General features: G+C 66.7%; 212 protein-coding genes and 2 riboswitches (2 of these 214 running past the window's edge). Of the genes, 90 read left to right on the top strand and 122 right to left on the bottom strand.

From position 1 onward, the window contains the following. Positions 1-551: the 5' portion of a helix-turn-helix transcriptional regulator gene (locus JO391_RS17425; RefSeq protein ID WP_220661704.1), read on the bottom strand. It extends 139 nt beyond the left edge of the window; the window shows 551 of its 690 coding nt (coding positions 1-551); the start codon lies at positions 549-551; its stop codon lies off the left edge, out of view. Positions 552-623: 72 nt separating this feature from the next. On the opposite strand from JO391_RS17425, the gene JO391_RS17420 reads away from it, so the two are divergent. Further along, positions 624-1,244: a glutathione S-transferase family protein gene (locus JO391_RS17420; protein ID WP_220661703.1), complete on the top strand. Its 621-nt coding sequence runs from the start codon at positions 624-626 to the stop codon at positions 1,242-1,244. 6 nt (positions 1,245-1,250) lie between these two features. On the opposite strand, the gene JO391_RS17415 is transcribed toward JO391_RS17420, so the two are convergent. From JO391_RS17415 to JO391_RS17400, 4 genes are all read right to left on the bottom strand, one after another. Next, positions 1,251-2,114, bottom strand: coding sequence for a DMT family transporter (locus tag JO391_RS17415; protein ID WP_220661702.1), 864 nt, complete (start codon positions 2,112-2,114; stop codon positions 1,251-1,253). Positions 2,115-2,177: 63 nt separating this feature from the next. After that, the gene (locus JO391_RS17410; protein ID WP_220661701.1) at positions 2,178-2,465 is read right to left on the bottom strand and encodes an HU family DNA-binding protein; all 288 of its coding nucleotides are present in this window, start codon (positions 2,463-2,465) and stop codon (positions 2,178-2,180) included. Positions 2,466-2,613: 148 nt separating this feature from the next. Next, complete coding sequence (locus JO391_RS17405; protein WP_220661700.1) at positions 2,614-4,095, bottom strand: AMP nucleosidase; 1,482 nt, start codon at positions 4,093-4,095, stop codon at positions 2,614-2,616. A gap of 78 nt (positions 4,096-4,173) precedes the next feature. Further along, positions 4,174-4,794 carry a class I SAM-dependent DNA methyltransferase gene (locus JO391_RS17400; protein WP_220661699.1) on the bottom strand — a complete coding sequence of 207 codons (621 nt, stop codon included), beginning with the start codon at positions 4,792-4,794 and terminating at the stop codon, positions 4,174-4,176. 77 nt (positions 4,795-4,871) lie between these two features. Between JO391_RS17400 and JO391_RS17395 the strand changes: the two genes are divergently transcribed. The 4 genes from JO391_RS17395 to JO391_RS17380 all read left to right on the top strand — a co-directional run bounded on the left by JO391_RS17395 (position 4,872) and on the right by JO391_RS17380 (position 8,223). Next, positions 4,872-5,723 (top strand): SDR family oxidoreductase, encoded by an 852-nt coding sequence (locus JO391_RS17395; RefSeq protein ID WP_220661698.1) that lies wholly within the window; start codon positions 4,872-4,874, stop codon positions 5,721-5,723. Between the two features lie 22 nt (positions 5,724-5,745). Further along, the gene (locus JO391_RS17390) at positions 5,746-6,243 is read left to right on the top strand and encodes a GNAT family N-acetyltransferase (protein ID WP_220661697.1); all 498 of its coding nucleotides are present in this window, start codon (positions 5,746-5,748) and stop codon (positions 6,241-6,243) included. A 172-nt stretch (positions 6,244-6,415) separates the two neighbouring features. Continuing rightward, a complete protein-coding gene (locus JO391_RS17385; protein ID WP_220661696.1) occupies positions 6,416-7,420 on the top strand; it encodes a TerC family protein in 1,005 nt (334 codons plus the stop codon). A gap of 92 nt (positions 7,421-7,512) precedes the next feature. After that, positions 7,513-8,223 carry an exopolysaccharide biosynthesis protein gene (locus JO391_RS17380; RefSeq protein ID WP_220661695.1) on the top strand — a complete coding sequence of 237 codons (711 nt, stop codon included), beginning with the start codon at positions 7,513-7,515 and terminating at the stop codon, positions 8,221-8,223. Between the two features lie 9 nt (positions 8,224-8,232). Here the strand turns inward: JO391_RS17380 and dxs (JO391_RS17375) are convergent, their stop codons facing one another. From dxs (JO391_RS17375) to JO391_RS17345, 7 genes are all read right to left on the bottom strand, one after another. Further along, the gene (gene dxs / locus JO391_RS17375; RefSeq protein ID WP_220661694.1) at positions 8,233-10,146 is read right to left on the bottom strand and encodes a 1-deoxy-D-xylulose-5-phosphate synthase; all 1,914 of its coding nucleotides are present in this window, start codon (positions 10,144-10,146) and stop codon (positions 8,233-8,235) included. Positions 10,147-10,156: 10 nt separating this feature from the next. Beyond that, positions 10,157-11,026: a polyprenyl synthetase family protein gene (locus tag JO391_RS17370; RefSeq protein WP_220661693.1), complete on the bottom strand. Its 870-nt coding sequence runs from the start codon at positions 11,024-11,026 to the stop codon at positions 10,157-10,159. After that, positions 11,023-11,259: an exodeoxyribonuclease VII small subunit gene (locus JO391_RS17365; RefSeq protein WP_220661692.1), complete on the bottom strand. Its 237-nt coding sequence runs from the start codon at positions 11,257-11,259 to the stop codon at positions 11,023-11,025. Before JO391_RS17365 ends, JO391_RS17370 begins: the two co-directional genes overlap by 4 nt. Next, entirely contained in the window at positions 11,256-12,179 is a 924-nt protein-coding gene (locus JO391_RS17360; protein ID WP_220661691.1) for a histone deacetylase family protein, read from the bottom strand. The genes JO391_RS17365 and JO391_RS17360 overlap by 4 nt, the downstream gene beginning before the upstream one ends. A 64-nt stretch (positions 12,180-12,243) precedes the next feature. Continuing rightward, positions 12,244-12,948 (bottom strand): response regulator, encoded by a 705-nt coding sequence (locus JO391_RS17355; protein WP_220661690.1) that lies wholly within the window; start codon positions 12,946-12,948, stop codon positions 12,244-12,246. Between the two features lie 13 nt (positions 12,949-12,961). Beyond that, positions 12,962-13,471 carry a MarR family winged helix-turn-helix transcriptional regulator gene (locus tag JO391_RS17350; protein ID WP_220661689.1) on the bottom strand — a complete coding sequence of 170 codons (510 nt, stop codon included), beginning with the start codon at positions 13,469-13,471 and terminating at the stop codon, positions 12,962-12,964. Between the two features lie 100 nt (positions 13,472-13,571). Beyond that, on the bottom strand, positions 13,572-14,813 hold the full coding sequence (locus JO391_RS17345) for an alpha/beta fold hydrolase (protein ID WP_220661688.1): 1,242 nt from the start codon (positions 14,811-14,813) through the stop codon (positions 13,572-13,574). A gap of 231 nt (positions 14,814-15,044) precedes the next feature. Between JO391_RS17345 and JO391_RS17340 the strand changes: the two genes are divergently transcribed. The 3 genes from JO391_RS17340 (at position 15,045) to JO391_RS17330 (ending at position 18,953) form a co-directional block, all read left to right on the top strand. Next, a complete protein-coding gene (locus JO391_RS17340) occupies positions 15,045-15,911 on the top strand; it encodes a branched-chain amino acid aminotransferase (RefSeq protein ID WP_220661687.1) in 867 nt (288 codons plus the stop codon). Between the two features lie 126 nt (positions 15,912-16,037). Further along, complete coding sequence (locus tag JO391_RS17335) at positions 16,038-18,050, top strand: aldo/keto reductase (protein ID WP_220661686.1); 2,013 nt, start codon at positions 16,038-16,040, stop codon at positions 18,048-18,050. Positions 18,051-18,116: 66 nt separating this feature from the next. Then, entirely contained in the window at positions 18,117-18,953 is an 837-nt protein-coding gene (locus tag JO391_RS17330) for a ParB/RepB/Spo0J family partition protein (protein ID WP_220661685.1), read from the top strand. 173 nt (positions 18,954-19,126) lie between these two features. On the opposite strand, the gene JO391_RS17325 is transcribed toward JO391_RS17330, so the two are convergent. Continuing rightward, a complete protein-coding gene (locus JO391_RS17325) occupies positions 19,127-20,629 on the bottom strand; it encodes a DUF262 domain-containing protein (RefSeq protein WP_375155706.1) in 1,503 nt (500 codons plus the stop codon). A 100-nt stretch (positions 20,630-20,729) separates the two neighbouring features. Here JO391_RS17325 and JO391_RS17320 point away from each other — a divergent pair. Continuing rightward, positions 20,730-21,499 (top strand): IS5 family transposase gene (locus tag JO391_RS17320; protein WP_375155668.1). Its coding sequence is split into 2 segments (ribosomal slippage): positions 20,730-21,048 and positions 21,048-21,499, totalling 771 coding nucleotides; the frame shifts between segments, so codons are not numbered across the junction. Here JO391_RS17320 and JO391_RS21805 read toward each other — a convergent pair. Both JO391_RS21805 and aroC read right to left on the bottom strand, forming a co-directional pair. After that, the gene (locus tag JO391_RS21805) at positions 21,494-21,709 is read right to left on the bottom strand and encodes a DUF262 domain-containing protein (protein ID WP_220661683.1); all 216 of its coding nucleotides are present in this window, start codon (positions 21,707-21,709) and stop codon (positions 21,494-21,496) included. The two genes, JO391_RS17320 and JO391_RS21805, sit on opposite strands and share 6 nt — an antisense overlap. Positions 21,710-21,964: 255 nt before the next feature. Beyond that, positions 21,965-23,065: a chorismate synthase gene (aroC, locus tag JO391_RS17310; protein WP_220661682.1), complete on the bottom strand. Its 1,101-nt coding sequence runs from the start codon at positions 23,063-23,065 to the stop codon at positions 21,965-21,967. A 94-nt stretch (positions 23,066-23,159) separates the two neighbouring features. After that, positions 23,160-23,258, top strand: a riboswitch (TPP riboswitch). Positions 23,259-23,296: 38 nt separating this feature from the next. Between aroC and thiB the strand changes: the two genes are divergently transcribed. Genes thiB through JO391_RS17290 form a run of 4 tightly spaced genes read left to right on the top strand, consistent with a single transcriptional unit; the run spans position 23,297 to position 27,616 of the window. After that, on the top strand, positions 23,297-24,280 hold the full coding sequence (thiB, locus tag JO391_RS17305; RefSeq protein ID WP_220661681.1) for a thiamine ABC transporter substrate binding subunit: 984 nt from the start codon (positions 23,297-23,299) through the stop codon (positions 24,278-24,280). Next, positions 24,277-25,803, top strand: a complete 1,527-nt coding sequence (locus JO391_RS17300) for an ABC transporter permease family protein (RefSeq protein ID WP_220661680.1) — start codon at positions 24,277-24,279, stop codon at positions 25,801-25,803. Before thiB ends, JO391_RS17300 begins: the two co-directional genes overlap by 4 nt. Next, the gene (locus JO391_RS17295; RefSeq protein WP_375155673.1) at positions 25,790-26,491 is read left to right on the top strand and encodes a thiamine ABC transporter ATP-binding protein; all 702 of its coding nucleotides are present in this window, start codon (positions 25,790-25,792) and stop codon (positions 26,489-26,491) included. The genes JO391_RS17300 and JO391_RS17295 overlap by 14 nt, the downstream gene beginning before the upstream one ends. A 57-nt stretch (positions 26,492-26,548) precedes the next feature. Next, positions 26,549-27,616, top strand: a complete 1,068-nt coding sequence (locus tag JO391_RS17290) for a DmpA family aminopeptidase (protein WP_220661679.1) — start codon at positions 26,549-26,551, stop codon at positions 27,614-27,616. A gap of 150 nt (positions 27,617-27,766) precedes the next feature. Here JO391_RS17290 and arfA read toward each other — a convergent pair whose 3' ends face one another. The 3 genes from arfA to JO391_RS17275 all read right to left on the bottom strand — a co-directional run bounded on the left by arfA (position 27,767) and on the right by JO391_RS17275 (position 31,389). After that, entirely contained in the window at positions 27,767-29,284 is a 1,518-nt protein-coding gene (arfA, locus tag JO391_RS17285; protein WP_220661678.1) for an arabinosylfuranosidase ArfA, read from the bottom strand. A gap of 110 nt (positions 29,285-29,394) precedes the next feature. Continuing rightward, positions 29,395-30,324, bottom strand: coding sequence for an ArsR/SmtB family transcription factor (locus JO391_RS17280; RefSeq protein ID WP_220661677.1), 930 nt, complete (start codon positions 30,322-30,324; stop codon positions 29,395-29,397). Between the two features lie 51 nt (positions 30,325-30,375). Further along, positions 30,376-31,389, bottom strand: a complete 1,014-nt coding sequence (locus JO391_RS17275; protein WP_220661676.1) for a LacI family DNA-binding transcriptional regulator — start codon at positions 31,387-31,389, stop codon at positions 30,376-30,378. Positions 31,390-31,483: 94 nt separating this feature from the next. On the opposite strand from JO391_RS17275, the gene JO391_RS17270 reads away from it, so the two are divergent. From JO391_RS17270 to JO391_RS17250, 5 genes are all read left to right on the top strand, one after another. Continuing rightward, a complete protein-coding gene (locus JO391_RS17270; RefSeq protein WP_220661675.1) occupies positions 31,484-34,174 on the top strand; it encodes a glycoside hydrolase family 2 protein in 2,691 nt (896 codons plus the stop codon). A 182-nt stretch (positions 34,175-34,356) separates the two neighbouring features. Beyond that, complete coding sequence (locus tag JO391_RS17265) at positions 34,357-35,625, top strand: extracellular solute-binding protein (protein WP_220661674.1); 1,269 nt, start codon at positions 34,357-34,359, stop codon at positions 35,623-35,625. Positions 35,626-35,685: 60 nt separating this feature from the next. Beyond that, positions 35,686-36,564, top strand: coding sequence for a carbohydrate ABC transporter permease (locus JO391_RS17260; protein ID WP_220661673.1), 879 nt, complete (start codon positions 35,686-35,688; stop codon positions 36,562-36,564). Then, entirely contained in the window at positions 36,561-37,409 is an 849-nt protein-coding gene (locus JO391_RS17255; protein WP_220661672.1) for a carbohydrate ABC transporter permease, read from the top strand. The genes JO391_RS17260 and JO391_RS17255 overlap by 4 nt, the downstream gene beginning before the upstream one ends. A 3-nt stretch (positions 37,410-37,412) precedes the next feature. Next, positions 37,413-38,510: an ABC transporter ATP-binding protein gene (locus JO391_RS17250; protein WP_220661671.1), complete on the top strand. Its 1,098-nt coding sequence runs from the start codon at positions 37,413-37,415 to the stop codon at positions 38,508-38,510. 13 nt (positions 38,511-38,523) lie between these two features. Here the strand turns inward: JO391_RS17250 and JO391_RS17245 are convergent, their stop codons facing one another. The 5 genes from JO391_RS17245 to JO391_RS17225 all read right to left on the bottom strand — a co-directional run bounded on the left by JO391_RS17245 (position 38,524) and on the right by JO391_RS17225 (position 43,755). Further along, on the bottom strand, positions 38,524-40,410 hold the full coding sequence (locus JO391_RS17245; protein WP_220661670.1) for a glycoside hydrolase family 127 protein: 1,887 nt from the start codon (positions 40,408-40,410) through the stop codon (positions 38,524-38,526). Between the two features lie 126 nt (positions 40,411-40,536). Beyond that, positions 40,537-41,583: a FecCD family ABC transporter permease gene (locus JO391_RS17240; protein ID WP_220661669.1), complete on the bottom strand. Its 1,047-nt coding sequence runs from the start codon at positions 41,581-41,583 to the stop codon at positions 40,537-40,539. 3 nt (positions 41,584-41,586) lie between these two features. Next, entirely contained in the window at positions 41,587-42,516 is a 930-nt protein-coding gene (locus JO391_RS17235; RefSeq protein ID WP_220661668.1) for an ABC transporter substrate-binding protein, read from the bottom strand. 25 nt (positions 42,517-42,541) lie between these two features. Then, positions 42,542-43,318, bottom strand: a complete 777-nt coding sequence (locus JO391_RS17230; protein ID WP_220661667.1) for an ABC transporter ATP-binding protein — start codon at positions 43,316-43,318, stop codon at positions 42,542-42,544. Next, positions 43,315-43,755: a DUF1636 family protein gene (locus JO391_RS17225; protein WP_220661666.1), complete on the bottom strand. Its 441-nt coding sequence runs from the start codon at positions 43,753-43,755 to the stop codon at positions 43,315-43,317. Before JO391_RS17225 ends, JO391_RS17230 begins: the two co-directional genes overlap by 4 nt. 30 nt (positions 43,756-43,785) lie before the next feature. Next, a riboswitch (cobalamin riboswitch) is annotated at positions 43,786-43,999 on the bottom strand. A gap of 202 nt (positions 44,000-44,201) precedes the next feature. Here JO391_RS17225 and JO391_RS17220 point away from each other — a divergent pair. Continuing rightward, positions 44,202-44,681 carry an RrF2 family transcriptional regulator gene (locus JO391_RS17220; RefSeq protein WP_220661665.1) on the top strand — a complete coding sequence of 160 codons (480 nt, stop codon included), beginning with the start codon at positions 44,202-44,204 and terminating at the stop codon, positions 44,679-44,681. On the opposite strand, the gene JO391_RS17215 is transcribed toward JO391_RS17220, so the two are convergent. Continuing rightward, positions 44,593-45,825 (bottom strand): sialidase family protein, encoded by a 1,233-nt coding sequence (locus JO391_RS17215; RefSeq protein ID WP_259444741.1) that lies wholly within the window; start codon positions 45,823-45,825, stop codon positions 44,593-44,595. The two genes, JO391_RS17220 and JO391_RS17215, sit on opposite strands and share 89 nt — an antisense overlap. Positions 45,826-46,113: 288 nt before the next feature. Here JO391_RS17215 and JO391_RS17210 point away from each other — a divergent pair, with 288 nt between their 5' ends. From JO391_RS17210 to JO391_RS17175, 8 genes are all read left to right on the top strand, one after another. Continuing rightward, positions 46,114-47,751, top strand: a complete 1,638-nt coding sequence (locus tag JO391_RS17210) for an ABC transporter substrate-binding protein (protein WP_220661664.1) — start codon at positions 46,114-46,116, stop codon at positions 47,749-47,751. Positions 47,752-47,828: 77 nt separating this feature from the next. Then, positions 47,829-48,785 carry an ABC transporter permease gene (locus JO391_RS17205; protein ID WP_220661663.1) on the top strand — a complete coding sequence of 319 codons (957 nt, stop codon included), beginning with the start codon at positions 47,829-47,831 and terminating at the stop codon, positions 48,783-48,785. Next, positions 48,785-49,735, top strand: a complete 951-nt coding sequence (locus JO391_RS17200) for an ABC transporter permease (RefSeq protein WP_220661662.1) — start codon at positions 48,785-48,787, stop codon at positions 49,733-49,735. The genes JO391_RS17205 and JO391_RS17200 overlap by 1 nt, the downstream gene beginning before the upstream one ends. Next, positions 49,732-50,718, top strand: a complete 987-nt coding sequence (locus JO391_RS17195; RefSeq protein ID WP_220661661.1) for an ABC transporter ATP-binding protein — start codon at positions 49,732-49,734, stop codon at positions 50,716-50,718. The genes JO391_RS17200 and JO391_RS17195 overlap by 4 nt, the downstream gene beginning before the upstream one ends. Next, positions 50,715-51,713 (top strand): ABC transporter ATP-binding protein, encoded by a 999-nt coding sequence (locus JO391_RS17190; RefSeq protein WP_220661660.1) that lies wholly within the window; start codon positions 50,715-50,717, stop codon positions 51,711-51,713. Before JO391_RS17195 ends, JO391_RS17190 begins: the two co-directional genes overlap by 4 nt. Next, on the top strand, positions 51,710-52,657 hold the full coding sequence (gene pdxA, locus JO391_RS17185; protein WP_220661659.1) for a 4-hydroxythreonine-4-phosphate dehydrogenase PdxA: 948 nt from the start codon (positions 51,710-51,712) through the stop codon (positions 52,655-52,657). Before JO391_RS17190 ends, pdxA begins: the two co-directional genes overlap by 4 nt. Continuing rightward, the gene (locus tag JO391_RS17180; protein WP_220661658.1) at positions 52,654-53,565 is read left to right on the top strand and encodes a dihydrodipicolinate synthase family protein; all 912 of its coding nucleotides are present in this window, start codon (positions 52,654-52,656) and stop codon (positions 53,563-53,565) included. The genes pdxA and JO391_RS17180 overlap by 4 nt, the downstream gene beginning before the upstream one ends. A gap of 1 nt (position 53,566) precedes the next feature. Continuing rightward, entirely contained in the window at positions 53,567-54,688 is a 1,122-nt protein-coding gene (locus JO391_RS17175) for an iron-containing alcohol dehydrogenase (protein ID WP_220661657.1), read from the top strand. 223 nt (positions 54,689-54,911) lie between these two features. Here JO391_RS17175 and JO391_RS17170 read toward each other — a convergent pair whose 3' ends face one another. The 3 genes from JO391_RS17170 to JO391_RS17160 form a co-directional block, all read right to left on the bottom strand. Next, entirely contained in the window at positions 54,912-55,673 is a 762-nt protein-coding gene (locus JO391_RS17170) for a FadR/GntR family transcriptional regulator (protein ID WP_220661656.1), read from the bottom strand. Next, positions 55,670-56,719, bottom strand: coding sequence for a four-carbon acid sugar kinase family protein (locus tag JO391_RS17165; protein WP_220661655.1), 1,050 nt, complete (start codon positions 56,717-56,719; stop codon positions 55,670-55,672). The genes JO391_RS17170 and JO391_RS17165 overlap by 4 nt, the downstream gene beginning before the upstream one ends. An 85-nt stretch (positions 56,720-56,804) precedes the next feature. Then, a complete protein-coding gene (locus JO391_RS17160; protein WP_220661654.1) occupies positions 56,805-57,380 on the bottom strand; it encodes a GNAT family N-acetyltransferase in 576 nt (191 codons plus the stop codon). 121 nt (positions 57,381-57,501) lie between these two features. Between JO391_RS17160 and JO391_RS17155 the strand changes: the two genes are divergently transcribed. Both JO391_RS17155 and JO391_RS17150 read left to right on the top strand, forming a co-directional pair. After that, the gene (locus tag JO391_RS17155; RefSeq protein ID WP_220661653.1) at positions 57,502-57,855 is read left to right on the top strand and encodes a cupin domain-containing protein; all 354 of its coding nucleotides are present in this window, start codon (positions 57,502-57,504) and stop codon (positions 57,853-57,855) included. A 118-nt stretch (positions 57,856-57,973) separates the two neighbouring features. Beyond that, complete coding sequence (locus JO391_RS17150) at positions 57,974-58,342, top strand: dihydrodipicolinate reductase (protein WP_220661652.1); 369 nt, start codon at positions 57,974-57,976, stop codon at positions 58,340-58,342. A 154-nt stretch (positions 58,343-58,496) separates the two neighbouring features. On the opposite strand, the gene JO391_RS17145 is transcribed toward JO391_RS17150, so the two are convergent. The 9 genes from JO391_RS17145 to JO391_RS17105 all read right to left on the bottom strand — a co-directional run bounded on the left by JO391_RS17145 (position 58,497) and on the right by JO391_RS17105 (position 67,714). After that, complete coding sequence (locus tag JO391_RS17145; protein WP_220661651.1) at positions 58,497-60,122, bottom strand: FGGY-family carbohydrate kinase; 1,626 nt, start codon at positions 60,120-60,122, stop codon at positions 58,497-58,499. Further along, positions 60,122-60,850 (bottom strand): SDR family oxidoreductase, encoded by a 729-nt coding sequence (locus JO391_RS17140; protein ID WP_220661650.1) that lies wholly within the window; start codon positions 60,848-60,850, stop codon positions 60,122-60,124. Before JO391_RS17140 ends, JO391_RS17145 begins: the two co-directional genes overlap by 1 nt. A gap of 15 nt (positions 60,851-60,865) precedes the next feature. After that, positions 60,866-62,101 carry a sugar ABC transporter permease gene (locus JO391_RS17135; RefSeq protein ID WP_220661649.1) on the bottom strand — a complete coding sequence of 412 codons (1,236 nt, stop codon included), beginning with the start codon at positions 62,099-62,101 and terminating at the stop codon, positions 60,866-60,868. After that, a complete protein-coding gene (locus tag JO391_RS17130; protein ID WP_220661648.1) occupies positions 62,098-62,907 on the bottom strand; it encodes an ATP-binding cassette domain-containing protein in 810 nt (269 codons plus the stop codon). Before JO391_RS17130 ends, JO391_RS17135 begins: the two co-directional genes overlap by 4 nt. Positions 62,908-62,961: 54 nt before the next feature. Further along, positions 62,962-64,008 carry an ABC transporter substrate-binding protein gene (locus tag JO391_RS17125; protein WP_220661647.1) on the bottom strand — a complete coding sequence of 349 codons (1,047 nt, stop codon included), beginning with the start codon at positions 64,006-64,008 and terminating at the stop codon, positions 62,962-62,964. Between the two features lie 156 nt (positions 64,009-64,164). Then, positions 64,165-65,043, bottom strand: coding sequence for an AraC family transcriptional regulator (locus tag JO391_RS17120; protein ID WP_220661646.1), 879 nt, complete (start codon positions 65,041-65,043; stop codon positions 64,165-64,167). Between the two features lie 375 nt (positions 65,044-65,418). After that, positions 65,419-66,021, bottom strand: coding sequence for a Smr/MutS family protein (locus JO391_RS17115; RefSeq protein ID WP_220661645.1), 603 nt, complete (start codon positions 66,019-66,021; stop codon positions 65,419-65,421). A 2-nt stretch (positions 66,022-66,023) separates the two neighbouring features. After that, positions 66,024-67,058: a murein transglycosylase A gene (gene mltA, locus JO391_RS17110; RefSeq protein ID WP_220661644.1), complete on the bottom strand. Its 1,035-nt coding sequence runs from the start codon at positions 67,056-67,058 to the stop codon at positions 66,024-66,026. Continuing rightward, positions 67,055-67,714, bottom strand: a complete 660-nt coding sequence (locus JO391_RS17105; RefSeq protein WP_220661643.1) for a Tim44/TimA family putative adaptor protein — start codon at positions 67,712-67,714, stop codon at positions 67,055-67,057. The genes mltA and JO391_RS17105 overlap by 4 nt, the downstream gene beginning before the upstream one ends. A 121-nt stretch (positions 67,715-67,835) precedes the next feature. Here JO391_RS17105 and JO391_RS17100 point away from each other — a divergent pair, with 121 nt between their 5' ends. Both JO391_RS17100 and secB read left to right on the top strand, forming a co-directional pair. Then, on the top strand, positions 67,836-68,300 hold the full coding sequence (locus tag JO391_RS17100) for an FxsA family protein (protein ID WP_220661642.1): 465 nt from the start codon (positions 67,836-67,838) through the stop codon (positions 68,298-68,300). Positions 68,301-68,398: 98 nt separating this feature from the next. Further along, entirely contained in the window at positions 68,399-68,896 is a 498-nt protein-coding gene (gene secB, locus JO391_RS17095; protein ID WP_220661641.1) for a protein-export chaperone SecB, read from the top strand. 10 nt (positions 68,897-68,906) lie between these two features. Here the strand turns inward: secB and dnaQ are convergent, their stop codons facing one another. The 4 genes from dnaQ to JO391_RS17075 are packed head-to-tail and all read right to left on the bottom strand — an operon-like array spanning position 68,907 to position 71,614. Further along, on the bottom strand, positions 68,907-69,605 hold the full coding sequence (gene dnaQ / locus JO391_RS17090; protein ID WP_220661640.1) for a DNA polymerase III subunit epsilon: 699 nt from the start codon (positions 69,603-69,605) through the stop codon (positions 68,907-68,909). Next, the gene (gene coaE, locus JO391_RS17085) at positions 69,598-70,191 is read right to left on the bottom strand and encodes a dephospho-CoA kinase (protein WP_220661639.1); all 594 of its coding nucleotides are present in this window, start codon (positions 70,189-70,191) and stop codon (positions 69,598-69,600) included. The genes dnaQ and coaE overlap by 8 nt, the downstream gene beginning before the upstream one ends. Then, a complete protein-coding gene (locus JO391_RS17080; RefSeq protein WP_220661638.1) occupies positions 70,188-71,027 on the bottom strand; it encodes a shikimate dehydrogenase in 840 nt (279 codons plus the stop codon). The genes coaE and JO391_RS17080 overlap by 4 nt, the downstream gene beginning before the upstream one ends. Next, positions 71,024-71,614 (bottom strand): Maf family protein, encoded by a 591-nt coding sequence (locus tag JO391_RS17075; protein WP_220661637.1) that lies wholly within the window; start codon positions 71,612-71,614, stop codon positions 71,024-71,026. The genes JO391_RS17080 and JO391_RS17075 overlap by 4 nt, the downstream gene beginning before the upstream one ends. Before the next feature lie 422 nt (positions 71,615-72,036). On the opposite strand from JO391_RS17075, the gene JO391_RS17070 reads away from it, so the two are divergent. The 7 genes from JO391_RS17070 to JO391_RS17040 all read left to right on the top strand — a co-directional run bounded on the left by JO391_RS17070 (position 72,037) and on the right by JO391_RS17040 (position 79,429). Further along, entirely contained in the window at positions 72,037-72,486 is a 450-nt protein-coding gene (locus JO391_RS17070) for a CopD family protein (protein ID WP_220661636.1), read from the top strand. Between the two features lie 135 nt (positions 72,487-72,621). Continuing rightward, entirely contained in the window at positions 72,622-73,893 is a 1,272-nt protein-coding gene (gene rho, locus JO391_RS17065) for a transcription termination factor Rho (RefSeq protein WP_220661635.1), read from the top strand. A gap of 21 nt (positions 73,894-73,914) precedes the next feature. Beyond that, positions 73,915-75,201: a tRNA uridine-5-carboxymethylaminomethyl(34) synthesis GTPase MnmE gene (gene mnmE / locus JO391_RS17060; protein WP_220661634.1), complete on the top strand. Its 1,287-nt coding sequence runs from the start codon at positions 73,915-73,917 to the stop codon at positions 75,199-75,201. A gap of 11 nt (positions 75,202-75,212) precedes the next feature. Continuing rightward, positions 75,213-77,078, top strand: coding sequence for a tRNA uridine-5-carboxymethylaminomethyl(34) synthesis enzyme MnmG (gene mnmG, locus JO391_RS17055; protein ID WP_220661633.1), 1,866 nt, complete (start codon positions 75,213-75,215; stop codon positions 77,076-77,078). Further along, positions 77,075-77,713, top strand: coding sequence for a 16S rRNA (guanine(527)-N(7))-methyltransferase RsmG (rsmG, locus tag JO391_RS17050; protein WP_259444740.1), 639 nt, complete (start codon positions 77,075-77,077; stop codon positions 77,711-77,713). Before mnmG ends, rsmG begins: the two co-directional genes overlap by 4 nt. Continuing rightward, the gene (locus JO391_RS17045; RefSeq protein ID WP_220661632.1) at positions 77,706-78,527 is read left to right on the top strand and encodes a ParA family protein; all 822 of its coding nucleotides are present in this window, start codon (positions 77,706-77,708) and stop codon (positions 78,525-78,527) included. Before rsmG ends, JO391_RS17045 begins: the two co-directional genes overlap by 8 nt. Positions 78,528-78,577: 50 nt before the next feature. Beyond that, positions 78,578-79,429, top strand: coding sequence for a ParB/RepB/Spo0J family partition protein (locus JO391_RS17040; RefSeq protein ID WP_220664609.1), 852 nt, complete (start codon positions 78,578-78,580; stop codon positions 79,427-79,429). 3 nt (positions 79,430-79,432) lie between these two features. Here JO391_RS17040 and hemW read toward each other — a convergent pair whose 3' ends face one another. From hemW to rph, 4 genes are read right to left on the bottom strand one after another with little or no spacing between them, the layout of a single operon-like run. Beyond that, complete coding sequence (gene hemW / locus JO391_RS17035; RefSeq protein WP_220661631.1) at positions 79,433-80,584, bottom strand: radical SAM family heme chaperone HemW; 1,152 nt, start codon at positions 80,582-80,584, stop codon at positions 79,433-79,435. A gap of 33 nt (positions 80,585-80,617) precedes the next feature. Continuing rightward, positions 80,618-80,992, bottom strand: a complete 375-nt coding sequence (locus JO391_RS17030; RefSeq protein ID WP_220661630.1) for a RidA family protein — start codon at positions 80,990-80,992, stop codon at positions 80,618-80,620. Next, the gene (gene rdgB / locus JO391_RS17025; RefSeq protein ID WP_220661629.1) at positions 80,989-81,600 is read right to left on the bottom strand and encodes an RdgB/HAM1 family non-canonical purine NTP pyrophosphatase; all 612 of its coding nucleotides are present in this window, start codon (positions 81,598-81,600) and stop codon (positions 80,989-80,991) included. The genes JO391_RS17030 and rdgB overlap by 4 nt, the downstream gene beginning before the upstream one ends. 3 nt (positions 81,601-81,603) lie before the next feature. Beyond that, positions 81,604-82,320, bottom strand: a complete 717-nt coding sequence (gene rph, locus JO391_RS17020) for a ribonuclease PH (RefSeq protein ID WP_220661628.1) — start codon at positions 82,318-82,320, stop codon at positions 81,604-81,606. A gap of 151 nt (positions 82,321-82,471) precedes the next feature. On the opposite strand from rph, the gene hrcA reads away from it, so the two are divergent. From hrcA to JO391_RS16995, 5 genes are all read left to right on the top strand, one after another. Then, positions 82,472-83,542 (top strand): heat-inducible transcriptional repressor HrcA, encoded by a 1,071-nt coding sequence (hrcA, locus tag JO391_RS17015; RefSeq protein ID WP_220661627.1) that lies wholly within the window; start codon positions 82,472-82,474, stop codon positions 83,540-83,542. 3 nt (positions 83,543-83,545) lie between these two features. Then, entirely contained in the window at positions 83,546-84,109 is a 564-nt protein-coding gene (locus tag JO391_RS17010) for a nucleotide exchange factor GrpE (protein ID WP_220661626.1), read from the top strand. An 86-nt stretch (positions 84,110-84,195) separates the two neighbouring features. After that, positions 84,196-85,359: a heme A synthase gene (gene ctaA / locus JO391_RS17005; RefSeq protein ID WP_220661625.1), complete on the top strand. Its 1,164-nt coding sequence runs from the start codon at positions 84,196-84,198 to the stop codon at positions 85,357-85,359. Continuing rightward, complete coding sequence (locus JO391_RS17000; protein WP_375155672.1) at positions 85,356-86,843, top strand: carboxypeptidase M32; 1,488 nt, start codon at positions 85,356-85,358, stop codon at positions 86,841-86,843. The genes ctaA and JO391_RS17000 overlap by 4 nt, the downstream gene beginning before the upstream one ends. Continuing rightward, positions 86,840-88,045 (top strand): MFS transporter, encoded by a 1,206-nt coding sequence (locus JO391_RS16995; RefSeq protein ID WP_220661624.1) that lies wholly within the window; start codon positions 86,840-86,842, stop codon positions 88,043-88,045. The genes JO391_RS17000 and JO391_RS16995 overlap by 4 nt, the downstream gene beginning before the upstream one ends. Before the next feature lie 50 nt (positions 88,046-88,095). On the opposite strand, the gene JO391_RS16990 is transcribed toward JO391_RS16995, so the two are convergent. From JO391_RS16990 to JO391_RS16975, 4 genes are read right to left on the bottom strand one after another with little or no spacing between them, the layout of a single operon-like run. Then, on the bottom strand, positions 88,096-88,875 hold the full coding sequence (locus JO391_RS16990) for an enoyl-CoA hydratase (protein WP_220661623.1): 780 nt from the start codon (positions 88,873-88,875) through the stop codon (positions 88,096-88,098). A gap of 2 nt (positions 88,876-88,877) precedes the next feature. Then, the gene (gene tdh / locus JO391_RS16985; protein ID WP_220664607.1) at positions 88,878-89,903 is read right to left on the bottom strand and encodes an L-threonine 3-dehydrogenase; all 1,026 of its coding nucleotides are present in this window, start codon (positions 89,901-89,903) and stop codon (positions 88,878-88,880) included. 8 nt (positions 89,904-89,911) lie between these two features. After that, on the bottom strand, positions 89,912-91,123 hold the full coding sequence (locus JO391_RS16980; protein ID WP_220661622.1) for a glycine C-acetyltransferase: 1,212 nt from the start codon (positions 91,121-91,123) through the stop codon (positions 89,912-89,914). Further along, positions 91,120-91,788: a hypothetical protein gene (locus tag JO391_RS16975; RefSeq protein WP_220661621.1), complete on the bottom strand. Its 669-nt coding sequence runs from the start codon at positions 91,786-91,788 to the stop codon at positions 91,120-91,122. The genes JO391_RS16980 and JO391_RS16975 overlap by 4 nt, the downstream gene beginning before the upstream one ends. A gap of 201 nt (positions 91,789-91,989) precedes the next feature. Here JO391_RS16975 and JO391_RS16970 point away from each other — a divergent pair, with 201 nt between their 5' ends. Next, positions 91,990-92,760 carry a DUF6478 family protein gene (locus JO391_RS16970; RefSeq protein ID WP_220661620.1) on the top strand — a complete coding sequence of 257 codons (771 nt, stop codon included), beginning with the start codon at positions 91,990-91,992 and terminating at the stop codon, positions 92,758-92,760. Between the two features lie 79 nt (positions 92,761-92,839). Next, the gene (locus JO391_RS16965; RefSeq protein ID WP_310795043.1) at positions 92,840-93,142 is read left to right on the top strand and encodes a hypothetical protein; all 303 of its coding nucleotides are present in this window, start codon (positions 92,840-92,842) and stop codon (positions 93,140-93,142) included. A 38-nt stretch (positions 93,143-93,180) separates the two neighbouring features. Here JO391_RS16965 and JO391_RS16960 read toward each other — a convergent pair whose 3' ends face one another. Both JO391_RS16960 and map read right to left on the bottom strand, forming a co-directional pair. Then, complete coding sequence (locus JO391_RS16960; protein ID WP_220661618.1) at positions 93,181-93,969, bottom strand: exodeoxyribonuclease III; 789 nt, start codon at positions 93,967-93,969, stop codon at positions 93,181-93,183. Between the two features lie 67 nt (positions 93,970-94,036). Further along, complete coding sequence (gene map / locus JO391_RS16955; RefSeq protein WP_220661617.1) at positions 94,037-94,864, bottom strand: type I methionyl aminopeptidase; 828 nt, start codon at positions 94,862-94,864, stop codon at positions 94,037-94,039. Between the two features lie 112 nt (positions 94,865-94,976). On the opposite strand from map, the gene JO391_RS16950 reads away from it, so the two are divergent. From JO391_RS16950 to JO391_RS16940, 3 genes are read left to right on the top strand one after another with little or no spacing between them, the layout of a single operon-like run. Then, on the top strand, positions 94,977-95,696 hold the full coding sequence (locus JO391_RS16950) for a competence/damage-inducible protein A (RefSeq protein WP_220661616.1): 720 nt from the start codon (positions 94,977-94,979) through the stop codon (positions 95,694-95,696). Then, complete coding sequence (locus tag JO391_RS16945) at positions 95,693-96,391, top strand: GNAT family N-acetyltransferase (RefSeq protein WP_220661615.1); 699 nt, start codon at positions 95,693-95,695, stop codon at positions 96,389-96,391. Before JO391_RS16950 ends, JO391_RS16945 begins: the two co-directional genes overlap by 4 nt. Positions 96,392-96,410: 19 nt before the next feature. After that, positions 96,411-97,382 (top strand): OmpA family protein, encoded by a 972-nt coding sequence (locus tag JO391_RS16940; protein WP_259444737.1) that lies wholly within the window; start codon positions 96,411-96,413, stop codon positions 97,380-97,382. A gap of 35 nt (positions 97,383-97,417) precedes the next feature. Here JO391_RS16940 and JO391_RS16935 read toward each other — a convergent pair whose 3' ends face one another. The 3 genes from JO391_RS16935 to JO391_RS16925 form a co-directional block, all read right to left on the bottom strand. Further along, positions 97,418-98,323, bottom strand: a complete 906-nt coding sequence (locus JO391_RS16935) for a LysR family transcriptional regulator (RefSeq protein ID WP_220661614.1) — start codon at positions 98,321-98,323, stop codon at positions 97,418-97,420. Between the two features lie 129 nt (positions 98,324-98,452). Then, positions 98,453-99,292, bottom strand: coding sequence for a DUF6544 family protein (locus tag JO391_RS16930; protein WP_220661613.1), 840 nt, complete (start codon positions 99,290-99,292; stop codon positions 98,453-98,455). A gap of 56 nt (positions 99,293-99,348) precedes the next feature. Next, positions 99,349-101,358 (bottom strand): NADPH-dependent 2,4-dienoyl-CoA reductase, encoded by a 2,010-nt coding sequence (locus tag JO391_RS16925; RefSeq protein WP_220661612.1) that lies wholly within the window; start codon positions 101,356-101,358, stop codon positions 99,349-99,351. Positions 101,359-101,578: 220 nt separating this feature from the next. Here JO391_RS16925 and JO391_RS16920 point away from each other — a divergent pair, with 220 nt between their 5' ends. Further along, complete coding sequence (locus tag JO391_RS16920; RefSeq protein ID WP_220661611.1) at positions 101,579-102,475, top strand: lysophospholipid acyltransferase family protein; 897 nt, start codon at positions 101,579-101,581, stop codon at positions 102,473-102,475. A 133-nt stretch (positions 102,476-102,608) separates the two neighbouring features. Next, positions 102,609-104,696, top strand: coding sequence for an amidohydrolase family protein (locus JO391_RS16910; protein WP_259444736.1), 2,088 nt, complete (start codon positions 102,609-102,611; stop codon positions 104,694-104,696). A gap of 96 nt (positions 104,697-104,792) precedes the next feature. Here JO391_RS16910 and JO391_RS16905 read toward each other — a convergent pair whose 3' ends face one another. The 7 genes from JO391_RS16905 to JO391_RS16875 all read right to left on the bottom strand — a co-directional run bounded on the left by JO391_RS16905 (position 104,793) and on the right by JO391_RS16875 (position 112,820). Beyond that, positions 104,793-106,772 carry an oxidoreductase gene (locus JO391_RS16905; protein WP_220661610.1) on the bottom strand — a complete coding sequence of 660 codons (1,980 nt, stop codon included), beginning with the start codon at positions 106,770-106,772 and terminating at the stop codon, positions 104,793-104,795. Between the two features lie 270 nt (positions 106,773-107,042). After that, positions 107,043-108,182, bottom strand: a complete 1,140-nt coding sequence (locus JO391_RS16900; RefSeq protein WP_220661609.1) for an aminotransferase class V-fold PLP-dependent enzyme — start codon at positions 108,180-108,182, stop codon at positions 107,043-107,045. Positions 108,183-108,189: 7 nt separating this feature from the next. Further along, complete coding sequence (locus JO391_RS16895) at positions 108,190-109,491, bottom strand: NAD(P)/FAD-dependent oxidoreductase (RefSeq protein WP_220661608.1); 1,302 nt, start codon at positions 109,489-109,491, stop codon at positions 108,190-108,192. Next, entirely contained in the window at positions 109,488-110,426 is a 939-nt protein-coding gene (locus JO391_RS16890) for a branched-chain amino acid ABC transporter permease (protein WP_220661607.1), read from the bottom strand. The genes JO391_RS16895 and JO391_RS16890 overlap by 4 nt, the downstream gene beginning before the upstream one ends. Beyond that, on the bottom strand, positions 110,423-111,331 hold the full coding sequence (locus tag JO391_RS16885; protein WP_220661606.1) for a branched-chain amino acid ABC transporter permease: 909 nt from the start codon (positions 111,329-111,331) through the stop codon (positions 110,423-110,425). Before JO391_RS16885 ends, JO391_RS16890 begins: the two co-directional genes overlap by 4 nt. Further along, positions 111,328-112,053 (bottom strand): ABC transporter ATP-binding protein, encoded by a 726-nt coding sequence (locus JO391_RS16880; protein ID WP_220661605.1) that lies wholly within the window; start codon positions 112,051-112,053, stop codon positions 111,328-111,330. The genes JO391_RS16885 and JO391_RS16880 overlap by 4 nt, the downstream gene beginning before the upstream one ends. Then, positions 112,050-112,820: an ABC transporter ATP-binding protein gene (locus tag JO391_RS16875; protein ID WP_259444735.1), complete on the bottom strand. Its 771-nt coding sequence runs from the start codon at positions 112,818-112,820 to the stop codon at positions 112,050-112,052. The genes JO391_RS16880 and JO391_RS16875 overlap by 4 nt, the downstream gene beginning before the upstream one ends. Positions 112,821-112,917: 97 nt before the next feature. Between JO391_RS16875 and JO391_RS16870 the strand changes: the two genes are divergently transcribed. The 5 genes from JO391_RS16870 (at position 112,918) to JO391_RS16850 (ending at position 116,837) form a co-directional block, all read left to right on the top strand. Further along, the gene (locus tag JO391_RS16870) at positions 112,918-113,628 is read left to right on the top strand and encodes a GntR family transcriptional regulator (RefSeq protein WP_220661603.1); all 711 of its coding nucleotides are present in this window, start codon (positions 112,918-112,920) and stop codon (positions 113,626-113,628) included. Continuing rightward, on the top strand, positions 113,625-114,107 hold the full coding sequence (locus tag JO391_RS16865; protein ID WP_220661602.1) for a DUF3830 family protein: 483 nt from the start codon (positions 113,625-113,627) through the stop codon (positions 114,105-114,107). The genes JO391_RS16870 and JO391_RS16865 overlap by 4 nt, the downstream gene beginning before the upstream one ends. Beyond that, positions 114,104-114,448, top strand: a complete 345-nt coding sequence (locus tag JO391_RS16860) for a TIGR04076 family protein (protein ID WP_220661601.1) — start codon at positions 114,104-114,106, stop codon at positions 114,446-114,448. Before JO391_RS16865 ends, JO391_RS16860 begins: the two co-directional genes overlap by 4 nt. Next, entirely contained in the window at positions 114,445-115,500 is a 1,056-nt protein-coding gene (locus JO391_RS16855) for an aldo/keto reductase (RefSeq protein WP_220661600.1), read from the top strand. Before JO391_RS16860 ends, JO391_RS16855 begins: the two co-directional genes overlap by 4 nt. Before the next feature lie 89 nt (positions 115,501-115,589). Then, positions 115,590-116,837, top strand: a complete 1,248-nt coding sequence (locus JO391_RS16850) for an ABC transporter substrate-binding protein (protein WP_220661599.1) — start codon at positions 115,590-115,592, stop codon at positions 116,835-116,837. Positions 116,838-116,875: 38 nt separating this feature from the next. On the opposite strand, the gene JO391_RS16845 is transcribed toward JO391_RS16850, so the two are convergent. The 9 genes from JO391_RS16845 to JO391_RS16805 all read right to left on the bottom strand — a co-directional run bounded on the left by JO391_RS16845 (position 116,876) and on the right by JO391_RS16805 (position 126,703). Continuing rightward, positions 116,876-117,940, bottom strand: coding sequence for an ABC transporter ATP-binding protein (locus JO391_RS16845; RefSeq protein ID WP_220661598.1), 1,065 nt, complete (start codon positions 117,938-117,940; stop codon positions 116,876-116,878). A 4-nt stretch (positions 117,941-117,944) separates the two neighbouring features. Further along, on the bottom strand, positions 117,945-118,934 hold the full coding sequence (locus JO391_RS16840; protein ID WP_220661597.1) for a glycoside hydrolase family protein: 990 nt from the start codon (positions 118,932-118,934) through the stop codon (positions 117,945-117,947). 76 nt (positions 118,935-119,010) lie between these two features. Beyond that, complete coding sequence (locus JO391_RS16835; protein ID WP_220661596.1) at positions 119,011-119,889, bottom strand: carbohydrate ABC transporter permease; 879 nt, start codon at positions 119,887-119,889, stop codon at positions 119,011-119,013. After that, positions 119,889-120,959 (bottom strand): carbohydrate ABC transporter permease, encoded by a 1,071-nt coding sequence (locus tag JO391_RS16830; RefSeq protein ID WP_220661595.1) that lies wholly within the window; start codon positions 120,957-120,959, stop codon positions 119,889-119,891. Before JO391_RS16830 ends, JO391_RS16835 begins: the two co-directional genes overlap by 1 nt. A gap of 94 nt (positions 120,960-121,053) precedes the next feature. Beyond that, complete coding sequence (locus tag JO391_RS16825; protein ID WP_220661594.1) at positions 121,054-122,307, bottom strand: extracellular solute-binding protein; 1,254 nt, start codon at positions 122,305-122,307, stop codon at positions 121,054-121,056. Beyond that, complete coding sequence (locus tag JO391_RS16820; RefSeq protein WP_220661593.1) at positions 122,304-123,395, bottom strand: LacI family DNA-binding transcriptional regulator; 1,092 nt, start codon at positions 123,393-123,395, stop codon at positions 122,304-122,306. Before JO391_RS16820 ends, JO391_RS16825 begins: the two co-directional genes overlap by 4 nt. Before the next feature lie 236 nt (positions 123,396-123,631). Continuing rightward, on the bottom strand, positions 123,632-124,954 hold the full coding sequence (locus JO391_RS16815) for a TRAP transporter large permease (RefSeq protein WP_220661592.1): 1,323 nt from the start codon (positions 124,952-124,954) through the stop codon (positions 123,632-123,634). A gap of 1 nt (position 124,955) precedes the next feature. Next, positions 124,956-125,624, bottom strand: a complete 669-nt coding sequence (locus tag JO391_RS16810) for a TRAP transporter small permease (RefSeq protein ID WP_220661591.1) — start codon at positions 125,622-125,624, stop codon at positions 124,956-124,958. A 74-nt stretch (positions 125,625-125,698) separates the two neighbouring features. Beyond that, a complete protein-coding gene (locus JO391_RS16805; RefSeq protein WP_220661590.1) occupies positions 125,699-126,703 on the bottom strand; it encodes a TRAP transporter substrate-binding protein in 1,005 nt (334 codons plus the stop codon). 236 nt (positions 126,704-126,939) lie between these two features. Between JO391_RS16805 and JO391_RS16800 the strand changes: the two genes are divergently transcribed. Both JO391_RS16800 and JO391_RS16795 read left to right on the top strand, forming a co-directional pair. Continuing rightward, on the top strand, positions 126,940-128,850 hold the full coding sequence (locus JO391_RS16800) for a sensor histidine kinase (protein ID WP_259444734.1): 1,911 nt from the start codon (positions 126,940-126,942) through the stop codon (positions 128,848-128,850). Continuing rightward, positions 128,847-129,470, top strand: coding sequence for a response regulator transcription factor (locus JO391_RS16795; protein ID WP_220661588.1), 624 nt, complete (start codon positions 128,847-128,849; stop codon positions 129,468-129,470). The genes JO391_RS16800 and JO391_RS16795 overlap by 4 nt, the downstream gene beginning before the upstream one ends. A gap of 6 nt (positions 129,471-129,476) precedes the next feature. Here JO391_RS16795 and JO391_RS16790 read toward each other — a convergent pair whose 3' ends face one another. From JO391_RS16790 to JO391_RS16760, 7 genes are read right to left on the bottom strand one after another with little or no spacing between them, the layout of a single operon-like run. After that, on the bottom strand, positions 129,477-130,985 hold the full coding sequence (locus JO391_RS16790) for a M81 family metallopeptidase (protein ID WP_220661587.1): 1,509 nt from the start codon (positions 130,983-130,985) through the stop codon (positions 129,477-129,479). 12 nt (positions 130,986-130,997) lie between these two features. Further along, entirely contained in the window at positions 130,998-131,945 is a 948-nt protein-coding gene (locus JO391_RS16785) for an ABC transporter ATP-binding protein (RefSeq protein WP_220661586.1), read from the bottom strand. Continuing rightward, the gene (locus JO391_RS16780; protein WP_220661585.1) at positions 131,942-132,901 is read right to left on the bottom strand and encodes an ABC transporter ATP-binding protein; all 960 of its coding nucleotides are present in this window, start codon (positions 132,899-132,901) and stop codon (positions 131,942-131,944) included. The genes JO391_RS16785 and JO391_RS16780 overlap by 4 nt, the downstream gene beginning before the upstream one ends. Next, complete coding sequence (locus tag JO391_RS16775) at positions 132,898-133,740, bottom strand: ABC transporter permease (protein WP_220661584.1); 843 nt, start codon at positions 133,738-133,740, stop codon at positions 132,898-132,900. Before JO391_RS16775 ends, JO391_RS16780 begins: the two co-directional genes overlap by 4 nt. Then, positions 133,737-134,663 carry an ABC transporter permease gene (locus JO391_RS16770; RefSeq protein WP_220661583.1) on the bottom strand — a complete coding sequence of 309 codons (927 nt, stop codon included), beginning with the start codon at positions 134,661-134,663 and terminating at the stop codon, positions 133,737-133,739. The genes JO391_RS16775 and JO391_RS16770 overlap by 4 nt, the downstream gene beginning before the upstream one ends. Before the next feature lie 24 nt (positions 134,664-134,687). Further along, a complete protein-coding gene (locus tag JO391_RS16765) occupies positions 134,688-136,271 on the bottom strand; it encodes an ABC transporter substrate-binding protein (protein WP_220661582.1) in 1,584 nt (527 codons plus the stop codon). 27 nt (positions 136,272-136,298) lie between these two features. Then, on the bottom strand, positions 136,299-137,228 hold the full coding sequence (locus JO391_RS16760; protein ID WP_220661581.1) for a MurR/RpiR family transcriptional regulator: 930 nt from the start codon (positions 137,226-137,228) through the stop codon (positions 136,299-136,301). Positions 137,229-137,327: 99 nt separating this feature from the next. Between JO391_RS16760 and menC the strand changes: the two genes are divergently transcribed. The 9 genes from menC (at position 137,328) to JO391_RS16715 (ending at position 146,981) form a co-directional block, all read left to right on the top strand. After that, entirely contained in the window at positions 137,328-138,461 is a 1,134-nt protein-coding gene (menC, locus tag JO391_RS16755; protein WP_220661580.1) for an o-succinylbenzoate synthase, read from the top strand. After that, a complete protein-coding gene (locus JO391_RS16750) occupies positions 138,458-139,168 on the top strand; it encodes a GNAT family N-acetyltransferase (protein ID WP_220661579.1) in 711 nt (236 codons plus the stop codon). Before menC ends, JO391_RS16750 begins: the two co-directional genes overlap by 4 nt. A 234-nt stretch (positions 139,169-139,402) precedes the next feature. Further along, positions 139,403-140,305, top strand: coding sequence for a GntR family transcriptional regulator (locus tag JO391_RS16745; RefSeq protein ID WP_220661578.1), 903 nt, complete (start codon positions 139,403-139,405; stop codon positions 140,303-140,305). 100 nt (positions 140,306-140,405) lie between these two features. Continuing rightward, on the top strand, positions 140,406-141,488 hold the full coding sequence (locus tag JO391_RS16740) for a mannitol dehydrogenase family protein (RefSeq protein ID WP_220661577.1): 1,083 nt from the start codon (positions 140,406-140,408) through the stop codon (positions 141,486-141,488). An 86-nt stretch (positions 141,489-141,574) separates the two neighbouring features. After that, positions 141,575-142,573, top strand: coding sequence for a zinc-binding alcohol dehydrogenase family protein (locus tag JO391_RS16735; RefSeq protein ID WP_259444733.1), 999 nt, complete (start codon positions 141,575-141,577; stop codon positions 142,571-142,573). After that, positions 142,570-144,090, top strand: a complete 1,521-nt coding sequence (locus tag JO391_RS16730) for a sugar ABC transporter ATP-binding protein (protein ID WP_220661576.1) — start codon at positions 142,570-142,572, stop codon at positions 144,088-144,090. The genes JO391_RS16735 and JO391_RS16730 overlap by 4 nt, the downstream gene beginning before the upstream one ends. Continuing rightward, positions 144,087-145,082, top strand: coding sequence for an ABC transporter permease (locus tag JO391_RS16725; protein WP_259444732.1), 996 nt, complete (start codon positions 144,087-144,089; stop codon positions 145,080-145,082). The genes JO391_RS16730 and JO391_RS16725 overlap by 4 nt, the downstream gene beginning before the upstream one ends. 87 nt (positions 145,083-145,169) lie before the next feature. Beyond that, the gene (locus JO391_RS16720) at positions 145,170-146,117 is read left to right on the top strand and encodes an ABC transporter substrate-binding protein (protein ID WP_220661575.1); all 948 of its coding nucleotides are present in this window, start codon (positions 145,170-145,172) and stop codon (positions 146,115-146,117) included. 99 nt (positions 146,118-146,216) lie between these two features. After that, positions 146,217-146,981 carry an L-fucose dehydrogenase gene (locus tag JO391_RS16715; RefSeq protein WP_220661574.1) on the top strand — a complete coding sequence of 255 codons (765 nt, stop codon included), beginning with the start codon at positions 146,217-146,219 and terminating at the stop codon, positions 146,979-146,981. 168 nt (positions 146,982-147,149) lie between these two features. On the opposite strand, the gene JO391_RS16710 is transcribed toward JO391_RS16715, so the two are convergent. After that, complete coding sequence (locus JO391_RS16710) at positions 147,150-147,956, bottom strand: IclR family transcriptional regulator (RefSeq protein WP_220661573.1); 807 nt, start codon at positions 147,954-147,956, stop codon at positions 147,150-147,152. Between the two features lie 243 nt (positions 147,957-148,199). Between JO391_RS16710 and JO391_RS16705 the strand changes: the two genes are divergently transcribed. After that, positions 148,200-149,477 carry an aspartate aminotransferase family protein gene (locus tag JO391_RS16705; RefSeq protein ID WP_220661572.1) on the top strand — a complete coding sequence of 426 codons (1,278 nt, stop codon included), beginning with the start codon at positions 148,200-148,202 and terminating at the stop codon, positions 149,475-149,477. Next, positions 149,474-150,409 (top strand): phosphotransferase enzyme family protein, encoded by a 936-nt coding sequence (locus JO391_RS16700; protein WP_220661571.1) that lies wholly within the window; start codon positions 149,474-149,476, stop codon positions 150,407-150,409. The genes JO391_RS16705 and JO391_RS16700 overlap by 4 nt, the downstream gene beginning before the upstream one ends. 36 nt (positions 150,410-150,445) lie before the next feature. On the opposite strand, the gene JO391_RS16695 is transcribed toward JO391_RS16700, so the two are convergent. Together JO391_RS16695 and JO391_RS16690 are read right to left on the bottom strand one after the other, a co-directional pair. Next, on the bottom strand, positions 150,446-152,086 hold the full coding sequence (locus JO391_RS16695) for an amidohydrolase (RefSeq protein WP_220661570.1): 1,641 nt from the start codon (positions 152,084-152,086) through the stop codon (positions 150,446-150,448). 1 nt (position 152,087) lies between these two features. After that, positions 152,088-152,588, bottom strand: coding sequence for a MarR family transcriptional regulator (locus tag JO391_RS16690; RefSeq protein ID WP_220661569.1), 501 nt, complete (start codon positions 152,586-152,588; stop codon positions 152,088-152,090). A gap of 104 nt (positions 152,589-152,692) precedes the next feature. On the opposite strand from JO391_RS16690, the gene dctP reads away from it, so the two are divergent. From dctP to JO391_RS16670, 4 genes are read left to right on the top strand one after another with little or no spacing between them, the layout of a single operon-like run. Continuing rightward, positions 152,693-153,715, top strand: a complete 1,023-nt coding sequence (gene dctP / locus JO391_RS16685) for a TRAP transporter substrate-binding protein DctP (RefSeq protein ID WP_220661568.1) — start codon at positions 152,693-152,695, stop codon at positions 153,713-153,715. A gap of 3 nt (positions 153,716-153,718) precedes the next feature. Then, positions 153,719-154,225, top strand: a complete 507-nt coding sequence (locus tag JO391_RS16680) for a TRAP transporter small permease (protein WP_220661567.1) — start codon at positions 153,719-153,721, stop codon at positions 154,223-154,225. Continuing rightward, a complete protein-coding gene (locus tag JO391_RS16675) occupies positions 154,222-155,580 on the top strand; it encodes a TRAP transporter large permease (protein WP_220661566.1) in 1,359 nt (452 codons plus the stop codon). Before JO391_RS16680 ends, JO391_RS16675 begins: the two co-directional genes overlap by 4 nt. Positions 155,581-155,597: 17 nt before the next feature. Next, positions 155,598-157,259 carry an alkaline phosphatase family protein gene (locus JO391_RS16670; protein ID WP_220661565.1) on the top strand — a complete coding sequence of 554 codons (1,662 nt, stop codon included), beginning with the start codon at positions 155,598-155,600 and terminating at the stop codon, positions 157,257-157,259. A gap of 15 nt (positions 157,260-157,274) precedes the next feature. On the opposite strand, the gene JO391_RS16665 is transcribed toward JO391_RS16670, so the two are convergent. The 4 genes from JO391_RS16665 to JO391_RS16650 all read right to left on the bottom strand — a co-directional run bounded on the left by JO391_RS16665 (position 157,275) and on the right by JO391_RS16650 (position 160,957). Next, positions 157,275-157,898: a flavin reductase family protein gene (locus JO391_RS16665; protein WP_220661564.1), complete on the bottom strand. Its 624-nt coding sequence runs from the start codon at positions 157,896-157,898 to the stop codon at positions 157,275-157,277. After that, entirely contained in the window at positions 157,898-158,824 is a 927-nt protein-coding gene (locus tag JO391_RS16660; RefSeq protein ID WP_220661563.1) for a carbon-nitrogen hydrolase family protein, read from the bottom strand. The genes JO391_RS16665 and JO391_RS16660 overlap by 1 nt, the downstream gene beginning before the upstream one ends. An 84-nt stretch (positions 158,825-158,908) precedes the next feature. Then, the gene (locus JO391_RS16655; protein ID WP_220661562.1) at positions 158,909-159,826 is read right to left on the bottom strand and encodes a fumarylacetoacetate hydrolase family protein; all 918 of its coding nucleotides are present in this window, start codon (positions 159,824-159,826) and stop codon (positions 158,909-158,911) included. Between the two features lie 9 nt (positions 159,827-159,835). Further along, the gene (locus tag JO391_RS16650) at positions 159,836-160,957 is read right to left on the bottom strand and encodes a cupin domain-containing protein (RefSeq protein ID WP_220661561.1); all 1,122 of its coding nucleotides are present in this window, start codon (positions 160,955-160,957) and stop codon (positions 159,836-159,838) included. 132 nt (positions 160,958-161,089) lie between these two features. Here JO391_RS16650 and JO391_RS16645 point away from each other — a divergent pair, with 132 nt between their 5' ends. From JO391_RS16645 to JO391_RS16635, 3 genes are all read left to right on the top strand, one after another. Beyond that, complete coding sequence (locus tag JO391_RS16645) at positions 161,090-161,752, top strand: FCD domain-containing protein (RefSeq protein WP_220661560.1); 663 nt, start codon at positions 161,090-161,092, stop codon at positions 161,750-161,752. 52 nt (positions 161,753-161,804) lie between these two features. Further along, on the top strand, positions 161,805-162,848 hold the full coding sequence (locus JO391_RS16640) for a tyrosine-type recombinase/integrase (protein ID WP_220661559.1): 1,044 nt from the start codon (positions 161,805-161,807) through the stop codon (positions 162,846-162,848). A 369-nt stretch (positions 162,849-163,217) separates the two neighbouring features. Then, on the top strand, positions 163,218-164,075 hold the full coding sequence (locus tag JO391_RS16635) for a sugar phosphate isomerase/epimerase family protein (RefSeq protein ID WP_220661558.1): 858 nt from the start codon (positions 163,218-163,220) through the stop codon (positions 164,073-164,075). A 124-nt stretch (positions 164,076-164,199) separates the two neighbouring features. Here the strand turns inward: JO391_RS16635 and JO391_RS16630 are convergent, their stop codons facing one another. The 7 genes from JO391_RS16630 to JO391_RS16600 are packed head-to-tail and all read right to left on the bottom strand — an operon-like array spanning position 164,200 to position 171,422. Next, positions 164,200-165,279, bottom strand: a complete 1,080-nt coding sequence (locus tag JO391_RS16630) for an ABC transporter ATP-binding protein (protein ID WP_220661557.1) — start codon at positions 165,277-165,279, stop codon at positions 164,200-164,202. 16 nt (positions 165,280-165,295) lie between these two features. Next, complete coding sequence (locus tag JO391_RS16625) at positions 165,296-166,156, bottom strand: carbohydrate ABC transporter permease (protein ID WP_220661556.1); 861 nt, start codon at positions 166,154-166,156, stop codon at positions 165,296-165,298. Next, entirely contained in the window at positions 166,153-167,094 is a 942-nt protein-coding gene (locus JO391_RS16620) for a carbohydrate ABC transporter permease (protein ID WP_220661555.1), read from the bottom strand. Before JO391_RS16620 ends, JO391_RS16625 begins: the two co-directional genes overlap by 4 nt. Further along, positions 167,094-168,470, bottom strand: coding sequence for a substrate-binding domain-containing protein (locus tag JO391_RS16615; protein WP_220661554.1), 1,377 nt, complete (start codon positions 168,468-168,470; stop codon positions 167,094-167,096). The genes JO391_RS16620 and JO391_RS16615 overlap by 1 nt, the downstream gene beginning before the upstream one ends. Before the next feature lie 19 nt (positions 168,471-168,489). Continuing rightward, a complete protein-coding gene (locus tag JO391_RS16610; RefSeq protein WP_220661553.1) occupies positions 168,490-169,461 on the bottom strand; it encodes an ROK family protein in 972 nt (323 codons plus the stop codon). Further along, complete coding sequence (locus JO391_RS16605; RefSeq protein WP_220661552.1) at positions 169,461-170,321, bottom strand: cupin domain-containing protein; 861 nt, start codon at positions 170,319-170,321, stop codon at positions 169,461-169,463. Before JO391_RS16605 ends, JO391_RS16610 begins: the two co-directional genes overlap by 1 nt. Before the next feature lie 3 nt (positions 170,322-170,324). Continuing rightward, entirely contained in the window at positions 170,325-171,422 is a 1,098-nt protein-coding gene (locus JO391_RS16600; RefSeq protein ID WP_220661551.1) for a Gfo/Idh/MocA family protein, read from the bottom strand. Positions 171,423-171,594: 172 nt separating this feature from the next. Here JO391_RS16600 and JO391_RS16595 point away from each other — a divergent pair, with 172 nt between their 5' ends. The 3 genes from JO391_RS16595 (at position 171,595) to JO391_RS16585 (ending at position 174,864) form a co-directional block, all read left to right on the top strand. After that, a complete protein-coding gene (locus tag JO391_RS16595; RefSeq protein ID WP_220661550.1) occupies positions 171,595-172,620 on the top strand; it encodes a helix-turn-helix transcriptional regulator in 1,026 nt (341 codons plus the stop codon). Positions 172,621-172,727: 107 nt separating this feature from the next. Then, positions 172,728-173,717 (top strand): ParB/RepB/Spo0J family partition protein, encoded by a 990-nt coding sequence (locus tag JO391_RS16590; protein WP_220661549.1) that lies wholly within the window; start codon positions 172,728-172,730, stop codon positions 173,715-173,717. A 124-nt stretch (positions 173,718-173,841) separates the two neighbouring features. Beyond that, positions 173,842-174,864 carry a DUF1403 family protein gene (locus tag JO391_RS16585; protein WP_220661548.1) on the top strand — a complete coding sequence of 341 codons (1,023 nt, stop codon included), beginning with the start codon at positions 173,842-173,844 and terminating at the stop codon, positions 174,862-174,864. Between the two features lie 6 nt (positions 174,865-174,870). Here JO391_RS16585 and JO391_RS16580 read toward each other — a convergent pair whose 3' ends face one another. Continuing rightward, positions 174,871-175,743 carry a LysR family transcriptional regulator gene (locus JO391_RS16580; RefSeq protein ID WP_220661547.1) on the bottom strand — a complete coding sequence of 291 codons (873 nt, stop codon included), beginning with the start codon at positions 175,741-175,743 and terminating at the stop codon, positions 174,871-174,873. A gap of 101 nt (positions 175,744-175,844) precedes the next feature. Here JO391_RS16580 and JO391_RS16575 point away from each other — a divergent pair, with 101 nt between their 5' ends. Together JO391_RS16575 and JO391_RS16570 are read left to right on the top strand one after the other, a co-directional pair. Beyond that, entirely contained in the window at positions 175,845-177,398 is a 1,554-nt protein-coding gene (locus JO391_RS16575) for a proton-conducting transporter transmembrane domain-containing protein (RefSeq protein WP_220661546.1), read from the top strand. Positions 177,399-177,412: 14 nt separating this feature from the next. Then, positions 177,413-179,794 (top strand): YbcC family protein, encoded by a 2,382-nt coding sequence (locus JO391_RS16570; RefSeq protein ID WP_220661545.1) that lies wholly within the window; start codon positions 177,413-177,415, stop codon positions 179,792-179,794. A 53-nt stretch (positions 179,795-179,847) separates the two neighbouring features. Here JO391_RS16570 and JO391_RS16565 read toward each other — a convergent pair whose 3' ends face one another. From JO391_RS16565 to JO391_RS16470, 20 genes are all read right to left on the bottom strand, one after another. After that, the gene (locus JO391_RS16565; RefSeq protein ID WP_220661544.1) at positions 179,848-180,903 is read right to left on the bottom strand and encodes an ABC transporter ATP-binding protein; all 1,056 of its coding nucleotides are present in this window, start codon (positions 180,901-180,903) and stop codon (positions 179,848-179,850) included. Positions 180,904-180,906: 3 nt separating this feature from the next. Then, entirely contained in the window at positions 180,907-181,749 is an 843-nt protein-coding gene (locus tag JO391_RS16560; protein ID WP_220661543.1) for a carbohydrate ABC transporter permease, read from the bottom strand. Beyond that, complete coding sequence (locus tag JO391_RS16555; protein ID WP_259444731.1) at positions 181,749-182,690, bottom strand: carbohydrate ABC transporter permease; 942 nt, start codon at positions 182,688-182,690, stop codon at positions 181,749-181,751. Before JO391_RS16555 ends, JO391_RS16560 begins: the two co-directional genes overlap by 1 nt. Further along, positions 182,672-183,925 carry an ABC transporter substrate-binding protein gene (locus tag JO391_RS16550; protein ID WP_220661541.1) on the bottom strand — a complete coding sequence of 418 codons (1,254 nt, stop codon included), beginning with the start codon at positions 183,923-183,925 and terminating at the stop codon, positions 182,672-182,674. The genes JO391_RS16555 and JO391_RS16550 overlap by 19 nt, the downstream gene beginning before the upstream one ends. 21 nt (positions 183,926-183,946) lie before the next feature. Beyond that, positions 183,947-185,104 carry an aminotransferase class I/II-fold pyridoxal phosphate-dependent enzyme gene (locus JO391_RS16545; protein WP_220661540.1) on the bottom strand — a complete coding sequence of 386 codons (1,158 nt, stop codon included), beginning with the start codon at positions 185,102-185,104 and terminating at the stop codon, positions 183,947-183,949. Continuing rightward, positions 185,094-185,810 (bottom strand): FadR/GntR family transcriptional regulator, encoded by a 717-nt coding sequence (locus tag JO391_RS16540; protein ID WP_259444730.1) that lies wholly within the window; start codon positions 185,808-185,810, stop codon positions 185,094-185,096. Before JO391_RS16540 ends, JO391_RS16545 begins: the two co-directional genes overlap by 11 nt. Before the next feature lie 128 nt (positions 185,811-185,938). Beyond that, positions 185,939-186,514, bottom strand: a complete 576-nt coding sequence (locus JO391_RS16535) for a hypothetical protein (RefSeq protein WP_220661539.1) — start codon at positions 186,512-186,514, stop codon at positions 185,939-185,941. Between the two features lie 110 nt (positions 186,515-186,624). Then, the gene (gene dxs / locus JO391_RS16530) at positions 186,625-188,550 is read right to left on the bottom strand and encodes a 1-deoxy-D-xylulose-5-phosphate synthase (RefSeq protein WP_220661538.1); all 1,926 of its coding nucleotides are present in this window, start codon (positions 188,548-188,550) and stop codon (positions 186,625-186,627) included. A 174-nt stretch (positions 188,551-188,724) separates the two neighbouring features. Further along, the gene (pufX, locus tag JO391_RS16525) at positions 188,725-188,952 is read right to left on the bottom strand and encodes an RC-LH1 core complex protein PufX (protein WP_220661537.1); all 228 of its coding nucleotides are present in this window, start codon (positions 188,950-188,952) and stop codon (positions 188,725-188,727) included. Positions 188,953-188,962: 10 nt separating this feature from the next. Then, entirely contained in the window at positions 188,963-189,886 is a 924-nt protein-coding gene (gene pufM, locus JO391_RS16520) for a photosynthetic reaction center subunit M (RefSeq protein ID WP_220661536.1), read from the bottom strand. After that, positions 189,879-190,727: a photosynthetic reaction center subunit L gene (gene pufL, locus JO391_RS16515; protein WP_220661535.1), complete on the bottom strand. Its 849-nt coding sequence runs from the start codon at positions 190,725-190,727 to the stop codon at positions 189,879-189,881. Before pufL ends, pufM begins: the two co-directional genes overlap by 8 nt. 129 nt (positions 190,728-190,856) lie before the next feature. Further along, the gene (gene pufA / locus JO391_RS16510; RefSeq protein WP_220661534.1) at positions 190,857-191,030 is read right to left on the bottom strand and encodes a light-harvesting antenna LH1, alpha subunit; all 174 of its coding nucleotides are present in this window, start codon (positions 191,028-191,030) and stop codon (positions 190,857-190,859) included. A 13-nt stretch (positions 191,031-191,043) separates the two neighbouring features. Continuing rightward, positions 191,044-191,196 carry a light-harvesting antenna LH1, beta subunit gene (gene pufB, locus JO391_RS16505; RefSeq protein ID WP_220661533.1) on the bottom strand — a complete coding sequence of 51 codons (153 nt, stop codon included), beginning with the start codon at positions 191,194-191,196 and terminating at the stop codon, positions 191,044-191,046. Positions 191,197-191,364: 168 nt separating this feature from the next. Further along, on the bottom strand, positions 191,365-191,598 hold the full coding sequence (gene pufQ, locus JO391_RS16500; protein WP_220661532.1) for a cytochrome PufQ: 234 nt from the start codon (positions 191,596-191,598) through the stop codon (positions 191,365-191,367). Beyond that, positions 191,595-193,073 (bottom strand): chlorophyllide a reductase subunit Z, encoded by a 1,479-nt coding sequence (gene bchZ, locus JO391_RS16495; protein WP_220661531.1) that lies wholly within the window; start codon positions 193,071-193,073, stop codon positions 191,595-191,597. The genes pufQ and bchZ overlap by 4 nt, the downstream gene beginning before the upstream one ends. Then, positions 193,073-194,563 (bottom strand): chlorophyllide a reductase subunit Y, encoded by a 1,491-nt coding sequence (gene bchY / locus JO391_RS16490; RefSeq protein ID WP_220661530.1) that lies wholly within the window; start codon positions 194,561-194,563, stop codon positions 193,073-193,075. Before bchY ends, bchZ begins: the two co-directional genes overlap by 1 nt. Positions 194,564-194,626: 63 nt before the next feature. Continuing rightward, on the bottom strand, positions 194,627-195,631 hold the full coding sequence (locus JO391_RS16485) for a chlorophyllide a reductase iron protein subunit X (RefSeq protein WP_220661529.1): 1,005 nt from the start codon (positions 195,629-195,631) through the stop codon (positions 194,627-194,629). After that, entirely contained in the window at positions 195,628-196,572 is a 945-nt protein-coding gene (gene bchC / locus JO391_RS16480; protein ID WP_220661528.1) for a chlorophyll synthesis pathway protein BchC, read from the bottom strand. Before bchC ends, JO391_RS16485 begins: the two co-directional genes overlap by 4 nt. A 162-nt stretch (positions 196,573-196,734) precedes the next feature. Beyond that, positions 196,735-197,841 (bottom strand): methyltransferase, encoded by a 1,107-nt coding sequence (locus JO391_RS16475; RefSeq protein ID WP_220664601.1) that lies wholly within the window; start codon positions 197,839-197,841, stop codon positions 196,735-196,737. 11 nt (positions 197,842-197,852) lie between these two features. Continuing rightward, positions 197,853-198,719, bottom strand: a complete 867-nt coding sequence (locus tag JO391_RS16470) for a polyprenyl synthetase family protein (RefSeq protein WP_220661527.1) — start codon at positions 198,717-198,719, stop codon at positions 197,853-197,855. 111 nt (positions 198,720-198,830) lie between these two features. Between JO391_RS16470 and crtD the strand changes: the two genes are divergently transcribed. After that, on the top strand, positions 198,831-200,381 hold the full coding sequence (gene crtD / locus JO391_RS16465) for a 1-hydroxycarotenoid 3,4-desaturase CrtD (protein WP_220661526.1): 1,551 nt from the start codon (positions 198,831-198,833) through the stop codon (positions 200,379-200,381). Beyond that, on the top strand, positions 200,378-201,214 hold the full coding sequence (gene crtC / locus JO391_RS16460; protein WP_220661525.1) for a carotenoid 1,2-hydratase: 837 nt from the start codon (positions 200,378-200,380) through the stop codon (positions 201,212-201,214). Before crtD ends, crtC begins: the two co-directional genes overlap by 4 nt. Here crtC and tspO read toward each other — a convergent pair. From tspO to JO391_RS16445, 3 genes are all read right to left on the bottom strand, one after another. Then, positions 201,211-201,675, bottom strand: a complete 465-nt coding sequence (gene tspO / locus JO391_RS16455) for a tryptophan-rich sensory protein TspO (RefSeq protein ID WP_220661524.1) — start codon at positions 201,673-201,675, stop codon at positions 201,211-201,213. The two genes, crtC and tspO, sit on opposite strands and share 4 nt — an antisense overlap. A gap of 71 nt (positions 201,676-201,746) precedes the next feature. Continuing rightward, the gene (gene crtB, locus JO391_RS16450) at positions 201,747-202,751 is read right to left on the bottom strand and encodes a 15-cis-phytoene synthase (RefSeq protein ID WP_220661523.1); all 1,005 of its coding nucleotides are present in this window, start codon (positions 202,749-202,751) and stop codon (positions 201,747-201,749) included. Next, positions 202,748-204,301, bottom strand: coding sequence for a phytoene desaturase (locus JO391_RS16445; protein WP_220661522.1), 1,554 nt, complete (start codon positions 204,299-204,301; stop codon positions 202,748-202,750). Before JO391_RS16445 ends, crtB begins: the two co-directional genes overlap by 4 nt. Positions 204,302-204,472: 171 nt before the next feature. Between JO391_RS16445 and crtA the strand changes: the two genes are divergently transcribed. The 4 genes from crtA to bchO are packed head-to-tail and all read left to right on the top strand — an operon-like array spanning position 204,473 to position 208,749. Further along, positions 204,473-205,156, top strand: a complete 684-nt coding sequence (gene crtA, locus JO391_RS21800) for a spheroidene monooxygenase (RefSeq protein WP_375155671.1) — start codon at positions 204,473-204,475, stop codon at positions 205,154-205,156. Continuing rightward, entirely contained in the window at positions 205,153-206,205 is a 1,053-nt protein-coding gene (gene bchI, locus JO391_RS16435; RefSeq protein ID WP_220661521.1) for a magnesium chelatase ATPase subunit I, read from the top strand. The genes crtA and bchI overlap by 4 nt, the downstream gene beginning before the upstream one ends. 1 nt (position 206,206) lies before the next feature. Next, a complete protein-coding gene (locus tag JO391_RS16430; RefSeq protein ID WP_220661520.1) occupies positions 206,207-207,868 on the top strand; it encodes a magnesium chelatase subunit D in 1,662 nt (553 codons plus the stop codon). Positions 207,869-207,870: 2 nt separating this feature from the next. Continuing rightward, positions 207,871-208,749, top strand: a complete 879-nt coding sequence (gene bchO, locus JO391_RS16425) for an alpha/beta fold hydrolase BchO (RefSeq protein WP_220661519.1) — start codon at positions 207,871-207,873, stop codon at positions 208,747-208,749. Here the strand turns inward: bchO and idi are convergent. The 8 genes from idi to JO391_RS16385 form a co-directional block, all read right to left on the bottom strand. Continuing rightward, complete coding sequence (gene idi, locus JO391_RS16420) at positions 208,716-209,243, bottom strand: isopentenyl-diphosphate delta-isomerase (RefSeq protein ID WP_259444728.1); 528 nt, start codon at positions 209,241-209,243, stop codon at positions 208,716-208,718. The two genes, bchO and idi, sit on opposite strands and share 34 nt — an antisense overlap. A 20-nt stretch (positions 209,244-209,263) precedes the next feature. Next, the gene (locus JO391_RS16415) at positions 209,264-210,445 is read right to left on the bottom strand and encodes a geranylgeranyl diphosphate reductase (RefSeq protein WP_220661518.1); all 1,182 of its coding nucleotides are present in this window, start codon (positions 210,443-210,445) and stop codon (positions 209,264-209,266) included. Between the two features lies 1 nt (position 210,446). Beyond that, positions 210,447-211,730: a BCD family MFS transporter gene (locus tag JO391_RS16410; RefSeq protein ID WP_220661517.1), complete on the bottom strand. Its 1,284-nt coding sequence runs from the start codon at positions 211,728-211,730 to the stop codon at positions 210,447-210,449. Further along, positions 211,727-212,626, bottom strand: a complete 900-nt coding sequence (chlG, locus tag JO391_RS16405) for a chlorophyll synthase ChlG (protein WP_220661516.1) — start codon at positions 212,624-212,626, stop codon at positions 211,727-211,729. The genes JO391_RS16410 and chlG overlap by 4 nt, the downstream gene beginning before the upstream one ends. Positions 212,627-212,664: 38 nt before the next feature. Then, on the bottom strand, positions 212,665-213,291 hold the full coding sequence (gene bchJ, locus JO391_RS16400; protein ID WP_220661515.1) for a bacteriochlorophyll 4-vinyl reductase: 627 nt from the start codon (positions 213,289-213,291) through the stop codon (positions 212,665-212,667). A gap of 4 nt (positions 213,292-213,295) precedes the next feature. Further along, the gene (gene bchE, locus JO391_RS16395; RefSeq protein ID WP_220661514.1) at positions 213,296-214,960 is read right to left on the bottom strand and encodes a magnesium-protoporphyrin IX monomethyl ester anaerobic oxidative cyclase; all 1,665 of its coding nucleotides are present in this window, start codon (positions 214,958-214,960) and stop codon (positions 213,296-213,298) included. 89 nt (positions 214,961-215,049) lie between these two features. Then, entirely contained in the window at positions 215,050-216,465 is a 1,416-nt protein-coding gene (gene ppsR, locus JO391_RS16390; RefSeq protein WP_259444727.1) for a transcriptional regulator PpsR, read from the bottom strand. Between the two features lie 31 nt (positions 216,466-216,496). Then, positions 216,497-217,279, bottom strand: coding sequence for a cobalamin B12-binding domain-containing protein (locus JO391_RS16385; RefSeq protein WP_220661513.1), 783 nt, complete (start codon positions 217,277-217,279; stop codon positions 216,497-216,499). A 322-nt stretch (positions 217,280-217,601) separates the two neighbouring features. Between JO391_RS16385 and bchF the strand changes: the two genes are divergently transcribed. The 4 genes in view from bchF to JO391_RS16365 are tightly spaced (at most 10 nt apart) and all read left to right on the top strand, a layout consistent with a single transcriptional unit that may run on beyond the window. Further along, positions 217,602-218,117: a 2-vinyl bacteriochlorophyllide hydratase gene (bchF, locus tag JO391_RS16380; protein WP_220661512.1), complete on the top strand. Its 516-nt coding sequence runs from the start codon at positions 217,602-217,604 to the stop codon at positions 218,115-218,117. Beyond that, entirely contained in the window at positions 218,114-219,388 is a 1,275-nt protein-coding gene (locus tag JO391_RS16375) for a ferredoxin:protochlorophyllide reductase (ATP-dependent) subunit N (RefSeq protein ID WP_220661511.1), read from the top strand. The genes bchF and JO391_RS16375 overlap by 4 nt, the downstream gene beginning before the upstream one ends. Next, on the top strand, positions 219,385-220,908 hold the full coding sequence (bchB, locus tag JO391_RS16370; RefSeq protein WP_220661510.1) for a ferredoxin:protochlorophyllide reductase (ATP-dependent) subunit B: 1,524 nt from the start codon (positions 219,385-219,387) through the stop codon (positions 220,906-220,908). Before JO391_RS16375 ends, bchB begins: the two co-directional genes overlap by 4 nt. 10 nt (positions 220,909-220,918) lie before the next feature. Next, positions 220,919-223,293, top strand: the 5' portion of a protein-coding gene (locus JO391_RS16365) for a magnesium chelatase subunit H (protein WP_220661509.1). 1,183 nt of this gene lie beyond the right edge of the window; the window shows 2,375 of its 3,558 coding nt (coding positions 1-2,375); it begins with the start codon at positions 220,919-220,921; the stop codon falls past the right edge of the window.

Genomic DNA, 223,293 nt, shown 5'->3' with positions numbered 1-223,293 from the left:
CAGGCCAGCAGCATCAGCGACCGGTCGAGGAACACCACCGACAGGGGCAAGACGCGGCGCCGCGTTTCGGCCCCGTCGCGGTCGCGGTAGGCAAGATCGACGGCGCGCTCCTCCCAGCAGGCTTCGCGCAGGGTGGCGAGCCAGGCGGGGGCCGGGGGCCGGGGTTGGGAGCGGTAGGTGAGCGAGACGGCGTGCATCGCCTGGCGCTGGACCCGTTCGGGCAGGGTGGCCACGATCTTGGCCAGCGCCGCTTCGGCCGCGCTGGCGAGGGCCGGGTCGCCCGCAAAGCGCACCTCGGCCAGGCCCAGCGTCAGCGCCTCGACCTCGAGCCGGGTGAACATCTGCGGGGGCAGGGCCGGGTCTTCGGTGAGCGTGTAGCCAAGCCCGGCCTCGCCGTCGATCAGCGCGCCGCCGGCACGCAGGGCGGCGATGTCGCGGTACAGCGTGCGGGGCGAGACGCCGGTTTCCTCGGCCAGACGGGCGGCCGTCACCGGCTGGGGCAAGCGGCGCAACGCGGTGAGCAGTCGGAACAGGCGGTCGGAGCGGGCCATCTGGATGCTGACGGAATCTGACAGGAGGGGTCGAGCATAGAAGGCTCAGTCGAAACCGGAAAGGACAGACCGATGATCACCTTCTACCATTCGCCCCAATCCCGTTCCTCCCGCATTCTTTCGCTGCTGGAAGAGCTGGGGAACCCGCCCGAGATCGTGCTGGTCGAGGTGGAGATTCCCCGCGTGATGAAAGGCACGGGCAGGCGCGACCCTGGCAACCCGCATCCCGAGGGCAAAGTGCCCTACCTGGAGCATGACGGCGTGGGCATCTGGGAAACCTCGGCCATTGCGCTGTATCTGACCGGGCTTTTCCCGCAATCCGGCCTGGGCGTGGCGCAGGGCGACCCGATGCGCGGGCGGTTCCTGTCGTGGATGTTCTGGTATTCCGGTGTGGTGGAGCCGGTGGTGATCGCCCATCTGTGCGACCTGTCGCATCCGGCGCTTCATGCCAGCCTGCGCGGGATGCCCGAGGTCGAGGCGCGGCTGGAGGCCGCGCTGGCCGAGGGGCCTTGGCTCATGGGCGACCGCTTCACCACCTGCGACCTGATGGTGCATTCTCCTTATGTCTGGGCTCCGCACCTGACGCCGGAAAGCCCGGCGATCCGCGACTGGGTGGAACGCTGCAGGATGCGGCCGGCGGCAGTGCGCGCGCGTGAGCGAGACGCGGCGGCAATGGCGCGGCTGGCGGCCTGAACCCGGTCAGGCAGCGCGGGCGCGCTGGACGGCGACGATGCCAAGCGTCACCACCAGCACGCCCGCAACATCCCAGGGGCCGATGGATTCGCCCAACAGCAGCGCGGCGAACAGCACGCCGAAGGCCGGGTTCAGGAAGTGGAAGCTGGCGGCGCGCACGGTGCCAAGGCGGCGCACCAGCGCGAACCAGATCATCGTGGCCGCCAGTCCGGGCACGAGGATTTGCCAGGCGAAGGCCGCCGCCAACTGCAGCGAGGGCGCAAGGCGCCAGCTTTCAAGTCCAATCGCCACGGGAAGCAGCGCGGCGGCGCCCACCAGCATTTGCAGGCCGACGACCATCAGCAGGTTGCCCGAGGCCGAGGCGCCGCGCAGCGTCAGCGTGGCGACGGCCAAAGCCAGCGCACCGCCGATGCACAGAAGGATGCCCTGGGGATCGGCCCCCGCCGTCAGCCGGGTGCCCATGATGAGCGAAACGCCGCAGAGGCCAAGCGCGAGGCCAAGCACCCCCAGTGGCGGCAGGCGCTGGCCGCCAAAGGCCCAGCCGAGGAAAGCCACCAGAAGCGGCATGGTCGAGGCGATGATGGAGGCCAGCGCGGCGGGCGTTGATTGCAGGGCGATGAAGTTCAGACCCAGGTACAGCGCGTTCTGGCAGAGCCCGAACAGGATCACGGCGCGGGCCTGCGCACGGTCCATCCGCCATGTCTGGCCAAGTGCGCGGGCAACCGCGATGGCCAGAAGGCCCGAGATCAGGAAGCGCAGCGCCAAGGCGTGCAGCGGAGGCGCGCCGGCCACGATGATGCGCGCCGTGGCAAAGGCCGAGGACCACATGGCCGCGAAGGCCACACCCATGAGGATCGCGCGCAGGTCCATCGCGGGCCTTCCCAAGCGAAGGGCCGCCCGAAGGCGGCCCGACAGGGTGGTTCCGGCCTGAGATCAGGCGTTCACGACATCCTTCAGCGCCTTGGCGATGGCAAACTTCACCTGCTTGTCGGCGGGCTTGGTCAGCATCTCGCCAGTGGCGGGGTTGCGGACCTGGCGTTCCGGACGGGCCTTGCAGGCAACCTTGCCGAGGCCCGGCACGGCGACAGAGCCGCCAGCCGCGACTTCGCGGGCCACCACGACAGCCAGGGCGTCCAGAGCGGCGCCGGCGGTCTTCTTGTCGGATCCCATGGCGTCGGCAAGCGCGGCCACCAGCTGGGTCTTGGTCATGGGCTTGTTCATGTTCTTGTCCCCGGTTCGGTTTCTGATGCCCCCTCGGGCGGCTTGTGCCTTGGCTGGGGAGCGATTCCTATGGCTAGACCCGGTTTTCTGCCGGGGATCAAGCCCCGTTATCCCAAATAGCCGGTGCTTTGGGCCAAGTGCCGCCACATCACAGGAAGGCTGTTTCCTCGAAGCTGCGGAGTTTGCGGCTGTGGATGCGTTCCAGCGGCTGCTGGCGCAACAGTTCCATGGCGCGCACGCCGATCTGCAGGTGGCGCGACACCTGGGTGCGGTAGAATTCGGAGGCCATGCCGGGCAGCTTCAGCTCGCCATGCAGGGGCTTGTCGCTGACGCAAAGCAACGTGCCATAGGGCACGCGGAAGCGGAAGCCGTTGGCGGCGATGGTTGCGCTTTCCATGTCCAGCGCGATGGCCCGCGACTGCGACAGGCGGCGGACGGGGCCGGACTGGTCGCGCAGTTCCCAGTTGCGGTTGTCGATGGTGGCCACGGTGCCGGTGCGCATGATGCGCTTGAGCTCATAGCCCTCCAGCTGGGTCACGGCCTCCACCGCGTCTTCCAGCGCGATCTGGATTTCGGCCAGTGCCGGGATCGGCACCCAGATCGGCAGGTCGTCGTCCAGGACGTGATCTTCGCGCAGATAGGCGTGGGCCAGGCAGAAATCGCCCAGGCTTTGCGAATTGCGCAGGCCCGCGCAGTGGCCGACCATCAGCCAGGCATGGGGCCGCAGCACGGCGATGTGGTCGGTGGCCGTCTTGGCGTTGGACGGGCCGACACCGATGTTGACCAGGGTGATGCCGTTCCCGTCCGCCCGTTTCAGGTGGTAGGTGGGCATCTGCGGCGTCTTGGAGCTGGGCGCCAGCACCTGGTCGGCCGCGGTGATGACCGAGTTGCCCGGCGCGACAAAGGCCGTGTAGCCCGAGTCCGGATCGGCCAGCATGGCGCGGGCGATGGTCTCGAACTCCTCGACGTAGAACTGGTAGTTGGTGAACAGGACGTAGTTCTGGAAATGGTCGGGATCGGTTGCCGTATAGTGGCTGAGCCGGGCCAGCGAGTAATCGACCCGCTGCGCGGTAAAGGGGGCCAGCGGGCGCGAGCCGTCGGGGTTGCGGATGCGCGTGCCGTTGACGATGTCGTCGTTGGTGGTGGAGAGGTCGGGCACGTCGAAGATGTCGCGGATCGAGAAGTCCAGCACGCCTTCGTGCGGGATGGTCACGTCGGGGCGCCCGGCCACGGCGAAATGCACCGGGATCGGGGTTTCCGAAGCGCCGATCACCACCGGCTCGCCGTGGTTCTGGATCAGAAGCGACAGCTGCTGGATCAGGTAGTTGCGGAACAGGTCGGGCCGCGTGACCGTGGTGGCATAGGTGCCGGGTGCCGAGACATGGCCGAAGGACAGGCGCGAGTCGGTCTTGTCGAAGGTGCGGACCGTCAGGCGGATTTCCGGGTAGAAGGCGCGGATGCGGGCGCCGGGATGGCCTTTGGTCACGCTTTCGGAAAAGGCGCGGGTCAGGAATTCTGTCGCCTGGGCATAAAGCGCCTCCAGCCGGTCCACGGCACGGGCGGCGTCGGTGAAGGCTTCCGCCGGGGGGGCTTCGGGGGTGAGGAGGGGAAGAGGGGTCGTGTCTTGCATGGTGGCACCGGATAGGGTTGGCCATCTAAAGCGGATGGCTGGGGCCTTATCAAGTGAAGCCTTGGTAACGCGGTCCCGTCAGGGCCGCCGGAACACCGCGATCACTGCGCGGTCGCCGGCATGGGCCGCGCCCTGGCGGGCGGCGGCCTCGCCATAGACCGGCACCTCGGACAGCGTGAGGCCGGGAAGTCCCTTCATCGCCCGGTCGAAGCCCAGGCTGACCCAGACCGCGGCATTGACCGACAGGGCAAAGACCGCCTCTGGCAGGGCGGTGGCGAACAGATGTGGCAGGGCCTCTGGCCCGACGTGGCCATGGGTGAAGGTGCCGGAACTGACCACGCCCTGATAGGCGCCGTTGCGCGGCAGGGGGCGGGTGATGTCGGCCTGCAGCAGGCTGCGGTACAGTCCCTTTTCCCCCGCCCGCGCCAGCATGGCGGGCGACAGGTCCAGCCCGTCGATCTCGTCCCGGAAGCCCATGCTCGTCAGGGCCACCGCCAGAAGTCCGGTTCCGGCGCCTACGTCCAGCACGGGGCCTTCGCCCCCCGCGGCAAGAAAAGCCGCGCCGACAAGGGCGGGAAGCCGGTAATCCATGCCGGCGGCGAAGTCATCATCATAGGTATGGGCCCATTCACCGTAGATACGGAGACAATCTTCAGGGCCGGCGATGGAATAAGCTGAATCAAGGGTTTTGTCCGACATGAGACCACGTGAGCATCTGCCGAGATGAAAATCAACCGGGGTTGAAGCCGCATGTGCCAGACCGATATCAGGAGGACATGAACACGCTGCTTTCCCTTGGCCACGGCTATTCCGCCCAGGCCCTTGCCCGCCGCCTTGTTCCCGAAGGCTGGCGTGTGATCGGCACCACACGCAACGCCGCAAAGGCCGATGCGATGCGGTCCGAAGGGGTGGAGCCCCTGGTGATGCCCGCCGATCTTGATCGCGCACTGGCCGAGGCCAGCCATATCCTTGTATCGGCCGGTCCGGATGCGCAGGGCGATCCCTTCCTGCGTCTTCACGGTGCATCCATCCGGGCGGCGCAGCCCGACTGGGTGGGTTACCTGTCCACCACCGGGGTCTATGGCGACCGGCAGGGCGAATGGGTGGATGAAACCACGCCCCCGGCCCCGACCGGCGAGCGCGGCATCTGGCGCTGGCAGGCAGAGCAGGACTGGCAGGCGACCGGCCTGCCCGTGCATTTCTTCCGGCTGGCGGGCATCTACGGGCCCGGCCGTGGACCGTTCGAGAAGGTGCGCGACGGCACGGCACGGCGGATCATCAAGGCAGGCCAGGTGTTCAGCCGCACCCATGTGGACGACATCGCGCAGGTGTTGCATGCCTCGATCCGGCACCCCAATCCGGGCGCGGCCTATAACGTCTGCGACGACGATCCGGCGCCGCCGCAGGACGTTCTGTCTCATGCCGCCCTGTTGCTGGGCCTGCCGGAACCGCCGGCCATTCCCTTCGAAGAGGCCGACATGTCGCCTCTGGCCCGCAGCTTCTATGGCGATTCAAAGCGGGTGCGGAACGAGCGGATCAAGACCGAGCTTGGCGTCAGGCTCCTTTACCCCGATTATCGTGCCGGGCTGGCCGCGATCCTGGCGGAGGAACGCGCCGGCCAGGCCTAGGGCACAATCAGGGGCGGCGGGCATGATCACGCGGGCGACGACCCCGGAAGAGTTCAAGGCTGTGGAGCGCCTGATGTCCGCGCTACGCGCCCTGGATGAGGCCGAAAGCGCCAAGCTGGGCATCCCGCCCGAGTCGATTGCGTTCTACTATGCCGACCGCACGGCAGAGTCGCTGGAACAGCGGTTTTCCCGGCCCGAAGCGGTGATGTTCGTGCTGCGCGAAGCGGGCACCATCGTGGGTTGCGGCGGCCTTGTCGAGGATGGGGCGGGCCGGGCCGACCTTCACCACGTGTTTCTGGATGCCGGCCAGCGTGGCAAGGGGCTGGGCCGGGCGCTTGTCTCGGGTCTGATCGACGAGGCGCGGTCGCGCGGGGTGCAGGAGTTGCGGCTGGAAACGGCCGGCTTCCTGACCGCAGCAATCGCGCTTTACCGGGGTCTTGGCTTTCGCGACTGCGCGCCCTTTGCCGACACCCCGCCCGAGCTTCAGGCGGCGTCTGTCTTCATGTCGATGAGACCCTGATCACGGGGACTTGATTTCCTGAATCCGGCCCCCATCTTTGCAGCGCGGGCCGGGCCCCTCTGACGCCGTATGGATTTCCATGCGCCGTGATGTCGGACCGCATCGACGCCGTCGATGTCAGCCCGGACCATTCTGGCGGACCAGACGGCACCCTTGTGTGCAGAGGACGCGAATGGAATTCCTGACCCTGATCTTCCTTGGAACACCCGTCTGGATGTGGCTGGTGTTCCTGTCTCTCGTGATCGCCCTTCTTGTGCTGGACCTGGGCGTCCTGCACAAGGGCGGCGACCACGAGATCGGCGTGCGCGAAAGCCTGTGGCTTTCGGCGATGTACATCACGCTCGGCGTGGCATTCTCCGGCTTTGTCTGGTGGCAGATCGAACCCAGCTCGCCCGGCGCGACGGCGAACTATCTGACCGCCTTTGTGGTGGAGAAGACATTGGCGATGGACAACGTGTTTGTCATCGCGTTGATCTTCACCTTCTTTGCGATCCCGCGGAAATACCAGCACCGGGTGCTGTTCTGGGGCATCCTGGGCGTGATCGTCCTGCGCGGCATCATGATCGGCCTGGGCGCCACGCTTGTCTCGCAATACCACTGGATCCTCTACATCTTCGCGGCCTTCCTGATCCTGACCGGCATCAAGATGATGTTCGCGGGCGATGAAGAGCATGACATCGGCGACAACCGCGTGCTGAAGTTCCTGCGCAAGCACATGCGGGTGACCGACGGCCTGCGCGGCAATGCCTTCTTCGTGCATGAACCCGAAAAAAAGACCGGCAGGATCATGCGCCATGCCACGCCGCTGTTCCTGGCGCTGGTGCTGATCGAGATCGCCGACCTGATCTTCGCGGTGGACTCGGTGCCGGCGGTCTTTGCCATCACCACCGACCCCTTCGTCGTCTATACTTCGAACATCTTCGCCATTCTTGGCCTGCGCGCCCTGTACTTTGCGCTGGCGGCGATCCTGCACCGCTTCGCCTACCTGAAATACGCGCTGTCGCTGCTTCTGGTGTTCATCGGTTCCAAGGTCTTCGTCGCCGATCTGTTCGGCTGGGAAAAGTTCCCCGCCAGCTGGTCGCTGGGCATCACCTTGGGCATCCTTGCCGCCGGCGTGATCTTCTCGCTGTGGAAGACGCGCGGCGAGCCGAATGTTCCGGCAACCTCGGAGAAGTGACAGGCGGGTTTTCGCGGCAAATCGGGGGCGGCGTCTTGCACGCCGCCCCTTATGCGTCCACCTAGGGAAGGGGACGGCGGCGGAAGGACTTCATGACTCGCGCGACCGACGAGGACGACACCACCGACGCCGATGATCTGCTGGCCGAGGTCGACGAAAGCGAGACCGAGGAAGCGCCGGGCGGCCGCCGGCGCCGCCGCAAGCCGCGCAAGCGGCTGTCGGACATCCTGACCGAGATCGGCACCGACACCACCCGCACCCGCATTTCCGTGGCCGATATCATGGAGGCGACGGGCGCGCGGGCCATCGGCGCGCTGATCCTGCTGTTCGCCGCGCCCAACGTCCTGCCCACGCCGCCCGGCACCTCGTCGATCCTGGGGATGCCGCTGGTCTACCTGACAGCGCAGCTTATGCTGGGCCGGCTGCCCTGGTTGCCCAAGTTCATCTCGGAACGCTCGATCTACCGCGCCGATTTCATCGGCATGATGGACCGCGCCGCACCCCTGCTGGCCCGCGCCGAGCGACTGTTGAAACCCCGCTTCAGCCTGCTGGTTTCGGCCCCGGCGGAGCGGGTGGTGGGCACGATCTGCTTCATCCTCGCCATGATCCTGCTGCTGCCCATCCCGCTTGGCAACATGCTGCCGGCGCTGGCAATCTGCCTTTTCGCCTTCGGCATCCTGGAAAAGGACGGGCTGTGGATCATCGCCGGTGCCATCGTCGCCGCCCTGTCGCTGATCATCGTCTCGGGCGTGATCTGGGCCGGGGTGAAGATGGCCGTCTTCCTGGTGATGAACGCGTTCTAGCGGGTGGGGTCAGGCCCGCTTGCCCACCACTGCGATTCCCAGTGTGTCCAGCACCTTCGCCTCGATCCGCGCGGCGTCGAGGCCCGCCACGCGATACATCGCTTCGGGCGAGGCCTGGTCGATGAAGATGTCGGGCAGCACCATGCTGCGGTACTTCAGGCCGCTGTCGAAAACACCCTCTTCCGCCAGAAGCTGCGCGACATGGCTGCCGAAGCCGCCCACCGCGCCTTCTTCCAGCGTGATCAGCGCTTCGTGGTTGCGGGCGAGGTTCAGGATCAGGTCGCGGTCGAGAGGCTTGGCAAACCGCGCGTCGGCGACCGTGGCCGTCATCCCCCGCGCCGCCAGCGCCTCGGCCGCCTTCAGCGCCTCGGCCAGCCGCGTGCCAAAGGACAGCAGCGCCACGCGGCTGCCCTCGCGGATCACCCGGCCGCGGCCGATTTCCAGCGGAACGCCCTTCGCCGGCATTTCGCAGCCCACACCCTCGCCCCGCGGATAGCGAAAGGCGATGGGGCCCGCGTCATGCGCGGCGGCGGTGGCGACCATGTGGACCAGTTCCGCCTCGTCGGCGGCGGCCATCACCACGATGCCGGGCAGGTTGGCCAGGAAGGCCACGTCGAAGCTGCCGGCATGGGTGGCGCCATCGGCCCCCACCAGACCGGCGCGGTCGATGGCAAAGCGCACGGGCAGGCGCTGGATCGCCACGTCATGCACCACCTGGTCGTAACCGCGCTGCAGGAAGGTGGAATAGATCGCGCAGAAGGGCTTCATCCCCCCTGCCGCCAGGCCCGCGCTGAAGGTCACCGCGTGCTGTTCGGCGATGCCCACGTCAAAGCAGCGCTTGGGGAAGCGGTCGGCGAAGAGGTTCAGCCCCGTCCCGTCCGGCATGGCGGCGGTCACGGCGACAATCCGGCTGTCGGCCTCGGCCTCGCGGATCAGGCTTTGCGCAAAGACCTTGGTATAGCTGGGCGCGTTGGAAATCGCCTTGGCCTGCTGGCCGGTCAGCACGTCGAACTTGCCCGTGGCATGACCCTTGTCGGCGGCCCGTTCCGCCGGGGCATAGCCCTTGCCCTTCTTCGTCAGCACATGAATCAGCATCGGCCCGGTGGCCCGCGCATGGGCGGTGCGCAGCACGGGCAGCAACTGGTCCAGATCGTGACCGTCGATGGGGCCAAGGTAGCTGAACCCCAGCTCCTCGAACAAGGTGCCGCCCACGGCCATGCCCTTCAGCATCTCCTTCGCCCGGCGCGCGCCTTCCTGGAAGGGTTCGGGCAGCAGGCTCACCATGCCCTTGGCGGCCGACTTGAACTCCTGGAACGGCGCACCGGCGTAAAGCCGCGACAGATAGGCTGACAGCGCCCCGACGGGCGGGGCGATGGACATCTCGTTGTCGTTCAGGATGACGAACAGCCGCTTCTTGAGGTGGCCCGCGTTGTTCATCGCCTCGAAGGCCATGCCGGCCGACATCGAGCCATCGCCGATCACCGCCACCGCGTCGCCGGGATCGCCCCCCAGGTCCGCGGCGCAGACAAAGCCCAAAGCCGCCGAGATCGAGGTCGAGGAATGGGCCGCGCCGAACGGGTCATAAGGGCTTTCCGACCGCTTGGTGAACCCCGACAGCCCGCCCTCGGTCCGCAAGGTGCGGATGCGGTCGCGCCGACCGGTCAGGATCTTGTGCGGATAGCACTGGTGGCCGACGTCCCAGATGATCTTGTCGCGCGGGGTGTCGAACACGGCATGCAGCGCCACCGTCAGTTCCACCACGCCCAGACCGGCGCCCAGATGCCCGCCCGTCACCGACACCGCGCTGATGGTTTCGGCGCGCAGCTCGTCAGCCAGTTGGTGAAGCTCGCGGTCGGTCAGGCGCTTCAGGTCGGCGGGCAGGTGCACGCGGTCCAGAACCGGGGTCTTGGGTCGGTCGGTCATGCCTGCCCTTTCAGCTTTCGCGCGAGATAGTGAAGCGCGCGGCCTCCCGCAAGCTTTCCGCTGCCGCACCATAGGGGGCAAGCGCGGCGCAGGCCTCTTCCACCAGATCGGCGGCCCGGCGCCGGGCGCCCTCCAGCCCCAGAAGCGAGACGAAGGTGGCCTTGCCCGCTTCGGCATCCTTGCGCAGGGCCTTGCCGGCCTTGGCGGCATCCCCCGTCACGTCCAGGATGTCGTCGGCAATCTGGAAGGCCAGCCCCATCGCCCCGGCATAGGCCGACAACGCGGCCGGATCGGCCCCGGCGATCAGCGCCCCGGCCTCGGCCGAATGGCGGATCAGCGCGCCGGTCTTGCCGGCCTGCAGCGCGGTGATCTCGTCCAGCGTCAGCGGCCGGCCGGCGGTTTCCGCCGCGATGTCCAGCGCCTGGCCCAGCACCATGCCTTCCGCGCCGCTGGCGCGGGCAAGGCTCGCCACCAGCGCGATGCGGCGGTCGGCGGGGCCGATCACCGGGTCGGCCAGCAGTTCGAAGGCCAAGGTCTGCAAGGCATCGCCCGCCAGCACCCCCGTCGCCTCGTCCCACTTCACATGCACCGTGGGCTGGCCCCGGCGCAGCGCGTCGTCGTCCATGCACGGCAGGTCGTCATGCACCAGGCTATAAGCGTGCAGCGCCTCGACCGAAGATGCCACCGGCAGCGCGGCCACTGGCGCAATGCCATGCAGCGCGGCGGATTCCAGCACCAGGAACCCGCGCAGGCGCTTGCCGCCGCGCGCGGCATAGGCCATCGCCTCGACCACCGGCACCCGCGGTTTGCCCTCCAGAACCCCGGCCAGATGCGCCTCGATGCGGGCCGCCGCCGTGCCCAGCCTGTCGGTAAAGCTCACAGCCCCTCCGCCGGGGTGGTGCCGATGGCCTTGCCCTCGGCGGCGCGGATCAGTTCCACCTTGGCCTCGGCATCCTTCAGCTTGGCCGCGCAATGCACCTTCAGCGCCGCGCCGCGCTCGTAAAGCTCGATGGATTTCTCCAGCGGCACCTCGCCGCGTTCCAACTGGGCGACCACCTGTTCCAGCGCGGCCATCGCCTCTTCGAAACTCATCTTGGCGATGTCGTCGCTCATGGCGTCCCCCTTGCCAGTTCACCCACATGCGCCGCCACCGAGGCGGCCAGCGCCTCCAGATCATATCCGCCCTCCAGGGCCGATACCACCCGCCCGCCGCAGGTGCTTTCCGCCAGGTCCACGATCGCGGCGGTCAGCCAGGCGAAATCTTCCGCCTCCCATTCCAGGCCAGCCAGCGGGTCTGCCTCATGTGCATCGAACCCTGCGCTGACCAGCACCAGTTCGGGTTGCCAGCGCGCCAGATCGGCCAGAACCGGCCCCCAGGCCGCCCGCATCGCCGCGCGGCCCGATCCCGCCCGCAGTGGCAGGTTGGTGATCTGCCCATGGGCCCCGCGCTCGCCGGGCGCGCCCGTGCCGGGATAAAGCGGCATCTGGTGCGACGAGACAAAACGGATGCGGGGTTCGTCCCACAGCAAATCCTGCGTGCCGTTGCCGTGATGCACGTCGAAATCCAGCACGGCCACCCGCAACAGCCCGTGCAGATCCAGCGCCCGCTTCGCGCCGATGGCGACCGTGCCGAACAGGCAGAAGCCCATCGCCGTCGCAGTTTCCGCATGGTGCCCCGGCGGTCGCGCCGCCAGAAAGGCGCGCTTCGCCCCTCCGCCGACCACCTCATCCACCGCCGCCGCCATGCCGCCCACCGCCCGCAAGGCGGCATCCAGCGACCCTGGCGACAGGAAGGTGTCGCCATCCAGTTGCGCCCAGCCCTCGCGCGGCACCGCCGCCGCCACCCGGTCGGCATAGGCCCGCGGATGACAGCGCGTCACCTCGTCCAGCCCGGCCAGCGGCGCCGCGACGCGCGTCACCGGCAACCCGGCCAACCCCCGCTCCACTGCCGCCAGCCGCTCCACCCGTTCCGGATGGCCTGGCGGCGTGACATGGCGGGCGCAACCGGGATGCGACAGGACAAGAACGCTCACGGGCTTCCTCTTCGGGAAAGAACTCTCGGGGGGGCCAGGGCAGCGCCCCGACTGCCGGCCCCTCTCAATCCGGCTGCAGCATGTAGCCTTCGCCGCGCACCGTCTGCAGGTAGCGCGGCTGTTTGGGGTCCGCCTCGATCTTGCGGCGCAGCCGGGTGATCTGCACGTCCACCGCCCGCGCTTCCGGGTTGGTCTCGTCGGCCCGGCCCAGGTCGCCGGTCAGCCGGTCGCGGCTGATGGGCTGGCCCGGCTCGGCGGCAAAGATCCGCATCAGCGCCGCCTCGGTTGCCGTCAGGCGCACCAGCTCGGGCCCCCGCCACAGCTCGCCCCGCTCCACGTCATAGCGCGCCTCGCCCAGCGTCAGCATCTTGGGCACCGTCTCGGCCGGCCGCGCCGCGGGCACGCGGCGGAGGATGGCGTTGATGCGCAGCAGCAGTTCCTTCGGCTCGAAGGGCTTGGCCAGATAATCGTCCGCCCCGGCCTCCAGCCCCGCGATACGGTTCTCGGTCTCGCCCCGCGCGGTCAGCAGAAGGATCGGAGTGGCCATGCGGCGGCGCAAGTCGCGGGTGAAGCTGATGCCATCCTCGCCCGGCATCATCACGTCCAGCACCATCAGGTCGAATTCCAGCCCGGCAATCAGGCGGCGCGCCTGCGCCGCATCGCGCGCGGTCGTCACGAGGTATCCGCTGCGGACAAGGAACTTCTGCAACAGGCCGCGGATGCGCTCGTCGTCATCGACGATCAGAAGATGCAGCTGCAGTTCGGTCACGCGCCACCCTCTTTCATCCGCCACTCTCTTTCATCCGGTTGTACTGGCGTCGCATCTCCGGGTCCATCATCGCCTCCAGCACCTGTCGGAAGCCCTGCACCGCCTGCGGCCCGGCGGCGCGATAGGCCGCGCGCATCCGCGCCCGCTGTGCATCCGACAACTCGCGCTCCAGCGCGGCGCCCTTTTCCGTCAGGTGCAGATGTCGTTCGCGGCGGTCCTGCCGGCCGACGCGCTGTTCCACCAACCCGTCCTCGACCAGCGTGCGCAGCACCCGGTTCAGGCTCTGCTTCGTCACCCCCAGGATGGCCAGCAGGTTCGAAACGGTGGTGCCGGGGCTGCGATGGATGAAGTGCAGCGCCCGGTGATGGGCGCGGCCATAGTCCATGCCTTCCAGGATGCGGTCCGGGTCGGCGGTGAAGCCGCGATAGGCGAAGAACATCGCCTCGATCCCCTTGCGCAGCTGTTCGTCCGTCAGGAACAGCAGGCTCTCGCCCCCGCCCTGGCTTCCCGAACCTTCCCCCATCCTGCCTGTCCTCCGGCGCCGGTCCGGCGATGTCATCCCGGCGCCAAGTATCCTTCGCCCGTGCGGCAAGGTCCAGCCCGAAGGCTGGACCGCCGGCGTATCACGGGGCAGCCTTCGGCAGGTCGCCGCAGTTCGAGGCCGTGGCCTTGACGGCAAAGCGGTCGGCCATCCAGGCCAGCGCGACGGGCGCACCCTCGCTCATCGCCCCGTCATGGTCGGCGCCGAGCACGACACGGTATTCCAGGTCGTTGCCGCCTGCGCACAGCTGTTCCGCCAGCGTGTCGGTGGCCGAGGGGAAGACGGTCACGTCCTTGTCGCCCTGCAGGATCAGCGTCGGCACCGCGATCTTCAGCGCGCCGGGCTCGTTCTGCGCTGCCACCTCCAGAAAGGCGGTCAGGTCGGGCTCGGGCAGGAACTGATCCTTCGCAATCGCGCTCGCCCAATGCCCTTCGGTCAGCGCGTGGCTCATGCACTGGTCATAAAGCTCGGGCAGCGCCGCGATGGCCTCGGCCGACAGGATCCGGTCCAGCGCAATTTCGGGATAGGTGGTGGAGTAAGAGATCAGCACATAGGCCACATAGGGCACCGACAGCTCGACCTTGTCGGAGTCTCGCACAAGGTCCAGCCGGCTGGCGATCTGCGATCCCGGCGCCATGGCGATGTTGCCCACCAGTTCGAACCCCTCCAGGTCGCCCGGCCCTTCGGCGGCGGTGAACAGGTCGGCATGACCGCCCTGCGAATGGCCCATCACCGCATAGCGCGTGCCGATCTCCGGCTCCAGGCTGCGTGCGGCGCGCAGCATGTCCAGCGCGTTCCAGCCGTTTGGCTTGCCCTGCAGGAAGGGGTGGAAACCGCCCGTGCCCAGCCCCTGGTAATCGGTCGCCACCACGGCGTAGCCCTGTGCGACGAACTGGTCCAGAAGCCCTCGGATCACCTCAATGTATTCGTGTTCCGGCCCGGTGTCCGTATCGCGCGACGGCCCGCAGACGGCGGCCAGCCCCGTTGTGCCATGCGTCCAGATGATCACCGGCCAGCCGGTCGCGGGCGGCACGCCTTTCGGCACCGATATCGTGCCGGTCACCGCCACAGGCGCCCCTGACGGATCGCGAGACTGGTACATGACCAGCGTGTTCCGCGCCGCGCTCGGCAACGCCATCGTGCCCGCCAGCGCCCGTGCGCGCAGCACCGATCCGGCTTCGCCCGCCGGCAAGGGGTCGGGAATGTCATAGAAGGCCAGACCCTCCGGACCGGCGGCGACTTCGGCCATGGCCGGGGCAACAGCACCCATGGAAAGGCAAAGCGTCAGGGCGAGGGGAAGAAACGCACGGCGGGAACGGGTCAAGGCAAGCTCCTTCTGCAATCCTGACGTGCAGATTGAGTCGGATAGCTTGACGATAACAAGACACAAACCCGGCAGGAGCCGCGCCCCAGATGCCACCACGGGGAATTTAAGTCAGCCTTGTTGACATTACTGGAATCACTTGTTAGCTGGGCCGGGCAAAAGATGAAAGATTATGTCCGACACGGACCTATCTGACGCAACATTCGCAAAGGCCTCGCGGAGGAGACCGGTATGGCAAGCTATGACGATCGCGACGGGTTCATCTGGATGGATGGCAAGCTGGTGGAATGGCGCGGCGCGAACGTGCACATCCTGACCCATGCGCTGCACTATGCTTCGGCCGTCTTCGAAGGCGAACGCTGCTACAGCGGCAAGATCTTCAAGGGCACCGAACATTCGGAACGCCTGATCCATTCCGGCAAGCTTCTGGACATGGACATCCCCTTCACGGTCGCCGAAATCGACGCGGCCAAGGCCCAGGTGCTCAAGGCCAATGGCCTGACCGATGCCTATGTCCGCGCCATCGCCTATCGCGGCGCGGGCGAGGAAATGGGGGTCGCCTCGCTGGCCAACCCGGTGCGCCTGGCCATCGCCTGCTGGACCTGGGGCGCCTATTACGGCGATGCCAAGTTCAAGGGCGCCAAGCTGGATATCTCCAAGTGGAAGCGTCCCTCGCCGGAAACCATCCCGTCCGAGGCCAAGGCCGCCGGTCTTTACATGATCTGCACCATGTCCAAGCACGCAGCGATGGCCAAGGGCTGCAGTGACGCGATGATGTTCGACTATCGCGGCTATGTGGCCGAGGCGACGGGCGCCAACATCTTCTTCGTCAAGGACGGTGAGGTGCACACGCCCAAGGCCGACTGCTTCCTGAACGGCATCACCCGCCAGACGGTGATCGGGATGCTCAAGGACATGCAGGTGAAGGTGCACGAACGCCACATCCTGCCGGAAGAGCTGGAAAGCTTCGAACAGTGCTGGCTGACGGGTACCGCCGCCGAAGTCACTCCGGTCGGCGAGATCGGTCCCTACAATTTCGAGGTCGGCGAACTCACCCGCCGCGTGGCGACGGAATACGAAAAGCTGGTCCGTGCCTGATCGTCGGACAATTGCGCAAAGGGGGGCGGGCCTGTCCCGCCCCTTTTCTTACCCCGGTTTAGTAAATTTTTACCTTCCGTAAGGTCACCCCGCCTGCTAGCCTCCCTGCAAGAGGGAGGACTCACCATGACCATTCGCTGGGGCATCATCGGCCCGGGCGCGATCGCCCACAACTATGCAGACGGTCTCGCGCAGTCGACAGCCGGCAAGCTTGTCGCCCTTGCCGGCCGCGACGCGGCGCGCCGCACGGCCTTTGCCGAACGCTATGCCATCGCGGAAGGCAAGCGTTACGCCGATCACAAGGCGCTGCTGGCCGACCCCGATGTGGATGCCGTCTACATCTCCACCCCGCATCCCTGGCACGCCGAACTGTCCATTGCGGCGCTGCGCGCGGGCAAGCATGTGCTGTGCGAAAAGCCCGCGGGCATGAACGCGGCCGAGGTGGTGGCGGTGACGGAAGTGGCGGCGCAAGAGGGCCGCTTCTTCATGGAAGCCTACATGTACCGCTGCCATCCCCAGATCGCCCGCGTGCTGGAGATCATTGCCGCCGGTGAAATCGGAACGCCCGCTCACATTTCCACCAGCTTCGGCTTCAACGCCCCCTACCGCGACGGCTCGCGCCTCTACGACCCCGCGCTCGGCGGCGGCGGCATCCTCGATGTGGGCGGCTATCCGGTCTCGCTCGCCCGCCTCATCGCCGGCGCAGCCGAAGGCAAGCCCTTCGCCGACCCCGTCGCCGTCAAGGGCATCGGCACCCTCGCCCCCACCGGCGTGGATGCCGTGGCCTATGGCCTGATGTCCTTCGCCTCAGGATTCACGGCGGAAATCGCCGTTGCCGTTGCCCGCACCATGGCCAACAACGCCACCATCACCGGCACCGCCGGCCGCATCGTCATCGACGATCCCTGGGTCCCCGGTCGCAACGCCGGCCCCTCCGACGCCACGATCCACATCACCACCGGCGCCGACACCCGCACCGAAACCCTGCGCGATCCCCGGATGCTCTTCGCCTTCGAGGCCGAACTGGTCAGCCGCGCCATCGCCGAGGGCCGCCTCCAGGCCCCCCACCCCGCGCCCTCCCACGCCGACAGCATCGGCAACAACACCGCGCTCGACGCCTGGCGCGCCGAACTCGGCTACCGCACGGTGCAGGAACTCCCCGCCACCAACCGCATCCTCCCCGGCGTCCTGCCCGCCTCCGCTCCCCGCGTCCCCGTCACCCACATCGACGGTGTCGCCAACCCCGTCTCGCGCCTCATCATCGGCTGCGACAACCGCAACACGCTCGCCGAAGGCGCCATTGTCTGGGACGCCTGGTGGGAGGCCGGCGGCACCACCTTCGACACCGGCTTTGTCTATGGCGGCGGCCTGCACGAAAAGGTCCTGGGCGATTGGCTCAAGACCCGCGGCCTGCAAAAGGACGCCGTGGTCATCGCCAAGGGCGCCCACAGCCCCTACTGCCTCCCCGGCGCGATCGAGGCGCAACTGACCATCTCGCTCGACCGGCTCGGCCTCGACCACGCCCCCATCTACATCATGCACCGCGACAACCCCGCCGTCCCGGTGGGCGAGTTCGTCGATGCCCTGAACCGCCTGCGCGCCGCCGGCCGCATCGGCATCTTCGGCGGCTCCAACTGGTCGCCCGCCCGCATCGCCGAGGCCAACGCCTATGCCGCCGCCCAGGGCCTGCAGGGCTTCACCCTCCTCAACAACAACCTCTCGCTCGCGGTGATGGAACGCCCGGTCTGGCCCGGCTGCATCTCGTCCAACGACCCGGCCACCCTTGCCACGCTGCGCCAGGGCGGGCTCGTCCACCTGTCCTGGTCCAGCCAGGCCCGCGGCTACTTCCTGCCCGAGCCGCTGCGCAACCGCCTGCCCGCCGACACCGCGCCCGAAACCTGCTTCGGCAGCCCGGCCAATGCCGAACGCCGCCGCCGCGCCGAACAGCTCGCCGCCGAAAAGGGCGTCAGCGCGCACAACATCGCCACCGCCTGGGTGCTCTCGCAGCCCTTCCCCTCGCTCGCCCTCATCGGCCCGCGCAGCCCGGGCGAGATCCTGTCCACCCTGCCCGGCGCCACGCTTGCCCTGACCGGGGCCGAGGTGCTCTGGCTCAACCTGGAACGCGACACGCCCGCCTGACCCGCGCGCTGCCGCAACCCCGCATCAACCACCCCGCTCCTTTCCTGTCCGGGAAAGGAGCTTCCCATGCTGCACCTCCCCCTCTCCGCCATCGACGCCCAGGCCCTGCCGCGCGACCGCACCACGCTCGACCCGCAGGCGCTCGACGCCCTCGCCGCCTCCATCGCCGCCGAAGGCCTGCGCCAGCCCATCGAGGTCTTCGAACTGGCCACCCCCTCCGGCCCCCTCCGTTACGGCCTCATCTCGGGCCTGCGCCGCCTCACCGCCCACCAGCGCCTCGCCACCTGCAACCCCGCCTTCGCCACCATCCCCGCGATCCTGCGCACCCCCGCCGACCTGCCCGCCGCCATGGCCGCCATGGTGACCGAGAACGAGATCCGCGAACCCGTCTCGCCGTGGGAGAAAGCCTCCCTCCTCCTCACCGCCGTCGAGCAGGGCCTCTTCCCCACGCCCGACGCCGCAATCGCCGGCCTCTTCCCCCATTCCCCCCGCCAGACCCGCGCCCGCCTCCGCGCCGCGGTCGAGGTCCTCTCCGCCCTCGACGGCGCCTTCACCACCCCCGAACGCCTCTCCGCCGCCCGCATCGACGCCCTCGCCCTCGCCCTCCGTCTGGGGTTCGAGGACGCGCTGGCCGAGGCCCTCCACCCCCTCCGCGGCAAGCCGCTCGATGCGCAATGGCAGGCCATCGCCCCCCTCCTCGCCGAATCCCGCTCGCCGAGGGGAGCCCCCGGCCTCACCCCCGGCCGCCCCCGCCGCACCCTCACCCTCCGCCAGGGCCTGACGATCCGCCGCGAGATGACCCGCACCGGCTGGCTCCTCCGCTTCTCCGGCCCCGAAGCGCGCTCCGGCGGCCTCATCGACGACGTGCTGGACGAGGTGGAGCGGCTGTTTCAGGTGAGGTGAGGGACGTCGCAGGGTAGGGTGGGGTTCCACCCCACCATGCGACCATAGCCACCCAGCGGCGACGACTGAGCCGCGAATGCTCTCTGCCGTGCCAGCAATGGTGGGGTAGAACCCCACCCTACGGCTCGCTGTTTCAGGTGAGGTGAGGGGGGGCGGTCGCCCTACGGCCCGTCCTATTCGTGTAGCTGCGATACACGCCAGATCCCGGTTGCATGTCGAGCTTGGATACCCTGCCTGCGCGCAACGGAATCCGGCGTCCAATCACTGTACTCAGATGGAATCGAAGAAGTTGAAGCCAACCCGCTTGATGAAAGCAAACCCTTCTTCACTTCATAGTCGTGGTTTCCGGCCGCCTGATTGCGGCTCGGCTCAATAAGCGCCAAATTGCCAAGCCTATACACGTCGGATTTGGCCTCTGTCTCGCTAAACTGACGCCATCCAGCACCTGGTCTTTCCGGCAGGATATGCTCAATGGTGAGCTCAGCGCTATCGGGCGCTAGACCGCTCTGATGCTGCTCAAGCTTAGATAGAATGTATCGAACGACCTGCTTGTTCCTGCTGCCAGACGTATCAAAGGATTTTGATGCAAAGTTAGCACGAAACAGATCATCGTTGGGATAGATCGAGCGAAGCTCACTTATTATGGACGCAGCTGATGGCAGTCTGCCCTGAGAGATTTCTATAGCAACTCGGGAGTAGACACGTTCCTGCTCTGCGGGTTGAAGGTTAGAAATTACGTTGTATCTGAAACTAAGCCTTACGATCGCGTCCAATACCTGTGAAAAGGCGGAAGGAACCTGTCGTTTTAGAGCCATTAGGAGCGCAAACGGCTGACGGACGCTAAACATCTTAAGGAGTCTGGCGTTCTCGCGGTCATCCGCCGGCCAGCTTGATGTTTCCGGATCGGTGAGTGCAAGAAAGGTTTCCAGTGAGTCCTCAAGCCCAGACAAGAGTGCGTATGCTTCTGCCCTAGTTGTAATGCTACGCTTAATGACCTTGAAGAGGTCCGATTCCCTTACGAAGGAGTGTGTGGCACCCCAGTAGGCCCGCAGGAACGACGTGACATTCTCCGACTGAAGTCTTTCGAGGATGTCCGACCAGCGCACTTCGACTCGGTCCAGTTCCTCATCATGGGCCTCGGCCGTAGCGTCCCTGCTAATAACCGAAAAGAGATAATTCTTGAGCAAATCAGGAGCGGAGAGTTTCACTCCCCGGGCGTTAAGCGTTTCGAATACCTTGTAGGCGTTAAGATCATCATCGACGACAATCTTTGTGAAGAACAGGCCGCGGCTCATTCGATCTATTAGCCCAGCCAGAATGGCGCCATGGTCATCTTCTGGCCGGGAAAGGGACTCGAGATAGCTCCCCGTTTGACGAAGGAACCACTCTGTGGCACGCCGCATTGAATGCTCCGATGCCTTAAAGCCCCTGACGGGCATATCGCGAAGGGTCGCAAGAAAGTTCTGATAGTAGTGATCGTTATTTCTGTTCAGTGTTATCTTTGGTCGTACAACGAGTGATACCGGATCCAACTGTCCAATATATGATCGGCGAATCTCCTGCAGCCTTAGTTGGTTGCGTTCAGCGTCAACGCCAGAGCTAATTAGGCTGTTGATCCTCCTTAGTGCTGCGAGCACGATTATTGACAGAGTTGTTAGCCGCTGCTGACCGTCAATTACATCTACTTCGAGGTTTGATTTCGGCTGGAGGACTAGGCTCAGGACCCATTGATATTGCTGTTTGGGTATGATTCAGGCTCCGTGAGGAGACTGAACTATGAGCAACCTTTTCTGGCTGACGGACGCTCAGATGGCGCGACTTCAGCCCTTCTTTCCGAAGAGCCATGGCAGACCGCGTGTCGATGATCGGCGGGTCCTGAGCGGGATAATCTTCATCAATCGCAATGGCTTGAGGTGGTGCGATGCGCCCAAGGAGTATGGCCCGCCCAAGACACTCTACAACCGCTGGAAGCGGTGGAGTGACAAGGGCGTCTTCGCTCGGATGATGCACGGCCTGGCCTCGGAGGCCGCCACTCCGAAGACGGTGATGATCGACGCGACTTACCTGAAGGCGCACCGCACGGCGAGCAGCCTGCGGTCGAAAAAGGGGGCGACGGAGACCAACGGGGGCGCGCGATCGGCCGAACCAAAGGGGGCATGAACACAAAGTTGCACGCTGTCACCGATGCCGACGGCCGCCCGATCCGCTTCTTCATGACATCGGGCCAGGTCAGCGACTACACGGGTGCGGCGGCCCTGTTGGGCGGCCTGCCGAAGGCGGAATGGTTGCTGGCTGACAGGGGCTATGACGCCGACTGGTTCAGAGATGCGTTGAAGGACAAGGGGATAAGGCCCTGCATCCCAGGCCGCAAGTCGCGCAGCAAGCCCATCAAGCACGACAAGCGCCGCTACAAACGTCGCAACAGGATCGAGATCATGTTCGGCAGGCTCAAGGACTGGCGAAGGGTCGCCACACGCTACGACCGATGCCCGAAGGTGTTCCTATCCGCCATAGCCCTCGCTGCCACCGTCATGTTCTGGCTATGAAACGAGAACGAGTCCTGACCCTAGGTATCCCATGTAGTGAGAAGTCTCTGTGTTATCTCGAATTAGGTCTAGGATGTCCGACCAAAGATCTTCCCAGTGTTCCTCTTTCCAGCTGTAGTCCCTTTGAAATCGCGGGATTCTATAGATGTCTCCCCCAGAAAGAAGCTGCCGATACGACTCGTTGGAAGTATTGAATGCGCTCGCCGGCATGTAAGACGCTCCCGAAGTACCATCGCTTACAGTTCTACTTGGTTTAGGAGCCAAGACAATCCTAAGGCCTCGATTAACCTTCGGCGAGCATGTCCATCGCCCGAACAGTCATCGCACCCACTGGATTGGGTCGCACTATGACGCTTGCGCTAGTCTTGACGTCCCCAATCCTTAAGTCCAAGTTAATCCGCGCCCGTAACCCGTTGAAATCCCTCACTCCGACCAGGCGTCCGAGCTCGGACGCCCTCGGCCGCCTCAGCCGATCACCCCCCGAGCCCCGCCGGTCTGGCCGCGGTCCAGGAGCAGGTGGTCCAGGATCACCAGGGCCATCATCGCCTCCCCCACCGGCACCGCCCGGATGCCCACGCAGGGGTCGTGGCGGCCCTTGGTCACCAGGTCCACCTCCTCCCCGGCCGAGTTCACCGTGGCCCTGGGCGTCAGGATCGAAGAGGTCGGCTTCACCGCGAACCGGCAGACCACCGGCTGCCCCGTGGAAATCCCCCCCAGAATCCCCCCGGCATGGTTGGTCAGGAACAAAGGCCCTTCCGGCCCCATCCGGATCTCATCGGCATTCTCCACCCCGGTCAGCGCGGCCGAAGCCATCCCCTCCCCGATCTCCACCCCCTTCACGGCATTGATGGACATCATGGCCGAGGCCAGGTCGGCATCCAGCTTCCCATAGAGCGGCGCCCCCAGCCCCGGCGGCACGCCCTCCGCCACCACCTCGATCACCGCGCCCACCGAATTGTGGGCCAGCCGCAGCTCATCCAGGTAGCCGGCCCAGTCGGCGGCGGCCACAGGATCGGGGCACCAGAACGGGTTCCTCTCGATCTCGGCCGCATCGAACCGGCCGCGGTCGATGCCCCGGCTCCCCATCTGGACCATGTAGCCCGTGATCTTCAGCCCCGGCACCAGCTTGGCCAGCACCGCCCGAGCGACCCCGCCCGCCGCGACCCGTGACGCCGTCTCCCGCGCCGAGGACCGCCCGCCGCCGCGATAGTCCCTGACCCCGTACTTCAGGTGGTAGGTGATGTCCGCATGCCCCGGCCGGAACGCCCGAGCAATGTCGCCATAGTCCTTGGACCGCTGGTCGGTGTTCTCGATCATCAGCTGGATCGGAGTGCCCGTCGTCACCCCCTCGAACACCCCCGACAGGATGCGCACCTCGTCCGCCTCCCGCCGCTGCGTGGTGAACTTCGAAGTGCCGGGCTTGCGGCGGTCCAGCCAGGGCTGGATGTCGGCCTCGGTCAGAGCCACGCCGGGCGGGCAGCCGTCGACCGTGCAGCCAATGGCCGGCCCGTGGCTTTCGCCCCAGGTGGTGAAGCGGAACAGGTGGCCGAAGGTGTTCAGGCTCATGGTCAGGCTCCTTTGCCCGCCGCAATAGGCCAAACCGGCACAAAACGGAACCGGCTTCCTGCCCCTTGCACCCCACGCCACGCCCCCTATGATCAACGGCACCTCGGGGTGGCCTTGCGGCCTGAGATGCGAAAGCGGACCCGTTGAACCTGAACCGGATCATGCCGGCGGAGGGAAGGTGCATGGGTTTCTCCATCCCGACCTGAACCGTCGCGTCAATGGAGAAACGATATGAGATACCTCCTTGCCGCGGGACTGATGGGCGCTGCCACGATGGCAGCCGCCGAGACGCCCGTTCTGACTGTGCTGACCTATGACAGCTTCACCTCTGAATGGGGTCCCGGCCCCATCATTGAAAAGGCGTTCGAGGCCGAATGTGCCTGCGACCTGCGCTTTGTGACCGGGGGCGACGGCGCGGCGCTTCTGTCGCGGCTGAAGATGGAGGGCGCGGCCTCCGAGGCGGATGTCGTGTTGGGCCTGGACACCAACCTGACCGCCGAGGCCACGGCGACCGGTCTTTTCGCCCCTCATGGGCAAGACTGGGGTGCAAACCTGCCCATCGCCTTCGCCGACCCCAACTTCGTCCCTTATGACTGGGGCTGGTTCGCATTCGTGTATGACAAGACCAAGCTCGCCTCCCCGCCGAAAGGTTTCGAGGACCTGGCGGCTTCGGACGTGAAGATCGTCATCCAGGACCCGCGGTCCTCGACCCCCGGCCTTGGCCTGGTGCTTTGGGTGAAGCAAGCCTATGGCGACCGGGCGGGCGAGATCTGGACGGGCCTGGCCGACAACATCGTGACCGTTACGCCCGGCTGGTCCGAGGCCTATGGCCTGTTCCTGAACGGCGAGGCCGACATGGTGCTGAGCTATACCACCTCGCCCGCCTATCACATCGGCGCCGAGAAGGATGACAGCAAGGCCGCCGCGCCCTTTGTCGAAGGCCAGTACCTGCAGGTCGAAGTGGCGGGCAAGCTGGCCGCCACCGACCAGCCCGAACTGGCCGACAAGTTCCTGGCCTTCATTGGCACGGATGCCTTCCAGACCGCGATCCCCGAGACGAACTGGATGTACCCGGCGGTGACGCCGGCAGCCGGCCTGCCGGCGAGCTTTTCCACCCTGATCCAGCCGGAAAAGACCCTGCTGATCCCCCCGGCCGAGGTGCCAGAGATCGCCAAGGCGGCGGTCGAAGAATGGCGGGCGGCGCTGTCGCAATGACACTGCGGCTGGCCGCCCTTTCGGTGGCGGCCCTCCTCGCGGTGCTGATCCTCGGCACCGCCCTTGCCGTTGCGCTGAATGGTGGGGCCGCCGGGCTGACGGCAGGAGACTGGGCTGCGGTGCGGTTTTCGCTGACCCAGGCGGCGCTGTCGGCGCTGTTCTCGACACTGCTGGCCATACCCGTCGCCCGTACCATCGCGCGGCGGCACTTTCCCGGTCGGGGGTGGCTCATCACCCTGACCGGGGCGCCGTTTCTGCTGCCGGTTATCGTGGCGGTTCTGGGCCTGCTGGCGATCTTTGGCAGGGCCGGTCTGGTGAACCGGCTGCTGGAGGCGGTCGGCCTGCCGGGCATGACGATCTATGGCCTGCATGGCGTGGTGATCGCCCATGTCTTCCTGAACCTGCCGCTGGTGGTGCGGATGCTGCTTTTGGGCTGGACAGCCATTCCGGCAGAACGGTTCCGGCTGGCGCAGTCTTTGGACATGGGAGCGGGTGCCGTGTTCCGGCACCTGGAGATGCCGATGCTGCGCGCCGTGCTGCCGGGGGCGGCGCTGACCGTGTTCGTGATCTGCCTGTCCAGCTTTGCCGTCACACTGATGCTGGGCGGCGGGCCGAGGGCAACGAGCGTCGAGCTTGCCATCTATCAGGCACTGCGCTTCGACTATGACCCGCCCCGAGCGGCGGCCCTGTCCGCCTTGCAGTTCATACTCTGCTCCGGGGCAGTGCTGCTGGCTGGCCTGATCGCCCGGCCCGCGGGTTTTGGCGGCGGGTTGGATCGGGGCGAGGCGATCCCGGCCCCCGGCGGATGGCGGCGGCTTGTGGATGCGGCGGTAATCGCGCTGGCGGCGGTGCTGTTGTCGCTGCCCATTGGGGCCGTGGTGGCCGGGGGACTATCCGGGCTCCACGAACTCCCCGCCTCGCTTGCTCCCGCACTGCTGCGGTCCACTGCCGTCGCGCTGGCGTCGTCGGCGCTGTCCGTGTCGGCGGCGCTTGTGCTGGCCCTTGCCGTGGCGCGGGGGCAACGGGGCATCGAACTGGCGGCGACCCTTCCGCTTGCCGCTTCGGCGCTGGTGATGGGCACGGGGCTGTTCTTGATCCTGCGGCCCTGGGTTTCCCCCGAAGGCTTGGCTCTGCCGGTGACGATGATGGTGAATGCCACTCTGTCCCTTCCCTTCGTGTTCCGCCTGCTGCTGCCCGAAGCAAGGACCCTGCTGGCCGATTGGTCGCGGCTGATGGCCTCGCTGGACATGGAAGGGCGCGCGGCGCTGCGGTGGGTCATCCTGCCTCGGCTGGCGCGTCCCCTAGGTTTTGGCGCGGGGCTGGCTGCGGCCCTGTCCATGGGCGACCTGGGCGTCATCGCGCTTTTCGCCGGCGAACGGCAAGAGACACTGCCGCTCCTAGTGCAGCGCCTGGCCGGGGCCTATCGGATGGAGGCGGCGGCAAGTGCGGCGCTGGTGTTGGTGACGGCCACCTTCACGATCTTCGCTCTGCTGGAGAGGGGGGGACGTCTTGTCAGGGCTTGAGTTGCAGGACGTGGTGCTGGCGCAGGAAGGCTTCCGTCTTACCGCGAGTCTCACCGTGCCGAAGGGCACGACGGCGGCGGTGATCGGGCCGTCCGGTGCGGGCAAGTCCACGCTGGTCTCGGCCATCGCGGGGTTCTTCCCGCCGGTTTCGGGACGGATCCTGTGGGAAGGCATCGACATTGGAGGGCTTCCCCCGGGGAAGCGGCCGCTGACCGTGCTGTTCCAGGACCAGAACCTGTTTCCCCACCTTACAGTGGCTCAGAACCTGGGGCTTGGCCTTTCACCGCGCCTGAAACTGACCGCAACCGACCACGACCGGATCGAGGCCGCCCTGGCTCGCGTGGGTCTCTTGGGTCTTGGCGCGCGGCGGCCGGCTGAGTTGTCGGGCGGTCAGGCCAGCCGCGCCGCCTTGGCGCGTGCGCTCTTGCGGGCGCGGCCGATGCTGCTGCTGGACGAGCCTTTCGCCGCCCTCGGGCCGGGGCTGAAAGCCGAAATGCTGGATCTGGTGGCCGAGGTAGCCGGAGAGACCGGCGCGACGGTGCTGATGGTCACGCATGATCCGTCGGATGCCCGTCGCATCGCGCCCCTGACCTTGCTGGTGGCGGACGGCGTGGCACACCCGCCCGTGCCGACGGGCGCGCTGCTGGATGACCCGCCGCCGGCGCTGGCGGCCTATCTGGGGCACTGATGGGGCTTTCCCTTGGGCTGCCGCAGTGGTTTCGTGGGACGGAAGAAGGAGGATCCCATGCCCATCCGTGCCCGCGACCTTGGCCTGCCGTTTCCCGGCACGCCCGGCCCCCTGAACGCCATCACCGACCTGCCCGGCGTGTCGGTCGGGTTTTGCACGCTGACCGACCCGTCGCGGGACATGCGAACCGGAGTGACGGCCATCCTGCCGCGCGACGACCGGGGGCAGCCGCTGCCGGTCTGGGCGGGTTTCCACGCCCTGAACGGCAACGGCGAGATGACGGGGACGCACTGGATCCATGACGCGGGCTATATCATCGGGCCGGTCTGCATCACCAACACCCACGGGATCGGGGCGGTGCATCATGGGGCGACGCGGTGGATGATGGGGCGGTATGCCGAATTCTTCGAGGGCGAGCATGCCTGGGCGATGCCGGTGGTGGGCGAGACCTATGACGGGATCCTGAACGACATCACCGCGCTGCATGTGAGCCCCGACCATGCCATTGCGGCGCTGGATGCGGCGGTGGGGGGGCCGGTGGCGGAAGGATCGACCGGCGGGGGCAACGGGATGATCTGCTACGGCTTCAAGGGCGGGACGGGGACGGCCTCGCGGCTGGTCACGATCGGGGAGCGGACCTACACGGTGGGGGTGCTGCTTCAGGCCAACTTTGGGCGGCGGCCCTGGCTGAGCATCCTGGGCAAGCCGGTGGGCAAGCTGATCCCGGAGGGGGAGTTCAACCGGAAGGACCTCGGGTCGGTCATCGTGGTGGTGGGGACCGATGCGCCGCTGTCGGCGGTGTCCCTGAGGCATGTGGCGCGGCGGGCGGGGATGGGGATCGCGCGGACGGGGACGCCGGGGGGGAATTCCTCGGGCGACCTGTTCCTGGCCTTCTCGACCGCCAACCCGATCCCGATGCCCGAGGTTTCCGGGCCGCTTCTGGCCAAGGAGGAGCTGAACCCCGAGCATATCGACCCCCTTTACCTTGCCGCGGTGGAGGCGGTGGAGGAGGCGGTGGTCAATGCCATGGTGGCGGGGGAGGACGTGGCCACGGTCAAGCCGCGGGGGCGGGTGATCCCGGCGCTGGACCATGACCGGCTGCGGTCCATCTTTGCCGCCGGCTAGGCGTCCGAGCTCGGACGCTTGGTCCGATCCAATGATTTCAATGGGTTGCGCGCGCGTCTTTACTTGGACTTAAGAATTGTCCGAGGGCCCGGACGCGGGGGGCGAAGGAGAGTCCGGGGGCGCCGTCTGCGACGCGCCCCCGGAGGCCGCTCAGGCCGCGGTCGAAACGCGGATCATCTGCCAGGAATAGGGGGGTAGCCTGGCGGTGAGACGGGCGCCTTCGACGCTGGCCCCGGTTCCCTTGTGCGGCACGACGGCAGTCTGGTTGGCAAGGTTGTTCACCGCGCGCAGATCGGCATGGGTCATCACCTGGTGGTCGATGACCCTGGCCGCGCCGAAGCCCTGAAGCGCGAGGTCAAGCTCGAAGCTTTCGTTCGGGTGGCGGTTCACGGCGAAGAAGGTGAGGTTGCCGGTTTCCTCGTCATGCACGCCGGCGATGTCGATGTAGGGCACGTTGTCGGCGATATCGGCGTCGTAGCCGGGGCTGCGCACCGCAAGGTTCAACGCGGTTCCGCGACCGTAGATCGAGGCGAAGTAGTAGGGATAGTAGATCGTCTGCCGCCAGGCCGCGCCGCCCGGTTCGGTCATGATCGGGGCGATCACGTTCACCAGCTGCGCGATGCAGGCGATCTTCACCACGTTCGACTTGCGGATGAAGGTGTTCAGGATGCAGCCGACCTGAAGCACATCCTCGAAGTTGTAGATGTCTTCCAGAAGCCGCGGCGCGTGGGGCCAGCCTTCGGCGCCGGCGAGGATCGCGCGGTCCTGTTCGTTGGAGTGATACCAGACGTTCCATTCGTCGAAGCTGATGTAGACATCGTGCCTTGACCGCTTGTTCGCCTTCACCAGATTGATGGTCGATTCCACCGTGGTGATGTAGCGGTCGAGTTTTTCGTTCAGCGCCAGATAGTTGGCGGTGTTGCCCGAGCGGTTGCCGAAGTACATGTGCAAGCTGATGTGGTCCACCGACTCGTAGCTGTGTTCCAGCACGATCCGTTCCCATTCGGGATAGGTCTTCATGTCGGAATTGGACGAGCCGCAGACCACCAGTTCCAGAGACTTGTCGAAGGCACGCAGCGTCTTGGCCGTTTCATTGGCGAGGCGGCCATATTCATCGGCCGTCTTGTGTCCGACCTGCCAGGGGCCGTCCATCTCGTTCCCCAGGCACCAGAGCCGGCAATCGAACGGGTCAGCGCGGCCGTTCTTCTTGCGCAGATCGCCCCAATAGCTGCCGGTCGGGCCGTTGACGTATTCGACGAAGTTGCGCGCTTCGTCGAGGCCGCGGGAGCCGAGGTTGATGGCGAGCATCGGCTTGGTGCCGACAAGGTCGCACCAATCGACGAATTCATGGACGCCGACCTGGTTCGAGTCGGAGGTGTGCCAGGCAAGATCGAGCCGCACGGGGCGGTTTTCGCGCGGGCCGACGCCATCTTCCCAGTTGTAGGCCGAAACGAAATTGCCACCCGGATAGCGGACGAAGGGAATGTTCAGGTCGCGCACCAATTGGGCCACATCGCCCCGCATCCCGTTGGCATCGGCGGTGGGGTGGCCGGGTTCGTAGATGCCGCTGTAGATCGCCCGGCCGAGATGTTCGAGAAATGCGGAATAGACGCGGTCGTCGATCCGCGCGATGGTAAAATCCTTGTGGGCTGTAACGCTGGCCTTCATCGCTCCGTCCCTCCCCGACGGGCCGACCGGCGAGCCGGCGGCTTTCATATCGAATGATCCGATATACATCAGGAAATCGGAAGCATCGTCAAGCCCCGAGTTCGGCCCGGTCAGCGGCGCGTCACGACCCGCATGACGATGTCCTGATCGTAGTTGCCGAAGCCGCGGCCAAAGATGTTGAGGCCGCCGGGGTGGCGGGCGGTGTCCTTGACCCCGATTCGGAAGCGGATCGAGCGATGCGCGGCGAGGTCGAGGTCGACCAGCGAGACGGGGGACATCTTCATTCCATCCAGATAGGTGCCGTCATGGGTGACGCGCACCGTCTTGAGCATCCCGTACTGGCTGCCCTTCAGCTTCCACCAATCGGGAGTATAGACACCGCGCTTGTCGCCGTAATCGCCGGGCGAGGTCCAGGTGCCCACGTCGATCTGGTTGACGGAAAAGGTGATGTCCGAGGGCCAGTCGGCCGCGGTGCCGGGCACTTCGGACGACAGTTCCATACTGAATTCGACGGCTTCCAGCTCTCCGCCCATCAGTTTCAGGTTGTTGGGGAACTGGTATTCGACATAGCCGCGGGTGAACCAGATCAGCCCCGCGCTCATCCGGCCGGGGTCAAGGAAGGTGTCGGGCACGTCGAGCAGGCCGACGATGCCTTGGGTCGAACACAGGCCGCAGGGCGCCGTGACCTCGCACGAGGTGTAAAGGCCAAGCGGCATCGCCACTTCGATCCGGTCGGATCCGGCGGTGGCCGGATCCTTCTTGAACATGACGAGAACCTCGTCGAACAGCGTGTGGCAGACCTTCTGGTTGCCCTTTTTCGCCCGTGCAGTCTCGGTGCGGATCAGCCCCGCCTCTTCCAGCATCTGCACGTTGGCCGAGACCGAGGATTGCGGCAGTTCCAGTGCGGCAGATATGGCGTTGACGTTCTGCGGACCCTGATCATGCAGGAGTTTCAGGATGTTGACGCGCACCGGCGAGGACAGCGCCTTCAGGGTTTCGATCCCTTCCAGCGGGTCGACGATCAGGAAATTCCGGCTCATACGGGCTGCTTTCGATAGCTTCCGCCCTGAGTATCAGGATTTCTGTTTCAGTCAATCGCGGCAGGGCGGGGCGACCGAGCCGCGGCGGATGATGTCGCAGTCGATCTTGACCCGGCGGGGTTCTGCGCCCCGGCCTTCGGCGCGCGCGATCAGGTCCTGCACCGCCCAACGGGCCATTTCCTCGTGCGGGAGCACCATGGTGGTCAGCGGCGGTTGCAGCGTGGCGGCGATGTCGTCGTTGTCGAAGCCCACGACCGAGACATCCTGCGGCACGCGCAGGCCGCGGTGCTCCAGCGCCTCGTAACAGCCAAGCGCCACGCGGTCGTTGTAGCAGAAGAAGGCGGTGGGCGGATCGGGCAGGTCGAGAAGTTCGAGCGTGCGCGCCCGGCCGGTGAGCGCCGTCCAGGTGGGGCCGGCGACAAGTGCCGGGTCGAAGGGCAGGTCGGCCGAGGCGAGGGCGCGGCGGTAGCCAAGCGTGCGGTCGCGCGTCGCCTCGGCCCAGGTTTCGCCCTGCAGATGGGCGATGCGGCGGTGGCCGGCCTGGATCAGCTCTGTCGTGGCGGCAAAGGCGCCGGTGACATCGGCGGGAACCACGGAATCCAGCGTCCTGTCGGCGGCGTGACAGTTCAGCAGGACGCAGGGCAGGCCGGCAAGCGAAGGGGGCGGCTGGACGATGCGGGTCATCAGCCGGGCGTAGAGCACGCCGATGCAGCCGATGGCGCGCAGGGTTTCTATGGCGGCGGCCTCGGTCGCCGGATCGGCGCCGGTGCAGATGGTGGAGACCAGCGCGCCGTTTTCGGCGGCCTCCAGCCGGGCGCCTTCCAGGAAGGGGGCGGCGAATGGGGTGGTCATCACTTCGTCGATCAGGAGGCCGATGACCTTGACATCGGTGGTGCGGGCCAGGCCGCCGCGGCGGACATAGCCCATCTCTTGGGCCACGGCCTTGACGCGGGCGCGGGTGTCTTCGGACACGCGGGCCGAGGCGACGCCGCCCAGCACCAGCGAGACCGTGGCCTGCGAGACCCCGGCGCGCTGTGCGATGTCGATCATGGTCGGCCGCTTCACGTCTTCCCCCGGAAATTGTTCTTGCGGTCTAGGCAGGGCGCGGTAAACAGTAAACTGCTAATACTATAACTGATCCATCAGCAGGGAGGAAGCGATGGAGGCGGTTTCACGGATGCGCCAGTCGCTGGACGGGGCCTGGGCGTTTCGTCACGAATCGGGCGAGCTGCGGCAGGCCGTGGTGCCGATGCCCTGGCAGGCACAGTTCGCCGATCTGCGGCAGCGGGGCGGGCGGGCGGTTTACTCCCGCCGGTTCGCGGCGCCGGATCTGGCGGGCGGGCGCGAGGCGGTGCTGATCTTCGGCGCGGTGATGTGGTCGGCCGTGGTGCGCGTGAACGGGCAGGTGGTGGGGCAGAGCGACAACGGCTGGCTGCCGTTCGAATGTCCGCTGCCGGCGGGGCTGTTGCGGTCGGGGAACCTGGTGGAGGTGGAGTGCGCGCTGCCCGAGGGCGAGGCCTTTGCCGAAATTCCGCATGGAAAGCAAAGCTGGTACGGGCCCTTCGCCGGTATCTGGCAGTCGGTCTGGCTGGAGGTTCGCGACCCGGTGCACCTGCGGCACTGCGCGATCCGGGCGGATCTGTCGGGGCGGGTGAGCCTGGACGTGGCGCTGTCGGCGCCGGCCGAGGTGCGGGCCTGTGTGCTGGATGCGGGCGGAGCGGTGGTGGCGGAGGGGGCGGAGCTTGTGGTGCCCGCTCCCCGGCTGTGGTCGCCGGAGGAGCCCAGCCTGTACCGGCTGCGGGTGACGGTGGAGAAGGACGGCGTGCGGGATGTGACCGAGCATGTGTTCGGTTTCCGCAGCTTCGAGACGCGCGGGGGGCGGTTCTATCTGAACGGCAAACCCTTCTACCTGCGTGGGGCGCTGGATCAGGACTACTATCCCGAGGGCATCGCCACGCCGCCCTCGCTGGAGTTCCTGGAGGATCAGGCGCGCAAGGCGAAAGAGCTGGGGCTCAATTGCCTGCGCTGCCACATCAAGGTGCCGGACCCGCGCTATTACGAGGTGGCCGATCGGCTGGGACTGCTGGTCTGGACCGAGATTCCCAATGTCGCGAGCTTCACCGCCGCTTCGGCCCGGCGGATGCGGCAGACGATGGAGGGGATTCTGGTGCGCGACGGCAACCATCCGTCCATCGCCATCTGGACGCTGATCAACGAGGATTGGGGCACGCGACTGGGCGAGGATCCGGCGCACCGGCGCTGGCTGGCCGATACCTACGACTGGCTGAAGCAGCGCGATCCGGGGCGGCTTGTGGTGGACAACTCGCCCTGCCACGGCAATTTCCACGTCAAGACGGACATCAACGACTTTCACTATTACCGGTCCATCCCCGAACGCCGCGCCGAATGGGAGGCGCTGACCGAGGAGTTCGCGGCCGGGGCAGACTGGACCTATTCCCCGCATGGCGATGCGCAGCGGCGGGGCGACGAGCCGCTGGTGGTATCGGAGTTCGGCGTCTGGGGCCTGCCGCAGCCCGATGAGGTGCGCATCGGCGACGCCGAGCCGTGGTGGATGGAAACCGGGGCGACCTGGGGCGAGGGATGCGCCCTGCCCCACGGGTTGGAGGAACGCTTTGCCACGCTGCGACTGGACCGCACCTTCGGCACCGTCGCAGGCTTTGTGACGGCGGTTCAGGGCTATCAGTTCGCCAATCTGAAATACGAAATCGAATCGATGCGCGCCCGCGCGCCCATTCAGGGCTATGTCATCACCGAGCTGACGGATGTGCACTGGGAGTCGAACGGGCTTCTGGACATGAACCGCAACATCCGGTCTTTCCACGCAGATTTCGCCAGAATCAACACCGATGTGGTGATCGTGCCAAGGGCCGAACGCTGGTCGGGCTGGATGGGGCAGGCATTCCCGCTGGCACTTTCGGTGGCGACGGGCGGGCAGGATCTGCCAGCGGCTGAACTGCACTGGGAGATGGAGGGCCAGTCGGGCCGTATCGCGGTGCCGGCAACCCCGGCGTTGTCGGTGACACCCGAAGTGACGCTGACCCTTTCCCTGCCTTTGGGCGGCGCGAACCGGATGCTGCCCGTGACGCTTCGCCTTGTGGCAGGCGGGCGCGAACTGGCCAGGAACCGCGCCGAGATTGCGCTATATGCTTCGCTGACGGCGGGCGGGCTTCCCACTGTCGGCAGTGCCGATGCCAGGCTGACTGCGCGGGCGGCCGACCTGGGCCTGCGGGTGGTGGCCCCGGCCGCGGCAGATGTGGTTCTGGCCCGCATCCTGGGGCCAGAGGACATTGCCCGGTTGCAGGGCGGGGCGCGGTACCTGCTGCTGGCGGACGGCGGGTCGCCGCGCCTGCGGTCGGACATCGCGCCGCGCGAACAGCCCTTCATCCCCATCGTCGATTCGGAGCCGGGCCTTCCCCGCGGACAGGAAGCGCAGCTGCCCAACATGGCGTTGCACGCGCGGCACGGCACGATGTGGCGCGGCGACTGGATCGCCAGCTTCACCTGGCTGCGGCGCGACGGGCCCTTTGCCGCCATTCCTGGCGGACCGCTGGTGGACGCGAGTTTCGACCGGGTGATTCCCACCCATGTGCTGACCGGGTTCCGGGGATGGGAATTTGGTGGTCCGGTAAGTTCGGGGCTTGTGGTAGGCTGGGCGCACAAGCCGGCCGCGCTGATCGCCGCGCGGCGGGTCGGGCGGGGGGCGCTGGTCGCCAGCACCTATCGTGTTCTGGGGTCGGGAGCCGGGGAAGACCCGGTTGCCGATACGCTGTTCACTGCGCTTGTGCAGGCCGCGGCCGGCCTGGCCACGGATTCGTTGCCCCACGAATAAGTATCCTGATACCGGATATGTATCGGTAAATCTGTTGACACGAGGCGAGCAGCTTCCTTAGGCTCGCAATCGGGAGGAGCCGGAGCGATCCGGCCTGGTTCTGGTCCGCCAGCCTTGGCGGGCCGGGCAAACAGGGCGCAAGGGGCCGCGGGAAAACGGCCCCGATCATGGGAGGAAATGCGATGAAACGACTTCTCGGAGCGAGTGCCGTTCTTGCGCTTGCAATCTCGATGGCCGAGGCCAAGGAAACCGTGGTCTGGTGGGATTTCCTGGGCGGCGGCGACGGCGTGCGCATGAAGACGCTGATCGAAGAGTTCAACAAGGAACACGCCGACACGATCGAGATTCAGGCCACCACCCTGGACTGGGGCGTGCCGTTCTATTCCAAGGTGCAGGCCACCGCAGCCGTGGGCGAAGGCCCCGACATGATGACCTATCACGCCAGCCGCATCCCTCTGGCCGTGAGCCAGGGCACGCTGGCCGAGATCACCCCCGAGGACATGGCGGCGATGGGCCTTTCGGCCGCAAACTTCGCGCCGGCGACCTGGGACGCTGTGCAGGTGGACGGCAAGCAATATGCCGTGCCCTTCGATACCCACCCGATCGTGTTGTACTACAACAAGGACCTGCTGGAGAAATCCGGCCTGATCGGCGCCGATGGCCTGCCGGCCGGCTTGGACGGGTTGGACAACTTCAACGCTGCCCTGAAGAAGCTGAAGGACGACGGCAACGAATGGGGCATCGTGCAGGTGACCGCCGACGGCGGCTTTGCCTTCCGCACGATCTATTCGCTTCTGTGCCAGCAGAACGGCGAGATCGGCACCGATGGCAACTGGTTCCCCGGCGACAGCCAGGAAAAGCTGGCCAATGCGGTGGGCGTGATCTCGAACTGGGTGGCCGAGGGTTACAACCCGTCTTACACCGACTATCCCTCGACCGTGGCTCTGTTCACCTCGGGCAAGTCGCCGTTCATGATCAACGGTGTCTGGGAAGTCCCGACGATGGACGACCTGAACAAGCAGGGCAAGCTGTTCAACTGGGGCGCCATCGAATTGCCGGTGCTGTTCGACCGGCCCTGCACCTATGCCGACAGCCACGCCTTCGCGATCCCGGCCAACGCTGGCAAGGAAGTCAGCCCCGAGAAGCACGCTGCGGTGCTTGAGGTCATCAAGTGGATGGAGGCGAACTCGCTGTTCTGGGCGACCGCCGGCCATATCCCGGCCAACGTCGCGGTGACCGAGACGGCGGAATACAAGGCGATGCAGCCCCAGGCGACCTATGCCAAGCTGACCGCCAATTCGGTCTTCGACCCCAAGTCGGTGAATGCGGGCGTGGCCTCGCCGCTGTTTGACGCGGCCGGTAATGCCTTTACCGCCGCCATCAACGGAGAGACCGACCCTGCCACCGCCGTGGCCGAGATGAAGGCCGCGCTGGACGCGCTGCAGCAGTGATCCCCACCCCGGCAGGCTGGTGACGGCCTGCCGGGGTTCCCTTTTCCGGCGCGGGTCCCGATGCTTAGAAACCGAAGGTCAGAACTGCTGGCAGCCTTCGTGCTGATCCTGCCGTTCGTCGTCATCTACGGCTGGATGTTCGTCTATCCGACGATCCAGATGGTGCGGCTCAGCTTCACCGATGCGCCGCTGATCGGCGAAGGCAAGTATGTGGGCTTCAAGAACTATGTCCGCATGTTCAAGGACCCGGTGTTCCGCAAGGCGGTGTGGAACACGGCCTATTTCGTGGCCCTGACGGTGGTGCCGGGCACGGCGGTGGCGCTGCTGATCGCGCTGATGGTGAGCCGGCTGAAAGGCTGGCTGCAAAGCGTGATCCTGGCGGCGTTCTTCCTGCCCTATATCCTGCCGGTCACCGTGGTCTATGTGATCTGGGACTGGATGACCAACGTGCAGTTCGGGATGCTGCAGGGCGCGATCGAATGGGTCGCGGGCCGCCCGGTGAACGTGTGGCGCACGATCCCCTGGTTCATGCCGGGCGTGGCGGTCATCACCATCTGGTGGACCAACGGGTTTTCCATCCTGCTGTTCCTGGCGGGGCTCCGCAACATCCCGGCCGAGTTGTACGAGGCTGCGCAGCTGGACGGGGCGACACGGTGGCAGATGTTCACCCGCGTGACCTGGCCGCTGATCTGGCCGGTGACCGTGCTGTGCCTGACCATCCAGCTGATCCTGCAGCTGAAGATCTTCGACCAGGTCTACCTGTTCGCCGTGGGCGGGCGGACGCAGGCGACGATGGTGCTGGTGCAGTACATTTACGAACAGGCGTTCCAGAAGAACGCGGGCGGCTATTCGGCGACCATTGCGCTGGCGCTGTTCGTCATCGTGGTGACCTTCTCGGTCCTGCAGTTCCAGATCCTGCGCATCCGGGGGCAGAGATGAGCGAGACCCGTTCGACCCAACACCGGCGCCTGGATGCCGGAGGCGTGCTTCTGACGCTGCTGACGCTGATCGCGGCGGCGGTTTGGTTCTTTCCGGTCTACTGGGCGATGGCCACCTCTGTGCGCTATGACGACCAGACGGTGAAGGACTTTGCCCTGCTGCCGCAGGATCCGACCTTCACCAACTTCCTGTTCAACATCCAGACCTCGCGGTTGCCGTACTGGTACCTGAACTCGACCATCGTGGCGGTTTCGGTGACGGTGATCGTGGTCTTCATGTCGGCCTGCACCGGCTATGCCATCTCGCAGCTGCGCTTTCCGGGGCGCAAGGCGCTGTGGTGGATGATCCTGGCCAGCTTCATGGTGCCGATCTCGGCCCTGATCGTGAACCACTTCATCATCATCGCGGGCGTGCAGCTTCTGAACACCCATGCCGGGATCGTGCTGCCCATGCTGATCGCGCCGGTGACGGTGATCGTCTACAAGCAGTTCTTCGACGGCCTGCCCAAGGAGTTCCGCGAGGCGGCGGTGATGGACGGGGCGACCGAGTTCCAGCTTTTGTTCCGGCTGTTCCTGCCGATGAACTGGGGCGTGACTACGGCGCTGGCCATCATCACCTTCATCGGTGCCTGGAACAGCTTCCTGTGGCCGTTCCTGGCCGCGCAGGACGAGAAGATGATGACCGTCACGGTGGGGATCGCCGCCGTGCAGGATGCCTTTGGCGTGTTCTATGGACGGCTTCTGTCAGGCGCGGTTCTGGCCAGCCTGCCGGTGGCGCTGGCCTATCTTCTGTTCCAGCGTCGGGTCACGCAGGCCATCACGCTTTCAGCCGGGATCAAGGGGTAAGACATGGCTTCGGTGGAATTGGCGGGCATCTCCAAGCGCTTTGGCGGGCATGAGGTGATCCGGGGACTGAACCTGTCTGTGCCGGACGGATCCTTCACCGCGCTTCTGGGACCTTCGGGCTGCGGCAAGTCGACGATGCTGCGCATGATTGCCGGGCTGGAGACGGTCAGCGACGGCACCATCCGCATCGGCACGCGTGAGGTGACGCATCTGGAGCCGAAGGCGCGCGGCGTGGCGATGGTGTTCCAGAACTACGCCCTTTATCCGCATCTGACCGTGGCCGAGAACATCTGCTTTTCGATGTCGCTGGCGCGGGAGCCCAAGGCGAAACAGCGGGAAATGGCGGCGCGCATCGCGAAGATGCTGCATCTGGAGGAGCTGCTGGAACGCAAGCCGGCGCAACTGTCCGGCGGCCAGCGCCAGCGGGTTGCCATCGGGCGGGCGCTGGTGCGCGATCCGCAGGTCTTCCTGTTCGACGAGCCGCTGTCGAACCTGGACGCGCTTCTGCGGGTGCAGATGCGGCTGGAACTGGCCAAGCTGCACAACGACCTGAAGACAACGATGATCTATGTGACGCATGATCAGGTGGAGGCGATGACCCTGGCCGACCAGATCGTCGTTCTGGACAAGGGCGTGATCAGCCAGGCCGGCAGCCCGTGGGAACTGTACAACCGCCCGGCCAACCGATTTGTGGCGGGCTTCATCGGCTCGCCGGCGATGAACTTCCTTCCGGCCCGTGCCCGCGCCGGATCGGGCGGCCTGACCCTGACCATGGGCGATGACATCGCGCTGGCGCTGCCCCCGCGCGCCGTGCCGGGCTTTACCGGCGAACGCGCGGTGGAACTGGGCATACGGCCCGAACATGTGAAGCTGACCTCGGAGGGAGGCGGCCAGATTGCGGGCCGGGTCTCGGTCGTCGAGTACCTGGGCAACACCAGCTACACCTATGTGGACACCGCGCTTGGCCCGATGATCGTTGAGTCCGATGGTGGGGTTAAGGTCGAGCCGGGCGAAACCGTGTCCCTGTCGATCGACACGGAAAAGGCCCATGTCTTTGACGACAAGGGCCTTGCCTGGACGCAGACCACGGAGGCGGCCTGAGCCCTTCGCCTGATCATTCCCGCATCCAGACCTGCATCGGGTTCGGGCCGCGATTGCACCAGATGTAGTAGGGCACCGCCAGCAGCGGCGAGTGCGCCTCGGCCGGGGGTGCGGTGCGGTAAAGCGCGGGGCTTGGCTCTGTCACGGCAGAGCCTTCGGCGCGAATGACCGAGATGCCGCCCAGCATGTCGCCACGGAATTCGGCGTGCAGCGCGGCGTCGCGCGGCAGGCGCAGGCGGTGCAGGGGCGCATCCTGATCCTGCCCTTCGAAGCAGAAGACCAGCGGGCCACGGCGCAGTGCCACACGGCCCACATCGGCCTTTACTTCCGGGTGCGCCCAAAGGCGCTGCGGCGGCATGGGCAGGTCAAGCTCGACCACATCGCCCGGCATCCAGTCGCGCGTCAGCCGCAGATAGCCGCGTTCGGGGGTGACGGGCACATCGGCGCCGTTCACCCTTGCCCGCGCCCCGGCGCACCAGGACGGGATGCGCAGCGACAGGGTGAAGCGGCGCGCGGCATCGGGATCGACCGCCACGCGGATCGTGCCTTCCCAAGGGTAGTTCGAGGTTTCCGCGATGCGGACCGTGCCGCCCGCGACGGGCAGGTCGGCCTTCGCCCCGCCGTACAGGTGGATTGCCACCTCGTCCTTGGCCAGACCGAAGACATAGCCGCCGATCGAGGCCACCAGACGGGCCACGTTCATCGTGCAACAGGGGCAGGGGTGCCAATCCCACCGGCGGTGGCTGCCGTCGCTTTCCAGCTTGTTGTCGTAGAAGTAGGTGTCGCCCTCGCGCGACAGGCCGGCCAGCGCGTTGTTGTACAGCGCCAGTTCCAGAAGGTCGGCATACTGGCCGTCCAAGTCCAGGTTCAGCATCCGCGCCGCCCAGAACACCATGGCCACGCTGGCGCAGGTTTCGGCATAGGCGGTGTCGTTGGGCAGGTCGTAGTCTTCGGTGAAGCCCTCGTTGCGCTCCGAGGGGCCGAAGCCGCCGGTCACATACATCCGGGTCGAGGTCACGTCCTGCCACAGGGTTTCGCAGGTGCGGCGCAGCGCGGCATCGTCGTGTTCGGCGGCAAGGTCGGCCATGGCGGTGTACAGGTAGAAGGCCCGCACGGCATGGCCCACCACCTTGGTCTGCTCGCGCACGGGCAGGTGGGACTGGCTGTATTCATAGGTGCCCTGGCCGTACTTGCCGGCCGGTTCGCCCCGCGCATCGCGCTCGATGTCGAAGTAATGTGGCTGGCGGCCGCGCTCGTCCACGAAATAGCTGGCGAGGTCCAGGTACTTGCGCTGGCCCGTGGCGTGCCAGGCCTTGATGAGAGCCAGCTCCACCTCGGGGTGGCCGCAATAGCCGCGCTTCTGGCCCGGCCTGGTGCCGAAGACCGTGGCGACATGGTCGAAGGCGCGTTCCATCACCTTCATCAGCCGGTCGCGGCCGGTGGCGCGCATGTAGGCGACCGCGCCCTCCAGCAGGTGGCCCAGGTTGTAAAGCTCGTGATTGTCGCGCAGGTTCGTCCAGCGGTTCTGCGGCTCGCGTTCCAGATACCAGCAGTTGACGTACCCGTCGGGCTCCTGCGCCTTTTCCAGATCGTCGGTGATCGCCTCGATCTGCGCCTCGATCACCGGGTCGCGGCGATGCGACAGGGCGTAGGAAGCGGCCTCGATCCACTTGCCCACGTCGCTGTCCCAGAAAATCTGGGTCGAGAACCCGTTGGCATGCGGCTTGAAGGTCAAGGGGGGCACGGGCTGGGGCAGCTTCAGGCTTTCCAGGACGTTGTACTTCTCAAGCTGGGCGTGCTGGCTGGGGATCGTCGTGCGCAGCACGGTGTCCAGGCGTTCGGACCAGAAACCGCCGGTGATCGTCACATCGGCGAAGGGGACGGATGAATAGCGGCGCATGGCTCCTCCCCGGTGGCTTGCGTCCCTGCCCGGCCCGGCTCGGCGGACAGCTTGAGACAGGACAGTGACCGTCCCGGCCCCCCTGTCAAGCGCATCCCGTCCAGGGGCGGCGCGATGCACTGCGGGCTAGCGCCGCCGCGACATCAGCCAGATGAAGAAGATGCCGCCGCACAGACCCGTCACCACGCCGATGGGCAGGTCTTCGGGCGCCATCACCACGCGGGCGACAGCATCGGCCCAGATCAGGAACACCGCCCCTGCAAAGGCCGAACCCGGCAGCACCACGGCGTTGTTGCCCCCGGCCACCAGCCGCACCAGATGCGGCATCATCAGCCCGACAAAGCCGATCAGGCCGGAAAACGCCACCATCACCCCGGTGATCAGCGCGGCCACGACAAAGACCGCCAGACGGAACCGCGCCACCGGGATGCCCAGCGTCGCCGCGGTTTCATCGCCAAGCGACATCGCGTTCAGCGCGGTCGATTGAGTCATCAGCCACAGCCCGCCGGGCACCAGCACCGCCAGCGGCCACAGCAGATGCGGCCACTGCGCCAGACCCAGCCCGCCCAGCATCCAGAACACCACGGTATGCGTGGCCTTCGGATCGCCCAGAAAGATCAGGATGTTGGCCGCCGCCATGATGACGAAGCTCACCGCCACCCCCGCCAGCACCAGCCGGTCGGCCGAGGTGGCGCCCGCCACCTGCGCCACGCCCAGCACCAGAAGCGTGGCCAGCAGCGCGCCTCCAAAGGCCATCAGCGGCACGGTCAGAAGGCCCAGGAACAGCCCCGTGTGCATCAGCGCCGCAATCGCACCGAAGGCTCCACCGGACGAGATGCCCAGGAGGTGAGGGTCGGCCAGCGGATTGCGCGTCACGGCTTGCAGGGCCGCGCCGACGATCCCCAGCCCGGCCCCCACCAGTCCGGCCAGGACCACGCGGGGAAAGCGGATTTCCCAGACGATGTTGGCATGGGCGCGGCTCCAGTCCGGGGCCACGAGCCCCGGCACCAGATGGTCCAGCGCGATGCCCCAGACGGTGCCCAGCGGCAGGTCCACCGCCCCCACCGAAACCGCGACGACCACCGACAGGACCAAGATCCCCGCCGCCGCCAGCGCGATGGCTGCGCGCCGGCCCATGCGGGCGATGCTGACAGAGGCGGTCGTCTCGGCCATGGCTCAGTCAGCGAAGCCGGCGACGAGCTTCTTCACCGCCTCGATGTTGCGCGGGCCGGGCGTCGCCTCGACATATTCCAGCACGACGAAGCGGTCGTTCTTCACCGCGTCGATCTCGGCGAAAGCCGGGTTCGATTTCATGAAGGCGATCTTCTGTTCGGCCGTCACGTCGCCGTAGTTCACGATCACCACAACCTCGGGGTTGCGCTCGACCACGGGTTCCCAGCCGATCTCGGCCCAGGACTTGTCCAGATCGTCCATGATGTTCACGCCGCCCGCCGCCTCGATCATCGCGGTCGGCATGGCATAGCGGCCGGCGGTGAAGGGGGCCTTCTCGCCCGAGTCATAGACGAAGACCCGCACCGGATCGGTCCGGTCCACGCCCTTCGTCACCTCGGCCAGTTCGGCCTGCCAGCCGGCCACCAGCGCCTGCGCGCGGTCCTCGACGCCGAAGATCGTGCCCAGGTTCAGGATGTCGGCATACATGTCCTGCATCGAGCTTTTTTCCTTCGGCCCGATGTGGATGCAGCTCTCGGTCAGCTCATAGACCTTGATCCCCAGGGGCTCCAGCGTCTCGGGCGTCACTTCGCCGCCGACCTTCATGCCATAGTTCCAGCCGGCAAAGAAGAAATCCGGCTCGGCTGCCGCCAGCACCTCCTTGGTCGGGTATTTGGCCGACAGTTCCGGCAGTTCGGCCACGCCTTCGCGCATCACCGGGTCCAGCGTCTTCCAGCCCGAAATGCCGGTATAGCCCACCATCTGGTCCCGCAGGCCGAGCACCAGCATCATCTCGGTCAGGTTCACATCGTTGGAAATCGCCCGGCTGGGGGCAGCATCGAAGGTGACGTCGCGGTTGCAGCTTTTCACGGTCACGGGGAAGGCCGCGGCCGCACCGGCAGACAACAGCAGGGCGGCAAGGGAAAGACGAAGCATGGGTCCTCGCTAGGTTATGAGGGGATCAGAGATGAAAGGAAAAGCGCGGCCGGTCGCCCGAACGGTCGATCCGGCTGCGCACCTCGAAGGCCTGGCCAAGGGTGGTCTCGGTCAGCGCCCGTTCGGGTGGACCGTCGGCAAGGATGCGCCCCTGCCGCAGCACGATGATGCGGTCGGCATGTTCGGCGGCCAGCGTCAGGTCGTGCAGCGTGGTGACCACGGTCAACCCGGTGCCGCGCAACAGCGCCAGCAGTTCCAGTTGGTGGCGGATGTCCAGATGGTTCGTCGGCTCGTCCAGCACCAGAACCTGCGGTTCCTGCGCCAGGGCGCGGGCCACCATCACCCGCTGCCGCTCGCCCCCCGACAAGGTTCCGAAGGGCCGGTCGGCCAGCGCCACAAGGTCAAGCCGCACCAGTGCGCCGGTGATCACCGCCTCGTCGTCGGCACCGGGCGAGGACAGGCCGGCGAAAAGCCCACGCCGGTGCGGCAGACGGCCCAGCGCCACGATCTGCCGCGCGGTCAGGGCGAAATCCGTGGGCTGTTCCTGCAGCACGGCGGCGACCACCCGCGCCGCTTCGGGCGCGCTCATCAGCCAGATGTCGCGACCCCGCAGCAGCACCGTCCCGCGCCGCGGCGGCTGGAACCGGTAGATCAGCCGCAGAAGCGAGGACTTGCCCGCCCCGTTGGCGCCGCAGATCGCCAGCAATTCGCCGCGCGGCACCTGGAACGACAGGTCATGAAGGATCTCGGGGCCGCCCGCCGGCCCCCATGTCACGCCGCGCAATTCGATGTCTGGCGTCATTGCACGACCTCTTCGCCAGTCACGATCAGCGCGGCGGGGATGCGGGCCAGCACATGTTCGGCCAGCTTGCCGGGCCGGTCGGCTGCGCGGCACCAGCCGTCGTCAAGGTCGCGGTAGAGCCGGGCAAAGGCCACCAGATCGTCGATGTCCTCATCCGGGCTGATGTCGCCGAACAACCAGGTCGCCTTGGACGTGGCCCGCCAGGCCACGGTGCAGGGCCGGTCGCAGCCCGCCATGCAGGCGGTGCCTGAAACCTCGAAGCCGTCGCCAAGCCCCGCGGCGGCAATGGCCACGCGCAATCGCTCCAGCAACTGCAGACCGGGTCGGCAGGTGTCGCCCTTGTGACGGCAGGTCTGGCATACGAGAATCTGGTGCCGCGCGCGTTGCGTCACGGCATAGGGGGGCGTGGCCACAGGCCGACGCAGAAGATCATCCATCGCAACTCCTTCCGGGGCACCCCGCCCGGCGTGGTCCATGTTTCGATGGCAGGTCTCCTGACTTGCGGGTCCTTGCTCGCCCCACCTTCCCGGCCCGAAAGCCAGTGGTGATCGGGGGTCGCTCGCCGCCTACAGTTGCGGGGGCAGTCGCGGATTTGGCGCCTGATGGCTACACCTCACCGCGTTCCCTTTTCATCCGGCCAACGTCTTTGACAGGCCGGAAACCATCGAGCCCAATTGGCCCGAGCGGACCCGCGAAGTCAAGTCGGACCATGACAGGTCGGCCGCTGGCCCTCCGCGAGGCGACCGCTAGGTCCCCCGTCGGCCCGCTTTCCCCCTACCGACCAGACGAGAGAGGATAGCGACATCGCGACCTGGCGTGGTATGATAAAAACATGCCACAAATATGCGCAATTTGAGCGGAAAGTGGCGCGTGATAGGATGCAATGCGACTGACGAAGTTTTCCGACTACGCCATTCGGGTTCTGCTGTTCGCTGCAAACCGCCGGGGCGAACGGTGCACCATCGAAGAAGCCGCCCGTGCTTACAGCATTTCGGAAGCGCATTTGCGCAAGGTTGTGCGAGAGCTTTCGCATGCCGGCTTTCTGGTCGGAACCAAGGGGCGGACGGGCGGATTCTCTCTTGCCCGCGACCCTGCAGAAATCCGTATCGGCGACATCCTTCGCGTCACCGAATCCGACTTTGCCTTGTTCGAATGCCAATGCACCACCGGCGATCCCTGCCTCCTGCGCGGCCCATGCAGCCTGCCCGCGGCGGCCGCCAAGGCTGTCCGCGCTTTTCTGGCCGTGTTCGACGAGATGACGCTGGTGGACGTGCTCAGGGAACCGAACCCGCTTGGCCCGCCGCACCTGGCCTGGCCGCCTGCACTCCCAGCTGTCGCGCAAGCCAACCCCGGTCCAACCTGACATGCCGGATGGCGCGGCGGTGGTAGGTGTAGGCGATGTGCAGGTTGCCTTCGGGATCCTGCAGGATCGACGGATAGGACAACTCGCGGTTCAGCCCCTCTCGCGAGTTGTTCGACAACGCCGCGCCTGTGCCCCTGTCAAGCTCGACACGCAGCGGGAAGGTCTCGCCATCGTCGGCTGACACCGCCAGCATCATCGGTGCGCGCGGCACGCCCCAGACTGCGGCCGAGGGCGCAGCCTCGCCCGGCGCCTCGCCCTCGATCTCGTCATAAAGCGAGGCGCGGCGGGCCGACGACATCGCGGCATTGACCGGGTTCAGCACCATGGCGATGCGCCCGTCGGCCAGACGCACCGCCTGGATCGAGGAATTGTTGTTCGGCAATTCGGTCAGTTCCGGCGCGGTCCATGTCAGCCCGCCATCCGCCGACCGGCTGCGCAACACCTGCCGCGCAAAGCGGTCGCGGTAGAAGGCGGGCATCGCCCCTGCCCCGCCCGGCACCGGGTTCATGTGCACCGCGCCCAGGCTGCCCGGCACCGCCCGTGCCTCCCAGCTTTCGCCGCCATCGCGCGACACCAGCATCACCGCATCGTCCTCGCTGCCCGTCCAGCGCCCCGCGGCCGGCGTGATGCAGCGGAACCCCGGCATCAGCCATTCGCCGTGCGGCCCGATCCGGAGGGGCTGGCGGATGAACACGCCCCGGAACCTGCCCACCCGGCGCGGCGGGCCGAACCCGTCCAGCCCGCCGTCCGACACCCGGGCGACGATCTCGCATTCGTCCTGCCGCCCGCCCGGCTGGCTGGTGTGGAACAGCCACAGCCGCCCGTCCGGCGCGGTGAACAGCACCGGGTTCTGCTCGGACCGCCCCGGATCGTCCGACAGCTTCCGCGCAGGCGACCACTGCGCCGCCCCCGGCGCCAGCACCGAACACCAGACAGAGATATCCCCCATCCCCTCCATCGTGCCGCCGAACCACACACAGGCCAGGCTGCCATCCGGCAACAGCGCCAGGTTCGCCGCATGGTTCTGCACCACGGGCGAGGGCAGGAAGGCATCCGCCCGCCCGTCCTCCTGCGCGTGCAGCCGGCCATCCATCGCGGCCACGATCTCTTCGGCGGTCAGTTCGCGGTCGGGGAAGGGGGGCATGGCGCGGGCCTTTCGCTGGTGACGCGATGCAGATCGCAACTTGTCAACTTGCTTGTCAAGCGATTCCTGCGGGGGGAGAAGTCGGAAGTAGAACATAAACTGTTTTATTTCAATATTATAAATAGAGTCCACGCCCCAACACGTCCTGACAACCAGCCTGACAGCCCCTCACTGGAAATAACAAGTTGACAAATCAAGCCCCTAGTTGTCTGTTTTCTCCCGATGCGACTCCGGGCCGGAGGGGCGCGATACAGCGCTGGCCAGGTCGCAAGGATCGGGAGGGAACACATGAACCGCACAACCAGGGATACCGCCGGCCTGACCCGGCGCGGCGTCTTGAAATTCGGCCTGGGCTCCGTCGTGGCGGCCACCGCCTTCGGCTCGGGCGCCCGCATCGTGATGGCCCAGGAGGGCCAGGTGCTGAAGGCGATCAATCCCGCCTTCAACCAGGACTGGTCGCCGCTCCGCGGCGGCGGCGTGCCCTATCGCTGGAACTCGGTCTGGAATGCCAGCCCGATGTATTTCAACGACAAGGGCGAGATTCAGCCCTATGTCATCGCCGAATGGGCGCCCAACGCCGATTTCACCGTCTGGACGCTGAAACTGAACCCGGACGCGAAATTCGCCGACGGTTCGGCCATCACCGCCGCCGATGTGAAGGGAAGCTGGGAGCTTTCGGCGATGCCCGCCACCAAGAACCAGCGCATCGACCAGGTGCTTGCCAATGTCGCGGGCTATGCCGCCGTCAAGGACGGCACCGCCACCGACATCTCGGGCGTGGTCGCAAATGACGACGGCTCGCTCACCGTCACGCTCTCCGGGCCGGACCCGATCTTCTTCCAGCGTCTGGGCAACCACATCGCGCCCATCGTCAAGGTCTCGGTCGCCCGTGGCGCCGATGGCAACGAAGTGCCCGACTGGTTCCTTGGCGCCAACGGCGCGACCTCGGGCCCCTTCATGATGGAGGCGCTCGATCTCGACGCCGGCACCGTCGCCTGGGTGCCGAACCCCAACTTCTTCGGCCCGGCGCCGAAGCTCGCGCGCATCGAACTGACCGCGGTGGAAGACAACGTCACCGCGACGCAGATGCTGAAGTCGGGCGAATACCAGGCCCATACCGAACTGGTCACCTCGACCATGGTGCAGGACCTCGGCGCCGATTTCGCCGCCGGCCCCACCATCCCGACCAGCCAGCATTTCTGGTTCAACGCCACCCGCGCGCCGATGGACGACCCCAAGGTGCGCGAGGCGCTGATCCTGGCGGTGGACCGCGACGGCCTGATCAAGGCGTCCTTCCCCGATGGCCCGCACAAGAAGACCGACACGGTGATGAACTCTGTCCCCGGCGCGGAAGACCCGGCCTTCGTGCCCTATCCCTTCGATCCGGAAAAGGCGAAGGCTCTGCTGGCCGAGTCGAGCTATGGCGGCCCGGAAAAGCTGCCGAAGATCATGTTCGTCGGCATCTCCTCGCCCGCGAACGAGGCGGCGGCGCAGTACATCGCCGAACAGTGGCGCCAGAACCTCGGCATCACCGCCGTGGACATGAAGCCCCAGCAAGACCAGTACGCCGGCCCCGACCAGAACGCGGTGCAGATCTTCCGCGATGACGTAGGCACCCGCGTTCCCGATGCGCCGTCCTACCTTGCCGGTTCCATCGCCTCGGGCTCGGGCAATGCGCAAGGCAAGATGGGCGGCTACAAGAACGACACGGTCGATGCCAAGGTGGCCGAGGCGCTGGCCAAGCCGGTCGACGACCCGGCCCGCATCGCGCTCGCGCAAGAGGCGCAGCGCGCCTTCCGCGACGATTTCATGTTCATCCCCTGGTATGCCCAGACCATGAGCCGTTGGGCCAATGCCAATGTCGCAGGCATGGAAAAGAACCTCGACTGGCAGATCGTCGCGCCCTGGAGCATCTCGATCAACTGACCCTCGTTCCATGACATGATGCGGGCGGGGCCCACCGGCCCCGCCCCTCTTTCTCCAACCGCCGGACCTCGACGCCGATGCTGATGCACATCCTCAAGCGACTGGTGCTCTGGGTGCCGTCCGTGCTGATCGTGATGCTCGGCGTCTATGCGCTGGCCTTCTACGGCGCGGGCGACCCGATCAAGCTGATCTTCCTGCGCGCCCCCGGCGACGTGGCCTATGATCCCGCCAAGATCGAGGCGATCCGCGAACAGGCCGGGCTGAACCGCCCGTTCCTCGCGCAGTTCGCCAGCTACATCTGGAACCTGCTGCACGGCAATTTCGGCAATTCGCTCACCTCGGGCCGCTCGGTCTGGGCCATGATCAAGGCCGCCGCCCCCGTCAGCTTCCAGCTTGGTCTCGCCGCCGTGATCGTCACCGCCCTTGTCGCCATCCCGCTTGGAATGATCGCAGGGATGCGCCAGAACTCCCGGCTGGACTTCACCATCCTCGGCACTGCCGTCGCTCTTTGGGCGATCCCGGCCTATGTCGCCGGCCCCCTTCTCATGGTGGCGCTGCTCATGGTGCTGCCCTCGGGCCAGGTGCCCTATGGCTGGGGCGGGCTGTTCAGCGCCAAGATCATCCTTCCGCTCATCGTCCTGTCGTTCCAGCCCATCGCGCTGATCCTGCGCCAGACCCGTGCCGCGGTGATCGAGGTGCTGCACGAGGATTACGTCCGCACCGCCCGCGCCAAGGGCGTGCCCGAATATGTCGTGGCGCTGCGCCACGTCCTGCGCCCGGTGCTGACCCCGGTGGTCACGCAGCTTGGCCTCATCATGATCACCATCGTCAACGGGGCGATCTTCGTGGAACTGGTCTTCGGCCTGCCGGGCCTCGGCCGCCTCACGGTGCAGGCGCTCATCAACTCGGACTATCCCGTGATCCTTGCCGTCACGCTAATCGGCTCCTTCCTTGTCATGGCCTCGAACCTGCTTGTCGACCTGCTTTATCCGCTGCTTGACCCCCGCGCGACCGGCATGAAGGAGGCCCGCTGATGACCGCCGCCCCCTTCGCCGCCGCCGAGGAAAAGCCCACCAACCTCTGGCGCAACGCCTGGAAGCGGCTCCGCCGCAACCGGCTGGCCGTCGCGGGCCTTGTCATCGTTGCCGTGCTGGTGCTGGTGGCGATCTTCGGGCCGTGGATCACGCCCTACGATTTCCTCAGCCAGAACCTCGACGCCCGGAACCTTTCGCCGTCGTGGGCCCACTGGATGGGCACCGATGACCTTGGCCGCGATGTCCTGTCCCGCGTCATCTACGGCGCGCGCACCGCGCTGATCGTCGCCGTTACCGTGACCGCCATCGCCGTGGCGATCGGCGTCATCCTTGGCGCCATCGCGGGCTTCTACGGCGGCGCCTTCGACAGGGGGATGATGTGGGTCACCGACATGACCATGTCCGTGCCGCAGCTTCTGCTGGTCGTCGTCATCAACGCCTCGCTGAAACAGCCGATCAGCCTGTGGATGGAGGCGCGCTACATGGCCACCGAAAATCCGATCTGGCGGAACACCGAGCTGGTCGATTTCCTCCTGGTCTTCGGCTCCATGGCGCTCATCACCTGGCCGCCCTATGCCCGGCTGGTGCGCGCGCAGGTCCTGTCCATCCGCAACCGTCCTTACGTCACTGCCGCCCGCGCGCTTGGCCTGACCAACCGCATCATCCTCATGCGTTATGTCCTGCCCAATGCCATGGGTCCGCTGATCGTGGCGGTCAGCGCCGGTCTCGGCACCGCCATGGTGCTGGAAAGCGCCTTCTCCTTCCTCGGCGTCGGCGTGAACCCCCCGATCCCCTCCTGGGGCAACATGATCTCGGACGGGCTGCGCGTCTGGACGAACTACCCGCACCTCCTGGTCGCACCGGCCGCCGTGCTGGCCGTGGCCACCGTCGCCTTCAACTTCCTTGGTGACGGCCTGAACGACGCGCTGAATCCGAAGGGCCAGAAATGACCGCGCTTCTGGACATCAAGGGCCTGACCATCGACATCGACCGCGAGGACGGCCCCGCCCGCGTGGTGGACGGCATCGACCTGACGCTCGCCCAAGGCGAAAGCCTGGGCATCGTGGGCGAATCCGGCTGCGGCAAATCGCTGACCATGCTGTCGCTCGTGGGCCTCCTGCCCAACCGCATCCGCGCCACCGGCGGTTCGGCCACCTTCGCCGGCCGCGACCTGCTGAAGATGGGCGCCAAGGATTTGCGCAAGGTCCGCGGCAGCCAGATCGGCTTCATCTTCCAGGACCCGATGACCAGCCTGAACCCGGTCATGCGCATCGGCGACCAGATCGTCGAGGCGCTGGTCTGGCAAAAGGGCATGGCCCGTCCCGCCGCGATGGACCGCGCCGCCGAACTCCTGGCGCTCGTCGGCATCCCCTCCCCGCGCGACAGGCTCATGGCCTGGCCGCACGAACTGTCCGGCGGGATGCGCCAGCGCGTGATGATCGCCATGGGCCTTGCCGGCGACCCGAAGCTCCTCATCGCCGACGAACCCACCACCGCGCTCGATGTCACCATCCAGGCCCAGATCGTGGACCTGGTGCGCGACCTGAAATCCCGCTCCGACATGTCGGTGGTCTGGATCACCCACGACCTTGCGCTCATCGCCGGCCTCGCCGACCGCATCGCCGTGCTTTACGCCGGCACCGTGGTCGAGGATGCCCCCGTCGCCGCGCTCTTCGACCGCCCGACGCATCCCTACACCCGGGGCCTCCTCGCCTCGCTGCCCACGCTGGAAGACAAGCCGATGGCCCGCCTCGCCTCGATCGGCGGCACCCCGCCCGAACCCGGCCGCCGCCCGCCCGGCTGCCCCTTTGCCCCCCGCTGCGCCATGGCCGAGCCCGCCTGCTCCGCCGCCGTCCCCCGCCTTGCCCCCGTTCCCGGCAGCGACCCGCGCCACCGCGTCGCCTGCCCGCCCGCACAAAGGGCCGCCGCATGACCGCCCTGCTTGAAGTCCGCAACCTGCAGAAACACTTCGACCTCCGCCTCGGCGCCTTCGGTGAACGCGGCGCCACCGTCCACGCGCTCGACGACTTCACGCTGGATGTCGAGGAAGGCGAAACCCTCAGCCTCGTGGGCGAAAGCGGCTGCGGCAAGTCCACCACCGGCTTCTGCATCCTGAACCTGCACCGCCCCACCGCCGGCACCGTCCGCTACAAGGGCCAGAACATCGCGAGCCTCGGCGAAGACGCCATGCGCCCCTTCCGCCGCGACCTGCAGATCGTCTTTCAGGACCCCTATTCCACCCTCAACCCCCGCATGACCATCGGCGAGGCGCTGGCAGAGCCCATCCTGTTCCACGGCCTCGCCACCCGCGCCGCTCTCCCCGACCGGCTGAACCGCCTGCTGGCCGATGTGGGCCTCACCCCCCGCTTCGCCAGCCGCTACCCGCATGAACTCTCCGGCGGCCAGCGCCAGCGTGTCGCCATCGCCCGCGCGCTCGCCTGCGAGCCGCGCTTCATCGTCTGCGACGAGGCGATCTCGGCCCTCGACGTATCTGTCCAGGCGCAGATCCTGAACCTGCTTCTGGACCTTCAGGAAAAGTACAAGCTCACCTACCTGTTCATCGCCCACGACCTTGCCGTCGTGCGCCACATCTCCGACCGCGTCGGCGTCATGTACCTGGGCCGCCTCGCCGAACTCGCGCCCTCGGCCGATCTCTTCGCCCGGCCGCTCCACCCCTATACCCGCGCGCTGCTTTCCGCCGTGCCGGAACCCAAGCCGCAGTCCACGCGCCAGCGCCAGGTGCTCCAGGGCGAGGTGCCCTCGCCCCTGAACCCGCCGCAGGGCTGCCGCTTCCACACCCGCTGCCCGTTGGCCCGCGACCTCTGCCGCACCAGCGTCCCGCCCTTCCGGCAGGTCGCCCCCGGCCACCACGTCGCCTGCCACGCCGTCACCTCCCCCGAAGCCACCACCTGGGACGCCCGCTCATGATCGGCATCACCATGGGCGACCCTGCCGGGGTCGGACCCGAGATCATCGTCAAGTCGCTCGCCGCCATGCCGGCGGCCGAACGGCAGGGCTTCCGCGTCTATGGCACGCGCGCCAGCCTCGCCGCGGCCGAAGCGATCCTGAACACCGGGCTGGACATCGCTGCGCTGGATGTCCACAACATCGCCATCCCCGGCGAGCCCATGCCCTTCGGCAAGCTCGATCCACGCGGGGGCGAGGCCTGCTTCAGCTATATCGAAGCCGCGGTGAAGGATGCGATGGCGGGCCGCATCAGCGTCATCGCCACCGCCCCCATCAACAAGGCCGCGCTCAATGCCGCCGGCCACCATTACGACGGCCACACCGGAATGCTGGCCAGCCTCACCGGCTCGAAATCCTCGTTCATGCTGCTCACCTCGGAACGGCTGAACGTGATCCACGTCTCCACCCATGTCTCGCTGAAGGACGCCATCGCCCGCGCCACCACCGAACGTGTGCTTGCCACCATCCGCGCGGGCCACGCCCATTTCCGCCGCTTCGGGGAAACGCCCCGCATCGCGGTGGCCGGGCTCAACCCGCATTGCGGCGAAGGCGGGCTCTTCGGCACCGAAGACGATGCCCATATCGCTCCCGCCGTGGCACAGGCCCGGGCCGAAGGCATCAATGCCGTGGGCCCCGTCCCCGCCGACACCGTCTATCACCGCGCCTATGAAGGCGCCTTCGACCTCGTCATCGCGCAGTATCACGACCAGGGCCACATCCCGATCAAGCTCGTCGCCTTCGACACCGCCGTGAACGTCTCGGTCGGCCTGCCCATCGACCGCTGCTCGGTCGATCACGGCACGGCCTTCGACATCGCGGGCAAGGGTATCGCCAAGAACATCAACCTCGACCACGCGCTGGCCTATGCCGCGCGGCTGGCCGCCCACCCGAAAGCGCCCGCATGATTTCCGGAGTCTACTGCGCCGCCGCCACCCCGGTCCGCGCCGACCTGTCGCCCGACCTTCCCGCCTTCACCGCGCATTGCCACTGGCTCTTGGAAGAAGGCTGCACCGGCATCGCGCTTCTGGGCACCACGGGCGAGGCCAATTCCTTCTCTTCCGCCGAACGCAAGACGATCCTCGAAGCCGCGCTGAACTCCGGCATCGCGGGCGAAAGGCTCATGCCCGGCACCGGCGTCGCCAATATCCCCGAAACCGTGGACCTCACCCGCCACGCGCTCGCCAGCGGCGTCAGCCGCGTCGTGATGCTGCCGCCCTTCTATTACAAGGGCGTCAGCGACGAGGGGCTGTTCGCCGCCTATGCCCGCAGCATCGAAGCCATCGGCGACAACCGCCTGCGCGTCGTGCTGTACCATATCCCCCAGGTCTCGGGCATCGCGCTGTCGCATGACCTGATCGAAAGGCTCGTCACCGCCTTCCCCGGCATCGTCGTGGGCATCAAGGACAGCGCGGGGCAGCTCGACAACATGACCGCGATGGTCGCCCGCTTCCCCGGCTTCGCTGTCCTCGCCGGGGCTGACCCGCTGTTGCTGCCGCTGGTGCAGGCGGGCGGCGCGGGGTCCATCACCGCCACCTCGAACCTTGTCGCCCGCGACCTGGCCACCGTGTTCCGCGGCGCGACAGATCCGACGCAGGCCGAGGCGGTGGAACAGGCGCAGGCGCGCATCAACGCTTTCCGCACCCTGTCCAATTCCTACGTCCAGATCCCCACCATCAAGGCCATGGTCGGCTTCCAGCACGGCAACCCCGGCTGGGACCGCACCCGCCCGCCGCTGGTGGCCCTGACCGCCGCCGAACGTGCCGACCTGAAGACACGGCTTGCCGCCATCGGCGGCACCGTGCGTGGAGAGTGACATGCCCAACGACTACGCCCGCCCCCTGCGTCTCTGGCAACCCCGCCGCTTCGAATTCGGCGCCGGCAGCGCGGCAGAAGTCGGCCACTGGGCGCGCGAACAAGGCTTCGCCCGCATCCATGTGCTGACCACCCCGGTCATCGCCGGCCAGATCGACCGCATGGGCCTGCCCGGCAGCGTCACCGTCTTTGCCGATGTGGACCCCGAACCCGACAGCGCCACGCTCGACCGCGCCATCGCGGCGGCGCAGGAAGCCGACCCCGATCTGGTGATCGGCTTCGGCGGCGGCTCGGTAATGGATGTGGCCAAGCTCGTCACCGTGCTGCGCGGCGGCTTCCCGCTGGCCGATGCCATCGGGCCGAACAAGGTCCCCGCCCGCCTCAACGCCCTGGCGCTGGTCCCCACCACCGCCGGCACCGGGTCCGAAGCCGGGATCCGCGCCCTTGTGACGAACCTCGCCACCGGCGCCAAGGCCGCGGTGGAAAGCCCCCACCTCATGCCTGACATGGTGTCGCTCGACCCCGACCTGACCATGTCCGTGCCGCCCGCCGTCACCGCCGCCACCGGCATCGACGCGATGGCGCATTGTGTCGAGGCGTTCACAAACCGCAAATCGCATCCGCTGATCGACAACTACGCCCGTCTCGGCTTCACCCTCGTCGCCCGCTTCCTGCCGCGCGCCGTGGCCGACGGCAGCGATGCCGAGGCGCGCGCCGCCCTGCTGCTGGCCGCCTACTACGGCGGCATCTGCCTTGGCCCGGTGAACACCGCCGCCGGCCATGCGCTTGCCTACCCGCTCGGGACCCGGCTGAAGCTGCCGCACGGCCATGCCAATGCAATCATCTTCCCGCATGTGCTGGCCTTCAACGCCCCCGCCGCACCGGAAAAGACCGCCGAAATCGCCGCAGCCCTCGGCCTCGGCGGCGGCAACCGGCTGGCGCAGGACGCCTGGGACTGGTGCGCCCGCCTCGGCCCGGAAATGCGCCTCTCCGCCCTAGGCGCGACCGAGGCGATGCTGCCCGACTGGGCGGCAGAGGCCCATGCCATTCGCCGCCTGATGGACAACAACCCGCGCGACATGACGGTAGCCGAGGCCGAAACCATCTACCGCTCCGCCTTCTGACCGCCGGCGCGCCACGCCTCCACCTCGCGCCCTTCGCCCTTCTTCTGTTCAAAAATATCCTCGGGGGTGAATTGGCCGGAACGGCCAAGAGGGGGCAGACAGCCCCCTCCTCCCTCCTGTCCGTCCTCGTGCCCCGGACCCTGAAACGTAAAGTCCAAGTTAACGCGAGCCAGCAACCCATTGATTTCAAAGGAAGCGTATAGGCGTCCGAGCTCGGACGCCTTCAGCCCCGGCCCGACAGGTCCAGCAGCCGCCCCTCGAAAAGCCGGTCCCGCGACCCGCCCACATGGGCCAGCATCGCCACCCGCGCCTCCTCTGCCCGCCCGTCCCGGATCGCCTGAAAGATCGCGGTATGCTCCTCCAGCACATGGTCCAGCCCCCCGCGCACCGTCCGAAGGGACAGCCCGTGGAACTTCATCCCCACCGCGATATGGTCCTTCAGGGCCCGCATCGAGGTCTCGAAATACTGGTTGTTCGCCGCCGTCGTGATCGACAGGTGGAAGGCAAAGTCCGCATCCTCCCGATGGCTCCGCCGCTCGGTCGCGTCCCTCAGCATCTGCAGCTGCGTCCCGATCACCGCCAGGTCCTCCTCGCCCCGCCGCCCCGCCGCCAGCGCCGCCGCCGCCGGTTCGATGGTCAGCCGGAACTCATAGCACCGCTGCAGGTCCGCGATGGTCTCCAGCGGCTGGAAGGCCAGCGTCTTGGGTGACACCTGGGTTGAGACAAAGCTCCCCGACCCCTGCCGCGACACGATCAACCCTTCCTCCCGCAGCCGCGCCAGCGCCGCCCGCACCACCGGCCGCGACACCTCGAACCGCGCCGCCAGCGCATTCTCCCCCGGCAGCCGCTCGTTCTCGCCGAACTCACCCTCCACAATGGCCCGCCGGATACGGTCATGCACCACATCCGCCAACAGCGTGGATCGCGGCGAGTCAGTCAGGGTCCCGGCCTTGTCGGCCCGGCGTTCCGGCGTCGCAATCGTCATCCTGTCCGCACCTTCCCCGCATCCTCCGGCACCAGCCGCAACAGAGCATCCGCCGCCCCGAACCCGCCCGATTTCGTCACGATGGCGGGCCCGGCCGGCCGGTCAAGCCCGCGGCACAGGGGCAGGCCCGGCAAGGGCTCGTCCAGCACCTCCAGCACCGTCACCCCCATCCGGTCGAGCACCGCCGCCGCCGTCTCGCCCCCGCTCAGCACCAGCAGCCGCTTGTCGGCCAGATGCCAGCGCACAAAGCCCTCGGCCAGCCGGGACGAGACGACATCGCCTGCCGCGCCTTCACCCGCCACCGCCTGCAGGATCACCGAACCATCGCTGCCGCCTGCGGGCACCCGCCCGTCAGGCGCCGCCACCCAGTCCAGCCCGCTGATCCGCAGCCGTTCAACCTGTGCCAAAGTGATCGGATCGCGCGACCCGATGACAAAGGCCACCGGCCCCCGCATCGCCACCGCGGGCCGCGCGGCACGACCCATCCGCCGCGCCAGCGCCGTCGCCAGCCCGCGCGCGCCCACGAACAGCGTCCCCTCCGCCGCCTCTGCCACCAGCCGGTCCAGATCGTCGCCCGATGCGGCATCGGCAAACCGCGCGCCCAGATCTGGCGCCAATCCGCAGCGCGCGGCAACCGGCAGCGGCTCGGCGACGCCCAAGCCCTCCAGCTGCCCGTCCCGTACCACGCGCCCCAGGTCCGGCACCGCGGGGCAGACCACAACGCCCGCAGGCCGCAGCACCGCCGCCACCGCGCCGATCTCTGCCGCCACATGGCCCTTCAATCGCGAGTCGATCTTCTTCAGCACCACCCGCGCGCCAGCCACCGCCTGCGCCGCCGCCACGGCGCGCACCGACGCCACAGCTTCCGGCCCCTCGCGGCTGGCAAGGTTCACCGCCACCACCCGCGCACCCGAAGCCAGGGCCGCCGGCAAAGCCGCCACCGAGGTCGCGCAGACCGTCCGCAGCCCGGCCAGCGCAAAGGGCACGGCCGAATCCAGCGAGCCGGTCAGGTCGTCGGCAATGATGGCAACATCCGGTCCGGTCATCTTCTGGTCCCCGCTGCCGGACCTTAGCGAGGGAACCTGTAAAGTTGCAATGTATTTGTAATCCCGCCCGCCTTCGGCAGAGGGCTCAACCAACCGGCTTCACGAACAGGATCCACTCCGTCGCATCCACCGCCCAGTCGCCCTTCACCACCGGCCGCCGCGCCACCTCTCGGTAACCCTTCGCCTGGTATAGCCGCAGTGCCTCCACATGCGTGTCCTCGGCGATCAGGCTGATCTCGCGATGCCCGGCCTTCCGCGCCACGTCTTCGGAAAAAGCCAGCAGCGCCGATCCGCAGCCCCGCCCCCGGAACGCGGAATAGGTCGCCAGCACGTTCAGATACCACGACCCCGGCGCCATCGCCTCCAACTCGAGCAGCGGCACGAAGATCGCAGGCGTGTCGGGGTCGATGGGCGCCGGTTCGGGCTCGGCGGCATAGCCCAGAAGACAGGCCGCCACCTCGCCCTCCACCTCGGCCAGCCAGGCGTTGCGGTATGAAAATCCGCCCGTCTCGCGCGCCGCCCGCTCGCGTCCATAGGCCCAGGGGTCCGCCCCTTCGCCCGCCGACTTCTTCCAGAAATGCAGCGGCAGGTCATCCGCCGCCATGTTGATGAAGGCTACCAGATGCCCCGCATCCGCCGCCGTCGCCGCCCGGATCTTCATTTCGCCTCCGCATGTACCTGCCTGCCGCTTCCTTAGCCCAGGCCGCGCCCGCAGGGCACCCCCTTGCCGGCCTTCGCCGGCGGCCCTACCAATCCTGCAACCGACATCAAGGAAGACTGCCATGACCGACACGGTGTACCGCCTGCCTGCCCCCGGCCCCGAACCGATGACCACCGACCTCGACGGCTGGGTCAAGACCGAGGGCACGCCCAGCATGAAGACCTGGGTGCAGCACACCTCGGCTGACGGCAGCGTCATCAGCGGCACCTGGGCCGCCACGCCCGGCTCCTGGCACGCCACTTACAAGTTCTACGAATTCGTCCACCTGATCGAGGGCCGCATCGTGATCACCCCCGATGGTGGCGCCCCCGTGACCCTGGCCCCCGGGGATGCCTTCGTCGTGGAGCCCGGTTTCACCGGCACCTGGAAGATCGAAGAACCGGTGCTGAAGCACTTCTGCATCAAGCTGAAGTAAACGCGGGCGCAGGGCGTCCGGCCGCGCGTGGCGCCGGGATTGCAGATTTCAATGCGACCGGATGATCCAACCGTGCGGGTCTTGCGTATCTCTGTGGTCATCACCCGGAGAAACACGCATGCTCCGCCCGCTGTTGCTTGCCGCTGCGATCGTTCTGCCCGTCCCCGTCCTGGCCGGCGCCGAAGAGTTTCAGGCCGTCCGTGACCGTCAGGCCTTCCTGTCCCTGGTCAACGGCCGGGACCTGTCGCTGCCCCTGTTCCGCATCCGTCTCAGCGTCGAACCCGATGGCCGCATCGAAGGCTCGGCGCTCGGGTGGGAGATCACGGGCACCTGGGCCTGGAAGGACGGCTATTTCTGCCGCGAGATGGACTGGAGCGGAAAGGCCATCCCCTACAATTGCCAGCTGGTCGAGGTGCGCGACGACCGTGAACTGCGCTTCACCGTGGACCGTGGGGAAGGCGAAAGCGCCCGCTTCAAGCTGGACTGACCTCTGCTCCGCCGAGACATGGCGCCACCTGCTGCAACAACCGCAGGCATGGCGCAGACTGTGCGAGACTCGATGCCGCCTGTGACCTGCGGGCTGCGCCATGCCCATAGGGACAGGGCAAGGTAATACGCAACCGTTGCTGCGCCGCGTTTGCCTAGGCTTTGGTCAGCAAGTTGCGCCAGGCGAGGCTTCGTCGTGCGACAGCCTGCAAACCCTCGAAACAGGCGTACCGCTCTGCGTGCAGGGTGGCGAGGTCGCCCTGTGCCGGCGTGAAAAGCCGGGCAGGGCCTGACATGGTGGCCATGGCCTGCACCAGGGTACGCTGGCTTCCGCTGGCAACCGCGGCCAGCATGGCTGCCCCCAGAAGGACCGGCTCTTCGGCCCTGGGCAGCGCCACGGCGCGGCCCGTCGAATCCGCGATCATCTGGCAGACCAGGTCGCTTTGCGCCGCGCCCCCGCTGGCCACGATGGTCTGGATGGTGATCCCTTGCCCCTCCAGCCGATCAAGAAGCTGACGCAGGCCGTAACCGATCCCGCTCAGACCGGCGAGGTAGAGCGCCGCCAGACTGTCGATGCCACGGTCCAGCCCCAGCCCGGACATCACGGCGCGCGCCTCGGGTTCGGCAAAGGGTGACCGGTTTCCCAGGAATTCCGGCACCACCACCATCTGCCCGGCAGCGCGGATCGTGTCGGACAGGTTGGCGCCCAGGGTTTCGGCATGGGCCGCGACATAGGTGATGAGCGAGTGTCCGGCTGCAATGGCTTCGGCCTCGATCTTCGCCGCGTCGCGGTGCAGGTGGACCAAGTGATCCAGTGCCGCACCCGCCGCCGATTGCCCGCCCTCGTTCAACCACAGCCCCGGAAGCATGGCGTCGAAATAGGGCCCCCAGACACCGGAAACCGGCGTCGCCTCGCGGGTCGAGGCCATCGAACAGGCCGAGGTGCCGAAGATGTAGGCCAGCCGTCGCGTCGGATCCGCGTCACCGGGCAACGAAACGCCGAGGGTGCCAACCCCCCCGGCATGGGCATCAATGAGAGACGCGGCGACAGTGACCTTCGCGGTCAGGCCAAGATCGCCGGCAGCCGCCTGCGTCAGGCAGCCAAGCGCGGTGCCGGGGCTGACCACCTCGGTGCCGATGCGGTCAAAGCCCTCGTCGGCCAGCACGCCAAGCCCGATCGAGCGGAAATAGCCGGCATCCCAGCTCTGCTCGTGCGCAAGGTAGGTCCATTTGCACGTCACGGTGCAGGAGGACCGGGCCAGTCGGCCCGTGGCGCGCCAGCTGAGATAGTCCGAAAGGTCGAAGAAATGGGCCGCCCGGTGAAAGCTGTCCGGCATGTGGCGCAACAGCCAAAGGAGCTTTGGCGTCTCCATCTCGGGCGAAATCCGGCCGCCCACATAATCCAGAACCCGGTGCCCGCCTGCGTTGATCTCTTCAGCTTCGGACTGCGCGCGATGATCCATCCAGACGATGACATTGCGCGTCTGGTCGCCGGACGGGCCGACCGGAACGCCCCGCCCCCCGTCGTCCACCAGAACCAGCGAACAGGTCGCATCGAATCCGATGCCAGTGACATCCCCAGGGTCAATGCCAGCGGTCCCGATGGCGTCACGGACCGCCCGGCAAACCGCCTGCCAGATCTGATCGGAGGATTGCTCGACGATGTCTCCGGGTTCCTGCCAGATGGTGACGGGGTGCTTGCCCACGCCCAGCAGCCGCCCCGTGGCATCGAAGACCCCGGCCCGCGCGCTTCCCGTTCCGACATCGACCCCGATCAGCATCACAGATCCACCGAGTTCGGCAGGATCACCAGGTCGCGCACCACGACACCCGGTCGGCGCGTGACCATGAACAACACCGCCTCCGCCACTTCGACCGGCTGCATCAGGCTTCCGTTGGCCAGGGCCTCCTCCATCTTCGCCTTGGGCCAGTCGTCCAGAAGCGCCGTCACCACCGGGCCCGGCAGAACGGCCCCGACGCGAAGCCCGTGGGGCGCAAGCTGCCGGCGGATGGTATGGACAAAGGCCTGCACGGCAAATTTCGAGGCGGTGTAGATGGGTTCCCACACCACGGGCACGACACCGGCAATGGACGAGGTCATCACGATGTCTCCCGTCTTCCGTTCGATCATGTGGGGGAGGACCGCATGGATCGACCGGAAGGCCGCGTTGATGTTCAAGTTCAGCATCCGGTCCCAGGCGTCGGGATTTCCGTCCTGGACGGGGCCGCCGATATAGGCTCCGGCATTGGCATGGAAGATGTCAAGCTGCCCTGCCAAGCCCAGGATGCGGGGCAGCATCCCCGACACCTGCGCCCCGTCCAGCAGGTCCACGACCAGCGGCCGGGCGTTCGGGCCAAGCTCGGCGCAAAGCGCGTTCAACCGCTCCTCTGCCCGGTCGATCAGCACGACCCTGGCCCCCTCTGCCAGCATGGCACGGGCACATTCCAGCCCGATCCCCGAGGCCGCTCCGGTGATTGCGGCCACTTTTCCGTTCAGACGTCCGGTCATTCCTGTCTCCGAAGATCACCCGCGGCCATGGCTGACGCGCGATTGGCGGGCAAGGCTGTCAACGATCACCGCGATGGCAAGCACGCCGCCAGTGATCATGTAGCGAAGGGATGACGACAGGTTCAAAAGCGTCAGCCCGTTGGAAATCGCCTGGATCACGATGATGCCCAGGACGGCGCTCCAGGCCGATCCACGCCCCCCGAACAGGCTGGTCCCGCCGATCACGGCCGCGGCGATGGCGTTCAGGTTCACATCCCCGGTTCCGGCCTGCTGGCTGGCAGAGGCAAGCCGCGAGGCCGAGAGGATGCCCCCCAGGGCCGCAAGCGTGGAACACAGCATGAAGGCCGAAAGATAGATCCTGCGGACATTGATCCCCGACCGGCGTGCGGCTTCACGGTTGCCGCCAACTGCAAACATCGAACGGCCCCACTTGGTGCGGGTCAGCGCATAGTTCAGGATCACGGCCAGAAGGACGAACAGGCCGAACATCACCGGCACGCCGCGCCCCAGATGCAGGAAGTAGACCGCCCCTTCCAGGGCCAAGGTCAGCAAGGCCGCCTTCATCATCAGCCGGGTCAGCGGCTGCGCCGAAAGCCCCGCGGCCAGACGCTGGCGCCGGACCGACAACCCGACCCAGACCATGACGGCACCGGGCAAGAGCCCCAGAAGGTAGGACAGCCAGGCGGGCAGGATCCACAGCTGCCCGAAGCCCACAAGCGGCGAGGCGAAGGGCAAGTTGATCGATCCGGTCGGCCCAAGAATGTAAAGCTGCAGCCCCAGGATCGCGAGAAGACCCGACAGGGTCGACACAAAGCTCGGCATTCCAAGCCGGTTGTACAGCACCGCGTAGATGGCGCCGATCACCGCGCCGGTCGCCAGCGCCGCAAGGATCGCCAGAGGCAGCGACACGCCGGCGTTCACCCAGAGAACCCCGATCATGGCCGAGGCCAGCCCGCTCATCGAGCCGACCGAAAGGTCGATCTCGCCCAGCATCAGCACACAGACGATGCCCAGCGAGATCACGCCGACCGTGGCGCAGTCGAACAGAAGGTTCACCAGGTTGTTCGGCGCAAGGAAGACCGGGTTCAGGGCCGAGAACACGACCGAGATCAGCACAAGGCCGACAATGACCGGCAACATGCCCAGATCCCCCGACCGCAGACGGTCGGCAAACTCTTTCAGGGCGCCCTTCAGGCTGTCGTCATGGCGGACGCGGGCGTCGGCCCGGTCCAGGGTCGGCTTGTCGCTCATGGGTTGGTTCCCCCTGCTCCGGCCTGCAGCCGCTCGTGGCGCCGCGTGACGGAATTCTCGGTTGCGCCGGTGATGGCCGCGACCAGATCCTGGTGCGACGCCTCGGCCGTGAAGACGCCGTTGTTCCGGCCAAGGCGCAGGACCACGATCCTGTCGGCCACGGCGCGCACGTCTTCCATGTTGTGACTGATGATGATGACGCCCAGCCCCCGGTCGCGGACGCGGTCGATCAGGTTCAGGACCTCGGCCGTCTGGGCCACGCCAAGGGCTGCCGTCGGCTCGTCCAGCATGATGATCCTCGGATCAAGCAGCAGCGACCGCGCGATGGCGACGGTTTGGCGCTGCCCCCCAGAAAGCGATGCCACGGGTTCGCGGACCGAAGGGATGCGGGCGGCAAGCTCCTTCAGAAGCGTCCAGGCCCGGACCTCCATCTGAACTTCGTCCAGCCGCCAAGGCGAAAGCTCGTGGCCAAGGAACAGGTTGGCGACCACATCCAGGTTCTCGCACAGCGCAAGGTCCTGGAACACCGTGGCAATACCCATCTCCAGCGCCTTCGCGGGCGTATCCAGGGTCACCGGACGCCCCATGTATTCGATCGCACCTTCGGTCGGCTGGTGGACCCCGGCCAGAACCTTGACCAGCGTGGATTTTCCCGCGCCGTTGTCGCCGACCAGCGCCACGACTTCGCCCGCATGGACATCCAGTTCGATGTCGGTCAGGGCCGACACGGCGCCGAAGCGTTTCGAGACACCCCGCAAGGACAGGATGCGCTCGCCCTTTGCCGGCAGTCTTTCGCGGGCCTGCATGACGTTCTCTCCAAATGGGCCCGGCCCCAGACAGGGACCGGGCTCGGTCATTGATTACTGGATGATGCCCAGTGCCTTGCAGCCCTCGACATATTCACCGGTGCAGACCTGTTCGGGCGTATTGATGCCCTTGTCGAAGATCTCGGCCTTGATGTTTTCCGCGGTGACCACAGCCGGAACGAACAGTTCCGAGGGCGTGTTGTAAAGCGTGGTCTTGGCTTGCGGCGTTTCACCCTTCAGGAACGCCACGGCAACATTCGCCGCGGCGGCCGCCACGATTTCGGACGGCTTCGAGATCGTGTTGTACTGGTCGCCCGAGATGATCAGCTGCAGCGCGGCAATGGTGGCATCGTTGCCGGTGACCGGGGGAACCGGGTCAACCCCGGCCGCCTTGAAGGCCGCGATGGCGCCGCCGCCGGTGCCGTCGTTCGCCGCAACCACGCCGACGATTTCAGAGCCAAAGCGGGTGATCTGGCCAGCGGCCCACTGCTGGGCTTCGGGCGGTGCCCAGTCGGGCGTGTCGAACTCGGCCAGCGTCTTGTAGGGCGATGCGTCCAGGGCAGAATCGATGCCGTCGCGGATCAGGCCGGCTGCCGCATCGGTGGGCGACCCGTTGATCTGCAACACGCCGGCGCCATCCGGCACGCCCTTCGCCTTCAGGTGATCGACCAGCGATTGCGCGATGGCCTGGCCAATGCCCTGATTGTCGAAGGACACATAATAATCTGCCGGGGCATCCGGAATCGGACGGTCATAGGCGATGACCTTGACGCCCTGCGACTGGGCCAGGGTCACGAGCGCGGCTGCGGCTGCGCTGTCCACCGGGTCCAGCACGACGACCTTCGCGCCTTGCGCCAGGACCGAGTTGAACTGCTGCTGCTGCAGCGCCACATCGGCATTGGCGTTCTGGTAGATCACCGTGCAGTCCGGGCAAAGCTTGGCCATTTCTGCCTTGAAGCCGGGATAGTCGTGCTCTTCGTATCGCGTGGACGCCTGGTCGGGCATCAGGAAGGCAACGGTCGCCGCTTCCTGGGCCATGGCCGCGCCGGCAAGGCCGGTCAGCGCCGTTCCGGCCATCAACAACACCTTGGTCAGTTTCATGGTCTCTCTCCCTGAGGTTAAGGCAAATCGTCTCTGTTCGTCCGAAGACGTCATTTCGTGTCCCGGTTGCGCGCTTGCAGGCCCAATGACGGACCATGACCGGCCGAGCTGCGCACCGAGAGTCGGGCGCGGCCAGTAACTCAATTCAGGCTTGGATCAGGCGGCGACGGCGCGGTTGTCCTCCAGCAGCGCGCGGAACCGGCTTGGCGGCATTCCCTTTCGTCGAAGGAACTGACGGTTGAAGTTGGAAAGGTTGTTGAACCCGACCGCAAAGCAGATGTCGGTGATGCTCTTGTCGGCTTCGTTCATCAGCATCTGGCAGGCCAAGTTGATGCGGTGGCGGTTGACGTATTCGACCACCCCCATGCCGGTGTGCTTGCGGAAACTGCGCGAGAAGGCCGAGGTCGTCATCCCGGCCGTCTTGGCCAGATCTTCCTCGCTGAAATCCTCGGTCAGGTTCTCGTTGATGTAGCCAAGAGCCTTGTTGACGCCGGCCGTCATGAACCCCGAGGGATCCGGCAGGTAGGCATCAGAGGCCAGCGTCCGCACTTCTGTATCCGAGGCCAGATTGGCAAGGATCTGCAGAAACAGGCTTGCGCGGTGCGGACCCTTGGCCTGAACCAGCTCGGCAAGCAACGGCGCACAGAGCTGCGAACACCGGTCCGAAAACAGCGCGCCCCGACGGCTGAGCGAAAACACATCCGAAAAACCACGCGTGTCCGGGAAAAGCTCGGCAATCCGCAGCAGAAGGTCTTCAGGGAACTGCACGACCCGGCTGCGCAGCGGAACCGAACCTTCGACACCGTGGGTGCTGATCCAGTTGTGCGGCAGGTTCGGCCCGGTCAGCACAAGATTTCCCGGCGCGAAATCTCCGATGAAGTCGCCGATGTAGTAGTGGCCCGATGTCGCCGCGACATAGTGGATTTCAAGCTCGGGGTGGAAATGCCAGCGCACCGTGTGGAACGGATAGCCGTGCTCCCACGCGGTAAAGGACTGTCCCCGTCCAATCTGGACGACTTCAAGATCCGGCTTCACGGCCACCTCCCCAGGTTCGCCACGGCTCCCATCCGCAGCGGCGGTCCGACCGGTCAGGAAGAACCACATGGGGAAGGATGGACCAAAGAATCAGGGCACGCCACCACAGCAACGAGGTCAGACTGATACTAATTTGACTTTCTGCACTGCAACAAATGGCAAAATAGGCGGAGCGCAGGTCGTCATGCGCTTCTGCCACGGTCAGGTGTCCGTGGGCTGGCAGGATCACGAAGCGCGATTGTTGCCAGGGGAACGGGGGCCGGATCGTCGGTTGTTCTCAGGAAACCTTCCCCGCGGGGAAGGTTTTGTCGCGGGGCTTGCCAAAGAAGGCCGGGTCTTTGCGACGAGCATCCGTTCGGTTCGCGCCCGATCGTCCTACCGGCCGCGGCGCAGGTACACATAATAGGCGCCCGACCCGCCGTGTTTCAGGTGCGCTTCGGTCACCTGAAGAACCGCCGGCCCCAGCGGCGCCTGCCGAAGCCAGACGGGAACCTGGTGGCGCAGAAGCCCGGTCCTCTGCGGGATCGGCCCCTGGTCGTCCCGCACCTTGCCCTTGCCCGTGATCACCAGCACCAGCCGCAATCCACCCGACTGGGCATTGAGAACAAACCTCACCAGTTCCGGCTGCGCCTCGGCCAGCGTCAGCCCGTGCAGGTCCAGCCTTGCCTCGGGCACCAGCCGCCCCCGGGTCATCTTGCCATGCGTCTTCGCATCCATTCGCAACGGCTGGGCTGCCAGCGCCTGTCCCGGCGAGGGCGCCAGGTCGATGGCGGTCGCCGGCCCCGGCTTCGACCCCAGACGGAACGGCGGCAGAACCGGATGGTGCGGCTTGGGCGGCGCATGGTCCGGCACGGGATGGGCGGGCAGTTCCGCCACCCGGTGCAGGGGCTGCGATTTTGGATGCATGGCCCGCGCCGTCCTTGCGACGGCGGACCAAAGCTCTTCCTCCTCGGGGCGCAGGGACCGACGACGCGCCAAGATCAGCCTTCGGGCAACATCGCATAGGCCCGGTCGATGGGCAGCAGCACGACCATGCGCCCGCCGTCCTTTACCGTCCCGGCCGCATCGCCCGCCGCATCGCCCGAGCCATAGAAGATGTCGGCCCGCTGCGGCCCCTTGATCGCCCCCCCGGTGTCCTGCGCCACCATCAGCTTGCGCAGGGGCGCGGCCCCGTCCTTCTCGATCCAGACCGGCGCGCCAAGCGGCGTGAACTTCGGATCCACCGCGACAGACCGAAGCGTGGTGATCGACCGCCCCATCGCCCCGATCGGTCCCTTGTCTGCCGGCAGGTCGGCGATCTTGCGGAAGAAGACATACGATGGGTTCTGGTGAAGCAGCGCGGTGCCCGAGGCCCCATTGCGCTTGACCCAGGCCCGGATCTGCTGGGCCGAAACTTCGTCGATGGTGAAGACCCCCCGGCGCACCAGTTCCTGCCCGACGGACCGATAGGGAAAGCCGTTCTGCCCGGCATAGCCCACCCGCATCACCTTGCCGTCAGGCATCCGGATCCGGCCCGAGCCCTGGATCTGCAGGAAGAACAGATCCACAGGATCCTCGACCCAGGCCAGTTCCAGCCCGCGTCCGGCCAGAAGCCCCCGGCTTTCGATGTCCTGGCGCGAATACCATTGCACCCCATCGCGCAGTTCCGGCGGACGGCGATAGACCGGCCAGGCATAGCGCGGCGTCCGCACGGGAGACCCGCGCAATTCCGGCTCGTAGTAGCCGGTGAACAGCGCAGGTGGCGCACCAATGATGACCGGCCGGAAAAGAAGCTCGAAGAAGCTGCGGGCGGCGAGGTCGTCTTCGGGGTCGATGTCGCGCGCCAGCCGGCAGATCGGTTGCCAGTCGGAATCGTCCAGCTTGTCGCAGGTGACTGTAAAGCTTGTCAGCGCGGCGCGGTGATCGTCGGTGTCCCAGCCGTCCAGATCGGCAAAGCTGAGCATCTGGGCCATGGCGCGTGGTCCGGCGCTCATGGCCGCGAGCAGGACCAGGACCGCCAGAAGAACACGGCTCATTCCCCGGTCGCGGTCAGCTGCCAGTTGGGATCGTCCACGCCCATGCGGCGGCCAAAGGTCCACAGGTCGCGCTGGCGTTTGATGGCGGTCGGGCTGCCTTCGATCACTTCGCCAGCCTTGTTCCGTACCACCGAGGTCAGCTCACCGGTGAAACGGACGGTGATTTCGGCCTGGCGGGTATCGCGGTCGAATGTGGCTTCGGTCAACGCCATTTCGCGCAGGCCGACAAAACTGGATTCGATGGTCAGGCCCTGACGGGCACGCTCTTCGATGGCGGCGTCGAAGCTGTCGGCCACCTCTTTCGACAGGAACGCACGGATGCCTTCGATATCGCCCTTCTCGAAGGCCATGAGGATCATCTCATAGGCGCCGCGGGCACCCTTGAGGAACTCTCCCACAGAAAATCCGGGCTCGGCCAGCTTCATCGCGCCAAGCGCCTTTGCAGCAGGCGATCCATCGGGCACCTGGTCGATGATGTCACGGTCCGGCCCGCCCTCGATGACCTCGAAGTCGCGGCGCGGCCGGGCGCGCGCATCCTCGACCGGAACGGGCGGCTTTTCAAAGCCGTCGCGCGTGCCAAGAACGGACCGCAGCTTCAGGATCAGAAAGACGGCGATGCCGGCAAGGACAAGAAGCTGTATCAGGGACGAACTCATGCAAACCTCGGTCGTGGGGTTCCGCAGGGGTTGGAAAGGCGCGGTGACGCTGACTATGTAGGAGAGGGGGCACATCAAGTCTATGCCCCGGACCCGTTTTCGGACCCAGAGGAGGCCCGACATGCCCGTGATGCTGCTTTTTGTCCTGCTTCCGCTGGTGGAGATTGCCGGATTCGTGATCGTGGGTGGCTGGATCGGGCTTTGGCCAACCCTGGCGCTGGTGGTTCTGGCGGTCGTTCTCGGTGCGGCGGTGATCCGCCGGCAGGGGGCGGGTCTGGCCTATGACCTGCGCGGCGAGATGGGGCAGGTGCGGGACCCGCTTTCGCCCATGGCGCACCGCGCGATGAAGGTGCTTGCGGGCGGCCTCCTGATCATACCGGGCTTTGTGACCGACATCGCCGCGCTTCTCCTGCTGCTGCCGCCCGTGCGGCAGGGCATCATCAACGCGATGGCCGCACGCATGGGCCCCGTCGTCCGCCACGGTGGACCGAGCGACAATGTGACGGTGATCGACGCGGAGTATTACGAGGTGGACCCAGGCTCGGTTCCTCGCCGGCAGGGTCCGTCGGGCTGGACGCAACCCTGAAGCTGATTCATCGACGCGCGGCCATGGGTCGCCATTGAGCGCGGAGAGCCAAGCTGTTAGGAGTGTCGAAGGCGAGTTTATTACGGGGGAGATTTTTCATGGCCGAACAGGAAGGCGTTCCGAACGCAAATCCGCAGATCCGCATGCAGGTGGTAGCCCAGTTCATCCGGGACATGTCTTTCGAGAACATGGTGGCCGTGAAGGGGCTGTCGGCATCCGAAGTGCAGCCGGACATCCAGGTTGCCGTCAGCATGGACGCACGCAAGCGCCCTGTGGATCACCAGTATGACGTGATGACCAAGTACCGGGTCACGTCGAAGAACAAGGTCAATGGCGACGTCCTGTTCCTTCTTGAGGTGGATTATGCCGGCGTGTTCAACATCGAGGGCGTGCCGGACGAACAGCTTCATGCCTTCCTCCTGATCGAATGCCCCCGACTGATGTTCCCCTATGTGCGGCGCATCATCTCGGACGTCACGCGCGACGGCGGCTTCCCGCCGCTGAACATCGACGCGGTGGATTTCGTGGCCCTCTATCGCCAGGAAGTCGCCCGCCGCGCAGAAGCGCAGCGCGCCGCGCAACAGCCGGTGAACTGAGCGGGGCGCGTCAGTCCCGCTTGTGCCAGATCGCGCCTTCGCCCATCTTCGCCACAAAGGCGGCATGGGCCTCGGCCTCGGCCTCTGTCAGGCGCGACGGCAGGGCAACAGAACGCGGACGGGGGCGCCAGGTGGCGCCCTCTGCCTTTCCGGCGACCGGCGTTGACGCCGCGACGGTGGCCAGGCCGAAGTCGGGCTGCCGTCCACCGATCAGCTCCAGATAGACTTCCGCCAGGATTTCGCTGTCCAGCAGCGCGCCGTGCTTTTCACGGGCTGAATTGTCCACACCGAAACGGCGGCACAGCGCATCCAGCGAGGCGGGCGATCCGGGGAACTTCGTGCGTGCGATCATCAGCGTGTCGAGCGCGCGGTCATTCGGCAGACCCGGCAGGCCGGCCCAGCCAAGCTCGGCATTCAGGAAACGCATGTCGAAGGCGGCATTGTGTATGACCAGCCGCGCCTCACCGATGAAAGCCAGGAAATCGCGGGCGATCGATTTGAACACTGGCTTGTCGCGCAGGAAATCGTCACCCAGGCCATGAACCTCGAAGGCCTCTTTCGGCATGGGCCGTTCGGGATTGATGTATTGGTGGTAGGTCCGGCCGGTCGGCAGGTGGTTGAGCAGCTCGACCGCGCCGATTTCCACGATGCGATGGCCTTCCGAGGGCTCGAAGCCCGTGGTTTCCGTATCGAGAACGATCTCACGCATGGGCGGGCCCTGTCAGATAGTCGATCAGCGCCCGCACGCCGGCGCGCGCGGCATCGAGGCTGAGCGTTTCAAGGATATGGGTGGCGCGGCCGCGTTTTTCACGGTCGGGCATCTGGCGCGCCAGAAGGGTGGCAAACTGCGCTTCTGTCATGCCCGGACGGGCCAGAACACGGCCGCGCTGCAACTCGGGTGGAGCGGTCACCAGAAGCGTGGCATCCACCATCGCCTCTGCTCCGGTTTCGAACAGAAGCGGGATGTCCAGAACCACGAGCGGAGCCGCGGCCGCATCAAGAAATGCCTGCCGGTCAGCCGAAACCAGCGGGTGAACGATCGTTTCGATTTGCTTCAGGGCTGTGGGGTCGCGGGCAATCCAGACCTTCAGCGCGCCCCGGTCTAGGCCCTCTGGCGCCGCCGCCGCAGGACACAGCGCCACAAGCGGCGCGACAGCTGCGCCACCGGCTGCATAGAGCCGGTGCACGGCAGCATCGGCATCCCAGACCGGAACCCCCGCCTCGGCGAAGAAACGGGCCGTGGTCGATTTGCCCATGCCAATGGAGCCGGTCAGTCCCAGGCGGAACGGCCTCATGCCGAAAGTGCCGCAGCGCGGGCCGCGTCGTCGACCTCGGGGCGCAGGCCGAACCAGCGTTCAAACCCCGGCGCGGCCTGGTGCAGCAACATCCCCAAGCCATCGACAACGGTGCAGCCCCGGTCTTCGGCCTCGATCAGGAACTGGGTCTTCAAGGGCGTATAGACCAGGTCCGTCACCAGCGCCCAGGGCTCCAGCCCATCAAGCGGAATGGAGAAATCCGCCTTGCCTGTCATGCCGAGCGCGGTGGAATTCACCACCGTTGCCGCGCCATGCAACATGGCTGCCGCCTGCACCCAGTCATAGACAACAACCTTGGCACCGAAGTCCGACCGCAGCGCCTCGGCCCTTGGTCTGGTGCGGTTCGCGATGCGAACCTCGGGCGCCCCAACCTCCAGCAAGGCCGCCACCACGGCCCGCGCTGCACCGCCCGCACCGAACACCGCGGCCGGGCCGGCCGAGGGCAACCAGTGCGGCGTGTGCTGACGCAGGTTGGCAACAAAGCCCGCGCCATCCGTGTTGTCGGCGTGAATACGTCCATCCTTTCGAAAAATCAACGTGTTGGCCGCACCGATCAGGGCCGCGCGGTCGGTCACGATATCGGCGAGATGCAGCACGCTTTCCTTGTGCGGGATGGTAACGTTCAACCCCACGAAGCCAAGCCGGGGCAGCAGCGTCAGCGCCTCGCGCAGGTCGGACTGGGCCACGTCCATGGGGATATAGTGGCCCTTGATGCCATAGCGCTTCAACCAATGCCCATGCAGGGCAGGGGACCGGCTATGGGCAATGGGAGAGCCGATGACGCCGGCCAGCGGGATACGCGGATGATCCGTCATGCCTCAATGCTCCCCCTGTCGGCAAGCCAGCCCAGCAGCGGCAGAAGCGGCAGGCCGAGAACCGTAAAATAGTCGCCGTCAATGCGCGAGAACAGACGTGCGCCCTCCTCCTCCAGCTTGTAGCAGCCGACGGCGTGACGGACCGAGTCCCAGTTGCGGGATAGATAGCTCTCAAGATAGGCGTCCGAAAAGGAACGCATCGTCAGCCGCACCTCTCCCACATGCCGCCAGACCGGTTCGCCGCGGTCATATACCACGGCGGCCGACAACAGGCGGTGCGTCTGGCCCCGAAGCCGCTGCAACTGTGCCCGTGCTGCATCAGCTGTTTCGGCCTTGCCCCAGGCCTGGCCATCGAACTCCAGAACCTGGTCACAGCCCAGGACCAGCGCCTCCGGGTCCTTCTCGGCGCGCTTGCGCGCCTTCATCTCGGCCAGAGTGTCCGCGATGTCACGCGGATGCGCAGCTTCGGCCTCAAGCGACAGCCGGATCGCCTCTTCGTCCAGCCGCACCGGACGCGCTTCCGCCTCGACTCCGGCGGACCGCAAGAGCGAGAGGCGGATGGACGACGCGGAGGCAATGATCAGCATGGGCGGGATGCCTGTGGATAATCCGGTTTTGTTCCTGCGAGGCGGGGCGGGTGTTGGTCGGGGACAAGCGGCCCGGACCAGGAAGGGAAGGGCGGTCGGGGCCGGTTGTCAAGGTCCGCTCCTGACTTTTCCGCCTTGGGACAGCGATTGCGGCAACCTGCGGAAAATCGGGGTGGGGCGGGTTTTGCAGAGTGGGGCGTTGATACATAGCCGACTATTGGGTGCGCATCTAACCATCGGTAAAGCATGTGATTTCTGCGTCTTTTCCACAAGAACTCGTGCTTTTGCACAGGGTTTTCCCGGCCATGGGTGGTTGGGGATCGTTCTGTGCGCCAAACCGGAAATCCAGATATTCCACAGGCCTACAACGACATTCCCTTTCTTTCTCTTCCTGTTAGGAAGGTGGTCAGGAGGTGCCCCGGATGGTCGACTGGCTTTCGGATCTTTATCCATGGACGAAGGTCCTGCATGTGATCTCGGTCATCGCGTGGATGGCGGGGCTGTTCTATCTGCCCAGGCTCTACGTGTATCACACCGAAGTCGTAGCCAAAGGCAGCGAGACAGACACCCTCTTCCAGACCATGGAGCGCCGGCTTCTCAAGGCGATCATGAACCCGGCCAGCGTGGCCACCTGGGTCTTTGGCCTGGCGCTGGTGTTCACGCCGGGCATCGTGGATTGGTCGATGGCCTGGCCATGGATGAAGGCCGCCGCCGTGCTGGGAATGACCTGGTTCCATCACTGGCTGGCGCAGAGGCGCAAGGGTTTCGTGAACGGAACCAACACTGTCACGGGCCGACGCTATCGGATGATGAACGAAGTGCCGACGCTTCTGATGGTCATCATCGTTGCTTCGGTCATCATGAAGTTCTGAACCGACAGGAGCGGGGAGTTGACTTGACGCCCCACCGCGCGTATCTGCGCGGATGCAGGGCCGTCCGGCCCATCGCGCTTCCCCTTGATTGACCGACCTGCCGGCACTGCGACTGGCCCATGCGGAACACGTTCCATGACCATTGAACACCTGAACCTTGCCGATCTGAAGGCGAAGACTCCTGCCGAACTTCTGGCCATGGCCGAAGAATGGGAGATCGAGAACGCGCCTTCGATGCGCAAGGGCGAGATGATGTTCTCGATCTTGAAGGAACATGCCGAAGAAGGCTGGGAAATCGGGGGCGACGGCGTTCTGGAGGTGCTGCAGGACGGCTTCGGCTTCCTGCGCTCACCCTCGGCCAACTACTTGCCCGGCCCTGACGACATCTATGTCTCGCCCGAGATGATCCGTCAGTTCAGCCTGCGCACCGGGGATACGATCGAAGGCCTGATCCAGGCCCCGCGCGAGAACGAGCGGTATTTCTGCCTGACGAAGGCGACGCGCATCAACTTCGACGATCCCGAGAAGGCGCGCCACAAGGTTCACTTCGACAACCTCACCCCGCTCTATCCTGACGAACGGCTGAAGATGGAGATCGAGGATCCGACGATCAAGGATCGTTCGGCCCGCGTGATCGACCTGGTCTGCCCCATCGGCAAGGGCCAGCGCGCCCTGATCGTGGCGCCGCCGCGCACGGGCAAGACGGTTCTCTTGCAGAACATCGCCCATTCCATCGCGACCAACCATCCGGAATGCTACCTGATCGTCCTCTTGATCGACGAGCGGCCCGAGGAAGTGACCGACATGCAGCGTTCGGTGAAGGGCGAGGTCGTGTCCTCGACCTTCGATGAACCGGCAACCCGCCACGTTGCCGTTGCGGAAATGGTGATCGAAAAGGCAAAGCGCCTGGTCGAACACAAGCGCGACGTCGTGATCCTTCTGGACTCGATCACCCGCCTCGGCCGCGCCTTCAACACGGTTGTTCCGTCTTCGGGCAAGGTGCTGACCGGGGGCGTGGATGCCAACGCCCTGCAGCGCCCGAAGCGGTTCTTTGGCGCGGCGCGCAACATCGAGGAAGGCGGCTCGCTGACCATCATCGCCACCGCGCTGATCGACACCGGCAGCCGCATGGACGAAGTGATCTTTGAAGAGTTCAAGGGCACCGGCAACAGCGAAATCGTGCTGGACCGAAAGGTCGCCGACAAGCGCGTCTTCCCGGCTATCGACATCCTGAAGTCGGGCACCCGCAAGGAAGACCTGCTGGTCGACAAGATCGACCTGCAGAAGACCTATGTGCTGCGCCGCATCCTGAACCCGATGGGCACGACGGACGCCATTGAGTTCCTTCTTGGCAAGCTCAAGCAGACCAAGACGAATGGCGAGTTCTTCGACTCGATGAACTCGTAAGGGTTCCGCCAGGAGCGCAAAGTGGACACGATCTACGCCCTGGCCTCTGCCCGCGGCAAGGCCGGCGTGGCGGTGATCCGTTTGTCGGGTCCGGCGGCCCATGCCGCCGTGGCGGCGCTGTGCGCATCGCCACTGCCAGCCCTGCGGCGGGCGGGTTTGCGTCGGCTGAGCTGGCAAGGCGATGTGCTGGACGAGGCGCTTGTGCTCCTGTTTCCGCAGGGCGCCAGCTACACCGGGGAGGAGTCGGCAGAACTGCATCTGCACGGCTCCTCGGCGGTTGTCGCCGCAGTGTTGCGAGCGCTTGCGGCGCAGCCAGGCCTGCGTCTCGCCGAACCGGGCGAGTTCACCCGTCAGGCGTTGGAAAACGGCCGGCTTGACCTGACCCAGGTCGAGGGCCTCGCGGACCTGATCGACGCCGAGACCGAGGCACAACGCCGCCAGGCCCTGCGCGCCCTGGACGGTGTTCTGGGGCGTCAGGCGGCGCAATGGCGCGAGTCCCTCGTGCGCGCCGCGGCCTTGATCGAGGCGACCATCGACTTTGCGGACGAAGATGTTCCGGTCGATGTCATGCCCGAAGTGGGCAGCCTTGTGACCCACGTGCTGGCCGATCTGCGGCGCGAAACCGCGGGCGCCGCCGCGGCCGAACGCATCCGCGAGGGGTTCGAGGTGGCCATCGTCGGCCCGCCAAACGCCGGAAAATCAACGCTTTTCAATGCCTTGGCTGGCCGTGAAGCGGCGATTACCTCCGCGGTCGCCGGGACAACCCGCGATGTGATCGAGGTGCGGATGGAGATCGCGGGTCTTGCTGTGACGCTTCTCGACACCGCCGGGCTGCGCGAAGCCGAAGATGAGGTCGAACGCATCGGCGTCAGCCGTGCACTGGATCGCGCCCGAAAGGCGGATCTGCGCGTTTTTTTGTTGGACGAGGCGGGAGAAACCGAAGGGCTTGAACCGCTGCCAGAAGATATCGTTCTGCGTGGCAAGGCCGACACGCCGTCCGATGGGCCCGGCGTTTCCGGGCGCACGGGCCGGGGCATTCCAGAGCTGCTTGCGGCCATCGGTCAGCGGTTGGAGCAACGTGTTGCCGGTGCCGGGATGGTGATCCGCGAACGTCAGCACCGGGCCATGATCCTTGCAATCAAGGCTATGGAATCGGCGCAGAATGAGATAGGCAGAGCCCCGCGCCGGGACGAACTCGTCGCTGCGCATCTGCGGGACGCGGCGCGAGCCCTGGCCATGTTGGTCGGTCGCATCGACGTCGAGGACCTGCTGGGCGAGATTTTTGCGCGGTTCTGCATCGGGAAGTAGGAGTGTTTCACGTGAAACAGTTCGATGTCATCGTCATCGGCGGCGGTCACGCCGGCAGCGAAGCCGCAGCCGCGGCAGCTCGGGCGGGTGCCCGGACGGCGCTGGTCACCCTGCGCCGCGACGCCATTGGCGTGATGTCCTGCAACCCGGCCATCGGCGGCTTGGGCAAAGGCCACCTGGTGCGCGAGATCGACGCGCTTGATGGCGTCATGGCCCCTGTGGCAGACCGCGCGGGCATCCAGTTCCGCCTTCTGAACCGCCGGAAGGGTCCGGCCGTCCAGGGTCCGCGCGCCCAGGCGGATCGCAAGCTCTACAGGCTCGCCATGCAGGCTGCACTTGCAAGGCAACCTGGGCTCGATGTCATCGAAGGCGAGGTCGCAGACCTGCTTGTCACGGATGGCGCGGTGTCGGGCGTTCTTCTTGCCGACGGAACCGCCCTGACCTCCTCTGCCGTCGTGCTGACCGCGGGCACCTTCCTGAACGGCGTGATCCACGTCGGCGACCAAAGGCGCAGCGGCGGGCGCGTGGGCGATCCGGCCTCGCAGCGCCTTGCGCTGCGCTTGGCCGATCTTGGTCTGGCGCGGGGTCGCCTGAAGACCGGAACCCCGCCGCGACTTGACGGTCGCAGCATCGATTGGGCGCGGCTCGAAAGCCAGCCGGGCGATGAAGATCCGGTCCTGTTCTCCTTCCTCAGCACCGCGCCCTTTGCCCGTCAGATTTCCTGTGGAATCACCCACACCAATGAACGAACGCATGACATCGTGCGAAGCAACTTGTCGCGCTCGGCCATGTACGGCGGGCACATCGAAGGCGTGGGTCCGCGCTACTGCCCCTCGATCGAAGACAAGGTGGTGCGGTTCGCCGACAAGACCGGGCACCAGGTCTTTCTGGAGCCCGAGGGGCTGGACGACGACACCGTCTATCCAAACGGTATTTCCACGTCACTGCCGGCTGAAGTGCAGGAAGCCTATGTCCGCACCATCGCTGGTCTGGAAGCGGTCCGCATCCTGCAGCCAGGCTACGCGATTGAATACGACTACTTCGATCCGCGCGAGTTGCGGCCTTCTCTCGAACTGCGCGCTCTTCCCGGCCTCTTCCTCGCCGGCCAGGTGAACGGCACCACCGGCTATGAGGAAGCGGCGGCGCAGGGCCTCGTTGCCGGCCTCAACGCGGCGCGGCTCGCCGCAGATCAGCCGGCCGAGGTCTTTTCGCGGTCGGAAAGCTATATCGGCGTGATGATCGACGACCTGACCAGCCGCGGCGTGACCGAACCGTATCGCATGTTCACGTCACGCGCCGAATATCGCCTGGCGCTGCGGGCGGATAATGCGGACCAACGGCTCACCGAGCGGGGCCGCGGGCTTGGCCTCGTCGGCGAAGCGCGTTGGGCCGCCTACAGCGAAAAGGCCAACTGCCTTGCCGAAGCCCGCGCGGTCCTGACGGCCAGCACGCGCACCCCGCGCGAGGCGGCAGCCATTGGGCTTTCCGTCAGCCAGGATGGCGTGCGCCGCACCGGCCTGGACCTGCTCGCCTTCCCGGATGTTCGACTGGACCAGATCGACGCCCTCTATCCGGGCTTTGTCGCAGTCCCACCGGCCATTCGCCAGCAGGTCGCGAATGACGCGCTCTACGCTCAGTATCTTGATCGGCAGGCGGAGGATGTGCGCGCCCTGCAAAAGGAAGAGGCGCTGCGGATCCCGGACGGCTTCGATTACCGGGCCATGCCTGGCCTTTCGACGGAACTCGCCACAAAGCTGGCACGCATCAAGCCTGACAGCATTGCACGCGCGGCAGCCATCGAGGGTATGACGCCCGCAGCGCTGCTTCTGCTCATTGCCCAGCTCCGCAAGGACTCGCGGTTCCGGAACGTGGGATGATGGCGAACGAATACGACCTTGCCGGGTGTTTTCCCGGCGCCGAGAGTGTTTCACGTGAAACGATAGAAAAGCTGCGGCGCCATCTGGAACTTGTCGGAAAGTGGAACCCGGCAATCAATCTCGTCGCCCGCAGCACGCTCCCCGAAGGCTGGAGCCGCCACGTCCGCGATTCGGCGCAAATTCTTGCCCTCGCACCGGAATCGCCGCGCCTCTGGCTGGATTTGGGCAGCGGTGGCGGCTTTCCCGGCCTTGTTGTGGCCATCCTGCTCGCCGAGCGCGCACCGGGCTGCCGTCTTCGACTCGTCGAATCCGACCTGCGCAAGGCAACATTCCTGCGTGAGGCGGCGCGCAGCTGCGGAATCGCAGCGGACGTGGTGACGGACCGCGCCGAGTCGCTCGCCCCCGCCAAGGCCGACGTGGTGTCCGCGCGCGCCCTTGCGCCCCTGGCGGATCTCTGCGCCCTTGCACATCGCCATCTGGTGCCAGAGGGGCGCGCGATTTTCCTCAAGGGGCGCGAGCACTTGGCCGAACTGGACCTTGCGTCGCTGCAATGGGCCTTTACCTCCACCCTCCGACCAAGCATTACCGATCCCGCCGCCGCCGTCGTTGCCCTGGAGTCCCTGCGCCATGTCTGACCCAACCCGTCCCGGTCAACCGCATATCGTCGCCATTGCCAACCAGAAGGGTGGCGTGGGCAAGACCACGACGGCGATCAACCTCGCCGCAGCACTGGTGGAATGCGGCGCGCGTGTCCTGGTGGTGGACCTCGATCCGCAGGGAAATGCGTCCACCGGCCTGGGCCTGCCACCGGATGCGCGAAAGAAGACAAGCTACGACCTCCTTCTTGAGGAGACGCCGCTGGAAGACGTGATCCAGCCCACCACCTTTGCTCGCCTATTGCTCTGCCCGGCGAATGCCGACCTGTCTTCGGCGGATATCGAGCTGGTGGCGAACGAAAAGCGCAGCTTCCTTCTGCACGACGCCCTACGCCAGACGGCAATGGATGGCTTCGACCTCGACGTGATCCTGATCGACTGCCCGCCCGCCCTCAGCCTGCTCACCATCAACGCGCTCGTTGCGTCGCAATCCGTCCTGGTGCCGCTGCAAAGCGAGTTCTTTGCGCTCGAAGGCCTGTCGCAACTGATGCTCACCATCCGCGAGGTGCGCCAAAGCGCCAATCCGGCGCTGCGCATCGAAGGCGTGCTGCTAACCATGTACGACGGTAGAAACCGCCTCTCACAACAGGTCGAGGCCGACGCGCGCGCGACGCTTGGCGACGTGGTCTTTCACACGGTGATCCCGCGCAACGTCCGCCTGTCCGAAGCGCCGTCCTTCGCGCTCCCGGTCACCGAATACGACAGCGCGTCGAAGGGCAGCGAAGCCTATCGCGCGCTTGCCAGGGAATTTCTCGCCCGCCACCCGATCCGCGAAAGGATGGTCCAGCCGTGAACGACCGCAAGACCGAACGTCGGGGCCTTGGCCGCGGCCTGTCCGCGCTGATGGCCGATGTCCACCTGGCCCCCTCCGACACCACGGCCCCCCCGCGCCGGCCCGATAGCCTGGTGCCGGTCGAGAACCTGCACCCGAATCCCGACCAGCCTCGCCGCGACTTCGACGAAACGGCGCTGGCGGAACTGGCAGAGTCGCTGCGGCAGAAGGGCGTGATCCAGCCCCTGATCGTGCGCCCCCATGGCGCCACCGGCCAGTACCAGATCGTCGCGGGCGAACGCCGCTGGCGGGCCGCGCAACTGGCGCAGATCCACGAACTCCCCGTCTTGATCCGCGAGCTCGACGACACCGAAGTGCTGGAAGTCGCGATCATCGAGAACATCCAGCGCGCGGACCTGAACGCGCTGGAGGAGGCGCTCGGTTACCGCCAGCTGATGGACCGCTTTGGCCACACCCAAGAGAAACTGGCCGAAGCCCTTTCAAAAAGCCGCAGCCACATCGCCAACCTGCTGCGCCTCCTGCAACTTCCCGACGAAGTGCAGGTCCTTCTGCGCGGCGGCCAACTCACGGCCGGCCACGCCCGCGCCCTTGTCACCTCGCCCAATGCCGCCGAACTCGCCCGCCAGATCGTCACCCGCGGCCTTTCGGTGCGCGAGGCAGAACGGCTCGCGCTCAATGAAGGCGGTGCCAAGCGCAAGTCTGCCGGCCGCAAGCGGGCAGAGAAGGACCCCGACACCCGCGCGCTCGAAGCCGATCTTGCCGCCAACCTGGGCATGTCTGTGCGCATCGACCATGAGGCGGGCGGCGAATCCGGCCTGCTCACCATCCGCTATAACAGTCTGGAAGACCTCGACCGCCTCTGCCGTGTCCTTTCGCAGCTTCCGCCCGACGCGGATTTCTGACGCTCAGGCCATCAGCTCGCGGATCACCGCGTTCAGCACCATCCGGCCGGCCGGCGTCACCGTCAGCCGGTCGGGCTCGGCGGCAACCATCCCCAGGTCCAGCAGACCCGCCAGCCGGCCCGCATCAAGCGATCCCCCAAGCGCGCGAAAGCGGACAAGGTCCACGCCCTCGCTCAACCGCAGCCCCATCACCATGAATTCGCTGGCCCGGTCCTCCAGGCTCAGTGCCTGCCGCGGCAATTCTCCGCCGCGCCCCGCTTCCACTTGCTCCAGCCAGGCGCCGGGTGCCCTCGGCGCCTCGGTGGCCCACCGAATCCCGTCCAGCGTCAGACGCCCATGCGCGCCCGGCCCAATCCCCACCCAATCGCCTGACCGCCAGTAGATCAGGTTGTGGCGAGACTCCGCCCCGGGCCGGGCATGGTTCGAAACCTCATAGGCCGCCATCCCCGCCGCGCCGCAAATCTCTTGCGTGATCTCGTACATGTCCGCTGCGCGATCCTCGTCCGGCAGGCCCTTCAGCCCACCCCGTGCAAAGCGGTCGCCAAAGGCCGTGCCGTCCTCGATGGTCAGCTGGTACAGCGACAGGTGGTCCACGGCCATCGACAGCGCGCGCCGTAGCTCCGCCGCCCAATCCCCCGGCGTCTGGTCTTGCCGCGCATAGATCAGGTCGAAACTCACCCGGTCAAAGCAATCCCGCGCCACGGCAAAGGCCGCTTCCGCCTCGGCCACCGAATGAAGCCGCCCCAACCGCCGCAGATCGGCATCGTTCAGCGCCTGCACCCCCATGGAAACCCGGTTCACCCCGGCCTCGCGATAGGCCCGGAACCGACCCGCCTCGACCGAGCCGGGGTTGGCCTCCAGCGTGATCTCAACATCATTCGCCACCGGCCAGGCCGCGCGCATGGCCTCCAGCACGCCAGCCACCACCTCCGGTTCCATCAGCGAAGGCGTGCCCCCGCCGAAGAACACCGAATTCAACAGCCGCGGCCCTGTCTCTGCCGCCACGCGGGCAATCTCGGACACATAGGCCCGCAGCCAGCGCCGTTGGTCGATCCGGGCCGCGACATGGCTGTTGAAATCGCAGTAGGGGCATTTCGACTGGCAGAAGGGCCAGTGCAGATACAGCCCAAACCCGGCAGCCCGGCCGTCTTCCATCACTTCCCCTTGTATGATCGGCAAAAGGGCACACTACCCCTTGAAGGCCGTCACCTCGATCTCGATCTTCATCTCAGGCCGGATCAGCCCCGCGATCACCATGGTCGCCGCCGGGCGCACCTCGCCCAGATGCGCTCCCAGCACCGGCACGATGGCCTCGACCAGGGCGGCATCGGTCACCGTGTATTGCACGCGCACGATGTCCTCCATCGTAAAGCCCGCCTCGGCCAGCACCCGCCCGATGGTGGCAAAGCAGTTGCGCGCCTGCTCCACCACATCCTCCGGCATGGTCATCGTGGCATAGTCATAGCCCGTCACGCCCGAAACAAAACACCAGCCGCCCTTCACCACGGCCCGGCTGTAGCCCATCACCGCCTCGAAGGGCGAACCCGTCGAAATCCGTCTCATGCAAAGCACCCCGCAACGAACTTGGCAAAGGCATCGGCCCGGTGGCTGATCCGGTTCTTTTCTTCCGCCGGCATCTCGGCAAAGGTCACGTCATGGCCGTCCGGCTGGAACATGGGGTCATAGCCATGCCCCTGCACCCCGCGCATCGGCCAGACCACCTGGCCCCCTACGATGCCCTCGAACACCTCGTCATGCCCATCCGGCCAGGCCAGCACCAGGGTAGACCGGAACTGCGCCCGCCTCGGATAGGGCGCCGCCGCCGCCTCCAGCGCCTCCCAGGTCCGGGTCATGGCGCGAATGAAGTCGCGCCCGCCCGGCCCCTCGGCCCAATCCGCGGTATGCACCCCCGGCGCACCGCCCAACCCGTCCACGCAGATGCCTGAATCATCGGCCAGGGCGGGCAGGCCGGTCGCCTGCGCCGCCGCATGGGCCTTGATCCGGGCATTGCCGACGAAGGTTTCCTCGGTTTCCTCCGGTTCCGGCAGGCCCATCTCGCCCGCCGACACCACGCTCACGCCCCAGGGGGCCAGCAGCGCGGCGATTTCCTCCAGCTTGCCCCGGTTGTGCGTTGCCACCAGAAGCCGGTCGCCGTCAAACCGCCGCGCCATGGCTCAGCGCCCCACCGCAGCCCGCTGCGCTGCCACCAGCGCCGCGCAGCCCGCCTCGGCCAGACCCAGCAGTTCTTCCATCTCGGCGCGCGAAAAGGTCGCGCCCTCGGCCGACATCTGCACTTCGATCAGCCGGTTGCGCCCGGTCATCACGAAGTTGCCATCCGTTCCGGCCTGGCTGTCCTCGACATAGTCCAGGTCCAGCACCGGCTGGCCGGCATAGATGCCGCAGGACACCGCCGCCACATGATCGACAATCGGGTCCGAAACGATGGCCCCGGTCTTCAGAAGCCGGTCCACCGCCAGACGCAGGGCCACCCAGCCCCCGGTGATGCTGGCGCAGCGCGTGCCGCCGTCGGCCTGGATCACGTCGCAGTCCACAACGATCTGCCGCTCGCCCAAGGCGCTCCGGTCCACGCCGGCGCGCAGGGCACGGCCAATAAGCCGTTGAATCTCCTGCGTTCTACCCGACTGCTTGCCCGCAGCCGCCTCGCGCCGGGTGCGGGTATTGGTGGCGCGGGGCAACATGCCGTATTCCGCCGTCACCCAACCCAGCCCCGTGTTCTTCAGAAAGGGCGGCGGCTTGTCCTCGATGGTGGCCGTGCAGATCACATGGGTGTCCCCCACGCGGATCAGGCAGGACCCTTCCGCGTGGCGAGTGACGCCGGTCTCGATTGAAATCGGCCGCGGTTCGCTTAACTTTCTACCAGAGGGTCGCATGAAAGGGTCCTTTCGACGCGGCGGCGCCTGCCGCCCTTGCAGACTTTGAAAACAGATGCGCCAGATATCCGGGCCGCGCCAATCCATGCAACCCTGATTGACGCCGCGCCCTGTGGGTTTCACACTGGACGCCGCCCAAACGCAGTCAGCCATGTCCGAAGGCAAAGGTCTCCTCTCCGAAATGAACGACCGCTCGCGCGAGGTCTTCCGCCGTGTCGTGGAAGGCTACCTCGCGTCCGGCGATCCCGTCGGCAGCCGCACGCTCACCCGCAGCATGAGCGAAAAGCTCTCGGCCGCCACCATCCGCAATGTGATGCAGGACCTCGAGTTTCTCGGCCTGCTCGACAGCCCCCATGTCTCTGCCGGCCGCGTGCCCACGCAGCGCGGCCTGCGCATGTTCGTCGATGGCCTGCTCGAGGTCGGCCAGGTGGCCGTGGAAGACCGCGAACGCATCGACGCCACGCTCGGCTCGAACACGCCCGATGTGGCAACGCTGCTCGATCAGGTCGGCGCGGCCCTTTCCGGCATCACCCGCGGCGCAAGCCTGGTTCTGGCGCCCAAGCAGGAAGCCGCGATCCGCCACATCGAATTCGTCAGCCTCGGTCCCGACCGGGCGCTGGTGGTGCTCGTGTTTTCCAACGGCCATGTCGAGAACCGGCTTTTCACCCCGCCCCCCGGCCAGACGCCCTCCTCCATGCGCGAGGCCGCGAACTTCCTGAACGCGCTCGCCGAAGGCCGCACGCTTTCGGAACTGCGCGGCTCGGTCCAGCGCGACATCGCCGCCCGCCGGCAAGAGCTTGACGTTCTGGCCCGCGACCTCGTCGAAAGCGGCCTGGCCGTATGGGAGAACATGGGCGAACGCTCCGAACGCCTCATCGTCCGCGGCCGCGCCAATCTCATCGAAGGCGGGCCGGAATCGCTCGACATCGACCGAATCCGTACCCTCTTCGACGACCTCGAACGCAAGCGCGACATCGCCGAATTCCTCGAACTGGCCGAAGACGGTGAGGGTGTGCGCATTTTTATCGGCTCCGAGAACAAGCTTTTCTCACTTTCGGGTTCCTCTCTGGTGGTCAGTCCCTATATGAACGCGGATCGAAAGATCATCGGCGCCATCGGCGTGATCGGCCCGACCCGGCTCAATTACGGACGGATCGTGCCCATCGTCGATTACACGGCGCAGCTCGTCGGACGCATCCTGTCCGACCGGGCCCTGGGGTGAGACATGACGAAGGCAAGGAAAGACGACATGGCGCAGGAAAACGGGGCTGCCACCGAAGAGCGGGCCATCGAGGAAATGGTGGAAGACTATCTGGAAGCCGACGAGATCGACGCACTGCGCGCCGAGCGTGACGAGCTGCGCGACCGCTACATGCGCGCGCTGGCCGACGCCGAGAACGCCCGCAAACGCAGCGACCGCGACCGCCGCGAGGCCGAGCAATACGGCTCCACCCGCCTCGCCCGCGATCTTCTGCCGGTCTACGACAACCTCAACCGCGCGCTGGCCGCGGTCACCGATGCCGTCCGCGACAGCAACGCCGCCCTGATCGAAGGTGTGGAACTCACGCTGCGCGAACTGGGTAACGTGATGACCAAGCACGGCGTCCGCGCCATCACCCCCAAGGTCGGCGACACCTTCGATCCGCAGCATCACCAGGCCATGTTCGAAGCCCCGGTGCCGGGAACCAAGGCCGGCGACATCATCCAGGTGATGACCGAAGGCTTCATGCTGCACGACCGTCTTCTGCGCCCGGCCCAGGTCGGCGTCTCGTCCAACACCCAGGGCTAGGCTCGAACCCCGCGCGCTTTGCCGCGCGGGGGTTGAAGGGGCAGGGTGCCGCGCCTACTGTCCGCCCCGAAACAAGGGGGATGCGCATGGCACCGCGGCGCAGCATTTTCGAGGAAGTGGGCGCGGAAGCACCGGCCCCGGTGGCCCGCCCGGGCGGCATCGACCGCCCGAAGGGCGCCCGGCGCGGCGTCCGCATCTGGATGGCCGTGCTCTTCCTCATGGTCGCCGTGATGATCGCCGTTGGCGGTCTCACCCGGCTCACCGATTCCGGTCTTTCCATCACCGAATGGCGCCCCGTCTCGGGCGCCCTGCCTCCGATGACCCAGGCCGACTGGGATGCGGAATTCGCCAAGTACCAGGCGATCCCCGAATTCCAGTTGCAGAACACCGCCATGACCCTGGAAGAGTTCAAGGGCATCTTCTGGTGGGAATGGGGCCACCGCCAGCTTGGCCGCGCCATCGGCCTTGTCTGGGCGCTCGGCTTCGCAGGCTTCGCCCTCACCCGGCAGATCCCTCCCGGCTGGGGCACCCGCATGGCGCTGCCCGGCCTTCTGGGCGGCGTGCAGGGGGCGGTCGGCTGGTGGATGGTCTCCTCCGGCCTCACCGGCACCATGGTCGATGTCGCCTCCTACAGGCTGGCGCTCCACCTCGGTCTCGCCTTCGCCATCCTCGGGCTTCTCGCCTGGTACATCTTCCTTCTTGGCCGCACCGAGGCAGAGCTTCTTCAGGCCCGCCGCGGACGTGAAACCGCGCTGGCAACGCTGGCCGCCTGGCTGGCCGGCATCGCCTTCGTGCAGATCCTGCTGGGCGCCCTGGTCGCCGGCATCGACGCCGGTCGCGGCTTCCCGACCTGGCCGCTGATGGGCGAAACCTTCTTCCCCGCCGATGCCTTCTACGTCCCCGACGGGCAGGGCGGTTCGCTGCCGATCTGGCATGCCTTCTTCGAAAACCCCGGCCTCGTGCAGTTCATCCACCGCATGTGGGGCTACCTGCTGTTCGCCGCGCTCATCTTCGCCTGGGTCAAGGCCCGCCGCTCGGCCCATCTGGCCACGCGCCGCGCCTTCGACTGGGTTCTTGTCATCGGCTTCGGCCAGGTCGTCCTCGGCATCGTCACGGCGCTGACCGCCGCCAGCCCGCATGTCGCCATCACCCACCAGATCGGCGCGGTCGTGCTGTGGGTGCTGATCCTGCGTGCGCGCCACCTCGCACTTTACCCCCTGGCGGGGTCCATTCGGAAAGGCACGGCATGACCATCGCAAACGACAGGGCCTACGACGATCTCATGGCCTTCCAGCGCGAGACCGAGGCGCTGGCTCAGATTTCGGGCCGGCTCGGCTGGGATCAGGAAACCATGATGCCGCGCGGCGCCGCCGAACAGCGGGGCGAGGAAATGTCGGCCATCGAAGGCGTCCTGCACGCCCGCCGCACCGATCCCCGCATCGCCGAATGGCTGGACCGCGCCAAACCCGCCGACGCGGTGGCGCAGGCGCAGCTGCGCCACATCCGCCGCAGCTACAACCGTATGACAAAGGTGCCCGCCGCGCTGGCCCAGGAAATCGCCCGCGTGACCAGCGTGGCACAGGGCATCTGGGCCGAAGCGCGCGCCGCGAACGACGTGGCCGCCTTCCTGCCCACGCTGGCCGATGTCATCCGCCTTCGCCGCGAAGAAGCCGCCGCGCTGGCCCAGGGCGGCGATCTCTATGATGCACTGGTGGACGATTACGAACCGGGTGCCACGGCGGCCAGCATCGGCGCCATCTTCGACAGGATGCGCCCGCGCCTCGTGGCCCTGCGCGCTGCCGTCCTCGCCTCGCCGCACCAGCCCGCGGCGCTCGACGGCAGCTTCGGGGCCGATGCCCAGTTGCGGTTGACCCGCGATCTTGCTTCCGCCTTCGGCTATGACTGGTCGCGCGGCCGGCTCGACATCGCCGTGCATCCGTTCTCGTCGGGCTCGGGCAATGATGTGCGCATCACCACGCGTGTCGCCGAAAGCGATCCGTTCAACTGCTTCTACTCCACCATCCACGAAGTCGGCCACGCGGCCTATGAACAGGGCATCGACCCCGATTACCGCCTCACGCCGCTTGGCCAGGGCGTGTCGATGGGCGTCCACGAAAGCCAGAGCCGCATCTACGAAAACCAGCTTGGCCGTTCTCGCGCCTTCACCGGCTGGCTGTTCGGCCAGATGCAGGAACGCTTCGGCGCCTTCGGCATTTCCTCGCCGGAAGAATTCTACCGCACGGTGAACCGCGTCCAGCCCGGCTACATCCGCACCGAGGCCGACGAAGTGCAGTACAACCTGCACATCATGATGCGCTTCGACCTCGAACGCGCGCTCATCAAGGGCGATCTCGCCGTGCAGGATCTAGAAGCCGCCTGGAACGACCGCTTCCTCGCCGATTTCGGCGTGGCGGTGGACCGTCCCTCCAACGGCATGTTGCAGGATGTGCACTGGTCGGTCGGCCTCTTCGGCTATTTCCCGACCTATGCGCTTGGCAACGTCTTCGCCGGCTGCCTGCTGAAGGCGCTCAAGGCCGATGTGCCCGATCTCGATGCCCGTCTGGCCCAGGGCGATGCCTCGCCCGCAACCGGCTGGCTGCGCGAGAAGCTGCAACGGCACGGCGGGTTGCGGCTGCCGGTCGAGACCATCACGCAGGCCTGCGGCTTCGCGCCCGACGAAGGCCCGCTGCTGGACTATCTGGAAGCCAAGTTCGGGGAAATCTACCGGCTGTGAAACTGACAGCGCCCGCCGTCTGGTTGCTGGCCGTCGGCCAGACGCTGACCTATGCGGCGCTGTACTACGGCTTTCCGGCGCTTCTGCCCCGGCTGATCGCCGAAACCGGCTGGAGCAAGGCGGAACTTGCCCTTGGCCCGACTCTCGCCTTCCTGGTCATGGCGGCGCTCACGCCCCTGACCGGGCGGCTGGTGGATCGGGGCCTTGGGGGCGAACTTCTGATCGGCCTGCCGCTTCTGGGCGCCATTGCCTTTGCCGGCCTTGGCCTCACCTCCTCGCTTTGGGGGTGGTGGGGGCTTTGGTCGGTGATCGGCGTGGCGCAGGCCGGGTCTTTCTATGAAACCTGTTTCGCCTTCCTGACCCGCCGTCTCGGCCCTGGCGCGCGTGCCGCCATCACCCATGTCACGCTGGTCGCAGGCTTCGCCGGCACGCTGGCCTTCCCCCTGGGTGCCGTGCTGGGTCAGGCATTCGGCGGGCAGGGCGCGTTGGTGGCGCTTGCCGGCATCGTGGCGCTGGTCGCCGTGCCGGTGAACCTGGGCGGCGTGGTTCTGCTGCGCCGGCAGGAACGTGCCACCGGGATCTTGGCGCCCAAGGCCGCGCCGGGCACCTTGCAGGCGGCGCTGCGCCGCCCTGCCTTCTGGGCCATCACCGGCGCCTTCGCCGCGATCAACCTCAACCACGCCATCCTGCTGACCTATGCGCTGGTCCTGTTCCACGATCTCGGCGCCGGTCCCGCAATGGCGGTGGCCGCCGCCTCCTGCATCGGCCCGGCACAGGTGGCGGGCCGTATCGTGCTGCTGTCCACCGAGGCGCGCGTCGGCACCGCCCGCGCCGTGATCTGGTCTTTCGCAGCAACCGTCGCCGCCGCGCTGCTGCTCATGGCGGCGGGGGTGGCCCCGGTGCTGATCTTCGCCTTCGCCCTCATGCAGGGCGCCGGGGTGGGTGTGATGTCCATCCTGCGCCCGGTCCTGGTGGCCGAGGTTCTGGGCCGCCCCGGTTTCGGCGCCATCTCCGGCGCCATCGCGGTCGGACCGATCCTCGCCTCTGCCGCCGGACCCTCCATCGGTGCCGCGCTGCTCTTGTCCGGCGGCGTGCCGGCGGCGCTGGTGGCTTGCCTCGTCCTGGCGGCCCTCGGGCTCGCCATCGCGGTGGGTCTCCGCTCCGCCCGTCGGGCAGAAGTTAAGTCCGAGTTAATTCGGTAGCGCAAGTCGTTGATTTCATTGGAAACGGAAAAGCGTCCGAGCTCGGACGCCTACTCCTTCCAGTCCGGGGCCCGCTTCTCCAGGAAGGCCGCGATCCCCTCCTCGGTGTCCCGCCACAGCATGTTCTCCACCATGACCGCCCCGGTCTGCCGGTAAGCCTCGGCCAGCCCCAGCCCCTGCTGGTCGTAGAAGGCCCGCTTCCCCACCTTGACCGCCGCCGTCAGCTTCCCCGCCACGGTCCGGGCCAGCGCCATGGTCTCCTCGTGCAGCCGCTCCGCCGGGACCACCCGGTTCACCAGCCCCACCTCCCGCGCCCGCCCGGCATTCAGGAACTCTCCGGTCACCAGCATCTCGAAGGCCACCCCCGGCGGCACCTTGCGGGTCAGCGCCACCATGGGCGTGGAACAGAACAGCCCGATGTTGACCCCGTTCACCCCGAACCGCGCCCCCTCCGCCGCCACCACCATGTCGCAAGAGGCCGCCAGCTGGCACCCCGCCGCCGTGGCAATGCCATGAACCTCGGCGATCACCGGCTGCTGCAGGGCCGGGATCGCCTGCATCATTGCCGCGCAGCGGGCGAAGAGGTCGGCGAAATAGGCCGCCCCCTTGTCCGCCGCCCCGCGCGCCGCCTGCATCTCCTTCAGGTCATGCCCCGCGCAAAACGCCCGCCCCGCCCCCCGCAGCACCACGACCTTCACGGATCGATCCTCCGCCAGCGCCCCGAAGGCCCCGGACAGCGCGGCCAGCATCCCGTCCGACAGGGCATTCAGAGACCCCGGCGCGTTCAGCGTCAGAACCGCGACCCCACCCTCGTACTCCCTCAGCAGCATCGTCACGTCCAATCCAGCACGACCTTGCCCGAAAGGCCCGATCGCATCGTCTCGAACCCCTCGCGGAACTCGGCCACCTTGAAACGGTGGGTGATGACCGGGCGGATATCCAGCCCGTTGGTCAGCATGGCGATCATCTTGTACCAGGTCTCGAAGATCTCGCGGCCATAGACACCCTTGATGGTGATGGCCTTGAACACGATCCGCGACCAGTCCACCGGCGACTTGCCCGGCGGAATGCCCAGCAAAGCGATGCGCCCGCCCATCACCAGGTTCTCGACCATCTGGTCCAGCGCCTGCTGGTTGCCCGACATCTCCATCCCCACGTCGAAGCCCTGCGCCAGCTTGAGCCGGGCAATCACGTCCTTCAGGTCTTCCTGTGCCACGTTCACCGGCGTGCAGTCGGCGACCTTTGCCGCCAGTTCCAGCCGCGCCGGGTTCACGTCGGTGATCACCACATGCCGCGCCCCCACATGCCGGGCGACCGCGGCCGCCATGATCCCGATTGGCCCGGCCCCGGTGATCAGCACATCCTCGCCCACAAGGTCGAACGACAGGGCCGTGTGCACGGCATTGCCAAGCGGGTCGAGGATCGCGCCGATCTCGTCGTCGATCTCATCCGGCAGGGGCACCACGTTGAAGGCGGGCAGGCGCAGGTAATGGGCAAAGGCCCCCTGTTCGTTAACGCCGATGCCACGGGTTTCCGGGTCCAGGTGGAACTTGCCCGACCGGCTTTGCCGCGAGTGGTGACCGATCAGGTGGCCCTCGCCAGAGCACCTTTGCCCGATCCTAAGGTCGGTCACGTTGCGGCCCACATCCACGATCTCGCCCGCAAACTCGTGGCCCGTCACCAGCCCGACAGGCACGGTGCGTTCCGCCCAGGCGTCCCAGTTCCAGATGTGGATGTCCGTGCCGCAGATGCCGGTCTTCTTGACCCGGATCAGCACGTCGTCCGGCCCGATCTCGGGCACCGGGCGGGATTCCATCCACAAGCCGGGCTCGGGCTTTGCCTTCACCAGCGCGGTCATCATGTTGGTCATTGCAGGGCTCCGGTGGCACGGCCCGCCGCGGCAAAGGCGGCCAGGGCTTCGTCAAGATCGCTGCGCGTCAGCCGCGCGTTCATCTGGGTGCGGATACGGGCCTGGCCCTTCGGCACGACAGGGAAGAAGAAGCCCGCCACATAGACGCCGCGCGCATCCAGTTCGCGCGCCATGTCCTGTGCCAGCCGGGCATCGCCCAGCATCACCGGCACGATGGGATGTTCGCCCGGCAGCAGGCGGAAGCCCATGCGTTCCAGCCCGGCGCGCCAGTATCGGGCGTTTGCGAACAGCCGTTCACGAAGGTCGTCGGCCCGTTCCACCAGGTCCAGCGCGGCCAGACCGGCGGCCACCACCGGCGGCGGCAAGGCATTGGAGAACAGGTAAGGCCGCGCCCGTTGGCGCAAGAGGTCGATCACCGGCTGCGGCCCGGCGATGTACCCGCCAAGCGCCCCGCCAAGCGCCTTGCCAAGCGTGCCGGTCAGGATGTCCACCTTGTCTGCCACGCCGTGATGATGCGGCGTGCCGCGGCCCTGCGGCCCCATGAAGCCGGTGGCGTGGCAGTCGTCCACCATGACCAGCGCGCCGAACCGGTCGGCCAGCGCCGTCACCTCGGGCAGATTGGCCAGATAGCCGTCCATTGAGAACACGCCATCAGTGGCAATCAGGATGTGCCGAGCGCCTTCGGCCCGGGCCTTCTGAAGTTGCGCCTCCAACTCGCCCATATCCGAATTGGCAAACCGATAGCGCCGCGCCTTGCACAGCCGGATGCCGTCGATGATCGAGGCGTGGTTCAGGCTGTCCGAGACGATGGCGTCCTGCTCACCCAGAAGTGGTTCGAACAGGCCACCGTTGGCATCGAAGCAGGCGGCGAACAGGATGGCATCGTCCTTGCCCAGGAATCCGGCCAGGCGCTGTTCCAACTGCCGGTGCAGGTCCTGCGTGCCGCAGATGAACCGGACAGAGGCCATACCGTAGCCGTGGTCGCGCATGGCCCGTTCGGCCGCTTCGACCAGCGCCGGATGATCGGCCAACCCGAGGTAGTTGTTGGCGCAAAGGTTAATGACCTCGCGTTCGCCCGAAGGTCCGGCGATGCGGACACGCGCGCCCTGGGCCGAAACGATCAGCCGTTCACGCTTCATAAGCCCGTCGGCCTCTATCCCCTGCAAGGTGGCGGTCAGGTCGGACAGGAAGGCGGTTCTGCCGGTCATTCTGGGTCTTTCTGCCAGGAAACGGGAAGGGGTGGATAGCAAATGCCGCGAAACGGCGGGAAATCGGCATATCGGGCAGTTCGGGTTTCGGCATCCTCGCGCGGGTCAGCCGCGGCGGCAAGCAGCTTGCCCCTGGGTGCGATGAAGGAGGCGATCTCTCGCACGGGGTCTTCGCGCCAGGTCAGATTGAAGGCCGCGCGCACCGGAAAGAACTGCAGGCCCGAATGGGGCAGGTGGTCATGCAGCCACCAGGCCAGGTCGCGCCAATCGCGCCCGCGTTCGTACTGGTCGGCAAACCACGGAATGACGATGCAGGCGGTGGCGCCCATACGTCCCGCCGCATCGCGGCGGTCCCAGATATGGCCGGCATAGCTTGCCTCGTTCCGCGCGCAGTTCAGGCCGCGCTCGTTGCCGAAGGCATTGACCAGCACGCTGCGGTATGACGAGCGGATGGCGATGGGGCCGAAGGTCTCGACCAGGGGGTCCAGGCACTCGGTCGCCAGCCTGCTGCCGGCAGCGATCATCAGGTCCGGATCGTCGGGCAGGTTGGGCAGGACGTGGAAGTTCGCGATTTCGGAATACAGGAAGTCGCGCAGGAAGAAGTGCCGCGACAATCGCGTGCGCCCCAGCCGTTCCAGGAGGTCGAAGGAGGTGATCGCGCGCATGGTGCTCCTCTGCCGGCAGCATAGCATGACGGCCAGACCGCCGGCATGTGCCCTCTGCGTCACCTCTGGCCCGGTGGCGACCTGGGCGGCCGATTTCACCCTTCCCGGTTGCAGTCGGCGCTGCTAGTCAAAGCGCAAAGCCGATATCAGGAACTTGTTTCCCTTTCGGCGACAATATGCGGCGGAATGCCGAGGCAATTGATGGCACGGATCCGGGACCTTATCGACAAGATGGAACAACGGCGCAGCTTGCGCCGCTGGTCCGAGGCCGCCGATGACGCGGCTGCTGCCGATACCGAAACCCTGCGCGGCCTGCGCAGCCGGGCCCGTGCCCTGCGGCGGCAGCTGGACCGGGTGATCCATGTGGCAGAGCACCGCCTGGCCCTGCCCGTCATCGGCCCCAACCCGATCCGCAAGCCCTGGGGCACCGACTGGGCCTGGCGCCCCGACCTTTGGCGCGGCCCGATCTCCGTGCCTGGCCTTGCTTCTGTTCCGGGTCGTACGCCGGTGACCGATGGCGTGGTGATCTATCACGATTGCCGCGCCAGCGAGCTGACCTTCCGTCAGATCCGCAATTCGCGGGCCGAGGACATCGCCCCCTTCGGCTTTCGCATGGATGTGTTCCGCTTCGACGGCTCGTATCTCTCTCTGGCGGTGGATCTGCCGGACGAGGCGGCGCAGGGATTGCGGCTGACGCACCTGATCCGCGTCGATGTCATCGTCGAGATGGAGAAACCCCTGGAAATCTTCGCCCGGCTGAACGTGAAACATGGGCCGAACGTGGAACAGATGGTGCGCGAACTGCCGCTTGGCGCCGAAGAGGTGATGGCAGAGTTCGATCTTGCCTATACCAAGATCGACGAGCGGCGGGTCGAAAAGCTGTGGCTGGACCTGATCTTCGAGGGGCCGGAGATGAACCAGGTGGTGCTGCGCGACCTGACGATCACGCGGCGCCCGCGGGCGGAACTGTGAGGGAAGCATGGCCGGACCGCAACTGACGCAAACACGTATTCGCAGCGGTTTTTGGGAAGGAAACCTGACGGGGGTCGATGTGGCCCCGCCGCTTGAAGTGCGGCACCTGGAACAGGTGCTGCCGGGTATGACCGTGACCGAGGTTCCCGGCCGCGCCGGCAACTGGCTGGTGCGTGTGCCGATCCCGCCCGAAGTGCTGAGCGAGGGCGTGCAGACCTTCATCATCCGCGAGCAGGGCAAGGACGAGACACTGGCGCATTTCACCGTGGTCACCGGCGTTGCGCTTGAAGACGACCTTCGCGCCGAGATCGACCTGCTGCGCGCCGAGCTTGACCTGCTGAAGCGCGCCTTCCGTCGGCATTGCGTCGAGACCATGGGCTGACCGGGACGAATGGCGGCGCGGCCCGGCGTCCACCCCGGTCAAAGATCGAACGTGGCGAAGACCGGGGCATGGTCGGACGGCTGGTCCCAGCCCCGGACATCGCGCAGGATGCGGCTGGAATGGCCCGCATTGGCGATGTCGGCAGTGGCCCAGACATGATCGAGCCGACGGCCCTTGTCCGCGGCGTTCCAGTCGGGCGAGCGGTAGGACCACCAGGAGTAAAGCCGCCCCTCGGGCAGGTTGGCGCGGGTCACGTCGACCCAGCCTCCGGCCTCGCGCGCCTCGTTCAGGTGATCGACCTCGATGGGCGTGTGGCTGACGATCTTCAGAAGCGCCTTGTGATCCCACACATCATCCTCGCGCGGGGCGATGTTCAGGTCGCCCACCAGGATCGACCGGGCGGGCCGCTGTTCGTGGAAATGGTCGCGCAGGTGGGTGAGGTAGTCGAGCTTTTGCCCGAACTTCACGTTCTGGTCGCGGTCGGGGATGTCGCCGCCGGCGGGGACATAGCAGTTGTGGATGGTCACGCCGTTGGGCAGCCGGGCCGAGACGTGGCGGGCGTGGCCCAGGCCGGCGAAATCGGTCTCGCCCGTGTCTTCGAGCGGCAGCTTCGACAGGATGGCGACGCCGTTGTAACCCTTCTGGCCGCGGGCGACCATGTGCGTGTAGCCAAGCGCATGGAAGCCTTCGGTCGGGATCATGTCGACCGGCGACTTGCATTCCTGCAGGCACAGCACGTCCGGCGCCTCTTCGGCCAGAAGCCGCGACACCAGCGCCGCGCGCAGGCGGACCGAGTTGATGTTCCAGGTGGCAAGGGTGAAGGGCATGGCGGGAGTCTCCGGCGGTGAGGCGGCGGAGGTTAGGGCGGGGCCGGCGGGAAGGAAAGCCCGCGCGTCAGGGTGTGGAGTGGAACAGACCTGCCGGCGAGAGCGTGAAGATCTCGCAGCCCGTGGCAGTGACCCCAACGGAATGCTCGAACTGCGCGCTGTCGCGGCCGTCGCGTGTGACGGCGGTCCAGTCGTCGGCGAGGATCTTCGTCTCGGGCCGGCCCAGGTTCACCATCGGTTCGATGGTGAAGAACATGCCTTCCTCCAGCACGGCGCCGGCCCCGGCGCGGCCATAGTGCAGCACGTTCGGCGGGGCATGGAACACGCGGCCCAGGCCATGACCGCAGAAATCGCGCACCACGGACATGCGCTGCGCTTCGACGTAGGACTGGATGGCATGGCCGATGTCGCCAAAGGTGTTGCCGGGCTTCACCATGGCGATGCCGCGCATCAGCGCCTCGTGCGTGACGTCGATCAGGCGCTTGCGCCAGGGCTTGATGGGACCGGCGGCATACATGCGGCTGGTGTCGCCGTACCAGCCGTCGACGATGACGGTCACGTCGATGTTGAGGATATCGCCTTCGGCCACCGCGCCGGTGGACCGACCGGGGATCTTGGCGCCGGGGATGCCGTGGCAGACCACCTGGTTGACCGAGATGCAGGAGGCGTGGCGATAGCCCTTGTAGCCGATGGTGGCAGACACGACACCGCGCCGCTCGATTTCGGCGGTGATGAAGTCGTCCAGTTCGGCCGTGGTGACACCGGGTTGCACCAAGGGGCCCACGGCATCAAGGATTTCGGCGGCCACCTGGCCGGCCGCGCGCATGCCGCCAAAGTCCGCATCCTCATAGATGCGGATTCCATCCCGGGTGATGCGGCCGCGCGTTTCGTCCATCGGGGTCTCCTGAAGCTGCCCCTAGATAATGCGGGCGGGGCGGAATGGCCAGAGGCCGGGGGTTTCCCCGCCTGGGCCGCCGCCCTATACCCAACGCAAAATGGAGAGCGCCATGCCAAACCCTACCGCCGCGATGCTGGTGATCGGAGACGAGATCCTGTCGGGGCGCACCCGCGACAGCAACCTGCACTTCCTGGCGGGGGTGCTGACGCAGCGGGGGATCCGGCTGGTCGAGGCGCGGGTGGTGGCCGATGACCACGACGCCATCGTTGCCGCGGTGAACGCGCTGCGGTCTGGGGTGGACCATGTGTTCACTTCGGGCGGCATCGGGCCGACGCATGACGACATCACGGCGGATGCGGTGGCGGCGGCGTTTGGCGTGGCCATCGGCAAGCGGGCGGATGCCATGGCGCTGTTGTCGGCGCATTACGCGCGGCAGGGGCTGGAGTTCAACGAGGCGCGGCAGCGCATGGCGCGCATCCCCGATGGCGCGGTTCTGATCGACAACCCGGTGTCGGTGGCGCCGGGCTTTTCCATCGGCAATGTGCATGTGATGGCGGGCGTGCCGCGGATTTTCGAGGCGATGGTGGCCTCGGTCATGCCGGGGCTGACCGGAGGCGATCCGCTCTTGTCGCAATCGCTCCGGGTGGAGCGGGGCGAGGGCGAGATCGCCGGGGCCTTCGGGGCTCTGGCGGCAGAGTATCCCGATCTGTCGATGGGGTCCTATCCCTTCCAGTCGAACGGGTTGCATGGCACGAACCTGGTGATCCGGGGCACCGATGCGGCGCGGCTGGACGAGGCGATGGGGCGGCTGACGGCGCTGTTCGGATGACGCCGGAGGTCCTGGCGCGGGTGATGGAAGAGACCTGGCCGCCGGCGGCGCGGGGGCGGCTTGGGCCATTCACGCTGCGCGATGGTGCGGGGGGTGGCAAGCGCGTGTCGGCGGCCTCTGTCGAGGGGGACTTCACGGCAGCAGAAATCGAGGCGGTCGAGGCCGAGGGCGTTCGGCTGTTCGTGGTGCGCGAAGGCCAGGCCGCGCTGGATGCGGCGCTGGCGGCGCGTGGCTACGCGGTGGTGGACCCGGTGGTGGCCTTTGCCGCGCCGGCGGCCCTGCTGGCCGAGCCAGCGCCGGAACCGCTGGCCGCATTTCCCCACTGGCCGCCTCTGGCGATCGCGCGCGAGATCTGGGCCGAAGAGGGCATCGGTCCGGCACGGGTGGCGGTGATGGAGCGCGCGCGGGGGCCGAAAACAGTGGTAATGGCGCGCACCAAGGATCATCCGGTGGGCGTGGCTTTCGTGGCGGTGTCGGGCGGCATTGCCATGCTGCATGCGCTGGAAGTCCGAACGGCGGCGCGTCGGCAGGGTTCCGCCAACAACATATTGCGGGTGGCGGCACGGTGGGCACTGGATCAGGGGGCTTCAACGCTGTCTCTGGTGGTCACAGAGGCAAACGCGCCGGCCCGGGCACTCTATGCTTCCCTCGGGATGCAGGTCGTGGGACAGTATCACTATCGACAGAAGAACTGAGCCCGTGAGGGGCCGAGCAGTGCGTGCAGGTCGCTCTTATCCGCTGATGCTGCTGTGCCTTGCCGCAGCGGGGCCTGCCCTTGCCATCGACCTTGCCCCACCCGCCCGCGTGACCGCGACCACGACCGAGGCTCCGGGCAGCTATCTTGTGCCCCTTGGACCATGGACGGCAGCGGGAATCCCCGGCCAAGAGGTCGAGGGAACCGTCACCCGGACCGCCTGGAGCCTTCCGCTGGATGGGCAGACCACCCTGGCACTGCTCGACACCCTGCGCCAGAAGATGCGTGACGAAGGCTTCGTCACAGTATTCGATTGCGCCGATGACGGCTGCGGCGGGTTCGACTTCCGCTATAGCACGACGGTTCTTCCCGAACCGGCGATGCATGTGGACCTGGGCGACTACCGCTTTGTCTCGGCACGGCGCGAGGGGACGGACGGGACAGACTGGCTGACGCTTCTGGTCAGCCGGTCGCAGGCCGAAGGTCATGTGCAGGTTGTGACGGTGACACCCCTCGGCACACCGCCCCCCGCGCGTCCGGCTGCGGTAAGCCAGCCGGAGCCTGCGGTCACGCCACCCCCGAGCGAAGCGGTCACGGCCCCGCCAGATGCGGCGCGCGCGGACAGCGGGGATCTTGTGGCTCGGGGCAGCGTGGTGCTGGAGGGGCTGGCGTTTCAAAGCGGCAAGGCGGCGCTGACCGATCCGGCCGCGCCGGCCCTGCAGGACTTGGCCGACTGGCTGAAGGCCCAGCCGGGCCGCCGTGTGACCCTTGTGGGCCATACCGATGCCTCGGGTAGCCTGGCGGCGAATGTGACCCTGTCGCGCCAGCGCGCGGCGGCGGTGCGCCAGGTGCTGATCGACCGCTATGGCATTCCCGCGGCCCAGGTCTCTGCGGAAGGTGTCGGCCCGCTGGCCCCGCGCGCCAGCAACGAGACCGATGAGGGACGGGCGCAAAACAGAAGGGTCGAGGCGGTTCTCGCCCCGACCCAGTAAGTGCAGGCCGCACGGGGAAACTCAGAAGGGACGGATCACCAGTTGTCGGGACCCTTGTCCATGAACCGACGCGCCATGAAGTCGATGAAGGCGCGGACCTTGGGCTGCGTGAAGCGGCCCGGCGGATAGACGGCATAGATGCCCAGCACCTCGACGGGCAAGCCGGGAATGGCCTCTTCCACCTGCCCGGCACGCATCGCATCGGCATAAAGGAACGAGGGCAGGAAGGCGATGCCAAGGCCCGAGATGGCAGCGTTCAGAAGCGACTGACCGTCGTTCACCGTCAGCCAGCCGGCGGTGCGGACCTGGCGCTTCTCGCCCGAAGGCGCGGTGATCTTCCAGACGTTGCCATTGGCCTGGTTGGAATAGTGCAGAAGTTTGTGTTCGTTCAGGTCGTCGATCTTGGCCGGGCGACCGAACTTCTGGAAATAGGCGGGCGAGCCGATCATCCGCTTGGACGTCTCGGTCAGCTTGCGGGCGCGCAGGCTGGAGTCTTCCAGCTCGCCCACACGGATCGCCAGGTCGAAGCCTTCACTGATCAATTCGACATAGCGGTTGTTCAGCACCATGTTCACGGTGATGTCGGGGTATTCCAGCAGGAAGTCGCCGAGGATCGGCGACAGCAGGTTCACCCCGAAATCGGTGGCGACCGAGATGCGCAGAAGGCCCGAGGGGGCCGATTGCATCGAGGTGACCAGCGCATCGGCTTCGCCCGCGTCATTCAGCACGCGGCGGGCGCGGTCGTAATAGGCGAGGCCGATCTCGGTGGGGCTGACGCGCCGGGTGGTCCGGTTCAGAAGCCGCGCGCCAAGCCGCGCCTCCAGCGCCGAGACGTGTTTGGACACAGCGGACTTGGAAATGCCCATCTTCTTGGCCGCGTCCGTGAAGCCGCCCTGGTCCACGACCATCGCGAAGGCTTCCATTTCAGTCAGTCGGTCCATTGTTCGCCCCTTGCGACGTGAGCAGCGTGATGAACCGTTATAGGCGACGAAATCGGGCAGGATCGGGGCGCGTCAGGGACCGATCCGGGGAAATGTCGGGGATCGTTGATGGCGCGTGAACGGCGGGGGTCAGGTGCTGACGCTGATGACGCGCGCCCGGAAGAAGGGTGTCCAGTCCGGCGTGCCCCAGAAATTGCCGATTTCCACCTCGGATGGCACGACCACCTCCCCAAAGGCCGCATCGGCCAGCATCCGGCCGCCGAACGGCTGCCAGCGGAAGGTCTTTTCCGGGTTGGCATCGCTCCAGCGTTCGGTGACGGCCTCGGTCACGCGGCCCTCCGGGTCGATGCGCAGCTCGATGGGGCGCAGGTCGGCCGGGCCGGGCAGGGTGACGCGGGCGCGGTCGGGGGCAAGCTCCTCCCAGACCGCGCCGTTCTGCGGCAAAAGCGCGGCCGGCGTCCAGACGCACTCCAGCGCCATGCGGCCGGCCGAGGCAAGGGCGTGATCGCGCGTGCCCCCGGCGCGCAGCACCGGGACGCCACCGCCGATACGGAACCGGGTCCAGCTGGTGTTGCCCGCGACATAGGCATCCGATCCGGCAAAGCCGGTGGGCCCGCGCCCGACCTCGGCCTTCCAGACAAAGCCGTGCGGCGGCGCGATGATCTGGCGCGCCGTCATGGGCAGCGCCTTGCCGTTCAGCGTGAAGGTGCCGCGCATGGCGATGTCGGCAACGCAGGACAGGGGCGCGCCGCTGGCCAGCGCGCGGCCAAAGTAACGGCGCGCGATGTCGGGCAGCCCCTCGACCATGGCAGGGTCATATCGGGGCGGTTCGACAGGACGCCGGGCGGCCAGCTTGTCCCAGACCGCCGTGGCGGCATCGTCGTCCCGCCTCCGGCCCCAGGCGAAGGCCGCCCAGGCAAGGCCCGCCACAACCGCCAGCCCCAGAACGATCCACTCCCAAAGCGCCATGTCCACCCCCTGCGATTCGCTCCCGCAGATTAGCGCAGCACGGCGCCGCTCTGGTGTCAGAGCTGCGCCGCCAGTCGCGCGCCTTCGTCGATGGCGCGTTTGGCGTCCAGTTCCGTGGCCACCGAGGCCCCGCCGATGACGTGAACGGCGCGACCGGCGCGTGTCAGGGTGTCCGCCAAGCTGCGCTCCGGCTCCTGCCCGGCACAGATCACCACGTCATCGACAGGCAGCACACCGTCCTGACCGTCGCGGGTGATGGCAAGTCCGTCGGCCGTTATGGCGCCGTAGCCAATGCCGCCCCACATGTGGACACCCCGATTGTCCAGGCTGGCGCGGTGAATCCAGCCGGTGGTCTTGCCCAGCCCCTTTCCGGGGCGGCCGGGGCGGCGCTGCAAAAGCCAGACCTCGCGGGCGGGAGCCGCGGGCTTCGGACCTTCCGGCGCAAGTCCGCCCGGTTCTTCGGCCGGATCGCCCACCCCCCATTCCGCGCGCCAGGCTTCGGCGTCCAGCGTGGCGCTTTCCCCGGATTGCGTCAGGTATTCGGCCACGTCAAAGCCGATGCCCCCCGCGCCGACGATGGCGACCCGCCGCCCGACAGGGGCGCCACGCAGCACCTCGGCATAGCCCTTCGCACGGTCCTGGCCGGGAAGGCCGGGGTCGCGCGGGCGGACGCCGGTCGCGATGACAACCTCGTCGAATCCGGCCAGATCGCCAGGCGTCACGCGGGTGGAAAGCCGCAGGTCCACGCCCGCGGCGGAAAGCTCGCCCGCGAACCAGTCCACCAGCCCGCGAAATTCTTCCTTCCCCGGCACCTCGCGCGCCAGCCTCAGCTGGCCGCCGACCTCTGCATCCGCTTCGAACAGCGCAACCTCATGCCCCCGCTGCGCGGCCACGGTGGCGCAGGTCATGCCGGCCGGCCCGGCGCCCACCACGGCAATGCGTTTGGGCGTGGTCGCGTGCGGATAGGTCAGCTCGGTCTCATGGCACGCGCGAGGGTTGACCAGGCAAGAGGTCAGCCGACCCGAAAAGGTATGGTCCAGGCAGGCCTGGTTGCAGGCGATGCAGGGCGCGATCCGGCGGGCCTGGCCCGCCCGCGCCTTGGCCATGAAGCCGGGGTCGGCCAGGAAGGGCCGCGCCATCGACACCATGTCGGCCAGCCCCCCGGCCAGCACGGATTCCGCAACCTCCGGCGTGTTGATCCGGTTCGAGGCGATGACCGGAATGCCCACTTCCTGCCGAAGCCGCCCGGTCAGATGCGCAAAGGCCGCGCGGGGCACAGAGGTGGCGATGGTCGGCACCCGCGCCTCGTGCCAGCCGATGCCGGAATTGAGGATCGTCGCCCCCGCGCCCTGGATCGCCCGCGCCAGTGTCACGATCTCGTCCCAGGTCGATCCGTCGGGCACAAGGTCGATCAGCGAGATGCGGTAGATCAGGATGAAATCAGTCCCGACCGCCGCCCGCACCTGGCGGACCACCTCGACCGGGAGGCGCATCCGGTTGGCATAGGCCCCGCCCCAATCGTCGGTCCGGCGGTTGGTGTGGCGGACGAGGAACTGGTTCAGGAAGTAACCCTCGCTGCCCATGATCTCGACACCGTCATAGCCCGCCTCGCGCGCCCTGCCGGCCGCGGCCACGATGTCGGCGATCTGCTTCTCGATTCCCGCTTCGTCCAGCTCGCGCGGCGCAAAGGGTGAAATGGGCGACTTCACCGCACTGGCCGAAACGCAATCGGGGCCGTAGGCGTATCGCCCGGCATGGAGGATCTGCATGGCGATCCGGCCACCCGCCTCATGCACGGCGGCCGTGACACGGGCGTGATGCGCCACGTCCTGCGGCCCGTACATGCCGGCCGCACCCGGAAACACCGCGCCTTCGCGGTTGGGCGCCACGCCGCCGGTGACGATCAGCCCCACGCCACCGCGCGCGCGCTCTGCATAGAAGGCAGCCACGCGCGCCCAGTCGCCGGTTTCTTCCAGCCCGGTGTGCATCGATCCCATCAGAGCCCGGTTGGGCAGGGTGGTGAAGCCAAGATCCAGCGGCTGGAAAAGATTTGGGTAGTGGGTCATTCGCGGCTCCTCCGTTCGTGTACCATGCCGCCTGCCCGCTCGCCTGTCAGCCCCGACGCCGCGTCATGCCGGTGCGGTCACTCGCCCCGCGGGACGCTGCGCTGCGAGACTGTCATCCTGCCGTCGCGCAGACGTCACGAAGCCCTGCCAGTCTCGGCAAACCCCGAAGGCCGATGACCGTCCAGATGCCCCGACCCACTCGCTTTGCCCCAGGTGCCGCATGACCCACGCGCTCATGCCCCCGGATTTCGCACCCGATCCGCCCGACTTCACCTATTCCCATGAAGGTCAAAGCGCCTTCCGCCAGAGCGTGATCCGCCTGATCGAACGCCTCGGCGGACAGCCGCAGCTTCTGGATCTCTATCTGGACTGGGCGGCCAACCCCGACCCGCGCGAAACCGTGTTCCAGGCCGCGCTGCGCCTCCTGCGGCTTGATGTCCGCCTTTCGGGGGCCCATCATCTGGATGCACTGCCGCGGCAGGGTGGCATCGTTCTGGTGGCCAACCACCCCTATGGCATCGTCGACGGCCTCACGCTCGGCTGGCTTGGATTGCAGCTGCGCGACCGCGTCCAGATCGTGACGAACAGCCTGCTCTGCCGTGTTCCGGCGCTGAACCCCTATCTCTTGCCCATCGACTTCTCAGGCACCGCCGAGGCCCGCCGTACCTCTGGCGACTCGCGCCGCCGCGCGATCCAGCGGCTCGAAGACGGTGGCGTCGTGGCGATCTTCCCCGGCGGCGGCGTTGCCACCGCCAATCGCCCGCTGACCGGGCGCGCAGTCGATTCCGACTGGCACCCCTTCCTGGGTCGCCTCGCCACCCACCCAGGCGTGACGGTGCTTCCGGTGCATTTTGCCGGCCAGAACTCGCGCCTGTTCCAGATCGCGAGCCACCTGTCCTATCCGGCCCGCGTCGCGCTGATCTTCCACGAAACCCGCCGTCGCATGGGCCTGCCACTCGATGTCACAATCGGTGCCCCTATACCGTCCGATGATCTTCGCCGCGCCGGCCGCACCGTCGCGGCCGCGTACCTGCGTGCACTGACCATGCGGCTGGATCCCAACCCGACCGAAGACCCGGACGAAGTCTTTCGCTGGCCCTCGCACATCCGCTTCTAGCCGATCAGGCCGATACCGGGCTTTCGACCATGAAACTCTTGCCATGCGGCGCGGGCAAGGGCACCGTTGCTGGAGGCAAGCTGCCCTACACCCGCACGGGCTGTCCGGCCCGAGCCCCGCAGGAGAGTCCGAATTGCGCCTTCTCCCCGCCCTCGCCGCCTGCTTCCTGACCTCCGCCGCGGGTGCCCAGGAACTCGCAAATCCCGCGGCCACCTTCTGCGGCGACCAGGGCGGCACCTTCCGCATCGTTACCGAACCCACCGGCCAGCGCGGTCTCTGCACCTTGCCCGACGGGCGTGAGGTGGATGCCTGGGACTACTTCCGCGAAAAGCACGGCGCGCTGCCCGCGCCTGAAGCCGATACCTCACTGGCCGACCGCATCTGGTCGGGCGGTCCGATCCTGACCATGACCGACGCCGCCCCCCGCGCCGAGGCCCTGGCCGAAAGGGATGGTCGCATCCTTGCCGTGGGCGCTCTGGAGGCGGTGCTTTCGCATCGCGGCCCCGACACGCAGATGATCGATCTGGCCGGCCGCACCCTGCTGCCCGGCTTCGTCGATGCCCACGGCCATGTCTACATGATCGGCATCCAGGCGATGTCGGCGAACCTGCTGCCCGCGCCAGATGGCGAGGTGAACGACATCCCCGCGCTGCAGGAAACGCTGCGCGCCTACACCGCCGAGTACCCTGACCGGGTGGAACGCGCCGGGCTGATCCTGGGGTTCGGCTATGACGACGCGCAGCTTGCCGAACAGCGCCATCCGACGCGCGACGACCTCGACGCGATCTCGACCGAGGTGCCCATCTATGTCGTCCACCAATCCGGCCATCTGGGCGTCGCCAATTCCCGGGCGCTCGAGCTTGCGGGCATCACCGCCGACACGCCCGATCCGACCGGCGGCGTCATCCGCCGCCGCGACGGCTCGACCGAACCGAACGGCGTGCTCGAGGAAAACGCCACCGCGCTGGTGCTCGGGGCCCTGTTCGGCTCCCTCGATGCCGAGGCGGGCCGCGCTATCTTCCGCGCGGGCGCCGATCTCGTTGCCTCCTACGGGTACACCACCGCGCAGGAGGGCCGCGCCACGCCCGCCGTGGCCCGGCTCATGCAGTCGGTGGCGACGGACGAGGGGCTCGACATCGACGTTGTCGCCTATCCCGACGTGCTGATCGACCGCGACTTCATCCTCGCCACCGCCGCACGCGACTACACCGACCGCTTCCGGGTCGGCGGGGCGAAGCTGACAATTGACGGCTCGCCGCAGGGCTTCACGGCGCTGCGCGACCGACCCTACTACAACCCGCCGCCCGGTTTCCGCGCCGACTACAGGGGCTATTCCGCCGCCACGCCGGACCAGGTTTTCGACGCCATCGACTGGGCTTTTGCCAACAACGTGCAGATCCTCACCCACTCCAACGGAGAGGGCGCCTCGGACATTCTGATCGCCGCCATCGGCACGGCGACCGAAAAGTACGGCCCGGCCGACCGGCGGCCGGTCCTGATCCACGGCCAGTTCCTGCGCGAGGACCAGGTGGACGCCTTCAACCGCCTGAACGTCTTCCCCTCGCTCTTTCCGATGCACACTTTCTACTGGGGCGATTGGCACCGCGACCGCACCGTTGGTCCGGTCTTGGCGGATAACATCTCGCCCACTGGCTGGCTGCGCGCGCGCGGCATGATGTTCTCCTCCCACCATGACGCGCCGGTGGCCTTCCCGGATTCCATGCGCATCCTTGATGCCACCGTGACGCGGCGTTCGCGCTCGGGCGACATCATCGGTCCGGACCAGCGTGTGGACGTCCTGACCGCGCTGAAGGCCATGACGATCTGGCCCGCCTACCAGCATTTCGAGGAAGGCTGGAAAGGCTCGCTCGAAGCCGGCAAGCTGGCCGACCTGGTGATCCTCTCCCAGGACCCGACGGCGGTCGACCCCGAGACGCTGGACTCGATCAAGGTGGTCGAGACAATCAAGGAAGGCGAGACGATCTACAGCATCGCGCAGAAGGAGGGGCGTCTCGACTATCGTCCGCTGCAGAACGGCACGGATCCCTATGCGGATTTCCTGCGTACTCTTGCGGTGATGCGGGACACTGGCGGCAGGGCGGTGAAGGGCATGTCTCCGGCAGCGCTGGCCCGCGGGCCCCATTCCGGCATCTGCGTCGCGGCGACGATCGGCGACATGTTGTCCCCGGCAGCGGATGGGTCGCAAGTCATTGCCAACTGAGTGCTGTCCGAGGCGGTTCCGAGTTAACCAAAGGTAAACATGGAACGGCAAGCCACTGATTCCATTTAATTTGCATAGGCGTCCGAGCTCGGACGCCTAGATTGCCAGCCCCAGCTTCCTGCCCTCGTGGATGGCGTAGGCCGCCAGCCGCGGGGCGGCGCAGTCGCCGATCCGATGGGTCTGCTTGCCGGCAAAGCTCTCAGGCCAGGGGTCGAAAGCCCGGTTCGTGGTGGCCATCACCAGCCCCGAGGCCGGGATGACCTCCTCCTCCCCGGTCAGAAGGCTCCGCACCGTCGCCCCGTTCCCGTGCCAGGCCGCCACCACCGCCTCGGTCACGAACCGCACCCCCAGCTTGGCCAAAGCCGCCCGCGCCCCGCCATCCGCGGCGGTCCGCGCGATCTCCTTGCCCACATGGGCCTCCGGGGTCACGATGGTCACCCGGTGCCCCCGCTCCGCCAGCGCCCAGGCCGTGCCCACTCCCCGCCAGTTCGACCCCTCGTCGTAAAGGATCACCCCGTCCCCCAGCCGGGCCTCGCGCCGCATCGCCGCCTCGGCCGGCCAGACCCCGCCCAGCTCGATCCCAGGCAGGCTCGCCTCCTGCGGCATCCACCGGCGGAACCCGGTGTCATCCGGTAGTGACCCCGTGGCTAGCACCACCACCTCCGCCCCGTGCGCCGCAATCTCCTCCTCGTCCAGGAAGCTGTTCAGCCTCAGCCTCACCCCCAGCCGGTCCAGCTCCCGCTCGTACCAGTCCAGCAAGTCCAGGATCTGCCCCCGCCGCGGCTGCATTCCGGCCAGTCGGAACTGCCCGCCCGTGACCGGCAGCGCCTCCACGACCTCCACCCGGTGCCCGCGCTCTGCCGCCACGCGCGCTGCTTCCAGCCCCGCAGGTCCCGCGCCCACCACCAGCACCTCGCGGGGCATGGCGGCAGGCTCGAACCGATCCCCACCCCATTCGAACTCCCGTCCCGCTGAGGGGTTCACCAGGCAGGAGATCCAGTAATCCCGCGACCGCCGCCCCCAGCACATCTGGTTGCAGGACAGGCAGGGCCGGATCTCTGCCGCCCGCCCCTCGCTGACCTTCCGGGCCAGATGCGGGTCGGCGATCTGGCCGCGCACGATGGACACCAGGTCCGCCTCGCCCGAAGAAAGGATCGTCTCGGCATTCTCGGGCGTCCGGATGCCTGCTTCCGAGGTGATCGCGGCGTGCCGGACCAGTGCCTTCAGCTGGGCGGTCATGGGCGTGGTCAGCTTCTCGGCCTTGGTGAAGGCCGGGATGATGCCGTCGAATTCCAGGTAGGACCCGAAGCCCACGGTGACATAGTCCACGTGGCCGGTGGCGTCGTGCAGGGCCACGATCTCGCCGAGTTGTTCGTCGGTCAGGGTCACGCCGGCATAGGCGGGGGAGTAGCTGGTGGCGAGGCCCACGATGAAATCCTCGCCGCAGTCGCGGCGGATGCGGTCGATCAGTTGCCGGGAAAAGCGGGTGCGGTTCTGCAGGCTGCCGCCCCACTTGTCGTCGCGGCGGTTGGACCAGGGCGTCCAGAACTGGTCGATCAGCGAGTGGTAGGCGGCCCAGACTTCCACCCCCTGAAAGCCGCAGTCCTTCGCCCGCCGGGCGGTGGCGGCATGGGCGTCCAGAAGCTCTTCGATCTCGGCCCCGGTCATGGCGTGGCTGCCGTCGCTGTCGTGGTAGGAGGGCAGGCCCGAGGGCGACCAGTGCGGCTGGAAGGAGAGGTCGGAGTCGCCGTGGGCGCCGACGTGGTAGATTTGCTGGATGATGACCGCGCCGGCGTCCTGGACGGCTTCGGTGATCCGGCGGAAATGGGGGATGATCTCGTCGGAGCCTTGCAGGAGGTTGCCGCGGGTCAGGACGCCGGTGCGGTGGGCCGGGACCGGCTCGCAGACCACCATCGCCGCCCCGCCCAGGGCGCGTTCCAGGAGGTAGCCGCCCATGCGGGGGCCCGGGAGGCCCTGGTCGGACATGTTGTTGGTATGGGCCCCGAAGACGATGCGGTTGCGGAGGGTCCGGCCCCGCAGGGCGAGGGGGGACATCAGGTGGGGATGCTGGGACATGGGGGCTCTTGGGCTCGGCCGGTCGGGGCAGAGTGAAGGCCTTTGGAGGGCCCCGTCAAGCCGGCCTGGTCCGGAGATTGGACCAGTTCCGAGGGGGCGTCCGAGCTCGGACGCGGATCAGAACCAATGAAATCAATATCTTGCGGACTCGAATTAACTCGGACGTAAGGATTGTCCGAGGTTGGACGGGTCAAGCCGCCGTAGGAAAACCCGCAGTCGCGGCATAAGCGGGCCGACGACCCGTGCCATTGGCCTTGTGGGACCGGGACGTCAGCCCTTGCGCAGTCCGGCAAGGGCGGCAAGGGCGCGGTCCACGCCTTCGGCAGTCGTCATCGCGCCCGGCGAGAGCCGCAGCAGCCGGCCACGGCCATCGGCGTGGACATCGGCCTGCGCCAGACGGGCCAGCGCCGGCTGAAGGGCTTCGGGACTGGGCAGCTTCAGCATCAGGCTGCCGCCGCGCCGGTCGAGGCTGGCGGGCGAGGCGAGGGGCAGGCCAAGCGTCTGCACACCGTCCTGAAGCCGCGACTGGAGCGCGCGGTTGTGGGCCAGAAGCGCGGCCTTGTCCTGCCGGGCGTGCCAGTCCAGCGCGGGCAGGCTGGCCGCTGCCGCCATGATGGCGGGGGTGCCGCTGTCGAAGCGGCGGATGTCGCCGGCATAGGAAAACCGGGTCAGGTCCCAGTTGAACGGGTCGGGCTGGCTGAACCAGCCGCGCAAGGGCGGGGCGGACTGCGCTGTGAGGTCTGGCGCGACGTAAAGCACGCCGGCGCCGGGCGATCCGCACATCCATTTCAGGCTGGTGGAGACGGCGAAATCCACCGCCGGAGCCCGCACATCGAAGGGCAAGAGGCCCGCGCCCTGGGTGACATCGACGCCGATCAGGCTGCCCATGCGGCGTCCATGCGCGACCATCGCGGCCACGTCAACGCGGTGCGAGGTGAGCGACGAGATCCAGGTGACAAGGGCCAGGCCCACATCGGGCGTCCAGGCGGCGAGGAAATCCTCGTCCTCGACCCAATCGGCGCCGGGGCGCAGCGGGACGGTGCGGAGCGTGAAGCCCAGCCGGTCGGCGAGGCCGGCCAGCAGGAAGTGGTTGGAAGGAAAGCAGTCCTCGGCGATCAGCACGGTGCGGCCGCGCAGATGGTGGTCCGGCAGGGCCAGAAGGATGGCGGCAACGGCGGAGGTGACGTTTTCGGTTGTAGTAAGGCTGGCTTCGGGCGCGTTCAGGATCGCGCGCCAGCGTCCAAGGAAGCGGTCGCGCAGGCCAAGCGCCATGGGCCATTGCGCGGTATCGGCCCGGCCCCAGGTTTCGGCGAAGGCCGCGAGGCCGCGCGCCATGTCCTGCGCCTTGCCGGGATACTGGCCGATGGAGTGATAGAGCAGGTAGCCGGAGCCGTCCGGGGCATCTGTCATGGGAACCTCATCTCGGAAGGGCGGCGGGGCTTTCCAGCCGGTCGCGCAGGATGCTGGCGGGAAGCAGCAGGTTGGGGGCAAGGCGGCTGAGGCCGTGCAGCGGGATGGTCTGAAGCGGCACACGCGGCAGGGCGAGCGCATCGGACGGGCGGCCCGCGGCCCAATCGGCCAGTTCGCGGCCCATGGCCGTTGTCATGGCGATGCCGCGTCCGTTGCAGGCGAAGCCCGCGATCAGGCCGGGGGCGGGTTCGATGACGCGCGGCAGGAAATCGGGGCTGACGGCGGCCAGGCCCGACCAGGCATGCGTCAGGGTGAGCCGCCCGTCGAGCCCGAGCGCCTGAGCGATACGGTTCAGGATGCGGCGCGGCACGCGCCGGTCGGCGCCGGGGCCGAGGATGTGCATACCGCCGGTGATGAGCCTGCCCTCGGGGTCGAAGCGGCAGGTGAAAAGGTTCCGGCGGCTGTCGGACAGCGCCATGCCCTGCGGGAGAAGTCGGGCTCGGTCGGCCTGCGGAACCGGGGCCGTCGCGATCTGGAAGACGCGGAGCGGGAAGAAGCTTTGCGCCAGGCCCGGCCAGAGGCTTCCGGCATGGGCGTTGGTCGCCAGCACGACGCGGCGGGCGGTGAGGCTGCCGCCGGGGGTGGCGACTTCCCAGTCCTCTCCGATGGGGCGGAGCGCGGTGACGGGGCTGTCTTCGTGCAGGTTCGCCCCGGCCAGGGCGGCCGCGCGGGCCAGGCCGCGGGCATAGGCCACCGGGTTCAGCGTGCCGGCCGAGCGGTCGATCCAGCCGCCGCGCCAGCCGGGAACGCCGGTGAGTTGCGCGATGGCAGTGGCATCGAGCAGCTCGACCGGGCGGCCTTCGCGCTGCCATTGCGCGACGCGCTGCCGGGCGCGGGCGAAGGCGGCTTCGGAATGGGAGGGCTGGATCCAGCCGGCCTGGGCGGCGTCGCAGTCGATGGCGTGGCGGCGGATCAGCCCGAAGACGAGATCTGCGCTGTCGGCGGCCATGCGGATGAGGCGGTCGCCCCGGTCGGCCCCGAGTGTCGTGCGGATGCCGTCGGGATCGGCCTTGGCGAAGTTGGGCACCACGAAGCCCGCGTTGCGCCCCGAGGCGCCCCAGGCGATGCGGTTGGCTTCCAGGAGGACGACGGTCAGGCCGTCCTGCGCGGCATGGAGCGCAGTGGACAGACCCGAGAAGCCGCCGCCGATGACGGCGAGGTCGGCCTCGGCCCGCCCGGCGAAGCGGGGGAAGGGCGCGAGGGGCGGCGCCGTCTGGTGCCAGAGCGTGGCGGGGTCGGGCAGGGTCATTCCATGCCACCGCCGCGGCGCGGGCCGAAGAAGCCCTGCGGGCGCAGGAGAAGGATGATGCAGAGCGTGACGCCGATGGCGACGATCTGCAGGCTGGCGGCGCGGGCCTGCCAGTCGCCGGGCACGACGGCCGAAGAGAGGCTTCCCGCGCCGATCCAAAGCACCCAGACCACCAGCGCGCCCATCAGCGCGCCGCGGTTGGACCCCGAGCCGCCCACCATGAGCATGGCCCAGACCTGGAAGGTCAGGGTGGGGACATAGTTGTCGGGTGCGATGAAGCCGATGAAATGTGCCTGCACCGCGCCGGCGAGGCCCATGACGGCGCCGCCCACGGCGAAGGCCTGGATGCGGTAGGAGCGGGCGCTTTTGCCCAGAGAGATGGCGGCGCGTTCGTCTTCGCGCAGGGCTTTCAGCACACGGCCCCAGGGGCTGTGCGCCAGCCGTTCCAGCGCAAGGTAGATGGCCAGGGTGACGGCGCCGATGACGGCGAGGTTCACCAGGTTGAAGGCCAGCGGATCGGATTGCAGGTCGGCGAAGGGGCGGGGGATGAAGGCCACGCCGAAGGGGCCGCCCGTCAGCCCCTGGGCGTTCAGCGCCACAAGTTGCACGACGACGGCTACGCCGAATGTGGTGATGGCAAGGTAGTCGGATTTCAGCCGCAGGGTGGCAAAGCCCGTGAAGGCGGCGGCGCCGCCGGTCACCAGCATGGCGGCCACCCAGCCAAGCGCGATGGGCCAGCCGAAGCCGCCGACACGATCTGCCGCCTCGGGCGTGGTGAGCAGCGCCGAGGTATAGGCGCCGATGGCCACGAAGCCCGCGATGCCCACGTTGAACAGGCCCGTCAGCCCCCATTGCAGGTTCAGCCCTAGGGTGATGATCCCGAAGATCAGGGCGGTCGACAGGAAGAAGGCGCCGTAGCCCAGAAGGTCGATCATCTCTCGGTCACTCCAAAGAGGCCCGTGGGGCGGACCAGAAGCACGGCCATCAGGATCACGAAGGAGACGCCGGCCCGCCATTCGGCGCCGATGAACTGCACGGCGGCTGCCTCGCTGAGGCCGATGATGAGGCCGGCGAGGACGGCGCCGGGGACAGAGCCGATGCCGCCAAGGATGGCGGCGGCGAACATGGGCAGGAGCAGGTCGAGCCCCATGAGCGGGCGGATCTGGACCAGCACGCCGACCATGACCCCGGCGGCGGCGGCGAGCGAGGCGCCGACGATCCAGGTCGCACGGATGACGGCGCGGGTGTCGATGCCGACGACGCGGGCCAGTGCCGGGTTCTGCGCATAGGCCCGCATCTCGCGACCGCGCTGGCTGCGGGTGAGGTAGAGGTGCATGGCGGTCACGAGGGCCAGGGTCATGGCCAGGAGCGCCACCTGGTCCGGCGTGATGCGGATGCCGAGGCCGAGGGGTTTGGCGATCTGCAGGGCGTTGGAATAGTAGGCAGGGCTCGAGGTGAAGAGGAACTCCAGCAGGTTGCGCAGCGCCATCGAGGCGCCGAAGGAGGCCATCACCACGATGATCGCCTGGCCGCGGGCGCGCAGCCGCGCGAAGAGGAGCCAGTCGAGCGCGAGCGCGATGGCCGAGGCCACGGCCATGGCAAGGAGGGTGGACAGGATCAGCGGCAGGCCGAAGGACAGGGGCAGGATGGGAGCGGCCCCGCCGAACAGGCTGCCGATGGCCCCTACGGCGACAAGGGCGGCATAGGCGCCCCAGGCCATGAGGTCGCCGTGGGCGAAGTTGGAGAAGCGCAGGATGGAATAGGTCAGTGTGATGCCGATGGCGCCGAGGCCGATCATCGCGCCGGAAATCACACCATCCAGAAGGAATTGCAGGGTCATGACGCCTCCTTCCGCTTGCCAAGGTAAAGCTCTGCGATCAGCGGGTCGTCCCAGAGGCTGCGGGCGGGGCCTTCATGCGCCTCGCGACCTTCGACCAGCACATAGGCGCGGTCGCCGATGGACAGGGCGGCGCGGGCATTCTGTTCGACAAGGACGATGGTGACGCCAGTGGCGCGCACCTCTTGCAGGCGGGCGAAGACCTGTTCCACGAATTTGGGCGAGAGCCCGGCGGAGGGTTCGTCCAGCATCAGGACGCGCGGCTTGACGATCAGCGCGCGCGCGGCGGCCAGCATCTGCCGTTGCCCGCCCGAAAGGCTGCCGGCGAGAAGCCGGGACTGGCGGGCGAGATCGGGGAAGAGGGCATAGGTTTCCTCGATGCCCTGCGCGACGTTGCGGTCGGGGAAGATGCCGATGGACAGGCGCAGGTTTTCCTCGACCGTCATGCGGGGAAAGACGTTTTCGGTCTGCGGCACGAAGGCCAGGCCCTCGCGGATCTTGCGGTGCGCGGGCAGGGCGGTGATGTCGCGGCCCTCCAGCGTGACGCTGCCTTCGCTGATGGGCACAAGGCCCGCGATGGCCTTGATGAGGCTGGATTTCCCGGCGCCGTTCGGGCCGAGGATCACCACGATCTCGCCGGCGGCGACGTTGATCGAGGCGCCCCGCACGATGGCGAGGCCCGGTTCGTATCCGGCGACAAGGTTGCGCGTGGTCAGGATGGTCATGCCGCTGCCCCGCCGAGATAAGCCTCGATCACGCGCGGGTCGCGCGCCACGTCATCGGGTGCGCCCTCGCACAGAAGCGAGCCGTTCGCCATGACGATCAGCCGGCTGCACAGCCGCGTCACCATGTCGATGTTGTGTTCGATCAGAAGGAAGGTGACGCCACGCGCGTTGATGGCCTGGATGCGGTCGATCAGCACCTCGAGGAGCGAGGGGTTCACCCCGGCGGCCGGTTCGTCCAGCAGGATCAATGCGGGGTCGGCCATCATCACCCGGGCGAGTTCCAGAAGCTTGCGCTGCCCGCCCGACAGGAAGCGGGCCGGCTCGTCCGCCAGACGGGTCAGCAGCATCAGGTCCAGAATCTCGTGCGCCTTTTCGCGGGCCGCGCGTTCCTCGGCCGCGATCCGGCGGGAGGCGAGGAAGTTTGCGAACAGCCGTTCGCCTGTCTGGTTCTGGCGGGCGATCAGCAGGTTCTCGGTGCAGGTCAGGTCGGGGAAAGGTCGCGGGATCTGGAAGGTGCGCCCCAGCCCCTGCGCCAGCCGGTGATGCGCCGCCTCGCGCGTCACATCGCGCCCCTTCAGCCGGATCGTGCCCGCGGACGGGCGAACCGATCCGGACAGAAGATCGAACATCGTGGTCTTGCCCGCGCCGTTCGGGCCGATCAGACCCAGGATTTCGCCGGGGGCGATGGACAGCGACATGTCGCGCACCGCCGCGATGCCGCCGAACCTGCGGGTCAGGGACCGGGCTTCAAGAATGGGTGGGGTCACCTCTGCATCCATGATGTTTGATCTGTGATCACACTTGATCTGATCACAGTAGAGTCGTCTAATTGACCGGACAAGATGATTCGTTCCGGGTGCAGTCGTGGACACAGAGACATCGACCGTGGGCCTTGCGCCGGTGGGGCGCGAAACCGTTCAGGACCGGGTTTACGGCGAATTGCGGCGCGCCCTGATCGGCGGGCTGTTCGAACCCGGTCAGATGCTGACGATCCGCCAGCTGGCCGATGCGCTGATGACATCGACCATGCCGGTGCGCGAGGCGCTGGGTCGGCTGATCAGCGAACAGGCGCTGGAGGCGCTGCCCAACCGGCAGATCCGCGTGCCGCCGATCACGCTGGACCGGCTGGCCGACCTGTTGCGCGCGCGCATCCTGATCGAGGGCGAGGCGATCGCGCTGGCCGCGCGGCGCATGACGCCCGAGGGGCTGGAGCGGGCGGCGAAGATCATGGCGGAGTGGGAGGCGCTGCGGCTGGGCGGCAACCCGCAGACGGTGGACCGCGAGGTCTCGCTGAACCAGGCCTTCCACTTCGAAATCTATCGCGCCTGCGGTTCCGAGGTTCTGATCCCGATGATCGAAAGCCTTTGGCTGCAATCCGGCCCCTGCACCCGGGCGGCGATCTTTGCCTTTTCCGACGCGGGCGAGACGGATGCCGCTCGGTATCACCACGCCATCCTGGAGGCGCTGCGCCGGGGCGATGCCGAGGCGGCGCGGCAGGCCCTGGTAGACGACATCAGCCGCCCCTTCGCCTTCCTGAAGGGCAAACTGGAAGCAAACGCAGGAGAGGCGACGTGAGCCGACTGATTTCCATTCGCGATGCGCGAAACGGCCTGGACGTGCAGGCCGCGCTTCTGGACGGCAAGGCGCCGGCCAACGCGGCCTTTCTGTGGGCCTGGGCGGCGGAGCCGCGGGTCGTGCCTTCGATCCATGCCATGTGGACAGGGCCCGAGATTTCCTGCCCGATCCCCTCGCCCCAATTGGCGGGGCAAGATTGGGCGGTGGCGCTGCCACCCGAAAACGCGACGTTGCATCCGCAGCCGGGCGATGTGGTGCTGGCCTATGTGCCGGCACGGATGTGGGGCGGCAACCCGGACCCGATCTTCGACGTGGGCCTGTTTTACGGACCGGGCGCGCGGATGTTCTTCCCCATCGGATGGCTGGCCGGTTCGGTTGTGGCGCAAGTGGTGCCCGAGGACCGGGCGGCGCTGGCCGACGCCTGCGGGCGCATCCGCCGGCAGGGCGCCACCGAGATCACCTTTGCGAGGATGGAATGAGCGACGATTCCTTCGAGCTGTACGACCTGCGGGTCGAGATCGTGGCACCCGAGGGGGCGAAGATCTATTGCGGCGCGCCGGGCGACTGGTTCGAGCTGCGCGGCGAGCAGCTGCACCTTCCGACGGGGCAGAGTTTCTCGATCTATTCGCTGTCGGCGATCCTGCCGCTTCTGCCCGCCAAGCAGCGCCAGACCCATCCGCATGACTGGATGACCTCCGACGCCGAGATCGCCTGCCCCGACCCGAACTGCCCCTCGCGGCTGCGCATCACCCGGCTGGGCAAGCGCCGCTTCAGCCATGCCGAAACCACTGCCGTTCCCCTGCCGAAGGAGCCGACATGACCGCGCTGCCCCTGATCGAGCTGCGTCCGGGCTATTCCATTACCCGGGTGATCCGTGGCGGCTGGCAACTGGCGGGGGGCCACGGCCCGGTGGACCGCGCCGAGGCGGTGGCCGACATGATGGCTTTTGCGGAGGCCGGCATCCTGACCTTCGACTGCGCCGACATCTATACCGGGGTGGAAGAGCTGATCGGTGCGTTCCGCAGCGCCTTTGCCGACAAGCACGGGCAGGCCGCACTGGCAGCGGTGCACGTGCATACCAAGCTGGTGCCGGACCTGACGATGCTCGCCACCTGCGACCGCGCCTATGTGGCCGGCATCGTGGAGACATCATTGAAGCGGCTGCGGCAGGAGCGGCTGGATCTGGTGCAGTTCCATTGGTGGGACTATGCCGTGCCGCGCTATCTGGACGTGCTGGGCTGGCTGAAGGAGCTGCAGGCCGAGGGCAAGATTGCCCAGATCGGCGCGACGAACTTCGACACGCAGCGAGTGGGCGAGATCTTCGACGCCGGCATCCCGCTGATGTCGATGCAGGTGCAGTATTCGCTGTTGGACCGCCGGCCCGAGCGCGCGCTGGTGCGGCTGGCGCAGGACCGGGGGCTGTGGCTGTTCTGCTATGGCACGGTGGCGGGCGGCTTCCTGGGCGACCGCTGGCTGGGTGCGGCTGAGCCGCGGGAGCCGATGGAGAACCGGTCGCTGACCAAGTACAAGCTGATCATCGACGATTTCGGGGGGTGGGATCTGTTCCAGGCCCTGTTGAGCGTGCTGCGCGGCATTGCCGACCGGCATGGCGTGGACATCGCCACCGTCGCTTCGGCGGCAATGCTGGACCGGCCGGGCGTGGCCGCCGTCATCGTGGGGGCACGCAACCGGGCGCATCTGGCGGGCAACGTGGCTGTGGCGACGCTGCGGCTGACCGATGCGGACCGGGCAGAGATCGCCGCGATCCAGGCGCAGTCACGCATTCCCGAAGGCGATGTCTATACGCTGGAGCGCGACCGCAACGGGCCGCATGGCCGGATCATGAAATACAATCTGAACGCGGCCAGCTGAGGCCGCCCACCGCCGGACTTTGCCCGGTCCGGCGCGAAAGACGGGAAAACCCCAGGGCGAACCAAGAAGACAACCACAGAGAGGATCCCATGAAGAAACTGCTTCTTGCCTCGGCCGCCGCGCTGGCCCTTGTGCCAGGCCTGGCCGCCGCTTGCGACATCACCGTCGGTGTCGTGCTGGAACTCACTGGGCCTGCCGGGGAATATGGCCAGGCGGGCGCCAAGTCGATCGAGATGGCCTTCCGCGACCTGAACGATGCGGGCGGTGTGGCCGGCTGCACCATCAAGACCGACACCCGTGACAGCCAGACCCAGGCCAACATCGCCGTGGATGCGGCGACGCAGCTGGTGCAGGTGTCGAAGGTGCCGGCGATCATCGGCGGCATCATCAGCCCGATGTCGATCCCGATCCTGACCTCGGTCACGGCGCCGGCCAAGGTGTTGCAGGTTTCGCCCGCCTCGTCCTCGCCGACGCTGACCCAGCTGGGCCGCGACGGCAAGACCAACGGGGTGTTCTTCCGCACCATCACCTCGGATGCGCTGCAAGGCGTGGCCCTGGCAAAGTTCGCCGTGGACAACGGCATGAAGAAGATCGCCATCATCCATCAGAACAACGACTTCGGCGTGAACCTGGTGAAGGAGTTTTCCGATCCCTTCGCGGCGCTGGGCGGTACCGTCGTTTCGGTCACGCCCTACAACGCCAAGCAGTCCTCTTACGCGGCCGAGGTCACGGCGGCGATGGCAGGCGAGCCGGATGCACTGTTCCTGATCTCGGACCCGGTGGACGGCGCCACGATTGCCCGCACCTGGGTCAGCCAAGGCGGGGTGCAGAAGTTCCTGCTGAATGACGGGATGAACAGCGACGACTTCATCGCGGCGGTGGGCAAGGAATACCTGGCGAATGCCTTCGGCACGTCCTCGGGCACCGATCCGACCGCCTCGACCGAGTATTTCAACGCCAACTACCAGGCCTTCTCGGGCATCGACCCGGCGGCTCCGGCGGCGGACCGGTCATATGACGCAGGGGCGCTGGTGGGCCTGGCCATTGCCATCGCCGGCGGACCCGATGCGTCCAAGCTGCCCGACGCGCTGCGCAAGGCCGTCGATCCGGCGGGCGAGCCGATCTATGCCGGCAAGGACGAATTCGCCAAGGCGCTGAAGCTGATCTCGGAAGGCAAGCCGATCCGGTATGAGGGCGTCATCGGCCCGGTCAACTTTGACCAGTATGGCGACATTTCCGGCCCGTTCCGGCTGTGGCAGATCGTCGATGGCAAGGTGACGACGGTGGGCGAGATGACCACCGCCGATGTCGAGGCGATCAAGGCCAGCATGAAGTGACGTCAGCGCGCCGGGGCAGGTGACTGCCCCGGTGCCCGTCAGGTCGCCGGGAACAGGTGGGCCTTGTCCGGATCGAAGCTCAGGTTGACCGGCGTGCCAAGCGGGAAGATCGCGTCCTGCGACAGCGCCGCGATCAGCGGATTGCCGTCCTTCAAGGTCACTTCCACCACGGTTTCCGCGCCCAGTCGTTCGGTCAGGGCGACCGCGCCGTGCAGCCGGCCGGCGTCCTTCACCACCGAAAGATACTGCGGGCGCAGGCCCAGGATCGCACTGTCGCCCGGCTTGAACGGCCCCCGCTTGCCCGAAACCTCGACCGGGTCCAGCGCCGCGTTCGACACCAGAACCCGGTTGCCGTTCACCGCCTGCACCGTGACTTTGACGAAGTTCATCGAAGGGGCACCCAGGAAGCCCGCAACGAACAGGTTGGCCGGGTCGTGATACAGGTCCATCGGCGCGCCGATCTGCATCACCTGACCGTCCTTCAGCACGACGATCTTGTCGGCCAGGGTCATCGCCTCGACCTGGTCGTGAGTGACGTAGATCATCGTCGCGCCAAGCTGGTTGTGCAGCTTGCCGATCTCCATCCGCATGTCCATGCGCAGGGCGGCATCCAGGTTGGACAGCGGCTCGTCGAACAGAAACACCTCCGGCTTGCGCACGATGGCGCGGCCGATGGCGACGCGCTGGCGCTGGCCGCCCGAAAGCTGGCTGGGCCGGCGGTCCAGCAGATGCTCCATCTGCAGGATACGGGCGGCCTCGGCGACCTTGGCATCCTTTTCCGCCTTGCTGGCGCCGGCGATGGTCAGGCCGAAGGCCACGTTTTCCCGCACGGTCATGTGCGGGAAAATGGCGTAGGACTGGAACACCATGGCGACGCCGCGATCCTTGGGCGGAAGCTCGTTCACCACCCTCTGGCCGATGCGAAGCTCGCCCGAGGTGATGTCTTCCAGCCCGGCGATCATGCGCAGGAGGGTGGACTTGCCGCAGCCCGAGGGACCGACAAAGACACAGAACTCGCCGTCCTCGATCTCGATGTCGACGCCCTTGATGACATGGGCGTTGCCATAGCTCTTGCGGACGTTCTTGAGGGAAATGCCAGCCATCTGCCTACTCCGCTGCAAGCGCAATCGGGGTGACGGACAGAAGGCCGTCAGGTCCAACGGTCACGGGTTCGGGGTCCATGACATAGCCACCGAACTGCGCCTTGCCGCCATCGGCAAAGCCCAGGATGAACAGGCCCTGCGGCGTTTCCACGATGCGCGCGGCATAGCGGCGGCAGGGATCGGCACCATCCAGGAAGGGGCCGGGTGCCACCCGCCAGGGCCCGCGCGGATGGTCGGCGATCAGGTAGTGCGTGCCGGTGACGGGGGCCTGGGTATTGGTGGCGCGGTACTGGTTGGACCAGTGGACACTGGCCGTGCAGAACAGGCAGTACCAATGGTTGCCCTGGGCGAACACCTGCGGCACCTCCAACTGGCCGAAGCCGCCGGTGAAGACGGGGGGGCACAGCGTCCAGGTCATCAGGTCGGGCGAGGTCGCAAAGCCCACCGCCCCGCCGGCGTTCGGCTCGGGGATGCCGGGCGCGCGGGCGGTGAAGTACATCATCCAGCCGCCATCCGGGTTGCGCATCACCCAGGGGTCGCGCATGGCGCGGTCGTGCCAGTGGCCGACGATGTGATCGGTCTCGTAGCAGTCGGCGTTCGGACCGGTCAGGTCGAGGCAGAGCCCGTCGCCCACGCGGGTCCAGTTGTGCAGGTCGGTCGAGGTGGCATGGCCGATGCGCTGGTACATGCCGCGTTCGGCCTTTGTGGTGCCGGTATAGAACAGGTGCCACAGCCCGTCGTCGCCCTGAACCACCGATCCGGTCCAGGTGGTGTAGTCGTCCCAGGCCGGGCCAGCCGCCGGCGCGAAGGTGGTACCGTGATGCGTCCAGGTCTTCAGGTCGGTCGAGGTGGCGTGGCCCTGGCTCACGTTGAAGTGGCGCAGGTCGGGGTCGCCCAGGGCGCGGTCGGCCTGGAGGAAATAGCCGTGCCACTGCTTGCCGTCATGGGCGTACCAGCTGTCCCAGAGCCACTTTCCTTCGATTGCGATCGGCATAGGTCGGTTCCTTCGTTCAGGCAGTTGTGTCGCGGCCGGAGGCCGCATGTCGGTTGCACGCGGTGTCGCCGGGCGGTCAGCCCTTGACGCCAGTGGATGCGATCGAGGCGATGAAAGCCTTCTGCAGGTACAGGTAGAAGGCCAGCACCGGCAGGGTGATGAGGCTGAGGTAGGCCATGATCTCGCCCCAGGCGCGGTTCAGCTGGAAGAAGTACTGCAGCCCCACCATGACCGGGCGATAGCCTTCTTCCTGCGTGACCATCAGCGGCCAGAGATACTGGTTGTACATGACCAGGAACTTCAGGATCGCGGCGGTGGCCAGCACCGGCCCGGACAGCGGCATGACGATGCGCCGGTAGATCTGGCCCCAGCTTGCGCCTTCGACCCGCGCGGCTTCGATCAACTCTCCCGGCAGATCCTTGAAGTATTGCACGAAGAGAAAGATCGTCAGGCCATCGGCGATGAAGGGCACGATCTGCACGCGGTAGCTGTTCAGCCAGCCCCAGGTCACGCCTTCGACCCCGATCCAGGGCAGCTTGGACGCCACCAGCAGAAGCGGGATGGCGATGGTCTCGAAGGGCACGATCAGCGTGGCAAGGATCAGCGACAGCATCAGGTTGCGGCCCTTCCATTCGACAAAGACGAAGGCGAAGGCCGCCGCCGAACAGGCCAGCAGCGACAGGGCCACGGTGACGCCTGTCACGATGACCGAGTTCAGGATGAACAGCCCCACCGGCGCGCGCTTGAAGGCGGCGAAGTAGTTGTCCAGCGACACGTCGCCAACCGGCAGGAAGGCGCGGAGCGATGCGGTGTCTTCAAGAAGCTGCTGGTCGGGCTTGAGGCTCGACATCAGCATGAAGACCAGCGGGAAGATGAAGATGACGGCGATCAGCCCCAACACCACATAGCGGGTGGCAAGGCGCAGGCCGCGGTTGTCGGCGGAAATCTGGGCCATCAGCTTTTCTCCCGCGTCAGCCAGCGTTGGATGAGGGAAATCGACAGCACGATCACGAACAGCACGACCGAGATGGTGGACCCGCCCGAGATGTCCTGCTTGCCGTAGCCGCGTTCGACCGCCTGGAAGACGATGGTCTGCGTGCTGTCCAGCGGGCCGCCCCCCGTCATCACGTCGATCTGGGCGAACAGCGCGAAGGCCTGCATGGTGATGACGATCAGCACCAGCACGGCGGTGTTCCGCAGGCCGGGCCAGGTGATGTAGCGGAAGGTCTGCCACTTCGACGCGCCCTCGATGGCACCCGCCTCGTACAGCGTGGGCGAGATGGTCTGAAGGCCCGAAAGCCAGATCACCATGTGGAAGCCCACCGCCTGCCAGATCGACATGGCGATGATCGCGCCAAGCGCGGTGGAGGGGTTGCCCAGCCAGTCCACCTTTGGAATGGCGCCGAAGCTGAGCGCGCCAAGCAGGTTGTTCAGAAGCCCCGACTGCCCGTCGTAGATGAACCGCCACAACAGCGAGACCACGACGATCGAGACGACCACGGGCATGAAGTAGATCGTGCGGAAGACGTTGATACCGCGCAGGCGCTGGTTGATCAGCAGCGCCAGCCCCAGGGCCAGGCCGCCCTGGACGGGGGCCACGACCAGCACGAAGATGAAGGTGTTGACCAGCGCCTTCATGAACACCACGTCGCGCGCCAGTACATAGGTCCGGCTGTCGCCATGGCCGAAGCTGAACCATTCGCGCATCCCGTTCAGGTCAGGCCGGTCGGGGTTGTTGCGCGTCAGGCTGCGGACCGAGGGGTACTTCGGAGCGCCGTCCTCGATCACCACGGCGCCTGAAGCGTCGCGTTCGGGTTCCACCGTCAGCGTCGTTACGTCCAGAAGCTGGCGATAGTTCGCGAAGCCCACGAACTCTGCCGCATTGGGCGAAACGAGCCGCTGGTTGGTGAAGCTGAACAGGATGGCAAAGAGGAAGGGCAGGACGATGAAGCCGGCGATCAGCAGGATCGAGGGGCCTGCCATGAGCCAGCCCGTCCGGTTGGAGACGAGGAACTTCGATGCCATGTCGGCCTCAACGGATGCGGGGAAAGGGGGGCCGGGGCGGGAGCGCGCCCCGGCCTTCGTCCCCCCGGGAGGAGGGGGGACAGGCGGGGCGGCCTTAGTGGCCGTACCCGTTGTTCTTTTCGATGTCGGCGTTGATCTCGTCCGTCGCCGCATCCAGCGTGGCCGCCACGTCGGCGCCGTTGGCGATGTCGGCGACGGCCTTCTCGAAGACCTTGGCCTGAACGACATAGCCGGGGGTCACCGGGCGGACGAGGCCCTGCTTGGACGACAGGTCGAAGAACACCGCCAGCTTGCCGCCCGGCGCATAGTTCTCGGTCAGCGCGGCGGCCGAGGGGGTGGCCGGGATCAGGCCGATGCCGTTCGAGAAGGCGGCAAGGTACTTGTCCTGCAGCGCGAACTCGATGAAGGCGGCAGCGCCTTCGGGATGCTGCGACTTGGCCGAAACGCCGAACTGCCACGAGGCGGCACCGATCTTCGGGCCATTGCCGAAATCGGGCGCTGGCAGGAAGACCACGTCGTCAAAGGCGGCAAGCGAACCAAGCGCCGCCCAGTTGCCGTTCCACGAGAAACAGTACTTGCCGGCGTTGAAGCCGCCGTCGCGGTCGGCTGGGTCCTGCGTCGCCTGGGCGTAGCCGTCCGTGAACAGGCTTTGCCACCATTCGCCGAACGCCATCGCGGCATCGCCGTTCAGCGCGCCTTCCGCGGTCTTGTAGGTGGAGCGGTCCACGATGTCGCCGCCGAAGCTTTGCAGGAAGGGCGAGAAGGCATAGGGATACCATTCGCCAGTCCAGGCCATGCCCAGATCAAGCGCGTATTCGCAGGTGCCCGAAGCTTTGGCCTTGGCCAGTGCGTCCATGAACTCGTCCTTGGTCCAGGGCTGGTCCAGCGTCGGGGTGCGCAGGCCCAGGGCATCCAGCGTGGACTGGCGCGTCACCATGGCCACGGCGGCATCCCACAGGCCGATGGAGTAAAGTTCACCATTCCAGATGCCCTTGGTGCCGGGCAGGAACTCGGCGATCTTGGTTTCGTCGATCTTCAGCGGCTGCATGTAGCCGGCCCAGGCCCAGTTGGGCATGTTCGGGCCGTCCACATCCAGGATGTCGGGCAGGTTGCCCGCCAGGGCGCCCGCCACCACGGAATCGTTGTAGGCGGCCTGCGGGAAGCTTTGCAGCTCGACCTTCCAGTCGGTCTGGCTGGCGTTGAAATCGGCGATCACTTCGCCGATCAGCTTCTGCTCCACGTCATTGCCGGCGCCATGATACCACATGGTCAGCGTCTGCTGGGCAAGCGCGGTGCCGCCCCAGGTGGTGGCCGCCAGAAGCGCGGCCGCAAGCGTCAGTTTCGTCATTTCCGTTTCTCCTCCCCAAGGGCAGTCAGTTTCACGACTTTCGGCTGGACCAGCTCGGTCACCGAGCTGCGCCAGTGCACGGGCCCCGACACCAGGACGGGGTTCGTCTCGTCTGTGCCGGTCCCTCCGATAAGGGCCAGCAGCCTTTGCGCGGCGCGCACGCCCATGGCCGTGTAGGCCAGTTCCACCGTCGTCAGCGGCGGATAGAGCGTTTCGGCGATCACGCGGTAATTGTCGAAACCGGCGACCGAGATGTCCTCGGGCACCTTGCGGCCCATCGACCGCAGGATGCCGTAGACCATCAGCGCCATCTGGTCGTTGCCACAGCACAGAACGGTCGGCGGATCGGGCAGGTGCAGCATCCGGTCGATGGCATCCCACAGAAGCTGTGGCCCGGCTTCGGGGACGTCGAAATCCACATGGGCCAGAAGCGCGGGGTCAAAGGCGATGCCGGCCTCGGCCAGTGCGTCGCGATAGCCCAGGGGACGCAGTTGCCCGGCCACCATGGAGTCGCGCAGCGACAGGAAGCCGATGCGCCGGTGCCCGGCGGCGACAAGGCGGACCACGAGGTCGTGCTGCAGGCGCCGGTCGTCGGGCAGGATCGACGGCGTGCCATGCGCGTCGAAGCAGTTGGCCAGGACAAGCGGCGTGTCCTCAGGCAGCTTCGGCAGGTTCACTTCCTGGTGGTATTCGGCGACATAGATCAGCCCCTCCACGCGGTGCGACAGGAAAGTGTCAATCAGATGCGGCACGCGGTCCTTGCGGCCCAGGGTATCGGCGATCATCACCGTCAGGCCCGAGGATTCCAGCGCGCGCTGGATGCCCTGGACGATCAGAAGGTCGGGCAGGCCCTGCTGCGTGGGTGTCTGCTTGCTGGTCGAGATGGCGCCGGTGATCAGGCCGATGATCCCGGACTTCTGCGCCCGCATCATCCGGGCGGCGTTCGACCGGACATAGCCCAGTTCGCGCATCGCCGCTTCGACCGCCTGGCGGGTGCGTTCGCCCACCGGCCCATCGGCATTGAGCACACGGCTGACCGTCTTTGGCGAAACGCCGGCAAGCCGCGCAACGTCGTAGATCGTCGACATCGAACCCTCCCCCGCCCGACTCGATGACATTGATGTCATGACACCGATGTCATAAGTGGGCAGCCCCTGTCAACAGGGTTGGGCAGGTGTGCGTTCTGCGCGGTTTGCCGGGCAAGAAACCTTCCCCGCGGGGAAGGTTTCTGGCTCCCTGCGCCAGTGCCCCACAGCCAATGCCCCGAAAGCGAAAACGCCGCGCTGGGCGCGGCGTTCCTGGGCAGGCCATTCGTGGTGGGTCGCTACATCCCCAGCAGGGCGGGCAGCGCCAGCGAGATGGCGGGAACATAGGTCACCAGCAACAGGAAGATCAGCATGGTCAGAAGCCAGGGCCAGACAGCCACCGTCAGCTCGGTGATGCCCATCCGGGTGATGCCGCTGGCGACATACAGGTTCAGGCCCACCGGCGGGTGGCACATGCCCACCTCCATGTTGACGACGATCATGATGCCGAAGTGCACCGGGTCGATGCCAAGCCGCACGGCAACCGGGAACAGGATCGGCGCCATGATCAGCACGATGGACGACGGCTCCATGAAGTTGCCGGCGGCCAGCAGCAGCAGGTTCACGATGATGAGGAACATCCACCAGCTGAGCCCCGCATCCACCATCCAGTTGCCAAGCGTCTGGGGAATGTTCTCGGACGTCATGAGGAAGCTGAACAGCACCGCATTGGTGATGATGTACAGCAGCATCGCCGACATGTTGGCCGAGGACAGCAGCACGCGCGGCACATCGGCGAGCTTCATGTCCTTGTAGACGAAGACCGCCACCACGAAGGCATAGACGGCAGACATCGCGGCGGCCTCGGTGGGCGTGAAGATGCCGGTGTAGATGCCGCCAATCACCACGACGATCAGCAGAAGGCCCCAGATCGCCTCGCGGAAAGCCGTCCAGCGCTGCGCGAGGTTGGCCTTGGCCAGCCGCGGATAGCCGTACTTGCGGGCGCGGTACCAGGTGGTGAAGCCCAGGAAGCCGGCCAGCATCAGCCCCGGCACGACGCCGGCCATGAACAGCTCGCCCACCGAGGCGGAGTCGACCAGCTGGCCGTCGGGGCCCTGCACCTGCATGCCGCTGGTGGCGACGGCATACATCACCATCACGATCGAAGGCGGGATCAGGATGCCAAGCGCGCCCGAGGTGGTGATGACCCCGGCCCCGAACTGGCGCGGGAAGCCCTGCGCCACCATGGCCGGCAGGATGACCGAACCGATGGCGACCACCGTGGCGGGCGAAGACCCCGAGACGGCGGCGAACAGCGCGCAGGCGATGACGCCCGCCAGACCCAGCCCGCCATGCCAGTGCCCGACCATCGAGGTGGCGAAGTTGATCATCCGCCTGGCGACCCCGCCATGCGTCAGGAAGTTGCCGGCCAGGATGAAGAACGGGATCGCCATGATCTCGAACTTCTCGATGCCGGTGAACAGCTTCAGCGCCACCGTGTCGATCGGCACGTCGGTCATGGTGAACAGGAAGCTCAGAACGGTCAGGCCAAGCGCGATGGAAATCGGCATCCCGGTCAGCATGAGGGCCACGAGCAGCCCGAAGATGATGAGCGCGCTCATGTCACTTGTCCTTCTCGGTCAGGTCGCGGGGGGTCAGCGGCGAATGAAGGATGGCTTCGCCCACTTCCTCGACCCCGTCCTCCAGCCCGTCCACATGGCCGTGGTCGTGGTGCGGCAGCTCGCCCGTGCGAAGGAAGCCAAGCGCCACCTGCAGGAAGCGGAAGCACATCAGGGCCGAGCCCAGGGGGATAGCAAGGTAGACGATCCACATCGGCAACTCGAGGTCGGGCGAGATGGCCGAGGCATGGGCCATGTGCCAGACGAAGTTGGCCCCCAGTGCCGCGATGGTGCCGGTGAACAGCGCCCCGGCCAGAAGGCCGAACAGCACAAAGCCCTTACGCTTCGCCGGCTCAAGCCGGTTGATGACCACGTCGATGCCGACATGGATGCCGGTCCGCACGCCATAGGCGGCGCCGAACTTGGCCATCCAGACGAACATGATGATCGTCAGCTCCTGCGCCCAGACAAGGTTGACGGACCGCAGGCCGAAATAGCTGGTCTTGGCGAGCGCAGAGAGCCCGTCGAACCCGTGCGACCGGAAGAAGGCCACGCCGTCGGCCACAAGGCCAAGCGCGTAGCGGTGGGTGACGGACAGGAAGATGAGCAGGGTCGCCGCCGCGATCAGCGAGGCGATCAGCACTTCTTCCAGCCGGTCGAGCAGGCGCAGCATGGCGCACCTCCTGGGCTGGGGATGTGGGGAAAGGGATGGCAGGCGCGGCCGTCAGGACCGCGCCCAGGCCGGGTTCACGACCCGGAGGCGGACTTCACGGCTTCGATCACATCGGCACCGATGCGGTCGGTCATCTCCTCGGCAACGGGCGCCAGCGCATCCTTCCATGCCTGCAGTTCTTCGGGCGTCAGCTCGTAGAACTCGGTGGTCCCGGCGGCCTTCATCGCCTCCAGCGCCTTTTCGTTCTCTTCGCGGGCGATCGAGTTGGCGTAGTCGGTCGATTCCGCCATCGCCTGTTCCAGCCCGGCGCGCACCTCGGCGGGCAGTCCATCCCAGAACTGCTTGTTCACGATGACCGCATAGCCCAGGTAGCCATGGTTCGACACCGTGGCATGGGTCTGAACCTCGTTCATCTTCTGGGTGTACATGTTCGAGGGCGGGTTTTCCGTGCCATCCACCACGCCGGTCTGCAGCGCCTGATACACCTCCGAGAAGGCCATCACCTGCGGCACGGCCCCCAGGGCATTCATCTCGGCCTCCAGCACCTTCGACGACTGGATGCGCATCTTCAGGCCCAGGAAGTCGTCTGTCGTGTGCAGCGGCGAATTGGCCGACATGATCTTGAAGCCGTTGTCCCAGTAGGCCAGCCCCTTGATGCCCTTGTCCTCCAGCTTGGAAAACAGCATCTGCCCGACCTCGCCCTTGGTCACACGGTGCAGGGCGTCATAGTCGGCAAAGATATAAGGCAGGTCGAAGACTTCGAAGGCTTGCACGCCCAGGGGGCCGAACTTGGCCAGCGAGGGGGCAAGCATCTGGACGGCGCCCAGTTGCAGCGCCTCCATCTCTTCCTTGTCCTTGTAGAGCTGGCTGTTGGGATAGACTTCCACGTCCACCGCGCCGTTGGTGTATTTCTCGGCCAGCTCTTCGAACTTGGCCGCGCCCTTGCCCTTGGGCGTGTCGGGCGCCACGACATGGCTGAACTTGATGATGATCTTGTCCTGCGCGGCGGCAGGGGCGGCGACCGAAAGGGCCAGCGCGGTGGCGCCCATAAGGGCGCAAAGGCTGCGACGGTTCAGCATGGTTATCTCCTCCGATTGACCGCTCCTCCGGGCGGAATGGACAGGGGATGCCGGAAAAGTGAGACCGGCGCTATTGTGGCTTACCACAATGGACAGAACACGCCCGCCGGTGGCAAATGGGGTGTGGCTTCCTGGGAGGAGAGGGCACGGCCGCAACAGATGCACCCACCCCCGCCGTGGCGGGGCAGCCGGATTTCCGGGTCACCGAGAGCCTGATCCGCTCCCGGCGATGGGACGTGTTGTCGATCGTTCCGCTCGCGGCCATCGTAGCGCTGGTTGCGCTGGTCGGCACGCTGGTCTGGGTTCTGGCCCGGGCCGATGCCGAACGCGCGCAGACCACGCTGGCCACCGATGCGCTTTGGGTCGAACAAAGCCTGCGCTTCCAGATGGCGGTGGACGAGGACATGCTCGTCCGCCTTGCGCTGGATGGCGCCAGCGGCACCGATGGCGAAACGCTGCGCAGCCGCGCCCGCGTGCACATTGCTGCCAACCCCGAGATGCTGTCCGTCCAGTGGTACGACAGCGCCGGGCGCCTGGTCGAATCGGTGCCGCAGGGCGTGGCGCCGGTCGGGCAAGCCCTGGTGGATACGCTGCGCAAGGCGCCCGCCGGCCCGGCCCGGCCGGTCTATGGCGCGGCGCAGGGTGGGATCGTGCCAATGGCATTGCGCCAATCCGATGCGGATGGCGGCGTGCTGGTGGCCGCCGTGTCGCTGCCCCTGATCCTTGAGCGCCATATCCCATGGTGGATCGCGGAGCGCTATGCGGTGCGCATCTCTGATTCCCGCGAAACGCTGGCCGACCGCAGCCGCCGCCCGCTGGCCGAAGGCGCGCCGTCGCACAGCATCAGCTTCGATCCGCCGCTTGCCGGCACCGTGCTGACGATCACCGCCTATGACCGCCCCCCCGCCCTGGGCAACACAGCGCTTCTGGCAGCGATCATCGGGCTCGCGACCTTTTCGATCCTCTCGCTCCTGGTGTTGCAGCGCAATGCCGCGCATCGCCGCCGGGCCGAGGCGCGGCTGAGCGCCGAGATGGCCTTTCGCCGGGCTATGGAGGAAAGCCTGACCGTGGGCCTGCGCGCCAAGGATCACGCGGGTCGTATCCTTTACGTCAATTCGGCCTTCGTGAAGATGGTGGGGATGCCCGCCGAGACCCTGATGGGCCATGCCCCGCCCATGCCCTATTGGGCACCCGACCGGATCGAGGAAACCATGGCGCGCCAGAAGGCGCTGGCCAGCGGCGCCGTTGCTCCGCAAAGCTTCGAGACCCGGTTTCGCCGCGCCGATGGAACAGAGATCGACGTGCAGGTCTATGAGGCACCGCTGATCGACTCGGCGGGGCGGCACCAGGGCTGGATGGGTTCGATCATCGACATCACCGAGGCCAAGGCGGCAGCGCGGCTGGCGCGGGCGCAGAACGACAGCCTGGCGCGGACCGGACGGCTTGTCACCCTGGGCGAGATGGCCTCGACCCTCGCGCATGAACTGAACCAGCCGCTTGGCGCCATCGCCTCCTATGCCGCGGGCGGGCTGAACCTGATCGAGGCTGGGCAGGCAGACTCGCCTCAGGTGCGGACGGCCTTCGAAAAGCTCGGCGCACAGGCGCGGCGGGCCGGGCTGATCATCCGCCGCATCCAGGATTTCGTGAGGAAGCGCGAGCCGCAGCTGGTGGCCCTGGACCTGACCGAGGTTGCCGCCGATGCCATCGGCCTGATGGCGGGCGAAGCGCGCGAACGGCAGGTCACGATTGTGATGGACGCACCGGAACCGCTGCCACCCGTGCTGGCCGACCGCATCCTGGTGGAACAGGTCATGGTCAACCTGATCCGCAACGGTCTGGAAGCCATGGCCGAAGGCCCGCGCGCCGGCGACCGGCTGACCCTGCGCCTGACGGCAGAGGGCGGCATGGCCCGGCTGGACCTGGCCGACCAGGGCCCCGGCATCCCCGAAGACGTGGCCGCCCAGCTGTTCGATCCCTTCACCAGCACGAAAAGCCAGGGCATGGGCATGGGACTGAACATCTGCCGCTCGATCGTCGAGCTGCTGCATGGCGGCCTGTCCCATGCGCCGAACCCCGGTGGCGGCACGGTGTTCACCGTGCTGCTGCCCTTCGCGCCCCTTCCCCCCGCCCAAGGATCCGCCCCATGACCGCAGCTGCCGCGCTTGCTGTCCACATTGTCGATGACGAGGAACCGCTGCGCGACAGCCTGGGGTTCCTCTTCGCCTCGCGCGGCATCGCCACACGGCTCTGGCCTTCGGGCGAGGATTTCCTGGGTGCCTGGCCGCAGCCCGATTGCGGCTGCATCATCCTGGATGTGCGCATGGGCGGCATGTCCGGCCCACAGGTCGCCGATGCGCTGCAACGGGCCGAGGGCGGCAGCGCCGCCCTGCCGCCGGTGATCTTCCTGACCGGCCATGCCGATGTGCCGCTGGCGGTTCAAAGCCTGAAGTCCGGTGCCTTCGACTTTCTGGAAAAGCCCTTCAACGACAACCAGATCGTCGATCTTGCGATGCAGGCCATGGCGCTGCACCAAAGTCGGGCGGCCGAACACAGCAGCCGGGCCGAACTGGCGCACCGCTTTGCCAGCCTGTCCGAGCGTGAGGCCGATGTGATGCGGCTGATCCTGGAGGGCCAACTGAACAAGCAGATCGCCGACAGCCTTGGCATCTCCATCCGCACGGTCGAGGTGCACCGCGCCCGTGTGCTGCAAAAGACCGGCGCGCGCAATTCGGTGGACCTGGCGCGGATGCGGGCGCTGATCGACTGAAGTGGCTTAGCCCTGCACGGGGTAGGCCGCACCGCGGTCCAGTGGCCAGACCGGGCGGCGGACGTGCGTGTAGGGGCGCAGGTGGGCCTGCGGTGTGGCAAGCGCGCCGGTATCGCAGACAATGACGCGGCCCGCCACCGGCTCGAAGGCGGCGCGGAAATGCTGCATCGACTTGACCACGAGAAAGCGTTGTTCGGCCGGTTCGATCCCGAAGGCGCGGACCTGCTGCAAATCCAGCATCTGCCCCGGCAGAGAGACGACGAGGATGTCGATGCCCTGCACCCGCAGCACCGCGGTCGGGCCGAAGCTGTGAGTGATGCCGCCCAGGATCGGGCCGTCGCCGGTGTAGGTGCCGTCCGACAGATGCCGGATCTCGCCGGTCAGCCGCAGCGGACCGCCGCCGAAGGTGGGGTCGCACTTGCCGCCAAGGTCCAGCGTGACCGTGTCGCCGACCGCATGGCGATGCAGGATCGCGGCCGCTTGCGCGTCGATCATCGGGGCAAAGGCGCCGGGTGCGGCTCCGGCCTCCAGCAGGGCGGCCAGCAGGGCGGTCGCATCGCCATAGGCGCCCGCACCGGGGTTGTCGGCATAGTCGGCAATCACCAGCGGCCCCTTCGCGGGATCGAAATCCCGCGCTTCGGCTGCGGCCTCGGCAGGGGTGAGGAAGGTATTCGACACCTTGCCGCGCCCGGCCCAGATGCTGTGGGCCAGTCCTTCGGCAATCTCGCGCGCCCGCGTCTCGCGACCCTGGTCGAAGGTCACCAGCACCGTCGGCCCCATCTCGGTGATGTCGGCCTCGGAAAAGCCGGCGTTGACCGAGACGGCCTGGATTCCCGGCTCGGCCTCATGCTCGGCAGCGCGGGTGTAGAGTGCCGCCGTCTCGGGCACATCGGTGCGCCCGGCATTGGCCTCGTCCAGCATCGGCAGGTGGACGCGCAGGGTGCGGGGCCGGGTCTCGCCCCGCATCGCAGCGTCCAGCAACTGGCCGGCGTGCCGCCCGGTCTCGCGCATGTCCACATGCGGGTAAGTCTTGTAGCTGACGAAGATCTGCGCCTGTTCCACCATCGCCGGCGTCACCATGGCGTGCAGGTCCAGCGTCACGGCAATGGGAAGATCCGGCCCCACGATCGCGCGCAACCGGCGCAGCAATTCGCCCTCGCCGTCCTCGCAGAACACCGGCACCATCGACCCGTGCAGCGCCAGAAGGATGCCGTCCAGCGTGTCGCGGTTGGCCCGTGCCGCATCGCAGATGATCCCGGCGATGTGGTCGAACGCCTCTTGCGCGACGCGGGCGCCTGGCGTGGCATGGGCGCTGACGGTATGGGTGATGCGCCAACCGGCGGCCCGGCCGGCATCCAGAAACCCCGCCACCTCGTCGTTCACGTCGCCGAAGCGGTCGATGGCGGCCTGACCGAGGTCCAGCACATCCTCGCGGAAGTCCTGCAGCGTGGTCTCGCCCTTCTTGAACGTGTTGCTTTCATGGACGAAGGCGCCGGTCAGGACGTGGAAGGACATGGGATGGGCCTTTCAAAGCGGGTGGAAGCAGGCAACGGGATGGGCCGGGTCGCCCGAAAGCGTGGGCACCTCGGTGCGGCAGCGGTCGGAAGCGCGCGGGCAGCGCCCGGCAAAGGCGCAGCCGGGCGGCAGCGCGAAGGGGCTGGGGATTTCGCCCGACAGGGGTTCGATCCGGCGGCGGTGAACCGGATCGGGCGCAAAGCCCGACTGCATCAGCGCGGCGGTATAGGGGTGGCGGGGCGCGGCCTGCGCCTGGGGCAGAATCTCGACCACCGCGCCCAGGTACATCACCACGATCCGGTCGCAGAAATAGCGCACCAGCCCCAGGTCATGGCTGATGAAGAGGTAGGTCAAGCCAAGCCTGTCACGCAGATCGGCCAGAAGGGAAATGATCTGCGCCTGGATCGACACGTCCAGCGAGGCGGTGGGTTCGTCCAGCACCACGAAATCGGGGTGCAGCGCCAGGGCGCGGGCAATGCCGACCCGCTGGCGCTGGCCGCCGGACAACTGGTGCGGATGGCTGGAGGCCATCGCAGCTGGCAGGCCCACGGCTTCCAGAAGATCTTCAATCTTCCCCGCGGGGAAGGTCTGGCCCTGCACCCGGAAGGGTTCGGCCAGAACGTCGGCCAGGGTGTAGCGCGGGTCCAGGCTGGAATAGGGGTCCTGGAACACCATCGCCATGCGCCGCCGCATCCGCCGCATGGCCCCGGCGGGCAGCGCGGTCAGGTCGGTGCCGTCAAAGACGACGCGGCCCCCGGTCGGCTCGATCAGACGCAGCACCAGCCGCGCAAGGGTGGACTTGCCGCAGCCGCTTTCGCCCACAACGCCAAGCGCCTCGCCCCGGCCTACGGTCAACGACACGTCGCGCACCGCCAGCATGGCGCGCGGCGCCGAGAACAGGCCGCCGCCCGACTGGAAGCGCCGGGACAGGTTCTCGATGCGGATCAGGGGATCGCTCATGCCGCGCCCCCCGCGTGATGGCAGGCGACCCGGCCCGCGCCGTGCGCCGTGAGAACGGGCACGTTGCCTGCGCAGTCCGCCGTGGCGCGCGGACAGCGTGGATGGAATCGGCAACCCGGCGGGAAGGCCGCGGCCGAGGGCACCGCCCCGGCAATCCCGCGCAGCGTGCCCTTCGCCATGCCCTCTTGCGGGATGCAGCCGATCAGCGCCGCGGTATAGGGATGCGCAGGCGCGGCGAAGATCGGCCCGACCGGCCCTTCCTCTGCCATGCGCCCGGCATAAAGCACCGCCACCCGGTCGCAGACCTGCGCCACCACGCCCATGTCATGCGTGATGAGCAACAGCGCCAGCCCCCGGTCGCGCACCAGGCTGCCGAGGATCTGGATGATCTGCGCCTGTACCGTCACGTCCAGCGCCGTGGTCGGCTCGTCGGCGACGATCAGGTCGGGCTCGCCCGCCAGCGCCATGGCAATGACGATGCGCTGCTTCATGCCGCCTGAAAGCTGGTGCGGCCAGGCTTCCGCCACCGCCGCCGCCTCGGGGATGCGCAACTGCGTCAGCAGGTCCAGCGTGCGGGCGCGCGCCGCCGCCCTGGACAGGCCCAGATGCAGGCGGCTGACGATATCCACCTGCGCGCCGATGCGCTGCACCGGGTCCAGCGCCGTCATCGGGTTCTGCGTGACAAAGCCGATGCGACCACCGCGCAGGCCCCGGCGCTGCGCCTCGGTCATCGCCGCCATGTCCTGCCCGTCAAACCGGACCGCCCCGCCTGTGACGCGCCCGCCGATCAGCGGCAGCAGCCCCATCGCCGCCATCGCGGTCAGCGACTTGCCCGACCCGCTTTCGCCCACCAGCCCCAGGATTTGCCCGCGTTCCACCGTCAGGCTGATCCGGTCCAGGAGGGCCGCGGTGCCGATGGCCACGCTCACCTCATCCATCTGCAACAGCGCGCTCATACGGCCCTCCGCAGCTTGGACCGGATGTCCAGTTCCGCGATCAGCGCATCGCCGTACAGGTTGATCGCCACCACGGTAATCGCCACGGTCAGGCCGGGGAAGATGATGATCCAGGGTGCCTTGAAGGCCAGGGCCGACCCGGCCGACATCATGCCGCCCCAGCTGGGCACCGGCGGCTGCGCGCCCAGGCCAAAGAAGCCGAGCGTGGCTTCAAGGATGATCGCGTCGCCCGTGGCGAGCATTGCCGAGACGAGAACCGGCGCCAGCGCATTGGGCAAGAGATGGCGAAAAAGGATGTGCCCGTCGCTGGCCCCCAGGCTGCGTGCCGCCTCGATGAAGGTCTCTCCGCGCAGCGTCATGATCTGCGCCCGCGTCAGACGGGTGAATTGCGCAAGGTAGGCCACGGCGATGGCGATCATGGTGCCTGTGGTGCCGGGACCGATGATCGCCACCAGGATCAGCGCGATCAGGATTTCCGGGAAGGACCAGGTCAGGTCCACCACCATGGTCACCGCCCGGTCGAGCCATCCGCCGAACCAGGCCGCCGCCGCCCCAAGCACCATGCCAGAGATCACCGACAGGCCGATGGCCGTGGCGCTGACCGAAAGCGAGGTGCGCGCGCCATAGATCAGGCGGGTCAAGAGGTCGCGCCCGAACTCGTCCGTGCCCAGCCAATGCGCGGATGAGGGCGGTTGGTAGGCGTCCTTCAGCGCCTGCACGTCATAGGCATAGGGCGTCAGCAGCGGCGCGAAGATCGCGGCGGCGATCACCAGGATCAGCCAGCCCCCTGCCAGCCCGCCAACGGGGCGGCGCAATGCGCGGATCGGTGCGGCGATCATGCCAGCGATGCCCTTACGCGCGGGTCCATCGCGGCCTGAAGGATATCGCCCAAGAGCGTGCCCAGCATGACCGCCATGGCCAGCATCAGAAGGCAGGCCTGCACCACCGGATAGTCATGCTGGCTTAACGACTTGATCAGAAGCGTGCCCAGCCCCGGCCGGGCAAAGACCACCTCAACCGTCACCGCCCCGCCCAGGATCCAGCCGATGCGCAGCGCCAGGATGGTGACGACCGGGATCAGCGCGTGGCGCAGAACGTGGCGAAGCTGGATGCGCAGCGGCGACAGGCCCTTGGCGTGCAGAAGCGTCACGAAATCGCGGCCTGCCGCCTCGATCATGGACACCCGCGTGATGCGGGCCACCAGCGCCGTGCCGCCCAGGCCGATGGTCAGGACCGGCAGCACCAGCGACGACCAGCCCCGCGCGCCTGAAACCGGAAACCAGCCCAGCCAGACCGAAAAGATCAGCATCAGGATCAGCCCCAGCCAGAAGCTGGGCATGGTCGATCCCAGAAGCACCCCGCCCATGATGGCGCGGTCGGCCCAGCCGTCGCGGTTCAGCGCGGCCACGATGCCAAGCGTCACGCCCACGAGGGTCGAGAACAACAGGGCGAATCCGCCCAGTTGCAGCGAATGGGGCAGGGCCTGCGCGATCAGGTCGGCCACTGGCCGCCGTGCCACGATGGCGGTGCCCAGGTCGCCCTGCAGCACCTTGCCCAGCCAGATGCCGTATTGCACCGGCAGGGGCCGGTCCAGCCCATAGCGCGCCTCGATCTGCGCGCGCGCCTCAGGCGAAGAGCCGACCTTCAACAGGTTGTCCACCGGATCGCCGGGGATGAAATGCAGGATCGAGAAGATCACCACCGAAACGGCCAGGAACACCGGCACGAGCATCAGCACTCGCCTGACGAGATATGAGATCATGCCGGTGGCCCCAAGCCGCTCAGGTCATTCCTTCACTTCAAGGTCCAGGAAGGCCGCCGCGCCGAACGAGGGCGCGTCGATTTTTTCCGGCAGTGCGATACGGTCGGTGTTGTAGGCAAAGGCCTGTACCGGCTGGTAGATCGGCGCCATCGGGAACTGGGTCAGGACATATTCATGGTAGGCGGTGAAGTTCTTCACCCGCTCGTCCATGTTCTTCGATCCGGTCATGGCGACCGTGCGCAGCTCTTCGGCCTTGGGGTCGTTGAACATCGACACGTTCGGATAGCCCAGCCGGTCGCCGCCGAAGAACCAGTCCACGATGTCGGCGTTGTCCCAGTTGTAGGACCGCACCGCCAGCTGCTGTTCGCCGGTCTTGTACTGGTCGCGGATCATCGAGCTGTCGAAGGTGGTGATCTCGGCGTCGAAGCCCACCGCCTTCAGCTCGGCCTGCACCACTTCCGTCAGGCGCCGGAAGATGGAATCGCTCTGCGTCCACAGGCTGACCTTCAACGGCTGACCGTCCTTGGTGCGGATGCCGTCGGCGCCCATGACCCAGCCCGCCTCGTCCAGCAGCGCGTTCGACCGCGCCGGGTCGTACTTGATCTTCGCGCCGTCCGAGACCTGGCTTTCCGGCAGGGCCGAAATCAGGAAGGTATCGGCGACCGCGCCCACGCCGCCAAAGACCGAGGCCAGGATTTCATCCTGGTTGATCGCCTTCGCCGCCGCTTCGCGCACGCGGATGTCGTCGAAGGGCGCCTTGGTCACGTTGATCGGCATGTACCAGACATCCTGCCCGGCCATGGTCAGCACCGCGAGGTTCGCTTCCTTCTGGACCTCGCCCATCAGGTCGGCCGGCACCGAAAGCAGGAAGTCCACGCCGCCGGTCTTCAGTTCCAGAAAGGCCGTGGAATCCTCGGGGATCTCGCGGAAGGTCAGCCGCTCCACCTTGGCCGGGCCGTGGTTCGCCGCCGGCGCCGGGCCCCAGGTGTAATCGTCGTTGCGCACCAGCACGGTTTCCTGCCCCACCGTGAAGCTTTCCAGCTTGAACGGCCCGGTGCCATAGACCTCGGTCACGCCATAGTTGTCGCCAAGCGCGGCAAAGGACTTGGGCTCGACCACACCCATGAAGGTCGAGGACAGGTTGTACAGCAGGTTCGGCTCGGGCCGCGCCATCACGAACTTCACGGTGTTCTCGTCCACCACCTCGACCGAGGCGATGGCCTCGGCCATGTAGGTGTTCTCGCCCTCGGTGGTCTTGAACAGGTCAAGCCAGCCCTTTACCGCCTCGGCATTGAAGGGCTCGCCGTTGTGGAACGTGACGCCCGGCTTCAGGTGGAAGGTCCAGGACATGCCGTCCGGCGCCTCTTCCCAGCTTTCCGCCAGCCAGGGGTGATAGGACAGGTCGGCCGACTGGCTGACCAGCCGGTCGAAGATCAGCCCGGTGGCGGTGTTCAGCATCGTCGCCTTGATCGGGTTGTAGGTCGGCGCGCCCACCTCGTTGGTGGACATCACGAAGACGGCTTCCTGAGCGGCCACAGCCCCCGCCGCCATCAGGGCGGCAAGGCTGACCGAGGCCGAAAGCAGGGTATGGCGGAAGGGGAAGGTCATGTCGGTCCTCTCTGTTGATCCGTTGGGTCAGGTCCTGCCCGGGTTTCGCCCCGGGACGGTATGTCCGATAAAGTCGCCATAAAGCGCCGAGACGCGGGCCATGCGGTCCTCGACTGCGGCGCCCAGTTCGCGGAAGACACCGTTCACCATCAGCCCGATCAGCGACGACATGGCCGATGTCGTGTCCCAGAAATGGTTCAGGTCGGTCGGCACCGGGAACAGTTCGGTCACGACGCCCGGCGCCCAGTCGCAATAGGGATCGGTGACCAGGGTCACCGGGATTCCCTCGTCGCGCGCGGCAATCGCCAGGTCGCGTGTCAGGCGCGAATACCGGCGGCCGTCCACCAGGACCAGCGTCGTCTCCTCCGGCTCGGACAAGAGCACTTCGGCGAAATGCCCGCCCGAGGCATCGGCCAGATGCACGCCGCCGCGCAGGTATTGCAGGTTGTGCACCAGTTCCGCCGCATGGCCGCGCTCGGTCTGGAAGCCGGCCACCCAGACGGCACGCCGGTGCGCCAGCCGTTTGACCGCGGCGTCAAAGGCGGGCGAGGCGGCCAGTTCATAGACGGTGACCAGCGCGGCGATCTCGCGCTCCAGCGCCTGTGACAGTTCGGCTCCTCCGGCCTGGCTGCGGCGGTGAAAGTCCTTCAGCCGGTCGCCGATCAGCCAGGCCTTCTCGCCCAGATCGACCTGCAGGCTGGATTTCAGATCCTTCAGGTGGCGATAGCCGATTGACCGGCAAAACCGGCCGACCGAGGCCTCGGAAACCCCCACCTTGGCTGCGACCGAGGCCGCCGTCTCGAACGGCAGCGAAGACAGGTTGGCCAGCAGGTAATGCGCCAGGGCGCGCTCGCCCGGCGTGCCCGTTTCTGCGGCTGTCGTCAGGCGCTGGCGCAGGTCGCCGGCGGGCGCGGCCTCGGCGTCCCTGACTTCGGCTTCCGGCGCTTCGCTGGTCACGGCTTGCCCCCTGCTTTGCAAGAAGGCTGTCAGGAATCTTTCATTCGGTCAACATTGCAAGTAAACTGATTTGTGTCTCGCATCGAAAGGGAGTCCGTCATGCCGCCTTCTTCCGCAACGCGGTCGCCCCTGCGCATCGACGGCGCGACCCTGCGGCTCGTCCGTCTGCCGCTGGTGACGCCCTTCACCATTGCCACCGGCACGTTGACCGAGAAGGTCTTTCCTCTCCTGACCCTGCGGGCCGACGGGATCGAGGGCCATGCCGAAGGCGTGATGGACCCGCTGCCCGACTATCTGGAAGAAACCGTCGCGGGGGCGATGGACCTGTTGGAAAAGGTGCTTCTGCCGCAGGTTCTGGGGCAAAGCTTCGCCCACCCCGACCATCTGGCGCGGAGACTGGCGCCCTGGCGGGCCAACCACATGGCCAAGGCCACGGTGGAGATGGCCTTCTGGGATCTGTGGGCCAAGTCACTGGACCTGCCCCTGCAAACCGTGCTGGGGGGCGAAGGCGATGCGATCGACGTGGGCGTGTCGCTGGGCATCGGCCCGATCGACAGCACCCTGGACCGCGTCGCCGCGCATCTGGACCAGGGCTACAAGCGCATCAAGCTGAAGGTGAAGCCGGGCCATGACCTTGACTTGCTGCGGGCGGTGCGGGGGGCGTTCCCCGGTGCGCATCTGACGGTGGATGCCAACTGCTGCTACACCCTGGCCGACAGCGACCTGATCCGCCGGATGGATGATTTCGACCTCGACTACATCGAACAGCCGCTGGCCTGGGACGACATCCATGACCATGCCACGCTGCAGGGCCGCATCCGTACCGCGATCTGCCTGGACGAATGCATCCGCACCGTGGAACACGCGCGCAAGGCGCTGCAATCCGATGCGGCGCGGGTCATCAACATCAAGGTCGGCCGGTCGGGCGGCCACTCTGCCGCGCGGCAGATCCATGACCTGTGCCAGGCGTTCCAGGTGCCGGTCTGGTGCGGCGGGATGCTGGAATCGGGAATCGGCCGCGCGCATAACATTCACCTGTCGACCCTTCCGAACTTCACCAAGCCGGGAGACACCTCGTCGGCCAGCCGGTACTTCACCCGCGATATCATTGAACAAAGGCTGGAATGCGAGAACGGCCGGATGCCGGTGCCGCAGGGTCCGGGCATTGGCGTGACGCTGGATCTGGACTACCTGAAGACGGCAACCCTGTCGCACCAGGACTTCCACGCATGACCGACGTCACCTTCCGCGACCTTTCCGGCATGGCCGAGTTCCGCGAGGCCGAGGCGCTGCAACGGGCGGTCTGGGGCGAGGGCGACCAGCCCGACCCCGCCGACCTGATGATGGTCGTGCAGGCCGAGGGCGGGTTGGTGGGCGGTGCCTTTGTCGAAGGGCGGCTTGTCGGCTATGTCTTCGGCTTTCCGACCCGCGACCCGCAGGTGCAGCATTCGCACCGGCTGGCGGTGCGAGCCGAAGCGCGCGGCCTGAGCCTTGGGGTGCGGCTGAAGCATTACCAGCGCGACTGGTGCCTTGCGCGGGGCATCGGCCATGTGCGCTGGACCTTCGACCCTCTGCGACATGTCAATGCAACGCTGAACATCCACCGCCTGGGCGCCGAGGCGGTGGAGTATCTGGAAGATTATTACGGCGAGATGGCAGGCATCAACCAGGGTCTCGCCTCTGACCGGCTGCTGGTGGATTGGACGTTGGCCGCGCCCCGCGTTGCCGCGCTGGCCGAGCGGCAGGCATTGCCGGTGCCGGGTGGCATCCCGCTGCCGGTGGTTTTGCCCGAGGATATCGGCCATCTTGCGGCGACCGACATGGCCGCCGCCGCCGCGCTGCGCCTTGAATTGCGCGATGCCATCCGCGCTGCTTTCGGCGCCGGCCACCGGATCGTGGATTTCGACCGCAGGTCCCGCGTCTATCTGCTTTCGGCCTGATCCGGGCCAGTGCCCTGGCAGACCCGATCTTCCGACCGGATCTTCCCCGCGGGGAAGGTTTTCACGGGAAGGGGCGCGGAGTTTCGGCGGCACGCGCCGGGAAAGACGTGGTCCCGGTCAAGGCCGATGACCGCCTCGGCCTGCCGGGCTGGAGGAACGGTTTGACTGAAGGGGCCGCCTTGCATTTCGGGCGCCAGAACAGTCGTATGGCGCCAGGGGAGACAGAGGGCAATCATGGCACGGACGGACGAGCGGTTCCGCGAGGCGTACAACCGCTTTCTGGACATTGTCGTCACGATGGAGCCGGACAGCGCCTTGCCATCGGAAATCGCCCTGTCCGAGCGCCTGGATGTCAGCCGAACAGTGGTGCGGTCGGTTCTGGCCCGCCTGCAATCTGCCGGTATCATCACTTGGGCCGGGCGTGAAAAGCGGTTGATCCGCCGCCCGCGCCCCGACGACCGGCTTGCCACGCTTTCCACCCAGGTCAGCGCCTCCGAACTGGAACGTCAGTTCCTGGACTGGACGCTGCGGTTCGATGTGGCGCCCGGCACGGCCCTGAACGTGGCCGACCTGTCGCGCCGCTTCAACGTCAGCCCGCATGTCCTGCAGGAATTCCTCGCATCGCTCAGCCGGTTCGGTCTGGTTCGCCGCCGGGCCCGCGGCGGGTGGAAGCTTCTTGGCTTCACGAGGGACTTTGCGCTGGAGCTTTCGGATTTCCGGCTGGTGCTGGAACTGAATGCCGTGGGCCATGTCGCCGGCCTGCCATCCGATCATCCGATCTGGGCCGAACTGGACGCGCTGGAGGCCCGCCACCACGCCCTTGCGGCCGAGATCGACGAACGTTTTCATGACTTCTCACTGCTGGACGAGGCGTTCCACACCACCATCGGCGCCACCGTCAAGAACCGCTTCGCCGCCGAGTTCAGGAAGATCATCGCCCTGATCTTTCACTATCATTTCCAGTGGGACAAGGCAGAGGAGCGCAACCGGAACGCCGCGGCCATCAGCGAGCACCTGCGCATCATCTGGGCGCTGAAGGCGCGCGACCGGGCGGCCGCTCTGGCCGCGACCGAGGATCACCTGAAAACCTCGAAGGTGACCCTGCTGCAATCCCTGCGCGACCACGCCGTCGGCTGACGCCTTGTCGAGGGGGGTTGCCGGACTTCGCCGAAGGCCCGGACGCGCCAGCTTGACCGACTGTCGGAAATCATAAAAGACATACTTGAGGGAGCCCGCCATGCCAAAGACACCCATCCTGCAATTCGGAACCAGCCGGTTCCTTCAGGCCCATGCCGATCTGTTCCTGTCCGAGGGGCGGGCGTCACAGGGGCCGGTCACGGTGGTGCAGTCGTCGGGCGATGCGGGGCGGTCGTCGCGGCTTGCGGCGCTGGCAGGACCGCAAGGCTTTGCGGTGCGCATCCAGGGGCTTGAGCGGGGCCAGCCGGTCACGCGCGAACAGCGCGTCACCTCGGTTGTGCGCGCGCTGAACTCGGCAACGGACTGGACGGAGATCTGTCGCATCGGGGCCGAAGAAGCGCGGATCATCCTTTCCAACACATCCGAGAAGGGCTTCGTTCCTCAGCCGGCTGACGCGGCGCCCGCTTTCGACCAGGCCATGTCCTATCCGGCCAAGCTGACCCACCTGCTTCTGGCCCGGTTTCGTGCCGGGGGAGCGCCCGTGCAGGTGATGCCGACCGAGCTGGTCGCCCGAAACGGAGAGGTGCTGCGCGACCGGGTGATGGAGCTGTCACGCCCGCTGGACATGGCCTTCGCTGATTGGGTGGCGGGCCAGGTGATCTTTGCGAACTCGCTTGTGGACCGCATCGTTTCCGCCCCTCTGGAACCCGCAGGCGCCTTGGCAGAACCCTATGCGCTTTGGGCCATCGAGGCTCGGCCCGGCCTGATTGCCCCCGTCCTGCATCCGGCGGTCCAGATCGTGGATGATCTGGGCCCGATCGAACGGCGCAAGCTGTACATCCTGAACCTTGGTCACACCTGGATGGTTGCCCGCTGGGCGGGCCGCAGCGACATATCCCTTGTGCGCGAGGTAATGGCCGACCCGGCATGGCGAAGCGAGCTGGCCGCGCTGTATCGCGACGAGGTGCTGCCAGTCTTTGCCGCCGCGGAGGACGGAACGGCCGCAGCCTATGTCGATCAGACGATGGACCGCTTTGCCAATCCCTATCTGGACCACCGCCTGTCGGACATCGCGCAAAACCACGCCGAAAAGCTGCAACGCCGCGTCGCGGCCTTTCTGGCCTGGGCAGAGACCCTGGGGTTGGCAGGGCGGCAGCCAAGGCTCGCGGCGCTGCTGGCCTGAATTGTTTTTGCATCGAATGATTAAAAACAATTGCGAGGGGGCACCGCTGTCCCTAATCATCAAGGACATCTCCGGGGAGGGAGAGCATGACCGACGCCCGCATGTCCTGCGGCCTGTGCGTTGCGCCAGGACGCTTTGCGATTGAACAGCGCCCCGTGCCGCAGGCCGCGCCTGAAGGCTGGCTTCTGGTCGATATCGCCGTGGCAGGGCTTTGCGGCACCGATTACCACATCTTCGAAGGCAAGCACCCCTACCTGGAATATCCCCGCGTGATCGGCCACGAACTGTCTGGCCGCGTGGTCGAGGGTGGGCACGGCTTCACCGCCGGACAGCTTGTCGTGATCAACCCCTATATCGCCTGCGGCACCTGCCACGCCTGCCGGCGCGGCAAGCCCAATTGCTGCATGGCCATCGGCGTGCTTGGCGTTCACCGCGACGGCGGCATGTGCGGCCGCATCGCCGTGCCCGCGATCAACCTGATCGACGCCTCCGGCCTGACCCCGCGCGAAGCTGCGATCGTCGAGTTTCTCGCCATCGGCGCCCATGCCGTGCAGCGGTCGGAACTGACCTCGGCCGACCGCGTGCTGGTGACCGGCGCGGGTCCCATCGGGCTGGGCGCTGCGATCTTTGCGCGGTTGCGCGGCGCCGAAGTGCACCTGCTGGACACCAGCGCACAAAGGCTGGACGCGGCCGGCAAGCTGGGCTTCACACATCTGCATGCGCCGGGCACTGTTCCGGCGGATGGCTTCGACGTCGTGATGGATGCCACCGGCAACCCCCGTGCGATGGAAGCCGGCTTCGCCCATGTCGCCCATGGCGGGACCTATGTGCTGATTTCGGTGGTGAAGGACGATCTGACCTTCAACGATGCCGAGTTCCACAAGCGCGAGATGCGCCTGATCGGCAGCCGCAACGCGCTGGCGGCGGACTTCCAGACGGTCATGGACGCGCTGAAGTCCGGCGCCGTCCGGCAAGAGGCCCTTGTTTCGGCGGTGCTGCCCCTGTCGGACCTGCCGCGCCGCATCGCGGAACTGGCGGCCGACCGTGGCGGGATCATCAAGGCCGTGGTCGAGATCGCGCCATGACAGAGTTGATCCGCCTTGCCGACATCGAAAAGCGCTTCCCCGGCGTTCACGCCCTGAAGTCCGTGGGTTTCGACCTGACGGCAGGCGAGGTTCACGCCCTGATGGGCGAGAACGGCGCGGGCAAGTCGACGCTGATGAAGATCATGTCGGGGGTCTATCAGCCCGACAGCGGTCTGATTCTGCTTCAGGGCCAGCAGATCCACTTACCCAACCCCGCCTCGGCACAGCGCCTGGGGATCGGCATGATCCACCAGGAACTGGCGCTGATGAACCACCTGACGGTGGCGCAGAACATCTTCATCGGCCGCGAACCGCGCCGCAGCTTCGGCCGCCTGGACGAGGCCGCGCTGAACCGCGCCGCGGAAGAAATCTTCACCGGCATGAAGGTCGACATCGACCCCCGCGCCGAGGTGATGGAGCTCTCCGTCGCCAAGCAGCAGATGGTCGAAATCGCAAAGGCGCTGTCCTTCCGCTCGCGCATCCTGATCATGGACGAACCCACCGCCGCGCTGAACGACCGCGAAGTCGGCGAACTGTTCGCCATCATCGCGCGGCTCAAGTCCGAAGGCGTGGGCATCGTCTACATCAGCCACAAGATGGACGAGATCAAGCGCATCGCCGACCGGGTCACGGTCATGCGCGACGGCGCGACGGTGGGCACGGTCGAGGCCGCCCCGACCCCGATTTCCACCATCATCTCGATGATGGTCGGCCGCGAGCTGGATGGCTCGACCGTCGATATCCCCGACCTTTCCGCCGCGCCGGTCGCGTTGGAGGTGCGGGGCCTCAGCCGGGGCCGCATGGTGCGCGACGTCAGCTTCAGCGTGAAGGCCGGCGAGATCCTGGGCTTTGCCGGGCTGATGGGCGCGGGCCGTACCGAGGTTGCCCGCCTGATCTTCGGCGCCGACCGGCGCGACGGCGGCGACATCCTGGTGCACGGACGGCCCGCCCGCATCAGCACACCGCTGGATGCGGTCGAATCCGGCATCGGCTACCTGTCCGAAGACCGCAAGCATCTTGGCCTGGCCCTTGGACTGGACGTGCGCGACAACATCGCGCTGCCGAACCTGAACCGGTTCCGCCGCTTCCTGGGCATTGTCGATGACAGCGCGCTTGGCGCCAAGGCGCGCGACTACATCGCCTCGCTGTCGATCCGCACCCCGTCGGAACGCCAGGAGGCGCGGCTCCTGTCGGGCGGCAACCAGCAGAAGATCGTGCTGGCGAAATGGCTTCTGCGGGATTGCGACATCCTGATCTTCGATGAACCCACGCGCGGCATCGACGTGGGCGCCAAGGCCGAAATCTATCGCCTGCTCCAAAACCTTGCCGCCGGGGGCAAGGCGATCATCGTGATCTCGTCCGAACTGCCCGAGATCATGCGCCTGTCGCACCGCATTGCCGTGATGTGCGAAGGCCGGCTGACCGGCATCCTGCCCGGAGGCCCAGAAACCACCCAGGAACAGATCATGCGGCTGGCGACCCTGCGCCAGGTGCCGAAGGGAGAAAGCGCGGCATGACCAGCGCAGCCATGACTCAACAGAACCGCAAGTCGCGCGCCGGGCTTCAGCAAAAGCTGCTGGCCTTTGCCAGCCTGATCGCGCTTCTGGTCTTCTTCTCGCTGGCCTCGGACAAGTTCCTTCAGATGTCGAACGTGATCGGCATCCTGCAGGCAACCTCGGTGAACGGGGTGCTGGCAGTGGCCGCCACGCTGGTCATCATCACCGGTGGCATCGACCTGTCGCTTGGCACACTGATGACCTTCTGCGCCGTGATCGCCGGCGTGGTGCTGACCTACTGGGGAATGCCCCTGCCGCTTGGCATCCTGGCCGCACTTGGCGCAGGGGCGTTCTGCGGCATGATCTCGGGCACCCTGATCGCCAAGATGAAGATCCCGCCCTTCATCGCCACGCTTGGCATGATGCTGATCCTGAAGGGCATGTCGCTGGTGATCTCTGGCACGAAGCCGATCTACTTCAACGACACGCCCTCGTTCCCGGAAATCTCCACCGGCTCGCTCATCGGCGACATCATCCCTGCCCTGCCGCTTCCGAACGGGGTGCTGATCCTCTTCATTCTGGCGCTGACCGTATCCTTCGTGCTGAACCGCACGGTGCTGGGCCGCTATACCTTTGCGCTTGGCTCGAACGAAGAGGCGGCGCGCCTGTCCGGGGTGAACACCGACTTCTGGAAGATCACGGTCTACAGCCTGTCGGGCGCGATCTGCGGCCTGGCCGGGCTGATCATCGCTTCGCGCCTGAACTCGGCACAACCGGCGCTTGGCTTGGGCTACGAGCTCGATGCCATCGCCGCAGTGGTCATCGGCGGCACATCGCTGGCCGGTGGGCGCGGGTCCATCCTGGGCACGATCATCGGAGCGCTGATCATGTCGGTGCTGCTGAACGGCCTGCGGATCCTGTCCGTCGCCCAGGAATGGCAGACCGTGGTGACCGGGCTGATCATCATCGTCGCTGTCTATGCCGACATGATGCGCCGCGCGCGCAGCACCTGAGAGTCAAGCACAACATTACAAGAAGGGCGGAAAGCGCCCCGGTCTGAATGGCAAATCCGACATAGGGTCGGTCAAGGAGGAGAAGACATGTTCAACCGCAGAACCCTGCTCACCGCGGTGGGAGCCAGCATGCTGCTGGGCTCGGTCACCGTCGCCTGGGGCCAGGACAAGATGTACATCCCGCTGGTGTCGAAGGGCTTCCAGCACCAGTTCTGGCAGGCCGTGAAGGCCGGCGCCGACAAGGCGGCGACCGAGTTCGGCGTGGAGGTTACCTTCGAAGGCCCCGACAATGAAACCATGGTCGACAAGCAGATCGACATGCTGTCGGCCGCGCTGGCCAAGAACCCCAAGGCCATCGGCTTTGCCGCCCTGGACACCCAGGCGGCGATCCCGCTGCTGAAGCAGGCGCAGGAAGCCGGTATCCCCGTCATCGCCTTCGACTCGGGCGTGGACAGCGATATTCCGGTCACCACCGTCACCACCGACAACCTTGCCGCCGCTGCGTTGGCAGCCGACAAGATGGCCGAACTGATCGGCGGGTCGGGCAAGGTGGCGCTGGTCGTGCATGACCAGACCTCGCGCACCGGCATCGACCGCCGCGACGGCTTCGTCAACCAGATCAAGGCCAAGTACCCCGATATCGAGATCGTCGACATCCAGTACGGCGGCGGCGACCAACTGCAATCGACCGAAATCGCCAAGGCCATCCTGGCCGCGAACCCCGATCTCAAGGGCTTCTTCGGCGCCAACGAAGGCTCGGCCATCGGTGTCGTCAATGCGATCCGGGAAACCGGCACGCAGGGCGTGGTCGTCATCGGCTATGACTCGGGCGCCGCGCAGAAGCAGGCGGTGATGGACGGCGTCATGGCCGGCGCCATCACGCAAAGTCCGGTCGGCATGGGCTATGAAACGGTGAAGGCCGCCATCGCTGCCGTCAACGGCGAGACGCTGCCCAAGGTCATCGACTCGGGCTTCGCCTGGTGGGACAAGTCGAACATGAACGACCCCGAAATCGCGGCGGTTCTTTACGACTGATCCTCGCCTTTGCGGGCATGAACGGGGGCCGGCCACCGAAAGGCGGCCGGCCCTGCCACAGACAGGCGGGCGCCGAAGGACGGACAAGGAGAGACGGGCATGGATCTGGGTCTGAAGGGCAAGCTGGTCGTGGTGACCGGGGGTGGGGCCGGCATCGGCGGCGCAATCTCGCGCGATCTTCTGGCCGAAGGAGCCCGCGTCGTTGTCGTTTCACGGCGGCGGCCCGAGGAAGAATGGTTCACCGCAAGCGACGCGACCTTCGTGCAGGCCGAACTGTCCGAAGATGCCCAGGTCCGCGCGGCCGTGGACCAGATCCGCAGTCTTGGCCGGGTCTATGGCCTGGTCAACAATGCCGGCGTGAACGACGGCGTCGACCTTGCCGCGGGACCCGAGGCGTTTCGCGCCTCGCTGAACCAGAACCTGATCCACTACTATACGCTTGTTCACCTGCTGCAGGATGACCTGCGCGCCGAAAAGGGCGCCATCGTCAACATCAGCTCCAAGACCGCCGTGACCGGCCAGGGCAACACATCCGCCTATGTGGCGGCCAAGGCGGCGCAACTGGGCCTGACCCGGGAATGGGCGGCTGCCTTTCTGAAGGACGGCGTGCGTGTGAACGCCATCCTGCCGGCCGAGGTCATGACCCCGCTTTACGCCCGCTGGATCCGCACCTTCGACGATCCCCAGGCCAAGCTGGCCGAGATCACCGCCAACATCCCCCTGGGCCAGCGCATGACCGAAGACCACGAGATCGCCGCGATGGCGGTCTTTGCCCTGTCGCAGCGCGCGTTGCACCTGACGGGCCAGTGGCTGTTTGTCGATGGCGGGTATGTCCATCTCGACCGCGCTCTGGCCGGCGTCTGACCTCCCCCCGGAGCGTTGAACCCTTTCGGCGCTCCGGATGCCCCGACGATCCGTTCCGCCGTTCCCGGCACGGCCGGGCGACAGGAAGAAGCCGCGCGGGCGCTTGATACCGAACGCCTGTTCACGTTCCGTCGGGTGACAAAGCTCCTGACCCGGCGGGGCCCGGCCCTACCCCGCCGCGCCCATCTCGCGCAGGGTCTGCTCCATCGCCTGCCTGTAGGGCAGGGGCATTGCGCCCCCGGCGGCGAAGGTCGCCTTCGCCCCCTCGCGAAACAGCACCACGATGATCTGCCGGCGCAGGTCCTCCGTCATCCGATGGGCCGGCGTCGCCACGGCAATCGCCCCGGCTGCCAGGCCATCGCCATGAAACACCGGCACGGCGATCCCGTGGACATCCTCCTCGTTGCCCTGGTCGCAGACGGCAAAGCCGCCCTGCCGCACCGCCGCCAGCTGCGCGCGCAACGCGCCCGCATCGGTGATCGTATGCGGCGTGATCGCCGCCAGTGCCGATCCCAGCACCCGCTCGCGCAGCTCGGGCGCGGCAAAGGCCAGCGCCGCATGGCCCGAGGCCGTGCTGTGAAACGGCAGGATCTGCCCCGCCACCAGCGAAACCCGGCTGGCCCGCGCGCTTTCGATGACCTCGATCGTTGCCAGCGCCCGGCCTGAAATCAGCGAGGCATGGGCCGTCTCGCCGGTCTCGGCCACCAGGGCCTGCAAGGCGGGCTGCAGGGCCGCCGACATGGGAAACACCTTCTCGCGCACCCGCGCCAGCCGCAGCACCCCCGGCCCCAGCCGGTACAGCCGCGACGTCCCGCGCTGCTCCACCAGCCCGGCATCCGCCATCACCGACAGCATCCGGTGCACCGTGGCCTTTTCCAGACCAGCCCTTCGCGCCAGATCGGAAAGGCCAAGCTCCGGCACCTCCTCCGAAAAATGGTCAAGCAGGGTCAGCGCCTTCGCAACCGTGGATGACATCGCATGTCCTTGCGCAGGCCAGGCACTGCCCGGCTTTCCATTGACAGGCTGCCTCTTGACCGCCTAGAATTGAACCATCGGTGATAATAATGAAACGATCAACTCGCGCAAGTCAAGTCCCCTCCCCATGACCGGATCTTCCCCGCGGGGAAGGTTTCACGAAGCCCGCCGCATCCAGGCGACCGCAACGCCCCACCTTCCCCGCGGGGAAGATCCGGGGCGCCAAACCGAAAGACCGCTCCAATGTCCGACCTGATGAAGCGCCGCCGCGACCTGCTTGGCCCGAATGTCTCGACCTTCTACGACGATCCGGTGCATCTGGTCCGGGGCGAAGGCGTCTGGCTCTGGGACGCGGCCGGTCGCCGCTATCTCGACTGCTACAACAACGTGCCGCATGTCGGGCACTGCAACCCCCGCGTGGTCGATGCCATCGCAGCCCAGGCACGGACGCTGAACACCCACACCCGCTATCTGCACGAAGGCATCCTCGACTATGTCGAACGGCTGACGGCCACCTTCGCCGATCCGCTGAAGACGGCGATCCTCACCTGCAGCGGGTCCGAAGCCAATGACATCGCCCTGCGCATGGCCGAGGCGATGACCGGCAAGCGCGGCATCGTGGCGACGGACGCCACCTATCACGGTAACACCACGCTGGTCAGCCATCTGTCGCGCAGCAATATCCCCGAAGTCGGCTTCGGCCTCGCCGGCTGCTTCCGCCATGTCGAGGCGCCCGACAGTTATCGCATCGAGGACCCCGACGGGCAGCGGTTCGCCGCAAGGGTGCAAGAGGCCATCGACGATCTCGAAGCCTCGGGCACGGGCTTTGCCGCCCTTGTGGTCTGCCCGCTGTTCCTGAACGAAGGCTTCCCCACGCAGGCCGAAGGCTGGCTGAGGCCCGCTGCCGAGGCCGCCCGCCGCGCCGGCGGCCTCCTGATCTGCGACGAGGTGCAATCCGGCTTCGGCCGCTGCGGCAGCCATTTCTGGGCGCACCAGAAACAGGGCGTGGTCCCCGATGTCGTGACCCTGGGCAAGCCCATGGGCAACGGCCATCCGGTGGCCGGGCTTGTCACCAGCCCCGAGATCATGGCCCGCTTCCGCACCGCCTTCCGCTATTTCAACACCTTCGGTGGCAATCCGGTCTCCTGCGCCGCGGCCATGGCCGTGCTGGACGAGCTTCAGTCAAAGGACCTTCAGGCCAATGCCCGGCACATCGGCCTTCTGGCACAGGACCGGCTTCGCGCCCTTGCCGCGAAGCACGAAGTCATCGGCGATGTCCGTCAGGCTGGCATGGTCTTCGGCGCCGAATTCGTGCTGGACCGCGCGACGAAGGCCCCCGCCGCCGACCTTGCCGACCGCGTGGTGAACGCGATGCGCCTACGCGGCATCCTGCTGTCCAAGCTCGGGCGCCACAAGAACACGCTGAAAATCCGCCCGCCCATGCCCTTCGACGAGTCGCACCTGGATCTCCTGATGACCACGCTCGACATCGTGCTGACCGAAACCGCGGTGCAAGGGTGAGCGATCCGGTCCCTCAGGCGCTGGCCCTCTGGGGCCTTTCCGGTGCGGCGCATGACTTTGTCGCCGGGCGCGAGAACCGGGTCTACCGCGTCCGCTCCGGCAAGGGCGACTTCGCCCTTCGGATCAAGCGACCGGGATACCGCACCAGACCGGAACTGGAATCCGAACTCCAATGGCTCCGCGCCATGCACGACGCCGGACTTTCGGTTCCGCTGCCCGAACGCTCCCTCTCGGGCGCCTTCCTCGAACAGGTCGAAGGCTTCGACGTGGACCTGATCGGCTGGCTTGACGGACGCCCGCTTGGGCACAGCGGCACCCGGCTTGACCTGAACGATGCGCCCGGCACCTTCGGCCGCCTGGGCGAACAGATCGCCCGTCTGCATGACGCCTGCGATGCCTGGCGTCCCGCTGCCGGCTTCACCCGTTGCGCCTGGGATCTGAAGGGTCTTCTGGGCGAAACGCCGATCTGGGGCCGGTTCTGGGAAAACCCGACGCTGACGCCCGACCAGCGCGACATCCTGGCCCGCTTCCGCCAGCGGGCGCATCAGGAGCTGACGGCAACGCTGCCCGACCTCGATCACGGCCTGATCCACGCCGACCTCGTCCGCGAGAATGTGCTGATCGACGGCGACCGGCTGCACCTGATCGACTTCGATGACGGCGGCTTCGGCTTCCGGCTGTTCGACATCGCCACCGCCCTGCTGAAGAACATGGCAGAGCCGGACTACCCCATGATGAAGGCCGCGCTTCTGGATGGCTACCGCACCCGCCGTCCGCTGGACACGGACCGGCTCGACCTTTTCATGGCACTCCGGGCCGTCACCTATGTCGGCTGGATCATCCCCCGGATGCAGGAAGACCAGGCCCCGGCCCGAAACCGCCGGTTCATCGCCGATGCCGACCGGCTGTGCCGGGCCTATCTCGGCGCCTGAGACCGGCGGTCGCCCGGCGATCAGGACACCGCAGGGCTAAAGCCCGCCGTGCACCACGCGGCCCTCAAACAGGGTCGCGGCCGGCCGGATTGCGGCAATCTCTTCGGGCGGCATGGTGTCCAGGCCTTCGTCCAGCACCACCATGTCCGCGCTCGCCCCCGCTCGGATCACCCCGGTCAACCCCTCCAGCCCCAAGGCGCGCGCGCCGTTGACGGTAAAGATCGGCAGCGCCTCGGCCAGCGGGATCGCCTCGGCGGCGCCCACGCTGCCGGGGAATCGGCCCGACGGGTCGCGCCGCGTGATCATCCCGACAAGGCCGATCCAGGGATTGGCATCCGGAACGGCGGCTGGCCAGTCGGACCCGTAGACCACCTCGGCGCCTGCCGCGCGCAGGCTCCGCACGGGATGGCAGGTCTCGACCCGCGCATCCCCCAGCACCGCCCGCTGCCCCGCCGTCACAGGGTTGGGCATCCACAACCGCGGAGACACCTCGGCCACCGCCTGAAGCGCGGCAAAGCGCGGCAGGTCGTCGGGATGGATGAAATTGGCATGGGCAATCTCGTGCCGCAGGCCGGAAAACCCGTTGGCCCGCCGGGCGGCCGCGATGGCGTCCAGCCCTGCCCGCACCGCCCGGTCGCCCACGGCGTGCATCTTCACTGTCAATCCGGCCCGGTCCAGCGCAACCAGCTCATCGCAAAGCCGGTCGGGCGCGATCAGCAGGTGACGCTCGGGGTCATGGCCGGCCGGATCTTCCCCCGGATAAGGGTCGATGAAGGCCGCGGTGCGCGCGATCGGCACGCCGTCCAGGAACAGTTTGGCAAAGCCGGTGTGCAGGTGCGGCGCCACGTGGTCCCGGCGCAGCCGGGCCAGATCCTCCATCGGCACCCAATCCTCGGAGGCGGGCGAAAAGCGGGTCAGATGGGCCGCCACATGCAGGTTCAGCTCGCCCGCCAGGTCGGCTCCGGCATAGGCCCGCAGCTCCGGGGCAAAGGCCATCGGCTCCTTGAACCCGGTCAGGCCAAGGCTGTGGAACAAGCCGGCCATGTGGCGCGCCGCCCGGTCCAGCTGATCGGCCGACGGGTCAAGGAACCGCTGGATCAGTGCCCCCGCCGTTTCGATCAGGATGCCGGTCGGCTCGCCCGTCTCATCCCGTTCGATGGTGCCGCCCGCAGGGTCGGGGGTTGCAGGCCCGATCCCTGCCGCGCGCAGCGCCGCAGAGTTGAGCCAGAAGTTATGGTAGGTGGCATCCTTCACGACCACGGGCCGCCCGTTCGCCACCCGGTCCAGCAGCAGCCGCGGACAGGGGCCCAGTGCGGGCCGTTCGTTCGGCCGCCAGGCGCCGGCGATGATCCAGCTGTCGGCGGGCCAGTCCTGCGCCCGGGCCGCGATGGCTTCCAGCACCGCGCCGACCTCGGCGCTCAGGCCAAGGAAGATCTGGTAAAGCTGCTGGCAGGCGCCCCACAGCCCGTGGGTGTGGCTGTCGATCAGGCCCGGCAGCAGCGTCTTTCCGGCCAGGACATGGTGTCGTGTCAGGGGACCGACCAGCGGCTCCATCTCGTCCGCGCGGCCCACCGCCAGGATCCGGCCGCCTCCCACCGCGACCGCTTCGGCCACCGGGCGGGCCGGGTCCAGCGTCAGGACCCGCGCAGCCGAAAGGATCATGTCCGCCTTTGCCATGTCACCTCTTCCCCGGCGGCAGGTCCGGCATGACACGCGGCAGATCGGGCAGCGACTCGGCCACTTCGCGCAGGCGGACCAGCATCTCCACCAGCCGCTGCAGGTCTTCCCGTCCATAGACCGACTCGATGTCGCGATACACCGCCTCCGAGATCATCGCGACCCTTTCAAAAAGTGCCCGCCCCTTGGGCGTCAGCGCAAGAAGCCGGCGGCGCGCGTCGGTCCCTTCGACATTCTCGATCAGCCCGCGTTCGACCAGACCCTTCAACAGCCGCGAGACCGAGGGCTGCATCAGGACGCACCGATCAGAAATCGTACTGACATCAAGGGGTTCGCCCGCCGCCAGTGCCCGCAGGACACGCCATTGGGGCTGGGTCAGTCCTTCGGCATCGGTGTGCCGCTTGAACTTGTGCGCGGTCGCGTGGCGGGCGCGCAGCAGGGCAATGGGCAGCGATGCCTCGAATCCGCGCAACTGAGGGGGGGAACCAGGGGTGTCTGACATTGAAACCTGCATCCGTCGAACTTGACTCTATAACGTGTTATTGTTTAACCCGTTATACATATAAACATCAAGCGGCCGGGTCCGCGCAACACGGGAGTAGGACGATGTCGATGCTGAAGGGCGGACTTCTTTCCGCGGCTATCCTGGCGGCCGGACCGGCCGCCGCCGATACCACCATTGTTTTCAACAACTTCCTTGCGCCGAACGATTCACTGTGGACCGATGTCATCAAGCCCTGGATCACCGATATCGAGACCGTGACCGAGGGTCGCGTGAAGTTCACGGTGCCCGACTCATCACTGGCGCCGCCGCCGGAAATCCTGAACTCGGTGCAGCAGGGCGTGATGGATGGCGGGTTCCAGATGGTTGGCTTCCTGCGGGAGTCCAACCCCGAGCTGCAACTTCCGCTGCTGCCGATGACCTATTTCGGCGACGTACCGACCTCGGTGGCGCTGTGGCGGACCTATGACCAGTTCTTCAAGGGCAAGAACGGCCTGAAGGACGTGGAGCTTCTGGGCCTTGTGACGACGCCGGGCAACAGCCTGATCAACATGAAGAAGGAGCCGTTCGAGAGCATCGCCTCGCTTCAGGGCGTGAAGATGTGGTCGCTGCCAGGCATCCCGGCCGAGGCGCTGACGGCGGCCGGCGCCGTGGTGTCGCCCGGGCCAGCGGTGCGGATGCACGAGATCATCTCGGGTGGCGTGGTGGATGCCTTCTGCTGCATCAACTTTGAATCGCTCGAAGTCTTCAACGTCATCGAATACGCCGGCGCCGCGACAGAGATTCCAGGCCATGTCTTTGCCCCGGCCTTTGCGATCTATGTCCGGTCCGATGTCTGGGGCACGATCAGCCCCGAGGATCAGGAGAAGATCCGCGCTGTTTCGGGCGAGGCCATCTCGCGGCGCACGGCAGGCGGCGATGCGAAGGAGGCCGCGGCACGCCAGCGCGCCATCGACAAGGGCGTGCCGATCGTGCCGGCTTCGGATGCCTTCGTCGCAGAGCTGGAAACCGCCTTCGGCCCGGTGCGCGACGCCTGGTTTTCCGCTGTGAGCCCGCTTGGCATCGACGGCCAGGCGGCGCTGGACTTCTATCTTGCCGAACAGGCCAAGGTCGCGGCCGGAAACTGAGCCATGGCGGTGATCTGGACCTGGATCGAACGGTTTCTGGAGCTGGTCATCAGCCTCTGCCTGCTCGCCATGGTCGGGATCACCGTCATCGACGTGGCGGGGCGCTATTTCCTGAACGCCCCGCTGCGCGGCGGATATGAAATTTCGGAACTGCTGATGGGCATGACCGTATTCGCCTCGCTGCCGCTGGCCAGCCGGGCCGAAAACCACCTGACCATCGGGCTGCTGACAGACAATCTGCAAGGACCTTCGCGGCGCTGGCACCGCATCGCGGTGCTGCTGATCTCGGCCGGATCGCTGGCCTTCATCGGGTGGCGCATGTCCGTGCAGGCCGGGATCGTGCAGGGGTCGGGGGCCACGACGGGCTCGCTTTACATCCCCATCTGGCCCTTTGCCGGCGCCATGGCCGTGCTGGCCTGGCTGTCCTGCCTTGTGACAACGGTCCTGCTTGTGCGCGCGCTTGCCGGTCTTGACCGGGACGCCCATGCCGCCCGGGGGTCTTTGGAATGATCGTTTCGCTGATCGGATTCGCCGTGCTGCTGGCGCTGATCTTCCTGGGCGTTCCGCTTGGCTTTGCCCTGATGCTGGTTGGCCTTGTGGGCTTTGCCTATGTGCGCGCCGACATGGTGGGGCAGGCGCTGGTATCCTGGGGCGATGCGGGGCTGGAGTTCAACGCCCGCGCAATCAACGGTGCGCTCGTGATGACCGGCCAGCAGATGTACGACCAGGTCACCGCCTACAGCATGACGGTGATCCCGCTGTTCGTGCTGATGGGCGCCTTCATTCACCGCAGCCAACTGGCGCAAGAGCTGTACGACGCGGCAAACGCCTTCGTCGGCCACTTCCGCGGTGGCCTGGCCATGGGCACCGTGGTGGCCTGCGGGGGCTTCGGCGCGGTCTGCGGCTCGTCGCTGGCGACGGCCGCCACCATCTCGCGCGTCGCCATGCCCTCCATGCGGCGCTATCGCTATGACGACTCGCTTTCGGCGGGCGCCATCGCGGCAGGGGGAACGCTGGGGATCATGATCCCGCCTTCGGTGCCGATGGTGATCTATGGCATCCTGGCCGAGACCGACATCGCCAAGCTGTTCATTGCCGGCATCCTTCCGGGCATCCTGCTGATCCTCCTGTTTTCGATCGCTGTCGCCGTCACGGTCGCCCGCCACCCCGAACGCGGGCCGCGCGGCGACCGGATCGCCTGGCCCGAACGGTTCCGCCTGCTGGCCAAGGTCTGGGGTGTGGTGCTGATCTTCGTCATCATCATCGGCGGCATCTACGGCGGCCTGTTCACCCCGACCGAGGCGGCCGGCATCGGCGTTGCCGCTGCGGCGGCCTTTGCCATCGCGCGGGGCAAGCTGGGCTTTGCCGCGCTGCGCGACAGCCTGATCGAGACGGGCGTGACGACCGGGATGATCTTCGTCATCTCGTTCGGCGCGGTGATCTTCGCCAATTTCGTGAACCTTGCGGGGTTCACGGGGTCGATCTCGAACTGGCTGATCTCGCTTGAAATCAACCCCATCGGCATCGTCATCGCGATCTGCGTGATCTATCTGATCATGGGCTGCATCTTCGACAGCTTGTCGATGCTGATCCTGACCATCCCGATCTTTGCCACGATCCTGAAGCCGATGGGCGTGGACATGATCTGGTTCGGGATCGTTGCGGTGATCACGGTCGAGATGGGTCTGATCACGCCGCCGGTGGGGCTGAACGTCTTTGTCGTCAAGGCCACCATCGGCGACATCAGCCTTGGAACCGCCTTCCGCGGTGTCTGGCCCTTCGTGATTGCGATGATGCTTGGGCTTCTGGCAGTGCTGTTCTTTCCCCCCATCGCCACCTTCCTGCCGGACCTGATGAGCCGCTGAACAAAGGTCGAAATGTCATGGGCCAGATCCGTAACATTCTTTTCGTCATGTATGACCAGCTTCGGCACGACTACCTGTCTTGTGCTGGCCACCCCACGATGAAGACCCCCAACTTCGACCGCCTGGCGGCGATGGGGGTCAGGTTCAGCCGGGCCTATGTGCAATCGCCCGTTTGCGGCGCCAGCCGGATGAGCTTTTACACCGGCCGCTATGTCCATTCGCATGGCGCGGCCTGGAACAACTTTCCGCTGAAGGTCGGCGAGGCGACGCTGGGCGATCATCTGCGCCGTCTGGGAGTGGAAAGCTGGCTGGTGGGAAAGACCCACATGCGCGCCGATGCCGAGGGCATGGCCCGCCTTGGCCTGTCCCCCGACAGCGTGATCGGCGCGCGGGTCGCGGATTGCGGCTTTGACGTCTGGATCCGGGACGATGGCCTGGTCGCCGAGGGGCCCGAGGGATTTTATGACAGCAAGCGGTCGCCCTATAACGAATGGCTGCGCCAGCAGGGCTATGAGGGTCACAATCCCTGGCACAGCAACGCCAATTCCGGCATCGACGAGAACGGCGACCTGGCATCCGGCTGGCTTTTGAAGAACGCGGCGGAGCCGGCGAACATCCGCGAGGAAGACAGCGAGACCCCCTGGCTGACGCGGCAGGCCATGGCCTTCATCGAAGGCCACAAGGGCGGAGCGCCCTGGCTGTGCCATCTGTCCTATATCAAGCCGCACTGGCCCTATATCGTTCCCGCGCCCTGGCACGACCTGTACGGGCCGGACGATGTGGTGCCCCCCGTGCGCGACATGGCCGAACGGGATGACCCCCACCCGGTCTTCAACGCCTTCATGAACAACCAGCCGGGCCAGGCCTTTTCGCGCGATGACGTGCGGTTGTCGGTGATCCCGGCCTACATGGGCCTTGTCGCCCAATGCGACGATCAGTTCGGCAAGCTGCTGGATTACCTGCAGGCCAGTGGCCGGATGGACGACACGATGATCGTGCTGACCTCGGACCACGGCGACTATCTGGGCGATCACTGGATGGGCGAGAAGGACCTGTTCCACGACCCTTCGGTGCGCATTCCGCTTATCGTCTACGATCCCAGGCCCGAGGCCGACAGGACCCGCGGCACCGTCTGCGATGCGCTGGTGGAAGCCATCGACCTGGCGCCCACCTTCGTCGAGGCGATGGGTGGCGTGCCCCCGGCGCATGTGCTGGAGGGCCGGTCGCTGGCGCCCTTCCTGCACGGCGAGCCGGTGACGGGCTGGCGCGAGGCGGTGTTCAGCGAATACGACTATTCCGCGATGGCGCTGGCCGGCAATCTCGGGCTTGGCCCGAACGAGGCGCGGCTCTTCATGGTCTTCGACGGGCGCTACAAGTTCATCCATGCCGAGGGCGGTTTCCGGCCCATGCTCTTTGACCTGGAGACGGACCCGCAGGAGCTTGTCGATCTGGGCAAGCTGCCCGGCCACGAGGCGGAAATCGAGCGGCTGGAGCGGATGCTCTTCGACTGGGCGCGGCGGCCGGCGCAGCGCACGGCGATCTCTCATGACGAGATCCTGGGGATGCGGGGCAAGTCGCGCCGCTATGGCATCATCATCGGTGCCGTGGACCCGGACGAACTGGCACCCGACCTGCGCGCCAAGATCAGCGGTCGCGCCGGGCGCGACTACCGGGGCTGAGGCCGGGACGCGGGATCAGCGGCTGCGGTTCGCCCAGGTCGGGCGGGCCAGCTGGAACGTGTCGTGGCTGCGGATGTAGCCCGCGCCGAAGGATCGCGCCACAAGGTCCAGCGCGTCGGTGTCCACATGGGCGCGCACCGGATCCAGCAGGAAGCGGTCCTCGATATGCACCGTGGTGACCTGGCCGATCACCACCACCTGGTTCGGCCCGGTCTCGACCGAGGTATGCAGCCGGCATTCAAAGGCGACCGGGCTTTCGGCGATGCGGGGCGGGGCCACGCTGTCCGAGGGCAGGGTGGCAAGACCGGCCAGCTCCAGCTCGTTCACGCCGCGCGGCGCATCGATCGAGGTCAGGTTCATCGCCTGCACCAGCCGTTCCGGCACAAGGTTCACCACGAACTCGCCGGTGTCCAGGATAGCCTGCGCCGTATCCTTCAGCCCCCGCGCCGGATCGGCCAGGATGCCAAGCGCCACGGTGGGCGGCGCAGACCCCATGACGTTGAAGAAGCTGAACGGCGCCGCGTTCAGCCGGCCTTCGGCATCCTGCGTCACCACCCAGGCGATGGGGCGCGGAATGACAGTGGCCGCCAGCAGCTTGTAGGCGATGGGTTCGGGAACAGCGGACAGGTCGTAGCGCATCAGATCTCGCGCACCGCCGGTTTGGCGCGGGTGTCCACCGTCAGCTGGAAAACGTCGGGCCGGGCATAGTGGCCCGTCACGTCGAAATCGTACTTAGCCTTCATCACTTCGGACGGGTCGAGCGTGGCATAAAGCACCGTCTCGCCGCTGAAATCCGGCCCCGCCAGCACCTGCCCCAGCGGGCCAAGGATGGCAGAGCCGCCGCGCATCATCACCCGGTCCGGGTCGTCGCCCAGGGCGCTCTCGTGGTCTGGCCCGAAGGCCGCGCGGGTGATGTACTGGCAGGCGGTCAGAACGAAGGTCCGACCCTCCATCGCGATATGCTGCATGGTGGGCAGCCAGGTGTCGCGGTCGTCGGCCGTGGGTGCGCAGTACAGGGTCACGCCTTGATGGTACATGTGCATCCGCAGGGCCGGCATGTAGTTTTCCCAGCAGATCACCGCGCCGACCGTGCCGAAATCGGTGCGGAAGACCGGCATCGTCGATCCGTCGCCAAAGCCCCAGATCAGCCTTTCGGCGGCCGTGGGCATCAGCTTGCGGTGCTTGCCGACCAGCCCCTTAGCGCCGTCGAAGTACAGCACCGAGCAGTAAAGCGTGGCCCCGTCCCGTTCGATCACGCCGACGACGGCAAAGGCACCGGTATCGCGCGCGGCTTCGGCCAGGCAGGCGACCTCTGGTCCGTCCAGGTCGATGGCTGCGGCATGATAGCGGGCAAAGGCGGCGCGGCCCTCGGGCTTGCGCATCCCGATGGGCGCGCCGAAGCTGGCGCCCTTTGGATAACCGCCGATCAGCGCCTCGGGAAACACCACCAACCGGGCGCCTTCCGCCGCGGCCTCGCGCAGCCGGTTGGCGGCGGCCCCGGCCGTGGCCAGCGGATCGGCGGGAACAGAGGCCATCTGCACGACGGCGACCTTGAACGGGGTCATCTGCGGCTCCTTGCCTTGGGGGAGCGGCCGGACCGCCCTGCAACGGGCAACACGTGAACCGGCCGGATGGAACGGAAAAAAAGGTCAGTCGGGCGTGGCGTTCACGACGGGATGACGGATCGTGCCGATGCCTTCCACGCAGGCCACCACCACGTCGCCGGGCCACAGCCATTCCTGCGGGTCACGCCCCGCGCCCACGCCCTGGGGTGTGCCCGAGGCGATGATGTCGCCGGGTTCCAGAGTGATGCCCTGGCTGATGTCGGCGATCAGGTCATCCACCTTGAACAGCATGTGCCGGGTGTTCGAACGTTGCTTTTCCACGCCGTTGACCGTCAGCCACAGGTCCAGCACCTGCGGATCCGGGATCTCGTCGGCCGTCACGATGCAGGGGCCGAAGGGGGCGAAAGTGTCCATCCCCTTGGAATAGATCCACTGCCCCGCGCGACGGTTGTCACGGGCGGACACGTCGATCATCACCGAATAGCCGAAGACGTGATCCAGCGCCCGTTCCTTGGTGACGCGCCGCGCCGTGGTCCCCAGGATCACGGCAAGCTCGACCTCCCAGTCCAGTTGCCGGGTCAGGCGGCTGTTGTGCTCGATTCCTTCGCCCGGCCCGATCACCGTGGTCGGCGGCTTCGAGAAGATCACCGGCTGTTTCGGCAGGTCCTTGGATGTGTCCAGGCTGCGGGCGCTTTCCTCGACATGTTCCACGTAGTTCAGGCCGATGCCGAAGATGTTCTTGCGGGGCCGCGGGATCGGGGCCAGCAGGCGCACATTTGCCAGCGGTTGCGAGGTGCCCACCGGCGGCATTCCCGGTTTCGCCAGCAGATCGCGCAGGACGGCAAGGGCCGGCGCACCGGCGTCGATCAGGTCCAGCATGGTGTCGGGCAGGGCCTCGCCATACGCCGCGCCCAGCAGGGCCGCGTCGATCACCCGGTCGTCCCGCAACACGCCAAGACGGGCGGGGGCTTCGATCCCCGCGCGATAGGTCACAAGTTTCATTTCCGTTCCTTACACAAGCGGCTGGTGGCCGCCGTTGTCGCCAAAGGCTTCTTCCCGATACAGGCCAAGCGCGCGCATCACCGGCAGGTCGTTCAGGCAGAACAGGCAGGCGTCGTCGCTGGCCGATCCGTTCACATGCTCGTGCCAGGCCCAGGACGGCACGCAGAAGATGTCACGCTCCTGCCAGTCGAACCGCTTGCCATTGATGATGGAATGTCCCCGACCCTTTGCGACGTGGTACAGGTAGCTGCCGGTATGGCGGTGCGCCCGCGTGTGCTCGCCCGGTCGCAACATCTGCATCGAGGCACCCAGGGTCTGCATCACCGGCCCGTTCGTCGCCGGGTTCACGTATTCCATCATGACCCCGTCGAAGGGGGAGCCGTCGGTGCACTGTGCAAATTTGCCAAGCGCCTCGTAGGTGGGCGCCCATTCATACTTGAACATCGGGCTATAGCCTTTGGACCAGCGCTGCCCGGCCGGGGTCAGCCCGGCATTGCCCCAGGTCTTGGTCATGTCATCGACCGCGTAGCCCACCGCCTGCGACAGGTCGGGGTGAACCTCGTAGAAGTTCGCCTCCATCGCATTGACGAAGGGAATGTCCAGCCCGTCCTGCCACAGGCAGGTGGTGCCATCGGCGGAAACGCCGTGTTCGTGCCAGGTGCCGTTCGGCGTCAGCACGAAATCGTTGGCGCCAAGCGTCATCTTGTGGCCATCGACCACGGTATAGGCGCCCGACCCTTCCATGATGAAGCGGATCGCGCTGGCCGAATGGCGGTGGGCCGAGGCGACCTCGCCGGGGTTCATCACCTGCAATCCGGCATAGATCCAGCCGACCGCCGCCGACACATCCGTGCGGCCGGGGTTGTTCAGGTAGATCACCCGCCGCCCCGCCTTTTCCGGCGTCACCAGCTGGACAGAGCGCAGCACATGTTCGCGCAGGTCCCTGTAGCGCCAGACCACGGGCACGGACTGGCTTTTCGGTTGCCAGGGTTCGATCTTGTTGGCCACGGTCCACAGGGCGCCCGCCGAGTGGCGATCAAGCTCGTCGTAATAGGCCAGAAGCTCTGGCGTATCCTCGACATTGGCGCGGCCGATCACATCCTCGCGGTGGTTTTCGCGGCTGCCGGACATTCTCATCTCCTCTACGGCCCTGGAACTGCCGCCATGCTGACGGAAGTTGCTTTCGCAAGCAACAAGGATTTTCGAAAATCTGTCGTTTGCATCCACCACCGCCCATTCTATAGTCATTCCGAAAGGTGCCCCATGACCCTTGCCGAAACGGCCTATCAGTCCTTGAGGAACGCCATCGTTCGGGGCGAAATCGCGCCCGGCAGCGCGCTGAAGATGGCCGATCTTTCGGCGCGGTATGACATGGGCTTTTCTCCGCTGCGCGAGGCGCTGAGCCGGCTGCTTGGCGAGCGGCTGGTCAAGGCCGAATCGCTGCGCGGGTTCAAGGTGTCGGATCTGTCGCTGGCCGAGTTCGAGGATGCGCTGCAGGCCCGGCTGCTGGTCGAGACCGAGGCGCTGCGCCTGTCGATCCTTCGTGGCGATGACGCCTGGGCGGCGCAGATCGTGGCGGCCACCTATGCCCTGCGCCTGCAGGCCGAGCGTCAGGGGCAGGGGGCAGATGTCTGGGAGCTGGAGGCGCGGCACCACGCCTTTCACCGCGCGCTGCTGGCGGCTTGCGGCTCGCACTGGATGCTGGATTTCTTCGAACAGCTCTACCTGGCCACCGACCGTTACCGCCTGCCGATCCTCACCAGCGGAAGCGGGCGGTCGGACCGGAACGTGGTGGCGGAACATGCCGCGATTGCCGATGCCACCCTGGCGCGGGATCCGGACCTCGCCTGCCGCCTGCTGCGCGATCACTATCAGGCGACGGCGGCCACCATTCGCAAACGGCTGAGCGTCGGGCAAGGCGCCTGACCAGTCCTGCGCCCTTTACATCCCTGCCTCTTGCCCTGTTCACTGGACCGCGATGACCACGCTCGCCCTGCCCGGTTACGCCCAGCTTTCCGCCGCCGACGAGGCGGCGCTGACCGAGCTTTACCGGCGGGGAACACCGGCCAACACGCTGCGCGCCTGGGAAAGGGACCTGGCGTACATAGCCGCCTGGAAGATGGCCGCCTTCGGTCAGCCGCTCGCCTGGCCCGAGGACGAGACGGTCGCCCTGCGCTTTGTGCTGGACCATGCGCAGGAACTGACCGATCGGCCCGGCGCGGCCCAGGACGTGGCGATGGAACTGATCGCTATCGGCCTGCGGCGTGACCTCGCCTGCCCGGCGCCCGCCACGCTGGACCGCCGCATCGCAAGCTGGCAGGCGTTCCACCGGATGCGGAATCTGGTCTCGCCTTTCTCGCGGCCGCTGGTGAGCCAGGCCCGCCAGAAGGCCCGCCGCGCCAATGCGAAACCCCGCGTCCCGAAATCGCCCAAACCCGTGACGCGCGACGTGCTGGAGGCGCTGATCGCCACCTGCGATGCCACCCACCGCGGCCTGCGCGACCGCGCCATGCTGATGCTGGCCTTCGCCAGCGGCGGGCGCCGGCGATCCGAGGTGACGGCGCTGAATGTCGAGGACATCGGCCGGGACGAGTTCGTCGCGCGCGGACTGGTCTGGATCCGCCTGTTGCAGACCAAGACCACGAAGAAGGACCAGGCCCCGCGCCTGCCGCTGAAGGGCCGCGCCGCGCGCGCCGTGGTACACTGGCTGGAAGTGACGGGCCTGACAGAAGGCCCGCTGTTCCGCCCCGTCTCGACCGCAGACCGACTGCTGTCCCGCCGCCTGGCCCCCGATGCGCTGCGCATCATCCTGCGCCACCGGCTGAAACTCGCCGGCCTGCCGGAGGATTTCGCCTCGCCGCACGGGCTGCGGTCGGGCTTCCTGACCCAGGCCGCGCTGGACGGCGCGCCCCTGGCCGCCGCCATGCAGCTGTCGCTGCACCGCTCGGCCGTGCAGGCGCAGAAGTACTATGCCGATGTCGAGATCGGCGAAAACCCGGCGACCGACCTTCTGGGAGAGTGAAGGGCCAAATCATGGCCTGATGGCCGGGAAGCACGTCGAAGACCTGGATACCTTTCCCGGCGTGCCGACAGAGCTTCCCGCCTGCTTCGCCGGAATCGCTCCGCGCTGGCAGCCTTGGACCGCCATGAGCGCGCGATCCGTGGGAACATGACCAGAAGATCGAATGGCGCGAAGGGACCAACCGCATGGCGCTTCTGCTGGCGCTGCATGATAGTGAGTTCTGCAAGAGGCCGTTTCCGGTGCGCGTGATCGGCTGCCGCGGCCGGCCGGGGCGATGCAGCAGGGCGGGCTTTGAACCCAGGCGGATCGCCTTGGAGCTTGAGTGGATCATGCTTCCAGGCACGGCCAGATGAAGACAGGAGTGGCGCGATGAAGATCGGAATGTGCATGTTCCTGTGGACGACGCGGCTCGAGGCCGGGCACGAGCCGCTTCTGGCGGACATCCGCGCGACGGGCTTCGACGGTGTCGAGATTCCGGTCTTCGAGGGAACGCCGCAGGACTATGCCGCACTCGGACATATGCTGGATCGTCTGGGACTGGCGCGCACGGCTGTGTCGGCGCTTGGCGATCCTGCGCTTGACCTGATCTCGCCGGACGCGGCCGTCCGGCGGGCCGCAGTGGACCGGATGCGTTGGGTTCTCGATTGCACGGCCGAGTTGGGCGCCGACCGGGTCTCGGGCCCGCTTCACTCCGTCCTGGGCCAGTTCTCGGGCCAGGGCCCCACGGCGGACGAATTGTCGCGCGCCGTCGACAGCCAGCGCGAGATCGGCACCCACGCGGCCAGTGTCGGCGTGACCGTGGGGCTCGAAGCCCTGAACCGGTTCGAATGCTATCTGCTGAACACCATGGCCGACCTGTCGGCTTTTGTCCGCAAGGTCGGTCACCCGAACATCCGGGCGATGTACGACACCTTCCACGCCAATATCGAAGAAGCTGACCCCATCGCCGCGCTTGTCGAGCACCGCGATACAGTGGTCCATATCCACATTTCGGAAAATGACCGGGGCGTTCCAGGCCGCGGCAACATCCCCTGGGACCAGACATTCCAGGCAATCCGCGACATCGGCTATGACGACTGGCTGACGATCGAATCCTTCGGTCGCGGCCTTCCCGATCTTGCCGCCGCCACAAAGGTCTGGCGTGACTTCGCGGAAAGCCCCGAGGCGGTGTACCGCGAGGGCTTCGCACATATCCAGGGCCATCTGCAGCGACTTGGCCTGCGCTGATCCGCAATGGCCGACAGAAAGGCAAACGAGGCCCCGCCGATGGTACAACGGTCTCGGCCTTGGGCTGCACCGGCGCTTCAGGTTTCAAGGCGCGGGCATCTTGCAAGCGTGACAGCGCGGCCGGTCAGCCGATGCGCTGGCCGCCCGAGTCGAACAGGATCGCTTCTGTCAGGTCAAGTGCGACCTCCACCCGGTCGCCGATCCCCTGGGGGCTCTCGCCGGGCACCTTCACGGTCAGCCGGCCCTGCGGGCCGTCCAGGTGCAGGATCGTCTCGCCGCCCAGATGCTCGGCCAACGTGACCACGCCGGACAGGAGCGGCCCGGCGCCGCTGGCCGGGCGCAACCGCTCCGGGCGCAGGCCAAGGGTCACGCGGTCGCCGGCGCCTACGCCGGTCCAGGCTCCCGGCAGCCGGCATTCCACCTCGCCCGCCAGACGCAACCGCAGCGCGGCATCCTCCCTGTCAAGCACCTCGGCCTTGAGAAGGTTGATCGCCGGGCTGCCGATGAAACCCGCCACGAACAGGTTGGCGGGCCGGTGATAGACCTCGCGCGGGGTGCCCACCTGCTCGATCCGCCCGCCGTTCAGCACCACGATCCTGTCGGCCAGCGTCATCGCCTCGACCTGGTCATGCGTGACGAAGATCATTGTCGCCTTCAACTCATGGTGCAGCCGCGCGATCTGCGTCCGCATCTCGACCCGAAGCGCCGCGTCCAGGTTCGACAGGGGCTCGTCGAACAGAAAGACCTCGGGCTGGCGCACGATGGCCCGGCCGATGGCCACCCGCTGGCGCTGGCCGCCCGACATGGCCTTTGGCCGCCGGCCCAGCAGCTCGGTGATCTGCAACATGGCCGAGGCGTCGCGCACCCGCCGGTCCACCTCTGCCGCCGTCATGCCGGCCCGCCGCAACCCATAGGCCAGGTTGTCATAGGCCGACATGTGCGGGTACAGCGCATAGTTCTGGAACACCATCGCCACACCGCGCCGCGCGGGCGCCAGTTCGGTCACGTCGCGCGCGCCGATCATGACGTTGCCATAATCCACATCCTCCAGCCCCGCGATCATGCGCAGAAGCGTGGACTTGCCGCAGCCGGAAGGGCCGACAAAGACCACGAACTCGCGGTCCTCTATCGCAAGATCAATGCCCTTGATGACCTCGTGGATGCCGTACAGCTTGCGCACACCGGACAGGGTGACCGAACTCATTGCGGTTTCATCCTCATCAGAACCCCTTGGTCGCCAGCCCCTGCCGGAAGAAGCGTTGGGTGAACAGGAACAGCACCAGCAGCGGCAGCGCGGTAAAGGTCGCGCCCATCATCGCCATCGACCATTCCGCGGCGCGCTGCGACCGGAAGGTGAACAGCCCGACCGACAGCGGAAAGTCCTCGCGGTTCTGCAGGTAGATCAGCGGCGTGAAGAACTCGTGCCAGGTGTAGACAAAGGCGAACAGCCCAACGATGACCAGCGCCGACTTCACCTGCGGCAGCACGATCTGCCACCAGATGCGGAACTCCGACGCGCCGTCCAGCCGGGCCGCGTCCATCAGCTCACGCGGGACGCCCAGGAAGAACTGGCGCAGCATGAAGATATAGAAGGCATCCCCCAGGAAATAGGGCGCGATCAGCGGCCAGTAGCTGTCTTTCAGCCCCAGCTTCGACCAGCCCAGGAACACCGGCAGGAAGGTGACGATGGGCGGGATCAGCAGCGCGCAGATCGTCAGGCCGAACACCAGATTGCGCCCCCGCCAGCGCAGGCATCCGAAGGAATAGGCCGCCAGCGAACAGGACAGGCAGGTGCCGATCGCCACCATGCCGGCATAGAAGCACGAGTTCAGGAATTGCTGCAGAAACGGGAAATCCGGCCGGGTGAACAGGTCGGCCACGTTCTCCCACCGGATCGGGTCGGGAAACCACCGCATCGGCCGGGCGAAGATTTCGGCGTTGTTCTTGAAGGCGGAAACCACCATCCAGTAGAACGGCAGCAGGAAGATCGCCGAAACCGTCAGCATCACCGCGTGATAGACGATCCGCGCCACTGTCTTGCGGGGCGGCTTGCGGCGGGCTGCCAAGGGCGGTGCGGTCATCGGCTTTCCCCTTCGTAATACACCCAGGACCGGGCCGTGCGGAACACCAGCAGCGTCAAGAGCAGCACCACGACGAACAGCACCGTCGCCATGGCAGCGGCATAGCCGATGTTGAAATAGCGGAAGGCCGCCCGGTACAGCACGACCATGTACATCAGCGTGGATTCCGCAGGCGTGCCCGTGGTGCCGCCGATGACGATGGCCTGCACGAAGACCTGAAAGGACGAGATGATCCCGATCACCAGGTTGAACAGGATCATCGGCGTGATCAGCGGCAAGGTGATCCAGACCAGCCGGTGCCAGGCCTTCGGGCTGTCCAGCTCGGCCGCCTCCTGCACGTCCCTGGGGATGTTCTGCAGCCCGCCCAGAAACACCAGCGTCTCCACGCCAAGCGGCCACAGGCTCAGAAGCACCAGCGTCCACAGGGCGACCGAGGGGTCGCGCAGCCAGTCCGGCGCGTCAAAGCCAAGCGCCCCCAGGATCAGGTTGACCGGCCCGCCGGTGGGCGACAGCAAGAGCATGAACACGATGGCCCCCGATACGGCAGGCATCAGGAAGGGCAGATAGAACACCGTCCGGTAAAACCCGGCCAACCGCGTTACCCGGTTCAAGAGCAGCGCCAGGATCAGCGCCAATACCAGCTTGATCGGCACCGAGAGCACCGCATACAGCGCCGAGTTCCTGGCCGAGGTCCAGACCGCAGGGTCCTTCAGCATGGCCTCGTAATTCGCCAGCCCGACCCAGGTGGGAAGGCCGATGATCTGGAACTTTGTCTGCGCGATCACAAAGGTCAGGATCAGCGGAACCAGGGTAAAGACCACCAGCGCAATGATCCAGGGCAGGGCGAACAGCACGCCCGCCCTGGCTTCGGCCCGACCGGCCTTGCGCCTGCGCCGGGGCAGGGTTGCCCCGGCGGCGATCTCGCCGCTGTCGGCCATCAGCCCGCCAGCACCCGCTCAAGCTCGGTCTGGCAGGCCGATTGCGCTTCGGCCAGAGCCTCGGCCGGGGTGGCGGCCTTGGTGTAGATCTTCTCCACCGCCCGGGTCATCTGGTCGGTCGCAAAACCCTGTACCGGCGAATCCCACATCGGCGTCACGATCGAGGCCTGCTCTTGCAGGAAGGCGCTGGCGCTGTCGGCGAACTCCTGTCCGCGCCGTTCGACAAGGCTGGCCGGCGGCTTTGCCTTCACCTGGCTGTTGGTCGGCACGTCGGGGATCTGCTCGTACCACTTCACCACGCCCTCGACCGACAGGTAGGCCAGATAGTCGAAAGCCGCCTGCGGGTTCTTCGACCCCACCGGAATCACAAACCAGTTCGGCCAGATGCCCGCTGCCGTCGCCGATCCCGAAGGGCCGACGGGATGCGCCGCCAGATCCCACCGCTGGAAGTTCGGCACCGGGTCGCTGTAGAAATCGCCCATCAGCCAGCTTCCCGACTGCATCCCCGCCAGCCGCGATTCCCGGAAGGCCGGGCCCATGCCCGTTGTCGTGTTGGGATAGCCATCGGTGAAGTTGCCCGACCGGTCGATCAGGTTCACGTCGCCCTTGTACTCCTCGTTCAGCCAGTCGAGGAAGTAGTTGAACATCTCGATGTTCTGCTCGCTGTCCAGCATGTATTTCAGGTTCGCCGCGTCATACAGCTTGCCGCCGTTCAACGCCGACCAGACGGCCATCGGCTCCACCGCGCGCGGCGGCACAAAGCCCGCAACCTGCAGGTAGTCGCCATCCCAGACGGTGAACTCCTTCGACAGTTTGCGCATCTCGTCCCAGGTCTTGGGGAAGGACGCCCGATCCGTGGGGATGCCCTTCGCCTCGAACATGTCCTGGTTGAACCACATGGTATAGATGCCGGCCGTCACCGGCAGGCCATAGGTCACGCCCCGGAACTGGCACGAGGCCAGAAGCCCGCCCGGCCAGGTTTCCAGCGGGATCGTCGATCCCTTCATCATCTCGTCCAGCGGCATGAAGGCGCCCTGCGCGCCAAGCGAAACCGGGCTGTCCCACAGCATCGAGATGTCGGGCGGGTTGCCCGAGGCGATGGCGCCGATCAGAGACTGGTTGAACTCGGTGTTCTGGCCCAGGCCGCAGACGGTTTCCGATGCCGAAAACCCGCCGCGCTCGGCAAAGCCCGCCAGCAGCCCCGTGTGAATCTCGCAAAACAGCGGCGATCCGCCCGGCAGCCATTCCACCAGCGGGCCCAAATCCTGCGCCATCAGGCGACCCGGAAGCATCAGGGCACCGGCCGTGGCCGCCGTGCCGCGAAGGAAGCCCCTGCGGCTGAACGAACCGCCGGGGATACTCACTTGAAAAGCCATCTGCGTCTCCCTCTCTGTTTCATGTGATCTGCATTGGCCGTTTCGACGGCTCTTGGTGATGGATGGATGCCGCCGCACCGATCAGGCCGGCGTCCGGGCCGATGAACGACCTCATGATGGGCAGGTCGCGGCTGTCCTCGTGCCAAAGCCCGGCGCGCACCGCGTTGCACAGGGCTTCGAAATAGATGCCGGGCGCCGAGCCAAGCCCGCCGCCCAGAACGATCCGCGCCGGGTCCAGACTGTTGGCCAAGAGCGCCAGGATGCGCCCCAGATCCTGGGTTGCCGCGTCGATCACCTCGACCGCCGCGGCATCGCCGGCCTCCGCCGCGGCCAGCACCTCCTCGGCCTTGTCGCCCTTGCCCCAGGCCGCGGCAAGCCCGGGGCCCGAGGCGATGTCTTCGGCAATGGTGGTGGTGATCTGCCCGCAGGCCCGGCAACGCAGCCGGGTCTGGCCGTTGGCGATGACCAGAGCCGCCCCGCGCGATCCGGCATAGGGCCGCCCACCCTGGACCAGCACGCCGCTGACGCCGGTGCCGATGGTGACGTAATAGAAATCCTCTACGCCCCGGCCCGCCCCATACAGGGCCTCCGCCAGGGCCGCCGCTCGCACGTCTGCGTCAAGACCGACCGGCCGGGAACCGACGACCGAGGCAATCGCCCCCGCGACGTCCAGGTTCCGCCACTTGATGCGGTAGTCGCTGAAGACCCGGCCGCCGGCATCCACAAGTTCGGCCACGCCGATGCCCACGCCGGCCAGGTCCAGCCCCTGCCCCGAAGCCTCGGCCACCAGCCCCGCCGCCATCGCCGCCACATCCGCCAGCACCGGCTCGCCGCCGCGATGGTAATCGGTGGCCAGCTGCCGGCGCGACACCACCCGCCCGCTGGCAAGCTCCACAATGCCACCCGCGATCTTCGTCCCGCCCACGTCGATGCCCACCGCATGACGCGCGGCGGGTTCCGGGCCGGGGTGAAGGGGGGCGGGCGCCTGCATCAGCTTTCCGGCAGGTAGTGAGGCGCCACGCCGAACAGGTATTCCGCCGGCTCGCCTCCCATGTTGAAGGCGCGGTATCCCGCGCCCGGCGGCACATAGAACCCGTCCTGCGGATGCAGCTCGAACCACACGGGCGAGGCCTCGGGATCGTCGATCAGAATGTTGACCCGCCCCTTCAGCACATAAAGCCCCGCCGCCCCGCCATGCCGCAGCGTGCCGCTGCGCCCGCCGGGGTTCAGCCGCACCGACCCCGCCGTCAGCTGGTCGGTCGAGGCGATGATCCCCGTCAGAACCCGCGGATCGCCCGCATCCAGCGACCACAGCCGGTCCTCCTCGCGCAGCACCTTCATCGTGGCCCGCGCCTTCGCCTCGGCCTGCCGCGCCGGCCAGTGGCCGATCAGCTCGTCGCGCTGATAGCGCGGCGTCGAGACATAGGGCCGGGTCTGCGCATAGGCGCCCGAACTGCCGGTCGAGGGTGGCGGCGCGAAATACTCCAGCACCCGCAACTCCTCGGACCCCCAGGCCCAGGCATGGTGCCAGGTGTCCTTCTGGAAGAACACCGACTCGCCCTGCTTCACCAGATGAACCTCGCCCGTCTCGGGATTGGCCATCACCATGGTGCCCATCAGCACATACAGCACCTCGTCCGCGCCAAAGACCGTGCGAAAGCTCTCCGAATGGCGGAACCCGTCGCCCGGCGGCAGCCCGAAGACCAGCTGGTGGATCTTGTCCGACGACACATAGATCCAGTCATCCACCTGCCCCGCCGCCACATCGCCCCAGATATGGCGCGTCACGCTGCGATAGGGGATCGGCGTCGGTCCGGCAAAGACGGGGCGGGGCGAGGATTTGTAGGCCATGGCTCAGATCTCCGGCGCGTGGTCCAGATGCGGCGCAACCCGCTGCCCCACGGCATCGAACCGCGGCGGCGTGAAGGTGGACAGGATCGGCAGCGCCTGCCCCAACCGCCCCGATTCCATGGATTTCGCCATGATCTCCAGGACATGATAGGCATGTTCGGGCGAATTCACCGGCTTGCGCCCCTCGTGGATCGCCTGGATCAGGTCGCGGATCCCGTCCGTCCAGCGCCAGCGGTTGCGGTCGGTATGGTCCTGCCAGAACCCGTCCTTATTGCGCCACAGCTTGTAGCCATGCGGATCCCAGTCGTCGCTCAGCATGTTGATCGTGCCGTCGCTGCCATAGATCTCGATGCCCGCTACGTCATAGCGCTGGATGGTGAAGCCGGTCGTCACCACGCCAAAGCACTGGTTGCCGAAATCCAGAAGCAGCTGGAAATTGTCGTCCGTGCGGACGGTCATCTTCTGGTTGTTGACGATGCGTTCGGGAATGGCGATCCCGGTCATCGCCATCACCCGCTTCGCCGGACCGATCAGCCCCGTCAGCGTCGTCACGTTGTACACGCCCAGGTCATACATCGGCCCGCCGCCCGGCTCATAGAAGAACGGGTCCCAGTCCGGCCCCGCCCAGCCATACATGCCGCGCGCCGACAGGGGCCGCCCGATGTCGCCCGCCGCGATGTGCCGCCACATCGCCTGATAGGTCGGCGACAGTGTCACATGCGGCGCGCAGACCAGATGCCCCTTCGACACCTTTGCGAGCGCCACCAGCTCGGCCGCGTCGTTCAGGTCCATCGACATCGGCTTTTCAACCAGCACATGCTTGCCCGCCAGCAGGGCTTCGCGCGTGATCCGGCCATGGCTCTGCATGTCGGTAAGGATCACCACGGCATCGACATCGGGGTGGTTGATCACCTCGGAATGGTCGGTGGTAAATGCCGGGATGCCCCAGCCTCGCGCCCGCTCGGCCTTGCCCGGCCGGACATCGCAGCCGATGATGACCTCGCAGTCGTTGCCCTCAAGGTTCAGCGCCCGGATATGGGGGACGTACTTCTCCGAAACGCTGCCCAGGCCAATCACACCAAGGCGCACCGTCTTGCCCATCGCTCTCTCCCTGCTGGCGGTACGCCCCGATGATGCGGCCGGTCCCGCCGGGCTGGCAATCGTGCCCGCGGTCACATGACCGCGGTCAGGCACGCATGACCCACTTCCCGCTTGACGCCCCCGCGCCAAGACGTTCCCCTGCCGGGGAACCCAGCTTTCCCGGAACCCGAAGATGGCGGCGCAGTCCAACGGGGCGACCCTGTCCCTGCTGACAGCAAGGGCAATCGACCGCCTCGGGGCCGCCGATTTCTACGATTGCCTGCTTGCCATCCTTGGCGCGGCCGTGCCGCACGATCTGGCCGCGATGGTGCGCTACTCCCGCGCCACCACGCCCGATCTGATCCTGCCGCGCATCGAGCCCACCACCTCGATGATGGCCTACTACGAGCATTTCTACGCCTTCGACCCCTTCTACAATCACTGGATGCAGTCGGGCGAGATCGGCGTGTTCCGCCTGCGCGAGATGGATACCAGGATCGGCCGCAGCCTCTATGCCCGCGAGTTCCTGACCGCGATGTCGATCTATGACGAGATCGCGGTGTTCCTGCCGCCCTTCGGCAATGCCTCGCCCACCCTGATCCTCGACCGTGCGAAAGGCGCCTTCACCGCGGCCGAGATGCGCCGCGTGCGCGAGATCTTCCCCCTGCTCGCCGCCCTGCATCGCCGGCACATCAGCGCCTTCATCGCCGCCGGCAGCGTCACCGAACGCTCGCCCATCGGCCAGCCCCGCCCCTTGCGGCTGGTCGATCACCAGGGGGTGACGGTGTTCGAAACGCAATCCTGGGCCGAAGTGACCGGCCGCGATCCTGCCGTGGCCGATGCGCTGGCCGTCATCGCGGCGCGCGGCCCCTGCGTCATCGACCTGCCGGGCCGCATGTCGCTGCGCCGCACGCAACTTCCGGCCGATTTCGGCCCCGCGCCGCGCGGCTATTGCGACGAGGTCACGACCGACGGCACCGCGCATGGCTTCGGCGGCGAATCCGGGCTTCCGCCCCAGATGGTCGACCTTCTGTCGGAACGCGAACAGCAGGTCGCGCTCAAGATGCTTCAGGGCTACCCGGTGATCGAGATCGCCCGCAAGCTTGGCCTTTCGCGCGGGACGGTGAAGAACTACCGCCTCTCGATCTACCGCAAGCTCGACATAACCAGCGAGCGCGAACTGTTCGGCGAATACATCGCCGCCATCCGCACCCCCTGACGGATCGCGCCCGCCCATCCGGCGCCCACCCTGCGCGCGGCGGTGAAAGCCTTCGTAAACCGGTTTCCCGGCCATCTGGACCCGCACCAGTCCGCCAGGAGACCACCATGCCCGACCCGCGAGGAACTCTTGAAATGCGCCTCTCCGTGGCGCCACCAACGGGCGGGCCTGCCACCTTCCCCGCGGGGAAGGTCTCCGCCGCGCCACACCGTGCCGCCTATGTCGTCCAGCCGGTTGCCCTGGACCGCATCTGCATGGTCAAGCTGGTGCGCGACCGCAAGAAAGTGCCCGATTTCGAGCTTTCCGAACTCAAATCCTCCATCGCCGAGCTTGGCCTGTCCAACCCGATCCGGGTGGAATCGCGACCCGATGGCGACTTCGATCTGATACAGGGCTACCGCCGCCTTTCGGCCTACCGCGAGCTTCTGAAAGAGACCGGCGATGTCGCCGCCTATGGCGCCATTCCCGCCGCCGTCACCGAGCCCGGCGCCGACCTCGACGCGCTCTATCGCCGGATGGTGGACGAGAACCTTGTCCGCAAGGGCATCTCCTTCGCCGAAATGGCGATGCTGGCGCTGGACTTCGCATCCGACCCAGGCACCTCCGAGGACGATCCCGAAAGGGCCGTGGCCGTCCTGTACAAATCCGCCAGCTATCAGAAGCGCAGCTATATCCGCAGCTTCATGACCATCGTGCGGCGGCTGGACAAGGCCCTGCTCTACCCGCAGGAAATTCCCCGTTCCCTTGGCCTGACGCTGGCCCGCCGCCTGGAAGAGGTCGAAGGCCTGGCCATGGCCATCCGTGCCGAGCTTGCGGATTGGGACAACCGCTCCATTGCCGACGAGCTCGATGTGCTGCGCCGCCTGTGCGGCGCCGTGGAGGATGGTGCCGGCCAGGCTATCCGGCCGGCCCCGCGCCCGTCGCGCGCCGCGGCGGGCACAAGGACCAGCTTCACCTTCGACCGCCGCCATGAACGCTGCCTCTGCATCGCAGCCAAAGGCCGGCTGGACATCCGGCTCGACCGCGACTTTTCCGCCATCGACCGCACCCGTCTGGAACAGGCCCTGCGCCTGATGCTGGACCAGGTCGCGCCCTGAAGGCGAAACCTTCCCCGCGGGGAAGGCTTCATCTCGCGCTGCCGCCGTCTTGCCCCGCATCCGGCCATTGGCTCCGCCCGTTTTCCGGCGATAATGCGCAAGACATCGGAAAGGCGGCAGCGGCATGGGACAGGGGCCCGAACCCTTGCACAACCCCTTCGACCCGGCAGACGCAGAGGAAGCCGATCTGTGGTTCCTGCCCGCCCCGCCCGAAGACGAACCGCCCGGCGCGGCGCCCTGGGCAGGCCCCCGACCTGAGGCCGCCCCGGTCTGGCGCGCGGCCGAGGCGGCACTCGCCTCCGACCTGGCCGAGCTTGCCTTCGATGCCGGCCGTCTTTCGGAACGGCTGCGCGCCTCTGGCCCCGGTGCCCTTGGGCGGATCGCGCTGGACGAGGCCGCCGCTCTCAGCTGGTGGACCGGTGATCGTGTGACCTCTGACCGGCTGGCGCTCTGGCTGTCGTATCGCGTCGGCGCGGTGGGCGAGGGCGGTGACGGGCTGATCCGCACCGCCTGGGCCGCGCGTCGTCTGGCCGCGCCCAACCGCCCCGCGCCCCTTGCTGCCGCGCTGGCCGAGACCTTGGGCGGCGAGGGCCGCCCCGACCCGCAACTCGCCGATGAGGTCGCCGAAGCCCTGCGCGAGACCGAGCTTCTCTCTCCCGTGACCCGCGGCTGCGCGGCCTTCCATCTCTGGCGCGGCCTGACCGAAAGGCCGGCGCACCTGGCCGGGATCGAGGCGGCGGTGCTGGGCCAGCGCCTCGCCGCCGGGTCCGGCCGCGCGCTGCCCTTCCTGCCCCTGTCGCTGACGGGCGTCACCGCGCTGACCGTGACGGGCGACCCCGACCGCCGGCTTGCCGGCTGGATCTCGGGCGCGCACCGGGCCGTGCTTTCCGCCCTGATGGCGCTGGACCGGCTGGCCGCCTGGCAGGCCCGTGCCCAGGCCGGCGTGGCCGATCTGCAGGGCCGCACCCCCGCCCGCCTGATCGCGGCGTTGGTGGCCCATCCCACCCTGGCGGCCCCCCAGGCCGAAACCGAGACCGGCGCCAGCCGCGCCGCCGTCCAGCGCAACCTTGACCTTCTGTTCGCCCGCGGCCTGGTACGTGAGGTCACGGGCCAGGGCCGCTTCCGCGTCTGGGGGGCGGCGCTGTAGGGCAGGCTAGCGCCGCAGGATTTCCTTCAGCAGCGGGTTCGGGAACCGGCGCCTCTGGGTGACGGCGAAGAAGGTCTCGCTGATCCCATCGAGCCGCGCCGCCTCGACCAGGGTGCCGGCTCCCAGTTCGTCGCGGACCACGATGGGCGGGATGATGGCAAGCCCGGCATCCTCGCGCGCCAGAAGGCGGATCATGGCCATGTCGTCTACCTCGGCCGCGAGGGTCGGGGTGACCTCCAGCCGCGTCGCCAGCGCGTCGAAGGCGGCGCGCAGGGCGGTTTCGCGGGTGGGCAGGATCAGGGGCTGGCTGGCCAGCAGCTCGCGCAGGGACTGGGGCACCGGGCCCACCCTGGCCGGCGTGCCGATCAGGCCGACCGGCTGATCGTCGATCCGGTGCACCAGCCAGTGGCTCACCGCATCCGTGGCTGGGGCGAGGTTGGTCAGCACCACATCTAGTGCCAGACCTTCCAGCCCACGCAACAGCTCGTCTTGCGAACCCGAGCGCAGGACGACCTCGACATCCGGCTGGCCGATCAGGGGGCGCAGGAACTGCATCTGGAAGTTGCGCGACAGGGTGGCCAGGGCCCCCACCCTCAGCGCCCGCCGCTGGCGGCCGGTGTCGCGCAGGGTGGCGGTCAGGTCGTCGGCGGTGCGGAAGATCGCCTCGGCATGGTCCAGGGCAATGCGGCCGGCCTCGGTCAGCACCAGGCCGCGGCCCTGGCGTTCGAAAAGGTCCTGGCCGAGAGAAGCCTCTAACATCTTGATCTGTGTAGATAAAGCGGACTGAGACAGGTTCAGGCCGCGCGCCGCGCCGGTCAGGGTGCCATCGCTTGCGACGGCACGGAACAGGCGGAGGTGGTGCAGGTTGAGCTGGGCCATTGTTCCATCAGACAGAACGATTACTCACAATATATGTAATTTTCTGAATGGCGGACAAGCCCTAAATGCCGGTTCGAGAGCCCGATCCGGAGACCGAGATCATGTACCTTCCTCTGATTTCCCTGGCGCCTGCGCTGCTTTTCCTGGTGGCCTTACCCTTTGCCCTTTCGCCCGGCAGGCGTCCCGGCCGCCTGCCCGCGCTTGCCGAGGGCGCAACGCTTGCCGCGCTGGCGCTTGGGGTGGCCGGGTTGATGCAGCTGTGGCTTGGCGGCGCGCTGACGCTTCAGGCATCCGGGCTTGCACTGCTGCGGCTGGACGCGATCAGCGCAACTCTGGTTCTGCTGGTGGCCTTCGTGGGCTGGGTCGTGGTGCGCTATGCGCGCCGGTACCTTGACGGAGAGGCGCGGGAGGGACGGTTTCACGGCCTGGCCCTGACGGCGATCGGCCTGGTCCTTCTGCTTGTCCAGTCAGCGAGCCTGCCGGTTCTGGTGTTGGCCTTCGTGGGCCTGGGCCTGACCATGCGGCAGCTTCTGCTGTTCTACCCCGACCGTCCCGAGGCGCAGCGCGCGGCGGCGAAGTTCATCCGGGTCTGGGGTGCGGGCGACGTGGCGCTGATCCTGGCTTCGGTGCTGCTGTGGCAGAGCCTGGGAAGCGTGAACATCGCCGACCTGACCGGGGTAACGGCCCTGCCGGGCATGGCGCAGGCGGCAGTGGGCCTTCTGGTGGTTGCGGCGGCGATGAAGACCGCGGCCTTCCCGCTGCATGGCTGGCTGACCGAAGTGATGGAGGCCCCGACCCCGGTTTCGGCCCTGCTTCATGCAGGCATCATAAACTCGGGCGGCGTGCTGCTGATCACGCTGGCGGGACTGGTGCAGCACAGCCCCGGCGCCATGGCGGCGTTGGCGGTGCTGGGCGGGTTCACGGCGCTGTTCGGGGCGTTGGTCATGCTGACGCAAAGCGCGGTCAAGACGGCGCTGGCCTGGTCCACCGTGGCGCAGATAGGCTTCATGCTGCTGCAATGCGGCCTGGGGCTTTGGGCGCTGGCCCTTCTGCACATCGTGGCGCATTCGCTGTACAAGGCGCATGCCTTCCTGTCTTCGGGCGGTGCGGTGCGCGCGGTCAACGCGATCCGCAAGCCCGGCCCGGTGGCCGTGCCGGGACTTTCCGCAGTGGCGCGGTCCTTCGGTCTGGCGATCGTGCTGTATGTCGGCGTGGCCTTCGTCTTCACCGCGCTGTTGGGGGACAAGTCGCCCCAGGCGCTGGCCTTGGGCACCATGCTGATCTTTGGTGTCTCTTACCTGATCGCGCAGGGGCTGGCCGATGCAGCGCCGGGCGCGCTGACGCGGCGGACCGTCACCGCCTCGCTTGCCGCGGCGCTGGCCTACTTCACCTTCCAGGTGATTGCTCAGGCCATCTGGGGGCCGGCCCTGCCCGCGGCCCCGGTGGCCGGGGCGCTGGAATGGGCGCTGATCGTGCTGGCGGTCCTGTCCTTCGGCCTGGTCGCCTTTGCCCAGGCACTGTTCCCGCTGTGGGCGCACCACCCCTCGACCGCCGGGCTGCGGGTGCACCTGGCCAACGGGCTGTACCTTAACGCCTTGCTTGATCGCATGATCGGCGGCTTTCGCGCGCCCGATCCTGCGTCCGTGAAATCCTGACAGGGAGAGTTCCGATGTTTCTGAAACATTCGCAGATTGCCCCTTCGCTTGCCTCCCGGCTGCTGCTGGCGGCGGAGGAAGCGGCCCGCGCCATCCCACCGGCCTTCCCGCTGGATGCGACCGTGGCGGTCAATCCCTTTCTTGGGCAGGTGGAGGAGGACCTTTCGCAGGCCGCGGCGCGGCTGGCCCGGGTGGCGGGCGTGGGATTGACGCAGCCGCGTGCCGATCTGGCGGCCAAGGTGGCGGCGGGCGAGATCAGCGACGACGATCTGGCGGCGGCGCTGATCGCCTCGCGCTCGCCGGTGAAGCCGGTGGATCTGGCCTGGCTGAAGGCGCGGATGCAGGCGCCCGCGCCGGAACCGCGGGCGCTGCCCACCGTGGCGGAACTGGCGGCGGGGGCGACCGGGACGGATTGGCCCGCGGTGATTGCCCGCAGCTTTGGCCTGTGGGCGGGCGGCTACTTCGACCGCGGGCAGGCGTTGTGGACGCCGCGGCCCGGCCATGGCGCCTTTGCCGCCTGGCGGGAATGGGCGACGCACGACCTGACCCCCGAGATCGCCGGGCTGGCCGGGTTCTGCGCCCATGTGGCGGCGGCGCCGGATACGGCCGAGCGCGCCGTGCTGCGGGCGGCCGAGCGGCTGAAGCTGACGCTGGAGGCGGCGGGGACGGCCTTTCACCGGCTGCTGGTCGATCTGGGCGGCTGGCCGATGCATGCCCGGTGGCTTTTGTGGCAAGCCGAGCTTTCGGGCGGCACGGATGCGACGCTGACCGACCTGCTGGCGATCCGGCTGGTCTGGGAAGAGGCGCTGCTGGCCCATGTGCCTGAGGTGGGGCCGGATTGGGAGGCCACGGTGGCGGCCCATGCGACGCCCCTGCTGCCGACGCCGGATCAGGCGCTGGACAGCGTGTTGCAGGAGGCGGCCGAGCGGGCCCATCAGCGCCGGCTGGCGGCGGCGCTGTCCGGCCCCGCGCCGCGCGTGGGGCGGCCTGCGATGCAGGCGGCCTTCTGCATCGACGTGAGGTCCGAGGTGCTGCGCCGGGCGCTGGAGGGGCAGGATGCGGGGATCGAGACCCTGGGCTTTGCCGGGTTTTTCGGCCTGCCCGTGGCGCATCGCCCTGCCGGGACGGACGAACTGGAGGCGCATCTGCCGGTACTGCTGGCGCCTTCACTGGTGTCGACGGGCCATCAGGGCGATGAGGTTGAAATTGCGGTTCGGATCGGCGAGCGGGCGCGGCGCGCCTGGGGCCGGTTCCGGCAGGCGGCCGTGTCGTCCTTTGCCTTCGTCGAGGCGGCGGGTCCGGCCTATGGCGGAAAGCTGGTGCGCGATGCGCTGGGCCTGGGGCATGACGGGCCGAAGCCCGGCCCGGCGCCTCGGCTGGAGGATGCTCTTGCGCCAGAGCAGAAGGCGAAGATGGCGGCGTCTGTGCTGCGCGCAATGAGCCTGACGGGCGGTCATGCCCGGCTGGTGCTGCTGGTGGGGCATGGAGCCGAGGTCACGAACAACCCGCATGAAAGCGCCTATCACTGCGGGGCTTGCGGCGGCCGGACCGGAGAGGTTTCAGCGCGGCTACTGGCGGCGCTGCTGAACCACCCGGAGACGCGGGCGGGGCTTCCGGCCCTGGGGCTGGATCTGCCGGAGGACACACTGTTCGTGGCGGGGCTGCATGACACGGTGACCGACCGGGTGACGCTGTACCGGGATGCGCCGGATGCCGGGCACGCGGCGGATCTTGCCCAGGCCGAGGCCTGGCTGGCGGCCGCGGGGCGCGTGGCGCGGGCTGAACGGGCGATGCGTCTGCCGGGCGCCACGGCCGAGACACTGGCGCGGCGCGCGGTGGACTGGGCCGAGGTGCGTCCCGAATGGGGGCTGGCCGGGTGCAGTGCCTTCATCGCCGCGCCGCGCGCCGTGACGGCCGGGCGCGACCTGAAGGGGCGGGCTTTCCTGCACAGCTATGACTGGAGGTCCGATGCGGGCTTTGACACGCTGGAACTGATCCTGACGGCGCCCGTGGTCGTGGCGAGCTGGATCAGCCTGCAGTACTATGGGTCGACCGTGGCGCCTGGGCTGTTTGGCGGCGGCAACAAGCTGATCCATAACGTCGTGGGTGGCATCGGCGTGGTCGAGGGCAATGGCGGCCTGCTGCGGCCGGGCCTGCCGGCGCAAAGCCTGCATGACGGGGCGCGCCCGGCGCATGAGGCGCTGCGGCTGTCGGTCATGGTCGAGGCGCCGATGGAGGCGATGGGGGCGATCCTGCGCCGCCATGAAGGCGTGCGAGCGCTGTTCGACAACGGCTGGCTGCACCTCTTCGCGCTGGAGGGGGGCAGGGTCGTGGCGCGGTATCGCCCCGGCCTGACATGGGAGGGGGCCGGCACTGCCCTGGGCCTGGCGGCCTGAGCGGGGATGGCCCGCGGCGCAAGCGGGCCTTCGGCCCGAGCCGTGGCGCGGAGCTAGCCGCGCAGGGCGCGGCCGTCGGCGGCGAAGGCGTGGGTCTGGCCGGGCTGAATGGTCAGGCCCACACGGTCGCCGGCGTGCAGAGGCACATGGCCGTGCTGGCGCACCATGAGCGGCCCGATCCCATCGGCCAGGACATAGACATTGGTATCCGACCCCAGGTGTTCGACCACATCGGCGGTGCCGGTCAGGGGCGCCGTGGCCGGATCGGCGATGTCGAGATGCTCGGGGCGGATGCCCAGTTCGGCGACGGGGCCGGTGATGCCGGGGAGCGCGATCTCGGTGCCGTTGGCGAGACGCACGCCGCCTTCGGTACGGCCGACGGGCAGGATGTTCATGGTGGGGGAGCCGATGAACTGCGCGACGAAGCGGTTGGCGGGGGCCTGGTACAGGTCCAGCGGCGTGCCGACCTGCTGCACGATGCCGCCGTTCAGCACGACGATGCGGTCTGCCAGCGTCAGTGCCTCGACCTGGTCATGGGTGACATAGACCATGGTGGCCTTGAGGCGCTGGTGCAGGCGGGCGATTTCCAGCCGCATCTCGACTCGGAGGGCGGCATCGAGGTTGGAGAGCGGTTCGTCGAACAGGAAGGCGCGCGGTTCGCGCACGATGGCGCGGCCCATGGCGACGCGCTGGCGCTGGCCGCCCGACAGGGCGCGCGGCAGGCGTTCGGTCAGCTTGTCCAGCCCCAGGGTACGGGCGGCGGCGGCCACGCGCGCGGCGCGGGCGGATTTCTCGGCGCCGCGGATTTCCATCGAGAAGCCCATGTTCCGCGCCACGTCCATGTGCGGGTAAAGCGCATAGGACTGGAAGACCATCGCGATGTCGCGGTGGCGGGGGGCGACATCGTTCATGCGCTGGCCGTCGATGAGGAAATCGCCGGCAGTGATGTCTTCCAGCCCCGCGATCATGCGCAGCAGCGTGGACTTGCCGCAGCCCGAGGGGCCGACGAGCACGATGAATTCGCCATCGGCGATGGAGAGGTTCACGTCGCGGAGCACGTCGATGGTGCCGAAACGCTTTTCGATGCCGTGAAGGTCGAGGCGGGCCATGGATCAGCCTTTCACCGCGCCAGAGGTCAGGCCCTGGACGAGGTATCGCTGGATGAAGATGAAGAACAGGCAGGAGGGGATGAGCGCCAGAACGCCGGCCGCCATCATCTGCCCCCAGTCCACCGAGAATTTCGACACGAAGGTCAGCATCCCCACCGGGAAGGTCATGCTGCCCTCGGACCGGATGAGCATGAGGGCGAAGAGCACCTCGGACCAGGCGGCGGTGAAGATGAAGCCGAGAGTCGCGCCGAGGCCGGGCAGGGTGAGCGGCAGGATCACCTTGCGCAGGGCCTGGAACCGGGTGCAGCCGTCCATCATCGCCGCATCTTCCAGGTCCTTCGGGATTCCGTCGAAGAACGACTGCATCAGGAAGGTGGCGAAGGGGATGTTGAAGGCGGTGTAGACGAGGATCAGGCTGGTGAGCGAGTTCAGCAGGCCGAGGCCGGCGACGATCTTGTAGATCGGCGCGATGATCATCAGGAGCGGGAACATCTGCGTCAGCAGCATGAGCGCGATGACGAGCTTCTGCCCGCGGAAGCGGAATCGCGAGAAGGCATAGCCCGAGGCAGCGGCGATGACGGTGGTGATGGCAGCCGAGGCGAGCGAGACCAGCAGGCTGTTCTGGAAGAACCGCAGGAAATCGGTCTGCCAGATGACCTTGGTGAAGTTGTCGAGCGTTGCGGTCGAGGGCCAGAGGGCCGTGCCTTCGGTGAAGATCAGCTGGTCTGGCGTGACCGCGATCTTCAGGAGCCAGTACAGCGGGAAGAGCGCGAAGCTCAGGTAGAACAGGATCGCGGCGTATTTGCCGAGGGTGAGGAGCGGGTTGCGGCGGGCGGCGACTGACATCACAGCCTCACGAAGCGACGGCGCAGTGCAAGAAGCATCACGGCATAGACGAAAAGCAGGAACAGCAGCGCGACGGCGAGCGTGGAGGCATAGCCGAAATCCAGCTTCTTGAAGGCGGTCGTGAAGATGTAGGTGGACAGGATCTGCGTGGAATTGGCGGGTCCGCCCCCGGTCATGATGAAGATCAGGTCGGCGAAATTGGCGATCCAGATCGTGCGCAGCATGACGGTGATGGCGATCATCGGCGCGAGGAAGGGCAGGGTGATCTTGGTGAAGCTTTGCCAGGCTGTGGCGCCGTCAATCTCGGCCGCTTCATAGAGTTCGGACGGGATGGATTGCAGCGCGGCCAGCAGCGTGATGGCGAAGAAGGGCACGCCGAACCAGATGTTCGCGGCGATGGGGCCCCAGATGGCGAGCGTGGGATCGCCGAGAATGTTGAAGGGCTCGGACAGGAGGCCGATGGCGGCCAGCCAGTGCGGCAGGGGGCCGATCACCGGGTTGAAGAGCCAGGCCCAGGTGAGCGCGGTGAGGAAAGTGGGCACCGCCCAGGGCAGGAAGACGATCGCCTGGAACAGCCGCTTCAGCGGGAAGCGGGTGTTCAGGAGGAGCGCCAGGCCGAGCCCGAGCGTGAACTGGAAGAACAGCGAGCCGAAGGTCCAGACCAGCGTGTTTTCCAGCGAGATCCAGAACTTCTTGTCGGACCAGAGGGCGACGTAGTTTTCCAGCCCCACCCATTCCGCCTGCCCCGGCTTCAGGAGCATCATCGACTGGAACGAATAGCTGACGCCCACCACCAGCGGGATGAGCATGACCAGCGAGATCAGCACAAGCGCCGGGGTGAGGTAGAGATACGGCTCGATCAGGTGGGACCAGACGAAACGCTGGTGCGCCCGGGTTGCCCCGGGCGCGTTGGTGCCTTGCGTCACTGCTTGGCTTTCCACTTGCCGTATTCTTCCGTCAGGAAGGCGGCCCATTCATCCCCCAGTTCCTGCGCGGTCTTCTGGCCGAGCAGGGCTTCCTGTGCAGAATCCTTCAGGATGGTCGAGGTGAAGTAGCCCCACTGTTCCAGATAGGTCGGCATGATGGTGGGGATGTAGTTCGGGCTGTTGAGTTCCTCGAACCAGCCCTTGAACTGGTCGGTCTTGAAGAAGGGGTCCTGGTCGGCGCCCTGGTGGATCGGGATCACGCCGACGCGCTTGGCCCAGGTGGCGTTGGAGTCGGGCGAGGACAGGTAAGCCACCAGGTTCCAGGCATCGTCGGCATGCTCGGTCGAGTTGAACACCGACCAGCCCGCGAAGCCGATGGTCGGGAAGGCCTTGCCGGCGGGGCCGACCGGCATGGGGATCACGGCGAAGTCTTCGGCCGGCATCCGTTCGGCGATGGCGATGAGCGCGTCGGGGTCCTGGTCGAGGAAGGCGCAGGTGCCGGAGTAGAAGCCCGCCACGATTTCGTTGAAGCCCCAGTTCACGCTGTCCTTCGGCGCATAGCCCTTCTGGTACAGGTCCATCAGGAACTGCAGGCCGGCGATGGAACCCGGCTCGTTGATGCGGCTCTTGCCGTCCTCGGTGAAGAACTCGTTGGTGCCGTTCATCACGGCCGCCATCATGATCCAGCCGTTGGTGCCGCCCGGGCCGCCGCGCAGGCAGTAGCCGTATTTGCCGTCAAGTTTGGACACGGCTTCGGAGGCGGCCATGAACTCGTCCATGGTCTTGGGCGGTTCGGCCACGCCAGCCTCGGCCAGGAGCTTCTTGTTGTAGAACATGGCGCGCAGGTAGAAGCCGTAGGGGATCATGGTGATCTTGCCGTTGGCAAGCTTGCCCATGTCCACGGTCTTTTGCGTCAGCGTGGCGCCGTGTTCCCAGCCGGCAACGCGCTCGTCCAGGGCCATCAGCTGATCGGCATACAGTGCCTGCCAGGTGTCCGGCATCTCGATCACATCGGGGATGTCGCCGCCGGCGATCATCGTGGCGACGGTTTCGAAGGCCTGGCCCCAGGGGACCGAGACGATTTCCACGTCGACGCCCGGATTGGCGGCCTTGAAGCCATCGACCATGCCCTTCAGCACCTCGGTGCGTTCGGGGCTGGTGATCACCTCGACCAGCTTCAGCGTTTCCGCCGAGGCTGCCGAGCCCAGAAGCACCGCCATTAACCCGGCGCTGGCCAGAAGTCTTTTCATCGCTCTTACTCCCGTTGGTTGTCAGGTTCTGCTTGTTGCCAGGGCCGCTGACATGTCGGCCCAGAGGTCTTCTGCATCTTCCAGCCCGAGGCTGAGCCGGACGAGCGTGGAGGGGACACCGAATTTGCGCATCGAGTTGAACTCGCCGGCCTGGGCGAGGCCAACCTGGGCGGGCAGGATCAGGCTTTCGAAGCCGCCCCAGCTGACGCCGAGGCGGAAGAAGCGCAGGGCGTCGGCGAGTTTGGGGATGTTCACCGATTCGTCGAATTCCACCGACATCAGGCCCGAGCGGCCGGTGAGGCCCGGCACGGTGTTGGCCGTGGGCGAGTTCACGCGGCGCACGAAGGGCAGGGCGGCGAAGCGGTCGGCGAAGAGGTCGGCGGTGGCGCGGTGCTGGCGCATCCGGGGGACAAGCGTGCGCAGGCCGCGGATGAGGAGCCAGGCTTCGAACGGGGCGAGTTTTGCGCCGAAGAGCGGCAGCGACAGGTCGCGCAGGCGGCCGATGTGGTCTTTCGAGCCGATGACCACGCCGGCCACCGTGTCGGAATGGCCGGAGATGTACTTCGATGCCGAGTGGATCACGATGTCGATGCCAAGCTCGATCGGGCGCTGGAACACCGGGGTGGCCCAGGAATTGTCGATCATCGTCACCGCGCCGTGGCGTTTGGCCTGGGCGGCGACCTTGGGCAGGTTCATCGCCTGGAAGACCACCGAGGTCGGGCTTTCCAGATAGGCGATCTTCACGCCCTTCAGCAGATCGGGGTCATCCTCGAAGGCGCGAAGCGGGTGATAGGTCGTCTCGATCCCGAAGGGGCGCAGGATGCGTTCCATGAAGCGATAGCTGTCGGGATAGACGTGTTCGACGCAGGCGACACGGTCGCCGGGGCGCAGGAAGGCCATCAGTGCGGCCGAGATGGCCCCCATGCCCGAGGCGAAGCCCACGGCGGCCTCGCCGCCCTCGGCATCGGCCATCATCGCCTCGAAGGCGGCGACCGTGGGGTTCTGCACGCGGGTGTACATCGGCGCATCGCTCGAGCCGTCCATCCGCGCCTTGAAGTCGTCGAAGCTGTCGAAGGCAAAGAGCGAGGTCTGGACGATGGGGGGCGTGATCGAGCCGCCCGCGCCTTCCGCGATGGCGGTCAGCCGGGTGGCAAGGTCGTCGGTCGTCTTATCCGGCATGAAGTCCTCGGGCGATCTGGATGGCGGCTTCGTCCACGTCGGACAGGATGCCGGAGATGATGGCGACGGCGCGGTCCTCGTCACCTGCCGCGATGGCCTCTGCGAGCGGGCGGTGCGCGGGGATGGTCGAGGCGCCGAGTTGCGGCTGGTCGAAGGGGGCGTCGTAAAGGTCGTGGAAGGCGCGGTGGATCTGGTGAATCACCTTGGCGAACAGGGGATTGCCCGTTGCATCGTGAATTGCGGCGTGGAACAGACGGTCGGCGGGGCGCCAATCCTCGCCTGCCTCATAGACCTCCATCAGCTCCAGCATCCGCAGCATGATCTTGCGGCGCGCGGCCTCGTCCGCGACGCGGGTGGCGATGCGGACGGCCTCGATCTCCAGTGGGCGGCGGACGGCCAGCATCCGGCTGAGGCTGTCGGCCTCGATCTGCACGGTCAGCGGCAGGTGCAGCGAACGGGTCGAGACTTCAGCCACGATCCGGGTGCCGCCGCCCTTGTTGCGGGTGATGATGCCCAGGCTTTCCCACTGGCGCAGCGCCTCGCGCACGGTGGAGCGTCCGATGCCCAGGCGGCGGGCAAGTTCGACTTCGGGCGGGAGACGGTCGCCGATTCCCAGACCTTCTTCCTCGACCAAGGCCGCGAGAAGCTGCGCGACATCGCGCGGGCGCTTCGTTTCCTTCGCAGGTTCTGCGGGACGGTCGGTCAAGCGAATCTCCGGTGGCCGCCAAGTGCCGGCCAATCCAGCCACGCTACGCAATGTCAGACATTGTGGCAAGATTGTCGGACATTGTTTCAGCCGCGAGACTTGACGCGGACTTTCCCAGATTGGTGTCTTCAGGGACCGAAGCCGCCAGTTACAGGGTTCTTGGGGCTGCGGTTCGCAACAAGTGACGAGATCGCTTCATCCACCCGCCCGCTGCAGGACGGGCACATCGTATAGGCGACTTCTTCCGGATGCGGTCCGGTGAGGTTTTCGGGAAGGGTCCACTCGCCCGGTCCGGTGCCAACGGAGCAGCAGAACGAACATTTCAGGTGGTGGGCATCCTTGCGGTACTTCCAGTGGGTGAGCGGCTGATGGAATGTGCGGGCATCCCGAAGGTCATGCACCAGAAGCACGCGGTCGTCCCGCATCGGCTGGATGGTCATCTGATATCGGCGCAGCATCGTGGGGCTGTCACATCGGTAGTCTATCCGCAACGGAGCCTGCGAAGCGCGGACCACATCGACAAGGCGGACAACGGCATCGGCTGTGGGCTGGTCGACAATGTGGGTAAAGAGAGAGGTGGAAAGCACCTCGTTCGAGCGGGCAGCCTCGCCGGCATTGGCGAGCGCAAACTCGTCCCAGTCACCGCCCACCCAGAGGATGCGGTACTGTGTGTCCAGCACATAATAGAGCTGCTGAAACCTCACGCGCCGACCCGTTCGGTATGATTCCTCGACCCTTCCTTCCGGAAGCTGCCCGAGTTTTTCACGGAGGTTTACAGAATTGCAAGAGTATCGCGACGCTCTACATCATTGTGTCAACACAGCCTGACAACTTTCGTGCCTCGGGTCGGGCGGGAAAGTCCAACTGCAAGATCTCGGATATGGATTCGCGACATGCCGGCCCAATCGTACATTTGAGTTGGGCTGGCCTGGTCGATGAAGCGGTCGGGCAGTGTCATGGTGCGGATTGCGCGGCCTTGTTCGAGAAGACCGCTGGCGGCCAGATAATGCAGCACCAGTGCTCCGAACCCCCCTGTAGAGCCCTGTTCCACCGTGATGAGCGCGGGATGGTGGTTGAGCAGTCGGTCGATCAGGTCGGTGTCGAGCGGCTTGGCGAAGCGCGCATCGGCAACGGTGACCGAGATACCGTCCTGTTCCAGAAGGTCCGCGGCAGCGAGAACCTCGCCCAGATGGGCGCCGAATGACAGGAGGGCGACGTCGCGGCCCTCGCGCAGGATGCGGCCCTTGCCAAGAGGCAGTGGGATGCCGCGGTCGGGCATGTCGACGCCCATTCCTTCGCCCCGCGGGTAGCGGAAGGCAATGGGGCCCTGATCATGCGCGACAGCAGTGGCGATCATGTGGCAGAGGTCGGCTTCATCGCCTGCGGCCATGACGGTCATGTTGGGCAGGTTGGCGAGAAAGCAGATGTCGAAGGCGCCCGCATGGGTGGCGCCGTCCTGGCCCACGAGACCGGCGCGGTCGATGGCAAAGCGGACAGGCAGATTCTGCAGGGCGACGTCGTGCACGATCTGATCGTATCCGCGCTGAAGGAAGCTGGAGTAGATGGCGCAGAACGGCTTCATCCCGGCTGCGGCAAGGCCGGCGGCGAAGGTCACGCCGTGCTGTTCGGCGATACCCACGTCGAAAACGCGGGCGGGGAAGCGGCGCGCCATGACGTCGAGGCCCGTGCCACCCGGCATGGCCGCGGTGATCGCCACGATGGCGGGGTCGCGGGCGGCTTCTTCCGTCAGGCGCTGGCCGAAGACGGCGGTGTAGCTTGGTGCGTTTGACGCCGACTTGGCCTGTTGGCCGGTGGCGACATCGAATTTTGCGACACCGTGGTACTTGTCGTCGGCACGTTCGGCCGGGGCGTAGCCCTTTCCCTTGACAGTGACGCAGTGGATCAGCACGGGGCCGGACGCCCGCGCGCGGGCGGCGCGCAACGTGGTGAGGAGCTGGTCCATGTCATGCCCGTCGATGGGGCCGATGTATTCGAAACCGAACTCCTCGAACAGCGTGGCGCCGCCCGGCAGGCCGGTGACCATCTGGCGCGCGCGGCGCGCACCTTCGCGGACCGGGCCGGGAAGCTGGGATTCGAACCCTTCGGCTGCGGCCTTCAGCGCGGCGAGAGGACCCTTGGCGGCAATCTGGTTCAGATACCGCTGCAACGCCCCAACCGGGGGCGCGATCGACATGTCGTTGTCGTTCAGCACGACGAAGAGGCGGGATTTCAGGTGGCCGGCATGGTTCAGTGCCTCGTAGGCCATGCCTGCGGTGATGGCGCCGTCGCCAATGACGGCGATGGTGTCGCCGACCGGCATCCCCATCTCGCGCCCCACGGCAAAACCGAGCGCCGCTGAAATCGAAGTGGAGGAATGGGCGGCGCCGAAGGGATCATAGGGGCTTTCGGACCGCTTGGTAAAGCCGGAGAGCCCGCCCGCCTGGCGCAGCGTTCCCATGCGGTCGCGGCGGCCGGTGAGGATCTTGTGCGGATAGCACTGGTGGCCGACGTCCCAGATCAGCTTGTCCAGCGGCGTGTTGAACACGGCATGAAGTGCAACGGTCAGTTCGACCACGCCAAGCGACGAGCCGAGGTGGCCGCCGGTGCGGCTGACGGTGTCGATGGTTTCGCGCCGGAGTTCCGCGGCCAGTTGTGAAAGCTCGCCGTCGGACAGAGCCTTGAGGTCTGCGGGGCCCGAGACCCTGTCGAGGATCGAGGTCGAAGTGGGTTGGTCGCTCATGGGTTGCGTCCTCCGATGAGCCGGGCTGAAAAGGGTGCCGCTTGGCAAGCCATGCGGCACCAGGTGCCTGTCGCCAACAGGAAGGGAACCGGGCCGTGGTGGGCCCAGGATCCGGGTCGGCTGTGACCCGGACGCAAAACCCCCGGACGCACGGGATGCACGTCCGGGGATGGGTCAGGCCGACCGCTCGGGACTTTCGATGACGATTGCCGAGTAGGGCGAAGGGGCCTGCTTGCTTTGTTCGGGCAAGAGCTGGCCGACGATCCAGATGCCGATCAGGACGGCCGCGATAACGGCGAGGAAGAGACCGCCGAGGAATGCCCCCCACACCATCTGGCCCAGGGCCCAGACCCGGAGATGGATGGTATGGTTCGGTTCGTGGAAGTAGGGTTTGTCAGACATCACGGTCTCCTCAATCCAACGGCGCGTAGCCGTGCTGCTGCGCCCAGACGAACCAGTTGTCGACGACGGTACCGGTCAGGAGGATGCCGATGCCGCCGGTCAGCGTCACCAGAACGGCGAACCACCAGGCCCACCGGTGGATGCCCTCCATCGTGGCGTTGAAGCCCATCGTCCAGCGCCAGAAGAGGGCGGCGCGTTCCGAGGCGGTGCCACGGTCGGCGATCTGTTCCAGCTCGCGGTCGCCGCCGAAGCGGGAGACGGCGAGGATCGTCGCCCCGTGCATCGCGAACAGCAGCGCCGACCCATAGAGGAAGGCGATCGAGAGCGCGTGGAACGGGTTGTAGAACAGGTTGCCGTAGGTCAGCGAGAACAGGTTGGTCCAGTCGAGGTGGGTGAAGATGCCGTAGGGCACGGCATGGCTCCAGGAACCCATCAGGATCGGACGGATCAGGCCAAGCACCAGGAAGAGCCAGATCGCCGAGGCGAAGGCCCAGGAGATGTGCTTGCCCATGCCAAGCGCCTGGGCCCGCAGCCAGGTGCGGACCCACCAGGTCAGTACCGAGATCAGCAGGAAGAAGCTGGCGATGATCCAGAGACCGCCTTCGGCGATAGGCGCGAAGCCTAGGCCGTACTCTTCGGCCGGGGGTTCCAGGCTGAACCAGAACAGGTCCCGCATGAAGACGGCCGGGTTGAAGCCCGCCTGGTACCAGAACCAGGCGCCGACCAGCATGAACCAGATGGCGCCGGTGGCCAGCGAGATAACGCCCATGGTGCCAAGATAGATCGGGCCAATCTGGGCGTTGCCGAACCAGCCAAGCAGGTTCGAGAACCCGCCGGCGCCGGTGCGGTTGCGAACCTCCACGTCCTCGACAAGGCCCGCTTCGGCGTGGCCGCGCACCTGAACCTGGGTGAAGATGTTCTGATACTCAGCCATTGATGCCTCCTGCGGTACCGGCCCACCAGGGCAGGTTCAGCCACCAGTTCCACCAGTCGACCCATTGATCGAACCAGATCGTCCCGGAAATCACGATGCAGATGGCCGACCAGAAGCCGGCACTCAGCGCGAGGAACAGGCCCAGGCGGTGGATGCCGAGCGTGCCGACCGAATAGCCGATGAGGTCACGGAAATAGGTGTCCTCGTGATCCGGGGTGCGCATTTCCTTGCCTTTTTCCGGGTTGGCCGCCGAAAGGATCAGGCCGCCGTGCAGGGAAAGCGCGAGCGCGTTGGTGAAGAAGAAGCTCACCGCGATCATGTGCGCCGGATTGTAGTGGAAGTTGCCGTAGGTGTAGCCGGTGTTCGACACCCAATCGAGGTGCGAGAAGATGCCGTAGGGGAAGGCATAGCCCCAGGCCCCCATCAGGATCGGCCGGATCACGACCAGCGTGACATAGGCGAAGATCGCGACGGCAAAGGCGACGGGAACGTGGTAGCCGATCCCAAGCTTGCGGCAGATCTCCACCTCGCGCATGGCCCAGCTGACAAAGGCGCCGATGGCGCAGATGGTGATGATCTGCCACAGCCCGCCTTCGTTCAGCGGGGCCGCAGCCAAGCCCATTTCGATGGGTGGTGGGTTGATCGAGATCAGCCAGGGATTCCAGGTGCCTTGCAGCACCGCCCCCCAGAGGATGAGGATCGTTCCCAGTGCGGCAAAGAAGATTGTGGTGACACCGAAGAAGCCGACGAAGAAGGGTCCGACCCAGAAGTCGAACAGGTTCCCGCCCACCAGCGTGCCTCCAGGCACGCGATATTTTCGTTCGAAGCTGAGCAAGGCCATGCCCGCGTCTCCGCTGTTGCGGGACGTTCCCTGCCGGGCGCGTGGCGCGGGAGCGTGCCGTTATGTTGCGCATTGGGTCCGGGCACGGGCGGGTTGCTACCCGCCCGTGTCCGTGCTGTTACCTGACGGTTACTCGGAAGCAGCCGGGGCAGGGTTGTGCGACGCCGCGATCTGGAACCAGTTCACGCCGTTCGACAGCACCACGAGGTGGATCATCGCGGCCAGGAGGAACAGAAAGACCCCCTGCGCCACGAAGACGCGACGAGGATCGAAGATCATCCATATCTTGTAGAACTTGGACATTTTCTTTTTCTCCTCAGCCGAACCACGGGCGCCAGATGTACGTGGCGATATGAGCGACGACGGCGATGGCCACGAAGAGCCAGAGCCCGCTCATATACACCGAGTGCAGTTCCTGCGCCTGCTCGTCGGTCAGACCTGTGAAGCTCAGGTCGGATTTATCAGCCATACTATCCTCCGGATGGGCAGACTGACGCCGCATACCCTGCGGCCAGGTCGGCCGGGTCGCCCTTTCAGGCTTCCCGCACTATTTCGGCAGGCACGGGGTTTCCCCGGCCCCTGCCGAATTCTTTGACCGTGACGGGCGGGCGCACCGCGTCGGGGTCTTCTCTTCCGGTCAGTGCCGGAAGATCTCGGGCGTGATCGCGTGGGCCTCGGCCAGCGCGCGGGCCAGCGGGCCCTGCGGCGGCAGATGCCGGTCGATCACCAGGCGAACCACCCAGGCCAACACCGCGAACGGCAGGGCCACCAGGAAGATCGCCGTGAAATAGAGGTGGTACTCGGCCTTGGACGACCGGGGGCCATGGGACAGGCGCCCAAAGCCAGGGCCGGGATCGGTGTGGTCGCTCATTGCTTGGCCTCCACTCTTGCCGGTCGGTCGCTGTCGTGCAGCGCTTCGACCATTTCCAGGATTACGCGTTCGGCGCCTTGATCGAGCGCCGCCTTCTCGGCCGCGTCGCGCAGGGCGCGCGCCGCGGAAATTCGTGTCAGGACGGGATGTTCGCCGACGATGCGGTCCAGAGCGGCCTGGGCATCGGCATCCCAGGGCATGTCTCGGCGCAGCGTGGTGGGCGTGGCAGCGGCGCTGTCCATCTCGGATCCGAGCGGCAGGATGTGGAACAACGCATCGAACAGGCTGTTGCAGATTTCCTGCAGCAGATAGACGGCCCCGCCATAGCCCATGAACGGGGTCCCGGTAGCGCGGCGTATCGCGGCTCCGGGAAAGCCCGCGGGAATGAAGCTGGGCGCGGGGCCATGTCCGCCCTTCATCTCGGCCAGGTACATCTTCTCATTGATCGAGCCCATGACCACCAGCGGACGGTGCCGGCGCAGCAGGGCGCGGACCTCTTCGTTGTTGGTCTTGGCGCCCGGCTTGCGCGCCACGGCAAAGGCGCAGGGCAGGCCGAGATCGGATTCCAGGAAACGGCTGATGCCGCGGGTGTAGGTTTCGGAGGCCACGATGGCGAAGGAGGCGGTGGCGAAGAAATCCTGCGTGACCGAGCGCCAGAGATCCCAGAGCGGCTTCAACGTGGAGTGCTTTTCGCGCGCGATGAAGGGCTCGGGGTCGAGCCCCAGAATCTCGCCCAGGGAGCGCAGGAAGCGTGTGGTGCTGTCGAGGCCGATGGGGGCTTGCAGGTAGGGTTTGCCCAGGACTTCCGCCAGGCCACGGCCAAACTCGCGGTACATGACGACGTTGGCGTCGGCATTCACGAGGTTGCGCATCTCGGCAAGGTGCGCGCCCATGGGGAAGACCATGTTGACCTCGGCCCCGATGCCTTCGACCAGGCGGCGGATTTCGTGCAGGTCCGAGGCCATGTTGAAGGTGCCGTAGATCGGACCGATGATGTTGACCCGTGGCTTCGCGCCGTCGGGGCGCTGGGCTTCCGGCGGCATGCGGCCCTTGGTCTGGCCGAATTCGGTGAAGAGCCACGTGATGGCGCGGTCGGCGGCCTGCCATTGGTCTTCGTCGATCGTTCGGGGCAGGAACCGCTGGATATTGGTGCCCATGGGCGTGACGCCGCCGCCGATCATCTCGGCGATGGAGCCGGTGACGACCACGGCGGGCAGCGCCGGGTCGAGTGTCTTCCAGGCGCGCTTCATTGCACCTTCGGTGCCTTCGCGGCCCAGCTCTTCCTCGCCTAGGCCCGTGACAACGATGGGCAGTTCGTGCGGAGGAAGGGCATCGGTGTAGTGCAGGACAGAGGTGACGGGCAGGTTTTCGCAGCCGACCGGGCCGTCGATCACCACTTGCAGGCCCTTCACGGCGCAGAAGGCATAGACTGCCCCCCAATAGCCGCCCGCCCGATCATGATCCTGTACCAGCATCAGATCATCTCCTCGGCCTTGGCCGCCTTGGCGGCCTTGTCGAGCTTTTTCTGATGAATGGCGCGGAAGTCGGGGCGAAGGTTCGGTGCGCCCTCCCAGATGCCGGCCGTGTCGCCTTCGCCCACGCCTTCGAAGAAGGCGCGCATCTCGTCCATGCGGGATTTGCCGGCGATGGCGGCGTTGACCACCTGCGCCAAGCTGCCCGCCCCGGCCGGCCCCATCAGCGGACGGGCCGAGATCAGGTTGGTGAAGTAGAGCGCGGGGGTGCCCTTCTGCTTGGCCTTCTGCACCACTGGCGTCGTGCCGATGGCGAGATCAGGGGCGAAGGCTTCCATCGCGGTGAGGTCGTCTTCAAGGCTCGCGCGGTATTTGACCACGGTGCCGCGCGATTCGAGCCATGCACGGTCGGCCTCGCTCCACTCGGTGCGGGCGCAGGCGGTGCCGACATAAGGTATTTCCGCGCCGCTTTCGATCAGCAGGCGGGCGACCAGCAACTCGCTGCCTTCGTAGCCCGAGAGCGTGATGCGGCCCTTGACCGGGTTCGCGGCCAGCGCGCCCTTGATGGCCGGGCCGAAGGCGTTCTGAGCGGCGGCGATCCGTTCGGGAGCCACGCCATGGGCGGCGCCGATGGCGGCGAGCCAGTCCATCGTGCCGTCATGACCGACGGGTGCGGAGCCGACGATCATGCGACCTGCCGCAACGAACTCGCGCACGGCGGCGGAGTAGAAGGGGTGGATGGCAGCTATGACCTGGGAATCAAGCGCGGCGTAGAGCTCGCGCCATTCGCGGCAGGGCACGGTCGGGCCGGCAGCCAGGCCCATCGGCGCTAGAAGAGCGCCGATCATCATTGGGTCGGCTGGAAACATCTCACCCAGAAGGGTGACCGTCGGGCGGTCACTGCGGCCCGCGGCGGGGGCGGCGACCGGGCCCGCCATGATTTCCTCGCGTGCATATTTCAGCATCGCGCCGGCCAGGACGTCCTTCGCCTCGGCATGGGTCGGTACGCCGAAGCCCGGCACGTCGATGCCAATGATGCGGACGCCGTTGATCTCGGACGGAAGCAGTCGCAGAGGCACACCCGACGCCGTGGGGACGCAGAGGTTCGTCACCACGACCGCATCATATCGCGCGGGATCGGCCATCTCGTGCACGGCGTCGCGAATGTCTTCGAAGAGCTTGCCGGTGACGAGGCTTTCCGAGTTGAACGGTACGTAGCCGACAGAGCGCCGCGCGCCGTAGAAGTGCGACACGAAGGTCAGGCCGTAGACGCAGCAGGCGCTGCCCGACAGGATGGTGCCGACACGGCGCATCCTGAGACCCACGCGGAGCGAGCCGAAGGCAGGGCACATGCTTTGCGGCTTGTCATGCGGCCCCTTGGGGTAAAGCTCGGCGAAGCTGTCCAGCAGTCCGGCGTTGCCGGCCTGGCGGGCGGCGTCCTCCAGCGTCGCGGCACCGGCATGGCAACCGAGAGCTTCGTTGGAGGCGGTCATCCGCGCCCTCCCTGGCCTTGCAGCCGCTTCAGTTCCTCTTCCAGCCGTTGCAGTGCTTGCAGGTCAAACATTGTCGTAGACCACTTCCAGCGAGGGCTTCACCAGCGCCTTGGCGCCCATCATGTCGGCATCGGTTGCCGGATCGAGGACGAAGGCGGAGCCGGTGGTCTCGGCGTCGAAGAGACCAAGGAGGCCGTCCTGCGACAGGGGGCGCGGGCGGACCGGCGGAGCGATGGCGACATTGCCGGCGAGTTCTTCGAACAGCGCCCCCCATTGCGTGGCGTGGGTGCCCACGATCTGGTAGCTGGCGGACTTTCGGCGCAGGTCCTCGTCGGCCGGGATGGCCGCCAGAACCGGGATTCCCACGGCTTCGGCAAAGGCGGCCGCCTCGCCGGTGCCGTCATCCTTGTTGATGACGATGCCGGCGACGCCGACGTTGCCGCCAAGTTTGCGGAAATACTCCACCGCCGAGCAGACGTTGTTGGCAACATAAAGCGATTGCAGGTCGTTCGAGCCGACGATGATGACCTTCTGCGCCATGTCGCGCGCGATGGGCAGGCCGAACCCGCCGCAAACCACGTCGCCCAGGAAGTCGAGCAGGACGTAGTCGAAATCCCAGTCGTGGAAGCCGAGCTTTTCCAGAAGCTCGAAGCCATGGATGATGCCGCGCCCGCCGCAGCCGCGGCCCACTTCCGGCCCGCCCAGTTCCATCGCGAAGACGCCGCCGCGCTTGAAGCAGACATCGCCGATCTTCACCTCTTCGCCGGCCAGCCGCTTGCGGGTCGATGTTTCGATGATTGTCGGGCACGCCTTGCCGCCAAAGAGAAGCGAGGTTGTGTCGGACTTCGGATCGCAACCGATCAGAAGCACGCGCTTGCCCATTTCGGCCATCATGTGGCTGAGGTTGGCCAGCGTGAAGGACTTGCCGATGCCGCCCTTGCCGTAGATCGCGATGATCTGCGTCTTCTTGGTGGGCGGCTGGTCCGGAATTTCCAGCGACGGAGCCTCGGCTGCCTCGGCCCGCAGACGGTCGTCGAAGTCCTTCAGGTTCGGAATGTCGAGCGTCATGCGGCTTCCCTCCAGTCGAGGATCATTTTCAGGCAGGTCGGGTCGTCGAAGGCGGTGACGTACGCGTCAGGCGCCTGCGATCCTGGCTGGCGATGGGTGATGAGCCCGTGCAGCGAAAGGGCCCCACTCTCGATCAGGGCGCGCGTGGCGACCAGGTCGGCGGGCTGCCACTCGGCGGCGATGCGCAGACGCATCTCCTTCATGAAGGCGGGCGGGAAGGCGAAGCTGACGGGTTCGGTGTAGAAGCCACAGAGAACGACCTCACCACCCCTGGCGAGCCGCGGCACCAGCCTGTCCAGAAGGCCGGGCGCGCCGGAGGCATCATAGATCGAGGCATAGTCGCGGCGCGGGTCGGCTTCGGGATCAAGCACTTCGTAGCCGTCGGCGCCATCGCGGCGGGTCGGATTGACCTCCCAAACGGTTGGCGGTCGGCCGCCTGCGGCGATGGTCAGCCGGGCAAGAAGCCGGCCCAGGGTGCCGTGGCCGATGATGAGATCGGGCAGAGCGCAGTTGAAGCCTGCGATGGCATGGCGGGCGGTTGCGGCAAGCGCCAGCAGCGCGCCCTCGGCGCCTATTCCTGCGTCCAGCCGGCAAACTCGGCCATGTGGCGTGACCAGGCGCCGCGTGGCGCCACCGAACAGGCCGCGCAGGTTGCCGGTGTAGCAGTTTGCGCCGGGAACGAAGACATGGTCGCCCGGACGGAATCCGGTATCTGGCGCGGCTTCGACGACTTCGCCGAAGGCTTCGTATCCGGGGACGAGCGGATAGCCCATGCCAGGGAATGCCGGCATCGTGCCAAGCCAGAACAGGCGTTCCGTCCCGGTGGAGATACCTGAGTGAGCAACGTCAACCACCAGGTCTCCGTGACCAGGTGCGGCAAGTCCGGCAGTTTCCAGGGAAACCGCCCTCGGGCCGGACATCATAACCACTTGCGTTTGCACGCCGCTCCCCCTTGCCGGTTCGCTTCGGCCGAGGAGTCGGTACGAACGCGTTCTGGCTTTGTGTAACTTTAACCTTACAGCTGTCACTGTCAAATTTATTAGACAGTCAACTTTAGGATAGTGAGCGGTTGAGCAAGGCGACCACGTTCCGAGGCCGACCCGTCAGGCCTTGGATACCTCGATTACCGAGGTCACGAAGGGGCGGCGCGTGCGCGGCGCCGAGATTGTGGAAAACCCTGACTTTACAAGCATATCCCTTAGTTCCGCGGGGGACCTGGTTCGGCCGGAGCACATCGCAAGCGTGTAGATTGCGAAGTAGATATCGGTGTCCGCGTCTGGCCTGGCGCCTCCAGACATGGGTTCGGAAATCACCAGCCTTCCCCCCTGCGGCAGCGCGTCATGGATCGCGGACAGAAGCGAAAGCACCGTTGTGTCAGGATGATCGTACAGAATCCGGACCAGCGTGATGATGTCGGCGCCTGCCGGAATCGGGTCCTGCCGGAAGTCGCCGGGTTGCACTGCAAGGCGCGGGCTGAACCGTGGCGCCGCTGCGACGACGTGCGGCAGGTCGAAGAGCGCAAGATCGAGTTCTGGGCACTTGCGCGCAACGGCCCTGAGGAAGGTGCCCGTGCCGCCGCCAACGTCCATCAGCCTGCGGGCGTCGGAAAGGGAGACGAGTCGCAGCGTATCCTCGGCAACCAGCGCCTGGCTGTCCGCCATCAGGCTGGAGTAGCGCTGCGCCAGGCCGGCATCGGTTTCTGCGAGTGGCCCGAAAACATAGGGCCAGAACCCGGCCAGTTCGGGCTGGGTTTCGCCTCGGAAAAAGGCCACGGGATCGTTGAGGTCGCGATACAGCACGGGGTGGTGACGCACCATCGCCTCGAGCCCCGGTACGGTCAGGAAGGCGGCACCACGGGGCGCCAGCCGCCACAGGCCGCGCCGTCTTTCGACGAGTTTCAACGCAGCGGCAGCCTGAAGCAGGATGGCGAGGCGGTCCTCTGGCACCGATGTCCGGGTGGACAGTTGCGCCGTGCTGGCGGAGGATTCGGCGAGGATCGGCAGAAGGCGGAGTTCGACCACGGCGAGCAGCGCTTGGGACCGGACGAAGCCCGCGATCATCTCGAACAGTGCGCGACCCTCTGAGCGGGCATGGCCACGCAGGCCGGGAATGCGCTCGGCCAGCGCGTGCAGGCGGGGAGAGAGGGCGAGGCGTGCGAAAAAGCCCGGCGGCGATCGGCGTTCGGGGCGCGATGCGCCGGGCAAGGGCAGGTCAGCCACGTTCAGCCCCGTGCGGCGGCCGGAATGTCCATGATCCGGCGGGCGTGGGCCTGCACCATCTGGGCAAGTTTGGCCTCGCCGGGGCAGGAGGGGATGGAGGCGATGGCACCGGAAAGGATATCCTGCAGGTGCTTCGTTGCCCCGACAACACCCATGGATTGAACCGCCGAGGGCCGATGCAGGACGGCGTCTCGGCCGGATGTCTTGCCCGTTGCTTCCGAGGACAGAAGCGCGTCCTTCAGGTCATCCGCCACCTGGAAGGCCTCACCGATCAGGCGGCCCAAGTCCTCCCAAGGGTCGGGGTCGGCGCCGGTCGACAGGGCGCCCATCTGGGTGGCAGCGATGAACAGGGCGCCGGTCTTGGCGAGGTGATATGCTTGCAGGTCAACGGCTGGCTCGCTTTCCCAAGCTTGGCCCGCGCAGATGCCCTGCACGGCACCGGTGCGACGCCCAAGCGCAGTAATTAGTTTGACCGCGCGGTCGGGGGCAAGTTCGCCTGCGGCAGCGAGGGTTTCGAAAGCCAGCACGATCAGGCTGTCTCCGGCCAGGATCGCCAGGGGTTCGCCATGCGCGCGGTGCAGGCTGGGCTTGCCGCGCCGAAGGTCGGCATTGTCAAAGGCAGGTAAATCGTCATGTGCGAGGCTGGCGCAATGGATCAGCTCCAGCGCGGCGGCTGCGGCGTCCGAGACTTCGGGGCGGTCGTCGCCGCAGGCCAACGCCACGGAAAGCAGGATGGTCGGGCGGATGCGCGCGCCGCCAGGAAAGACAGCATGGGTCAGGGCGGAGCGCAGAAGAGGGGGCGTGACCGCGTTGGTTGGCGGGGCAAGAGCGCGGGTCAGGGCCGATTCGATGCGGGACTCGAGTTGCATGGGGTTTGCCTCACCTCCCAATCGGGATTTCACCTTGGCATCAGCCGGCCTGTGTGTAAACTGAGATTTACACTGTGCTGTAAGCACGACGTTACACAAGGCCCGGACTAGATGACGCAGGACCCCGTTGTGGTGATCGGCGCCGGGATGGGTGGCCTGTCGGCCGCGATCCGCCTTGCCGCGGCAGGGGTGTCGGTCACTTTGGTGGAAATGGCATCAGGCCCGGGCGGCAAGGCACGTGCCCTGCCCTCGGTTGCGGGCCCCGTCGATACGGGGCCGACAGTCCTGACGCTGCGCCGCGAACTGGATGACCTGTTCGCGCTGGCCGGATCGCGCACCGAGGACCATCTCGACCTGATCGCCCTGCCCAGGCTGGCGCGGCATTTCTGGCCCGACGGCACTCGGCTTGACCTGTTCGCCGACCGGGAGGCAAGCGCCGCTGCGATTGAAGAGCTTTGCGGCCCCGGGGAAGCGGCCGCGTTCTTGCGGTTCGACCGGCTGGCATCGCAGCTTTATGCCGCTTTCGAAGGGCCGGTCATGGCAGCTGCGCGCCCTGAGCTGATGGGGGCAATGACAGCCGCGCTGCGGCGGCCGACGATCTGGCCCGCGCTGCTACCCGGCCGGTCGATGGATGGTCTCCTGCGACGGTTCTTTCGGGACCCCCGCCTGATCCAGTTATTCGGGCGTTATGCCACCTATGTTGGCGGCCGGCCCGCGTCCAGTCCCGCAGTTCTTGCCCTGATCTGGCACGCCGAGGCGAAGGGTGTCTGGGCGGTGCGGCAAGGGCTGAACGGCGCCGCCGCGGCGCTGGCCCAAGTTGCCGAGGGACTGGGCGTACGCCTGCGCTTTGCGACGCGCGCGCGGCGCATCGTGCGGCAAGGGGGGCGGGTGACGGGGGTGGAGATCGAGGGTGGGACGAACCTGCCCTGCGCGGCCTGCGTCTTTGCGGGTGATCCCGGTGCGCTGAGGGACGGTCTGCTTGGCGATGCAGCACGCGCGGCCATGGGCAACGGTGCCCGGCAACGGCCCAGCCTGTCGGCTTGGGTCTGGGCTTTTGCCGCGCGACCGGCTGGCGTGGAGCTTGCTCATCACAATGTTTTCTTCACGGCCGATTCCTCCCGGGAGTTCGGGCCGATCGGCATTGGCCAGATGCCCGCCGCGCCCACGCTCTATGTCTGCGCGCAGGACCGGGAGATCGGACCCGCACCGAGCGGGCCCGAGCGGTTCGAGATCATCATGAACGGCCCCGCGGGCCATTCGCCCTTTGCAGCCGAGGAAGCGCAATGCCGGACACGCACCTTTCCGCCGCTGGCCGTGCAAGGCCTGAGCTTCGATCCCGCACCGGAAGCTCGGTCGCTGACCACGCCGGCTCAGCTGTCCAGACTGTATCCGGGGTCGGGGGGCGCGATCTACGGGGGCTCGCCCGAGGGGGCGATGGCGACGTTTCGCCGCCCGGTGGCGCGCACGGGCTTGCCGGGCCTGTATCTTGCGGGAGGCGGGGCCCATCCGGGGGCGGGAGTTCCGATGGCGCTGTCCTCCGGCAGGCACGCGGCGGCGGCCGTTCTGGCGGACCGGACTTCTCGGTCGAGGTCGGCCCAGACGGCTATGCCTGGTGGTATGTCGATGCGATCTCGGAAGACGGACAACGCGCCGTCTCGGTGATCGGCTTCATCGGCTCCGTGTTTTCTCCCTGGTATCGCTGGTCGGGGCGGCGCAATCCGCAGAACCATTGCTGCCTGAATGTCGTGACGTCCGGCTTGCGGCACGGACGGTTCACCATGACGGATCGCGGAGCATCGGCGCTGCGCCAGTCGCGAGACACGCTGGAGGTCGGGCCGAGCCGGATGCATTGGACCGGCACCGAACTGGTGATCGACATCAACGAATGGGGCGCGCCGCCGATGGTGACGCCAGTGCGTGGCCGCATCGTCTTGACGCCCAAAGCAGTTACCGGCGCGGAAGTCGCCCTTACTCCGGATGGCCGCCATCTCTGGCGTCCCTTCTCCCCAATCGGCGACGTTTCGGTTCGGCTGGAGCCGGGGCACAGGTGGGACGGCCATGGATACTTCGATGCGAACTTCGGCACTCGTGCGCTTGAGCAGGACTTCCGGTTCTGGACCTGGGGACGCTATCCGCTGAAGGATCGCACTGTCTGCTTCTATGATGCGATCCGGCGCGATGGCACGCGACTCGCGCTGGCGGTGGAGGCTGACATCAAGGGTCGTGTGAGCGAGATCGACCTTCCGCCAGTTGCCCCCCTGCGGCGCAGCGGTTGGCTTGTCCGACGGGAAACGCGTGCCGATGCGGGCCATGTTCCAAAGGCGCGACTGTCCCTGCTCGACGCGCCCTTCTACAGCCGGGCTTTGGTTCAGACCGAGATCGGAGGAGAGCCGTCGCTGGGAATGCACGAGGCGCTGGACCTGGTCCGGTTCCGCCAACCACTCCTGAAGCCGATGCTGGCGCTTCGCGTGCCGAGGCGGGCCGACTGGCCCTAGGCGCGGTTCAGCCTCCAAACCGAGAAGTTCAGGGCTCCAGCCACGCTGACCCATGTGATGTAGGGCAGGAACAGCAGGCCGGCGATCAGGTCAATGCGCCAGAATGAAACCAGGGTTGCAGCAACCGCCAGCCACAGAAGGATCAGGATCACGAGGCCCGCCCCCATGCGGCGCAGGCCGAAAAAGACTGGCGTCCAAAGGGTGTTCAGCGCAATCTGCAAGGCCCAGAAAGCAAGTGCCTGCCCGACCTCGGCCGCACTACCAGCGAGACCGGCCACGCGGGCTGCCGCGACGGACATGCAGAGGTAGAGCGTCGTCCATGCCACAGGAAACAGCCAGTTCGGCGGAGTCCAGGAAGGCTTCTTCAAGCTGTTGTACCAGTCGCCAGGGTTGAATAGCGCGCCGGTTGCGCCGGCCGAAAGACAGGCCGCAAGAAAGGTCAGGAAAAGCGGCAGGGTCATTGAAGTTTCTCTTTCGGCTTCGTTGCCACCCTTATAGCCATGCTGCACCGCGGCGCCAAGCGCGACGCAGGTCACGCAAGTCCACGATCCCGTGCTTCCAGTTGGGCGAGGACCGCCAGCAAGGACTCTGACCGTGCAGCAACGGGATGCCGACGTGCCGCGGCATCCACAAGAAAGGCCACCTCAGGTTCCGGCGCGGCGTGAAGCCGGGCGGAAATCGGAAGCAGGGCGCCAAGTCCGGCCTGGGTCGCCGACAAGAGCATGAGCGCTGCCTTGCGGCCGCGTGTCGTCCGTGCGCGGCGGGTGACGCTGTCGTGCCCGGCGCGGGCGATCTCGGCGCCAATTGCACGGTAGACATGGCCTGCGGACAGGATACCGGCCCGACAGTCCAGGGGCAGGCAGCGAACGCCCGTAGCCGCACGCCAGTAAAGGCGGTCGGCATGGTCCAGCAGGCGCTCGGTCGCCCGCCGGATGGCCGGTGCAGGAGCGGGTGCGTTCAGGAACACCTGCGGATCCAGGCCATCCTCTGTCAGCCAGTCAAGCGGGAGAAACAGCCGGCCGGCCCGGGCATCCTCGCCCACGTCCCTGGCGATGTTGGTCAGTTGCATGGCCAAGCCAAGATCGCAGGCGCGCGCAAGGATGTCGGCATCGCGCGCCCCCATCAGGACGCACATCATCGCGCCGACAGAGGATGCAACACGCGCAGAGTAATCCTTCAGCTGTGACAGGCTTTCGTAACGGCGGCCCAGCGAGTCCCAGGCGAGGCCCTCCAGCAGAGCCTCGGGCAGGAGGCGGGGCATCTCGAAATCGGCCACAACGGCCGCGAAGGCGCGGTCGGATGGTGCGTTGCGCGGGCGACCGGCATAAATCAGGTCCAGTCGGTCGCGAAGCCGCAGCACGGCGGCGGCTTTGTCATGACCCTCATCAACCTCATCGTCAGCAACGCGACAGAAGGCATAAAGTGCCAACGCCGGATCGCGCACCCGCGAAGGCAGCACACGGGAGGCCGCGTGGAAGGACAGGCTCCCGGTGCGGATCATGGCCCGGCAGGCCTCCATGTCAGACGACGCGATCATTCGGCTGCCAAGGCGACAGGGTTTGCGGCGCGGTGCGGCGCATCAGGCACAAGCTGAGCGAGGATTTCCGACGTGCCGATCACGCCCGGAACACCTGCGCCGGGGTGGGTGCCGGCCCCGGCCAGGTATAGGCCCGGCAATTCCTCTGACAGGTTGTGCGGGCGGAACCACGCCGATTGCAGGATGCGCGGCTCGATCGAGAAGCCGGCGCCAAGCGGAGAAAGATAGCGGTCGCGGAAGGTTTCGGGAGTGAAGACCAGGCTCTCTGTCAGGTGGAGAGAAAGACCAGGCAAGAGACGCTCTTCCAGCACGGCCTGGACCTTCTTCCTGTAGGGTTCGGCCTCGACCTGCCAGTCCACTCCATTGTCATGGCCAAGATGAGGTACAGGAGACAGGGCATAGAACGTATCGTCGCCGTCGGGGGCGCAGGAAGGATCGGTGACACTGGGCCTGTGGACATAAAGGCTCATGTCATCCGCCAACCGACCGCAGATGAAGATATCGCGGATGTGGTCGCGGTAGCGCGGGCCGACCACGATGGAATGGTGCCCGACCTCTGGCCATCGGTGTCGGGTGCCCTTGGTGCCGAAGTACCAGACGAAAAGCCCCATGGACCAGCGCGACCGCTTGAGGCGGGCCGGCGTCCAGCGACGGCGGCGCTGGTTTCGCAGCAGCCGGTCATAGGTATGCCCGGCATCGGCGTTCGAAACGACGACCTCGGCCGGAAAGTGGCGTCCGTCCGTGAGCTTCACACCGGAAGCGCGGCCCCCTTGCACCAGGATTTCGTCAACCTCGCCCCCGGAAATCACGTTGCCGCCTTGATCGGTCACCACTTTGGTCATGGCGTCGGCAATCGCCTGGACGCCGCCCATGGCGTAGTGCACTCCAAATGCGGCCTCCAGGTGGCTGACAAGCACGTACATGGACGTGACGTTGAAAGGATCGCCACCGATGAACAGGGGATGGAACGATAGGGCAAAGCGCAGGTGCGGGTCGCGGACCCGTGTTGCCGCGTGGGCATGGACAGATCTGTCGGCCCGCAGCATGGCAAAGCGCGGAATGACCTTCAACGTCTCAATGAAGTTGTGCATGGGGCGCCGCCCGAGGTCTTCGTAGCCGAAGCGGTAGCGTGTCTCGCTGTCCTTCAGGAACCTAATGTATCCAGCAAGGTCGGCCGGGCTGATGCGTGCAACCTCGGCCTGCATGGCCGCCGGATCCTTGCGTGCCGTGAAGGTTTCGCCGTCGGCAAAGAGAATCCGATAAAAGGGGTCCATCGGCACAAGCTGAACGTCCCTGTCAAAGTCTCGCCCACAGGCGGACCAGAGATCTCGCAGCGTTTGAGGCACCGTCACGATGGTGGGGCCCAGGTCAAAGCGATGGCCGCCCTGTGAGATGGATGAGCCGCGGCCACCCGGCCGGTCAAGACGATCGACGACGGTTACCTGCCAGCCCTTTGCGCCAAGCCGCATGGCCGAGGCCAAGCCACCGAGCCCCGCCCCCACGACCACGGCGCGGCCGGCAGCATCAGGAGTTGATGAGGGCTTTGTCATGTCCTGGATCATAAGGCGTCCAGTTTGATTTACAACTGTCAGGACTCCTCATCGTGATAGGGAGTTACATCTTTCCTTTTTTCCAGCCGGGTGTAACACTGGATTTACACTTTCTCGGAGGATCCGGCCATTCCGGTTGCCACCCTCAGCCTGTTCCGCTTTACCGCCCCGATGTCGCGGCTCTGGGTGATCGGTCAGATGGCGCTGGCCCGTCGGGCGCTGCGACAGGACTCCCGGCTTCGATTCTTCAAGCTTTGCGGGTCTGGTACCGGAGAAGGCTTTACCCCTCGGCCGAACTGGCAGGTTTGGGCCATCGTTGCTGTCTGGGCCTCGGAAAAGGCAGCCCGGGATGCGGTTTCCGACTCGCCCGTCTGGCAAAGGTGGCGTGCGCGTGCACGCGAGGTCTGGACCGTGTTCCTTGATCCCTTATCGGTCAGGGGAAGCTGGTCTGGCGTCAGCCCGTTCCTTGGTGAAAGCGGCAGAAGCGAAGCCGTCAGCGGTCCCGTCGCGGCGCTGACCCGGGCGACGCTTCGCCCCAGCCGTGCACTGCGGTTCTGGCAGAGGGTTCCCGATATCTCGTCCGCCATCGGCAAGAACCCCGATGTGCTGTTCAAGATCGGAGTCGGTGAGATGCCGCTTCTGCATCAGGTCACCTTCTCGATCTGGCCTGACAGCACCACCATGGCTGCTTTCGCCCGCGCGAAAGGCCCCCATGCCGAAGCGATCAGGGCTGTCCGAGAAGGTAACTGGTTCGCCGAGGAACTTTACGCCCGCTTTCGCATCCTGGGGTCCGAAGGCCTTTGGGGCGGGACCGATCCGCTTGCGGACAAACTTGCAGAAAGGGAAGCCGCATGACACAGGCCATCGCCCGGATTCACCCGCGTTCTGATGGGGTTCGAGCTCGACCGGCATACCCGTTTTCGGCCATCGTCGGGCAGGACGACATGAAGCTGGCCCTGCTGCTGACGGCGGTCGATCCGGCCATCGGGGGCGTTCTCGTCTTCGGTGACCGGGGAACTGGCAAGTCCACGGCTGTCCGTGCGCTGGCTGCCCTGCTGCCCGAGATCGAAGCAGTCGAGGGATGCCCTGTCAACTCGCCGCGCCCGGAACAGGTGCCGGAATGGGTGACGCTGACTTCTTCGACCATCGTCCGGCGGCCGACGCCTGTCGTGGACCTGCCACTGGGCGCCTCGGAAGACAGGGTCGTCGGCGCGCTGGATATAGAACGTGCCATCGCACGCGGAGAGAAGGCCTTTGAGCCCGGTCTTCTGGCGCGGGCGAACCGGGGGTATCTCTACATCGACGAGGTGAACCTGCTGGAGGATCATCTGGTCGATCTTCTGCTGGACGTCGCCCAATCCGGCGAGAACGTTGTGGAGCGTGACGGGCTGTCCATCCGGCACCCGGCCAGGTTTGTGTTGGTCGGATCCGGGAACCCGGAGGAAGGAGATCTGCGCCCGCAGCTTCTGGACCGTTTCGGTCTGTCCGTAGAAGTGACCAGCCCGCGCGACATCGAGACCCGGGTCGAGGTGATCCGACGGCGCGACGCTTTCGACATGGACCCGGATGCGTTCCTTGCGAACTGGCGTCCACAGGATATGGGTCTGCGGGAGGACATCCTTGCTGCCCGGCCGCGCCTTTCGCAGATCCAGGCGCCCAACACGGCGCTGCATGACTGCGCGGCGTTGTGCATCGCTCTTGGGTCCGATGGCGTGCGCGGCGAGTTGACGCTTCTGCGAGCCGGGCGTGCCCTTGCGGCACTTGAGGCGGCACCTGCGGTCACGCGCGCCCATCTGCGCCGTGTAGCGCCGATGGCGCTGGCCCACCGTCTGCGCCGTGACCCGTTGGACGAGGCCGGGTCGACTGCCCGAGTGGCCCGCGCCCTTTCTGAAACGCTGCCTTGAGATGGGAGGCGATGCGACAACCACCGTTCTGGCCGTTTTGGCCGTTGATCCGGTTGCTCTTGGCGGCCTGTGGTTGCGCAGCCGGGCCGGCCCTGCCCGGCTGAGGCTGATCGAGGCGCTGCGGCGGCTTTCCCTGCCCTTGCCCTTGCTGCGGTTGCCGCCCAATGCGGGGGACGAAGCGTTGTTCGGTGGACTGGACATCGCCTCGACTCTCGGCTCCGGTTCGCCTGTTTCGCGACCCGGACTGTTGGACCGTCCCGCTGTCATGATCCTCCCGATGGCAGAACGATGTGACGCGGCGCTCGCCGCGCGGCTTGCTCAAGCGTTGGACCGTCACCATCACGCGGTGATTGCGCTGGACGAGGCCGCCGACGAATCGGAAGGGCTCCCGCTCGCTTTGGCGGATCGTTTGGCCTTGTTCTTGTGCCCGGATGGGCCGGACGAGGCACCAATTCTGCCGGATCCCGAGTTGATTGCAGCAGCGCGTCGGCGCCTGCCCATGGTCAAGGTGCCCCACACCGCAGTGCGCGATCTGGTCGCGGCCTGCGATGCCTTGGGGATCGACTCGCTGCGTGCGCCCACGCTTGCCCTGACCACCGCACGAATCCTTGCGGCGCTTGCCGGGCGCGACGTTGTCGAGCCTCCCGACCTCGCGCAAGCTGCCGAGTTCGCGTTGGCGCACCGCGCCGCTTCGGTCCCGCCCGCGCCGGACGCCGAGCCCCCGCCCTTGCAGCCTCCGCCCGAACCAGGAAGCGACAGCACGCAACGAGAAGGGCAAGACAGCGCCGCGGCCGACATCCTGGTCGCCGCAGCGCGCGCTGCGCTTCCAGAGGAGGTTCTGCGCCAGCTTGATGCCGGACGATTGTCGAGGTCAGGCCGGGGGGCTACCGGTTCCGGCGCGGCCCGAGCCGGCAACCGCAGGGGGCGCCCTTTGTCGCCACGCCGTGCACGCCCGTCAATGCAGGCCCGTCTTGATCTGGTTGCCACGCTTCGCAGCGCAGCGCCGTGGCAGGCAGTGCGACGGAGTGCTTGGCCGAATCGTGCGAACCAGGCCCTTCTGGTGGCGCCAACAGACTTTCACATCCGGCGCTGCAAAGACCATTCGGACCGCCTGCTGATCTTCGCTGTCGACGCATCGGGATCCGCAGCTGTTGCCCGCCTGGCCGAAGCAAAGGGCGCGGTGGAGATGCTGCTGGCCCAAGCCTACAGTCGGCGCGATCATGTGGCACTGTTGACCTTTCGCGGAACGGGCGCCGATCTCTTGCTGCCTCCCAGTCGAAGCCTGGTTCAGGCCCGGCAACGCCTGCGGGGCCTGCCTGGCGGCGGGGGAACGCCGCTGGCAAGCGGGCTGGAGCTTGCGTTGGATACAGCGACACGGGCGCGCGGACGCGGCATGACGCCGACCATTGCCGTGCTGACGGACGGCAAATGCAACGTCGCGCTGGATGGGCGACCGAACCGGGAACTGGCCGATGCGCAGTCGTTGCAGATGGCGCTCGCCATCCGAAAGGCGGGCACATCGGCTTTGGTGATCGACGTCGGCCAGCGTCCCAACCCGCGGCTTGCCCAGATTGCGATGGGCATGGGTGCGCGCTACATCGCCTTGCCCCGCGCGACGGCAGGGCGGCTGGCTGGCGTCCTGGAGTCGGCCCTGGAGCGCTAGATATGGACCCGCGCGAGCTTCCCGCGACCTGGCCGTTCCGGCTGCAGGCGCGCCGATTGCGCGCTGGTCCGCATGACTGGTGGGTGGCAGAACTTGGGTCGCCTGACGCTCCGGCAGTGCTGATGCTGCATGGCCTCGGTGCATCAGGACACAGCTTCCGCCGCACGGCGCCCGGACTTGCGCAGCATTTTCGCCTGATCATCCCCGATCTGCCGGGCCAGGGCTGTACCCGGTGCGGCGCTGTCGACCGACTTTCGCTGAACCGGATCGCCGAGGATCTCTGGATGCTGTGCGAAAGCCTCGGCGCTGCGCCTCGGGCGATTCTCGGCCACTCTGCCGGCGCGGCGATCGCATTGCAGATGGCGCTCTTGCGCCCAGTGCCGCGGGTGGTTGGGTTGAACGCCGCAGTGGGTGCCTTCGAAGGGCCCGCCGGGTTGCTTTTCCCTGTACTCGCCCGCGGGTTGGCGGCGCTGCCCTTTGTGCCCAGAACGGTCTCCACACTGATGGGCAGCGAGGCACGTGTGCGCGATCTTCTGGACGGAACCGGCTCCAAGGTCGATGATGAGACTGTCGCCCTTTACGTTCGGCTGGTGCGCGACCCAGACCACGTGGCGGGTGCGCTCGGCATGATGGCGCGCTGGAACCTTGATCCGTTGCTGGCGCGGCTGCCGGGCCTGTCATCGGACGTGGTGCTGATCGCCGCGCGGGATGATCGCACGGTCCCGCCACGCGTATCGCATGCGGTCGCAACGCGCCTTGTTCGTGGACGGGTGATTGATGTCGAGGGCGGCCACATCGTTCACGAGGAACGTGCTGACGGCCTGGCAGGATTGTTGCTCGAGGCGCTTCAGTTCAGCAGCGATTCGCCGAAAATCAACTGAGAGTGCTCGGCAACATAGATGCGCAGCCACGGCGTAAAGCGTTCAGGTCGAATCGCGATCTGGCGGCGCAGTTCTGGCAGCGTCATCCATGCCGTCGCTGACACTTCATCGGGGTTCGCAAGCGGCTCAACCCCTGCCGGCGCTTCGGCCGTGAAGATGTCGACCACTTCGTGCTCGGTCAACCCGCCCGCCACATCGGCTCGGTACTCCACGACACCGGCAGGTCGCAGCGCGAGCCCACCCAAGCCCAACTCCTCGTCAAGCCGACGGGCGGCGCAGTCAGCTGCGGTTTCACCCCAATGCGGATGCGTGCAACAGGTGTTCGCCCAAAGACCGGGCGTGTGGTACTTGGTCAGCGCCCGCTGCTGCAAAAGGATCGCCCCGTCGCGTGTCACGAAGACCGAAATCGCCGGATGCCGCAACCCGCGACGGTGAACCTCCAGCTTTTCGACCGGCTCGAGCCGGCCATCGACGAAGGCGGGGATCATCTGCATGGCGGGGCGCGCCTCCGGCTTCATGACCATTCGGGCCGCACAAGGCCCATCAAATGTGCCAGGTTCTTCAGCCCGATCTTCACATGCGCCATGGGCCGCGCCGCGACAAGACGCTTGTTCATATAGGCCTCGAAGGTCAGGCGCTGCACGTCGATGTCATGGCATAGGCTGACGAAGCGCTCGCGCCTTGTATCATCCCGGTAGTAGGCGTCCTGCATGGAGCGCAGCACCTTGAACACGGTGCCGTGCTCCTTGATGAACATCTTGCGGGCGAGCTTCAGGTCTGCCGCGCGGCCCGAGGCAAGGAATGCCTGAGCAGCCGTTGCTGCCGCGCGCCCGCCAGCCATGGCATAGAAGATGCCCTCGCCCGAGGACGGCGCCACCACCCCCGCCGCATCACCCGCCAACACCACGTCCCGGCCGTTGTCCCACCGATCCAGCGGCTTCAGCGGGATGGGCGCTCCCTCGCGGCGCAGGGTCTCGCAGCCGCCCAGCCCGGACATGGCGCGCAGGTCCGCGGTCGCCCGCTTCAAGTCCACATCGGGCTTTTCGGTTCCCATTCCGACAGAAGCGCGTGGCCCATGTGGGAAGATCCAGCCGTAGAAGTCAGGAGAAATCCGCCCGTCGTAGACCACATCGCAGCGATCCGGGTCATAGCCTTCCAGGCCCGATGGATCGGCAATGATCTCGTGATAGGCGATCACGTAGGGGATGCTGTCGCCGCCCGGCACTTCTGCCCGTGCCACCGAGGACCGCGCGCCATCGGCGCCGATCACCACACGGGTGGGTGTCCGGCGTTCTTCGCCCGTGGCCTTTTCCCGCCAGACTACGACCGGGCCATCAGCCTCGCGCTCGATGCGAAGGAAGGTACCGGTCAACCGGTCGGCGCCCCGCATCGCGGCGCGGTCGCGCAGGAACTCGTCGAAATCCTCGCGGTCCACCATGCCGACGAAGCCGCCTTCGATATGGATGTCCACGGCACGGCCGGTTGGCGAGATCATGCGGGCGCAGCGGATGCGCGCCACGATCAGATGGTCGGGGATGTCGAAATCCGCGATCAGGCGTGGAGGAATGGCGCCCCCGCAAGGCTTGATCCGCCCCGCCCGGTCCAGAAGCGCGACGCGACGACCGGCGCGGGCCAGATCCTCGGCAGCTGTGGCGCCTGACGGCCCCCCGCCGACGACAAAGGCATCGTAGCGCATCTCATTCCCCCGCAATGACAGCTTTCGGCGATTGGCGGGCAGCCGAGACGACCCCGGCGGCCATCAGCGCGGCGATGACGAACAACGCCGCCTCGGCCAGGAATACTGCGCCGAATGCCGTAGCATCGGGCAGGACCAGCCGTAGCGCGTCCGCCGCACCGGCCCCGAGAAGCCCGCCGAATCCGGCCGCCAGGGCCTGCGCTGCCCCCCACATTCCCATGCGCGCACCCTCACGCGCCTCTCGGCCCTCGCCTGCCAGCGCCATCATTGCGCCGATGGCCGCCACGGCGAAGACCCCGTTGAAGAAGCCAAGTGCCATGGTCGCTGCGCGCAGTACCTCTGGTCCCGCCCCGGCGGCCCCGGCCAGGATTGCCAATGCCGCAGCAGACCCAAGGCAGCCTCCGATCACCCAGGCGCGCAAGGAGCCGAGCCGCAAACCGGTAAGCGCAATGCCTACGGTCAGCATTCCCAAGAATACACCGCCATTCTGCATTCCGGAAAGTTGCGTGGATTGCCCGGGCGTGAATCCGAAGACAAGGCCGGCATAGGGCTCGAGGATGAGTTCCTGCAGAAAGTAAGCGGTCATGGAAAGGAATATGAAAAGCGTGAAGGACCGCGCCTTAGGCTCGCGCCAGATCTCGGCAAGACCCTGCCGTAGGGCCACTCGTTCCTCGCTTCCGCTGACCGCCTGAACGCGCTTCTCGATCCCCGCCACTGCCACCGCCGTCAGTACCACGGCGCCGAGTGTAACAGTGCCAACGATCCACAGCAGGCGTGCCGGGCCATAGGGGTCGAGTAGCGCGCCGACCGTGCCAGCCGTCGCGGCGATGCCGAAGATCATCATCAACCAGGTGATGGTGGCGGCCGCCGCGCGGCGGCGGGGTTCCGTTGCTGTGGCCAGGAGTGCGAGAAGCGATGTGCCCGAGGATCCGACGCCGAGGCCGATCAAAACGTATGCGACGACGGAAAGCGCCATACCCGCCCAGAAGTGCGCACCCATCACGGTAATCGCCAAGGCGGCGAGGAAGGCGCCAAGCGACAGGACCGCCATGCCACCCACGATGTAGAGCGTCCGGTTGCCCCGCGTGTCCGAGCGCAGCCCCCAGGCGGGTCGGCTGATCTGGATGCCGTAGTGAAGGGCCACCAGAAGACCGGGCAGCACCGCAGGCAGCGCCAGTTCCACCGTCATCAGCCGGTTCAGCGTCGAGGTCGTCAGGACCACGACGGCGCCCAGGCAAAGCTGAACGAGGCCAAGGCGAATGATCTGAAGCCAGCTGAGTTTCATGCCAACCCCCTGAGCGCAAAGGCCGCGATCATCATGCCTGTGACGTACATCACGACACCCGTCCCGTTGTACCAGGGCGCCTTGCCCCTCGGGTCACGAAACAGCACACGCATAGCCAAGACCTGACCGCCGAGCAGCGCCAGCACCGCCAATGCGTGCCAAGGCTTGCCCCAGATCGCAAGGAGCGAAACCACAAGCAATTGGGCCAGGCCCATGACGGTGCAGGCGATCTTCGCGGCGACTTCCGGGCCAAGGACCACGGGCAAGGATCGGACCCCATGCAGGCGGTCACCTTCCAAAGCCTTGAAATCGTTCAGCGTCATGATCCCATGCGCGCCGAGGGCATACAGCAGGGCGATCATCACTGTCTGAAAGGAGGGCGCGCCCTGCAACAGCACGGCAGCGCCGGTGAACCAGGGCAGGCCCTCGTAGGACAGGCCCACCAAGCCGGGCCCCCACCAGCCCGACCGCTTCAGCCGGATCGGTTCCGCCGAATAGGCCCAGGCGGCCAGGACGCCAACAATCGTGGCGCCAAAGCCCCACGGACCAAGCAACCAACCGACCGCCAGTGACAACACTGTCATCGCAAGGGCGATCCACAAGCCCCATCGGCCAGGGATGCGGCCGGACGGGATCGGTCGGTCGGGTTCGTTCACCGCATCGACATGACGGTCGCACCAATCGTTTGCCGCCTGGCTCATGCCGCAGACGATGGGGCCGGCGAGAACCATGCCCAAGAGGACCAATGGCCAATGCGCCGCCAGCGGCACGCCGGCGCTGACCGATCCGCAAAGATAGGCCCAGATGGGTGGGAACCAGGTAACCGGCTTGATCAGCCGCAGCATCGCGCGCGGCTCGGGGAGACTGCGGGGTGTCAGACTTTCAAGGGCGCTCATGTGTCAAGTAAACATGACAACTGGGAGTCGGGCAAGCGCTAGTGTAAATTGGACTGGACATGGTCCGCGCGGCCCCGCGCCGCATGCAGGACGAACCGGCAGCACTCATCGCCTGCCGAAGCACATGTGACCTCTTCGACGCGCACACCGGGCCAGACCAGCGTGGCGAACAGCCTCTCGAAGACCGCCGCGTGCCAGTGGCAGGCGGGGGTATCGGATCGGGCAGCCCGCAAAGGATTGTCGGCAATTTCGAAGGTCAGGGGCCCCGTGCCCGCGATGCGGAAGCGCCCCGAGCCCACGAAGGTCCAGGCATGGCGCTGTATGGCTGCGGACAGAAGCCGTGCTCCCAACCCGGCAGGCAGGGAACGGATGGCAAGTCGTGCCGGGGCCGGGATGCGATTGGCCAGAATGTAATCCGCGGTCGACAGCCCGGATAGGCGCAGCATCTTCCGAGCCTCTGGCAATTCGCGGATCGCGTCATGCACGGCGCGCGCTTCACACTCCGGAATCATGCCCGAGTCCGGGGGCGGCAAATTCACCTTGGCCATGGCCATCAACCGGCTGCGCGCCTCTGGGCCCATCTCGCGGTCGATCACGGCGACGGCCTGCAAGATCGCATTCGGCCCGATCCGGGCGAGGTTCGCCTCGATTTCGTGGCAGGACATGCCGTTACTCGGCCGGTTCGACCATCTGCTGCGCACCACCGCCGCAGGCCATGACCTTCTCGTCGGGCATGCTGAACCCTTTCCGTTCCTCGGCCCGCTCCTTCATCTGCGCTCGCACGGCCTCCTGCCGCTCGCGATGCTTGCGTGCCTTGTCAGCTGAGGCTTCCCAATCCGCCATCTGTGCCTCGGCAATCCCCCGCGTCTCGTCAAAGCCGAAATCCAGATTGTCGCGCTTGACCGGTTTGAAGTAGCCGTGCTTGCCAAGGTCATAGAAGCTGCGCTGAACACCGGCCTTGAGGAAGGCCTTCAGGCATCCCAGCAGATAGCGCCGACGGAAGCCGGTTCCGCGCCAAGGGTAATGGAATAGCGCCTTCTTCATGTAGAACCGGCGATAGTTCTTCAGCACCCCCTCCAGAAGCGCCCCGCGTGTCATCGCTGCGGGCTTCATGATCGGTGTCACGAAGTTGTACTTTGAGTAATCGAACACCTCGACCTGATCGCGGATTTCCTGGAACAGCGGTGTGAACGGCCAGGGTGTATACATCGACCAGTTGGCGAGGTCGGGCTGCCAGTCCCACGCCATGCGATAGGTCTCCTCCAGCGTCTCGGCTGTCTCGTTGTCCAGCCCGACGATGAACTGCGCCTCGGTGAAGATGTCGGCCTCGCGCAGAAGCCGGATCGCCTCCTTGTTCTGCGCGACGGTGGTTTCCTTGTTGAACAGGTCCAACTTCAGTTGCGCCGCGGCCTCGGTGCCAAGGCTCACATGCACCAGCCCCGCCTCGCGGTAGAACTTCAGCATGTCACGGTCGCGGTAGATGTCGGTGACCCGGGTGTTGATGCCCCATTTCACCCGCTTGTTCAGCCCGCGGTCGATCAGCTCCTGGCAGAACTCGACGAACTTCTTCTTGTTGATGGTGGGTTCCTCGTCGGCCAGGATGAAGAAGCCGACGCCGTGGTTCGCTACCAGATCCTCGATCTCGTCTGCGACCTTCTTCGGGTCACGCACGCGATAGTCGCGCCAGAACTTCCACTGGCTGCAGAAGGAACAAGTGAAGGGGCATCCCCGCGCCATGTTCGGGATGGCCACCCGCACGCCCAGAGGAATGTAGATGTAGGCGTCCCATTCCAGGATCGACCAGTCGGGCTTTATGCCGTCCAGGTTCTTCACGGTGCTCGCGGCCTGGGTTGAAACAATCTCCTCACCATCGCGGAAGGCGAGCCCCCGAATCTTGCGGCGGTCCTCGTCGAAACGCCCCTCACGCACGGCTTCTGCGAGGTTGACCATGATCTCCTCGCCCTCGCCCCGCACGATGACGTCAATCCACGGCGCTTCCGACAGGACCTGACGGAACATGAAGGTCGCATGGATGCCGCCCAGAACTCGCAAGGCACGTGGTGCCACCTCTGACGCAATCTTCAGCACCTCTTCGGCTTCGTAGATCGAAGGTGTGATGGCGGTGCAACCGATGATGTCGGGCTTCAACTCCGCCAAACGCGCGCGTAGCGCATCGTGCCCCACGTGGTGAGTCATCGCATCGATGAAGTGGATATCGTCAAAGCCTGCGCTCTTCAGACTTCCCGCTAGATAGGCCACCCAAGCCGGCGGCCAGTTACCCGCGATCTCTGCCCCGCCGGAGTGATAGTTCGGATGGACGAAGACGATCCGCATGGCCGCGCTCCCATTGTGTAAACTTAAGTTTACACCTCAGGCGCCGACACGACTTGATGCAGATCAAGCGCGACCCGGAAACAGGCGGATCAATCCCCCGCCTTGTTCAGAAGACCGAACTTGCGCAGCTTCACATAAAGGGACTGACGAGACAGGCTCAGCAGTTCGGCGGCTGCCACCCGGTTGTTCCCGGTAAGCTCAAGAGCCGTCTCGATGCACATCTTCTCGATGATTTCCGTTGTTTCATTCACAATGTCCCGCAGCGTGGAATAGCCCACCATCTGCATCACATTGCGCAAACCTTCGTTGCCTGCCGGGCCGGGGATGATTCGTGTTGCATCCGCCAGGTTCGAGTCACGGATGACCAATGCGATGCAGGGGTTCGTCCGGTCCTGAAACATCGTGGCGGAAATTTCGACAGAGACCTGCCCGGAGAAATCCGTGTTCAGGCGCGTCGGATAGTGCCGCAAGTGGCCGACTCGGCGCACGTTGTCCAGAAGCACACGCAGGTCGATGGCGCCGCGAGACAGGAAGTCGGCGAAGGACCGGCCCTGGACCATGGCAAGGCTGCCGCTGTCTGTCAGGTTCAGGAAAGATTCATTCGCCACGACGACCACGCCATCAAGGTCCAGAAACACCTTGGCGTCGATTCCCTTCTGGAACAGCCTCTCGGCCATGTCGGCCAGATTGCTCCGCTGCTCGCGGCTGCTCTCGGTCAGATCCAGACGGCACAGCAGCAATTTGTCACCGGCGGCCCGGAAGGCCGTCGCCGAAACGGTGACTCTCTTTCGGTTGCGCCGGACCATAAGGTCAGGAGTGCCTGCCGGATCGTCCGCTGCCAGCCGAGCCAGGTTCTCCATCAGCTCGCCGCGCTTGCGGCCCTCGAACTCCTGCGCCAGTGGCGCATCCAGAAGCTCACTGCGTGGCGCGCCCACGAGGTCTGCGGCCAAGGCATTCAGATCGACAATCTTTCCAGACGCGACCGACACGATCAATTGCGGCGAAGGCGAGGCCTCCATAAGCACACGATAGCGGGTCTCCAGCTCACGCTGCGCTTCGTAATCCCGCTCCAGAGCCAGTTGCGCCTGCACAAGTTGCTGCTGCAACTCGGCAATCGGCTTCATGTCGCGCCCTACGAGCAGCCATCCCGCACCGTTGCCCAGTCGAGATACAGCATATCGAACCGGAAACTCGAAGTTGACAGCGTCGGAATGGGTCAGTTCGATGACCAGAACCCGGTGCGTTTCAAGGTCCGCGCTTTCCAGTCTGAAACGGAACTTACGCCAGCTTTCCGGTGTAAGAAGGCTTTCAAGCGAGGCGCCATTCCACTGGGAAACCTTTGCCCAGAACCCGGCATGCGGGTTCGCCAGCGCCGAAAGAACGACATGATCGGACGAGACAACCAGTGCAAGGTCGCTCGCCGAAGTCACCACGTCGGCAAGGAGTTCCGGTGGCACCTCCGGCAGGCTACCCTGCTTCATCAGGAACCGTCCATCCGATGTCACCGCACCAGTCCTTCCAGAAAGGGTGGGCTCTCTAGCCCCACGCCTGACTCACGTCGGGCTCCTGCTTTTGCAGACCAAACCCGGAGACGACCGCCTCCAGATCATTTGTAATAAGGTCGACACCGCTAGACACAAGAGCATCGTGCATCTGCGCACATCCGGGGCCGCCAACCGCCACGAGCATTCTGCCTTTGCTCAAGTTCTTGATCGTCTTCACGACCTTTGCCGCCGTTTCAGCCTTGTCCGAGTTGGCAACCGACACCAGCGCCGCATCAAACCGCCGTGATGCCATGAGGCGGGCCAGATCGCTCAGTGCCGGTCCGAACTGGATGTTTACCGAAACACCCTTTTCCCGCAGCATCATCGCGACCACCATGGCGCCCAGAGTATGCTGCTCGCCCGGCGGCACGACGACCAGCGCAGTGGAAAGGGTTCGGCCGTCGACGGAATCGGCAGTCAGATCGCCTTGGAACCGATGCAGAAGTTCCTGAAGGCGCGCCGCACCGATGGTAACTTCGGCAAAAGTGTAACGGTCCTCTTCCCAGCCCCGGCCCAGGACTCGGGCAACTTCCGGAATGTACGTGGCCACAGCCTGAGAAGCCGAAACTCGCGCTGCACTGAGGGCATCCACGATTTCGCCGCTCACACCGGAGCCAGGTTTGATCGCAAGCGCGGTCAACCGGTCAAGGACATCCTTCCGCAGTTCGTCACTCCCGCCCATGCGGCGCGCCAGACGATCCATGACCTCAAGGGCGAGACCAAGATAGCCCACATGACCAATGTCGTGCTCGTGGTTGCCGCCGATGTCACGCATGTGCGCCCTCGAACCCAAGGTCCGCGGACCACCGACGCCTATCACGTCAGTTCCCCGCATGGAAGGGGTGAGTCCCCATGGCTCCATGACACACTATCGCACCCTCTATGTCTACAATAATTGACATCCTGCCGTTGCTCGACTGTCACTTGCAGTCAAGACTCTGATACATATGGCATAAAATCCGTACGATGCACGATTGACTTGTACCAAGCGCGCGACGCGATGAAAGATGGATGGCCAAAGTACTGTAAGTTTTGATTGACACTTCCGCCCCCGCAGACCACCTTTGCCTCGGGCACCAGGGGGGAAGGCGCACCGGATGCCACGTTTGACTTACAGTTCTGGACGCAAGCCGCTCTATACGCCACAGGAAAGGGCGCGCCGGGATTCCACTCGCTGGACACTCGTGCAAGGCATTCTCGCACCGCTCCAGTTTCTGGTCTTTGCCGTCTCCCTCGGGCTAGTGCTGCGCTTCCTGATCACTGGTGAAGGCTATGCCGCGGCGACTGCCTCCATCCTGGTCAAGACCATGTTTTTGTACACGATCATGGTCACTGGCGCGATCTGGGAGAAGGCCGTCTTCGGCCAATATCTCTTCGCGCCGGCCTTCTTCTGGGAGGATGTCTTCTCCTTCGCGGTGATCGGCTTGCACACCGCCTATGTCTGGGCACTTCTGACCGGTGCGATGCCGCCCCAAGCTCTGATGACGCTCGCCCTGGCAGCCTATGCGGCTTATGTCATCAATGCTGGACAGTTCCTGCTGAAGTTGCGCGCCGCTCGACTCGACTCGGCCGACAGGCGTCCCGGCATCCTGACAGAGGGGGGCGCGGTATGAGCTTGGATGCCCCTCGTCATGGCTGTCTGGATACGCCCATCCTGCGCGAACGGGGTCAACGCGAGGTATTCTGCGGCTTGACCGGCATCGTCTGGTTGCATCGCAAGATGCAGGACGCCTTCTTCCTCGTGGTGGGCAGCCGGACTTGCGCGCATCTGCTGCAGTCGGCCGCCGGGGTGATGATCTTCGCCGAGCCGCGCTTCGGCACGGCAATTCTGGAAGAGAAGGACCTCGCAGGTCTGGCCGACGCCAATGTCGAACTCGACGCAGTGGTCGCCCGCCTGATCGCGCGCCGACCCGACATCCGCCAGTTGTTCCTCGTTGGCTCTTGCCCGTCCGAAGTCATCAAGCTGGATCTGTCGCGCGCCGCCGAGCGGCTGAACGCCGCCCATGCGCCGCATGTGCGCATCTATTCCTATTCCGGCTCCGGCATCGAGACGACATTCACCCAAGGAGAAGACGCTTGCCTAGCCGCGATGGTCCCGTCGCTGCCCGCCACGCAGGAAGCGGCGCTGCTTGTTGTGGGTGCGCTTCCTGACGTGGTCGAAGATCAGGCGTTGGCGCTGCTGGACGCGCTTGGCGTCGGCCCGGTCCGCATCCTGCCCTCGCGGCGTGCGGCTGAAGCAGCGTCCGTCGGACCGAACACCCGCTACATCCTGACGCAGCCCTTCCTCGGCGACACTGCTGCCGCGCTGGACCGGCGAGGCGCACGTCGGATCGTGGCGCCTTTCCCCTTCGGCGAGGAAGGCACGACACTCTGGCTTGAGGCCGTTGCCCGGGCCTTCAACGTAGCGGAGGCCCGTTTCGATGCAGTCACCGCCGCCCCCCGCGCTCGCGCTCGCAAGGCAGTAGCCGCACAGGCTGCAACACTGGCCGGAAAGAGCCTGTTCTTCTTTCCGGACAGCCAACTCGAACTGCCGCTGGCCCGGTTCCTGGCGCGGGAATGCGGGATGCGTCCGTTGGAGGTCGGCACCCCCTTCCTTCACCGGGCTTTGATGGAGCCGGAACTGGCCCTCCTGCCCGAAGGCCCGGTCATCTCGGAAGGCCAGGATGTGGACCTGCAGCTTGATCGTCATGCTGTGCAGTCGCCAGACCTCACCGTGTGTGGCTTGGGTCTCGCCAATCCGCTGGAGGCGGCAGGTCACGCCACAAAATGGGCGATCGAACTGGTGTTCACACCTGTCCATTTCTACGAGCAGGCAGGCGACCTTGCGGGCCTCTTTGCCCGGCCGCTTCGTCGCCGCTCACTCCTCGCTGGGGGTGCGGCATGAAGCTGACGCTCTGGACCTATGAAGGCCCGCCGCATGTCGGCGCCATGCGGGTCGCCACAGCCTTGCAGGATGTGCACCTCGTCCTGCATGCGCCCCAGGGCGACACATATGCCGACCTTCTGTTCACAATGATCGAACGGCGCAACCACCGCCCGCCAGTCACCTTCACCACCTTCCAGGCCAGCGATCTGGGCGCCGATACGGCGACGCTCTTGAAGACTTCTGCCACCGATGCCTTCGACCGCTTCCAGCCGAAGGCGCTCCTTGTCGGGGCCTCCTGCACGGCCGAACTAATCCAGGACGATCCGGGTCTGGTGCGGACCCTCGGCCTGCCGGTGCCCGTGGTGCCGCTGGAATTGCCGTCCTACTCCCGCAAGGAAAATTTTGGCGCAGACGAGACTTTTCTTGCCATCACCCGCGCGCTGGCAAAGCCGCAATCCCGGACCGAAGCCATCACCTGCAACCTCCTCGGCCCGACCGCGCTTGGCTTCCGCCACCGCGACGATGTGACCGAACTCACGCGGCTGCTTGCTGGAATGGGCATCGCCGTAAACGTCACGGCCCCCCTTGGCGCATCGGCGGAGGACCTCACGAACCTCGGCCGCGCCCATTTCAACGTGCTGATGTATCCCGAAACCGGCGAGGCAGCGGCACGCCACCTGGAACGCCTCTGCGGCCAGCCCTTTACCCGCACCGTCCCGATCGGTGTCGGCGCGACCCGCGACTTCATCGCCGAGGTCGCACGCCTGACGGGCTTGCCCGCCCAAGCCGACGAAAGCAGCCTGCGCCAGCCCTGGTACTCTGCTTCCGTCGACAGCACCTACCTGACCGGCAAGCGCGTCTTCATCTTCGGCGACGGCACCCACGCCATTGCCGCCGCCCGCATCGCTGCAAAGGAAATCGGGTTCGAGGTGGTGGGCCTCGGCTGCTTCAACCGCGAACAGGCCCGCGCCGTCCGCGCCGCTGCCGAAACCTATGGCCTGACCGCACTAGTCTCCGACGACTATCTGGAGGTCGAGGCCGCCATTGCCGCCGCCGCGCCCGAATTGATCCTCGGCACGCAGATGGAACGTCACATCGGCAAGCGCCTTGGCATTCCCTGCGCCGTGATCTCTGCCCCGGTGCATGTGCAGGATTTCCCGGCCCGCTACTCGCCGCAGATGGGCTTCGAAGGCGCGAACGTGATCTTCGACACCTGGGTGCATCCATTGGTTATGGGGCTGGAAGAACACCTCCTGACCATGTTCCGCGAGGATTTCGAGTTCCACGATGCCGCCGGTGCCAGCCACCACGGCGCCAAGGCAACGCCCCGCGAGGAAGACCCTGCCGCGGTGATCCCGGTGGTCCAGCCCTCGGGCGAGATCCGCTGGCTTCCGGAGGCCGAGAAGGAACTGAAGAAGATTCCGTTCTTTGTCCGAGCCAAGGCGCGGCGCAACACCGAGCTTTTCGCGGCCAAGTCCGGCGTGGCCACGATTTCCGTCGAGACGCTTTACGAGGCCAAGGCCCACTATGCGCGATGATCGCATCAGCATGACGGACCCCATGACCCCGGCGCAGGCCGGCGGTTACAATGTGGTCATCGTCACGCTCGACGCCCATTCCGCCGGACCCTGCGAGCGCATCGCGCCACGCCTGCAACGCGACTATCCCGGCCTGACCATCACCGTTCTCGCCGCCGCCGAATGGGCCGGCGATCCCGCCGCCATTGCCCGCGCGCGCCGGGTGATCGAGGGCGCGGACATGATCCTGGCGAACCTCCTCTTCATCGAGGAACACGTGCAGGCCGTGCTGCCGTCGCTGGTTGCCATGCGGCCCCATGTCGATGCACTGGTCGGCATCATCGCCGATCCTGCCATCGTGCGGCTGACGAAGATGGGCGACCTGGACATGTCGCAACCCGCCTCGGGCGTGGCGGCCTTCCTGAAAAAGCTGCGCGGATCGAAGGAACCGAACGGCGCCTCGGGCGAAAAGCAGATGACCATGCTGCGCCGCCTGCCGAAGATCCTGAAGTTCATTCCCGGCAAGGCTCAGGACCTGCGCGCCTGGTTCCTGTCGATGCAGTACTGGCTGGGCGGGTCTGACGACAACATCGAACAGATGATCCGCTTCCTGATTGGCCGCTACGCCAAGAACCGCGGCTGGACTGCGCCCAAGGCCGCGGCCCCCGTGGAATACCCGGAAGTCGGCCTGTACCACCCGGATCTGCCCGGCCGTATCACCACCGATTCCGCGCAGCTTCCCCGGCCAGCCGGCGCGGTCGCGACCGTCGGCCTTCTGATGCTGCGCAGTTACATCCTTTCGGCCGACACCGCCCACTATGACGCCGTAATCCGCGCCTTCGAAGCGCAGGGTGTTGCCGTCCTGCCAGCCTTCGCCGGCGGGTTGGACGGGCGCCCGGCGATCCGCGCCTTCATGGCCGGCAAGGTCGATGCTCTGGTTTCGCTGACCGGCTTTTCTCTGGTCGGCGGACCTGCCTACAACGACAGTCCTGCTGCCGTCGAAACCCTGACGGCGCTCGATGTGCCCTATGTCGCCGCGCATCCCCTGGAGTTCCAGACGCTCGGCCAATGGGCGGCCTCCGGCGGTGGCCTCGGCCCGGTCGAAACGACCATGCTGATCGCGCTTCCAGAGATCGACGGCGCGACCAACCCCACCGTCTTTGCCGGTCGCCACGATGCCGGAGGCTGCTCGGGTTGCCCGAAGCCCTGCCATGCCGATCCTGCTGCAACCGCCCGTGCCATGGCGCCCTGCCCGGAACGGATTGCCGCGCTTGTGGACAAGACCGCGCGCCTTGCCCGCCTGCGCCAAAGCCGTGTGGCCGACCGGCGCGTGGCCGTGGTTCTTTACGGCTTCCCGCCCAATGCCGGCGCTGCGGGAACCGCCGCCTATCTCGCCGTCTTCGAGAGCCTGCATAACCTCCTGCACGCCATGAAGGCCGATGGCTATGACGTCGATCCACCCGCGACGGTGGACGATCTGCGCACCGCCGTCCTCGCGGGGCCAGAAGCACTGCACGGCCAGCCCGCCCATATCGCGGCGCGTGTCCCTGCCTCGACCATCGTGTCCAACAGCCGCTGGCTGCGCGACATCGAAGCCGCATGGGGCCCCGCCCCCGGCCGCCACCAGACCGACGGGCGCGATGTCTTCGTGCTGGGCCACCAGTTCGGCAAGGTCTTCGTCGGCCTTCAACCGGTCTTCGGCTATGAAGGCGACCCGATGCGCCTTCTGTTCGAGAAGGGCTTCGCGCCGACACACGCCTTCGACGCCTTCTACCGCTGGATCCGCGACGATTTCCGTGCCGACGCTCTCCTGCATTTCGGAATGCATGGCGCGCTGGAGTTCATGCCGGGCAAGCAGTCCGGGGCAAGCGGAAGTTGTTGGCCTGACCGGCTGATCGGCAACCTGCCGAACATCTATCTTTACGCGGCGAACAACCCGTCCGAGGCGAGCCTCGCCAAGCGCCGATCGAATGCGATCACTGTGACACATCTGACGCCGCCGCTGGCGCGCGCCGGTCTCTACAAGGGTCTTGCCGAGCTGAAAGACAGCCTGACCCGTCTGCGCGCCCTGCCGCCCGATGCCATCGAGGCGCAGGACCTTGCCACACTGGTCGTCGAACAGGCTCGCGCCGTGGACATGGACGCCTCGGATCTCTCGCAGCTTTGGGTGAAGCTCCTTGAAACCGAAGGCGCACTCATCACTGACGGCCTGCACGTCCTCGGCCGCGCGATGAGTGCAACCGAGCGCGCCACCATGCTGGACCTTATGCCAGAGGATGCCGACCGCGCGCGTGCCGACCAGTTGCTTCAGGAAGACGCGGAGATTCCTGGGCTTTTGCGTGCCCTTTCGGGCCGGTTCGTGCCGCCGGTGCCGGGCGGCGACCTGATCCGCGCCCCGGAGATTCT

The sequence above is a fragment of the Neotabrizicola shimadae genome, from assembly GCF_019623905.1.
Lineage (GTDB): Bacteria > Pseudomonadota > Alphaproteobacteria > Rhodobacterales > Rhodobacteraceae > Neotabrizicola > Neotabrizicola shimadae.
The sequence above is the reverse complement of the archived record's forward strand: the minus strand, read 5'-3'. Positions and strand labels throughout refer to the sequence as shown.

What these genes read in the sequence shown, in the direction of transcription:
- JO391_RS17420 (WP_220661703.1), top strand. Translation starts at nt 624, where the DNA reads ATGATCACCTTCTACCATTCGCCCCAATCCCGTTCCTCCCGCATTCTT.
- JO391_RS17415 (WP_220661702.1), bottom strand. Translation starts at nt 2,114, where the DNA reads ATGGACCTGCGCGCGATCCTCATGGGTGTGGCCTTCGCGGCCATGTGG.
- JO391_RS17410 (WP_220661701.1), bottom strand. Translation starts at nt 2,465, where the DNA reads ATGAACAAGCCCATGACCAAGACCCAGCTGGTGGCCGCGCTTGCCGAC.
- JO391_RS17405 (WP_220661700.1), bottom strand. Translation starts at nt 4,095, where the DNA reads ATGCAAGACACGACCCCTCTTCCCCTCCTCACCCCCGAAGCCCCCCCG.
- JO391_RS17400 (WP_220661699.1), bottom strand. Translation starts at nt 4,794, where the DNA reads ATGTCGGACAAAACCCTTGATTCAGCTTATTCCATCGCCGGCCCTGAA.
- JO391_RS17395 (WP_220661698.1), top strand. Translation starts at nt 4,872, where the DNA reads ATGAACACGCTGCTTTCCCTTGGCCACGGCTATTCCGCCCAGGCCCTT.
- JO391_RS17390 (WP_220661697.1), top strand. Translation starts at nt 5,746, where the DNA reads ATGATCACGCGGGCGACGACCCCGGAAGAGTTCAAGGCTGTGGAGCGC.
- JO391_RS17385 (WP_220661696.1), top strand. Translation starts at nt 6,416, where the DNA reads ATGGAATTCCTGACCCTGATCTTCCTTGGAACACCCGTCTGGATGTGG.
- JO391_RS17380 (WP_220661695.1), top strand. Translation starts at nt 7,513, where the DNA reads ATGACTCGCGCGACCGACGAGGACGACACCACCGACGCCGATGATCTG.
- dxs (WP_220661694.1), bottom strand. Translation starts at nt 10,146, where the DNA reads ATGACCGACCGACCCAAGACCCCGGTTCTGGACCGCGTGCACCTGCCC.
- JO391_RS17365 (WP_220661692.1), bottom strand. Translation starts at nt 11,259, where the DNA reads ATGAGCGACGACATCGCCAAGATGAGTTTCGAAGAGGCGATGGCCGCG.
- JO391_RS17350 (WP_220661689.1), bottom strand. Translation starts at nt 13,471, where the DNA reads ATGGGGGAAGGTTCGGGAAGCCAGGGCGGGGGCGAGAGCCTGCTGTTC.
- JO391_RS17340 (WP_220661687.1), top strand. Translation starts at nt 15,045, where the DNA reads ATGGCAAGCTATGACGATCGCGACGGGTTCATCTGGATGGATGGCAAG.
- JO391_RS17335 (WP_220661686.1), top strand. Translation starts at nt 16,038, where the DNA reads ATGACCATTCGCTGGGGCATCATCGGCCCGGGCGCGATCGCCCACAAC.
- JO391_RS17330 (WP_220661685.1), top strand. Translation starts at nt 18,117, where the DNA reads ATGCTGCACCTCCCCCTCTCCGCCATCGACGCCCAGGCCCTGCCGCGC.
- JO391_RS21805 (WP_220661683.1), bottom strand. Translation starts at nt 21,709, where the DNA reads ATGCCGGCGAGCGCATTCAATACTTCCAACGAGTCGTATCGGCAGCTT.
- aroC (WP_220661682.1), bottom strand. Translation starts at nt 23,065, where the DNA reads ATGAGCCTGAACACCTTCGGCCACCTGTTCCGCTTCACCACCTGGGGC.
- thiB (WP_220661681.1), top strand. Translation starts at nt 23,297, where the DNA reads ATGAGATACCTCCTTGCCGCGGGACTGATGGGCGCTGCCACGATGGCA.
- JO391_RS17300 (WP_220661680.1), top strand. Translation starts at nt 24,277, where the DNA reads ATGACACTGCGGCTGGCCGCCCTTTCGGTGGCGGCCCTCCTCGCGGTG.
- JO391_RS17290 (WP_220661679.1), top strand. Translation starts at nt 26,549, where the DNA reads ATGCCCATCCGTGCCCGCGACCTTGGCCTGCCGTTTCCCGGCACGCCC.
- arfA (WP_220661678.1), bottom strand. Translation starts at nt 29,284, where the DNA reads ATGAAGGCCAGCGTTACAGCCCACAAGGATTTTACCATCGCGCGGATC.
- JO391_RS17280 (WP_220661677.1), bottom strand. Translation starts at nt 30,324, where the DNA reads ATGAGCCGGAATTTCCTGATCGTCGACCCGCTGGAAGGGATCGAAACC.
- JO391_RS17270 (WP_220661675.1), top strand. Translation starts at nt 31,484, where the DNA reads ATGGAGGCGGTTTCACGGATGCGCCAGTCGCTGGACGGGGCCTGGGCG.
- JO391_RS17265 (WP_220661674.1), top strand. Translation starts at nt 34,357, where the DNA reads ATGAAACGACTTCTCGGAGCGAGTGCCGTTCTTGCGCTTGCAATCTCG.
- JO391_RS17260 (WP_220661673.1), top strand. Translation starts at nt 35,686, where the DNA reads ATGCTTAGAAACCGAAGGTCAGAACTGCTGGCAGCCTTCGTGCTGATC.
- JO391_RS17255 (WP_220661672.1), top strand. Translation starts at nt 36,561, where the DNA reads ATGAGCGAGACCCGTTCGACCCAACACCGGCGCCTGGATGCCGGAGGC.
- JO391_RS17250 (WP_220661671.1), top strand. Translation starts at nt 37,413, where the DNA reads ATGGCTTCGGTGGAATTGGCGGGCATCTCCAAGCGCTTTGGCGGGCAT.
- JO391_RS17245 (WP_220661670.1), bottom strand. Translation starts at nt 40,410, where the DNA reads ATGCGCCGCTATTCATCCGTCCCCTTCGCCGATGTGACGATCACCGGC.
- JO391_RS17240 (WP_220661669.1), bottom strand. Translation starts at nt 41,583, where the DNA reads ATGGCCGAGACGACCGCCTCTGTCAGCATCGCCCGCATGGGCCGGCGC.
- JO391_RS17235 (WP_220661668.1), bottom strand. Translation starts at nt 42,516, where the DNA reads ATGCTTCGTCTTTCCCTTGCCGCCCTGCTGTTGTCTGCCGGTGCGGCC.
- JO391_RS17230 (WP_220661667.1), bottom strand. Translation starts at nt 43,318, where the DNA reads ATGACGCCAGACATCGAATTGCGCGGCGTGACATGGGGGCCGGCGGGC.
- JO391_RS17225 (WP_220661666.1), bottom strand. Translation starts at nt 43,755, where the DNA reads ATGGATGATCTTCTGCGTCGGCCTGTGGCCACGCCCCCCTATGCCGTG.
- JO391_RS17220 (WP_220661665.1), top strand. Translation starts at nt 44,202, where the DNA reads ATGCGACTGACGAAGTTTTCCGACTACGCCATTCGGGTTCTGCTGTTC.
- JO391_RS17215 (WP_259444741.1), bottom strand. Translation starts at nt 45,825, where the DNA reads ATGCCCCCCTTCCCCGACCGCGAACTGACCGCCGAAGAGATCGTGGCC.
- JO391_RS17210 (WP_220661664.1), top strand. Translation starts at nt 46,114, where the DNA reads ATGAACCGCACAACCAGGGATACCGCCGGCCTGACCCGGCGCGGCGTC.
- JO391_RS17205 (WP_220661663.1), top strand. Translation starts at nt 47,829, where the DNA reads ATGCTGATGCACATCCTCAAGCGACTGGTGCTCTGGGTGCCGTCCGTG.
- JO391_RS17200 (WP_220661662.1), top strand. Translation starts at nt 48,785, where the DNA reads ATGACCGCCGCCCCCTTCGCCGCCGCCGAGGAAAAGCCCACCAACCTC.
- JO391_RS17195 (WP_220661661.1), top strand. Translation starts at nt 49,732, where the DNA reads ATGACCGCGCTTCTGGACATCAAGGGCCTGACCATCGACATCGACCGC.
- JO391_RS17190 (WP_220661660.1), top strand. Translation starts at nt 50,715, where the DNA reads ATGACCGCCCTGCTTGAAGTCCGCAACCTGCAGAAACACTTCGACCTC.
- pdxA (WP_220661659.1), top strand. Translation starts at nt 51,710, where the DNA reads ATGATCGGCATCACCATGGGCGACCCTGCCGGGGTCGGACCCGAGATC.
- JO391_RS17180 (WP_220661658.1), top strand. Translation starts at nt 52,654, where the DNA reads ATGATTTCCGGAGTCTACTGCGCCGCCGCCACCCCGGTCCGCGCCGAC.
- JO391_RS17175 (WP_220661657.1), top strand. Translation starts at nt 53,567, where the DNA reads ATGCCCAACGACTACGCCCGCCCCCTGCGTCTCTGGCAACCCCGCCGC.
- JO391_RS17170 (WP_220661656.1), bottom strand. Translation starts at nt 55,673, where the DNA reads ATGACGATTGCGACGCCGGAACGCCGGGCCGACAAGGCCGGGACCCTG.
- JO391_RS17165 (WP_220661655.1), bottom strand. Translation starts at nt 56,719, where the DNA reads ATGACCGGACCGGATGTTGCCATCATTGCCGACGACCTGACCGGCTCG.
- JO391_RS17160 (WP_220661654.1), bottom strand. Translation starts at nt 57,380, where the DNA reads ATGAAGATCCGGGCGGCGACGGCGGCGGATGCGGGGCATCTGGTAGCC.
- JO391_RS17155 (WP_220661653.1), top strand. Translation starts at nt 57,502, where the DNA reads ATGACCGACACGGTGTACCGCCTGCCTGCCCCCGGCCCCGAACCGATG.
- JO391_RS17150 (WP_220661652.1), top strand. Translation starts at nt 57,974, where the DNA reads ATGCTCCGCCCGCTGTTGCTTGCCGCTGCGATCGTTCTGCCCGTCCCC.
- JO391_RS17145 (WP_220661651.1), bottom strand. Translation starts at nt 60,122, where the DNA reads ATGCTGATCGGGGTCGATGTCGGAACGGGAAGCGCGCGGGCCGGGGTC.
- JO391_RS17140 (WP_220661650.1), bottom strand. Translation starts at nt 60,850, where the DNA reads ATGACCGGACGTCTGAACGGAAAAGTGGCCGCAATCACCGGAGCGGCC.
- JO391_RS17135 (WP_220661649.1), bottom strand. Translation starts at nt 62,101, where the DNA reads ATGAGCGACAAGCCGACCCTGGACCGGGCCGACGCCCGCGTCCGCCAT.
- JO391_RS17130 (WP_220661648.1), bottom strand. Translation starts at nt 62,907, where the DNA reads ATGCAGGCCCGCGAAAGACTGCCGGCAAAGGGCGAGCGCATCCTGTCC.
- JO391_RS17125 (WP_220661647.1), bottom strand. Translation starts at nt 64,008, where the DNA reads ATGAAACTGACCAAGGTGTTGTTGATGGCCGGAACGGCGCTGACCGGC.
- mltA (WP_220661644.1), bottom strand. Translation starts at nt 67,058, where the DNA reads ATGAGCCGTGTTCTTCTGGCGGTCCTGGTCCTGCTCGCGGCCATGAGC.
- JO391_RS17105 (WP_220661643.1), bottom strand. Translation starts at nt 67,714, where the DNA reads ATGAGTTCGTCCCTGATACAGCTTCTTGTCCTTGCCGGCATCGCCGTC.
- JO391_RS17100 (WP_220661642.1), top strand. Translation starts at nt 67,836, where the DNA reads ATGCCCGTGATGCTGCTTTTTGTCCTGCTTCCGCTGGTGGAGATTGCC.
- secB (WP_220661641.1), top strand. Translation starts at nt 68,399, where the DNA reads ATGGCCGAACAGGAAGGCGTTCCGAACGCAAATCCGCAGATCCGCATG.
- dnaQ (WP_220661640.1), bottom strand. Translation starts at nt 69,605, where the DNA reads ATGCGTGAGATCGTTCTCGATACGGAAACCACGGGCTTCGAGCCCTCG.
- coaE (WP_220661639.1), bottom strand. Translation starts at nt 70,191, where the DNA reads ATGAGGCCGTTCCGCCTGGGACTGACCGGCTCCATTGGCATGGGCAAA.
- JO391_RS17080 (WP_220661638.1), bottom strand. Translation starts at nt 71,027, where the DNA reads ATGACGGATCATCCGCGTATCCCGCTGGCCGGCGTCATCGGCTCTCCC.
- JO391_RS17075 (WP_220661637.1), bottom strand. Translation starts at nt 71,614, where the DNA reads ATGCTGATCATTGCCTCCGCGTCGTCCATCCGCCTCTCGCTCTTGCGG.
- JO391_RS17070 (WP_220661636.1), top strand. Translation starts at nt 72,037, where the DNA reads ATGGTCGACTGGCTTTCGGATCTTTATCCATGGACGAAGGTCCTGCAT.
- rho (WP_220661635.1), top strand. Translation starts at nt 72,622, where the DNA reads ATGACCATTGAACACCTGAACCTTGCCGATCTGAAGGCGAAGACTCCT.
- rsmG (WP_259444740.1), top strand. Translation starts at nt 77,075, where the DNA reads ATGATGGCGAACGAATACGACCTTGCCGGGTGTTTTCCCGGCGCCGAG.
- JO391_RS17045 (WP_220661632.1), top strand. Translation starts at nt 77,706, where the DNA reads ATGTCTGACCCAACCCGTCCCGGTCAACCGCATATCGTCGCCATTGCC.
- JO391_RS17040 (WP_220664609.1), top strand. Translation starts at nt 78,578, where the DNA reads ATGGCCGATGTCCACCTGGCCCCCTCCGACACCACGGCCCCCCCGCGC.
- hemW (WP_220661631.1), bottom strand. Translation starts at nt 80,584, where the DNA reads ATGGAAGACGGCCGGGCTGCCGGGTTTGGGCTGTATCTGCACTGGCCC.
- JO391_RS17030 (WP_220661630.1), bottom strand. Translation starts at nt 80,992, where the DNA reads ATGAGACGGATTTCGACGGGTTCGCCCTTCGAGGCGGTGATGGGCTAC.
- rdgB (WP_220661629.1), bottom strand. Translation starts at nt 81,600, where the DNA reads ATGGCGCGGCGGTTTGACGGCGACCGGCTTCTGGTGGCAACGCACAAC.
- rph (WP_220661628.1), bottom strand. Translation starts at nt 82,320, where the DNA reads ATGCGACCCTCTGGTAGAAAGTTAAGCGAACCGCGGCCGATTTCAATC.
- hrcA (WP_220661627.1), top strand. Translation starts at nt 82,472, where the DNA reads ATGTCCGAAGGCAAAGGTCTCCTCTCCGAAATGAACGACCGCTCGCGC.
- JO391_RS17010 (WP_220661626.1), top strand. Translation starts at nt 83,546, where the DNA reads ATGACGAAGGCAAGGAAAGACGACATGGCGCAGGAAAACGGGGCTGCC.
- ctaA (WP_220661625.1), top strand. Translation starts at nt 84,196, where the DNA reads ATGGCACCGCGGCGCAGCATTTTCGAGGAAGTGGGCGCGGAAGCACCG.
- JO391_RS17000 (WP_375155672.1), top strand. Translation starts at nt 85,356, where the DNA reads ATGACCATCGCAAACGACAGGGCCTACGACGATCTCATGGCCTTCCAG.
- JO391_RS16990 (WP_220661623.1), bottom strand. Translation starts at nt 88,875, where the DNA reads ATGCTGCTGAGGGAGTACGAGGGTGGGGTCGCGGTTCTGACGCTGAAC.
- tdh (WP_220664607.1), bottom strand. Translation starts at nt 89,903, where the DNA reads ATGACCGCGCTGGTGAAGGCAAAGCCCGAGCCCGGCTTGTGGATGGAA.
- JO391_RS16980 (WP_220661622.1), bottom strand. Translation starts at nt 91,123, where the DNA reads ATGACCGGCAGAACCGCCTTCCTGTCCGACCTGACCGCCACCTTGCAG.
- JO391_RS16975 (WP_220661621.1), bottom strand. Translation starts at nt 91,788, where the DNA reads ATGCGCGCGATCACCTCCTTCGACCTCCTGGAACGGCTGGGGCGCACG.
- JO391_RS16970 (WP_220661620.1), top strand. Translation starts at nt 91,990, where the DNA reads ATGGCACGGATCCGGGACCTTATCGACAAGATGGAACAACGGCGCAGC.
- JO391_RS16960 (WP_220661618.1), bottom strand. Translation starts at nt 93,969, where the DNA reads ATGCCCTTCACCCTTGCCACCTGGAACATCAACTCGGTCCGCCTGCGC.
- map (WP_220661617.1), bottom strand. Translation starts at nt 94,864, where the DNA reads ATGGACGAAACGCGCGGCCGCATCACCCGGGATGGAATCCGCATCTAT.
- JO391_RS16950 (WP_220661616.1), top strand. Translation starts at nt 94,977, where the DNA reads ATGCCAAACCCTACCGCCGCGATGCTGGTGATCGGAGACGAGATCCTG.
- JO391_RS16945 (WP_220661615.1), top strand. Translation starts at nt 95,693, where the DNA reads ATGACGCCGGAGGTCCTGGCGCGGGTGATGGAAGAGACCTGGCCGCCG.
- JO391_RS16935 (WP_220661614.1), bottom strand. Translation starts at nt 98,323, where the DNA reads ATGGACCGACTGACTGAAATGGAAGCCTTCGCGATGGTCGTGGACCAG.
- JO391_RS16930 (WP_220661613.1), bottom strand. Translation starts at nt 99,292, where the DNA reads ATGGCGCTTTGGGAGTGGATCGTTCTGGGGCTGGCGGTTGTGGCGGGC.
- JO391_RS16925 (WP_220661612.1), bottom strand. Translation starts at nt 101,358, where the DNA reads ATGACCCACTACCCAAATCTTTTCCAGCCGCTGGATCTTGGCTTCACC.
- JO391_RS16920 (WP_220661611.1), top strand. Translation starts at nt 101,579, where the DNA reads ATGACCCACGCGCTCATGCCCCCGGATTTCGCACCCGATCCGCCCGAC.
- JO391_RS16905 (WP_220661610.1), bottom strand. Translation starts at nt 106,772, where the DNA reads ATGTCCCAGCATCCCCACCTGATGTCCCCCCTCGCCCTGCGGGGCCGG.
- JO391_RS16900 (WP_220661609.1), bottom strand. Translation starts at nt 108,182, where the DNA reads ATGACAGATGCCCCGGACGGCTCCGGCTACCTGCTCTATCACTCCATC.
- JO391_RS16895 (WP_220661608.1), bottom strand. Translation starts at nt 109,491, where the DNA reads ATGACCCTGCCCGACCCCGCCACGCTCTGGCACCAGACGGCGCCGCCC.
- JO391_RS16890 (WP_220661607.1), bottom strand. Translation starts at nt 110,426, where the DNA reads ATGATCGACCTTCTGGGCTACGGCGCCTTCTTCCTGTCGACCGCCCTG.
- JO391_RS16885 (WP_220661606.1), bottom strand. Translation starts at nt 111,331, where the DNA reads ATGACCCTGCAATTCCTTCTGGATGGTGTGATTTCCGGCGCGATGATC.
- JO391_RS16880 (WP_220661605.1), bottom strand. Translation starts at nt 112,053, where the DNA reads ATGACCATCCTGACCACGCGCAACCTTGTCGCCGGATACGAACCGGGC.
- JO391_RS16860 (WP_220661601.1), top strand. Translation starts at nt 114,104, where the DNA reads ATGAGCGACGATTCCTTCGAGCTGTACGACCTGCGGGTCGAGATCGTG.
- JO391_RS16855 (WP_220661600.1), top strand. Translation starts at nt 114,445, where the DNA reads ATGACCGCGCTGCCCCTGATCGAGCTGCGTCCGGGCTATTCCATTACC.
- JO391_RS16850 (WP_220661599.1), top strand. Translation starts at nt 115,590, where the DNA reads ATGAAGAAACTGCTTCTTGCCTCGGCCGCCGCGCTGGCCCTTGTGCCA.
- JO391_RS16845 (WP_220661598.1), bottom strand. Translation starts at nt 117,940, where the DNA reads ATGGCTGGCATTTCCCTCAAGAACGTCCGCAAGAGCTATGGCAACGCC.
- JO391_RS16840 (WP_220661597.1), bottom strand. Translation starts at nt 118,934, where the DNA reads ATGCCGATCGCAATCGAAGGAAAGTGGCTCTGGGACAGCTGGTACGCC.
- JO391_RS16835 (WP_220661596.1), bottom strand. Translation starts at nt 119,889, where the DNA reads ATGGCCCAGATTTCCGCCGACAACCGCGGCCTGCGCCTTGCCACCCGC.
- JO391_RS16830 (WP_220661595.1), bottom strand. Translation starts at nt 120,959, where the DNA reads ATGGCATCGAAGTTCCTCGTCTCCAACCGGACGGGCTGGCTCATGGCA.
- JO391_RS16825 (WP_220661594.1), bottom strand. Translation starts at nt 122,307, where the DNA reads ATGACGAAACTGACGCTTGCGGCCGCGCTTCTGGCGGCCACCACCTGG.
- JO391_RS16820 (WP_220661593.1), bottom strand. Translation starts at nt 123,395, where the DNA reads ATGTCGACGATCTACGACGTTGCGCGGCTTGCCGGCGTTTCGCCAAAG.
- JO391_RS16815 (WP_220661592.1), bottom strand. Translation starts at nt 124,954, where the DNA reads ATGAGCGCGCTCATCATCTTCGGGCTGCTCGTGGCCCTCATGCTGACC.
- JO391_RS16810 (WP_220661591.1), bottom strand. Translation starts at nt 125,624, where the DNA reads ATGCTGCGCCTGCTCGACCGGCTGGAAGAAGTGCTGATCGCCTCGCTG.
- JO391_RS16805 (WP_220661590.1), bottom strand. Translation starts at nt 126,703, where the DNA reads ATGCTGAACCGTCGCAGCCTTTGCGCCCTTATGGGCGCCACCGCGCTG.
- JO391_RS16795 (WP_220661588.1), top strand. Translation starts at nt 128,847, where the DNA reads ATGACCGCAGCTGCCGCGCTTGCTGTCCACATTGTCGATGACGAGGAA.
- JO391_RS16790 (WP_220661587.1), bottom strand. Translation starts at nt 130,985, where the DNA reads ATGTCCTTCCACGTCCTGACCGGCGCCTTCGTCCATGAAAGCAACACG.
- JO391_RS16785 (WP_220661586.1), bottom strand. Translation starts at nt 131,945, where the DNA reads ATGAGCGATCCCCTGATCCGCATCGAGAACCTGTCCCGGCGCTTCCAG.
- JO391_RS16780 (WP_220661585.1), bottom strand. Translation starts at nt 132,901, where the DNA reads ATGAGCGCGCTGTTGCAGATGGATGAGGTGAGCGTGGCCATCGGCACC.
- JO391_RS16775 (WP_220661584.1), bottom strand. Translation starts at nt 133,740, where the DNA reads ATGATCGCCGCACCGATCCGCGCATTGCGCCGCCCCGTTGGCGGGCTG.
- JO391_RS16770 (WP_220661583.1), bottom strand. Translation starts at nt 134,663, where the DNA reads ATGATCTCATATCTCGTCAGGCGAGTGCTGATGCTCGTGCCGGTGTTC.
- JO391_RS16765 (WP_220661582.1), bottom strand. Translation starts at nt 136,271, where the DNA reads ATGACCTTCCCCTTCCGCCATACCCTGCTTTCGGCCTCGGTCAGCCTT.
- menC (WP_220661580.1), top strand. Translation starts at nt 137,328, where the DNA reads ATGCCGCCTTCTTCCGCAACGCGGTCGCCCCTGCGCATCGACGGCGCG.
- JO391_RS16750 (WP_220661579.1), top strand. Translation starts at nt 138,458, where the DNA reads ATGACCGACGTCACCTTCCGCGACCTTTCCGGCATGGCCGAGTTCCGC.
- JO391_RS16745 (WP_220661578.1), top strand. Translation starts at nt 139,403, where the DNA reads ATGGCACGGACGGACGAGCGGTTCCGCGAGGCGTACAACCGCTTTCTG.
- JO391_RS16740 (WP_220661577.1), top strand. Translation starts at nt 140,406, where the DNA reads ATGCCAAAGACACCCATCCTGCAATTCGGAACCAGCCGGTTCCTTCAG.
- JO391_RS16735 (WP_259444733.1), top strand. Translation starts at nt 141,575, where the DNA reads ATGACCGACGCCCGCATGTCCTGCGGCCTGTGCGTTGCGCCAGGACGC.
- JO391_RS16730 (WP_220661576.1), top strand. Translation starts at nt 142,570, where the DNA reads ATGACAGAGTTGATCCGCCTTGCCGACATCGAAAAGCGCTTCCCCGGC.
- JO391_RS16725 (WP_259444732.1), top strand. Translation starts at nt 144,087, where the DNA reads ATGACCAGCGCAGCCATGACTCAACAGAACCGCAAGTCGCGCGCCGGG.
- JO391_RS16720 (WP_220661575.1), top strand. Translation starts at nt 145,170, where the DNA reads ATGTTCAACCGCAGAACCCTGCTCACCGCGGTGGGAGCCAGCATGCTG.
- JO391_RS16715 (WP_220661574.1), top strand. Translation starts at nt 146,217, where the DNA reads ATGGATCTGGGTCTGAAGGGCAAGCTGGTCGTGGTGACCGGGGGTGGG.
- JO391_RS16710 (WP_220661573.1), bottom strand. Translation starts at nt 147,956, where the DNA reads ATGTCATCCACGGTTGCGAAGGCGCTGACCCTGCTTGACCATTTTTCG.
- JO391_RS16705 (WP_220661572.1), top strand. Translation starts at nt 148,200, where the DNA reads ATGTCCGACCTGATGAAGCGCCGCCGCGACCTGCTTGGCCCGAATGTC.
- JO391_RS16695 (WP_220661570.1), bottom strand. Translation starts at nt 152,086, where the DNA reads ATGGCAAAGGCGGACATGATCCTTTCGGCTGCGCGGGTCCTGACGCTG.
- JO391_RS16690 (WP_220661569.1), bottom strand. Translation starts at nt 152,588, where the DNA reads ATGTCAGACACCCCTGGTTCCCCCCCTCAGTTGCGCGGATTCGAGGCA.
- dctP (WP_220661568.1), top strand. Translation starts at nt 152,693, where the DNA reads ATGTCGATGCTGAAGGGCGGACTTCTTTCCGCGGCTATCCTGGCGGCC.
- JO391_RS16680 (WP_220661567.1), top strand. Translation starts at nt 153,719, where the DNA reads ATGGCGGTGATCTGGACCTGGATCGAACGGTTTCTGGAGCTGGTCATC.
- JO391_RS16675 (WP_220661566.1), top strand. Translation starts at nt 154,222, where the DNA reads ATGATCGTTTCGCTGATCGGATTCGCCGTGCTGCTGGCGCTGATCTTC.
- JO391_RS16670 (WP_220661565.1), top strand. Translation starts at nt 155,598, where the DNA reads ATGGGCCAGATCCGTAACATTCTTTTCGTCATGTATGACCAGCTTCGG.
- JO391_RS16665 (WP_220661564.1), bottom strand. Translation starts at nt 157,898, where the DNA reads ATGCGCTACGACCTGTCCGCTGTTCCCGAACCCATCGCCTACAAGCTG.
- JO391_RS16660 (WP_220661563.1), bottom strand. Translation starts at nt 158,824, where the DNA reads ATGACCCCGTTCAAGGTCGCCGTCGTGCAGATGGCCTCTGTTCCCGCC.
- JO391_RS16655 (WP_220661562.1), bottom strand. Translation starts at nt 159,826, where the DNA reads ATGAAACTTGTGACCTATCGCGCGGGGATCGAAGCCCCCGCCCGTCTT.
- JO391_RS16650 (WP_220661561.1), bottom strand. Translation starts at nt 160,957, where the DNA reads ATGTCCGGCAGCCGCGAAAACCACCGCGAGGATGTGATCGGCCGCGCC.
- JO391_RS16645 (WP_220661560.1), top strand. Translation starts at nt 161,090, where the DNA reads ATGACCCTTGCCGAAACGGCCTATCAGTCCTTGAGGAACGCCATCGTT.
- JO391_RS16640 (WP_220661559.1), top strand. Translation starts at nt 161,805, where the DNA reads ATGACCACGCTCGCCCTGCCCGGTTACGCCCAGCTTTCCGCCGCCGAC.
- JO391_RS16635 (WP_220661558.1), top strand. Translation starts at nt 163,218, where the DNA reads ATGAAGATCGGAATGTGCATGTTCCTGTGGACGACGCGGCTCGAGGCC.
- JO391_RS16630 (WP_220661557.1), bottom strand. Translation starts at nt 165,279, where the DNA reads ATGAGTTCGGTCACCCTGTCCGGTGTGCGCAAGCTGTACGGCATCCAC.
- JO391_RS16625 (WP_220661556.1), bottom strand. Translation starts at nt 166,156, where the DNA reads ATGACCGCACCGCCCTTGGCAGCCCGCCGCAAGCCGCCCCGCAAGACA.
- JO391_RS16620 (WP_220661555.1), bottom strand. Translation starts at nt 167,094, where the DNA reads ATGGCCGACAGCGGCGAGATCGCCGCCGGGGCAACCCTGCCCCGGCGC.
- JO391_RS16615 (WP_220661554.1), bottom strand. Translation starts at nt 168,470, where the DNA reads ATGGCTTTTCAAGTGAGTATCCCCGGCGGTTCGTTCAGCCGCAGGGGC.
- JO391_RS16610 (WP_220661553.1), bottom strand. Translation starts at nt 169,461, where the DNA reads ATGCAGGCGCCCGCCCCCCTTCACCCCGGCCCGGAACCCGCCGCGCGT.
- JO391_RS16605 (WP_220661552.1), bottom strand. Translation starts at nt 170,321, where the DNA reads ATGGCCTACAAATCCTCGCCCCGCCCCGTCTTTGCCGGACCGACGCCG.
- JO391_RS16600 (WP_220661551.1), bottom strand. Translation starts at nt 171,422, where the DNA reads ATGGGCAAGACGGTGCGCCTTGGTGTGATTGGCCTGGGCAGCGTTTCG.
- JO391_RS16595 (WP_220661550.1), top strand. Translation starts at nt 171,595, where the DNA reads ATGGCGGCGCAGTCCAACGGGGCGACCCTGTCCCTGCTGACAGCAAGG.
- JO391_RS16590 (WP_220661549.1), top strand. Translation starts at nt 172,728, where the DNA reads ATGCCCGACCCGCGAGGAACTCTTGAAATGCGCCTCTCCGTGGCGCCA.
- JO391_RS16585 (WP_220661548.1), top strand. Translation starts at nt 173,842, where the DNA reads ATGGGACAGGGGCCCGAACCCTTGCACAACCCCTTCGACCCGGCAGAC.
- JO391_RS16580 (WP_220661547.1), bottom strand. Translation starts at nt 175,743, where the DNA reads ATGGCCCAGCTCAACCTGCACCACCTCCGCCTGTTCCGTGCCGTCGCA.
- JO391_RS16575 (WP_220661546.1), top strand. Translation starts at nt 175,845, where the DNA reads ATGTACCTTCCTCTGATTTCCCTGGCGCCTGCGCTGCTTTTCCTGGTG.
- JO391_RS16570 (WP_220661545.1), top strand. Translation starts at nt 177,413, where the DNA reads ATGTTTCTGAAACATTCGCAGATTGCCCCTTCGCTTGCCTCCCGGCTG.
- JO391_RS16565 (WP_220661544.1), bottom strand. Translation starts at nt 180,903, where the DNA reads ATGGCCCGCCTCGACCTTCACGGCATCGAAAAGCGTTTCGGCACCATC.
- JO391_RS16560 (WP_220661543.1), bottom strand. Translation starts at nt 181,749, where the DNA reads ATGTCAGTCGCCGCCCGCCGCAACCCGCTCCTCACCCTCGGCAAATAC.
- JO391_RS16550 (WP_220661541.1), bottom strand. Translation starts at nt 183,925, where the DNA reads ATGAAAAGACTTCTGGCCAGCGCCGGGTTAATGGCGGTGCTTCTGGGC.
- JO391_RS16545 (WP_220661540.1), bottom strand. Translation starts at nt 185,104, where the DNA reads ATGCCGGATAAGACGACCGACGACCTTGCCACCCGGCTGACCGCCATC.
- dxs (WP_220661538.1), bottom strand. Translation starts at nt 188,550, where the DNA reads ATGAGCGACCAACCCACTTCGACCTCGATCCTCGACAGGGTCTCGGGC.
- pufX (WP_220661537.1), bottom strand. Translation starts at nt 188,952, where the DNA reads ATGTCTGACAAACCCTACTTCCACGAACCGAACCATACCATCCATCTC.
- pufM (WP_220661536.1), bottom strand. Translation starts at nt 189,886, where the DNA reads ATGGCTGAGTATCAGAACATCTTCACCCAGGTTCAGGTGCGCGGCCAC.
- pufL (WP_220661535.1), bottom strand. Translation starts at nt 190,727, where the DNA reads ATGGCCTTGCTCAGCTTCGAACGAAAATATCGCGTGCCTGGAGGCACG.
- pufA (WP_220661534.1), bottom strand. Translation starts at nt 191,030, where the DNA reads ATGTCCAAGTTCTACAAGATATGGATGATCTTCGATCCTCGTCGCGTC.
- pufB (WP_220661533.1), bottom strand. Translation starts at nt 191,196, where the DNA reads ATGGCTGATAAATCCGACCTGAGCTTCACAGGTCTGACCGACGAGCAG.
- pufQ (WP_220661532.1), bottom strand. Translation starts at nt 191,598, where the DNA reads ATGAGCGACCACACCGATCCCGGCCCTGGCTTTGGGCGCCTGTCCCAT.
- bchZ (WP_220661531.1), bottom strand. Translation starts at nt 193,073, where the DNA reads ATGCTGGTACAGGATCATGATCGGGCGGGCGGCTATTGGGGGGCAGTC.
- bchY (WP_220661530.1), bottom strand. Translation starts at nt 194,563, where the DNA reads ATGACCGCCTCCAACGAAGCTCTCGGTTGCCATGCCGGTGCCGCGACG.
- JO391_RS16485 (WP_220661529.1), bottom strand. Translation starts at nt 195,631, where the DNA reads ATGACGCTCGACATTCCGAACCTGAAGGACTTCGACGACCGTCTGCGG.
- JO391_RS16470 (WP_220661527.1), bottom strand. Translation starts at nt 198,719, where the DNA reads ATGCAACTCGAGTCCCGCATCGAATCGGCCCTGACCCGCGCTCTTGCC.
- crtD (WP_220661526.1), top strand. Translation starts at nt 198,831, where the DNA reads ATGACGCAGGACCCCGTTGTGGTGATCGGCGCCGGGATGGGTGGCCTG.
- tspO (WP_220661524.1), bottom strand. Translation starts at nt 201,675, where the DNA reads ATGACCCTGCCGCTTTTCCTGACCTTTCTTGCGGCCTGTCTTTCGGCC.
- crtB (WP_220661523.1), bottom strand. Translation starts at nt 202,751, where the DNA reads ATGATCGCGTCGTCTGACATGGAGGCCTGCCGGGCCATGATCCGCACC.
- JO391_RS16445 (WP_220661522.1), bottom strand. Translation starts at nt 204,301, where the DNA reads ATGACAAAGCCCTCATCAACTCCTGATGCTGCCGGCCGCGCCGTGGTC.
- crtA (WP_375155671.1), top strand. Translation starts at nt 204,473, where the DNA reads ATGTCGCGGCTCTGGGTGATCGGTCAGATGGCGCTGGCCCGTCGGGCG.
- bchI (WP_220661521.1), top strand. Translation starts at nt 205,153, where the DNA reads ATGACACAGGCCATCGCCCGGATTCACCCGCGTTCTGATGGGGTTCGA.
- JO391_RS16430 (WP_220661520.1), top strand. Translation starts at nt 206,207, where the DNA reads ATGGGAGGCGATGCGACAACCACCGTTCTGGCCGTTTTGGCCGTTGAT.
- bchO (WP_220661519.1), top strand. Translation starts at nt 207,871, where the DNA reads ATGGACCCGCGCGAGCTTCCCGCGACCTGGCCGTTCCGGCTGCAGGCG.
- idi (WP_259444728.1), bottom strand. Translation starts at nt 209,243, where the DNA reads ATGCAGATGATCCCCGCCTTCGTCGATGGCCGGCTCGAGCCGGTCGAA.
- JO391_RS16415 (WP_220661518.1), bottom strand. Translation starts at nt 210,445, where the DNA reads ATGCGCTACGATGCCTTTGTCGTCGGCGGGGGGCCGTCAGGCGCCACA.
- JO391_RS16410 (WP_220661517.1), bottom strand. Translation starts at nt 211,730, where the DNA reads ATGAAACTCAGCTGGCTTCAGATCATTCGCCTTGGCCTCGTTCAGCTT.
- chlG (WP_220661516.1), bottom strand. Translation starts at nt 212,626, where the DNA reads ATGAGCGCCCTTGAAAGTCTGACACCCCGCAGTCTCCCCGAGCCGCGC.
- bchJ (WP_220661515.1), bottom strand. Translation starts at nt 213,291, where the DNA reads ATGTCCTGCCACGAAATCGAGGCGAACCTCGCCCGGATCGGGCCGAAT.
- bchE (WP_220661514.1), bottom strand. Translation starts at nt 214,960, where the DNA reads ATGCGGATCGTCTTCGTCCATCCGAACTATCACTCCGGCGGGGCAGAG.
- JO391_RS16385 (WP_220661513.1), bottom strand. Translation starts at nt 217,279, where the DNA reads ATGCGTGACATCGGCGGCAACCACGAGCACGACATTGGTCATGTGGGC.
- bchF (WP_220661512.1), top strand. Translation starts at nt 217,602, where the DNA reads ATGCCACGTTTGACTTACAGTTCTGGACGCAAGCCGCTCTATACGCCA.
- JO391_RS16375 (WP_220661511.1), top strand. Translation starts at nt 218,114, where the DNA reads ATGAGCTTGGATGCCCCTCGTCATGGCTGTCTGGATACGCCCATCCTG.
- bchB (WP_220661510.1), top strand. Translation starts at nt 219,385, where the DNA reads ATGAAGCTGACGCTCTGGACCTATGAAGGCCCGCCGCATGTCGGCGCC.